Source organism: Flavobacterium sp. MDT1-60 (genome assembly GCF_014844035.1).
Taxonomy (GTDB): Bacteria; Bacteroidota; Bacteroidia; order Flavobacteriales; family Flavobacteriaceae; genus Flavobacterium.
The window spans coordinates 403701-634386 of the sequence record NZ_CP062159.1 but is presented as its reverse complement, the minus strand read 5'-3'; the positions used below and the strand labels follow the sequence as shown (position 1 = coordinate 634386).

Here is a 230686-nt window from a genome sequence, read left to right as displayed (position 1 = left end):
GCGTCTTTATCTGATTTGTCTTTGTATCCACAGTAATGTAATATGCCGTGAGCCAAAACACGTTTCAATTCTTCTTCAAAGGAAACATTAAAATCTTTTGCATTGTCTTCTACTCTTTCTACAGAAACAAATATATCTCCGTTTAGTTCGTTACCAACTGTATAATCAAAACTGATAATATCTGTCAGAGTATCGTGATCCAGATATTCTACATTTATCTTATGAAGATATTCATCATCACAAAAAATGTAATTTATCTCTCCCTCGTTTTTATTCTCAGAAACTATTACAGCACTTAACCAATCAGAAAAGGCTTGTTCGTTGTCTAAAGTAAATTCGGTTTCGTAATTAAAATTGATCATTTTGTATTAAAATATTCTTGAACCTTTTGATTAAAATTCGAGCGCAAAGGTAGTGATTGTCTATTTAAAATCTCTACACTGTTTAAATATTCCAAAAGTGAACTTGGTAAAGCATTCGAACGATTAGAAAATTCAGCTTTATTTGTTTCCGATTGACGCTTCGTATCCTGACCTTGTTGCTGAACTGCGTTGTTCAATTTTAATAATTCTTGTTGAATATTTAAAATCCTTTGAAGGTTTTCATTTTTAAAACCTTTATTCAAAAGTTGTTTTTCAGATTGTTTCATTTGATCAATTACAGATTTTCCCTGAGAGTCTAAACCTTGCTTTGCTAATTCCTTTTGCAAGGCTTCACGAAGTTTAACCTGTTCTTTGTAGATTTCCATAATGGCTTCTGCATCTCCTTCTCCATCATTTCCATCTTTACTTTCATTTCCTTTTCCTCCAGATTGATTTCCTTTTCCGTCTTTGCCTTTTCCATCTTTTCCCTGACCTTGTTTACCTTCTCCATTTTGTCTTTGTCCTTCTTTTCCTTCTCCAGGTTTATTCCCTTCCTTCATTCCTTCTTTCATTTTTTCACCTAACCCCTTTTGTTTTTGAATAATATCTGGCAATTGCATTCCTTGTCCCTCTCCTGGTTTTGGTTTTCCAGATCCTGGTTTCGACATTGACATTTGCATGTTGTTTAATAAATCACTTAAAAAGTCAGCTAATTTATTGGCAGATGAAACAGCATATTGCTGATGCGAAACTCCTTTTGGAACCTGAACGTCGGTCAAAGATTCGATAGCTTTGTCAACATTGTATTGTACATTTCCAATTTCCTTCGTTACATCCTCCGCTACTTTTGGATTTCTTAAAGACAAAGCAAACAAACTATCATCTACATGTTTGAACTGTTGTTTCAAATTCTGTTGTACTTTTATGTTTTTGGTATAAGCCGAAGAACCTAATTTCATCGACTTAAATTGTTTCATAACGTCTTCCTGAGATAAAGAGTACGCTAGTAGATTATCCAGAACCTGACGAAGCATTGCAACATCTTCTTCTAGTTGTTCCTGATCTCCACCTTCCATGCTCGATTGCATTTGTTGTGCCATGCTCTTCATTTTTTGAGCAGCACTTTTTTGTTTTGGCTTAGCCGAAGAAGTATTCTTTTTAGCTAACTCTTCAGAAGCTTTTTGCAAATCAGAATCAACATCTTTTTCTTTTGAAGCATCCGAAGGAATATCCAAAGGCGCTTTTAATGTTTTATTTTCTTCTTTTAAGTCTATTAAATCTTCCTGGATTTTATCAAAAGACTTATTGATTTCATCTTGTTTGTCTTTTGTATTTTCACTTTCTTTATTAGAAAGTTTCTCTTGTTGATCTGCTAACTTGTTTAATTTTTCAGCAACCTGATCTGCTTTCTTCTCAACATAAAAACGTTTTGTTAACTCAACTAATTGTTCTAAGTTGCGAGATTGGTTCTTACTGATCTGTTTGAATTTTTCCATCTTATCAAACAAATCTTCATTGTTCAATTTGTCGTTTAGGTTCTTTAATTCATCTAAAAGCTTTTGGTTTTTCTCCAAATCTTTTTCTGCATTATCTAAACGCTTTTGTAAATCTTCAGCTGTTTTATCTTTCTTCTCGTCTTTGAACTTGTCTAAATTCTGATTCATTTTCTCAGCGAACTGTTTCATCAATTCGTCTTGTTGTTTTTGACGTTTGATAAAATCATTGATTTTTTGCTGATCTTTAAACTCTAAATTATCCTTTTCTTTTCCGGTATTTTGAATCTTATCCATTTCAGAAATTTGCTTATTCTGATTCTTCAAAGATTTTTCAAGACTATTTATATTCTGGTTTTGCTGTTGCAATTCCATATCCTGAACTTCGTCTGTAGTAGAAACTCTGTCTGAAAAAACAGAAGATTTTGTACTCTTAAAATGATGAGGCGCATCATTATCAAAAACCTCAAAATAGTATTCATAAGATACTCCTTCTTCTACAGCAAGATTACTTGGAAAGTTAAAAACAAATTGATCAAATACTGCTTGCTTCACAGGAATCGTTCCGCGCTTTGCCGTGTTTGGTTTGTTACGTTCGTAATACACAATCTGTAATTTTGATAAACCATAGTCATCTCCTAATCGTCCTAAAACATAATTTTTATCAAGCTTTAAACTATCAGGTGCAGGCGAAACTATGATCGTTGGATGCTGATCTTTGATGACAGACAGCTGATAATCCAATTTTTCATAGTTTTTAACCTTATTATTCGAGGTAAGAATTTGATATTCTGTATTTTGACTGATAATTTTAGCCAATTTAAACTCGTTTTCAGCTTTATTGAATTTAAAAACCGAATTCTCATCCTTCCAAACAATCTCCTGAGTCGACTGTGTATTCATTTTCCAGGTTACCAAAGTTCCTTCCGGTACAATTGCGTTTCCAGTTCCCTGGATAGTTTCTGATTTCTTTTTTAAATAAGATGGAAAATTCAATACCATTTCGAAGTTGGCAATTGATGGAACTGTAATAACTTTTAATTCATATTCATCTGATGAGACCGAATTCCCTTCAAAAGAAAATTGAACATTATCAACTGGTTTTTCAATCTTGAATTCAAACTTTCCTGGCTGAGATGATTCCATAAAATAACTTTCATCTCCAATATGGATCATCACATTCTCCGGAACTACTTTCCCAACCGATTCCATTTTGATAACGAAATCTTTGTTTTGTTCTGTTTGTAAATTTGAATTTAAAACCACAAATTTGAAAGGTGCCGGTGGCAAAAATGTAGCATTGAAATGCACTACTCTATTTAAACTTTGAGAAATGATATTGCTGTTTCCAGAAATATAAAACACCGCAAAAAGCAAAATTGGAATAAGAGCCAATGGCAAATATCTTTTATTTGCTTTAAAATTAATAGCATTCCCGAACGGAATTGGTTGCAATGAATTCGCTTTTTGTTCTATAGAAGCCAACATTAATTCTGAACTTTCAGCGGAGTTTTCAGAAGAAGATAATTGTAAAAAGTTCGTCAGCTTATCACTCACTTCCGTAAAATGATTTCCAATAATTTTGGAAGCCTGATTATAATCAATTCCTTTTTGAAGTTTGAACAACTTGAAAATTGGAAACAAGATAAATCGGAACAAAAGGAAAACTTCTACTCCAATAAACATCCAAAATAAAACCGTTCTTCCTACTGGTTTTAACCAAAGAAAATACTCAATAAAAAGCGTAAACAGAAAATACAATAATCCAAAACCAATAAAAAGAAGCCCTCCTTTTATCAATTCGTTGGTGTAATATTTCTTTATAAAAGCTTCTAACTTTTGATATATGGCAGATGTTGTTTTCAAAATAAAATCTCTTTTGATTATAACCTATAAAAGTAATAATTATAACGATAAGTCTGAAAGTCAAAAGCCAAAAGCCAAAAGTCAAAAGTTCTGTATACAATCCAAAACCTTTCAAACTTTCGACTTTTGACTTTTGACTAATATCGTATCTTTGCATCAAAATTTAAACAAATGTCAAAGCAAGTTCGCGTGCGTTTTGCACCAAGTCCGACTGGACCATTACATATTGGCGGAGTTCGTACTGCCCTATTTAATTATTTATTTGCCAAAAAAAACAATGGTGTTTTCTATTTAAGAATTGAAGATACAGATCAGACTCGTTTTGTTCCTGGAGCCGAAGCTTATATTATGGAAGCATTAGAATGGTTAGGAATTGCTCCTGAAGAAACCGTTGGGAAAAACGAAAAATTTGGTCCATACAGACAAAGCGATCGTAAAGATTTATATCAATCTTACGCTGATCAATTGATCAATTCGGGTTGGGCGTATTATGCTTTTGATACTCCGGAAGCTTTAGATGCACATAGAAAACAACATGAAGCAGAAGGAAAAACATTTATTTACAACCATCATAATCGCGAAAAGTTAGATACCTCTTTGGTAATTTCTGCAGAAGAAGTTGCTAAGAGAATTGCTAATGGAGAGCATTATGTAATCCGTTTTAAAACTCCGGTTGATGAAACTTTACATTTAAAAGATATCATTCGTGGTGATGTAAAATTCGAAACCAATCTTCTTGACGATAAAGTATTATTCAAAAGTGACGGAATGCCAACTTATCATTTGGCTAATATTGTAGATGATCATTTAATGGAAACTTCACACGTAATTCGTGGAGAAGAATGGTTGCCATCTATGCCGCTTCACGTTTTATTATACAGAGCTTTTGGTTGGGATGCTCCTGAATTTGCACATTTGCCATTGATTTTAAAACCGGTTGGAAACGGAAAATTATCTAAAAGAGATGGAGATAAGTTAGGATTTCCTGTGTTTCCATTAGAATGGAAAACCGAAGAAGGTGTTTCATCAGGTTACAGAGAAAAAGGATTTTTCCCGGAAGCCGTTATAAACTTCTTGGCTTTGTTAGGATGGAATGATGGAACTGATAAAGAATTATTTTCTTTAGAAGAATTAGTAGACGCTTTTGACTTAAACAGAGTTCATAAATCAGGAGCAAAATTTGATCCGGAGAAAAACAAATGGTTCAATCATCAATATTTAATCAAACAAAATGATGCTGATTTAGCAAAAGACTTCACTCCTATTCTAGTTGAAAAAGGTATTGATATTTCTAAATATGACATTACAAGAATCGTTTCCCTGATAAAAGAAAGAGCGCATTTCGTTTCTGAATTTTGGGATTTGACTGATTTCTTTTTCCAGGCTCCAACATCATATGATGAAAAAGCAAGCAAAAACTGGAAGGAAGAAACTCCGGCTTTAATGCAGGAATTGATTTCAACTCTTGAATATATTGATGGATTTGACTCAGCAAATATCGAAGCAATTGTAAAAGACTGGTTAACGAAAAACGAAATTGGCATGGGTAAAGTTATGCAGCCTTTCCGTCTAAGTTTGGTTGGAGCTCTTAAAGGTCCTCACCTATTTGACATTGTTGAAATCATTGGAAAAGAAGAAACGATTTCGAGAATTCAAAAAGCAATAAGTACATTATAAAATAATTTACTTTAAAATATCAAACGCTAAAAAACATCTGTAAAATGTTCTTAGCGTTTTTTTAATGTCTAAAAAATTTAAATTGGAAGAATATTCGTAATTTACCCAATCATAAAACTAAACTATATCACCATGAACACAGCATTAATTATCCTTTTAGTCTTCGGATTATTCATTTTTATGTCTTCCTTTTTTACCGTGAAACAACAATCGTCTGTTGTAATCGAAAGATTTGGTAAATTTTTGAGCGTTAGAAATTCAGGTTTACAACTTAAGATTCCGATTGTCGACAGAATTGCCGGACGTGTAAATCTTAAGATTCAGCAATTAGATGTTATCATCGAAACGAAAACCAAAGACAACGTTTTTATAAAAATGAAAGTTTCGGTTCAGTTTAAAGTTATTCAGGAAAAAGTGTACGATGCTTTTTATAAACTGGAATATCCGCACGATCAGATCACCGCTTATGTATTTGATGTTGTTCGTGCCGAAGTTCCAAAACTAAAATTGGATGACGTTTTTGAAAGAAAAGATGATATCGCAATTGCTGTAAAAAGAGAATTGAATGAGGCAATGACTACTTACGGTTATGATATTATCAATACTTTGGTAACAGATATTGATCCGGATATCCAGGTAAAAAATGCAATGAACAGAATCAACGCTGCCGACAGAGAAAAAACGGCTGCTGAATTTGAAGCTGAAAGTTCAAGAATCAGAATCGTTGCAAAAGCAAAAGCTGAAGCTGAAAGTAAGCGTTTACAAGGTCAGGGTATTGCAGATCAGCGTCGTGAAATTGCAAGAGGTTTAGTAGAAAGTGTTGAAGTTTTGAACAATGTTGGAATTAATTCTCAAGAAGCTTCTGCCTTAATTGTTGTTACACAACATTATGATACTTTACAGGCAATTGGTGCTGATGCAAATTCAAATTTAATCTTGCTACCAAATTCTCCACAAGCTGGAAGTGATATGCTAAATAATATGGTAGCTTCATTTACAGCATCAAACCAGGTTGGAGAAATGATGAAAAAGCACAATAAAAAAGTAGAAAAACCAAAACCAATTCAGCCACAATCTGGTTATGAAGATGACATACAACCAGAAATAAAAGAATAGTAAAAAGAAAAAGAGGCTTAATTGCCCTACCGTCTGGACACAAATATTTTTTTTAATTATATTTGAGAAAAAGTGCAGACTAGATATTTTGAAAATTTAAAAGACAAGCGATTGTTGAATAGAGGTAATTCTATTCTCAATCGCTTGTTTGCTAATAGTATTTATTCGATAAGACAATTAGCAGAAAGTGACGCTGAAGCCAAAGCGATTTACCGATTTTTGCAAAATGATAATGTCAGTGAGGCTGATATTATAAAGAACATGTCTCTTAATTGTGTAAGCTGCGTTGAAGATAAATCTGTTTTGTGTATTCAGGACAGTAGTGAAATAAACCTTTATAATCACAGAAACAGGATCAAAAAGGATGAGTCAATTGGACTGACCAATGCTTCTGTTGGTGGACTTGGCTTTTTTATTCATCCGAGTTTTATCATAGATGCAGATACTTTAATGCCATATGGTTTTTCAGATGTGAAAATATGGAATAGAAGTCATGAACTGCCACCTAAAATGAAGACCAATACTCACAATCGTATACCCATTGAAGAAAAAGAGTCTTACAGATGGATCGATTCTTCTCTTGAAACTAAGAAAAGACTAAGTAAAGCAAAAGAAATAATCATTATTCAGGACAGAGAGGGAGATATTTTTGAACAATTTTGCCTTGTCCCAGACAGTAAAACACATTTATTGATTAGATCCCGATTTAATCGATTGTTGGGTAATAAAATCAAACTTTTCGATCATCTAAGTTCTCAGCCGCTTCAAGGGATGTACACAATTGAACTAGAAGGAGACAAAAGGAGAAATATCCAGAAAAGAACAGCTACTATAGAAGTACGCTTTTCAGAAATAACAATAGGCAAACATCAATATTCAGGTAAACATCTTCCTGATAAAATCAAGCTTTACGCTATTGAGGCAAAAGAGGTTGGAGAAAACATTGAAAACCCAATACTTTGGAGATTACTAACGACAAAGAAAGTTGAAGATCTGCAAACTGCATTACTTTGTATCCAATGGTATACCTACAGGTGGACTATCGAAGAAGTATTTAGAATTTTAAAGAAAGAGGGCTTCAACATAGAAGCTAGCGAATTATCCCAAGGCAAAGCAGTTCGTAAACTATGTCTTTTGATGCTGGAGACTATTATAAAGCTCTTTATTATGCAAATCGCCTATGGCTGCGAAGAAGAGACTGAACCCAGAAGCTGTTTTTCAGAGCAAGAAATGGAATGTTTAGAATTGCAAATCACACAATTAGAGGGTAAAACAGAAAAACTAAAAAACCCATATAAATCGTCAGATTTGAAACGATATATATGGGCTATTGCTAGATTAGGAGGATGGAAAGGTTATCTTTCAGAAAGAAAACCAGGCATCACAACCTTTTGGATTGGCCTGCAAAAATTCAATTCAGTCATGCAAGGTTGGATACTCTTTAGAGATGTGTCCAGACGGTAGCTCTGAAAAGAGTCTTTTTTTATTAAATAACCAACTGATAATATGTGGTAAAAATGATTGCAAAATCTTAGGATAGTTATTTGAAAAATAATCTTTATAAGATGAAAAGAATCCATTCACAATTTTCTGCGGTGTAATTCCTTCCTTTGTTTTCTGAAAACTTAAAACTAACTTTTGGTAATTAATCTCTTTTTCTAATTTCAGAATTTCCAAATCTCTTTCGATTTCAGCGTATGACGAGTATTTTTTCGGTTCCATAATTAGTCGTTAAAAAAGATTTCGGAGAATTTTTCTAAAATTGGGCCTTCAACAAATTTATCTTTTATAAAGAAAAGCAAGATTGTAAAAACAAGATAGATTCCTCCTACTGCCAAAAATCCAAGTGCTGTACTTTCAAATAAAGAACCAAAAGCGTACGCTGCTGCGAAAGAACCAAAAATCAAAACCATACTGAAACACAATAAAATCAAAGTAAACTTAAAAATTAAAGTTGTTGATTTCATTGCTACTTTAAAACCCCAAAGTTTATAATAGGCCAAGTGACTGTCAAGATAAACTTTAGCCTGATCCTGGATATTTTCGGTATTTTCTTTTAATTCTTCAAAAGCCATAGTTATAGTTTGAATAAAAAGCACAAAACTTGCTTAAAAATTTAAGCAAGCTTTGCGCTTTATGTATTAATATTATTTCTGAAGTTTAGCGTTCTGCGCTTTTAAATCAGCCAATTTAGATTCTAAGAAAGTAATTACTTCTTCTGTTTTATGGCTTACATTTGATAACAATTCATCAAAAGTTCCATCAAGACCCTGGGTAGCACTTGTAAACTTCTCACGTAGCACTTCAGAACTTGCTGATAACGAATCTTTCAAATTATGTGTTGCGTCATCTATTCCTTCTTTTAATTTAGCACGCGTTTTTGATCCTTTGTCCGGAGCAAATAAAATTCCGATGGCCGCTCCTATCGCAGCACCAGCTATTACAGCAGCAATTGCATTTGATTTATTTGACATGATAGTTTTATTTTAAATGATGAATAAAGATACTTCTTTTTAAATTATAAAATATTGGATAAAAGATATTTACAAATATTTAACAATACAATTAATACATGTAAGCAATTGCTTCATATTTTCCGTCATTTTCAACTACGCTTACAAACGGATAACCCTTTGAAGCTGAATGCGTTTTGATTCTCATAGCAGTATGATTTTGGTTTGCCATTGGCGGTTCTCCTTTTGTCTTCGTCGATATTCCTGTAAAATTTGCTGCTTGTTTTAAACCTATTGTCTTTTCCTGAGGTAAAACGGTTACCATTTTATAATCTGATTTTGAATCGACTATAACTTTATCTGATACTTTTTGAGTTTGATTCGTTTGCTTATTGGTAATTTTTGAAACAGCATACTTCGTAATTTTATGTTCTTCGAAACTTCCATGTAGAGAATAATGAATTAAATCATTTTCATGTTTGATAAAATTAACATCCAATTCTTCTCCATTGTGTTTTGAAATTTGATGTGTTTGAGAAATTGCAATGTTTGCAAATAAAATAGCCAGAGTAAAAAATACATTTTTCATGATAATTAAATTTTAAGGATTAAAAAATTTCTTTGATCAAAAATGAAAATCAAAATTTATAAATCACAAAACCAATTTCATGAAATTTGAAAATTATGAAATGCATTGAAAAAAACTTTTACTGAAGTATTATCAAAAACATCAACACAATTAGAATTGACCATAAAATCAATTTTCGGAATTCAGACTTAGAATTAAATCTAAAAACAAAAACTAATTTTTGAATTTAGAAAAACTCAGATTTGATTCCTAAAGTGCCATTTTTAAAATTAAAAAATTTCAGATTTGACCTTTGGATAAAAATAGCAACTTTATAAACAATTGTATGTTAATAACCCGTTAAACTCACAAAAACGATGTCTAAAACTTAAATAAAGCTTAAAAATCAACAATTATTCAAAAGATGAGTTAAGAGATGGAAGAAGTAAAAAAAGGTCTTAAAATTAAATTATGAAGGTCACTTTTAGTTTAAAATATCTATTAAAAAATAAAATACAATAGATTTTAAATATAATAATTATAAACTTTCAATTTTTAAAAAATGATCATTAAAATTGATATTATAAAATTCCATTTCTATTTTGAAGAAATACATACTTTTTATTAAAAGTAAATTTCAAATAGCAACTTTATAAACATTCCATTGTTAATAAGCGCTAAAGGTGGCTAAATGAGACCTAAAATTAAAATAAAGCCTTAATTTTAATAGTTTTACGAAAGATGAATTCTGTATCAGAAGAAATGAAAAAACCTCTTAAAATCAATTTATGCAAGTCATATTTAATATAAAATATCTATATAAATTTAATTTTAAATAGAAAATACAAATAATAAAAAAAGCGCTTATAAAAAGCGCTTTTTAATAGATTATAATGATATTATTTCTTTACCATTTCAGAAAGAATTTCAATTTCTCTCTCTGAAGCATTTTTTGGAGGATTAGAATATAATTTTAAAATTTCATCTTCAAACTGAGTTTTGAAACTTTCATTTTCTAAATCTCTTAAATTCAAAAGTGCTTTTGATCGAACATAAGTTGATTCACTTCTTAGTGACATTGTATACAATTTTTTGATATCCTCTTCATCAAAATCCGCAGATTTCAAATGAGAATATTTCAAAATAAATTGAGCAAACAATAAGGAAGCTTTATTATTGTTGATGTTTTTCTTTAACGAATTTTGTAATAAAGAAAAACTTGAAACATTTTTGATGCTCTCTCCTATCGCACTTTCAATTGCGATACGTTCTGGTTTACTTTCAACTTTAAAATACTTATTAATATCTTTTAAAGAATTATTGATGCTGTTTTCTTCTTTTTTACCTTTTTCTTCCCAGGCATCTTTTAATCCAACAGTTTTGTTAAAGACTAATTTTGAAGGAGTTGAGTCTTTATCAACAGTAAAATATCCTAAACGTTGGAACTGAAATTTATCTTCATTTCGAGCTGTTGCCAAACTTGGTTCAACAAATCCTTTGATGATTTCTAATGAATTTGGGTTTACAAAATCTAAGAAATTTTTGTCTTTATAACTGTCCGGTGCTTCATCTGTAAACAAACGATCGTACATACGAACTTCTGCTTCAACCGCATGTTGAATAGAAACCCAATGCAATGTTCCGGATACTTTTCTTTGACTTGCTTCTGTCCCGCTTCCGCTTAAAGAATCAGTATCATAAGTTACATGAATCTCTGTTATATTTCCGGAAGCATCTTTTATAACACCTTCTCCTTTAATAATATACGCATTTTTAAGACGTACTTCTTTTCCTAAAGTCAAACGGAAAAACTTTGCCGGAGCTTCTTCTAAAAAGTCTTCTCTTTCGATGTATAACTCACGTGAAAAGGGAACTTTTCTGAAACCAGCATTCTCATCTTCCTGATTATTTTCAGCTTCTAACCACTCCTCTTTTCCTTCAGGATAGTTTGTAATTACCAATTTTACAGGATCTAAAACTGCCATTACACGAGGTGCAATTTTATTCAAATCTTCGCGAATACAAAATTCCAAAACCGATACATTGATCAAATTATCGCGTTTTGCAATACCAATTGTATTAGCAAAATTACGTAGTGAAGCAGCTGTATAACCACGTCTTCTTAATCCTGAAATGGTTGACATTCTGGGATCATCCCAACCGTTAACATGCTTTTCCTTAACCAGTTGTTGCAATTTTCTTTTACTAACAACAGTATGGGATAAGTTACGTCTTGCAAATTCTCTTTGCTTTGGACGTAGTTTATTTTCGTCTAAAATCTGATCTAAAAACCAATCGTATAATTCACGGTGAGGCAAGAATTCAAGTGTACAAAAGGAGTGTGAAATGGCTTCTAAATAATCACTTTGTCCGTGTGCCCAATCGTACATTGGATAGATTTTCCAATCGTCTCCTGTTCTATGATGGTGTCTGTGCAAAATCCTGTACATGATAGGATCACGCATCAGCATATTGGTAGATTTCATATCTATTTTGGCACGAAGAATATGAGTTCCAGCCTCAAATTCACCGTTTTTCATTCTTTCGAATAAATCTAAATTCTCTTCAACAGAACGATTTCTATACGGACTATCAGTTCCAACAGTTGAGGGAGTTCCTTTTTGAATTGCCATATCTTCAGAAGATTGACTATCAACATACGCTTTATCTTTTTTAATTAATAAAACTGCCCAATCGTACAATTGTTGAAAATAATCAGAAGCATAACGTTCTTCTGCCCAGGTATACCCTAACCATTCTACATCTTTTTTAATAGCGTCAACAAATTCCTGTTCTTCTTTTTCTGGATTTGTATCGTCAAAACGTAAATTTACAGGAGACTGATAATCAATTCCTAAACCAAAATTTAGAGCAATCGAACTTGCGTGCCCAATGTGCAAATATCCGTTTGGTTCTGGTGGAAAACGAAAATGAAGTTTGTTTTGTGAAAGACCTGACTTTAAATCTTCCTCTATGATTTGTTCAATAAAATTGAGTGATTTCTCTTCTGATGCCATTATTTTATAGTAATTTTAGCAAAGATAAAAAAAAGGTTTCAGGTTTCAGTTTTAAAGTTACTTAAGTGGCGTTAAACCTGAAACTTTAAACTTTAAACAATAAGAAAATGGGAGTTATAAAACTAAAAAACATCCGCACTTTTTCCTACCATGGGTGTTTAATTGAAGAAGGAAAAATTGGATCAGATTACACTGTTGATCTACAAATTAAAACCAATTTACAAAAATCAGCACAAACAGATCATCTTGCTGACACGGTTGATTATGTACATTTAAACAAAATTGTTACCGAAGAAATGGCTATTCGTTCGCATTTATTAGAACATGTTGCCAAAAGAATCAACATTCGTGTTTTGGCAGAGATAGAAACAATAGAAAAAACAACGGTTTGGGTTTCTAAAATAAATCCTCCTATTGGTGGTGATGTTGAATCAGTTACTATAAAAATGACGGAAATTAGAAAGTAATTATTCCCAGCAGAAAACTAATTTTTTAAAATAGTTACTTTTAAAGTTTTGAATTTTAAAGATTTTAGTTACTTTTGCCATCCGTTCAAGCAATGGCGTCGTGGCCGAGCGGCTAGGCTGGGCTCTGCAAAAGCTCCTACTCCGGTTCGAATCCGGACGATGCCTCAAGAAGAGATACAGAAATGTATCTCTTTTTTTTATGTCTAATTTTTAGAAAAAATTAATTAAATATATTGGTTCAAATCCCAACGATGCCTCTAAAAGCTTCAAAGCAATTCGAAGTTTTTTTTATGTTTAATTTTTAGAAAAAATTAGATAAAGTTTGTGTTCAAATCCGGATGATGCCTCTAAAAGCTTCAAAGCAATTCGAAGTTTTTTTATGTTTAATTTTTAGAAAAAATTAGATAAAGTTTGCGTTCGAATTCGGACGATGCCTTTAAAAACCTACAGAAATGTATCTCTTTTTTATGTCTAATTTTTAGAAAAAAATAGATAAAGATTATGTTCGAATCCAGATAATAATTTTACAAATCTGCAGAAAATTACATCTTCTTTTATATTTACAATATACCGTATGTCATTCCGAGGAACGAGGAATCTCCGCGACAATTATCCATAAAGTTAATCAATCTTTATAGAGTTACTTGCGGAGATTTCTCGTTCCTCAGAATGACAAACTGTGTTTTAATATGTGATTTTGAACATAAAAAAACCTCTCAAAATGAGAGGTTTTAATTTATATTTTTCAGTTATTAACAACTACTTCTCAATCTTCTCAAAAGCATTTCTAACCATTTCTTTTTCTTTTGGAAACCAGCCCTGAATCATCAAAGCAAATCCAAAAACCATTAAAACAATACTTATAATTTTCTTTATTTTAAGTATATTATTTGGTGTCATTTTAGATTTTAGTTGTTTGGCTAATAGTATTTTAATACAATCCACTAATAAATAAGTAATAATAACTGATGTAAAAAAAGTAATCATTCTGGAGTTTTGCATTTCTAATTTTGGTCCAATCGAAATAATAACAGCTAACCAGAAACCAAGAACTCCAATGTTAATAACGTTCAGTAAAAAGCCTTTTATAAACAAACTTCCATAGTTTCTTTTGATGATATCACGATCAATTTCTTCGTCATCAATTTTTTCTTCATTCCTTAATCTTACGAAAGAGATAATGCCATAGGCCAGCATAATAATACCTCCAAAAATAAACAAGGCCGGTTTATCTTTTAAACTCTGAATTAATCTGTAACTTCCTAAATAGGCAACGGCTATAAAAAAAATATCACCTAGAACTACACCAAAATCAAAGACAATTGCAGCTCTGAATCCTTTTGTAATACTGGTTTCAAGTAATATAAAAAATACTGGACCTACCATAAAACTTAAAAAAAGTCCCCATGGCAGTCCAGCCAAAATATCATTTATCATTCAAATAGAATTATTATTTCACTTCTTCGATTTTACCTCCAAAAACCGTTTTTTGATTAATTTGTTTTGGTTTTCCATAAATGTAAATAGAGCCTCCTGCGCTCACTTTTGCTTCAACAAGGGTAGAAGCATTTACATCTGCTTTTCCTCCCGCAGAAACGCTAACTGTAGTTTGTGAGGTAACTAATTTACTTGCTAATAAAAAACCACCAGCTCCTAGACTTGCATCCTGGTTCGAAGCTTTTCCGGTTAAAGTAATTTCTCCACCTGAAACTGAACTTACTTTCAGTTTATCAACATCTAAATCAACATTAATTTTACCACCTTCCTGAGCACTTACTTTAAATGCAGTCGCTTTTATAGCTTCTTTACTACTAACAAATGCCCCTTCATTTACATCTATTAACTCAATATTTTTGTAATATAAAGTTATATCTAAATCATCTCCGGATAATAATTTTGGAAAAGGCATTCTTAACTTAAGTATTCCTTTTTTGTTAACCACTTCCACTTCTGATTCACGAGCTCCTTTTATAACAACTTTATTGTCTGAAGACGCAACTAATTTTACGTGAAGTTTATCAAAAACTTTTACTGTATCAAAATCTCCTACCTCTTTGGTTACCTGCGCAAATGACATTTGTACAAACAAGACTGCAACGCCAATTAATAACTTTTTCATATCTCTCCTTTTTTAATTTAATAACTATTCTGCTCTTCTTAAAAAATGAAAATCCAGTTGTTTTTTAACCAAATCCGCATTTTTTACTTTAACATAAATTTCGTCTCCTAATTGCAATATACTGTTTGAAGTAGCTCCAACCAAAGCATATTGTTTTTCATCGAAAGTATAATAATCATCTTTTATTTCTCTGATTCTCACCATTCCTTCACATTTATTCGAAACAATTTCAACATAAATTCCCCATTCTGTAACTCCTGAAATAACTCCCAAAAATTCTTCGTCCTGGTGATCCTGCATGTATTTAACCTGCATGTATTTGATACTGTCACGTTCAGCATTAGTAGCTAAACTTTCCATATTGGAGCAATGCATACATTTTGTTTCATAAACTTCTTCATCCACAGATTTCCCTCCATCCAGATAATATTGCAATAATCTATGAACCATAACATCTGGATAACGACGAATTGGCGAAGTAAAATGACTATAATAATCAAAAGCTAAACCATAATGTCCAATATTTTCTGTCGAATATTTAGCCTTACTCATACTTCTAATCGCAAGAGTATCAATTAAATTTTGCTCTTTTTTACCATTCACTTCTTCCATCAAGGCATTTAATGATTTTGAAATATCGCCTTTGTTTCTGAAATCTATTTTATAACCAAATTTGGCAATTACTGTTGCCATTGCAATTAATTTGTCTTCGTTTGGTTCATCGTGAATTCTGTAAACAAATGTTTTTTTCTGTTTTCCTATGTATTCAGCCACTTTTCTATTGGCTAAAAGCATGAATTCTTCAATCAGATGATTGGCATCTTTTGAAACTTTGAAATATACTCCTTCTGGTTCTCCCTCCGCATCCAAGTTGAATTTTACTTCAACTTTATCAAAAGAAATTGCACCATTGGCCATTCTTTTCTTTCTCAAAATCTTCGCTAATTCATCCAATTTTAAAGTAGCTTCCACAATTTCATCTGAAACTATATAAGACTCTCCGGTTATTGAAATATCAACCGGAATTGTATTGTCTTTTGTTTCAATGATATATTGTGCTTCTTCATAAGCAAATCGCTGATCTGAATAAATAACTGTTCTACCAAACCATTGGTTAATAACCTGCGATGTTGGAGAAATTTCAAAAATAGCAGAGAATGTATATTTCTCTTCATTCGGACGTAACGAACAGGCAAAATTAGATAAAACTTCCGGAAGCATTGGCACTACTCTATCTACCAAATAAACCGAAGTTGCTCGCTGATAAGCTTCATCATCTAAGATAGTCCCTTCTTCCAAATAATACGAAACATCGGCAATATGAATTCCGATTTCATAATTTCCGTTTTCTAACTTTTTGAAAGACAACGCATCATCAAAATCTTTTGCATCTTTTGGATCTATCGTAAACGTAAGCGTATCACGCATATCACGACGTTTTGCAATCTCAGCTTCCTGAATCGAGGTATCTATTTTCTGCGCATAAACCTCTACTTCTACCGGAAAATCTGCCGGTAAACCATATTCGGCTAAAATGGCATGAATCTCGGTATTATGTTCACCAGGTTTTCCTAAAACTCTGATAACTGATCCAAACGGACTATCAGCTCTTTTTGGCCAATCTTCAATGGTAACCAATACAACATCACCATTTTCTGCTTCACCAATTTTATCTTTCGGAATAAAAATATCCGTATACATTTTAGGATTTGCTGTCGATACAAAAGCAAAATTTGCCTGAATATCTATTACACCAACAAATTCTGTTTTATTTCTCTCTATAACTTCAATTACTTCTCCTTCAGGTCTTTTACCTTTTCTCCTGTTATAAACATAGACTTTTACTTTGTCTTTATCTAAAGCACGATTCAAATTATTGGTCGGAATAAAAACATCTTCAGCAAAATCCGGACAAACAAAATAAGCGGTTTTCCTGCTCGTCATATCAATTGTTCCCTCGTAATAATCCTGACTTTCTACTTTTACTAAATATTTTCCTGGTTCTGACTCTATAATTTTCTTTGAAGAAGCCAGTATTTTTAAATCTTTTATAATCTGATTTCTGCTTTTTGTATCGTCAAGTTCAAGCTTTGCTCCTATCTGTTTGTAATTAAATGCCTTATTTGGGCTTTGCGATAAAATTTTTAAAATTTTGCTTGAGAAATCACTCTCATTTTTTATCGGCTTTCTAATTTTCTTACTCATATATCTTTTCTTAAAAAGTTAAAATTACAAATAAGATATCAGATTATAGATTTTAACAAATAAATTATTAAAAAAATAACTTTCGTATCTTTACGAAAAGACCTTGTATGGAAAGCTTTAAAACTATCGCCATATTCAATTATCAGCACGAAACGGTCGTTCTGAAACACTTATTAGAACGAGAGGAAATTCCATATTATTTTGAAAACGAAATAACACTTTCAGTTGTTCCAATGTATTCGGCAGCGCTGGGTGGAATCAAACTGAAAGTTCATCCAAACGATTTCGAAGAAGTTCAGCAAATTCTGGACAATCTCAATAGTCCACTCAAAATCGTTTAAACCGTTCTATTTTTTCAATCTCAAATTTTTTTTTTCTTTTTAAACTTTCAAAGTTGTCAACATATATTAAATACAACAAAAAGAAAAATTTAATTTAAATTAATTTATGGTTGTTATTATAGCTTGTTAATATGTCGAATAAATTTATTTTTAAATGTATTGAAATGAAGTTTCTCTTAGTTATTGGGAGTTATCAACATACTTATATTTGGTTAAAAGTTTAATTTTTAAGACTTTTTGAATTTTAATTAACAACGGTTAACAACCTAAAATGAATTCATTTTGTAGATAAGTTCATATGTTGATTTTTGTTGAAAATCGCATTTTTGGTATTGATAACTTTTCTAAAAATTCATCAAACTTTATTAGGATTTTTGATTCGGGTTTTGGATTAGGCTTTTTTATGACACGACCAAAAAAAACTTCTAATTTTCTATCTGAACTTATTAACAAATAATGTTAATTTAAAGTTAACTGAATATCAACGAATTAGCATTTAGTATTAACATTCTAAAATTTTAACAAAAACTATGTTTATTTCTAATTGATATTCAACTAATTATATAAATATTAAAATTGTTAATAACGCTAAGTTTTTGATATAAAGAGACTTAAAAATAAGGTGTGTTTAACCACAAACTACACTATAATTTGCGCAAAGTTAATAAAGTTTGAATCTTTTAAATCTTGTAATTTATGGCAAGGAAGAGCACAAAGTTTTTTGCCACGAATTACATGAATGTTCATTAATTCTATTTTAAATATTCAAAAGGAAAAAATTAATGATAATTAGTGAAATTAGTGGCAAACATTTATTAATTGATTAAATTTGCAGTACACAACTAAATAGTATTTACAATGAAAATTTCGATAGGAAACGACCACGCAGGACCAGATTATAAAAAAGCAATCGTTGAGATGCTTAAAGCAAAAGGATATGAAGTAACCAATTACGGAACAGACTCTGAGGATTCTGTTGATTATCCGGATTTTGGTCATCCGGTTGCGAATGATGTATCTGAAGGAAAAGCCGATTTTGGAATTGTTATCTGCGGAAGCGGAAACGGAATTGCAATGACGGTCAACAAACATCCAAAAGTAAGAGCTGGTTTATGCTGGACTAAAGAAATTGCTTATTTAACACGTTTACATAATGATGCAAACATTGTAAGTATTCCGGCGCGTTTTACGTCGATCCCACAAGCGGTAGAAATTGTTGAAACATTTTTAACAACTGCATTTGAAGGTGGAAGACACCAAAACAGAGTGAATAAAATTGCTTGCTCATAAAAAGTCAAAAAAATCGGGTGCTTCGCACCAATAAAAAGAAACACACCGGGCGGATTTTTTAAATTCATCCGGTTTTTTATTTAATGACCTTAAATTCAGATTATTAAAAAAGTGTTTTAGAGTTATCAACATTGTTAATATCTATATTTTATCACTTAATTTGAGATAAACTAAAACTAATTGAATCAAAAAAATCAAGGAAAATTTGACAATAAATGAAGTTTTACTCGTTTTATGTCTAAAGAAAAGCATTGCTGTTAGTAAACCTATTGTTCCGCCGATGACTTCGAAGAAAAATAAAGTGTTTTCGGGGATTCTTCGTTTGTTTTTTCTGGCTTGATATTTATCATATCCGGCAAGAATGAAAACAAACATGTTTATAAATAAAAAATACAATAATAAAATTTCCATTAGCTTAAAATTAGAAACAAAGATATTATTTTAGCCAAATGATTAATGAATTTGTTTTATCATTTTAACAAGTAAATTATATCATTTTGTAATCAAGAAATTATTTCATTAAAAGTATGACTAATATTCAATTCATAGCCAAGTCTGTACAGACAGCGCCGATTAACATTCAAAACACGGTAAAATTATTAGAGGAAGATTGTACGATTCCGTTTATTTCCCGTTACCGAAAAGATACAACAGGAAACCTTGATGAAGTTGTAATTGAACAAATTGCAAAACTTCAAAAAGAGTATGAAACGATTGTAAAACGTAAAGAAGCGGTTTTAAAATCTATAGAAGAGCAAAAAGCGCTTACGCCAGAATTGAAGCAAAAAATCGAGCAAAGTTTTGACTTGCAGGAAATTGAAGATTTTTACCTTCCATACAAAAAGAAGAAAAAAACAAAAGCCGATGTCGCTCGTGAATTTGGTTTAGAACCATTAGCGAAAATTATCATGTCGGAAAGTAATGTTGATGTCGATTTTATTTCGACGCAATATATCAATGAAAATGTAATTAACGAAGAAGCTGCCATGCAGGGTGCTCGCGATATTGTTGCCGAATGGATCAACGAGAATATTTATGTTCGTAAGCAATTGCGACGATTATTTCAGCGAAAAGCAACAATTGCAACCAAAGTAGTTAAAAAGAAAGCAGAAGAAGAAGGAGCTCAAAAATTCAGTCAGTATTTTGATTGGGAAGAAAATTTGGCAAAAGCACCATCTCACCGTTTATTGGCAATGCTTCGTGCAGAAAACGAAGGTTTTGTGAAGATGAAAATTGATGTTGATTTAGATGAAGCGTACGACATTATTGATGAATTAATCATTAAGAAACAAAATAGTACAACAGCACACTTACAATTAGCGATCGAAGACAGTTATAAACGATTGCTAAATCCGGCGATTGGAAATGAAACTTTACAGGAAGCAAAAGCAAAAGCGGATGCAAACTCGATTCAGGTTTTTGCTAACAATTTAGGTCAGCTATTATTAGCACCACCGTTAGGAGAAAAACGAATTCTGGCTATCGATCCGGGATTCAGAAGCGGTTGTAAAGTAGTTTGTCTGGATGAAAAGGGTGATTTGTTATATAACGAAACGATTTATCCACATGCGCCTCAAAATGAGGAAACAATGGCGATCAAGAAAATCCGTTCGATGGTAAACGCATATCAAATTGACGCCATTTCTATCGGAAACGGAACGGCTTCTAGGGAAACGGAATTTTTCATCAAAAAAATCGCGTTTGACAAACCGTTGCAGGTTTTTATTGTTTCTGAGGCCGGAGCTTCTGTTTATTCGGCATCAAAAATTGCCCGAGAAGAATTCCCTAATTATGATGTTACGGTTCGTGGATCGGTTTCTATTGGGAGACGTCTTTCAGATCCTTTGGCCGAATTGGTTAAAATTGATCCAAAAGCTATCGGCGTAGGTCAATATCAACACGATGTTGATCAGACGAAATTAAAAGAAGAACTTGATAATACGGTAATTCGTTGCGTAAACTCGGTGGGAATCAATATCAACACCGCAAGTAAGCATTTACTAAGTTATGTGAGTGGAATAGGAGAGAAGCTGGCTGAAAATATTGTTCAGTACCGTTCTGAAAATGGCCCGTTTGAGGATAGAAAACAGCTGAAAAAAGTGCCTCGTCTTGGCGATAAAGCGTATCAGCAAGGTGCAGCTTTTATCCGAATTTCGAATGCTAAAAATCCGCTGGATAATTCTGCTGTACATCCGGAAGCGTACCCGGTTGTAGAGAAAATGGCAAAAGATTTGAAATTATCTGTAAACGACTTAATTGCAAATAAAGAGAAAACAGCCTTAATTAAGGCCGAAAACTATATTACACCTGAAATCGGTTTGCTTACGCTAAAAGATATCATTAAAGAGCTTGAAAAGCCTGGATTAGATCCAAGAAAGTCGGCTAAGGTTTTTGAATTTGATGCGAATGTAAAATCGATCAAGGATTTGAGAACCGGAATGATCTTGCCTGGTATTGTAAACAATATTACCAATTTTGGCTGTTTTGTTGATATTGGAATCAAGGAAAGCGGATTGGTTCACATTTCACAGCTAAAAGCTGGTTTTGTGAGCGATGTAAATGAAGTTGTAAAATTACATCAGCATGTTGATGTGAAGGTTACGGAAGTTGATGAAGACAGAAAGAGAATTCAGTTAACAATGGTATTATAAAATTTTAAAAAAGAAATTCCAAATTCCAAATAGAAAAAACTTAACAAAAATAAAATCCCAAACTACAATTTGTAATTTGGGATTTATAATTTTAAAAAGTTGTAATATTATTTTACTTCTTCCTCTTCTTTTTTGGCAGCAGTAGTTTGGTCGTCTTTGGCTGCGTTTTTAAATTCCTTAATTCCGCTTCCTAAACCTTTCATTAATTCTGGAATTTTTTTACCTCCAAAAAGTAATAACACAATACCTACTATTACAAGGATTTCTGTAAGACCTAATCTTCCCATGATTGTATATTTAATGCCGAAGCAAATTGTTTTCTTATTGTACCGCAAAGGTATATAGAAATATACGAACAAGAAGTGTTTTTGGATTAAAATATTTAGTCTTAGCCACGTTAAATATTTTATAAAATCGTAAATTAAGCAGATTTGATCAAATTTGCGTCGCATCAACACAACTATTAATTATTATATTTGCTCCTATTAAAGAACCGAAATGGCTAAGAAAAAACGGAATTTCAGAAAAAAATTATTCATCAAAAACCGATTGGTAATTTTGAATGAAGACACTTTTGAAGAAATTTTTTCGCTAAAACTGACTTTAATGAATGTCTTTGTCGTTCTTTCATTAGGCAGTATATTTTTAATTTTAATCACCACTTTTATTATTGCGTTTACGCCCTTGCGCGAATTTATTCCAGGTTATTCTTCATCACAATTAAAAAAGAATGCAACCGAATTAGCGATAAAATCAGATTCATTAGAAAGAGCTTTAAAGAAAAACGAAGCCTATATTCATGGTGTTCAAAAAGTATTGAGAGGCGAATTAGAATATGCCAAATTCAACAAAGATTCTATTTTAGCAGAAGTAGATGAACCTTCAGAAGTAAATATGAAAGCTACTGAAGAAGAAATAAATTAAGAGAAGAGGTTAACAAAATAGAGAAGGAGTCAGGCGAAAAAATGCGAAGTAAAAACAAAAGTGACAAGAAATAATAGTATAAGAAATGTCGATTAAATCTGTAGCTGCAAAATTATTTGCCAGCAAAATATATCATCAAACACAGACATGGGCTAATAAACCTGTCGAAACACAACAAGCTGTTTTTAAGGATTTAATTAAAAATGCTAAAGATACCGAATTTGGAAAAGATCATCATTTTGCCAGTATAAAAACATTTGAAGATTTTCAAAAGAACGTTCCCGTTCGTGATTATGAAGATTTGAAGCACTATATCGAAAAGGTTAAAACTGGTCAAGAAAATATTCTTTGGAAAGGAAAACCGCTTTATTTTGCCAAAACTTCCGGAACTACTTCCGGAGCAAAATACATTCCCCTTACCAAAGAATCGATGCCTACGCATGTAAATGCGGCTCGTAATGCTATTCTGCATTATATTCATGAAACCGGAAATGCGGATTTTGTTGACGGAAAAATGATTTTTTTGCAGGGAAGCCCCATTTTAACTAAAAAATACGGAATTAAATTTGGAAGACTTTCGGGAATTGTTGCGCATTTTGTTCCAAAATATTTGCAAAAAAACCGAATGCCTTCCTGGGAAACCAACTGTATTGATGATTGGGAAACTAAAGTAAATGCAATTGTTGATGAAACGATCAAAAAAAACATGTCTGTTATTTCCGGAATTCCTTCCTGGGTGCAAATGTACTTTGAGCGTTTACAGGAGAAAAGTGGTGGGAAAAAGATAAGCGAAATATTTAAAAACTTTAATTTGTTTATTTACGGAGGGGTCAATTACGAGCCATACCGTGCCAAATTTGAACAAATGATTGGGAAAGAAGTAGATAGCATCGAATTATTCCCTGCTTCTGAAGGATTTTTTGCTTATCAGGATTCTCAAAAAGCAAAAGGAATGTTGTTATTATTGAATTCTGGAATTTTCTACGAATTTATTAAAAGCGACGAATTTTTCGAACCAAACCCAAAAAGTTACACTGTTGGAGAAGTTGAGGTTGGCGTAAATTATGCGTTGATCGTTTCTACAAATGCAGGACTTTGGCGTTATAATATTGGAGATACCGTTCAATTTACCTCTTTATTTCCGCATCGAGTGATAGTTTCGGGACGAATCAAACATTTTATTTCTGCTTTTGGTGAACACGTTATTGCCAACGAAGTAGAAAATGCCATGAAAGAGGCAACTGCTGGAACTAAAATCGTTATCAACGAATTTACAGTGGCACCGCAAATTAATCCGTCAAGCGGATTGCCGTATCATGAATGGTTTGTTGAATTTGAAACCGAACCAGAAAATATGGAAGCTTTTGAAGAAGCCATTGACAGTTCTATGAGAAAACAGAATATTTACTATGATGATTTGATTACCGGAAATGTTTTAAGAAAAGTTGTGGTTACCAAAGTTTCTAAAAATGGTTTTCAGGACTATATGAAATCACAAGGAAAATTAGGAGGGCAGAATAAAACACCAAGATTGTCCAATGATAGAAAGATTGCGGATAATTTGACAAAAGTTAGATAATATTTCCAAGATTAAACGATTATTTATGTGAAATAGGATGCAGAAGTAAATTAAAAATGAATCAAGGAAAGTTTCAAAATAAATACCGTATTTCTTCAATAAGAGCGCAATGGTGGGATTATGGCTGGAACGGGGCCTATTTTATAACAATTTGTACACAAGACAGAGAACATTATTTTGGAAAAATTCAAAATAATAAAATGGTTTTGTCTGAGGGCGGTATTATTGCCGATATACTTTGGCATCAAATTCCCATACACCATAAAAATATTGAATTGGGTGATTTTGTGATCATGCCAAATCATATTCACGGAATTTTGATTATCGATAAACAATTAAATAATATAGATGTGGATAATGGGAATATTGTAGAGACAGGGCGTGTTGAGACAGGGCATGCCCTGTCTCTACCACAAAAACCAGGTTCGCAACGTTTTCAAAATATTGGAAAAAACACCATTTCGTCAATTGTGGGGTCATATAAATCTGCGGTAACCAAACATGCTAACAGATTAGGATATCCACATCAATGGCAAAAATTATTTTATGATAATATCATTAGAAACAATAATGATTATCAAAAAATTTCTGATTACATTGTTTCAAATCCGGAAAATTGGGGAAAGGATAAATTTAAAACAGAAGATAAATTAAAATCAAAATGATTTTTTAAAAAATTATGTGGTAGATACAAGGTATGCCTTGTATTTGTTTACATTTGAGTTATAAAATGATTAAGCATGAAAGAAACCAAACATATATCAAGATCAAGAGCGCAGGAATCATCTGCGGCGATAGAAAGAATGTACATTACAATGCGCCATTTATTCAACCGTGGTTTTTATAAACCAATGGGAGTTTCGGGTGACGGGTTGCGTGAGTCATTATTAGCATTACGTCCTGAAATTTACGGAAATATAGGCGAAGAAAAAGTAGAACTAAACGGACTTTTGTACGTTATAGAACGCCTTCCGATAGGAATTGAACAATGCCGTTTCATCAATTTAACTTCAGACGAAGGGTATTCTAAATCGCATTTTCAACCTATTGTTCCTCCAAAAAGAAGACGTAATTGTTACCGAATTGACGAAGAACAAATGAATGTGGAGATCACCCGCGGGCGCTCTGACATTTATGATATACTAACGCATTTGACTTTTATTTTCATCGAATCGCATAAAATAAAAAACAGGGTTTTATTAGATGATGGAGGTGAAGTTTCACGCGATTGGCTGAAACTGGAACAAGCCGTTATGCAGACTAAAAAACTGCCTTTGATCGAAAAAGAAAAAGCAATTTCGCATGTTGCCAATATATTAGGAAGAACGTTTGAAGAGGTTTTGGACATTTACGAAGCCTTCGGATCTGAAAATGCTCCGGACCGTTTTCTGCACGTTATTTATTGGTTGGGGAAATTAGCGATCGAAGAAGCAATTGAAAACAATAAGCGAACGATTACATTTAGTCCGGTTTTAAGAGAACGTTTAGGACATCACATTCACGGTGAAATTTGGGCAACCAACATCAAGGAAGTTTTAAAGGCTAATAATCTTTTAAAAAGACCAATTCACGTAATAAGTGCAAATATGCACAGCGTCATGAATTCGATTTTTGCAACTCCGTTGTTGAAAACTAAATTCAAAGACAAGTCCGATTTCTTTATTTATGAAGAATTAAGCAAGTCTGGCGCAAAAGAAGTTAGAGCTCACGTTGAAGAATTGGCTTTGAAAAACGGAATGATTTCGTTACCGGATACTTCAGGAACAAATATCGATGTTCAGATTTTTGATACTGCCAAAATTGACTGGACAAAAACCGCTTTTACATATGCGAATGTTGATGAAGAAAAACCGGTTATTATTGTCATGGATTATGCGTTTGGCGAACAGGCATACGAAACCATCGATGAGCTTTTAAAACCGTATAAAAAAGACACCTTATTGAATGTTCAGTCGGTTTCGATTATGGGAAAAGCAGGAATTCTGGAAGGCGGAAAAGGCGACATTATGATTCCAACGGCACATATAAACGAAGGAACCGCTGATAATTATTTCTTCGAAAATGAATTAACAGGTGCTATGTTTGAAGGAAACGACATTGCTGTTTTTGAAGGTGCGATGGTTACTGTTTTAGGAACTTCATTACAAAACAGAGATCTATTGAAATTTTTCCACGAATCAACCTGGGGTGTAATTGGTCTTGAAATGGAAGGCTCTTATTACCAAAAAGCGATACAGTCGGCATCAAAAATTAGAAAAAGCGTACCACACGATATTAAGGTTCGCTATGCGTATTATGCTTCGGATAATCCATTGGAAACCGGAAGTACACTGGCTTCAGGCGGATTAGGAACTACGGGTGTAAAACCAACGTATTTGATTACCATTAAAATTTTGGAACAAATTTTCAACGTAAAATAAAAGATAAATGAGTACAAAAGTACCCCAAAATAGTTCTGATCAGGAAATAGATATTTTTCAACTTTCAAGAAGCATTAACAGTTTTTTTGATCGTGTGAACAGGTCTGTTTTTAGAGCGATTCAGTTTTTTATTCGAAACTGGATTGTAGTGCTGGTTTTGGTGGTACTTGGAGCGGCACTCGGATTTTATTTAGACTCTAATAAAAAATCATACAACAATCAGGTTGTTGTAACGCCAAATTTTGAAAGTGTTGATTATTTGTATGCTAAAGTCGATTTGATACAGTCTAAAATTGCTGCCGGAGATATTGATTTTCTAAATCATGTTTTTGGAACTTCAGGCCGAAATTTGATAAAAAAAATAGAAGTTAAACCTGTTCCTGATGTTTATAAATTTATTGAAGACAAAGAACAAAACTTTGAACTCATAAAATTAATGGCTGAGGTTGGCGAAGTAAAAAAGGTTTTAGAAGACAACGTTACAAGCAAAAATTACACCTATCATACTATTTCTTTTGTGTCAAACGGGACGGTAAGTGAAAAAGATGTAGTGGAACCGTTGTTGAAATACCTGAACAATTCGGCTTATTTTAATTCCATTCAGAAAATAGGATATAAAAATCTGGAACGTGAAATTGCACAAAATGATACTATAATTGCGCAAATAGATCAGGTTCTAAACGGTCTTTCGAGTACTGCAAAAAATAGTTCTAAAAATGAAAAACTGGTTTATTATAGCGAGAATTTACAATTAAACGACATCATAAAAACCAAACAAAAGTTAGTTACAGAACAAGGAAAAAACAGATTCAGATTAATTAGTTTTGATAAAACGATTAAAGAAATTAATGCGACGCTCAACATAAATGAAAGTAAAACGGTAAACGGCCACTTTAAAATTTGGCTGCCACTTTTCTTTATTTTTCTTTTTGTTCTGGTTAGCATGTTCAAAAAATTCTATCGCAGACAGCTTGCAATATCAAAAGCGAATCAACTTTAAAACAATTGAAAACCAATTCTATTTTTGAAAGACTTTCACAAATCCATTTTTAAGACAAAGTTTCGGCACTTTGTTTTTAAGAATTTTGGGAGTTCTTTTATTGTTTGGTTTTACAGTGTTTTTGACAAAATCGTACAGTCCGAAATTGGTAGGACAATATGATTTTGCGCGATCATTTCTCTTGGCTGTTGGAACCATTTGTTTACTGGGATTCGATTTATCGATTTTATATTTTAAAGGAAAATTAGCAAGCCTTAATGCTCTCGAAGAGTTAAAAAAAATATACCTCAAAATGGTTGCAATGCTTTTTGCGACTTCAGTTATTGCTTTGGGAATAATTTTGTTGATAGACGAAAAAACAATCAATAACTATTTTGGAGATCCGGAGGTTTATTCTATTTTTTTAAAAGCAGCAGCAACCTTGTTTTTTTACGGATTATCGACTTTAAATATTGAAGTTATCAGAGCTTTAGATAAACTTTATATTGCAGAGTTATTTAGAAATGTAATTAAGTATGTTCCGCTTATTATAGGTTCGATTACTTTATTTTATTGGCATAAAGAAACTTATTTAGTTGATGTATTTTTAATTGGATTTGTATTTCTTGCTTTAATAAGTTCCATTTTGGTTTTTAGTTATTTCAACAAAACAGAACCGCTAAAAACAACCACTTTTTTTTCGCATAAAGATGTTTTTTTAAAATCCTATCCAATGGCAATCAGCGGTATGGCTATATTTTTATTAATGTGTTTTGATATCATGTTTCTAAAAAAATACCGAAACGACGAAACAGTTGCTTTTTATTCCGTTGGAGTTAAAATAATGACTATTATTTCGGTTGTAATTTTAACGATAAACATTACTGTTTCGGCTAAAATTTCAGAATTTTTTGCCACTCAGAATAAGCCAGAATTAACAAAAATAGTACAGAACTGCGCTCGCTTAATCTTCGGAATAACATTCCCGGTAATTGTGATGACCAGTATTTTTTCTGAATATATTTTGTCTTTTTTTGGGCACCAATATGTTGCGGCAAAAGAAGCATTTTTAATTTTAATTATTGGCCAGGGAATTTGTTCTGCATTTGGTTCTGCTTCGGTTTATTTGAATATGACCGGAAGGCAACACACTTTTCAGGTAATTTTAATTTTGGCGGTTATACTTAATTTTGTTTTAAACCGATTTTTAATACCGGAATATGGAATGACTGGTGCTGCGATTGCGTTTGTTTCGGCTTCTTTTTTCTGGAATTTAGTTGTGGCAATTGTTATTTATCAGAAAGATAAAATAAAAGTTTTTTTGAATTAATTAGGGATAAAATGAGTATTCAAAAAGAAACTGTTTTTTTTAGCATTATTGTGCCGGTTTACAATGTTGAGGACTATTTGTCTCAATGTTTAGAAAGCATATTATGCCAAAGCTGTTCTAATTTTGAACTTATTTTAATTAATGACGGATCAACAGATTCTTCACTGGAAATTTGCCAGCAATACAAGCAAAAGTTTCATCAAATAAAAGTAATAGATCAAAAAAACGAAGGCTTGTCTGATGCCAGAAATAAAGGAATATTAGCTGCAAAAGGCGACTATATAATTTTTACGGATAGCGATGATTATTGGGTAGGAAGTGAGGTTTTGCAGGATTTAAATCATTTAATAAAAGAATCAAATCCAGATGTAATTATACACGAAGAAAGCCGTTTTTTTTCAGAAAAAGATGTTGCTTGTAAATACAATCAAAGATTTATAAAAACAAAAGCGGAAGAGTTGAAGATGAAATCCTAAATCTTGTTTATTATGATTTGTATGTTGCTTCTGCCTGGGATAAAGTGATTAAAAGATCTATTTTGATGGATAATCAGTTGTTTTTTACTGTCGGAAGAAAATCAGAAGATATTGAGTGGTGCGGAAAATTAATTCAACATATAAAGACTTATAGTATTTATTCAAAGTCATTTTATATTTATCGTCAAGTGCGTCAAGGTTCTATAACAGTGACTGTTACTGGTAAACATATTGAAGATGTTTATGAAATGGTAAAAGACGGTTTAAGTTCGAAAAGCGCAACATCTGAAATTGTAAACAAAGCCATTGAAAATTATTGGGCCTGCAATTATGCGGTAATTTTAAAAGATTTTTATGTTTTGTCTTCTAAAACACAAAAACAAATTTGGAATGATTTAGTTTCCTGGAAATATTTGCTTCAAGAAGGACGAAATATTAAGGTTGACAAAGTCATGAAATTTTATTCATTTTTGTCTTTCACAGCTTTAATTTTCTTTTTAAATGGCTATAGAATAAAGACAATTTTGTTTAAAAAATACAGAACACTAAAATAACGGACAGAATTTTATTATGCAGATTTTAATCAAAAAAAGTACCGCGGCATTTTTGCTCATTGCTTCAGCTAATTTAGTTGTGGCATTTCTGGCTTTTTTTGTTTTGCCTCCAAAGTTTTTCTACGATACCGCCATAATCATTTATGACAAGTATAATGAAATAGGCTATTTTGGAAGTTATCCGTTGACGATTTTGTTCTACAAAATTATCGGTTTTCGTTATCTTCCTTTTCCTGTAATTGCGCTTATTCAGTTTCCTATTTTAATGTATATTTTATATAAAATAGGAATTCCGGGTAACTTCGAAAAAGTAAATATTAAAAATCTTTTAGTCTATTTGGGCATTTTTATGATTGCGATTTTCATCTCAATGCCGTCAAAAGAATTTATTACCTATTTGTTCATTGCATTAATTGTTTTTGTCTGTTGCAATAAGCAATTTTCGTTTCGAAAAACCATATTGATTACTGTTGGGCTATTAATTGTTTTTGGAGCGCTTTATCGTCCTTATTTTGCTTTAATTCCAATTGTTGGAGGCGGTATGTATTTGGTCAGTTTTGTTAATTTTAAAAACAAAACCATAACAACAATTTTCTATGGTTTGCTCATCGCCGTTTTTCTGTCATTAAGTTACGGCGTTTTAAAAGGCAAATATTTTTCTGAGATAAGCAGGGAAGTGGTAAACAGTACCCGATTGGTTTCAGGAGACGCCAACTCAATCATAACAGCACCAGTAAAAACAGATACGTGGTACGGAGAAACAATTAGTGTTTTTTATGGATTTTTCACGGTAAATCTGCCGTTAAACGGTTTAAAACATATACTTTCACCTCAAATTATAGTTTTTGTAATTTGGCAGCTTTTGTTATTTTATATCTTATTAGTTCGTTTTTCTAAATGTCTTAAAGAAAGAAAAGAATATCGTTATGAGCTTTTAACCATGTTTATTTTATTTTCTTTTTTCATTCTTCAGGGCGTTTTTGAACCTGATTTGGGTTCGGCAATTCGACATAAAATCGGCATTTTTCCTTTAATCTATTTTGCATTATATTATGAACATTTCCGAAAAGAACTTCAATAAATATTTCACGTTTTTTTGTGTTTGATCGCTGTTGCGATGATTTTCAGAAAACCATGTTCGTTGCTGATTATATTATTTGCTGCGTTTAGTTTGATTTTCGTTAAAAAATTAAAATATACAAAAACGTCATTGATTTTAATGATGTGTATTGCTTCGCCAATTTTACTGGAATTATTAATGTTTTGGAACAATGATTCTTTTGTAAAAGGTTTAAAAGCGATTGAGAAAAGCATCTCATTATTGATTTTTCCGCTGTTTATAATTGGAAATTATCGGCATGTACATTTTTTAAAAATAGCAAAGACATATACGATTGTTACAACGCTAATTATATTGTTTTTCTTTCTGAGATTTCTAATTGTTTATCCAGAATTAATGGATAAATATTTGAATGGAATCGATTTATGGGAAATGGGTTATCAATTTGCAGATAGCATTGGTATTCATGCACCGGCCTTAAACATGCATTTGGCTTTTGTATCGGTTTGTGCCTTGTATTTTGTTTTTGAGGGCTTCAGGAATCATGAAAAAACGGAGTTTAAAATCGTGAGTTTAATTGTTTTTATATTTTCTTTCTTCTTCGTTCTTTTTGTAAACACCAGAATGGCATTGATTAATGTTTTATTCGGATTTTTGATTGTTTTCTTTTTTGAATTGAGATCGAAATTCAACACAAAAAAAATCGTTTTGACAGCTTTAGCTGTTCTTGTTTTGTTAGGAGGAATTACTTTTTTCTTTGTTCAGAAGAATCCTTATATGAAAGAAAAATATTCGTCCGTAACTTTTGCGTATATGGACAAAGTGGGGAAGTTAGATGAAATTGATCATCCCGAAATTAAGGTTTTTAATTCATTAGTAACAAGAGTTTCGATCTGGAAATCGGCTTGGGAATTGTCGGTGCAAAATCTTCCTTTTGGTGTTGGCGCTTCAGATGGAAAATCGGAATTAAATAAATATTATAAAATAACCAATCAGCAATTTTTAGTCAAGTATGAATTTCCGACGCATAATCAGTTTTTAGATTTTCTATTGAAGTTTGGTGTCCTCGGGCCGTTGGTGGTTTTTCTTTATATTTTTGCAATTGGTTATTTGGGTTATGATCTGAAAAATGCAATGATACTTTCGTTTTTCCTGATCTTTTTCACTTCAAACCTAACCGATGATTTTTTACTCCGCTTTGACGGAATTGCCTTCAGTGGATTATGGTTGTCGATTTTTGGAAGCCATTGGCTTCAACAAAAAGTTACTCTTGATAAAGTGCCAGAAGCTGTTTAAAATTTTGATTTTTATCAAATAAATCGTGACATCTTGCCAATGCATTTTCGCCAAATTCGGATCTTTTTTTCGGGTCTTTTAAAATTTCAAAAAAGTTCTCCAACTCAGAAATATCACTAAAAAGAAATCCTGTTTTGTTGTGCAGAACAGCATCTTTATTTCCAATGATATTGGTTGCAATAACAGGTTTTTGCAATGCCATAGCTTCAAGTACAGCAATTGGCAATCCTTCCCAAAGTGATATTTGCATGTAAATATCGATGTTGTTGAGTTCTTTCAAAACTGTTTTTCGGTCTAAAATCCAGCCTGTAATTCTGATGTTTGGAGCGGTAATTAAAGATCTTAATTCACCATCACCAATCCAGACAAAATTAAAATTAGGAAATTTTAAAGCTATTTGATTAAACATTTCCGGGTTTCTGGCAGCTGTAATTCTGGCCATAATACCAATCGTAAGTTTTTCATTTTGATGAGGTGCAAAATGTTCCTGAACATTTGCAATATCAATACCATTTCGAACTAATTTGGCACTGCCGATTTCCTTCGCGATTTCAAGTTCTGTATCACCACACGCGACAATTGTTCCTCCAAAAAAACGCTGAAAACTTTTTTCGATTCTCCAATATATGTTTTTAACCGTTTTTGAAATATCTGTTCTTAGAAAAGAATATCCGTGGGGAGTATAAAAGAGTTTCTTTTTTTTGAATAAGAAAAAATAAGCTACCCGACCCAAAACACCCGCTTTTGAAGAATGGAGATGAATAACATCCGGATTGATTTTTTGAGTTCTTTGGCTAATTTATAAGCAGATTTTAAATCCTGAAAAGGAGAAAACTCCCGAACCATATTAACCTGGATCAGGTTGACGCCATCCGAAAATTCAGATTTAATTTTTTGAGCATCAATTTCTTTGCGATTACCACTATAAATAATAGTAGTTTCTATGTTTTTGTTTATTTCATCATCTCCAAAGAAAGTCGATAAATCTCTAAAATATGTATAAACTCCGCCACCTAGAGCTTCAATAATGTGTACAACTTTCAAAACAATGGATTTAATTGTGGGTAAAAATAGAGAAATGGGTTTAATAATTATCTGAAAAATGCAAACTTCTTTTTTAGATATGCTTTCATCTGTAATTTAAGGGAAGATATTTTATTACATTTGTGGATCTATCTTGGGTTTTACGACAAGTGAATCTCAAAAATGTTCAATTAAATCAATTATGAAAAGAATACTTATTACCGGAGCAGCAGGATTTTTAGGGTCGCATTTATGTGACCGATTTATTAAAGAAGGCTATTTTGTTATTGGAATGGACAACCTGATTACGGGAGATCTTAAAAATATTGAACATTTATTTAAGTTAGAAAATTTCGAATTTTACCATCACGATATCACCAAGTTTGTTCATATTCCAGGTGATTTAGATTATATTTTGCATTTTGCTTCGCCGGCAAGTCCGATTGATTATTTAAAAATCCCGATTCAGACTTTAAAAGTGGGGTCACTGGGAACGCATAATTTATTAGGTTTAGCAAGAGTTAAAAAAGCGAGAATTCTAATTGCATCAACTTCTGAAGTTTATGGAGATCCATTGGTTCACCCACAAACCGAAGAATATTACGGAAACGTAAATACGATTGGTCCGCGTGGTGTTTACGACGAAGCCAAACGTTTTCAGGAATCGATCACAATGGCGTATCATACTTTTCATGGTGTAGAAACCAGGATCGTGCGTATTTTTAATACATACGGTCCAAGAATGCGATTAAACGACGGACGTGTAATTCCGGCTTTTATTGGACAAGCTTTGCGCGGGGAAGATTTAACGATTTTTGGGGACGGAATGCAAACGCGTTCTTTTTGTTATGTGGACGATCAGGTAGAAGGTATTTTCAGATTATTACATTCTGATTATGTTTTTCCGGTTAATATTGGAAATCCGGACGAAATAACAATTAAGGATTTTGCTGAAGAAATCATCAAATTGACAGGAACAAACCAAAAAGTAGTCTATCATCCATTACCAATAAATGATCCTTTACAGCGTCAGCCAGATACTACAAAAGCGAAAGAATTATTAGGTTGGGAAGCCAAAGTAAGCCGTTCTGAAGGAATGAAAATCACATATGATTATTTCAGATCACTTTCTAAGGAAGAGCTTTCAAAAGAAGAACACAAAGATTTTTCAAGTTATATAAAATAATTCGGAGCGTTAATGAGTGAATTAGTTTCTATTATAACGCCAACTTACAATGCTGAAAAGTTCATCAGGGAAACTTTAAAATCAGTTCAAAATCAAACGTACCAAAACTGGGAAATGATTTTGGTTGATGATGCTTCGACAGATAATACCGTAAAAATTATTTCAGATTTTGCTGAAAAAGACAGTAGAATAAAACTGCTTAAACTAGAAAAAAATTCGGGAAACGGTTTTGCAAGAAATATAGCATTAGAAAAAGCAGTGGGAAAATATATTGCTTATTTAGATGCTGATGATTTATGGTTTCTTAATAAATTAGAAAAACAAATCGCGTTTTTAAAAGCAAATCATTTACCTTTTACTTTTAGTTTTTACGATTGTATTGATGAAGAAGGAAATTCTTTAAACAGAAGAGTAGAAGCTCCAACAAATTTAACATACGACGAACTGTTTTTTTGCAATTACGTTGGCAATTTAACCGCCATTTATGATGCTGATTATTTCGGTAAAATCGTAATTAAAGCTACTCAAAAAAGACAGGATTGGCGTTTGTGGCTCACGATTTTAAAACAAATTCAGGTTACAAAACCAGTTCCCGAACCTTTAGCATTTTACAGAATTAGAAAAGATTCAATTTCATCATCAAAATTCAAATTGATTAAACACAACTTTGGTGTTTATAGAGAATTCCATGGATTTAATTTTGTGTTTTCTGTTTTGTTGATGGTGCGATTTTTATTTACACAGTTGATTATAAAACCTCGATATATAAAGAGATTTTAAAATTCAACTTGATGTCGCAAATTGCGACTTCAAGTTTCAAGGTCACAATTTGTGACCTTGAAAAATTTCACCTAGAATTGGAGGTCACAATTTATGACCTCCAATTTTTTTTAATAGCACGTTTCGATTTCTGTCACAATTTGCGACCTTAAGAATTTCACTTAGAATTGGAAATCACAATTTGTGATCTCCAATTTTTCTCAAGTTTTATTGTAAAAGTTAATCGTAAACTTGAGGTCACAATTTGTGACATCAAGTTTTTAAGATCACAATTTGTGATCTTAAAGAGTTATTTTTTATAGCCAATCTTCACTCTTTCAGACTCATTTTCTTTTTTCTCAGTCAATTCATCTAAATAAGAAAAAACCAATTCAATATTTTTATCATGATTTTCTAGCTTCTTTTGAATCTGAAGAATATCGACTTTTATTTCGGTTGTATCCAAAAGCATTTGTCTCACTTTCGTAAAGATCCTCATAATTTGAATATTGGTTTGAATGGCTTTGTCACTTTTTAGGACACTTGAAAGCATCATAACTCCATGTTCAGTAAATGCCATCGGTGCATATCGTAAACTCATCTTTTCTGAATTGGAGGTCGCAAATTGCGACCTCCAATTTTCAAATTCTATTTTGCTAAGTTCAAACATAAAGTCTTCTGGGAAGCGGTTTAAATTCCTTTTTACTTGTTCCTTTAATCGCTTTGTTTCTACTCCATATAAGAAAGCCAGGTCACGATCAACCATCACTTTTTGACCGCGGATAAAATATATTTTATTTGAAATTGTTTCTTCAGAAAGTAAAGATTGATCGCCCATAAGTTTTTAATTAGTAAAAACAAATGTAAGATTTTATTTATATTATAAATAAGATTTGAATTGCTTTAATTTTCCACGATTGGTTCTTTCTAAAACTTGTTTTCTCGTAAAAGTGAAGTTTAAATTGGGTTCAAGATATAATGAAATGGCTTTTAGTATTTTTTGAATTTGTTCCGAATTTAATTCATTTTCAGCAACGTATTCAATTTCAAAAGTATCTAAATGTGTTTGTTTGATTATAAATTCTTTGACATTTCCATCATCTTCAATAATGCTTTTGGTAACATAATAAAAGGTCAATCCCGGCGATTTTTTTCCACTTGGTAAAATAGCAACGTCATTAGTTCTTCCAATTAATTTTTTTAGAATTGGTTTTTGTGGTGTACTTTTTTCGTCCAAAATTCCAATATCACCAATTTCATATCTAATAAAAGGATTTGCTTTATTGAACAAAGAGGTAATCACAATTCGGCCTTCTTCACCGTAAGGGAGAACCTTATTATTTTCGTCTAAAATTTCGACGAAAAGCGTTTCTGCATTCACTTGCCATTCGCCTTTTGGATTTTCAAAAGCAATTAAATCCAGTTCTGAAGCTCCGTATTCATTGATTACCGGAATACCAAATTGTCTTTCAAGGAGTTTTTTATCCGATTCAAAAAGCATTTCCGAAGTAACAAAACAAGCTTTTAAAGTCGGGCAGATTTCTTTTAGAATGATGTTTTGTTGTTCTAAATATTTCGCAAATAAAACAATCGAACTGGTATAACCGTTGAGGTAATCAAATTTTTTGGTTTTGAATTTCTGCAGAAATTTTTCCAGAACTTCATCAGACAAATCGAAAACCGGAAATCGAAAACGGCGGCTTAAAAAATCTTTAAAACGCTCTTTTTGGTATCCAACAAAATCCATAGGAATACCGTAAAAACGAGCCTGATATGAATGATTAAAATCGATGCTAAACCATCCAAAACGCATAATATTCGAAGCCCAGGTTAAAGCATGCGAATATTTATCTTTAGCAAAAACAAAAGGAGTTCCGCTTGATCCGGAAGTTTTGTTGAGGTATACATTTTTTAAAGCATATCCTTTTGAAAGTCTTTCTGCGAGTGGTTTTTGTAGATTCTGCTTGTTCAGAATGGGTAAGTCTTCCCATTTTAAATCAGTTTTATTTCCAACCAATTCTTGATAAAAAGAATTGTTTTGCAAATGAAAAGCAACAATTTCTTCTTTTTTATTTTGAAGGAAAAGAGCATAATCTTCTTCGGATAAATTCGCAATTCGGTTCAATTCAGCTTTAGCTTTCTTTATCGGAAAACCATTTAATTGAAGCGAAATATCGAAAAGAGAAATCATTTTTTGAAGATTAATTTTCATCAAAAATAATATTATCCAACTACTAACAGAGAAGAATCACGAACTTTTTAAGATTTAATTATTTTTTACGTGCAAAAGCAATTATTTTTGCACCACAACTAAATACAACTATACCATGACAATTTTATTATTGGGATCAGGCGGAAGAGAGCATGCTTTTGCGTGGAAAATGATTCAGAGTCCGCTTTGCGAAAAACTTTTTGTTGCACCAGGAAATGCGGGAACAGCTGGAATTGCTACAAACGTTGCAATGTCTCCAACTGATTTTGATGCTATAAAAGCATTTGTACTAAAAGAAAATGTGAAAATGGTAGTCGTTGGACCTGAAGATCCGTTGGTAAAAGGGATTTATGATTATTTTAAAAACGACGAAAGTTTACAACATATTCCAGTTATTGGGCCATCAAAATTAGGTGCTCAATTAGAAGGAAGTAAAGAATTTGCTAAAGAATTCCTGATAAAACACAACATTCCAACTGCTGCATACGATAGTTTTACTGCCGAAACAGTGGAAAAAGGATGTGAATTTTTAGAAACTTTACAATCACCATACGTTTTAAAAGCAGATGGATTGGCGGCTGGAAAAGGAGTTTTGATTATTCAGGATCTTGAAGAAGCTAAAACCGAATTAAGAAACATGTTGGTTCACGAAAAATTTGGAGCTGCAAGTTCAAAAGTAGTTATCGAAGAATTTTTGGACGGAATCGAATTAAGCTGTTTTGTTTTGACAGACGGTAAAAGCTATAAAATTCTTCCGACAGCAAAAGATTACAAGCGTATTGGTGAAGGTGATACAGGATTAAATACAGGTGGAATGGGAGCCGTTTCTCCAGTTCCTTATGTTGATGCTGTTTTGATGGAAAAAATCGAAACCCGTATAGTAAAACCAACAATCGAAGGTTTTCAAAAAGACGGAATCGAATATAAAGGATTTGTATTTATAGGTTTGATCAATGTAAAAAATGAACCAATTGTTATTGAATACAACGTGAGAATGGGCGATCCTGAAACTGAAGTTGTGGTGCCAAGATTAAAATCTGATTTAGTAGAATTGTTTCAGTCTGTGGCAGATCAAAAGTTAGACACTTTCGAACTAGAAGTTGATCCAAGAAGTGCGACTACAATCATGGTCGTTTCTGGTGGATATCCTGAAGAATTTGAAAAAGGAAAAGTAATTACGGGTTTAGAAAATATTACAGATTCTATAGTTTTTCACGCGGGAACAAAATTAGATAACGAAAATGTCGTTAGTAATGGAGGACGTGTATTAACTGTAACATCATACGGAGACGATTTCCAACAGGCCATAAAAAAATCTTACCAAAACATAGATAAACTAAATTTTGATAAGATGTATTTTAGAAAAGATATCGGCTTCGACTTATTTTAAAAATGAGTGAGCTGTAGTATCTTGGTTTTCTGTTCCGGCGTCATCAAAAATGCGTAATTGTTTAATCCAATAAGCGATTGCGCATGCGCAGATGATCATAAAAATCCAGTTGATTGTGCTTGCAGCAAACCAGCTAACTAGTTCTAAACGACGTAAAAAGTCAAGAGGAGCAAACAAAATGTTAACGAATAAGTATTGTATTCCTTCGAAAAAAGCTGTCATAATTTATAAAATTATATGTTATTTATTGTTTTGTAACGCATTGAAGACAAAATTCAGATAATAGAATCTTTTTTCAACTTGTTGGGTTTTCCTTTTTAAACAAGTATTATATTTACAATCACAAAAGTATAAAATATCCTTATGATAACAAGTGTTTTTAAAAAATCTACACCATTAAATTATTCTTTGGTCGTAATTTTAATACTGGTTTTCTTTTTTCTGTTTGAAATTAAGGAACCATCATGGATGAGTTCTTATTTTTTAGCGTTTCAAAAATTAAGTTTATTATGCTTTATTTTCGCTTCTTTTTTTCTGATAAATTTTATTGTCAAAAAGAATGGACTCAGTAAAGACAATGGTTATTCGATATTTTTCTACTTGTTGTTTATCTTGTTTTTCCCAACGATATTCAATAATCCGAACGTTATATATGCTAACTTTTTTCTGTTATTGGCGCTTCGAAGATTAATTTCACTCCAATCCTTAAAAGCTTCCAAAGAAAAAATATTTGATGCGTCTTTTTGGATTTTAGTAGCTTCATTATTTCACTTTTGGTGTATTCTCTTTCTGATTCTGGTTTTTATTTCAATTGTTTTTCACGTTTCAAGAGATTATAGAAACTGGGTTTTACCATTTATAGCACTACTAGCCGTTGCAATTATGTTTTTTTTGATATCGTTAATTTTTCATTTTAATGCCATTGCGTTTTTTGAAAAACGAGCCGTAATCGATTTAAATATAAATTATTTTAAAAATAATTATGAAAATGGAGCACTTTCAATTTACGTTGCAGTAGCCTTATTTTTTGTAGTTTCAATTGTAACAACTTTGTCAAACAGACCTCAAATTGTACATACTTCCTATAAAAAAGTAGTAGCCTGTTTTTTTATTGCCGCGTTTGTTTTCATACTTTCACCAAACAAAAGCAATGATTTGTTGCTATTTAGTATAACGCCTTTAACGATTATGGCGTCAAGTCATATTGAATATATGCAGCAGAAATTAAACAACGAAATTGTATTTTATGTATTAATTTGTTGTAGCTTGTTTACGTTTTTCTCGCAATTATAATTTGCTTCCGTAAGCAAGATCGCCTGCATCACCAAGTCCCGGTACAATGTAGTTTTTCTCGTTTAATTTTTCGTCTAAGGCAGCAACCCACAAATGACAGTTGTCGGGAAGGTTTTTTTCAAGGTGCGCAACTCCTTCAGGTGCAGCAATAACGACTACAATATGAATTTCTTTTGGAACTGCATTCTGAACTAATTTTTCATGCACCGCCACAATAGATTGACCAGTTGCTAACATTGGATCCAGAAGTAACACCGTTTTATTATTTAAGTTCGAAAGCGCCTGATACTCTACTAAAATTTCAAAAGCATCATCATTATTTGGATGATGTCTGCAGGCTGAAACAAAACTGTTTTCTGCCTGGTCAAAGTAATTTAAAAATCCGTTATGAAGTGGTAATCCAGCTCTTAAAATGGAGCACAAAACCAAATCACTTTCAATTTCTGTCGTTTTTTTAATGCCAAGCGGCGTCTGGATTTCGACATTTTTATAAGACAAATCTTTGCTTAATTCATAGGCCATAATTTCGCCAATTCGTTCGATATTTCTTCGAAAACGCATACTATCGTTCTGAATATTTACATTTCTTATTTGACCCAAAAAGTGATTTAATACGCTATTATTTTCAGATATATAATGAATTTTCATGTGGAGTTTTTAGAATTAGCAATAATTTGTGATACTATAACGAAAAAACAATCGTTTTTTTCACACTATAAAAGTATAAAAAGTATCTTTGTATCTCTAATAAATAAAGACATGTTTTCAAAATTAGCTTATTCTGTTTTCGAACAAAGCATCAAAGATTATCACCAGTTTGATAATGTTGATCAGCCTATAAATAACCCTTATCCAAAAGATAAATTTGAACATTTATTATATCTAAAAAACTGGATTGACACTGTTCAATGGCATTTTGAAGATATTATTCGTGACCCTCAAATTGATCCGGTTGCGGCTTTGACTTTAAAAAGAAGAATCGATGCTTCCAATCAGGAGCGTACAGATATGGTGGAATATATCGATAGTTATTTTTTACAAAAATATAGTGATGTACAAGCAAAAGATGGTGCAAAAATCAATTCTGAAAGTCCGGCCTGGGCTTTTGACAGATTGTCGATTTTAGCTTTGAAAATTTATCATATGCAGGAAGAAGCTAATCGCGCAGAGGCTTCGCAAGAACACAGAGATAAATGTCAGGAAAAACTAAACATTCTTTTAGAACAAAGAAGTGATTTGTCTACAGCAATTGATGATCTATTGTCAGACATTGAAAATGGAGAAAAATTCATGAAAGTGTACAAACAAATGAAAATGTACAACGATGATGATTTGAATCCGGTTTTATATCAAAATAAAAAATAATTGGCAGAATTGTCCAATAAAATTAAGCATATAGCCGTCATGAGACTATCCGCAATGGGAGATGTCGCCATGACGGTTCCTGTTTTACGCGCTTTTGTAAAAGAATATCCAGATGTTAAATTGACAGTGATTTCGCGTCCGTTTTTTAAACCCTTTTTTGACGGAATTCCGAATTTGGAATTTTTTGCTTTTGATGAAAAAGAAAGACACAAAGGTTTTCCAGGACTTTTGCGATTGTATAAAGACGTTAAAAAATTCAAAATTGACGCTTTCGCCGATCTTCATAATGTTTTAAGGTCTAAAGTTGTGAGCTTACTTTTCGCTTTAAGCGGAAAAAAAAGAGCCACAGTCGATAAAGGAAGAGATGGCAAAAAAGAATTAACCCGAGCAGAAAAAAAGATTTTCAGGCAATTACCAACGATGTTTGAAAGACATGCAAAAGTGTTTGAAGAATTGGGTTTTTCTTTAGATTTATCAAATCCTGAATTTCCTGAAAAAGCAAAATTAGGTGAAGATATTTTGGAAATTATCGGAAACCAAAACCAAAAACTTATCGGAATTGCGCCTTTTGCTCAATATAATTCTAAAGTTTATCCGATTGATTTAATGATGGAAGTTATTTCGAAATTAGCAGAAGATCAGTCGAATAAAATTTTACTTTTTGGCGGAGGAAAAAAAGAAATCGAAATATTAGATTCACTTTCAAAACCATTTGAAAATGTAATCAATATGGCTGTAAAAATTAAATTTCAACAGGAATTACAATTGATCAGCAATCTCGATGTAATGCTTTCTATGGATTCCGGAAATGCACATATTGCCGCAATGTTAGGAGTAAAAGTGGTTACACTTTGGGGTGCAACACATCCGTACGCGGGATTTTTGCCATTCAATCAAAGTTTGAATAATGCTTTAACAGCTGATAGAAATCAATATCCAAAACTACCAACATCCGTTTACGGCAATAAAATCGTTGAAGGTTATGAAGATGCGATGAGAACAATTTCTTCGAAAGATGTAATTGCTAAAATGGAAGAACAGTTTTCAAAATAAATCTTAGAGAAATTCCAATAAAAAAATTCCAAATCCCAACTTAACAATTGGGATTTGGAATTTTTTATTTTGGGAATAATTTTTGTCTAAGTTTTAAGATTATGACTCATTTCTCATAAATCAAGAAAAAGATATCCCATTGGTTTCTTTTTGTTTCTATCAACAACAATTTTAACAAAATGATTTTCTTTTTCAGTAGCCAGTAAAACATGTTCAAAATCTTCGGTTGAATTCCTATAAACTTTATATATCAATTCTGATTCTTTAATTTTATTGGATAAAATTTTGGCTGCTTTTAATTCACTTACGTAGGGCCAAATATTAAAAAAAGTACCATTAGAGACTGATATTTCTGCCATTCCCTCACTGATTGATGAACTATACTTTTCTTTTGAAAGTAATTTAGGGCCTTTTCTGTTTCTTCTTTTTTTAATTATTAAGTAGACACAAAAAAAAGATGTTATTACAAAGAGTAATATAAAAGACAGACGAAGGTAGTGATGCATTGCCATAATATTTAATGTTTTAAACTTGTTGACAAAAGATATAGCTTTACAAACTTATTTTAAGATGAAAAAAGGTGTAAGAGCTAATCGCACTACTAATATACTAAATATTTACCACATTTTTTAAAAAATAGTTAATTTTTATTCGTTTTTTTACACATTGTTCAAAGGTGTTATTGTTGGCCGACTTACATTTTTCGAAGTGACAACTGTATTATGAATTTGTCAAATTTTAAACTCTGACAAAGAAGGAAGGTGTTAATAAAAAATTCCAAATTCCAATTATAAAGTTGGAATTTGGAATTTGTATATTGGAATTTGTCACAGCCATATTTTCTCTTCCTGACATCTGTTATAAATGTATTCCTTAAGATTCGAAATCGTAGCTTCATAGTTTGGAGCTTCATAACCAAATCGTTCGTGTTCCATTTGTTCTTTTTCTATAGAATTGCATCCCTTTATAACTTCTTTGAGCATATCTAGCATCGCAAGTTCTTTGTTATTGTTTTTTTGGAATTTAAACTCTACAATTTCATCTTGAAGCTCTTCACAATATTCAATAAGTTTTTCGACTTCAGGCTCTTCTAAAAGATGTTCCTTATTTTTAAAAATTTCTCTAACTGATCTCATAATAGTTAAATATTAAATTCCAATTTTTTTAAATCCCAAATTCCAATCATAGTAGGGTAATGTAATTTGAAGTTTAAATCCTACAAAAATATTAAAAAACTTACAAAAAAATAAAAAATATTATAAAATAAAAAAATTCCAAGCTCCAATTGTAAGATTGGAATTTGGAATTTAAAATATTGGAATTTTACGCTCTACACATCATCATAATCTACGTAAATAGATTCTGAAGTTGGGTGTGCCTGACAAGTTAAAATTAAGCCAGAAGCGATTTCTTTATCCGTTAAAATAGAATTTTTTGTCATCTCTGCAGTTCCAGCAGTTACGCGTGCTAAACAGCTGCTGCAAATTCCGCCCTGGCAAGAATATGGAGCATCAATTCCTTGTTTTAAAGCTGCATCCAGAATCGTTTGTTTTTGAGACATTTCAAAAGAAACTTCATCATCATCAACTAAAACTGTAATTTTTGTATGTCCTTCAAGCGAAGTTTTTATTTCATGTTCTTGTGATGAAGTAGTAAAAAGTTCAAACTTAATAGCCGATTCTTTTACATTTTTCTCTTTCAAAATATCAGAAACCGTATTAATCATTTCTTCAGGTCCGCACAAATAAAACTTGTCAAATTGAAGTTCTTTGTGTTTGTTGTTCAGAACAAAATTCACTGCAGATTTTTCGATTCTTCCAAACAATGCATTCTCAGCTTTCGCCTGACTAAATACATAATGCACGAAAAAACGCCCAACATATTTTAATTGCAAATCGTGAAGTTCCTGATGAAAGATAGTTTCGTTAGGAGTTTTATTCCCGTAAACTAATACAAATGAGCTTTTTGGCTCGCTTTTTAAGACTGATTTTATAATAGAAAGTACAGGAGTAATTCCACTTCCTGCTACAAAAGCAGCATAATTTTTTTGTCTCTCAGCATCTGGTTCAAAAGTAAATTTTCCTTCCGGATGACCTACTTCAAGAACATCTCCAGCTTTCAGTTTCGTATTAGCAAATTGAGAGAACAATCCGTTTTTGACTGCTTTTACAGCAATTCGCAATTCACCACTTTCTGGTGCAGAACAAATGGAATAAGCACGACGAATTTCTTGATTATCAAGAGTTAATTTTAAATTTATATATTGTCCTGCAATAAATTTATAGTCTGGTTTTAGTTCCTCTGGAACATTAAAAAGTATAGAAACGGCATCGGTTGTTTCGCGTTTTACCTCTTTAATTATCAGTTTTAAGAATGAAGGCATGATTGTATATTTTATGCAAAAGTAGCAAACAGAGATTAATTCACAGGTACTAAACTATTATTTTTAACTTTTTTTGTAACGTTTTCTTACATTTGATCTCTTACTACAAAACTCAAAACCAATTAACCATGATTAAAAAGTTTATTTATCTCGAATGGAAAGCCTTTACCAGATCGGCGTCGTTTGGAGCGAACCTGGCAATGAAAATTTTGTTAGGTTTTTTAATGATTTATTTTTCACTGCTTTTTATTGGAGCAGGTGTTGGAGCATTTTATTTATTGAAAAAAATGAACTTCGAACCATTAATAACAATCAATAAATTTTTAATCTATTATTTTCTGTTTGATCTGGTAATTCGTTTATTGATGCAGGCAATTCCGGTTTTAAATATTAAACCCTTATTAGTTTTACCTTTTAAAAAACCAACGATTGTTCACTTTTCATTAGGGAAAACAGCATTGTCTTTTTTTAACTGGGGTCACGCACTTTTCTTTGTTCCTTTTTCGATTGTGCTGGCATTAGAAGGTTATGATATTATCGGAATCATAATGTGGCTTCTGGCGATTTTCTCTTTAATATATATCAATAATTTTTTAAATATTATTCTAAGCAATATTGACAAATTATTTATTGTTTTTGTGGGAATTGCAATTGGTTTGGGAGCAGCACAATATTATAAATTATTTGATATTACTGTTTTTACAACGCCTTTTTTTCAGGGATTATATTCTCAAAAGGGATTGTTTTTAATTCCGGTTTTAGTGCTAATTGGACTTTATCAATTTACATTTAAGTACTTTAAAAATAATTTATTTTTAGATGCAGGACTTTCTAAAAAAGAAGATATTGCAGCAACCGAAAATCTGGTTTGGTTAAATCAATTTGGAACATTAGGAACATTTCTTAAAAATGATATTAAATTAATCCGAAGAAATAAAAGATCGAAAACTACACTGATAATGAGTTTTTTCTTTTTGTTTTATGGATTGATTTTTTTTGGGAATACACATCAACCTGCGGTAATGTATATTTTTGCCGGAATCTTCGTGTCGGGCGGATTTTTATTTGTCTTCGGACAGTTTGTACCAAGTTGGGATAGTTCGTATTATCAATTAATGATGACACAAAATATTCCATACAGGGGTTATATTACTTCAAAATGGTGGCTTGTTGTTATTGCCACTTTTATCTCGACAATATTAGCCTCGTTTTACCTTTTTTACGGATGGGAAGTTTACCTGACAATTGTTGTTGGTGCAATTTATAATATTGGGGTTAATTCGCATTTGGTGCTTTTGGGAGGTGCATTTACTAAAACACCAATCGATTTGAGTAATGCCAGTGGTGCTTTTGGAGACAAAAAAGCATTCAACGTGAGTGCCATGTTATTGACCTTGCCAAAATTATTATTGCCATTAGGACTTTACGGTCTGGGACTTTATTTGGGAGACAAAACCCTCGGATTATTATTGGTTGCAGGAGCAGGAGTTTTAGGTTTTGTATTTAGAAATTCGGTTTTCTCCTTAATCGAAAAAAGATATAAGATCGAAAAATATAGTACGATCAGCGCCTATAAACAAAAGAATTAATTAGTCAATTTGATAATGTGTCAATTAGATAATTAACATCAATTGACTTAATCGTAAATCAATCCCGAGACTTCGGGACAAAAATCTAAAATTACTATGATACAAGTAAATCAACTTTCAAAAAAATATAACGGAACAACAGTTTTAAACATCAACAATCTTGAAATTCCAAAAGGACAAAGTTTTGGATTAGTAGGTAATAACGGAGCAGGAAAAACCACTTTTTTCAGTTTGTTATTAGATTTGATTCAGCCTTCAACGGGGCATATCACAAGCAATAACATTCAGGTTAATACAAATGAAAACTGGAAATCTTTTACAGGATCATTTTTAGATGAAAGTTTCCTTATTGGCTATCTAACTCCTGAAGAATACTTTTATTTTATTGGCGATTTACGCCATCAGAATAAAGCTGATATCGATACGTTGTTAGCGCAACATGAAGAGTTTTTTAATGGAGAAATTCTGAACAACAAAAAATACCTGCGTGATTTATCTAAAGGAAACCAGAAGAAAGTCGGCATAATTGCTACACTAATAGGAAATCCGGAAGTCGTTATTTTAGATGAACCTTTTGCAAATTTAGATCCAACAACAGTTAGCCGCTTAAAAAAGATTATTAAAGATTTGGCAGAAAATCCAAATGTTACGGTTTTGGTTTCGAGTCACGATTTGCAGCATACTGTCGAGGTTTGTGACCGAATTGTAGCATTAAATAAAGGGGAAATAGTGAAAGATATTCAGACCTCAAAAGAGACACTTCAGGAACTGGAATCGTTTTTTGCTGTTTAAGTTTCTATATTTCAAAAAGAAGCGTATTTTTACCAGTCATTATACTAAAAAGCCTTTTTAGAAGTTAATGGATTTAAACTCTTTTCTATTGAAAAAGAATACTCTAAAATATTGTTTTCCGTTCGTGTTTTTATTCTTTTTGATAGCTTGCTCTACCAAAAAGAACACTTTTGTGTCTAGAAATTCCCATGCTTTAAGTACAAAATATAACATTTTGTACAATGGAGGTATTGGGCTTGAAAAAGGTTTAAAATCTATTCAGGCAAATGATCAGGATAATTTTTGGAAGATGCTGCCCATTGAAAAAATGCAGGTTGACGAAAATTATTCAGGAGAAGAAAAAGCTAAAAACCCTGATTTTGAATTAGCTGAAACAAAAGCAACAAAAGCAATTCAGAAACACTCCATGAATATCGGCGGAAGGGAAAAAAACTCCCAAATTGATGAGGCGTACTTAATGCTGGGGAAAGCGCGTTATTATGATCAGCGTTTTATTCCGGCTCTGGAGGCATTCAATTATATTTTATATAAATACCCAAATAGCAGTAATATTTACACAGCAAAAATCTGGCGTGAAAAAACCAATATGCGTTTAGGAAATGATGCTATTGTTGTAAAAAACATTAGGCTTTTATTAAAAAATACGGACTTAAATAAGCAAACATTTTCAGATGCAAATGCGTTACTGGCCGAAGCTTTTTTACATTTAGAACAAAAAGATAGTGCTGTAGCGAAACTTAGAATTGCAGAAGATTTCTCTAGAATAAATGAAGACAAAGCACGTTATCGTTTTATTTTGGGGCAGATGTATCAGGAAGCCGGAAAAAAAGATAGCGCGATTTATTTTTATAATGGCGTAATCGACATGAACCGCAAAGCTGATCGAAAATACATGATGCATGCTTACGCGAGAAAAGCTCAGATGTTTGACTATGAAAATGGTGATCAGGATATGTTTATTGAAGCCTATAACAAATTGGTAGACGATCGCGAAAACAGACCTTATTACGATATCCTTTTTTATGAAATGGGAGTTTTTTTCGACAATTATAAAGAACAGGAAAACGCACTGGAATTTTATAACAAATCGTTAGCCAGAAAATCGAAAGATCCTTATTTGGTAGCTTCGACTTATAGAAACATTGGAAACATGTATTTTAAAAATACAGATTATACCATGGCTGCCAAATATTATGACAGTACATTGGTGAAATTAGATCCTAAAAGCAGGGAATTTGCTTTTATTGAAAAAAACCGAAAAAATTTAGACAATGTTATAAAATACGAAGGAATTGCCAAGCGCAATGACAGTATTATAAAGGTTTATGGTTTACCAGAAGTAGAAAGAAAAGCCTATTTTGAAAATTATATTGCTGAACTTAAAAAGAAAGATGAGGCAAAACGTATTTTTGAAGAAAAGGAAAAAGAGAAACTGGAAAATGTGGAGCGTAATTCAAAAGCAGGTAACTTACCGACAGCTGTAAATCCGCAAGCACCAGTCCCTACTGATTTGGCGGGAGGAGGAGCATTTAATCCTCCAGGTGCAAATGATCAGGCGAGTACATTTTATTTTTACAATCCAACAACGGTTGCGTACGGAAAGGTACAATTCAGAAAAATGTGGGGAAACCGATCTTTAACCGGAAATTGGCGTCTAGGCTCAAAAACTATTTTTAATCCTGCGATCAAAGATTCACTAAGTATTCGTCAGGATTCGATTAATGCATTAAAGGATTCTGTAGTAGTTGAAAAATATACGACGGCGTTTTACGAAAAACAGCTTCCAACAAGTCAGGTTGTTATGGATAGTATTGGTAAAGAACGAAATTTTGCCTATTATCAGTTAGGACTTATTTATAAAGAAAAATTCAAGGAATATAATTTAGCCAGCGATAAATTAGAACAATTGTTAAGAAACAATCCTGAAGAAAAACTGGTATTGCCATCGATGTATAATTTGTATAAAATATATCAAATTACAAATCCGGCTAAAGCCGAGAAAGTAAAATCTGATATTACAGGAAATTATCCGGCTTCCAGATATGCTCAAATTTTAAATAATACAAATGCTGGTGATTTGGCGTCGCCTGATAAAGAATATAAAAAGTGGTATAAATTATATGAAGAAGAGCAATTTGATGTTGTTTTAGATAATATTGATAATTTAATTAATCAATATGCCGGCGATGAAATTGTTTCTAAATATGAATTACTGAAAGCTAATACATTAGGAAAAGTAAATGGTCTGACGGCTTATAAAAAAGGGCTAGAAAACGTTGCAGATAATTATCCAAACAGTGAAGAAGGAAAAAATGCACGTGAAATTTTAGAGAAACAAATTCCGAGTTTGGAAAAACTTGATTTTACCGCAGTAGATGGAAAAAACTGGAAAATTTTATATTTAGTTTCTAATAATGATTCTCAAACAATTAAAAAAATTGAAGAAGCTATTAGAGTATTTTTGTTAGTTGAAAATTATGAGCGACTAACAACTTCTTTAGATAAATACAATAAAACCCAAAGTTTTGTAGTTATCCATGGAGTAAAATCTGAGGCATATGCCAGAGATCTTTCAGGAGTTTTTAGAGACGATAAAAAGTATAAAATCACACAGCCGGCAATAATTATTTCGAGTGATAATTACAAAGTGATTCAAATCAAAAAAAATCTTGAGACTTATTTAGCGCCAAAAAATCCATAAAACATGTTTGAGAAAGCAAAAAAGAACGGCACAGAACTTTTAGGTAAAACAAATAGAATAGTTGAAGGAACATCTATTATAGGAGATATTGTTTCTAAAGCCGATTTTCGATTAGATGGAGAATTGATAGGGAATTTTACTTCGCAGGGAAAACTGGTTATAGGGCCATCAGGAATTGTAAAAGGCGAAATTATATGTCACAACGCTGATATTGAAGGCGAGTTTCAGGGAAAATTAAAAGTTTTGGAAATCCTTAATATAAAAGCCACAGCACATATTCAAGGAGAAGTTGCTGTTGGAAAATTATCTATAGAACCGGGAGCTGAATTTACTGCTACTTGTACCATGCTAACAAATTCTAAAGAAGTATCTTTAAAAGATGGAAAAGGAACCGAACAAAAATCAAAGGAATAAATGGATTGCATTAATCAATATACCCATTCAAATGGGGGTTATTATTTTCTTGTTTTCTTATCTAGGAACCTGGTTAGATGAAAATCATCCAAGCCCAAAAATATATTATAATAAGGTATTAGTAATGGTTGGTGTTGCTCTGGCATTGTATAATGTTATTCGTCAGGTAAACGAAATCAATAAAACAAAGTAATTTTACTTTTAAAAGAGCTTTAAATAAATGTTGCATATTTGCATAAAATTATTGAAATGCTTTTAAAAACGTACCAACCGATTTTACATTTATTCTTTTTTGCTTTAGCATCCTATATTTTGCACAAAGCAGTTTTTATATTTTTTGATATCCCAAATCAAAATTTTCATTACAGTATCGAATCCTTGTATTTGATTTTTTTTGCATTTACAACAGTATTCTTTATGGTGTTATTGAAGATTACGACTAAAAATTTTGACAGTATAGGAATGATGTTCATGATGGGAACTTTAATTCAAATGTTTTTTTCTTATTTAGTTTTGAGACCGATTTTATCTGATAAAATTCACAACGCGTCTGTTGAAAAAACTAATTTTTTTGTAACATTTATTTTGTTTTTGTTATTTGAAACGCTTTTAACTGTCCGATTATTAAACAAAAAGCGTTAAAATAGGGATTCTGTAAAACAAGGTTCAAAAATAATTTTTCATATCCTTTTGAATATTAATAAAAAATGTACCTTTGCACCAAATTTTAGAAACGTAAAAAAATAAGATTTTCAACAGATATGGTGATTTCAAACAAACCACTCAGATTTATTCTTGTAGCTTTATTAGCTTGTCTTCCTGTAATTAGTTTTGCTAATGCGGAAAAAGACGTTGCACATACTCAAACTGAAGCGGCTCACGAAGCTGCTGCAGAAGGCCATCATGCAGAACCAACTGATGTAAAATCTAAAATCAAAGCTTTCGTGAATCATCACGTTTTAGATTCTCATGATTTTACTTTGACTCAGGATGATGAGACAGGAAAGTATTATGGTTTCTCTCTACCGGTTATTATCTGGGATAATGGTCTACATGTTTTTTCTTCATCAAAATTTAATCATGGTCACGCGGTAGCTGAATCTAATGGAAACTATTATGTGATTAATCATCATGATGGTAAAATCTACAGAACAGATGCGACAGGAACAATTATTGAAGATGAAAAAACCGGGCATCCAACAAATGTTCGTCCTTTAGATTTTTCAATTACTAAAACAGTAGTTTCAATTTTTGCAGCAGCTTTACTAATGTTGTGGTTGTTTTCCAGCTTAGCAAAATCTTATGCTAAAAATGGAGGAATTGCTTCTGGAGCTGGAAGAATTTTTGAACCATTAGTAGTTTACATCCGTGATGAAATTGCAATTCCAAATATTGGTGAAAAGCATTACAGAAAATATATGAGTTATTTATTGACTATCTTTTTCTTTGTATTGTTTTTAAATATTTTCGGATTAACTCCACTAGGGATTAATGCTACAGGTAACTTAACAATTACATTCTCGTTAGCAATCCTGACTTTCTTAATTACAAACCTTACAGCAAATAAAAATTATTGGGGTCACATTTTCTGGATGCCAGGCGTACCAAAACCAATGAGAATTATTTTAGCACCAATTGAATTATTGGGAGTTTTTATTAAACCATTCTCATTAATGATTCGTTTGTACGCTAATATCTTTGCTGGTCACATAGTTTTAATGAGTATCATCGGATTAATGTTTATCTTTAAAAGCTGGATTGGAAGCAGTTTATCTTTTGGATTGTCATTTGTACTTTCTATACTTGAAATTTTAGTTGCCTTTTTACAAGCCTATATTTTTACAATGCTGTCTGCACTTTATTTTGGTTCAGCAGTTGAAGAGCATCATCACGAAGAAGAAGCTCATCATTAAAACTTAGATTCAAGATCCTGGATTTAGATATTATTCTAGAATCCAGATTCAAAAATCTATAACAAAATTGAATGTTTAATTTTTAATATATTTATTATGGAAATTCCAAATATCGTTGGAGCAGGATTAATCGTAATCGGAGCAGCATTAGGAATTGGTAGAATCGGTGGTTCAGCAATGGACGCTATCGCTCGTCAACCAGAAGCTTCTGGAAAAATCCAAACAGCTATGCTTATCGCTGCTGCACTTATTGAAGGTATTGGTTTCGCTGCGTTATTCGCATCTTAGTTAAAACCCAAAAAACAATAGTTGCAACGGTTGGTTGTAACTATTGTTTTAAAATTAAAACATTCAAATTGCCAAATGGTAATTTTAAAAAAGACATAATTTAAAATTTATAATTATATATAATGGATAAGTTAATAAATCAGTTTGAGTTCGGTTTGTTTTTCTGGCAAATACTAATATTTGTTGGATTAATTCTTTTGTTGAAAAAATTCGCGTGGAAACCAATTCTTGATGCAGTAAATGATAGAGAGCAAGGTATTAAAGATGCATTACTTTCTGCAGAAAATGCAAGAAAAGAAATGGAAAACCTTCAGGCTGATAATCTAAGAATTTTGAACGAAGCTCGTGCAGAACGTGACGCGATGTTGAAAGAAGCTCGTGAAATGAAAGAGAAAATGATTGCTGATTCTAAAAACGAAGCACAAGCGCAAGGTCAAAAAATGATCGAGCAGGCTAAAGCGGCTATCGAAGGTGAAAAAAATGCTGCTATGGCTGAATTGAAATCACAAGTTTCAACTTTATCACTAAGCATCGCTGAAAAATTATTGAAAGATGAATTATCTAACAAAGAATCTCAAACTAAATTAGTAGAGAAAATGTTAGGTGACGTAAAGTTAAACTAAGATTATGGCAAGTACAAGAGCAGCAATTCGTTATGCAAAAGCAATTCTAGACTTAGCAAACTCTAAAGGTGTTGCCGAAGCTGTAAATAACGATATGAAATCTATTGCATCTACAATTGAAAGCAATTTAGAATTGAGTACATTTATTCAAAACCCAACTACAAGAGTGGAGGTTAAAGAAAGTGCTCTTTTAGAAGTTTTTGCGAATGTAAATGGTGTGACTAAAGGTTTATTTCATTTATTATTCGAAAACAAAAGATTCGAAATTCTAGAGGCAATCGCAGTAGAATACAGCAGAGTTTTTGACGAAAGTAATGGAATTGAAGTAGCGAAAGTTACCACTGCTATTCCTATGGATGCAGCTTTAGAAGCTAAAGTTTTAGCAAAAGTTTCAACTTTGTCAGACAAAAAAATTACAATTGAGAATATAGTAGATCCATCAATCATTGGAGGATTTATTTTAAGAATAGGTGATCAACAATACAACGCTTCTGTTGCAAACAGATTACAAGTATTAAAAAGAGAGTTAAGTAATTAGTTTTATTACACATAAAAGTGTCTAAATTATAAATTAAGATGGCGGAAATCAAACCTGCTGAAATTTCAGCAATATTAAGAAAGCAAGTAGAAGGTTTTGAATCTGGTGCTACGCTAGAGGAAGTAGGAACGGTACTTCAAGTTGGAGATGGTATTGCTCGTATTTACGGGCTATCGAATGTACAATATGGTGAGTTAGTTGAATTTGAAAACGGACTTGAAGCTATTGTATTGAACCTTGAAGAAGACAATGTTGGTGTGGTACTTTTAGGACCATCAACAGGAATCAAAGAAGGATCAACAGCAAAAAGAACACAACGTATTGCTTCTCTTAAAGTAGGTGAGCAAATGGTAGGGCGTGTAGTAAACACTCTTGGTTTTCCAATTGATGGAAAAGGACCAATTGGTGGAGACTTATACGAAATGCCTTTAGAAAGAAAAGCTCCTGGAGTTATCTTCCGTCAGCCAGTTACTGAGCCATTACAAACTGGAGTAAAAGCAGTAGATGCTATGATCCCGGTTGGTCGTGGACAACGTGAGCTTGTTATTGGTGACCGTCAAACAGGTAAATCAACTGTTTGTATCGATACAATCTTAAATCAAAAAGAATTTTACGATGCAGGAAAACCTGTATTCTGTATATATGTTGCAATTGGGCAAAAAGCTTCAACTGTGGCAGGAATCGCTAAAATGTTAGAAGAAAAAGGTGCAATGGCTTATACAGTTATTGTTGCAGCTAACGCTTCTGATCCGGCTCCAATGCAAGTTTATGCTCCTTTCGCAGGTGCTGCAATTGGAGAGTACTTTAGAGATTCTGGTCGTCCTGCACTTATTGTGTATGATGATTTATCTAAACAAGCTGTGGCTTACCGTGAGGTTTCTCTTTTATTAAGAAGACCACCGGGACGTGAGGCATATCCTGGAGACGTTTTCTACTTACACTCTCGTTTATTAGAGCGTGCTTGTAAAGTAATTGCTGATGATGGAATTGCTAAAAACATGAATGATTTACCAGATTCTATAAAGTCTATCGTAAAAGGTGGTGGTTCATTAACTGCATTACCAATTATCGAAACTCAGGCTGGTGACGTTTCCGCGTATATCCCAACAAACGTAATTTCGATTACAGATGGTCAGATTTTCCTTGATGGAGATTTGTTCAACTCTGGAGTTCGTCCTGCGATCAACGTAGGTATCTCTGTATCTCGTGTTGGAGGTAATGCACAGATTAAATCAATGAAAAAAGTTTCTGGAACTTTAAAATTAGACCAGGCTCAATTCCGTGAATTAGAAGCTTTCGCTAAATTTGGTTCTGATTTGGATTCTGTTACTTTAAACGTAATTGAAAAAGGAAGAAGAAACGTTGAAATCTTGAAACAAGGTTTGAATGATCCTTACCCTGTTGAAAATCAAGTAGCTATTATTTACGCTGGTTCTAAAAACTTATTAAAAAGCGTTCCTGTAAATAAAGTAAAAGAATTTGAAGCTGATTTCTTAGCTTACTTAAACAGTAAACATAAAGATACGCTTAACGCGTTGAAAGCTGGTAAATTAGATGACAACATTACTGATGTAATCGAAAAAGCAGCAAAAGAAATTTCAGCAAAATATATCTAATTAGATAATAGTCAATTAGGTAATTAGAAAATATCTTCGGAAACTTTCTAATTATCTAATTTTCAAATTGTCACATTTTTTTAATCGACAAATGGCAAATTTAAAGGAAATCCGTAATAGAATTACTTCCGTTTCATCGACGATGCAAATTACATCGGCAATGAAAATGGTTTCTGCAGCAAAGCTTAAGAAAGCACAAGATGCAATCACTGCGATGCGCCCGTATGCCGAGAAATTAACGGAGTTGTTGCAAAGTCTTTCGGCTACACTTGAGGGTGAAGTTGGAGGTGATTATACAACACAACGTGAAGTAAAAAAAGTATTGCTTGTCGCTATAACTTCTAACAGAGGTTTATGTGGTGCATTCAATTCAAATGTAATTAAAGAGATTAAGAATCGTTCTGCGTTTTACGCTGGAAAACAAGTTGATGTTTTTCCTATTGGTAAAAAAGGAAATGATGTACTAAGTAAAACTTTTAAAGTTCACGGTCATCATAATGCAATTTTTGACCATTTAACTTTTGAAAATGTTGCTGGAATTGCAGATAATTTGACTGAAAAATTCTTATCTGGAGAATATGACAGAATCGAATTGATCTACAATCAGTTTAAAAATGCTGCTACGCAAATTGTTCAAACAGAGCAATTTTTACCGTTGGCTCCAATTAAATCTGATATACCAGTTTCAGCTGCAGATTATATTTTCGAACCTTCAAAAGAAGAAATTGTGTTGACTTTGATTCCAAAATCACTGAAAACACAATTGTACAAAGGTATTCGTGATTCATTTGCTTCAGAACACGGAGCACGTATGACAGCAATGCACAAAGCAACTGACAACGCTACTGAATTAAGAAACCAATTGAAATTGACTTACAATAAAGCACGTCAGGCAGCTATTACTAATGAGATCCTTGAGATCGTTGGTGGAGCAGAAGCATTGAACGGATAAAAAGTATTTTAATAAAATATTTAAAAGAGCCAACTACTAGTTGGCTCTTTTTTGTGCAATAAATTAATAAAATTGTTGAAATATTTTTTTCGTTTTTTGAGAATTTATGAGGATTAACTGATTTGATAATTAAATAGTTATAATTTAATTTTAAAAAAGTATATATTTATGCTTTTAAAATTAGTAACTTTTTAACACTTTCTGCGTATAACATTTAACAACCAAAAAGTTATTAAAAATAGTTTAACCTAAAACAATGGCAAAAGAAAGTTTTAATTGGAAGAGTCTCTTCATAAATGATGAGACTAATAATGCAGAGGGAACAGCTGCGACTCAATCGACAGCACCCGTTTTACCAGCTACTGAGAGTAAGTTTCCAAATCACGCTACCGAATCATTTCCAACAAATTCGCTGACAAATCCTTTTTTAAACGAAATTTTTGAAGTTTATGATAAAGGCTTTGAGTCATTGAATGAGTCTGGTTTTGATTTTTTCGAGCTTTACAAATCTGTTATAGCAGTTGGAGTAACAAATCCACAAAGTTATCAGATGGCTTTTACTATGGGTAAATCAATTAAATCTGATTTGACGAAAGAATTTCTTTTGCAAAAAGGTAGTTTTTATATCGCAGAAATTGAAAAAGTTTATGCTAAATATGACACTATTGGCAAAACTAAAAAGGCTGATTTAGATAATACAATAACGAAAGAAAAATATAATTTATCTAAAAGCATTTCCGATTTGGAAGCGAAAATTATTGAACTTCAAAAAGAGTTAGACACTAAGAAAATAGAACTTCAAAAAATTGATCCTGTTAATATGGAACAGCTTTCAGAAATTCAATTAAAAATGGAAGCTAACAATTTAGCGAAACAAAAAATATTAACCTCAATCAATACTGTAATTACAGGAATTAATCAATATTTATAATGGATAAATACGAACAAGAAAGAAGCACTCTTTTGACATTACCAATACTGAAACATTTTGACGAGTCGAAAGGAGAAATCGCTCTAAAATCGGGTGCGCTTAAAAAAGGTGAAAAGTCATTGTTTTTAGCTTTAGCATTAGGTTTATTAGGGGTAGGTGGTTATTTAATCTGGACTTATATTATTCCACCATTATTTACAATGTTAGGTCAGGCGATTGCTTTATCAGCGACGGGGGTATTTTTGGTTTTTTTGGTTATGATGGCTCCGGTTATTATGAAAGGACTTCGTTTTGCTACGAAAAATATTCATAAAGCATTAATTCAAAGCAATCCTTTTAATGAGTTAGAAGAGCAAAAACAAAAGATGATTAAAAACCGTGAAGTTTTTAAGAACACTAAAGCAAAGCTAAAAGGTCTTAAAAATGAAATGGAAATTGAAGCCAACAAATCTGAGAAAGAAGCAAAAGAGTTTCAGGAAGATGTTTTGAGTTTACAACGCCAGTCCGAAAAATTGAAATCGGCGATGGATGAAATGGTAAAACAAAATGGTGTTGGAGCAAAAGATACTGATGAATATGTAGCCCTGCAAAGTGAATTGGCAAGAAAGTTAAGCGACTCTCAAAGAGTTTCTACACAATATGAACAAAGCAAAAGTTTTATCCAAAAATATGGTGTTCGTGCCAATGTTTTAGGAAAAATGGATCGTAAGCTGACTTTAGCAGGAACAGCAATCGACATTAAAATTGCTGATTTTGATGTGACAGTTAAGATGCTTCAAAAGGAATATGAATTTGCCAAAAATGCAAAAGAAGCAACGGAAAGTGCAAAAAGTGCGATGTTGTTTACAAAAGACTGGGAATTAGAATATGCTCTTGAAGTTGTAACGTCTACAATTGCTCAGGATATTGCTAGAACTTCTGAAAACTTAATTGACATCGATGCATTGACTTCTAAATATTCTGTTGATAATGATGAGCTTTATTCAAGATTAGATTCATTGGCAGATGAAATTAAAACGGGTGATAATACAATTCCTGATTCAACAAAATATACAAATCCAAACTATAAAATGACCAAAGAAGATAAAATGTCTGGTGGTGGTTTTGGAGATATTTTTTAATACAATTAAATTAAATTTTTAAATAAAAATGGGAAAAATTTTAAGAACAGAAAAGTTAACCACTCTTTCTGAATTATTGATCGTTATTGTTGGAATTGGAGTAATTTTAGGTGGAGTTTATTATTTATCTCCCGGAATTAAAACAGCTGTTTCAAAACAATTAGACGGTATGGAGTTAAACTCGACAGATGTTAATAACGTAACCAATGCTGAAAAAATAGCACTTCCTACAACAGAAATATCTTCAGAAGTTGCAGACAAACCATTAGTTAGAATTGCAGGTTATGCCTGGAATGCTCAGTCTGGAATTATCGTTTCTAATGGTGGTCCAAAAACGACAAAAGGATCATTAATGGAAAAAAACGGTGTAAATCTTGAAATTATCCGTCAGGACTGGTTGTCAGAATTACGCAATATGCAAATGAAATTTATCGAAGAATTTGATAAAGGTGAAGCTTTTCCATCTTCAGATAAAAGTGTTTTTGCTGTTATGATCATGGGTGATGGTGCACCATTTTATATTAGTTCTGTTCAAAAATCATTAGACGAAAAATACGGAAAAGATAAATACCACTTACAAGTTATGGGTGTAGTGGGGATGAGTTATGGTGAAGATAAATTGATTGGACCTCCAAGCTGGAAATCTGATCCAAAAACGATGAAAGGTTCTGTTATCTCTGCTGTTCTTGGGGATGGTGACTGGGTTACTACTGTAAACTATTGTTTTGCAAACGGATTAAAAGTAAATCCGGATCCAACAACTTATGATGCAGATGCAGTAAATATTTATCCATCAGAGAATGATGACTATATTAAATCGGCTGAAGAATTAATCAAATCTCAGACAACAGGATGGACTGTTACTTTGAAAGAAGTAGTAAACGGAAAATTAACTGGGAAATCTGTAAACAGAAAAATTGACGGTTGCGCGACTTGGACACCTGGAGACAAAACAGTTTTTGATAAATTGACTGGTTTTGTAGATATCGTTTCTACTAAAGAATTCAACAATCAAATGCCAACGGCTATTATTGGTGTGAAAGAATGGGCTGTAAAAAACCCGGATATTGTTTCTAATATTTTGAAATCGGCACTGACGGCTTCAAACCAAATGAAAAATTATGAAGATTGGAAAGTAAGAGCTTCACAAGCACTTGCTGATACCTATAAAATTGAAACTCCTGAATATTGGTATAAAATGTTCAAAGGACAACAAGGAACAAAAGGTGGATTGACTTATAATATGGGTGGTTCAAAAGTATTCAATTATGCTGATGCTATGCAATATTTTGGTTTATCAGATGGAGTGAACAGATACAAATCAGTTTACAACCAGGTTTCTGGATATTTAACAGAATTGAATCCGTTTGGATTTAACGAAAATGTTGGTGCTGTTGTTCCTTACGATCAGGCAGTAAACTTGTTTTTCCTGAAAAACATCAACGATATCGAATCTACTTCTGCAGATAAAGCAGATTATAGTGCAGAAGCAAAAGAAGTGGTAGCTTCTGGAGAATGGAAAATTAATTTTAATACGGGAAGTGCTGAAATTTCAAATTCATCCAGTAAAGAAGTAGAAAAAATCTACAATCTTTTGGTGCAAGCTGAAAGCACAAAATTAACAATTGTTGGTCATACAGATAATGTTGGAAATGCAGATGCAAACTTAGCTTTGTCAAAAAGCAGAGCAGAAGCAGTTGTAAATTACCTGAAACAAAAAGGTATTCCTGCAAGCCGTTTCCAATTAGTTGACGGAAAAGGTCAAAGCGATCCGGTTGCAGATAATAATACTGCTTCAGGAAAAGCATCAAACAGACGTGTGGTTATCACTTTATTAAAATAAAAAATATTAAAAGGCTATCTTAACGGATAGCCTTTTACAATCAATATGATAAAATTTTTAACTCCCTTTGAAAAAATATCAAAAATGAACAGAACGCTTATTTTAATAGGCTGGTTAGTTTTTTTGATTATTATTTGGTTTGCGACAACAGCTGGGGAAAAACATCTTTTTCCATCTCCTTCTCAGGTTTTAACAGGTTTTCAGGATTTATATAAAGAGGGTCTGGTAGTTCATATTTTCAATTCATTGTCTTTATGTTTTATATCGATTTTTTTAGCCACGATAATTTCTTTATTATTTGCTTATGCATGGCCAATTCCGTTATTAAAGCCAATTGCTGAATTCGTTACAAAATTTAGATTTTTGCCTTTTACCGGACTTTCATTTTATATTACAATGGTGGTGCACGATGCAAGAGCAATGCAGGTCTGGATCTTGGTAATTTTCCTGACGACTTTCTTAACAACCTCATTAATTGCAGTTATCAAAGATATTCCACAAGAAGAATTTGATCATGCAAAAATGCTAAAATGCACACGATTAGAAGTGCTTTGGCAGGTGATTATTTTAGGAAGAGTAGATTATGTAATTGATGTAATCAGACAAAATCTTGCCATAACCTGGATGATGCTGGTAACAGTTGAATCGATTGTGGTAGCCTCTGGTGGATTAGGGTTTTTAATCAAAAACTCTGATAAGTTCATGAATACAGGACGAATCATTGCGCTTCAAATTATTATTTTATTAATAGGTTTAGGCTTAGATGCAGGAATAAATTTCTTAAGAAAAGCACTATTTAGATATTCAAAAATATAATCATGAAACACGAATATAAAGAAACGCTTTTATATGTAGAAAATCTAAGCGTTGGATACGATGATACCATTATTATAAAGGATATTAATCTTGTAGAAAAAGATGTAATCAGAGATGGGGTAGATTGTACAGGACAAGTTGTAGCTTTTGTTGGAAGATCAGGAAGAGGAAAATCTACTTTCTTTAAAGCATTAACCGGACTGATTCCATCGAATTCCGGAAAAATATTAATTAGAGATTTTGAAAACAAAGAACCTAATGCTGCCAAATCTGTAAGCGAAGGCGATATTGGTTTTGTAGATCAAAAATATACTTTGTTCAGACACAAAACAGTTACTCAGGCTTTGAAATTTTCGTTAAGAAAAACAACGCTTTCGAATACTGAAAAGGAAGAGAAGATAAAAAAATACCTGAAAGAATGGGGGTTGGAAAATTGTAAAGACAAATATCCTAACGAACTTTCCGGAGGACAAAGACAAAGGACTGCTATCATAGAGCAATTGTTTTCATCCGATCAATTTATTGTTTTGGATGAGCCTTTCTCTGGATTGGATGTTGGAAATATCGAAGAAGTAAAAAAATCTTTTGAGTTGTTAGGAAAATCTTCCGATTTTAATACGGTTATTTTTTCAACGCATGATATTGAATTGGCAATTGAATTGGCGCAGACTATTTACGTTATTGGTTATCCAACTATTAATGGAAAGCAGGAGCATTACGGAACAATCGTAGCCAAATATGATCTGAGAGATATGGGCTTAGCCTGGAAAGATTATTGTGATGATCACATAAAATTATCAAAAGAAATTATTCATCAAATGATGATTTCTTAAATTAGCTTATGTCAAAAAAGAACAATCCGATATCGATTATTGAGGAATCATTTTTGTCTCTAAAAAAATATTTGGAAACAAACATAAATTCTAATGAAGCCGTTTTTACGGCTTCATTTATTAGTGATCTACAAAAAGAAACTACAAGTATTCTTGAAATTTGCAATGTACTAAATCAAGATACAGATTTTATTCAGAAAATAAATCAAGCAGTAAATCCGGTATTTTCAAAAGGTTTATTATTTAAAGCAGAACATTTCTTTCTTTCAGATATTATTGATCTTTACGAAAGAGAACCGGAGCAAAAAAATGAAAAGCAAGAGTTTGTTTTAGCATATTATTATGACGCTTTACGTAACAAACATTTTGCAGATGCAAATTCGGTAAATGAGTTAAATCAATTGGTTTTTACAGCGGAATTTAAAAATCATCTTTTAAAAATAAAAAAGGAAAACACAATAATAGCTTCAACCGCTTACCAAAATCAATATTTGCTTCCTGAAATAATAGTAGAAAAGAAACACACTAAAGCAGACGAAATTTTAAATAAATACCAAAATTTCATTCAGTTTGCGTTTGATAAAAAATTTGAAAATGTAACAGCTTTCAATAATTATCTTGGTTTGGATTTCAATAAATCAAAAACAGACAAAAAGGAAATTGATCATCTTCCGGAAGAAGATACATTAGAAAAAGTGCTGAAAGAATTAAATGAATTAGTTGGTTTAGCAGAAGTAAAAAAAGACGTTTCGGAACTTATCAATTTATTAGAAATACAAAAGAAAAGATCAAAACAAGGATTAAAGAATGTTGAAATAACCTTGCATACTGTTTTTTTAGGACCACCCGGAACCGGGAAAACTTCTGTGGCAAGACTTTTAAGCCGAATTTTTAAACATTTAGGCTTTTTATCCAAAGGTCAGATGTACGAAACAGACAGAGAAGGCTTAGTTGCTGGCTATGTTGGACAAACGGCAACCAAAGTTGATGCTGCTGTGGAATCGAGCCTTGGTGGTGTTTTATTTGTTGATGAAGCTTATGCGTTATCTCAAAATGCATTTGGGAATGATTATGGAGCCGAAGCAGTAAATACGCTGCTGAAAAGAATGGAAGACCATCGGGAAGATTTAGCAGTTGTTGTTGCAGGATATACTGAACCAATGAAGATTTTTATAGAGTCTAATCCGGGATTACGTTCTCGTTTTAATAGATATTTTCATTTTAATCATTTTACCCCTGCTGAATTATTTCAAATTTTTGAATCATTTTGTTTGAAGTCCGATTTTATAATTTCTGATGATGCCAAAGAAAAATTAACCGATACTTTTGAACTACTCTACGAAAGTAAAAATGAAAGTTTTGGAAATGCGAGAGTGGTTAGAAACCTATTTGAAAAATGTGTTCAGAATCAGGCTAACAGAATTGTGAAATTGAAAAAAATCACAAATAAAATTTTAAAAACTTTTACAGAAGAAGATATTCCAGAACCAAAAGAAACAGAGCAAAAAGTTAATTTCGAAGTAAAAGATAAAGAATCAAAATAAAAAGAGCCGACATCCCCAATTGTCGGCTCTTTTGTTTTGTAAGGAAATTAGTTTAGTTTTGTAACTTGTTATAAAATGGTGATTCTCAATTATCCAGAACTGAGAATCAGTACCATTTTATAAAATTACTTAACAGATGTATCACCTGTCTAGTGCTTTGTCTTTTGTGGGAACAAACTAGCTTTATTAATCCCAATGCTCTGTTTTTTTGAGGGTTACATTTCAGCAGAATCAATCCCTTGTGCTTTGTCTTTTGTGGGAACAAACTAGCTTTATTAGTCCCAATGCTTTTCTTTTTTATAAGGGTTGTATTTCTAGCTTTTCTCAATCCCTATGAAGCAAATTTAAGAAGAGACTGTTAAAAAAATGTTACATAATTTTTGCCGACAATTTATATATTTCACATGTGTAAGTTTTTTGCTATAATTCGGAATCAAAAAAATTGAGTATTTTTGAAATCTATTTTTTATTACAATGAAACTACAAATTCAGGAACTGACTACAATAGAAGAAATGCTGGCTCAAATTGATACGATGCGATTTCTTTATCCAAAACTTTCTATTGAAAAATACAAATCATTTCTTTCAGAGATGGTTCCCCACAATTATATTCAGATTGGTGTTTTTGAAGAGGGTGTTTGTCTGGGAATAACCGGCTGCTGGTCTGCCACTAAATTATGGACCGGCAAATATCTTGAAATCGATAATTTTGTAGTTAATCCGGAGCATCGCTCAAAAGGAATCGGAAAAGTATTGACCGATTATATTGAACAAAAAGCTAAAGGCTTAAACTGCAGCAGTATTGTTTTGGATGCTTTTACAGGAAATTTTGCAGCACATCGTTTTTACTACAATCAGGGTTACGGCCCAAAGGGTTTTCATTTCGTTAAAATTTTGGATGAAGATAAACTGACGCAATAAAAAAGCACTGAAGTTTTTTTATTGAACCTGCAAAATCGGTATTAAACCAAAGAATTGGTTATTTTTGTTTCACGAACTTTATTATTAAATTATTTTGGGATTATATAAAAATCTATTCAAGCAAACTGCAATTTACGGACTAGCAACAGTATTACCGCGAATGCTGAGCTTTTTATTGGTAAGATTGTATACAGGTATTTTACCAACTGCAGAATATGGCGAAGTTTCGATTGTTTTGTCCTGGATGGTTTTCTTTAATGTAGTTCTTTCTTACGGAATGGAAACGGCATTTTTTAGATTCTATAGTGCCGAAGAAGACAAGAAAAATGTAATTGCTACTTCTACAATTTCAATATTTTGGTCATCAATAATTTTCTTGTTTGTAGCCTTAATTTTTAGAAACACCTTAGCAAGCCTTGCCGAAGTAGATGCACAGTATGTTACTTACTCTGTTTGGATTTTAGTTCTAGATGCTTTGGTGTTAGTGCCATTCTCTAAACTTAGGGCCAATCAAAGACCAATGGTGTACGCGGCAATAAAAATTGGAAATGTTATAATCAATTTATTGCTTAATATTTTCTTTTTAGTGTATTTACCAAAATTGGCGGCTTCAAATCCTAATTCGGTTTGGGATAATTTATATGTTGAGAACTTCCAGATTGCTTATATTTTCATAGCTAATCTGTTGGCAAGTTTAGCCACTTTTGTTGTGCTTTCTCCAAATTATCTTTCGCTAGGAAGAAAATTCGATCCTGTACTTTGGAAAAAAATGATGAAATACGGTTTGCCAATTTTGGTTGCCGGACTTGCATTTGCTATTAACGAACATTTCGATAAAATTCTTTTAGGATATTTATTACCTGAAAACTTGGCAAAATCTGAAGTTGGAGCTTATTCGGCCTGTTATAAATTAGGTCTATTTATGGTTTTGTTTGCAACAGCTTTTAGATTAGGAATCGAACCTTTCTTTTTCAGTCATGCCAAAAATGAAAATGCACCTCAGACCTACGCGGTTATCACCAAATATTTTGTGATTCTGGGATCCTTAATTTTATTGGGAGTAATTGTTTTTGCAGATATTTTAAAATTTCTGCTATTGGATAATAAATCCTATTGGGAAGCTATGAAAGTAGTACCATTAATTATTCTGGCAAACTTCTTTTTAGGAATTTATAATAATTTATCCGTTTGGTATAAACTGACAGACAAAACAAAAATTGGTGCCTATATTTCAATTGTTGGTGCAATAGTAACTTTGGTTTTAAACTATTTCCTGATTCCAAAATACAGTTATTACGGTTCTGCAATTGCAACTATTTCCGCTTACGGAAGTATGATGCTGATTTCTTATATTTTAGGAAACAAATATTACCCAATACCTTATGATATGAACAAAATTGGAGCTTATCTGGGAATTTCAATTGTGTTTTCTGCTATTTCTTTTTATGGATTTAGGGAAAATTATTTCGTTGGAATTCCGTTATTATTAGGCTTTATGTATTTTGTTTATCATAACGAAAAAGACACAATCAAAGGAATTATGAATAGAAAGTAGTCCTACTTTTTAATGTTTTAAATAAAAAAATGAAAATACAAATTATCAATAAATCACAACACGCTTTACCAAACTACGAAACAATTGCTTCGGCAGGAATGGATTTACGTGCCAACTTAACAGAATCAATCAAACTAAAACCTTTAGAAAGAACTATTGTAAAAACCGGTCTTTTTATTGAATTGCCAATTGGCTACGAAGCGCAGGTAAGGCCAAGAAGTGGATTGGCTGCAAAAAAAGGAGTAACCGTTTTAAATTCTCCAGGAACCGTTGATGCTGATTACAGAGGAGAAATAGGAGTAATTTTAGTAAATTTATCAAATGAAGAATTCGTAATCGAAAACGGAGAACGAATTGCACAATTGATTATCGCCAAACACGAAAGAGCTGAATGGATTGAAGTTGAAGAATTATCCGAAACTTCAAGAGGTGAAGGCGGTTTTGGAAGTACAGGCGTGAAATAGTTTTCAGTCTCAGTAATTAGTTTTAAACTTTGCGATTTCAAAAATCACAAAAAATAACTTAGCGAACTTGCGTAAATTCTTTGCGAACTTTGCGGTTAAAAATTAAATCAAGAACCAACTCAAGAAGATTTTTTAATCTTCCCATAAAAAAATAAATATAAAATGAAAATAATCGTTCCAATGGCTGGCCGAGGCTCGAGGCTAAGACCACATACCTTAACGGTTCCAAAACCATTAATTCCTGTTGCAGGAAAATCAATCGTGCATCGTTTAGTGGAAGATATTGCTAAAATATTAAAACAACCTATCGAAGAAGTTGCTTTTATTTTGGGTGACGAAGCTTTTTTTGGTGCTGATCTTGTAACAAGCTTAGAGGATTTGGCAAAAGGTTTAGGAGCAAAAGCGTCGATCTATCGTCAGGATTTGCCTTTGGGAACAGGTCATGCAATTATGTGTGCAAAAGAATCTTTATCAGGTCCAGCAGTTATTGCTTATGCAGATACCTTAATCAGAGCTGATTTTGAATTAGACCCTGCTGCAGATGCTGTAATTTGGGTTAAACAAGTGGAGCAGCCAGAAGCATTTGGTGTAGTTAAATTAAATGCCAATAATGAAATTATAGAATTGGTTGAAAAACCAAAAGAATTTGTCAGCGATTTAGCCGTTATCGGAATCTATTATTTTAAAGAAGTTGGTGATTTGAAAAAAGAACTTCAGGGCGTTTTGGATAATAATATTCAGAACGGTGGAGAATATCAAATCAATGACGGAATCAAGGCAATGATGGCTGATGGAAAAGTTTTCAAAACCGGAAGCGTAGACGAATGGATGGATTGTGGAAATAAAGATGTTACTGTTGAAACTAATTCAAGAATGCTAGGATTCTTGCATAATGATGGGGAACATTTGGTTGACTATAATGTGACATTAGAAAACGCAACTATTATCCCCCCTTGTTATATTGGTGAAAATGTAGTGTTGAAAAATGCAACAGTTGGACCAAACGTATCTTTAGGAAAAGGATGCCATGTAATTGACAGTACGATCAAAAACAGTTTAGTTCAGACGTTTTCTCAAATAAAAAATGCTAACTTAGATAATGCGATGATCGGAAACCATGTTAGTTATGATGGTAAATTTACAAGTATCAGCATTGGAGATTATTCTGTTTTAGAATAATAATAATTTAAAATAAAATTATGTAAATGATGAAAAAAGGAGTTTTTGTAATTTTATTTTTCGTTTTGCTTTGCAATTCAACTTCGGTTTTAGCTCAGACTGAACCGGAAGATATTGCTATGGCAACCGATGAATACCAGGACTCTTTTTATGAATCATTAAAACAAAAAGGAATTGAGAATTATGATAAGGCCATTGTATCATTAGAAAAATGTATCAAACTAAAACCTAATGATGCTGTTGCTTATTTTGAATTGGGGAAGAATTACTTTGCTCTAAAAGAATATAGCAATGCTCAAACTTCTTTTGAAAAAGCAACACAATTAGACCCAAAGAACAAATGGTATTGGCTTGGAATTTATGATGTAAGTTATGAAACCAAAAATTATCCTTTAGCAATCGAAACGATTCAGAAAATTATTCCGTTTGACGAAGAATATAAAGATGATTTGATTTCATTATACATGTTGACGAATCAGTACGATAAAGCGCTTTCAACGATTAATGAAATGAACGATAAATTCGGAAAATCTGAAGATCGTGAAAGATATAAAATGCAGATTTTATCTCAGGGAAAATATCAAAATTCTGAGATTGCTAATTTGATTAATCAGATTAAACAAAATCCGAAAGAAGAATCAAATTATGTCAACCTGATTTTTTTATATTCAAAATCAGAAGAAACAGATAAAGCTTTGGATGTTGCAAAACAATTGGCAAAAGAAATTCCGAATTCTGAATGGGCTCAGGTAAGTTTATTCAAAGTGTATTTAGATGGCAATAAACCAGATCAGGCAATTAAATCAATGAATGTGATTTTGTCAAGTTCTAAAATTGATTCAAAAATAAAGCATCGTACGCTAAATGAATTTTTGATTTATGTGAATAAAAATCCGCAATATGCTCCAGATTTAGAGAAAGCAATTGCTTATTTTGATAACGATCCAAGTGTTGATGTTGCAAAAGAAATTGGGAAATTCTATCACAGTAAAGGCCAATTTGAAAATGCAATTAAGTTTTATGAAAAAGATTTAAAGGCAAATTCAGATACAGATCGAGAAACGAATTTGCTTTTGCTTGAAGCGTATACTCAGGCAAAACAGTTTGAACCGATGACGAAAAGAGCGATGAATATGATTGAAGTGTATCCGAGCCAGCCACAATTCTATTATTATGCAGGCTTAGGAAACAATAAGTTACAACAATTTAAGAATGCAAAAACCGTTTTAGAAATGGGGCTTGATTATGTCGTAGAGGATAAAACACTTGAGGCAAATTTTAATATTCAGCTTGGAGAGGCATACAATGGATTAGGGGATGCTAAGAAAAAAGAGGAATACTTTTTGAAGGCAAATGAGTTATTAAAACAAAAAAAGTAAGAAATGAAAAAATATATAGTATTAGTATTGATGTCAGTTTTTGTGATTTCATGTAAATCGAAAGCTGTCGCAGTACAAAACACAGACAAAACTGCAGAAGCGCCAAAAGAGGATAAAAAAGCAATAGCAAAACATTATGACAATAAATTAGATTTCAAAACATTAAATATAAGAGCAAGTGCTAAATATGAAGATGAAAAACAAAGTCAGAATGTAACTGCCGAAATCAAAATTGAAAAAGACAAGCAAATTTTAGTAAGTGTTCGTTTTCTTGGAATCACAATGGCAAAGGCATTGATTACACCTACTACAGTAAGTTATTACGAAAAAATAAAAGGTACTTATTACGAAGGTGATTTTACAAGTTTAAGCAAATGGCTTGGGACTGAACTGGATTACAGTAAAGTTCAAAACTTATTAGTTGGAGAAGCTTTGGATGATTTAAGAAAAGGAAAATATACACAGACGATTGTAGAAAATCTTTTTAAGTTGGAAGATGAAAAAGAAGCTAAAATAAAAAAGACATTCTATTTAGATTCAGAAAAATATTTACTGCAAAAAGAAGAAATTTCACAACCTGCAGAAAACAGAATGTTAGCAATAAAATATTCTGATAATAAAACATTTGATCAGGGAATACTCCCAACCAAAATCGAAATTAATGCTGTTCAGCCAAAAGGGAAGACCGATATTAATTTAGAATATAATAATATTACGTTTAACGAAGAACTTTCTTTTCCATATAGTGTTCCAAGTGGGTATAAAAAAGTTATAATTAACTAAATTTGCAAAAAGAAAAAAGAAACATGCCAAAATTTCTCCTCAGCCTAATTTTTATTTGTGCCACAACTTTCATGTGGGCGCAGGATTCGCAACAAGAAAAACTGGAGCAGCGTAAAGCCCAGATTCAGCAGGAAATTAGAGACAACGAAAAAATGCTGCAGTCTGTAAAGAAAAAAGAAAAGTCGGCTGTAAATGTATTTTTGATTCAGGCGAATAAAATTAAACTGAAAGAAAAACTGATTAATACCACTGCTCGACAAGAGAAAATTTTAAACAATGATATGTATATTAACCAACTTAAGGTTAATAAACTGAAGCGAGAATTAGCAGTTTTGAAAGAAGATTATGCAAAGATGATCCTGAAATCATACAAAAGCCGTTCTGAGCAAAGTAGAGCAATGTTTATTTTATCTTCGGAAAGTTTTTTACAGGCTTATAAAAGAGCACAATATTTAAAACAATATACTAATTTCAGAAAAAATCAAGGTTTAGAGATTCAATCTAAAACGGCTCAATTAGTAGATTTCAACGCAAAATTGGATGGTCAAAGAAAAGTAAAGAAAAAGATTATTGCTGAAAATCAAAAGGAAAAGCAAAGTTTAGAAGTTGAAAAGAAGGAACAGCAAAAATTGGTTAATGCTATTAAAAAAGATAAAAATAAAATTATTGCTGATACCAGAAGTAAACAAGCAGAAGCGAAAAGAATCGACAGACAAATTGATCGTTTGATTCGTGAAGCGATTGCTGAAGCGAATAGAAAAGCTGCCGCAGAAAGAGCAAAAGACAATCCGGGATCTACGGCTTCTACTGCTCCGGTTTCATCATCTAAAATTGCTTTAACTCCAGAAGGAAAAATCCTGGCTGCCGACTTTAAAGCAAACCGTGGAAAATTACCTTGGCCTGTAGAAAAAGGATTTATTTCATTAGGATATGGTGATCAACAACATCCATTATATCCAAATTTAACAGTTCATAATTCAGGAGTGGAGATCACGACAGAGTCCGGAGCTACAGCACGTGCTGTGTTTGAAGGTACAGTTTCAAGCGTTATAGTTTTATCTCCAATCAACAGAGCTGTTATGATTCAGCATGGAGATTATTTCACAGTTTATCAGAATTTAAGTCAGGTATTTGTAGAAAAAGGGGATAAGGTAAATATCAAACAAAGTATCGGAAAAGTGAGAACTAGTGGTGACACCGGAAAAACAATCATTAAGTTTTTGATTCTTCAAAATACATCAAATAATAATCCGGAAGGATGGTTGCAAAACAGATAAAAAACAAGGGGAGCTAATTTTAAGCTCCCTTTTTTTATTGCTGTTGCTGCTGCAAATGATCCATATAATCTAATTGTTCCTTAACACGCGATGAAACTTCCTGAAGTTTAACGTCGTTGATTTCTTCGAATTGTCTTCCATCTTCATAACCAATGGAAACACATACAGAAAGTGTTTGTCTGGCAAGTCCTTTAAAAGTTCCTTTTATAGGTGTACAATCGCTAAAATTTCTTCCCACAGAAAGCCGAACATGATTATCCATTGTCCATATATTATTCGTTGGATCTAATCCTAACCAACCTTGTTTTGGGGTGTAAATTTCGACCCAGGCATGTGTCGCACCTTCGCCTCGAAGCCCGCTTTCGTTGGGACAAATGTAACCGCTAACATATCGTGACGGAATTCCGGCTGTACGCAAAAGCTGTAATAGAATATGAGCAAAATCTTGGCAAACTCCTTTTTTAAGCGTTAGAATATCATCAACAGTAGTTTCAATATTGGTAATTCCTTTGGTATAAGTAAAATTATCATAAACGTATGTATTGCATTGTTGCGCAATTTCAATTATAGATTTGTTTTCAATATTTATTTTTTTTAAAATGGCTTCAATTTCATTTTGTTTCTGAATATCATCCAAATAACAAAGGCGCAATAGCATAATACTTTTTTCTTTTTCAGCCTGAATATCTTCCACAGAAGTGGCATCAATTTCCGGAATTTTAAGTGAATGATTAACGCGAACCAACATTCTGGATTCGATTGTCATTTCGGTATGAACATCCAAAACATTGAAATTTCCAACACGATTTCCGTAATAATCTTCAGAAATATCGACATCAGGATTGTGTGTAATTAACAACTGATATTGTAATACTTCCTGATTTTCAAAATGATGTGGGAATAATCGAATTTCATTAATACTTTCTTTTATGGGATGATTATATTGATATTTTGTGAGGTGAACTATTTTGAAAACCGCCATATTTTTAGGTATAAGAAAAGAATAATTTTGAAAAATCTGTCGAGAATTGAATGAGCTGATTTTTGGTGTTTTGCAAGACTTCTTCCAATTCCTGATTGGTCAAATGTTGATAATCTGTAAAAGCAACATAACTTTTTAGACGGCCAAATTGGTTTATTAAAGTTCGGGCTTCACTCAAGTCATTGTCTTTAAACAAACAATCCAAATACGTATTTATAAAGTCTAAAGTATAAATTACAGAGTGTGCAAAATCTTTATTAAAAATAACCTGATGCACTACTTTTCGATTGTGCGAAATATTGCTGTAGCTTTTGAGATACAATTCATAGCCGGAAAGCGATAATAATAATCGGCGCCAATACATTAAATCTTCTTCGCCTTCGAGATTATAATTTATAGGAGCAAAATACGCCTGTGTCATTGAAATAGTTTGCAGACATCTTTCGATATGTTTGCCAATACTCGAAAAACACCAGCCCAAACCGCGTGGCATTGTAACTTGCAGAATTCCATTATAAAGCAATAAATCTTTATTAAGTTTGGTAATAATCTTTAGCGCATCTGTTGTTTCCAGTTTTTTTGGTAAATCTGGCGAGTTCATATAATGATACATCGAGTTGATATGTTCCCACAATTCTTTGGTGATTTTATCCTGAGAACCGCGGGCATTTTCACGCGCTTTCACCACTAGATTTTTAACTGAATTATCATTTTGGTTGTCGCAAATAATGTATTTTAGAACATAAGTTGTGTCATATTGTATCGCGTGAATTTTATCTCTGGACAAATTGGTATAATATTCCAATAACGGTTTGTAACCCTGAGAATCATTAATTTCTTTATCAAAAGATAAAATATAAGAAGTGTTTAAAGTAAGCAACATTCCATCTGTACGTTCCATATATCGGTTGAGCCAAAACATTCCGTCGGCGACCCGGCTAAGCATATTTACTCCCATTTTGAATGTTTTTGAGGTTAGAAATGTAATTTATTTTATAATCCAGGTGTCTTTACTGCCACCGCCTTGTGATGAATTGACAACCAAAGAACCTTCGGTCAAGGCAACACGCGTTAAACCTCCGGGAACAATTTGAATTCCCTTTGGTCCGCATAATGCGTATGGACGCAAATCGACGTGGCGTAATTTGAGTTGTCCGTCAATTAAACACGGAACCGTGCTTAATTGAATAATAGGCTGTGCAATAAAATTTCTTGGGGTTTTGGTAATCGCAATTTTGGCTTGGTCCATTTCTTCCTGCGTTGCTTTGTTGCCCATGATCATTCCGTAACCACCACTTTGGTTGGTTTCTTTAATAACCATAGTTTCCATGTTGGAAAAAACATGTTCGCGTTCGTCTAGATTTTCCATTCTATAGGTCGGAACATTTTTCAAAATCGGTTCCTCATTCAAATAATATTTAATCATATCCGGAACGTAAGCATAAATCGCTTTATCATCGGCAACGCCATTTCCTACAGCATTTACCAAAGCCACATTTCCCTGTCGATAAGCACTGATTAAACCCGGAACACCAAGTGCACTGTCTGGTTTAAAAACCAAAGGATCCAAATATTCATCGTCCAGACGGCGATAGATAACATCGACTTGTTGTAACCCGGAAGTCGTTTTCATATAAACACGACTATTATTGACAACCAAATCTCGTCCTTCAACCAACGGAATTCCCATTTGTCGCGCTAAATAAGTGTGTTCATAATAAGCTGAATTATAAACCCCTGGAGTTAGCAAAACCACATTTGGGTTAGAAATATTCCTTGGGGAAAGCGAAACCAAAATACTATGAAAAATCATAGGGTAATTACTGACCATACTAACATGATTTGAAGAAAGCATATCGGGGAAAATTCGTTTTGTAATTTCCCGGTTTTCTAACATATAACTCACACCGCTAGGGCATCGTAAATTATCTTCCAAAACATAAATTCACCTTTTGCACCACGAATTAAATCGATTCCTGCAATATGTACATGTATATTATGAGGCACTTTTATCCCTTGAACTTCCTGTATGTAATGTGGACAAGATGCAATTAATCCTGCAGGAATGATACCTTCTTTTACAATATTCTGTTCATTATAAATGTCTTCCAAAAACAAATTCAGAGCCATTAAACGTTGTTTGATTCCTGATTCAACTTCTAACCAATCTTTTTGTGTGATGATCCTCGGAATTATATCAAAGGGAAATATGCGTTCGATTCCATTGGCATCATCACTGTAAACGGTAAAAGTTATTCCCTGATTCATGAACAAATCAGAGGCCTGTTGTTGTTTGCTGGTTAAATTTTTATGACTTAAACTTTGTAAAGTTTTGAAAACTTGACTGTAGGATTCCCGAACACCTTCTTTAGAGAACATTTCATCCCAGCCGCTATGATTTAAACTTGGTGCCAATTTCGCCATGCTCTAATTATTAAATAAATTGAATAGTAGACTTTTTAATGAAAAATACTCGCTTTTTGATCTAAAATACAAATTTATTTACTTGTAAAGCTTTAAATTAATGTTGATTTTGTAATTTATACAATATTCATTTTTTCAAGTTTCTATTTTGAAAATATTACTTTTTAAGGCTATGTTTTTTTACAATTTCATATCCTCAAAAACAGTTTTTTCAGAAGTTGAAGGCCTAAATGAAGAATGATTAAAGCTGAAAAGGGAACTATGATAGCTCCCTTTTGTTAATTCGTAAACTCCAAAATTTGAAATTTGGAATTTAAAAAATTGAAAATTTACTCATTCATAGAATTGTATTTTTCTTCAGTTTCTCAACAACTTTTTTTAAGTCGTCATTTTCATTTGCACTCACTACGGTTTTTGTCATAATATGACTGATTGGTTCTCTTTTTTTCATAATTGATTTGTTATTAGGCTCTATTAATGTATAAGATAATTCTGATAAAAAATACGATTTTATCAGTATTGAGATCCTTGAGGAATGATCTCATTTATTAGGGTTTCATCAAAAAAAGAATCAAAAACGCAATAAAAAGAGGTAAGAATGTAAAAATCATTCTATTGTTCAATTGAAATTGTATCGAGTGAAATTTAAAAATAGTATTTTTGCACTATGGAAACAAATAGACAGAAAAAAATAGGCGGTGTCATCCAAAAAGATTTGGTTGATATTTTGCAAGGTGAAGTGCGAAAAAACGGAATTAATAATTTGGTAATTTCGGTATCCAAAGTTAGCGTTACATCAGATTTATCTGTGGCAACAGTATATTTAAGCATTTTTCCACAAGAAAAAGCAAAAGAAACTTTAGAAGGTATAAAATCAAATACTACCTTAATTAAACACGATTTATCACAACGTGTACGTTTGCAATTGCGTCGTGTACCAAACCTGGTATTTTTTATCGATGACTCATTAGATTATATCGAAAAAATTGATAACGCTTTATCAAACAGAGAGAACCCAATTGAAAACCGTGATCTTTTAGAAAAAAGAAGAAAATCATAAGTTGAATTTCCCCCTTTACATAGCCAAACGTTACATTTTTAGCAGAAGTAAAAACAATGCTATCAATATTATTAATCGCATTGCCAGCATGGGAATTATTGTTGGCACAATGGCTTTGTTTGTGGTTTTGTCCGTTTTTAGCGGACTAAAAGTATTCAGTCTTTCCTTCACCAATGAAATTGATCCCGATTTAAAAATTACAAGCACGCTTGGGAAATCATTTTTAATTACGCCGAATCAGGAGAGTGAAATTAAAAAAATAGAAGGCGTTGCTTCGTATACCAAAATTATCGAAGAACGTGTTTTGTTTTTGTTTAAAGACAAACAACAAGTTACTTACTTAAAAGGCGTTGACAGTCTGTATCCGGTTGTAAACGATATCAGAAAGAAATTGTTTAATGGTCAATGGGTGAAACCAGATACGTATCAGGTAGTTGTCGGTTACGGAATTGCAAGAGATTTTTCTATGGGAATTCTTGACTTTGAGAACCCATTGCAAATATTCGCACCGAAACCAGGAAAAGGAGCCTTTGAAAATCCGGAAGAAGCTTTTAATAAAACCGATGTTTTACCTGTCGGGATTTATTCCATCAGCGAAGATTTAGATTCAAAATATGTTTTTGCCGATTTAAGTTTGGCACAGGAATTATTGATGTACAAATCGAATCAGATTTCGGGAGTTGAACTCAAATTAAAAGAAAACGCGAATGAAGATGCAATCCGATCTCAACTGGAAAGCATTTTCAAGAATAAAATCACAATAAAAAACAGAGCGCAACTTAATGAGTCTTTGTATAAAATGCTCAACACAGAGAATATTGCTGTTTATTTGATTTTTACGTTGGTAATTATTGTAGCACTTTTTAATTTGGTTGGTGCTTTAATCATGATGATTTTAGATAAAAAAGGAAATCTGAAAACCCTTTTCAATCTCGGAACAGAAATCAAAAGTCTTCGAAAAATATTTATGCTTCAGGGAACTTTATTAAGCATTTTAGGAGGAATTATAGGTCTAGCCCTAGGGATTATTATGGTTGTTTTGCAACAAAAGTATAATCTTATAATGCTGACACCAACTTTGGCATATCCTGTCGTTTTTACTTTAGAAAACGTACTCATCGTAATGGGAACAATTGTTTCACTTGGTTTTGTGGCTTCTTTAATTGCCAGTAGCCGAGTAAGTAAAAAGCTGTTAGATTAATATTTCTTGTTAAAAAATATTACCTATATTTATCGTCTTAAAAATCTACAGCATATGATTGTTTCTGCCTAATCCTATTTTTATTTTTTAATAATTAGGATACTTACGTTTTTTTTCTCGTGTTCAGATAATTTAATCTGGACCAATTTTATCATTTATCCTATTATATCATGACAGAAACAATAATACAAAAAAGTTTATTTTCTAAAATTTTTACCACTTTAAAACAAGCACTCAAAGGCAACGAATCGTTTGATTACACTGCCGGAAGCATAAAAAAAGCCGTTATTTTATTAGCCATTCCGATGGTTTTGGAAATGATGATGGAATCTGTTTTTGCTTTAGTCGATTTATATTTCGTAGGACATTTAGAGCACAGCAGTTTCGCCATTCAAACCGTAGGTTTAACCGAATCGGTACTAACAATTATTTATTCTTTGGCGATCGGAATGAGTATGGCAGCAACGGCTGTTGTGGCGCGACGTATTGGAGAAAAAGATCCAGTCGCTGCTGCGAAGGCCGGAATGCAGGCCATTATTATTGCTTTTGCAGTCAATAGCGTAATGAGCATTCTGGGCGTTATTTATGCCAAAGATATTCTGATTTTGATGGGAGCATCTGTTGAAGCTGCCGAACACGGTTTCCGATTTACACAAATTATGATTGGAAGCAGTTTATGCATCATGCTTTTATTCTTAATTAACGGAATATTCCGTGGTGCCGGAAATGCTGCAATTGCCATGAAAAGTTTATGGTTGGCGAATATCTGTAATATTATTTTATGTCCAATTTTGATTAACGGGTTAGGACCTATTCCAGCTTTTGGATTAGTGGGTGCTGCTTTGGCAACAACATTGGGAAGAAGCTTTGGCGTATTATACCAAGTGTATCATTTGTTTTTTGGTAATGGAGTTTTGAGGATTTATGTCTCTTACTTTATTCCTGATTTTAAGCAGATAAAAGCCTTAGTGAAGATAGCAGCTCCAGGAATTTTACAATTCGTTATTGCTTCTTGCAGCTGGATTTTTCTAGCGCAATTGGTTGCTACAACTGGTGGTGATCATGGTTCAGCCGGTTATCAGACCGCACTTAGAATTATGATGTTTTTTATACTTCCGGCTTGGGGACTGAGTAATGCAGCCGCAACTTTGGTTGGACAGAATCTGGGAGCGAAACAAATTGATCGTGCTGAAAAATCTGTTTTTACGACAGCAAAATACAACGTCATTTTTATGGCGACAATCATGATCATCACGTTAGTTTTTGGAAAATACATCATTTCATTTTTTACAAACGACGAAATGGTCAAAACAGTTGCCATTGAAGCATTGCAGATTATGAGTATCGGATTTGTTTTCTACGGAATTGGAATGGTTTTGATCAATACCTTCAATGGAGCAGGAGATACCTGGACACCAACCGGAATTAACTTCTTCGGATTTTGGTTGTTCCAAATTCCCTTAGCTTATGTATTGGCTAAACACTTTAATATGGGACCAACAGGCGTTTTTATTGCGATTCCGGTTGCAGAAACCGCGATTACCTTAGCGGGAATTGTCCTTTATAAAAGAGGAAGATGGAAACGTATTCAGGTTTAATTAAATAAAAATAAAAAAGACCTTCGATTTCGACTGAACCCAAAAAGTAACGCACTATTTTGGACGTAGTCTAAATTGAGGGTCTTTTAGTTAAAAGTTAAATATTTTACAAATCAAATTTTGAAATCTAAAATATCGTACCTTTGAACGTACAATAGAAAGTACCAAATTATGAAAGCAATTACAATATCAACATTAAGAAAAAATATAAAAAATTATTTTGATGAAGTTTCTGAATCATCAGAAGTAATTGTTGTTCCGAGAAATACAGAAGAGGATGCGGTTGTAATAATTTCTATGAAGGAATATAATTCGATATTAGAAACGCAGCATTTATTATCAACCAAAGCAAATAGAAATAGACTTTCAGAATCTATAGAACAAATGGAAAATGGGAAACTTATGAACTTTAAATTAGATGAACTTTAGAGTATATGGACATTTGTTTTACAAAAAATGCCTGGGAAGAATTTGAATATTGGTTAGAAAACGATACAGATACTGCGATAAAAATAAAAGAACTAATAAAATCTATTCGTGAAAATCCTTTTAAAGGAATTGGAAAGCCAGAACCTTTAAGGCATGATTTAAAAAGTTTTTGGTCCCGCCGAATTGCAGGAGAACATAGACTTGTTTATAAAGTTTCAGGAACGAAAGGAGTCGATCAAAAATGTATAATTTTACAATGTCGTTTTCATTATGATGATTAGTAAATAATAAAAAAGACCTTCATTTGAAGGTCTTTTTTTATGTTTTTTAAGCAAATTCATATCCATCATAAACCTGTTCGATTTCTTTCATAACCGCAAACAAATCTTCAGGAGCATCAGTTGTAACTAACTTTTGTTTGTATTCTTTAAACGAATGAATTCCTTTGAAATAATTGGTATAATGACGACGCATTTCAACGATTCCTAAACGTTCGCCTTTCCATTCCATTGACCACATTAAATGGTTTCTGGCAGCTTCTACGCGATCGATAACGGTTGGAGCAGGTAAGTGTTCTCCGGTTTTAAAGAAATGTTTGATTTCATTAAAAATCCATGGATAACCAATCGCAGCACGACCAATCATAATACCGTCAATACCGTATTCATTTTTATATTTTAATGCTTTTTCAGGACTGTCGATATCGCCATTTCCAAAAATAGGCATTGTAATTCTAGGATTGTTTTTTACACGTGCAATGTGCGACCAGTCGGCGTGGCCTTTGTACATTTGGGCACGGGTTCTGGCGTGAATAGTCAAAGCCTGAACACCAATATCCTGAAGCCTTTCGGCAACTTCATCAATATTAATCGAGCTTTCGTCCCAGCCTAAACGGGTTTTTACAGTAACTGGCAAATCAGTACTTCTGATAACGGCTTTCGTTAAACGCACCATTAAATCTACATCTTTCAAAACGCCTGCTCCGGCACCTTTACAAACTACTTTTTTTACCGGACATCCAAAATTGATGTCCACTAAATCTGGTTTTACGGTAGAAACAATTTTAGAGGAAAGTGCCATTGCTTCTTCATCTCCACCAAAAATCTGAATTCCAACCGGACGTTCGTAATCAAAAATATCCAACTTCATTCGACTTTTGATAGCATCACGAATCAATCCTTCCGACGAAATAAATTCAGAGTACATCATGTCAGCGCCATGCGTTTTGCATAATCTGCGAAACGGCGGATCGCTCACGTCTTCCATCGGTGCTAGTAATAAAGGAAATTCGGGTAATTCTATGTTGCCAATCTTGACCATCTTCAATATTTTGTGCAAAATTACAACTTTTTAATCGAATTTACGCAATTCGAGGTGCAAAGGGACAAAGCAACAAAGGTCCAAGGGTTTTTTATCTGGCTGATTAACAGCCTTTGTGCCTCTGAACCTTTGCAACTTAAATCAAGTTCTATAATCAAAAAACCGAATTGGTTTTCGACTCATCGGATTAAAAACCAACGGATTTAAAGTTTCTTTTGAAGCGAATTCTATTTTTGGAGTTACTCTTAATTTGGCCCTGAAGTGGTCTTTTATTTCCTGAAGAAATTCAGGTGTTTGATTTTTTACGGCAATTTTTATCAGAATTTCATCCGTTCCTAAATCGTTGGTAGAAATTTCGATAAGATGATTTTCGATATTGTCAAAACCACTCAAAACATCATTCATCGCTGGCGGATATAGCGTTGTTCCTTTATATTTAATCATTTGTTTTTTACGGCCAACAACCGGGCCAACACGCAAAGTATTTCTTCCGCAAGCACAAGGTTCATCGTGAAGCTGCACAATATCGCCAGTTTTAAAACGTAACAAAGGCATAGCTTCAATTCCTAAAGTGGTGAAAGTCAATTCTCCAGCTTCGCCATTTTTTACAGGTATATTATTTTCGTCCAATACTTCAACAATAATTAATTCCGGATGATGGTGCCCGCCTATTCCGTGTTCGCATTCTGTAAAAGCGGTGCTCATTTCAGTTGAAGCGTAAGTGGAGAATAACTTAATATTCCATTTTTCTGCAATTTTTTTGGATAAGGTATTCATAGAAAAATCCTGATCTCTCAACGATTCTCCAATGCAGATGGCACCTTTTATGCTTGAATTATTATAGTCTATTCCGTGAATTTCGGCATATTCAATCAATTTCAAAAGAAAAGACGGAACAGTAATTAAATAAGAAGGTTTGTATTTTAAAATCGAATCCCATTGCAATTCCGGAATTCCGGCGCCAACGCGAATGACCCCAACCTTTAATTTTCTTAAGCCTAAAAAATACGCCAGACCAGCCATAAATTTTCGGTCGATTGTAGTCATTAATTGAACGACATCGCCTTCTGCAATTCCAGCGCAGGCAAAAGAAATGGCTTCATTATAGGCCAAACGATCCAGGTCAGAGTCGGTTAAACCAAAAGTTACCGGATCACCTAAAGTCCCTGAAGTCGAAGCATAATCAATAATTTTATGTTGTGGCACACACACAAAATCATCATTATATTGTTGTAAATCTTCTTTTGTGGTAACAGGCAAATATTGTAAATCTTCAAGTGTTTTTATCGTTGAGATATCAATATTTCTTCCAGCAAAAAGGCGTTTATAAAAAGGAGAATTCTCACTGATATATGTTAAAAGTTCTGCTAATTTTTGTTCCTGAAAAATTTTAATTTCGTCTAAAGAATTTTTTTCTATCGCTGGAATCATTGTAATTTTCTTTTGAGTTTTTTTAAATATTTTTCAATTTTTGCTTTTTCAGGAGCGGTAGTAATTTCTTTGGTCAAAGCTTTTTCAAAATTAGCCTGAGCAGCGCGGAATTCTTTTTTTTGATAAAAGTACAACCCTGCTTTGTAATATACAACCCAATAATCAGGGTTTAAAGATTGGTAATGCTGAATAAAGTCAGAAGAAACCTTTTCCTTGTTTTTCAGATACAAATCGAATTGGTGATTTTCAACTTTGAATTTTTTATAATTTTGAAAAGCTTCAGTTCTAATAAAGGGATCTTCGGCAATATTTAAATTTTCCTCTTCTAATGAAATTGCTGAATTTGATTTTCTGTTAAATATAAAATCCAGATTGTAACATACAAATTCACCCAATTGAAACGGATTTGCTGAAACCCAAACCAGTTTTTCTTTTGGTTTAAAAATAATTCCGTGATGCGCCAGCAATTGATTCAAAGCTTTTTCATTTCCATACCCCAATGAAATATCTTTTAAACCTTCTTTATTTCGAAGAATTTCAGAAGCAATTTTTGGATTCATTTTTGGATTTTCATCTAAAAGTTCCTGCATTCTGTCAAGGCGATATTTTGAATGACTGTCTTTAATTTGTACCTGATTTCGTTCATCATTTTTGAAAGCTTCACTCTGAAAATGATTCGAACAAACTAATTGATTACTATTTGCAACATCATAAACATCCATCTTTTTGGGTGAAACTTCAATTAAAACAGCTTTATTTTCTTGGGCGCTTCCAACCATAATAGATTCAGAAACAAAGACTTTTCTTTTCCTGGCGATTATAATTGCTTCTTCAATATTTTGAGCGTGCTGTAAAATTTCACGGGTCAAAATCGAAATAGGTGTTTTGGCGCTCAGCGGAATTTCTGATTTTCCGGCGTTGATAGTAACTGTCAAACCTTGTTGATTCATTCCTGAAACTGCACCGATCATGCCGGGCCATGTTACCATCATAAAATTATGACCTTGTTCCGGTTTTATAAAGGCTATGATTTTATTTTCCGCGAAAGCGTCATTCACATAAAAATCAAAATTACGCCCAAGAATTAAATTACCATCTTCAGATTTCTCGCCCCAGGCTGCAAAAGACGAACAGCCAACCAAAGCCAAATCTTGTAAGGCATGACCAATGTCGTGTGCGGCATGCAAATATAAATTGCGTTGGTATTGCGGTGCGATATTATCAAAATTATTTGAAGTGTATTGAGAAACGCCATAAATTTCAGTTTGATATTCTTCAGGAACATTGGTGTATAATTTCCGATTGTACCATTTTAGAAATTGGCGAAGCAATTTCTGCTGAAATTTTGATGGAACGATATCTTCGATTTTAGAAAAAAAGATATCCTCCTGTTTTTTTAAAAGAGAATCAGATAAAGCGCCGGTAGTAACACCAATTTCTAAAGGATCACCTTCGACATATAATTCCCAAAGACCTTGTTTGTTTTTTAAAAGTGAATTTTTTCCTGATACAAAAACAGTAGGCGATTGTTTAGTTACAGTAGGTTTTGCAGTATTATATTTTGAAATCTCAGGCTCATGACGCATAGATTTTGATGTTCCGCAAGATGCCAACATCAATAAAAGACTAACGAATAAAAATAAATTAATTCGGCTTTTCATATACACATTTTTTATTCAGATGCCTGATTGATTATGGTTACTAAATATTCTTTCCCAAGAATTTCAGAACAGGTTACGACAGCTCCGATAGTTACCCCCAAAACACCATGCATGTTGATGCTTTGTCCGGTAAGATAAAGATTGTCTAATTTGGTTTTTGACGGAATAAGAGTTTTCATCGGGTTGCTGGAATCTTTCACATAACCATACATATTACCATTATGTCCTCCAATATAATCCCGATAAGAAAGCGGCGTCGAAGTATGAATTGACCGAATACAATCTTTTATTCCTGGAAATTTTAGTTCAATTTCATCAAGAAATTTAGATGTTTTTCTGGTTTTAAATTCCTCATAGCTTTCGCCACGATCATTTTCTTCTGCAGTTGTATTAAAAGTATTCATCCACGGAGCTACATCGTCATATTTCATATAAGTAATGAAAGTCATGCCTTCTGCCCATTCTTCTTGTTTTTTTGAAGCATTCATGGAAGCCATAAAAGCTTTTGGCCATGAATCTTCGTCGTAATCATGAGCATTCCAGACTTCACTGCTTTTCTTAAAATGATAATGATTATGATTAATGTATTTGAAAGTTTCAGGCTTAAAAACAAGATATAAACTAAAAGCTGAAATAACACCTTCAAGACTTTGAATTCGGCTATAAAATGCTTTTCTGAAATGCTCTTCGCCAACTAGTTTCAGTGTAATTTTGGGATCTATATTAGAGATAAAACGAATGCCGGAAACCTGAGTACCGTCTTTCATTTCTACACCTGTTACTTTGTTGTTTTCAATATTAAAACGAGTAACTTCTTTGTATTTATAAAATTCCCCACCGTGTTTTTTGAGTTGTTTTAAGAGTTGTTTTGTAATCTGGCTTCCGCCATTAATACAACGCCAGGAACTTTGTATATAGGAGTTTACTGAAAGCGCGTGAACATAAAATGGTGATTTATCCGGAATACCCGCATACAGAAAATTGCTTCCCGCCAAAACAGCTTTTAGCTTGTCATTTTGAGTACTATTGTCGATTATATCTTTTGCGTTTAATTCTAAAATAGCATTGTCATATTTGCCTTCCCATTTTAAATTGTAAAGTGGAAATGAGTCACAAATCGTTCGTAGTTTAGTACAGTATTCCTCAAGATTTTCTCTTTCTTCAGGAAAAAAATATTCTAATTGTTTTACAAAATTTTCATAACCTTGTGCATGCGGATATTCATTTTGATCGTCTTCAAAAGAGATCATATCAAAACCATTTTCATCTAATTTCTTCAGATTTAAATGATCCATAATTCCCAAATATTTGAAATATTTATAGAGATTTTGACCTTCACTTAAACCTCCGATATAATGAATTCCGGTATCAAAAATGGTTTTATCGCGTACAAAAGTTTGTAGATTTCCACCGTATTGATTGTTTTTTTCGAGCACACAAACACTATAGCCTTCTTTTGCCATAATAATGGCTGAAACTAAACCGCCCAGTCCGCTGCCTACAATTACAACATCGTATTGCTCCTTCATTCTAATTTTTCTTTAATACGATTATGGAATCTTCTTCTAAAACATTTTCAAAACCAAAGTTAATCAAAGTGGTTTTTAAAGTGGAATTATCAATCAAAATAATGCAGGAAGTTACAGCAACAATTTTTTCAATAGCAGTAGTACAATTTTCGTCCGAAATTAAAACGGCGTCAAATTGATTTTCTGAAATGCTTTCGAGATTTTCTAAATAAGAAATTTTTCTCTTTTTAAGGAAATAATTGGTTTTCGCTACTAACGATTTTTCTTCGTCAGCTATGTGCGAATGTATTTTTCGTTGTGGTTCCTGCAAGGTCAATAAAACATCTAGTTGCCCATAATCATCCGCCAAATGCAATATTTTGGCTTTCGCCGAAAGATGCCTGTTTAAGCGATAATAGATTTCGAAATGTGTTTTTAAATTGCTTTTAACACTGTTGATGATTTCAATTTCTTTATAATCATAACTATGAATAATCATTTTTTTGAAATATTCCGGACCTTCCAGTTGCTGACGAATTTTAGCAAATTCTGCCTTAAAATAAGAACTTAATTGTTTTGTTCTTTCGACGTAATTTTCCCCAAAAGAAAGATCATCCGGCGAAATTCTTTCTAAAATAGAAACAGTAAGAGAACTGTCATGAATTACAAAATCTCTTTTCGGAATTGCTTCTGAAGCACCGTGAATTAAAACCGGAAGAATATCTAAATTGAATTCTTCGGCAAGATAAAAAGCACCTTTATGAAAACGCTTAATCTGATTACTTTCAGAACGGGTTCCTTCAGGAAAGATCATTAACGAATAGCCTTCGTTTACTTTTTGACGTAAGTGTTCAACGCCATCTTCAATTCCTTCTGAAACCGGATAAAAACCAGCTTTTCTAACTGTTCCGCCAAAAATAGGGGAGTTGTAAACCCAGTCGTTTACTAAAAAAATAATTTTCGGACTCAGCATTCCCATGGCCAGAATATCGATAAACGATGAGTGATTGGCAATAATAATAGCTGGTTTTTCAAAATTTTCATCGAATTTATTAATGACCTTTTTATGAAGATAAGGGCTCGAATACAAAACTGATTTCATGAATTTTGAAATCACATATCGAAAACCTTTCATTTTAGTTTTCTCCTTTATAGGAAGAATCGGCATGATGGTAATGCTGAAAAGTGACATCAAAATACCGCCAAGTCCATAATAAGTAAACGAAATAATACCGTGAACAAAGGTGCGCAATACAAAAGGAGGATTTCCTTTTTTTGAACGATTCGATATAAATAGTTTAAAGAGAATCGGGTAGAAGATAAACGTGATAATCAATGCGGCGAAAACTCCAATTAATGAAACCGAAGAAATAGATCTCAACGCAGGGTGTCTGGCAAAAATCATCGCGCCAATTCCTAAAATAGTGGTGATAACCGCCAGAATAATGGATGTTCTGTAAATGGCAATTTCGTTTTTTCCGGTTGAATATTCTTTTTGAAGTGCGCTGGTCATGAAAATACTAAAATCGACACCGTGCCCAAAAATCAAAGTGCAGACAATCATGCTGAAAATATTCATCTGAATACCAAAAATGCCCATAATTCCCGCTGTTACAATTCCGGTTAAAGCGATCGGAATACAGCTCACGATAACCAATTCGATTCTTCTGAAAAAGAAAAACAAAATTAGAATTACAGCAACAAATGAATAATTGACAAGCGAATTAAAATCGGTTTTCAAAGTGCTGAAAAATGTTTCATTCATTTGCTGGCGGTCAATGGCAATCAGATTATTTTTGGCTGAAGCTGATTTTACAAAAGCATCTCGTTGTTTCGGCGTCACTTTTACCAAAGTCGAAATAGTATAAAAACCATTTTTATTGGTTACAAATTCTTTCAGTTGCAACGCCTGAATTTTTAAATATACTGAAGCAGAAATCGGTTTGAAACTGAAATCCAAATGATCGTAAAAATTTGAATAAGTGGTTGGCTTAAAACCAAGTTTTGAACCTTCGGCAATTAATTGAGATTTTAAAAGCTGTTTTTTATTGGTGTCCCAAAAGGAATTCCATTGGTCTATTTTTTGCTGTTGTTCCTTCTGCGAAAGCATAATGCCACCAACCGAGCTGAAATTTAAGATTTTGTTGTTTTGTTTTTCCTTCGATAAATCGGAAAAAAGCTTGCTGTTATTTTGCAGAACTTCTTCCATACTTTTTCCGTACGAAGCAACATAAATAGTTTTAGAAGTTAAACTCGTGCTTTCTTCCAGATCCTTTTCGGCCGCTTTAATTTCCTTCGGAACAAAATTCAATTGCGATAAATCGTTATTGAAACCGACATTATTATAAGTGAAAAAGCAAACAATGGTAATTAAAACACAAAAACCAATTAAGATTTTATTGTTGTGAAAAGAAAAATGAGCCAATTTATCGATAACATTTTTCTTGTGTTCAAAGTTGTTTTCTTTTGGTTTGTATAAATGTGGTACAATCAAAAGCGAGAAAAATGCAGAAGCCATAACGATAACAGCGGCGAAGATTCCGAGATCATTCAACGCATCAGATTTTACAAAAAGCAGGCATAAAAAGGCAACTGCCGTTGTAGAACTGCTCATAATTACCGGCATCGTAATGTCTTTGTACAACGTTTTTACATCGCTGTTATGTTTGTAATGCGTCAGAATATGAAGGGAATAATCAATTGTAATTCCGAGTAAGATTGAACCAATTCCTAGCGAAATGGCTGAGATTTGTTCTTTCACAAAATATAAAAAGGCAACAGCAAACAAAGCGCCAAAAACCGTTGGCAGAAAAATAATTAGCGGAATCATGACTTTTTTATAAAACAAAATCAAAATCAGCATCAGTGTAATCATCGCGATGGTTGTCGTTAAAATAATATCGCTCTTGATTTGATTGGCATTAGCCACGGCAATTAAAGCGGAACCAAAATAACTGATCGATGTTTTGCTTTTAAATTTCTGATTTAAATTTTCCTGAATTGATTTTAGTTTGGCAGCAAAAATGGTATTTTTTTCGGTTTCGCTCGACGGAAGATTTGAAGTTATAAAAAGCAATAATTTCTTTTTGTCTTTGGTCATGACAAAACCATTATCCAGCGTAAAATCATCGCCAATATTTAATTGCTGCAATTTTTTTAAAGCGATAAACGAAATCCCCAATGGATCTTGCAGAATAAAATCTTTCGTAATAAATCCGGATGGCGAAATAATCGATTTGTAATTTCCCTGAACCGTTGCTGCAATGCTATCTTTTTGCAGTTTATTTTGAATCGCGTCGTAATCTTTATTATCCAGAAAAAGCGGCAAATTACCGTAAACAAAATCAATAGTTTCCTGAATATTTTCTTCGTCAATTTTCCCTTGAATTCCGGTAAGGTATGGTTTGCAGGATTTAGCAACACTGTCTGAGAAAGCAGTTGCCATTTCTTTTAAATCTTTATCAGAGCCGTTTTTTTCGAGTTTGAAAATGACGGTTATCTTATCAGCAAAATTTAATTGTTTAAGAACTTTTGCCGTAACGTCAGACTTGTCGTTTGTTGGAATTAATTTCGTAATATCTTCTTCAAATTTAATTTGAGAAGCAAAAAAGCCAAATACAAAAAGCATCAAAACAGCCAAAGCAACCGACAAAGATTTTCTTCGGTTGACAAACAAATGAATGGCGTAAAAATATTGATGCATGCTTTTATTTTTCTTTTTGCCACGAATTACACGAATTTCCACTAATTTTTTATCGACTTGTCGATGAAATTATGCCGTATTCAATTATTTCCGAGACCGATTTATTTTATATTCAACACAAATTTTTCACTCCAATTAATTCGTGAAAATTCGTGTAATTCGTGGCAAAACTACAAAGATTTTTCAGAATGTTTTTTAGTAAAAGCCGTTAAAAGCAAATAACTCAACAGACCAAAAAACAGTGCCGAAACGGATGCTAAAATAAGACTTCCGACGATATATTGTGTAGCATTTTTTTGAATATCGTCAAGTGTAATCGAACTGTCTAAAATTAACGGAACATCATTAGACACGAAATAGCTCCCCATTTTTAAAGAACCGTAGATGACAAAAGGGATAAACGGTGGAAAACTAACGTTCGAAGACAAATAAGCGATAACTTTATTGAGCTTAAATAAAGCAGCAAAAGTAAAAAGCAATATAGTCTGAAAACCCCAAAATGGAGAAATTCCGATAAAAATACCCAAAGCAATTGCAGCCGATTTTTTAAAATTAGTATCGGAACTTTCTAAAATATCTTCCAGAAAGAATTTTTTAAAACCTTTTTTTTTTGCTCTTCGAAAAAAATCTCTCGGTTTGATGTACAAAAGAGCATTCATTACCAACACGGTATTTAAAATACTAATTCGCGTAAAATCACGGAACGGGCGAAAATGAGAAACACGTTCTGCAGGATCATACAAAACCTGAATCGGAATATTTTTTACTGTAATCCCTTTCCATGCTGAACGAACAATAACTTCAATTTCAAACTCAAATTTATTGGTGTAAAATTTCTTCGGAATTAAATTCAAAGGATACAATCGGAAACCGGATTGTGTGTCTTCCAATTTAATTCCGGTTTCAAACTTGAACCAAAAGTTTGAAAATTTATTTCCGAAACTGCTTTTCTTTGGCACATTTTCCTGTGTCATATTGCGACTTCCAATCAGTAAAGAATTGGGTTCGCTTTGAATTTCGGCAATAAAATTTGGAATGTCTGAGGCAAAATGCTGCCCGTCAGAATCGATCGTAATGGCATATTCAAATTTCATTTCGATTGCTTTTCGAAATCCATTTCTAAGCGCACGACCTTTTCCTAAATTTTTAGGATGATGAATTTGAGTCAGCTCCGAATAGGATTTTAAAATTTCCGGTGTCGAATCTGTCGAACCGTCGTTAACAATAATGACATTGGGGGTGAAATCCAGAACAGAATCCAGCACTTTTTTAAGTGTTTTGTGGTTATTGTACGTCGGGACAATAACACAAAAGGAAGTGGAATTTAGAAGATCGTGCTGTGACAAATTAGGTTTCATTTTGGAGTTTTGCTTTTGCCTACTTCACGAATTGTTTTTCTTTTTCAGAGAAACTTTTTGATTGTAAAATAAAGTCTTTTAAGTAATCTTTCAAAGCACCATTTTGCTCAGCATAATGTTCCGTAAGATATTTTTTGTCTTCTTTAATATTCTTTTTATAACCCGTAATTCCAGGAACATTTTCCTGAATACTCAATCGGATTAATCTGATTTCAATGTTAGTTGGTTCGCTTTTAATAATTGATTCAAGCAGTTTTGCACCTTCTTTAAAACGATCAATCTTTTGCTGTAATTTTTTCTGAAATTTTGAATCCAATAAAATGGAAGCCGCTTTGTAAGCCACCAAAATTTTATCATCAGTGTTAGAAACTTCAGCCAGCTTTTCTGAAAATTCTTTAGCGTTGTTTTCTGATTTTGTAACGCCAGTATACATTTTTCTGATAGCAGCCAAGTCTGGCGTACCAGCAAAATTAACCCATAAAAGTAATGTTAATAGCAGTTTCATAGCTCCAGTTTTTTATAGACATTGCTCAGTTTCAAAGCAACCGTCTCGTTAAAATAAGTGGTGTTTTTTACCTTCACCAAATTATCTTCAGTCGTTGTAATGTCAAGTTCTAAACGCAATTCCGGATTATTTTCCGGATTAATAAGCGCCATAAATTTTACGTTGGCAAGCGTCTGAATCATTAAAGTTTCCTTCGTTATTTTCTCCGTAAGTTCTTTAATAATCTGAATCATGCAAACGCCCGGCATAATAGGGTTTCCTGGAAAATGACCTTTGAAAACGTCATGTTTTTCATTGACCAAAATCGTAATACTATATTTAGAATCGGTTGTTTTTTCTTCCGAAAGAACTTTGTAAAAATCTTTTAAAACCATTTTGTTATTTTTTTCCTCCAAAGGCATAAGAAAGTCCTAATTGAAAATTGACGTTAGTGTTATAACTTCCAAATAAATAATAATCATTTCGGTCATTATAATAAGAACTATCAAATACATCCAGTATACCTTTTTTTAATCTGGCTTCAAACGTAAGACCCGAAGGTAAACGATAGGCAATACCACTAATAAATGCTAAATCATTATACATTTCTACTTTGTCTAAATTATCATTTACAAGAACATCTACTGCTGGCCCAAATTGTATTTGAATTCCGGGTCCAAATGTCAATTTATTAAGAAGCGTAAAGGATAAATAACCCATTTGCAAATCACGAAATTTTACTGTTTCGGTTTGGGTATTATCATTAAAATAATATCCAACATTATCAGATCCCTGTCTGCTATACGTTATTTCAGGCTGAAGCGCATATTTTTTTGTAATATTTATTTCTCCAAAGGCACCAATATAAAAATCAGTTTTATAACTGGAACGGGTTTCTGAAATAGTCGAAAATGAAAAACCTCCTCTTAGACCTGGTTTAAAAGAAGTTTGTGCACCAGCTTGTTGAAATGCAAAAAAAGCTGTTGCGGCGATTAATAAATTTCTATACTTCAAAATGGTTATTTTACTTTAAAAGTATAGCTGATACCAAACTGCAATACCTGATTTAAAATAACCTGATCGTAATAATAGTCATCATAATCAACACCATCGTAACCATAAATATCAATTAATCCTTGTTTAAGTCGAGCTTCAAAAGTTAAACCATTTGGCAAAGTATAACCAACACCTCCAACAAATGAAAGATCAAAATCTTCAGGGTTTGTATTTATATAATTATCACTAACTTTTAAATCTAAAGAAGGGCCTGCCAATAGATGAAAACCTCCACCTCCAAAGTTAAATTTTGCAACTGCTCCCAGTGTTACATAATTCAATTCGTACTTTTCAGAATAATAACGGCCATCTTCAAAATATCTTCCTTCATCACCTTGTCTTGAATAATTTATCTCTGGTTGAACCGAGAAAAATTTATTGAATTTAATATTTACCAATCCACCAATGTAGAAATCAGTTTTAGAACTATTATCATCAATATTGGTTAATGTTGATATATTCAAACCGCCTCTAAGTCCTGGGCTAACTCTAACTTGTGCTTGTGAAGTTGCAAGGCCGATAAATAAAACGAATGCAATTAAGGTTATTTTTTTCATTTGGTTTAGTTTAGGTTAATGTGAATTTTACTCTGATTTAAAATAATTTAGCTCAATTCTCAATTTGATATTCTGATGTAAAATGACAACTTTTTTAGCAAAAATATCATTTTCTAAAGTAAAAGTAATTGTTATTTTTTCTTTTGTTTTAGAAGAATGAACTACTTTTTCTAATTTCTGATCTTTTTTGGAGACGAAAAGATAGTTATCCCTTTTCCCGTCTGCTGATTTATAAATGTTATCTGATTCATTTTCGAATTGCTCCTGAATTAAATATTCTTTTTTAAGAAGCAGTCGAAAATCGTCTCGCAACGTATTGATCAGGATTCTTTTATCTAATTCCGATACAATAGAATTGACTTTAAAACTTGTTTCAGAAATCTCAAAATCCAACAATTTGTTACCAAATTCAGTTGTGAAAACGATGCGATGCGTGGTGTCATTTATTTTCTTGGCAATGAAAATCCCGGACATTTCATGACCATAAACCGTGATGTTGGTTTTATAAACATAATCGGTTTTTGGTTCAGAAAAATAAGGAACTTCATAAGACGTTTTGTCTAATTTTTTAGGTGTATAATTTTTAGTGACTGAGTCACAAGAAACCAAAACAATTGCCAAAAAGCAATTAATTAGTAAAAACTGAATCGTCGATTTTTGCATTGATCACTTTATTTTTAAGTACAATTCGGGTATAATCTTCAGATGATTCCAAGAGTTTTACCTGAACCACAGTTGCTTCTTCTTTGTCGAAAGTCAGTTCAATTTGTTTAATGTATTTTTTCAGTGCAGCATCTTTCGGAACAAATTTCGCCAGATTTTGACCTTTCGATTTGAAATATGAAATCGCAAATTCTTTGTCATCAAACATATTTCCGCTCACACTTCCAACAATTAATTTATTGATGCGCCCAAAGATTTTGCTGTTGCCAATATCAACCGCACTTTTCTTTCCTTCGTCATTAATCAGGATTTTTCCGTTTTTAAAAACGATACTATAATTGTATGGTTTTTTGTATTGCCATTGCAACAAAGCAGGTTCTTTAAAAATCATTTTTCCCGAAGTTTCAATGTCTTTAGATAAAAAGTCCAAATGTTTGTATTGAACGAAATCAGTGCTTAAGGTTTTGATTTTTTTAGCTACCACATTGACGTCCTGTTTGAAAGTCGCAATTTCTGCCTCAGTCATTTTTTGTTCTTGTGCGAAAAGGAACGAATTAGAAATTGTTAGGGTAAAAAGAAATATATATAGTTTAGTCTTCATAAGCTTTAAGATTCAAAAGTTCTTCCACAGAAATCACTTTATAGTTGTTTTGATCTAAAAATTGCAAAAACTGTTCCAATACTAAAACAGAGTGTGATCCCGTGTCGTGCAAAAGTACGATTCCGCCGGGAGAAACTCGTTTTATTATGCGATTGAAAATTAAATTTTGGTCTTTTGTTCCCCCGTCGAGCGAACGGATATTCCAGCCAATTACTTTATGACCAGTTAATTTTAAGGCTCTGCGAATCGAAGGTGTGGTAACTCCGTAAGGCGGGCGAAAGAAGTTTATTTTTTTGGAAGTGAATTTTTCAAGAAGTTGATCTGTTTTCTGAATTTCTTCAGCGATTGTTGCGGCATTATAAAAATCAAAAAACTTCGAATGATTATAAGAGTGATTGCCAACTAAATGACCTTCAGAAATAATTTGTTTGATAATTTCCGGATGCTTTTCAACATTTTTTCCAATGCAGAAAAAAGTAGCTTTTGCATCATATTTTTTCAGCAGATCTAAAACTTGCAAAGTAAAAACACTCGGGCCATCATCAAAAGTAAGGGCAATTTTTTTTTCTGTTTCTGATGGATTATTGCAGAAAGCTTTTACATGATAATTAGAAGAAATTCGGGCAGAACCAAAAGCATTTATTCCGATCCAGATTAAAATTATTCCGATAAACCATAACAAATTAATTGCTGTATAAAGTTTCAGAAGAAGCAGTAAAAGCAATAAAAAGATAAAGAATAACGAAATGTTTTTATGCGTTATCATTTTGAAAGTAACGTAAAACTATGATTTTTTCCATTTACCTGATTGTACAGTAAAATGGTATTGTAAGCTGGTTTTGTAACCGAATTTACTTTTACAATTTCTGGAATTTCCTGAGTTTTTATAATTTTTGAAGCCATCCACAAAGCAAAAGCCGAAGCTGTATCATATTCTCCGCTCAAATGTTTGTAATACAATTGCGGTGTTTTTGCAAAAGCATTTTTAGCAATATTTTTATAATAAACATCAGATTCAATATTTCCGTCGAAACCAAAAACAACAGCGTCAACGTCTGAAATTTCTAAATTATTGGCCTTTAAAAAAGCAATTACTTCAGATTCAATTTCGTTTTTGTCCAGTGTATTTCTGATTTCAACATCAAGAATTTCAGCATAGGTTGAATCTTTTCTTTCGTTTTCTAAAACAAAAAAACTCGCACCTTCACCATAAACAACTCCGGTTGAATTTGCATTTAAAATATCAGAAGGAAGATCATTTTCTTTTTTAATTCGTCCGGCTAATTTAAAAAGCGACATGGTATAATCGCCAGTTTCATCAACACCGCCAACTAAAATTGAATTGGCTTCGTTTTCTTCAATCTGCATTTTGGCATCCAAAAATGCCGACTCAAAAGAAACCGCTCCGTTTACATACGTAAAATTATAACCTTTGCATTGTAACGATAAAGCAATTTGAGCTCCAACTGTATTGTGCGTTGATTGAATAAAAGAAGTTGGCGTTAAAAATTCTTCGTTATTATCGAGAATATTTTTCAGGAATTTTTCAGAGTCTTCAACGCATCCCAAACCCGTTCCGGTAATAATTGCATCTACATTTTCGACGTTTGCATCTTTCATGGCCAATGCCGAAGCTACGATTCCGTTTTTCACTCCTTTTGCCATTCGGCGAATTGCAGCGGGAGAAATATAATCTTTGTAAACCGGAGGAACAATCGAAAGAACAGTTTCGTTTGTGTTAAGGATCGCTTCTTCTAAAAAAACAGTATCAAATGTTTTTTGAGTCGAAATACAGCCTACTCCATTTATATATGTTTTTTTCATGCGAAGATTAAATTTGTTTTTTTAAAGGAACAAGGAATCGTCATTCTTTATATTGGTTTCAAAAATAGTTAAAACTATGTACTTTACTGGATTTTGCTTTCAGCTTCTAAAAAGTTTTCTAACCACAAATTACACAAATTTTCGCCAATTAATTTGTGTGAATTTGCGTAATTTGCGGTTAAAATTAAGCTTTTTAGTATTGCAGACTTTAAGTCTGCCGACTGAACCCAAGGACAAGTCCAAAGCAGTTTAGTTTCTATTGGAATCATGATGACTTTATGCGTTTTTTGAAAATATAAGGGTTGAACAATTTCCTCCAAAACCGAAAGAATTAGACAAAACGTGTTCGATATTTTTCATTCTTAAAGAAGTCTGTGGTTTCAATTCAAATTCTTCCATCGGAACTTCAAAATTCAAATTCGGATAAACCACACTATTCTGAATCGCCAAAACACTGTAAACGGCTTCAATCGCCGCCGCTGCCGCTAATGTGTGTCCGGTAAAAGGTTTGGTTGAACTAAAATCAGGCACTTTTCCATCTTCATAAATTCGGAGTAAAGCCCTTCCTTCAGATAAATCGTTATTTGGAGTTGCGGTTCCGTGTACGTTGATATAGTCAATTTCAGAAGGATTTAAACCCGAAACTTCAAAAGCTTTTTTCATCGCTAAATAAGCGCCGTCACCATTTTCTGAAGAAGCAGTCTGATGAAAAGCGTCGTTTGCATTTCCATAACCTGAAACTCTGGCCAATACTTTTTTATCATATTTCTGAACCATTTCATCCGATTCTAAAACTAAATAAGCGGCCGCTTCACCCAGGTTTAATCCTTTTCGGGTATTGTCAAAAGGTTTGTTGTAATCGTCTGATAAAATCATCAAAGTCTTAAATCCATTGATGGTAAATTTTGCCAAAGCATCAGTTCCGCCAACAATAACACGATCTAATTTTCCGGTTTTGATCAATCGCGCGCCCAGCATAATCGAGTTCGCTGCCGATGAACAGGCCGTACTGATTGTGGTAACCATTCCTTTTAACTCTAATTCTGAAGCGATTTTTTCAGCTACGTCGCCGCCATCGTGACACGAAATGTATTTTACAAGATCAGGATTTTCGAAATATTCGTAATAATACTTTTCGGTCATATCCATACCGCCAACACTTGTGGCTGATATAAGGCCGGTTCTAAATTCGTTTATCGAGGTGATTCCGGCATTTTCAACCGCTTGTTTTGCGGCTAAAGTTCCAATCATCGCCGTTCTCGAAAAGTTATTATTTTCAGAAAGCTGTAATTCGGCAACCAATTCTTCATTGGTTTTTTTGATTTCACCAACTTTAATCATGTCAGCATGAACAGTCGGAATATTTTGAATTTGAGAAATGCCAATTTTATTTTCGATTAATGAAATATAATTTTCTTCGACTGAATTTCCAATCGAAGAGATAATTCCCATTCCGGTTATTGCGACACCTTTCATTTTTAGACTTCTTAGATTTTTAGACTCCTTAGACTTACTTAGACATTAGACTTCTTAGACTTTTGGATTCTAGATTTAGACAGTTTTTTTGTCTAAGTAGTCTAAAAATCTAAGCCAGTCTAAACTGTCTTATTTTGTTCTGTTCGCGCTAATATAAGCCGCCATAGTTTCAATCGACTGGAAAATTGATTTTCCTTCTTTCGGATCCACCAATTTAATTCCGTAATCTTTATCTAAAATCACGATCAATTCAAGTGCATCAATCGAGTCTAAACCTAAACCGTCTCCAAACAAAGGATCGTTATCAGCAATGTCTTCGATTGCGATATCTTCTAAGTTTAAAGTTGTGATGATTTTATTTTTTAATTCTTCTTTTAATGCTTCCATGATTATTTATTATATAATGTATTGATAGTCTCGTTCGTATATTTTGTATTTTCTTCCTTGCTTATAGTGCAAAGAAAGGCTTTGTAATCGTCATTAAAAAATTCTACCCAACCGCAAAGTACAACATCTGCTTTATTTGAATTTAGCAAAATGTTTGAATAATTCGACATAAATTCAGTGTTGAAAGCATCAAATATAAAGAAAGAATTTTCACTTTTCAGTTGATGGCGGATACTTATTTCGCCCAAACAAATATTTGGCAACGTATAAACAAAAACCGCCGGACTCGGATAATAGTTTTCCTTGTCTGAAATAGATTCCTGATATTTTACATCGGTATCTAAACTCGATGATTTATTGGCCAAAACCAAAGCGATATTGTTTTCTTGGTCAGATGAAGTAATCGGACTCAAAAGCAACTCTGCGCCTAAAAAAGCCAATTTGCTCAAAGCATCCATTTTGAAGAACTTCGGGTATTGTATTTCAAAATTACGATATGCCTGTTTGGAGAAATCAGCAAAATCAGTTGGTTCAATTTTGAATAAAGAAGTTCCGTTAAAAACAATTTCGTTGTTTTGGATGGTGATGTAGGATTGTATGTTGGTTTTGTTTTGAGTCATTGTTTTATTTAACACTAATTGCACTAATTTGCACGGATTGTTTTTGAGTTTAAATTACACTAATTAATTGGTGAAAATTAGTGTAATTAGTGTTTCATTTTCTCAAAAACCACAGCCGTATTACAACCTCCAAATCCAGAAGCCGTTTTCAAAAATATTTCAATAGAGGCTTCTTTATTTTTCTCAATAACATTTATAGATTCGCTTACGCCGATTTCATCAAAACCTTTCGATTCAAAAAGTTGATTTTGATTGGCCGATTCAATTGCAATTACCGTTTCCAATAATCCTGAAGCGCCCAACGTATGACCATAAAATCCTTTCAAACTATTTACCGGAACATTTTGTAAATCCAAACGATTTAAGGCAATGGCCTCCATTTCATCATTGAACGGAGTTGCGGTTCCGTGTGCTGAAATATAATCGATTTGGTTGGAATTGATTTTTGCTTCTTTCATTGCATTCTGAATACTTCTGAACAAACCTTCGCCTGTTCTTGAAGGACCCGAGATATGATTCGCATCATTTATAGAGCTGTCGCCAATAACTTTTATTTTAGCGGTTGCCGGATTCGCCGAAACTAAAACGGCAGCAGTCGCTTCGCCTAAACTTACGCCGGTTCTGTTTTTAGAATAGGGTTTACAAGGTAAGTCACTCATCGCCTGAAAAGCATTAAATCCGGACAAAACAAATTCTGAAACTTCGTCGCCGGCAACGACAAAAATGTTATCATAAAGCTCTGACTGAATCATTCTTTTGGCAACCGAAATGGCTAAAATTCCGGAAACACAAGCGTTCGAAACTACAATTGGCGTAGTTTGAAATCCGAAGAAATTGGCAACACTTTTTGCCAAAACATCTAAATGTGCGTTTTGAAAACTTGCTGTTGAATTCTCTTTTAAAGCCGTAACATTTCCTTTTGTAGTTGAAAGTATAAAAGCCGTTTTCGAATTTAATTCAACTCCGGAATTTTTGATCATCGGCTCTAAAGCCAAAATCATCATTTTCTCTAAACGGGAATATTTGGTGTCAGTGCTGATTTTTGCAAAAGCACTATTTATTTTTTCATCAGAAATTACAGAAGCATAAAACGGATTCGGCATCGCAGCAATATCCTGGTGCAATTGAATTCCGGAATCGCCACGCAAAATCGCTTCGATGTTGGAGTCAACATCAAAACCTAAAGGCGTGATACAATTGGTTTCATTTATATATACTTCTCTTGTCATTTTGTGATTTTTATTCCTGCAAGGTTTTCAAAAACCTTGTAGGTATTTTAAAGCTTTGTCTGGAAAAAATGGCACGCAGATTTAAACAGATTAAAGCAGATTTGCACAGATTTTTGTTTTACACCTACAAGGTTTTGGAAACCTTGCAGGAGAACTTTGTGCTTATTTTAAAAGTCCCACTTTACGTTTCCATTCCTCATAAAAAAGAGGATTTGTCAACATTAAATTCCCTTCTTTGTCTAAAAAGACCTGAACAGTTTCGCCCGTGCAGGCCACTTCGCCTTTTTCGTCTATAATTCTAAAACGATAAATCATTTTGGCGGCAGGTGTATCAACAACCGTTGTTTCAATTTTTACAACATCGCCGTAACGCAAAGACAATTTGTGTTCGCATTTTGATTTTACAATTGGGGTCGTAAAACCGGTTTTGGCAATGTCTAAATAGGTAAGTCCGTGTTGGCGACCAAAGGCTTCTCTTCCATCTTCAAAATAGGTAATATAATTGCCGTGCCAAACGATTCCAAGCGGATCAGTTTCGTTAAAACGAATTCTGATTTCGTGCGAAACGGTTAGGGAAGTGGCTTCGTTATACTGTTCTTTTCTTTTTGTCATAAAATAAGGCAATGGAAGTTGTGATTATAAAGAACAAAAATAGCAAACTTATTTTTGGGATGATTTCGACGAAAGAAACGTTACGCAATAACACATCGTAAAAAGCTTCTAATCCCCAATTCATAGGCGATGATTTAGCAATGATTTGCATGATCTTTGGCATCGCAAAAACGGGAACCCAAATTCCGCCAATTGCGGCTAGAATGATCACACTTGTCGCACCAAATGGAGCCGATTGTTCCTGAGTGCTCGCAATAGTTCCCAATAAAATTCCGAATCCGATTGCGGCAAAACCAGAAAATAAAGCCACAACACTCATTAAAAATAAATGCCCTTCGACATTTAAGGAAGGCAAACCAATATGTGGAAATAAGAATATTGCCACGGCTACCATCATATAAAACTGAATCATACAAATGGCAGAATACGTAATTGTTTTTCCGATGATGACAATTAAATTCGAAACCGGATTGGTCAATAAACGCACAAATGTTCCCTGTGATTTTTCTTTTACAATATTAATGGATAGCGGAATCACAATAAAAAATATCGCAAAAAGTGTCCAGGCCGGAACGTTATGCTGAACCGAATTAGGCAACACCTCTTTGTTGTTTATTCTTGGAATTATTTCTTTGAATGTGATGAAACTCTTTTGTTCGAATTGTGTATTTTCTTCGCCCAATTGATTTTGGAAAGTAGTATAAATTGATTTCGTTTCAATTTGGGAAATCATTTTATCAATGGCGTTCATAACCGAAGTTTTGAAACTCATTTGAACGGCAGGATCAAAATACAATTTCACTTCTTTTTGCTGTAAAACTTTTGAAGTTTTTGGTTGGGCAACAGAATCTGTAAAACCCATTTTACTCACAATGTTCTGTACATTCTGATCAATTTTGGCTTGTAAATCGACACTTAGATCTTTCGGAATTACAATGGCCAATTTAAACTTTCCTTTGTAAACGTTTTCTCTGGCAATTTCTTCTGTAATAGGTTGATTGTCGATTTGCGTTACAACACTGAATGCATTATTCTTTTGCAGATTATCAAAAACGGTTTTTGAAACCGAACCTTTGTCGTTATCAACCAATAAAATCTGAATTTTATTGTCGCTTACGGTTTTAAAAGTGCTGTCCTGAATAATGGTAACCGTGATTACAAGTATCAAAGGCATGATGAACAGAATAATCAAACCGCCTAAATCTCGTTTGAGCAGTAAAAATTCTTTCACGATCGACATCCAAATTTTATATAGCATCTCTAAAGTCTTTACCGGTTAATGAAATAAAAACTTCTTCGAGATTTCTGGCTTCTTCAACAGACGCAATCAAAGTTGACGGCGTGCCTTGGGCGTAAATTCGGCCCCGGTCTAAAATGGCAATCGTATCGCAGAAATCTTCGGCTTCAGCCAAATGATGCGAGGTATAAATAATCGTAGTTCCGTTTTGATTCAGTACTTTCAAATAATCCAAAATGGCATTTTTAGACTGTACATCAACACCAACCGTTGGTTCATCCAAAAACAAAACTTTTGGATTGTGCAGAATTCCGGCAATCAAATTGACCCTGCGTTTCATTCCGCCAGAAAAGGTTTCAATGCGTTTATCAGCAAATTTTAAAAGCCCCAAAAGATCTAAAGTTTCGATTACTTTATCTTTTAAATGGGAACCTTTCAAACCATACATACTTCCAAAATAATGCAGATTTTCACGCGCTGTCAAGGTTGGATATAAGGCATATTCTTGAGGAACAACTCCAATGATTTTTTTGATTTTTGCAGCATGATGCGAATAATCCAGTTCATTAATCGTGAAATGTCCTGAAGTTGGTTTGATCAATCCGCAGAGCATCGAAATTAAAGTGGTTTTTCCGGCACCATTTGGACCTAATAATCCGAAAATCTGGCCTTCATTTATCTCCAACGAAACGTCGTTCAAAGAAAACATTTCTGCGTCTTTGTACTTTTTCGAAAGGGATTCTATTTTTATAATGGAATTCAAAATATAGTTAGCTGATTGCTTTTTTTAGTTTTTTGAAAAAGATTTCTTCGCGATTGGCGATGTCCAAAAGTTCATCGGCAATGGCATTGTATGCGTCTTCTTTAGCGCTTCTGTTTTTGTAAATTCGGGAAGCTTCTACTGCAAAATCTCTCCAGGAATCTCCAATTTGGGTCATTTCTTTCGAAAGATTTTTCAATTCCTCATTACCCAAAATAACTGAAGCTTCTTGTAAAAACGCGGCGTAAATAAAACGGAAACCACCTCCTCCGGTTCCAATTTCTTCCTGCATGCGCACCATTTGCGCCAGATAATGATTGGCTTTTCTGACACCGTGTTTTACAGGCCATTTTCTGATTCGTCGCGAAACTAATCTAATGCCTCTAACGCCCACAATTGGCATTGGTGCAAGCATATCACGGCAGGTATTTTTAATTCCTTTGATGATGGCACTTTTGAAATCGACTTGTGTCGGAATCTGTATAGGATAATACATTTGGCCTCGCGGAGCAAAAGCTCCTTTGGCAAAACGTACTTTATCTAATTCAGCATGCGTTAGAGTTGTAACCGTTTCCATAACCGGGTCGCTGATTAAATAATCAGTTTCTGTTTTTCCGTAAACGACTAAATTGTGTGCGTTGAAATGAAAGCGATATTCATCCGGAAAATAAGTCAGGTTGTAAACGCCGACTTGTAATCCGGTTGGAATATTATTTTTTAAATTTTCATCTAAAGCTTTATTGGCATTTAAAACAGATGAAAATTTTTGTCTTTTAATTTTTAAATTTAAACGGCTTGCGACTTTATTAAAAATCTGTCCTGGCAAAGTTCTGTAACTGATGGCCGGTGCATGATTTACTTTTATAAAAGGCAAATACACAAATAAAAGCCCGGAACCAATTCCAAAAACCATCGGTTCGCTGATGTTCAGTCCGCTGTTTTTTAGCAAATTTGACGCTACTCCATTTTCACAATGAGCAGATTGATGGTGTGTAAAAGTAACTTGCATTAATCTGTTTTAAAGTTTTTTAATTCGGCTATTGAAATGTCAAAAGCGTCGGCATATTTTTGTAAAATTTTGTCACTCAATTTAGCGAAAACGGTTGGTTTAAAATGTCTTTTTACACGCCATTTCCACATATCAACGTAACCGGCAAGAATCGTAAGATCCATTTTGTTGAGTTCCATATAATAACAAATCGGACTCACTTCTCCAATCTGAACTTTTATTTTTGCTTCTTCGGCGCGTTCTTTTATATCATCAATCGCGTTTGAAAGTGCAATGGCTTTTGGTTCCCAGCCTGTACTTAAAGCGGTTGTATAATTGCCGTTTTCGTCCGTAGCATAAACGAGTTCTTTGAGGTTCTTTTTGCTTAAATTTCCATCGTGCTGAGGTACATTTTCTTTTTCCATGACGGTTAAATTTTAAGATGCATTACTTCTTCTAATAATGGGGCTAATCCGCCTTTGGTCAAATTATCATTGTTCCAAAAACTCATAACACAGCTTACATAATTATCTCTTACTTTTTCTGCAACATAATAAACAGTCAAAGTTTTTCCGCCAGACGTTCCGGCCAATAACGATTTCATTCCGGTAAAATCAAAAACTACTTTTTTTGCAGTTGTTTCGGTTCCTTCAAATACAACAGCAGTTTGTTCTTCTGAAACAACTTTAATGCCCCCTCCACTTTTTGTTATATTAAATTGATTTTCAATAGAAGCTTTGGCACCTTCAATATTTTTATGAACAGACCAATTCATTTCTCCATTATAAGGGCATTGAACAGTATTAACATTTGTCCACGCACAATTATTGCCTAATTTAATCTTTCTTCCCACAAAACCAATGGAGTCAATAGTCATTGATTCAAAAACATTTTTAGGAATTTCGTTTTTTAGGATTCGATTTATATATTGTTTTTCGAAATCTCCGTCAGGTTTATTGTAGTAGCCAAACCAAATAATTGTAATGGTTTTGCTGTTGTCTTCTATAAAATAATAGGAATTTGTCTGAATTAAATTGTCGGTAACATTATTTGTTTTAACAACATGTAAGTTGTTGTTTGAAAGAGATTCATCTTTGGTTTTTAAATCGCTGTCCTTTATGTCGAATTTCTTATAAATCTTTTTTAATGATTTTTCAGAAAAATCATAATTATAGGTTTGGCTTGAAAAGTCAACTCCATCAATATTATAATAAGTAGCACTTTGAGTATTTATTGCTTTTAATCGTTGTGCAAAATCATCATCTTGACAATAGACAATAGCGGATAAAAAAAGCAGTAATAAAGAAGTTGTTTTTTTCATTTTTTATCAAATAAATTATTCTACCGTCGAAATCGTCTTTTGAATAAACAAATTAATTTCGCATTCTAAAAGCAGTTGGTCTTCGAATAAACTTTCGCAGCTCATTGTGCATAAAGTATAATTATCGCCAACAAATTTTGAAACCAAAGTCGCTTTGGTGGTAATGCTGTCACCAACTTTTGGCAATGAATGTATTTTTACATTTTTTAAAGCGCTGATAAAACCTATAACGCTAACATTCTCATTTTCTGTGCCATCTTCGTCAAAAAAATACTTTTTGCCGACAATTGATGAACAAGTCTGCGCTGTGTTTTCTATTAAACCGGCTTCTGTAAAAATGTTGTTATCGACAAAAATATTGTCTTCTTTGATCAAAAAGATGGTTTCTACGAAATTGGCATCGATATCTAAAATCAAATCGACCATCAGCATCGGAGCTCGATGAGGCAGGTAATTTTGGATGTCGACTCCCACTTTCATATATGTAAAAAATTATTTGTTATTGGTCATATATGGTATCGCCTTTTTTTATTGGTGTTTGCTTAAGCAAACTTCTAGTTAGTGGCGATTTCATATTCTTGTTTATTTGGCTAAAACGGTTTTCATTTGTCCGCTTGCAATTTCTTCGTTATTCAAAAAAGTAACAATGTCAACCAAAGTGATTCCACCAAATTCCTGTAAAATCGTTATTGTTGATTGAATCGTATCGTTGATTTGTGGCAGTTTTTTAATTTCAATATCTTTAATAGAACCGATGTAACCAGTTGGTGCAATTTCGTTTTTCAAAAAAAACTGATAACCGGTATGCAAAGCCACAGACTGTGCCATATGTTCGATTAAACCTGCTTCCAGAAAAGTATTTTCTTCTAAAAAAATATTGTCGTTTTGAATTTTAAATCCTGCAACCAATGACGTTTCAGAATAAGAAAACAGGCGATCTACCATTACAAAAGGAAACTTCTGTGGCAATAAATTTCCAACCGCTTCTTTTTCTAAAAGTATAGTTGTTTCCATTAGCAAACGGTTAAATACGCATACGCAAATGAGAATCTTCCACTTTCAGGAACAGATAATAAAATGCGGTCTCCTTTTTTTAATTTACCGGAATTCATTAATTCTTCAACAGCAATATAAATCGATGCTGATCCAACGTTTCCGACTCTCAAAAGGTTCATAAACCATTTTTCGTCGGTAATTACAATTCCTTTTTCGTTTAATCCGTTTTTCAATCCGTCAACAAAAAAGTGAGACGAAACATGCGGTAAGAAATAATCAACTTCTTCGCCGGTAACATTATGTTTAGCCATTGCATCGCTCATACTTTCGACACCTTTTGGCAGAATAAATTCGTCTAATAATTTTACGTCCTGTTTTACAGCAAAAACAGATTCGTTTAACCATTCATCTGGTTTGAAATCACTCCATGGTTTGATTTCTCCATTTTCTAATTTATCTCCACCGGCATACATACAAGCTTCCAGTTCGAAGGCATAAGAATACGATTCCATCCATTCGATTTTTAAGGAAATGTCTCCGCTTGGTTTATTTTCTAATAAAAAAGCTCCTGCTCCGTCAGACAACATCCAACGTAAAAAATCTTTTTTGAAAGCAATAATAGGTTGTGCTTCCAGATTTTTTAAGTTGATGATTTCGTGATTGTATTTTGGAGACGAAAGCCAGGTCGAAACTTTTTCAGATCCCGTGCAAATCGCATTTTTAGAATTTCCTGAGCGTATGGATAGAAAACCATACTTCAACGCATTCATTCCGGAACAGCAAATTCCCATAGAAGAATTCAATTCTACAGAACGGTTTTTCAATAAACCATGAACCATTGCCGCGTGTGAAGGAGCCAAAACATCTGGAGAAGAAGTGCCACATGACAATACTTCTACGTCCTGATCTGTGAATTTTTCATCAAATAATTGTACAACAGCATTTCGAGTCAGCTCGGCATTGCTGTGAGTGCTTTTTCCTTCTTTGTCGACAGCGTAATAGCGGCTTGTAATTTTATTATTACGCAAAATAATACGTCTTGCTTTTGAGGCTGTATCATTTATAAGTCCCAAATAGTTTTCCATTTCATCATTTGAAACAGCTTCATTTGGTAAATACTTTGCGGCTTTGGTAATATATACGTCAAACATAATTTAATTTCCTCTTCTAAACTCCCTGATAATATTGAGTTTCCTTTTTTATTTTTTTGAACTTAAATGGATAGGTAATAAGATGCAATATATAGACTATTGGTGAGATTAGCCATATAGCCAAGAATAAATAAACATAAAATATTTTAAGAAGCATTTTTCTGTTTTTTTGATTTTTATGAATGATATTAGACCATTTATTAAATATTTTATTAGCTGTTTTATCTACCGTTACTAAATACGAACTGATTTTTACAGCGCCTATTTCGGCTAATTTTGGTTGTAAATCGTCTAATTTGTTTTGATTGAATTGAGAAAGCATTACTTCTCCAAATTTATCCGATTCCTGAATGTCTTTATCAGAAACTCCAGGCAACGGAAAAAAGCCTAAATATTTTTTCTTCACTCCGGAAAACATCCAGTTTACAATCGTAATCACGCTGATTAAATTTCCAACACGATCGACCAACGCCACATTTCCAACCAGTTTTGCATTCACGTCACGCAATAAAACTTTTACTTTTTCCTGCGCCATAATCCACATATTTCGGGATCCGTTTATGGTGATGACTGGCGTATTGTTCAGAATGGTTTTGGCTTCGGTACTTTTCAGAAAAGAGTTCATCGGAATTGAAGGTGACAAATACCATACCTGATAATGCAAAAGAACAAGATCGAATTTTGTATTCAGAATTTCCTCAGAAACTGGTTTTAAGGCTGTCGGAATCTGTAAAAAAGATTCGGGGAAAGCATCAAAAAAAGTGGTTTTATTCCAGGGAAAAGGAAAAGGTTTTTCTAATTGAATTTCGTGAAAAGTTACTTTTATTTCCTCTGAATTTAAAAAGGGTTTGGCAATATTTCGCGCAATAGATTCTAGTTGCCCAGATTGAGAATAAAAAATAACGAGAACATTTTTCATTTGATTGAAGGCTTTGGTTGCAAACAAAAATAAGTAAATTTATTTAAACGATTTTTCTTGTTTTATATGCCCTTTTTGTGTGAACCCATTCCGGCCATGTCGAAGAATCTTCGGCATCATAAATTCGGATTTTCTGATTTTCATCTTCAATTAATAAATCATCTGATGTGCAGCCTAAAATTGCTGCAGCAGCTGCAACTCCGGAATATGTTGCACCTGCAACGCCATGTGATAATGTACAGGCTCCGCAAAGAAACAAATTTTCGATTTTAGTTTTGTTTTTAAACGAAAACGGACCAACCTGATTTAATGTTTTTTCGGTTCCGTAAACATTTCCTTTAGTCGAATTGATATAAAATTCATTGGTTTTTGGTGTTCCTAATTCGGCCTGAATAATATGCTGTTTGGCATTCGGAATTATCTTTTCGAGATTGTTCATCAGTTTATTGATGATCTTTTCTTTGAATTTTTTGTAATTCTCATTGTGATAATCTTCTAAATCATTATAATCTTTTAAGTGATCATAATTGACATAGGTTACAATTTCAAAATTATGAAAGCGACCATTAAAACTTGCTGGATCTTTAAGGGTTGTACAACTTATAAATACAGAAGGAAATGAATCTCCGGAATCAATTGTGTCACTCATTAAATGCTCAAAATTAGCATCATCATTTTCATCTTTCATCATCCAGATATTGCCGGAATCAATATTATATAAAGTTACATCAATATCGAGGGTAAGGAATAAAATTAAAGAAGAAACAGAATATTTCGTTTTTTTGAGTTTTTTGAGAAGCGATTTATCTAGATTTTCCTTATCTATTAAATTTAAATAAGTGATGGACGGATCTGCATTTGAAACAATATTTTTTGCGAATATTTTTTCACCGTTTTCAAGCTGAATTCCAATTGCTTTTTTATTTTCGATCAGAATTTTGCTTACGTTTTGTTTTACACGTATTTCGCCGCCATGTCTTTTTATTCCGTTTGTCATTGCTTTTACAATGCCGCCGCCGCCGCCCATTGGATAAAACCCTCCATCAAAATAATGATTCATTACCGAGCAGTGTACAGGAAAACAGGCACGATTTGGCGAAAGTCCATGATCGCCGCACTGAATGTTAAGAACGGCTTTAAGCATAGGGTCTTTAACATACCAGCCTATTACTTTTTTTAGCGGAAAGAGTGCAAATTTTCCAAAGTGTTTGGTGCGAAATGGAACGGTAATGTTTTGCCAGAAACCTTTAAGTTTTGGAATTAACTGCAGTTCATAATTTACCTTTTGGACCAATGAAAGGTATTCGTGAATGTTTTTTTCTTCGTATGGAAAATGAGAAGAGAGTTTTTTTTTAAGATTTTCGACTCCTGCCGGCAAATCAAAAATCTTGTCTCCAATTAAGCAATGCTCATAAGCGCTTTTATTCATTCTGAAAAAAACCATGTCATTGGCAATTCCCAAACCCCTGTACAAATCATTGGTAGTTTGACCTTCTTCTAAAAGTCCTACATAATGTACGCCGGGACTAAAACGCTGTTTGTTTAAGGTAAAACTATGACTCCATCCGCCGGGAACATAATGTTGTTCGAGTACCAAAACTTTTTGTCCTTCTCTTGCAAGACAAATGGCAGTGGACAAACCTCCAACTCCTGAACCAATGATAATCGTGTCAAATTCCTGCATACTTTACTTTAAGAGTTGAGAAGTATAAAAGAACGATTTTTAATGGTAAGATTTTATTTTATTTTTAAATGATTCCAAAAATCAAAGTAATTGAACCATTGGAAAGGATATTTTTCCAACATTGATTCGACGCTGTCGATATATGCTTTTAGCAAACCTTTTTCGTCACGGTGTTTGACTATGGCTTCGCGCGCGTACAAATGATAATGTAGGTTCGATTCTTTCATTACATACACAAAAACAACGGGCACTTTTAATCGTGAAGCTATTAAAAATGGTCCTGCAGGAAAGTGAGCGCTTTTACCAAGGATTTCTGCAGTAAGTGATTTTGTGCCTTCAAAATAACGATCTCCCGTAAAGCAAACTAATTCATTATTGGCTAAAGCCGCATTGATCTCAAAAATGTGAGACAGATCATCTCTGATAATGATGAATTTAACGCTTGATTTTTTGGTAACGCTTTCTAAATAATTTTTGATTGCAGAATGCTCTAAATCTGTAGTGACTAAATTGATCTGAAATTCAAGATCGATATCGCCTAAAAAATGTTCTGCAATTTCAAAATTTCCAATATGAGCGCTAATTAAAACACCACCTTTTTTTTCGGACAAAAGTTTTTTCAAAATTTCTATACCGTCAAATTCATAAGTGAATTTGTTTCGCATTCCGGCTGAAATGGAAATTTTGTCAATAATAGTCTGTCCAAAAGTGTAGTAACTTTTGAAAACCATTTTTTTTGCCTGGAAATTGGAATACTGGAGTCTTTCTTTGAAATAATAAAAAATAGCACGATTGCTTTTCTTTAAAAACAAAAAATAATAAGAAGCAACAAAATAAAGTAAGACATAAGCAGACCTGACACCCGCTTTTTGTATCAAAAAAACGAATATTCTATAGCCTAAAACTGTTCCTTTGGATTTGCCATCCCATTTGCTCATTAAGCAGTTTTAGCTTTTAATTTGGTTTCAATCAGGTCATAGAAGTTCTGAAAAGTAGCGATTCCGACAAAATCAGCTTCAACTAGTTTTACACCAAAGTTAGCTTCAATAGAAACAACTAAATCAACATAATCTAAGCTGTCTAACCCAAGTGTATCTTTTAAATTAGCATCTGGTTCAATGTCGTCATTGTCTACTTCAAATTCATCAACCAAAAAACCATTAATTCTCGTTATAATCTCTTCTTTATTCATTGTTCAATTTAAACTTTTTAACCACCAACGCAGAGTTGGTTCCTCCGAATCCGAAGGAATTGGACAAAAATATGTCAAATTTTTTGTTTAAAGTGGTTTTGACCAAATTTAATTTAGCAGCATCTTCATCGGGATTGTCTAAATTGATGTTCGGCGCAATGAAATCGTGCTGCATCATTAAAATAGAATAAATAACTTCGCTTGCTCCGGCCATCCAGCATTCGTGACCAGTCATTGATTTTGTCGAACTTACATATGGATTTTTTTCACCAAAAACTTCGAAGATCGCTTTGGCCTCATTTCCATCTCCAACAGGAGTTGAAGTGGCGTGAGCATTAATATATTCGATATCTGTCGCTTTTAATTTGGCGTCGTCAAGCGCTCGTTGCATGGCTATGGACGGACCTTCGACATTTGGAGTTGAAATGTGACCGCCGTTTGATGAGAATCCATAACCTACAACTTCGGCTATAATATTCGCTCCTCTTGCAATGGCCGATTCATAACTTTCAAGAACTAAAGTGGCTCCTCCGCCTGACGGAATTAATCCATCACGGTCGGCATCAAAAGGCCTTGATGCTTTTTCAGGTTCGTTTTCTCTGTTTGAAAAAACACCCAAACCATCAAAACTACTCATCGCATATTTGTTGATTTCCTGCGCTCCACCGGTAATAATAATATCCTGAAAACCGCTTTTTATTAAGAAATAAGCCAAACCAATAGAATGTGAGCCGCTCGCACAAGCCGCACTCACCGTTAAATTGATACCGCGTAGTTTAAAAATTGTCGAAAGATTCATCGTAACCGTCGAATTCATCGATTTGAAAATTGCTCCGGAACCTATCAAAGCTGTATCTTTTTTCTCACGAACAATATCTGTAGCATCAATAATGGCTTTGGAAACACTGTCATTTCCATACATAATTCCTACTTCGCGCTCATCAAAAAAAGCATCGTCGATATTGGCATTTTTCAATGCTTCGATAGTGGCCATATAAGCGTATTCGGTTTCTTCACCAATGCTCATACGTTGTCTTCGGGTCAGTAAATTTTTTAAATCCGCTTTTGGAACCATGCCGGTTAAAGCCGATTGAAAGCCAAATTCTTTTCTATCAGAATCAAACTGAATACCAGATTTTCCGTTGTATAACGATTCCTTTACTTCATCTAAAGAAGTTCCGATACAAGAATAAATTCCCATTCCAGTAATTACAACTCTCTTATTCATCGTCTTTCAAAGTAATTTTTTATCCGTTAAGTGTAATTTTGATTTTTTTTACGCAGATTTTATTTTAATCCTTTAATCTGTGGCTATATTTATTTTAAAATCTCTCTATGTGTTGAATATATTTTTTAAGAATATATTCCTCCGTTTATATTGATAATCTCTCCTGTAATATAACTTGCTTTTTTAGAAATCAAAAAGCTTACCAAATCTGCAACTTCTTCGGCTTCGCCAAAACGATTCACCGGAATTAGCTTTAATAATTCTTTTTCGTCCAGTTGACTTGTCATATCTGTTCTGATAAAACCAGGAGCCACAGCATTTACAGTAATATTACGTTTGGCAACTTCTTGTGCTAATGCTTTTGTAGCGGCAACAATAGCGCCTTTTGCAGCGGAATAATTGGTTTGTCCAGCCGTTCCTTTTACGCCCGAAACCGAAACCATATTCACAATTCTGCCATATTTATTTCGAAGCATTTTTTGAATGAAAAACTGCGTCACATTAAAAAATCCGTTTAAGCTTGTGTTCACAACTCCGTTCCAATCTTCGGGAGTCATCCACATAAAAAGACCATCTTTTGTAATTCCGGCGTTATTTACAATAGCTTCAACTAGTGCTTCAGGATTGGCTTCCTGCCATTTTGTTAAAGTGTTTTGTACCTCTTCAAAATTAGAAACGTCAAAACCCAGAATTTCTCCCGTTGCTCCTAATTTTTGTATTTCCTGAAGTGTTGCTTCGGCAGCTGTTTTATTCGAATGATAATTAATCAGAATATGGTAATTGGCTTCGACGGCTAATTTTTTACAAATAGCACTTCCAATTCCTCTCGAACCGCCTGTTACTAATACACATTTCATGTAATTTATTTTTTATTGGAATAAATGTTATTTCTTTTTTTTGACAGCAGGTTTGGCAGCAGATTTGGTTGCCGGCTTTGCTTGTTTTGTTTCCTGTTTTGGTTTTTCAGCTGCAGTTTCAACGATCTCTTTTTTTTCTGATTTTGAAAATAACTCAGCGTTTTCAAACCATTGATTGCTTACTACAGTTCCGTCTGGTTTAAGAAAACCCCATTTTCCTTCGTTTTTTACTCTTGCGACACCATCGATAAATCCTTTATCCTGCTGTACAAACATGGCGATAATTCCGTTTGTTGTAATTCCGTATTGTGTTGGGATTACTATTTTTCCAGTTTCATTGATGAATCCCCAGTTTTTTTCTTTTACCGGAGCCAGTCCGTTTGAGCTAAAAACTTCGGCATCGCTATAAGTCGGTTCAATTACAAATTCTGCTTTTGGGTTGATGTATCCCCATTTAGAACCCACACAAACCGGAGCTAAATTTTTTGAGAATGCTTTCGCTTTATCATATATAGGAGTAATTACCCAATTTCCTTTTAAGTCAATGAATCCAATTTTTCCGTTCTTTTTGGCAAAGGTCAAATCTTGTGTTTCAAAATCCCAGATTTTTTCTGCTCCGTCAACCGGAATAAATTTTCCGTCACTTACAATTCCGAAAGTTTTATCCTTTCTTGCCCAGCTTGTATTTTTAAAATAATTGCCTATTTCATCATAAGTTGGTTCTACAACTTCTTTTCCGGCAGAATTTATAATTCCCCATTTTTTATTGCTTTCAACTCTGGCAAAACCATTTTCAAAAGCTTTGATCTGATCGTATTTCGGTTCCAGAACAACTGTCATTTTTGAATTGATCAATCCAACTTTATCGTTTTGTCTGATAAAAGCAACACCATCTTTAAAATCAAATACTTTATCAGAAGCCGGTGCTTTTTGAATTTCTCCTTTTGTATTGATATAAACCCAATCCTTATCTTTTTGAACAACGGCTATTCCGCTGTTAAAATCTTTGGCATCTTTAAAATCAGCTGGAATTACCCAGGTTCCTTTTGTATCAATGAATCCCCATTTTCCATTTTCTTCTGCAGCCGCCAAACCTTCGGAAAAGCTCTTTGCCGATTTGTATTTTGGCTCAATCTTAAAATCTCCGTTTTTGGAAATATATCCAATTTTCGAATTTTTTTTAACTAAGGCCAATTCCTGACTATTAACAAATTGAATAGTGAATGCAAATAAAAAAATAAGTGTTTTTTTTCATGATTTTAAAAGGTTCAATATTAATAATGGGAGATAAAAATCTAATTATCGATCAAGTAATCTTTTACTTTTTGAACAAAAGGATACATTACCTGATCTTCTTTAAATACTGGAATTATATTTCGAACATCATCGTACCATTTTTTAGTAACCGATGAAATTTTATCTTTTTGATTTAAATAATCAATTGCCTGAACAATCGTGATCATTTCGATGCTCAAAACTTCAAAAGCGTTTTCGATTACTTTTGAGGTAATCACGGCAGCGTTTGTTCCCATACTTACAATATCCTGATTGTCATTGTTGTTCGGGATACTATGAACGTACATTGGATTAGACAACATTTGGCTTTCGGCAGTTGTTGAGGTTGCTGTAAACTGAACGCCCTGCATTCCGAAATTAAATCCTAATGTTCCTAAATTAACAAATGGAGGAAGAATTTCGTTGATTTTTGAATTCAATAAATAATTCAATTGACGTTCTGCGAGCATTGTTAATTTGGTAATAACGATTTTTAGTTTGTCCATTTCAAGCGAAATATAATCGCCATGGAAATTACCTCCATGATAAACGTGTTTGTTTTTTACGTCGATAATTGGGTTGTCGTTTGCCGAGTTAAATTCGTCTTCTAAAATCGAAGCAACATTATTGATTGTTTCTAAAACCGGGCCTAAAATTTGAGGCACACAACGCAATGAATAATATTCCTGAACTTTTTCCTTGAAGATTTCCTCAGTGTTTTCTCCGGAATATAAATGATCTTCTCTTTTACGGATTAAAGTACTGTCAGAAAGATTTTTTCTCATTCTTGAAGCTACTTCCTGTTGTCCTTTATGACGTTTGGTTTGGTTTAATTCTGCCGAAAAATGATCGTCATAGGCCTGAACCAATTCGTTGATGGCGCAAGAACATTTTAAAGACCAGTCTAATAATTTGTTGGCATGATGTACATTAACAACACCAATTCCGGTCATAACCGAAGTTCCGTTGATCAAAGCCAAACCTTCCCTAATTTCTACCTGAATCGGTTTTAAGCCTTCAATTTCAAAAACTTCAGGAGTTGGTCTTCTTTCTCCTTTATAAAAAACTTCGCCTTCGCCAATTAAGACCAAAGCTAAGTGTGATAATTGCACTAAATCACCGCTCGCACCAACACCGCCGTGCTCAAAAATCAGTGGCGTAATATCTCTGTTGATTAATTCTGCCATAAGGTGAATTACTGAAGGATGAACTCCTGAATTTCCTAATGAAAGCGTATTCAAACGAGCTAAAATTGCTGCTTTTGCACAAACCGGACTCAATGGTTTTCCGGTTCCTGAAGAGTGGCTTCTGATTAAATTATATTGCAGCTGAATTTGGTCTGACTCTTTAATTTTATATTGAGCCATTGGTCCAAAACCAGTATTTACACCATATATTATTTTATTTCCTGAAAATTCTTTCAGAAAGTTAAAGCTTTCGTTTACCCGATTTAAAACTACATTGCTGATTGTAACTTTGTTATTTCCAAAAATAATGGCTTCGAATTCTCCTAAACTTAAATATTCATTAATTGTATTCATTAAATCGGTTTTGATTGTGCTAATTTAATTTTATTTATCAAAATAAATGTAGTTATTTTGATGAAGGCAAATGTAAGTTAATAATCGGTAACATTTTTATTATGACAAAGGAGTTTGTTGATGTTTTAGTGATTGGTGCAGGACCTTCAGGATGCGTTTCGGCATCTTATCTTCATAAAAATAATATTAAGATAAAAGTGGTGGAGAAAACAAAATTTCCAAGACTTGTGGTCGGCGAAAGCCTTATTCCGCGAGTGATGGATCATTTTGCGGAAGCGGAACTTTTTGAATGTCTCGATGCGATGAATTTTGAGAAAAAACTCGGGGCTCGTTTTATTAGGGGAGAAGAAATTTGTGTTTTCGATTTCAGTCAGAAATTTGGAGAGGGCTGGGATTGGACCTGGCAAGTGCCAAGAGCAGATTTTGACAACACTATGGCGCAGGAAGTCGTTAGAAAAGGAATAGACTTAGAATTTGAAACTGAGGTTTTGGAAGTTTCTTTTGAAGGAAAAAATTCGAAAACCATTGTAAAAGACAAAGACGGAAATTTAAAAGAAATTCACGCAAAATTTATTATTGATTCCAGTGGATATGGACGTGTTTTGCCAAGACTTTTAGATTTGGATACACCGTCAAAATTAGATCCGCATTCTTCAATATTTACACATGTAAAAGACATTAACAGACCAGAAGGCGAAGAAGGAACTCAAATTTCATTTGACATTCTGGAAACTGAAGTTTGGTTATGGGTAATTCCGTTTTCGAATGGAAACACTAGTTTAGGAGTTGTTGGGCCTACTGATTTTATTAATTCGCTTTCAGAAAATAAAGATAATGCCGAGGCTTTGCGAAATGCAATTCAGATGTCGGATTATTATATCCAAAGATTTAAAGGAACCGAGTTTCTATTTGAACCGGTAAAACTGGAAAATTATTCAAGAGCAGTGAAAAGAATGTACGGTGATGGTTTTGCATTAACCGGAAACAGTTCTGAATTCTTAGATCCGGTTTTTTCATCGGGAGTTGCATTTGCAACCGAATCGGGAATGTTGGCAGCAAAATTATATATTAAAGAATCACAAGGAATTGAAGTAGACTGGGAAGTTGAATTTACGGAATACATGAAAAGAGGAATAGCTGTTTTTACCACTTACGTGAAAGAATGGTATACCGGAAACCTTCAGACTTTGTTTTTTCATCAACCTGAAAATCTGGAAGTGAAAGAAAAAATTTGCTCAGTATTAGCCGGATATGTCTGGAATGAAGAAAACCCTTTTGTAAAAAAACACGATCATGTGATTAAGAATATGGCTTATTTACTGAATATGCAAAAAGAACAAAGCCCTGAATAATCAGGGCTTTTTCTTTGATATAGTACTTCTTATTTAGATGCTTTTTTCAGTATCATTTTTGATAATGATTTGGCTGTTTTAGCATATCCTTCTCCAATTCTTGATTCGTTACTGTAATTATTTCCCCATTGATCTCCCGGTGCTTCCTCACTTGAAATTTCTAACAGCACATTTGACTTATTTGCTGTTTCTACAAATTTTAAATGAGTAGTAACTTTTGCCGGTTGTTTCATAATTCCGGCATCCCAACCCGGATAAATCCAAAGAGTTTGCACAATTAAAGTATACGGAGTGTTTAATCCTTCCTGAAAATTCAGGTTTTTACCTGCTTTGGTTAATACAATATTTCCGATTTCCAGAAATTTTGGTGTCCAGATTTGCTCTTTTGCAGCAACCCATTTTTTTTGCCAAAGGTTTCCGTTTCCTTTTGCTTTCTGATCCAAATCGGCTTTATGTTCTTCGACATATTGAGACTCCGGTTTTCTCTCTTTCATCATAGTGAAATTACTGTAATCAAATTCAGTATTTATTTCAGTCTGATCTTTTAAGAAATCAAAATTTCCATTTATAACAGTCATGTCCTGACAGAATGCTGCTCCGGAAATCAGGAAGAAAGCAAGTAATAGTTTTTTCATTTTTTTTAATGGTTTGTTAGTTTTATTTTTTTGGTTAAAATTAATTTAAAATTTGATTACACAAAATAAAATAAATTGAGGCTTTATTATTAAGAGTTAAAATGCTTTTTATAAATAAAAAGAGGATACCGAATGGCATCCTCTTTTTGTCTTCAAAAAATAATATAGTAAAAAATTATACTACCAGAATTTAACATACAAAGCCACAATAATCAATAATGTAATTACGATTAAAACTGTAGTTTGTGGTTTTACTTTAAACATTTCAGAGTCTATTTCAAACGCTTTAGGGTTCACTTTTGGACCAGCAAAACTGATTCCAATCATCGCTAACATTGTAAAGAAGAATGATAATCCCATACAAATGTGGAAAGGAATTTCGTATACAGGAACACCGCCTATAACTTTTCCAGTAGGCCATGCGGTATATAGTAAAGTTTCGTTTCCGAATAACATTGGAGCATATTCATTGAATAAAACGGATAATACAAATCCTAAAATTACACCCACAATTGCTGCAGTTCCGGTAGTTCTTTTCCAGAACATACCAAGGAAGAACATAGCAAATACACCAGGGCTAATAAAACCTGTATATTTTTGGATGTAAGTGAATCCACCAACTCCGCCAATTCCTAAAATATCATTCCATGTAAATAATACAGCTAAAAGCATTGCAGCAAAAACGGCAATTCTACCAATATTTACCTGTTGTTTTTCACCCGCTTCTTTTTGGATGTATTTTTTATGAATATCTAACGTATAAATAGTCGAGATACTGTTTACTTTTCCAGCCAATGAAGCTACAATTGCAGCAGTCAAAGCTGCTACAGAAAGTCCTTTTAAACCAGTTGGCAAGAATGTCAATACTGCAGAATAAGCTCCATCTTTTCCTCCAACTAATTGTGGTAAATGCCCATTTTGGTATAAAACGTAAGCAGCAATACCTGGCAACATTACGATTAAAGGCATTAATAATTTTAACATACCAGCAAATAAAATACCCGTACGAGCCGTTTGCAAGTCGGCACCTAATGCTCTTTGTGTGATATATTGGTTACATCCCCAATAGTTTAAGTTGATAATCCAGATACCGGCAAGGTAAGACATCAAACCAGGGAAAGTTAAGTATTTGTCAATTTCAAGTTGAGATGAAGTAGCAGTTGGCCTTGGAATAATCATTTTAAAATGCTCAGGAGCTTCTCTCATTAAGACTTTGAAACCTTCAATTGCGCTGCTACTTATTCCTAACTTTTCTCCAACGGTTATCAATGCAATATAAGAAGTTACAAGTCCACCAATAATTAAAACCGCCACCTGAATAACGTCTGTATAAGCAACAACTTTCATTCCTCCAAGAGAAATAATTAAAGCAAATAAAGCCAGTCCGATCATGATTACGTGAAGATATTCTCCTCCGGCTAAACCATTAATAGCAACAGCTCCTAAATATAGGATAGAAGTTAAGTTTACAAATACATATAAAAACAACCAGAAAACCGCCATAATCAAAGCAGTAGATTCGTTGTAACGTGTTTTTAAGAATTGAGGCATGGTGTAAATCTTATTTTTAAGATAAACAGGAATAAACCACACTGCTACAATAATCAAAGCAACAGCAGCAAGCCATTCATAAGCTGCAACGGCAATTCCTAAAAAGAAACCTTCACCGCTCATTCCGATAAATTGTTCAGCTGAAATGTTTGAGGCAATTAACGAAGCTCCAATAGCCCACCACGTTAAATTTCCTTCAGCTAAAAAGTAAGCTTTAGCATCATGTTCGTCTTTTTTACGCTTACTGTAAACTGTATAACCGTAGACCGAAACTACGATGAAATAAATAATAAAAACCGCATAATCTGCGAAAGCAAGGTTCTGGTTCATTGTTAGTAGTATTTTAAAAATTAGTTTTTAGGTGATTGTTTGTTTAATAAATTAAAAAATCAGCTTTTTTGTGGTTTTCTCTGACTAAAAATAAGATATGTGTTTTATTTATGTTATTTTTTTGTCAAAATAAGAACGAAAGTCAAAAGTATAATAAAAATCTATATTAACACCACCTACAAATGTATTTTTTACATTTATAAGTGGATTATTATGTTAAATTTTAGATTGGTTCTTATTTCGATTCAACTTTTTCACGAACTGCCGCTTTACTTTTGTAATGCACATCTGATTGTTGCCTTAAAATCTCGGCGCTTTTTTCAGGTGTAATATCACGTTGCGACTCGCCTAACATTTCGTAACCCACCATGAATTTTTTAACCGTTGCAGATCGAAGCAAAGGCGGATAAAAGTGCATATGGAAATGCCATTCAGGATGTTCTAAACCATCTGTAGGAGCCTGATGAATTCCTGATGAATAAGGGAAAGAAGTGCTGAATAAATTATCGTACTTAATTGTGAGCTGCTTTAAAATTTTAGCATAAGAACGTACTTCACCTTCTGTAAAATCAGTAATTTTTGAGATTGCTCTTTTACTCAGAATCATAGTTTCGTAAGGCCAGATCGCCCAGAACGGAACCAAAGCCACAAAATAATCGTTTTCGATAACGATACGACTTCCTGATCTTAATTCGGCCTGAAGATAATCTTCAAGAAGTGTTCTTTTGTTTTTATCATAATAGGCTTTTAGGCTATGATGCGTTTTTTCAACCTGAGTTGGCAATGATGATTGTGCCCAGATTTGGCCGTGCGGATGCGGGTTACTACACCCCATAACGCTTCCTTTATTTTCAAAAATCTGAACGTGGTTGATGTATTTTATATTCCCTAAATCGGTATACTCTTTTTGCCAGGTTCTAATGATATTTTCAATTCCGTCAAGATCCATTTCGGGTAAAGTAAGATCGTGTCTTGGAGAAAAACAAACGACTCTGGAAATTCCCTGTTCTGGTTTTGCCTTAAAAAAAGTGTGTTTAATGTCTTCTTCAAAAATAATTTCTTCCTGTTTCATGGCAGCAAAATCATTTTCGAAAACGAAACTACTGTCGTATTTCGGATTACTTACGCCATTGGCCCGAACATTACCGGGACATAAATAACAAGTTGAATCATATTTTGGTAAAGCCTCTGTGGCAATAGTTTCATTTTGTCCCTGCCAAGGGCGTTTTGCACGATGAGGTGATACTAGCACCCATTCGTTAAGTAGAGGATTGAAGCGTCTGTGAGGGTCTTCGTTAATGTCAAAATTTTTCATTGTATTCTTTTGTGGTATTAAAGTAGTGTTGTTCCATTTGAGATTTTTACATCATAGAATTTTAATTCAATTCCAAATGTATCTAAATAAAGTTTTGAAAATTTACGTTTTACCTCATTTTCATCTCCTTTTTTAACTAAATTTATGGTACAACCACCAAATCCGCCACCCATTACACGCGCTCCAATGATCGAATCGTCAGATTTTGCGGTATCTACAAGCATATCTAACTCTTCACAACTTACTTCATATTCCTGCGACAAACCATAATGCGTTTCAAAAAGCAATTGTCCTAAAAGTTTTATATTTCCTTTGTCCAGTGCCTCACATGCTTTAATAACACGGTTAATTTCTTTTACAACAAAATGAACTCTCTTAAAAACAACCGGTGTAAATTGATCCTGAATACTCAAAAGTTGCTCTTCAGAACAATCCCTGAAACTTTTTACTTCCGGAAAGTGTTTTTTAATAATTGATAATCCTTCTTCACATTCTAATCTTCTCGTATTATATTCAGAAGTAAAAAGCGAATGTTTTACATTACTATCAAATAAAATGACTGAATAATCTTTGAAATCAGCATCGTGATATTCAAATTCCAATGTATTGCAATCTAATTTGATTACTTTGTTTTCAAGTCCGTGTACGCTCGAAAACTGATCCATGATTCCACAATTAATTCCTACCCAATGTTCCGCTTTTTGCCCCATTAAGGCGATATCAACTTTTTCAATTTTTAAACCGAAAAGTTCCTTGATTCCGAAAAGCGTTCCGCACTCTAAAGCTGCCGAAGAAGACAAACCGGAACCAACCGGAATATTACTGCTGAAAACACAGTTGAAACCTTCAAACGAAAATCCATTGTCCTGAAGTTGTTTGACAACACCACGAATATAATTGGTCCAAACAACATCGCATAATTGGATTGGTTCTGTTAAATCAAGTTCAAATTCTTCATTTAAATCGATGGCGATTATTTTAGATTTTTGAGTGTTGTTTTTTTCAAAAGCAAAGCAAATTACTTTGTCAATTGCGGCTGGTAAAACATAACCGTCGTTGTAATCAATGTGTTCTCCAATAATGTTTATTCTTCCGGGAGAAAGTACAATTTTTTGAGGAACAGATCCGAACGATTTCTCAAAAAATGCTGTCGTGTTTTGTATTAAAATGTCATTCATTATTTTGTAATTGTAATAGTGTTGTCTTGAAATTCAAATGAAAAATCATTAGAATCAGATAAAAAATATGTTTTTTAGGATAATTAATTAATACGATCAAATTTATAAACTGTTGTCTGACGGTATTCATCGCCTTTTTTCAAAACTGAATTTGGGAAATGAGCCTGATTTGGCGCATCCGGAAAATTTTGGGTTTCAAAACAAATTCCGCTTGTTGCATGATATTTTGTGTTTTCTTTTCCTTGAAGGATATCAAAACAATTTCCGCCTACATATATATGTACACTTGGCTGATCTGTGTAAACACTCATTTGTAAATTGTTTTTCTCACTGAATAATTGAGCAGCAACTTTATTCTGAGATTCAATTACAAAAGAATTATCGATTGAAGAAGGACAGGTTTTAGGTGTTCTGAAATCGAAAGCATGATTAGAAAGAGCTGTAAATTTTCCTGTTGGAATATTGTTAGAATCTGTTTCTAACATTTTAGAAGCATCAATATACATTTGCTGACCTAATACCGAAGTATCGTGACCGTCAAGGTTGAAATAACTATGATGTGTTAAATTAATAACCGTATCTCTTGTAGTTGTAGCCTTGTATTCCAGCTTTAGTTCGTTTTCTTCGGTTAAAGTATAAGTTAGATAAACATGTAATTCTCCCGGGAAATTTTCATCAGAATCTTCACTTAAAAGGCTAAAAGTTATCGATGGATTTTCCCCACCAGTTAAGTCGGTTACATTCCAAACTCTTTTTCCAAAACCTATATTTCCTCCATGTAAGGTATTACCATTATTATTGCCAGCCAGCTGAAATGTTTCATTGTTTAAAGTAAAACGACCTTTACTAATTCTTCCTGCATAGCGGCCAACTGTGGTTCCGAAATAAGGAGCGCTCGGTAAATTATAAGAAGATAAATAAGATTCTAAAGTATCAAAACCTAAAACAACATCGACCAGTTTTCCGTTTGAAGCAGGAACTTTTAAAGAAGTAACCGTTGCTCCATAATTGATAAGCTGAACTTTCATTCCATTTTTATTAGTCAATTCGAAAGAATGAATTTCTTCGTTATCAGACATTAAACCAAACAATTTACAGTCAGACTGATCTTGAAAATGCGATATTTGTTTTATTTCCATATTAATTTTACCAAATGTGAAATTCAAAAATAGAAACATTCTCGACTTTTACATACCAGTACCTACCAGTTTTTTGTATATTGCGCAAAAAAATATTTTTTCATGAATATAATTTCCATTCAAAGCAATCTTGGTTTGCCAAAATATAAACAGATTATTCTTTCAATTGAAAAAGCAATTGAGGATGGGAAATTGGTTAAAGGAGATCGGCTTCCATCGGTCAATAAAGTCTGTTTGGCTTTTTCGTTATCACGTGATACCGTTTTGTTAGGCTATGATGAATTGAAAAAAAGAGGGATAATTTACGCCATTCCCGGTAAGGGATATTACGTGAAAAGCATTGAAATTGCTATAAAACAGAAGATATTTTTACTTTTTGATGAACTAAATATTTTCAAGGAAGATATCTATAATTCATTTTTAAAAAACATTGGAAAAAATGTTCAGGTTGATATTTTCTTTCATCATTTCAATTCTCAGGTGTTTCAAAAATTGATAAATGACAGCAATGGGAATTATACGAAATATATTATCATGCCAACCAATTTGACCGATATAGTCAATTTGATAAAAACCCTACCAGTAAATGATGTAATTATTTTAGATCAGACCAATCCCACTTTAAGATTGTATCCGGCCATTTATCAAAATCATGAAAAAGACATTTTTGAAGGATTGCTAAAAGCAAAATCGAGATTAGGCAAATACAAAAAATTGATTCTGATTTTCCCGGGATTCAGAGAGCCGCTTGGAATGAAATTAGGCTTTGAAGCTTTTTGCGCGGAGTACCATTTTGAGTCTGAAATTATAACCGAATTTACCGATCGTGAAATTACTTTAGGAGATCTCTATATTATTCCGAATGATCGTGATTTAGTTGCTGTAATTGAAAATGCCAGAAATCAGAATTTGAAACTAGGTTCTGATTTTGGAATTATATCCTATAATGAAACACCTTTGAAAAAAGTAGTAGCCAATGGTATTAGTACAATTTCGACCCATTTTGAGATGATGGGAAAAATTTTAGCCGAAATGGTTATTAAGGGAAATAACGTACAAATCGAAAATAAATCATCTCTTATTATGCGAAATTCCTTGTGATGATTTTTATGTCATTTCTCCAAATGATTATTTATATCACAATTATATCTATTTTTGTTTATTAGATCTATAAATTATTGGTAAAAAAAATAAGGATGCAATTTTTTGTTTTCGTGAAATTTTTTTACATACATTTGCAAATGTAAATTATACACTTATTATTTGTTTTTGTTTTAATTGAAAATATTTTTTTTTCTTTTCGGAATTCTGCAACACAAATTATAAAACCGCTATTAACCACAAACCACTTAGATTACTTAAAAATGAACAACAAAATTGACCAATTAGCCGCAAATAATATTCGTGCTTTAGCCATTTCGATGGTCGAAAAAGCGAATTCAGGCCATCCTGGCGGAGCCATGGGAGGTGCTGATTTTATGCATATTTTATATACCGAATATTTAAAATATGATCCCAGTGATATGAACTGGATTTTCAGAGATCGTTTTTTTATGGATGCCGGGCACCTTTCTGCATTAATGTATGCCCAATATTATTTGTTGGGTAATTTCGAAAAGACAGATCTTCAAAATTTCAGACAATGGGGTTCTGTAACACCTGGGCATCCTGAAGTTGATGTAAAAAGAGGAATCGAAAACACTTCCGGACCACTGGGTCAGGGGCATGCAATGGGAGTTGGAGCAGCGATTGCAGCTAAATTTCTCTCGGCGAGGTTTGAGAATTTATTCGATCATAAAATATACGGTTTCATTACAGACGGAGGTGTTCAGGAAGAAATCTCGCAAGGCGCGGGACGTATTGCCGGACATTTGGGACTGAATAATTTCATTATGTTTTACGATTCAAATGATGTACAGCTTTCGTCTATGACAGATGAGGTTACGACCGAAAATACCGCGATGAAATATGAATCATGGGGTTGGAAAGTGGTTACTATTGACGGACATGATCATGATCAGATTCGTAAAGCTCTGACGGAAGCACATAACGAAACGGAAAAACCAACACTGATTATTGGCCGAACCATAATGGGAAAAGGTTGCGTAACTGCCGACGGATCTATGTATGAAGGACAATGTGAACTTCACGGAAAACCTATTGGAGCAACCAAAGCCGATTTTGAAAAAACATTATTGAACTTAGGAGCTAAGGTTGAAGATTCATTTGCTATTTATGAAGAAGTTGCAGCACATTATGCTACTATTTTAAATCAGAAAACGGCAGAATCGGCTGAGAGAAAAGCAAAAATTTTGGTTTGGGAAAGTCAGAATCCAGAAGCAGCTCAAAAGATAAAACAGTTTTTTAATGGAGATTTACCAACTTTAGATTTCGGTTCAATCGCTCAAAAAACAAATGCAGCAACAAGAGATGCGTCAGCAGCAGTTTTAGGATATTTGGCTGAAAATGTAGAAAACATGATTGTCTCTTCTGCGGATTTATCTAACAGTGATAAAACAGATGGCTTTTTGAAAAAATCATCGATCTTAAAGAAAAATGATTTCAACGGAGCCTTTCTGCAAGCCGGAGTAGCCGAATTAACAATGGCTGCAATTGCGAACGGAATCGCACTTCACGGTGGTGTAATTCCGGTAGTCGCAACATTTTTTGTTTTTTCTGATTATATGAAGCCTGCGATTCGTTTGGCGGCAATTCAGGAATTACCGGTAAAATATGTCTGGACACACGACTCCTTCCGCGTTGGCGAAGACGGACCTACGCACCAGCCAATTGAGCAGGAAGCACAAATTCGATTATTAGAAAAAATTAAAAATCATTCGGGTGATCAAAGTTTGTTGGCACTTCGTCCGGCTGATGCTATTGAAACTTCTGTTGCCTGGCAAATGGCGTTGGAAAACAAGAAAACACCAACGGGTCTAATTCTCTCAAGACAAGAAATTGCTGCTATTCCGGCAACTGGAAATTCAAGATTTGAAGACGCTTTAAAAGCAAAAAAAGGCGGTTATTTAGTCAAATCAAATGATGATCCTGCCATCACTTTAGTTGCCAACGGATCTGAAGTAGCGACACTAATTGAAGCTGCAGAAGAGTTGGAACACATCATCAAAATAAAAATAAATGTTGCTTCAATAATTTCAGAAGGACTTTTCAGATCTCAGTCAAAAGAATATCAGGAAAGTGTTATTCCGCATAATCAATTGGTTTTCGGACTTACGGCAGGACTTCCTGTCAACCTGGAAAGTTTAGTGGGTAGCAGAGGGAAAGTTTTCGGATTGGATCATTTTGGATATTCAGCCCCGGCTTCGGTTCTGGATCAGAAATTTGGATTTACCAGTAAAAATGCCTGCGAAGAAATTATTAAATATTTGGAGCAGAATAATTATAACATAAAATAAAAAGAAAGATGAAATTTTTTATAGATACAGCGAATTTAAAAGATATAAAAGAAGCCAATGATTTGGGAGTTTTAGATGGTGTAACCACAAACCCGTCATTAATGGCAAAAGAAGGAATTACAGGCGCTCAGAATATTCTGGATCATTACATAAAAATTTGCGAACTGGTTGACGGCGATGTAAGCGCTGAGGTAATTTCGACAGATTTTGAAGGAATGATTGCTGAAGGAGAAAAACTGGCAGCATTGCATCCGCAGATTGTGGTAAAAATTCCGATGATAAAAGACGGTGTAAAAGCAATCAGATATTTTGCAAATAAAGGAATTAAAACCAATTGTACATTGGTGTTTTCTTCAGGTCAGGCATTACTGGCTGCAAAAGCAGGGGCAACATATGTGTCACCTTTTATTGGTCGTCTGGATGATATTTCGACAGACGGAATGAATTTGATTGAAGAAATCAGATTGATTTATGATAATTATGGTTTTGAAACGCAAATACTGGCGGCTTCAGTTCGACACGTAATGCATATTATTAATTGTGCCAAAACCGGAGCAGATGTTATTACCGGGCCGTTAAGTGCGATTGAAGGTTTGTTGAAACATCCTTTAACAGATATTGGTTTAGCAACCTTTTTAGCAGATTACCAAAAAGGAAATAGCTAGAAATTGGTCTACTGATTTTACTGATTAAACGGATTTACACAGGTTTTTTAGTCACAATAATAGTCATAAAAATCCGTGGTAACCCGTTTAAATTCATTCAATCCGTGGCTAATCGCAAAAAGAAAAATTTGTTTAGTTTTTAATAGTAGTTTTATTGAAGTAAAAACCCTGAAAGTTTGTAGGTTTCAGGGTTTTTTGTTGTAAAAAAATAGCCACAGATTAAAGGATTAAGAAGATTAAAAAAATCTGTGTTAATCTGTGTAATCTGTGGCTAAACTTTTAATTATAAATTCAGCACAAAATCATTTAGTAATTTTTCTTCATATTTTTCTTTGTTGAAAGTATACAAATAAGAACCTTTTCGGGATGATTGCATGTCTTTTTCATCTAATTTATTCAGTATTTCTAATGAATTAATTTTACTGATAAAGTTTCGTTTGTCTAGTTCTTTACTCAAAATTGCTTCGTATAATTCCAATAACTGACGCATCGTGAATTTTTCAGGCAATAATTCAAACCCGATTGGTTTTATTGAAGTTCTGTAACGTAACCTTTTGATGGCGTAATCTACCATTTCGTTGTGGTCAAAAATTAAGTTTGGAGCATCAGTTATACTAAACCATTGCGCGTGATAATTTTTAATAAGTTCCGTATTGTGATTTTCAATATTAATTAAGGCGTAGTACGATACTGAAATGGTTCTTTCGACAGGGTCACGATCAATTTCGCTATAAGCATATAATTGCTCCATATAAATGTCGTGTAACCCGGTATAGGTATGTAATATTCTAATAGCAGCGTTGTCAAGTACCTCATCGCGCTTTAAAAATCCTCCAATTAAAGACCATTTTCCTCTTTCGGGCTCAAAATCCCTTTTGATTAAAAGAATTTTCAACCCCTCATGGTCAAATCCAAAAATGATACAATCTACTGCTAATAGGACTTTATCGGCAGAGCTATAACTGTTTAGCATATTAAATATTTTATTGGTAAATATATAAACTTCTTAATACGTTTCATAATTTATTAATGTAGATTTTACACTTACACAAATAACTACTCAAAAATAGCGTTAAAAAAATAACTTTTTAGAAAAAAATAACAGTCTGTTACTCAATTTAAGACTTTTTTAAGATGAAAACAGGATAGTTACAGGATAGTTTTTAAAAATGCTATTGTGTAAAAGTGAAAAATCTGACAAATAAAACAAGATTTTTTTTACAAAAATAACATTTTATGCGTTTTAAATTACTCAAAATTAAATAGTTTTTGAAAAAAGCATTTTTTGCTTAAAAAGTTGCTTTTTGATAAAAAGTGTAAATTTTACACAAATAACTTTCAAAAAAGGCACTTTTTTTGAAAAAAATAGCAGGTTTTAAATGTTCATTTAACACTTAATTTACGATATGTATTTTTTTTCTTGACTTTTTTTATGATATTAATTTGTTTTTGAGTGTTTTTTTTAGTTAAATTTACAAATGTAGAATTAACACTTATAATTATACAACTAACCAACCTTAAAAAAACCAATATGATAACAAACCAACGATTATTTTTTTATTGCAATTTTTTATTGCCAAAAAAAGAATGGCTTTTAGCATTAATGATGCTATTTTTCTCTGTTAATCAAATGTCGGCTCAGGGCAAAGAGATTAGCGGAGTTGTTACCTCGGCACAAGACAAGTTACCCTTGCCGGGCGTGAACATTATGATAAAAGGAACCAAAACAGTAGCAGTTACTGGATTTGATGGAGAGTATAATATTAAAGCATCCCCAAATGATGTTTTAGTTTTTTCATTTCTGGGATTTCAAAATCAGGAAATAACAGTAGGAAATCTATCTAAAATAAATGCCGTATTAAGTGAAGACACTAATAAATTAAATGAAGTAGTTGTAATAGGTTACGGGACTCAAAAGAAATCAGATTTAACAGGGTCTGTAAGTGTCGTAAATTTAGAATCGGCTAAAAAAACAGTAACATACGATGCTGCAAAAATGCTTCAGGGACAGGTTCCGGGAGTAACCGTGCAATCATCAGGTGAGCCTGGAGGTTTTGTAAATGTTAAAATTAGGGGGATAACTTCATTCACAAATAACAATCCTCTTTTTGTTATTGACGGAATTATGGTTGATGCTCCTTACGATTTTGCACCGGGAGAAATTGAATCCATGCAGGTTTTAAAAGATGCTTCTTCAGCAGCGATTTACGGTGTTCGTGGAGCAAATGGAGTTGTTATTATTACAACTAAAAAAGGAAAAGCCGGCAGAATGGATATCAAATTTAAATCGATTGTGGGGCTTCAGGATGTTTCAAAAAGATGGGATGTGACTGATCGTGTCGGATATCAAAAAATTACCAGCGAAGCAGAAAGAAACAGAGATATCAGAGCCGGAGTTCCGGTAAGTATTGCTCCTGGAAATAATCCTGCAAGTCCGTCTTACATCTCAAACGTTGATACAGACTGGCAAAAAGAAGGATTACAGACTGGTGTTGTACAAAATCAGGCCCTTACATTTACCGGAGGTGCAGAAAATATTAATTATAGTTTTAATGTGGACTATTTTAAAAATACAAGTTATTTAAAAACACCACAGGATTATGAAAGATTGTCAACCAATTTGAATTTAAACGGTAAAAAAGGAAAATTCAAATACGGGGCAAAAATTGCCTATACCCAATCTGATAAAGAAATTTTTAATGAATATAATTTAGGTCAGACGCCAATTAGTGATTTATTAGGCGCTGTTCCAACAATGCCTGTTTATGATCCTAACAGACTTGGAGGTTATGGCGGTACTGATAATTTAACACAAAGAGCGATTTCAATGAACCCAATCGGATATAATAATCTGATCGATAATAACGGAAAAAGAAATCGTTTTATAGGTGATATCTGGGGTGAAATAGAGATTGTAAAAGGACTTAAATATAAATTGGATATCAGTTACGACAGAACTGACTGGGAAAACAGAAAATTTATTCCGCCAAGTGATTTAGGCTGGTACTATATTACTACAAATGACGAAGCTTCTTTAGATGTAGAAACTGGAAATGAGCTAAGAACTTTCATGAATAATTTATTGACTTATGAAGTTACACTTGGAAAACATAAAATTGATGCTCTTGCAGGCTGGATTCAGGAAAGAAGAGACAATCATAAATATAATATGAGAGGTGTAGGGTATACGCCGGGAGAAATTCCGATGCTTCAATATGCTGATGCCAGAAATGCAAGTGAATATAAATTTACAATTACAGGAATATCCTATATCAGCAGATTAAATTATAATTATGATGACAGGTATTTGTTGCAGGCTAATTTTAGACAGGACAGAACATCTCTTTTTAGCGAGCAAAATAATTCGGCAAATTTTTATTCTTTCTCCGGAGGATGGAAAATTAGTAATGAAAAGTTTTTAAAATTACCAGAATGGGTAAGCAATATCAAACTTAGAGGAGGTTATGGTACATTGGGTAACAATACAATTCCGCAGTACTTTTTTGCTTCAACAGTTAATGGTTTCGCCAGCTATGATTTTAATAACGAGCTAGCTCCTGGGACAACTGTTGTAGCTGCCCTTGATCCTAATGTAAAATGGGAAAAAACAAGCAGTTCAAATATTGCATTAGAGCTGGGATTCCTAAATAATGATTTACAATTTACAGCAGAATATTTTTCTAAAAAAGTTACTGATATATTAGTTAGGGTGCCTTTACCTTTTTCTACAGGAGCTTTTCCGGCAGATATTTTTACTAATGCAGGAGACATGAAAAATCATGGTTTGGAGTTTACAGCATCATATAGTAATCACCATCATAAATTCAAATATGATATTTCTGCCAATTTTGGTACGCTGAAAAATGAAGTTACTAAAATTGGAGTTAACGGAAACCCTCTTTACGGAACATTTTCAAAAACACAAGTGGGAAGATCTGTTGGTGAACTTTTTGCCTGGGAAGCAGTAGGTATTTTCCAAAATGCAGCAGAAGTTTCTTCTTCACCAACTCAAACAGGTGCAGCACCTGGTGATATCAAATTTAGAGACGTAAACGGTGATGGCGCTATTACAGATGCTGACAGAACTTTTCAGGGAGTATCAATTCCTAAATATGGTTTCGGTATGAATTTTAGTGCTTCTTATGCAAACTTTGATTTCTCAATGTTCTGGCAGGGAAGTGGCGGAAATAAAGTGTTCAATGCCATGTATCGTAATTTAATGATAGGGCAATATACAAATCATCACATAGACGAACTGAACTACTGGACACCTACAAATACCAATACAAATGTTCCGGCACCTGTGATTGGTGACCCTAACGGAAATGCAAGAGAGTCAAACAGATTTATAGAAAGTGGTGATTATGTAAGGTTACAAACAATGGAAATAGGGTATAACATTCCGCTGAATGATAAATTTATTCAAAAAGCCAAAGTTTATATCAATGGACAAAATTTATTGACCATTACTAAATATGAGGGTTATGATCCTGATTTTAATAGTGAGGGATTACTTTCAAGAGGATATGATGCGGGATCTTTTCCAAATCCAAGAACAATTTCTTTAGGAGTAGAAGTAAGTTTCTAAACTGATTTAACCAATTAAAAACGTATTAAAATGAAATATAAAATATATAACTATATAGCTGTTTTCTTTTCACTTGCTATGCTAACAACTAGCTGTGTTGAAAATGAAGATTTGACTCAGCTTGATCCTAATAACGATGCAGTTGATTCATTCTGGAAAACAGATCAGGACGCACTTGAAGGCGTAAATGCAGCTTACGGAAGTTTATTAACTGATGGAACTTACATGCGTAGTACACCACTTTTATTAGACGCAAAAGCAGATGATTCCCGTACCAATAGTCCATGGCCATCAATGTATAACGTTGGTCACTTTAATTCAAATGTAGCAGATGCTGCAATTTATGGATGGGCTTATGAAACTTATTATCAGGGAATTTACCGTGCTAATCAGGTTTTGACAAATTTGCCAAATATTGCTTTTGCAGATGCAGCATTAAAAAACAGGATTTTAGGGCAGGCGTATTTCTTAAGAGGATTGTATCTTTTTCACGCTGTAAATATGTTCAAAAATGTTCCGTTGCCAACTGAATTGGCAGTGTACTATCCTCAAAAAACACAAGCAGAAGGCTGGGCTCAGGTTATTGCCGATTTTAAAGCCGCCGCTGAATTACTGCCAACCTCTTATACGGGTGTTTCAGGTTTAGATGCTGGTCAAAAAGGGCGTGCTACAAAAGGAGCTGCTTTAGGATATTTAGGAAAAGCGTATTTATTTACTAAAGATTTTGCCAATGCAAGAACAACATTTAAACAAGTAATAGATTTAGGGGTTTACTCTTTAGTATCTAACTATCGCGACAACTTTACTACTGCTAATGAAAACAATTCAGAATCTCTTTTCGAAGTACAATTTAGCAGAGATGCAGGTGGCGTTGATTTAGGTTGGGGCGGTGCTCCGGCTTCAGGTTGGGGGAAAACTTCGGCACGTGCTATCACTTATGCACCAAGAGCTTTTGGATGGACAGATGTGCAGCCAACATGGGTACTTTTTAATGAATATCAGGAAGAAAAAACAATTGCAAATACAGTAGATCCTCGTTTAGATGCGACTATCTTTTATAATAAACCGGGAGTGAAAATATATGGTAAAGATTTTGCGACATTTTATGCTTCAAGTCCGGCAGATTTAAATGATTTATTCTGCAGAAAATACCAAAATTCAGATGGAGAATTTGCAGACGAATACGATTGGCGTTCCGGAATCAACGAGCGTTTATTAAGATATGCTGATATTCTTTTAATGTATGCTGAATCTCTAAATGAAACAGGCGATACTCCGGGAGCTTACACTTATATTCAAATGGTGAGAAACAGAGTTAATTTGCCAAATTTAGCAACTACAAAACCTGGAATGTCGCAAGCACAAATGAGAGAGCAAATTGGCCACGAAAGATTTTTAGAATTCCCTCTTGAAGGCCACCGTTTTGATGATATTCGTCGTTGGGGATGGTTACAGGATGCTACAAAACTGGCGTGGTTAAAATCAAGAGATGCTGAATTTAACTCCTATACGGCAGGAAGAGAATATTTCCCAATTCCGCAATTAGAAATGGATAACAATCCGGGAACTGTTCAAAACGACAGTTATTAAAAAATAGTTTTCAGTCTCAGTACCAGTCTCAGTATTCAGTCACAGTTTACAGTATGACTGAATACTGAGACTGTAAACTGCGACTAAAAAAAGATTAAAGTCAGAGTAGTAACTAAAATTTTATCACAAATGAAAACAATTACAAGTTTTGTTTTATTAGCAATATTATTAGTAGGTTGCCAGAATGAAGATACTATAATCCCTTCGAATGATGAGGCAGTTTCAGTTGAGACAACTCAAAATTCTCAGGTAAAAAATTTAACAGCTAAAACGGTCAGCGGAAATGTTCCGTCACACGACCCGAGCACAATTATAAAAAGCGGTGTTAATTACTATGTTTTTACAACAGGTGATAATATACCAATGACATATTCAACAAATTTAACAAGCTGGACTTGGGGAACATCAGTGTTCACTTCAACTCCAGGCTGGATATCCGGATATGTTCCGGGTTTTACAAAAAATTTCTGGGCACCAGATTTAGCATGGTTTAATAATCGATGGAACATGTATTATTCTTGTTCAACTTTCGGATCTGCTACTTCTGCAATCGGTTTGGTAACGGCCCCTTCTATTTCACAAAGTGCCGGAACAAATTGGACAGACAGAGGTCTTGTTGTGGCTTCTTCTTCAGCTTCAGATGTAAACGCAATTGATCCTTCAATTCTGGTAGACGGAAGCAATGTTTATATGGCGTATGGTTCCTGGCATGCCGGAATTGGCGTCGTTCAAATTAATGTTTCAACCGGAAAACCTACAGGAACAAGAACAATTGTAGCAGGTGGAAATAGTGCTTCATGGGAAGCTCCTTGCTTAATTAAAGAAGGAAGTTATTACTATATGTTTGTAAACAGAGGTTCTTGCTGCAATGGAGTAAACAGTACTTATTATATTGTAGTAGGTCGTTCTACAAGTCCCTTTGGACCTTTTACAGATAAAAACGGAGTCAATTTAAAGAGTGGTGGTGGAACAACAGTTTTAGCAACACAGGGAAATTATATTGGACCCGGACATTTGTCAAGAATTACCGGAACACAAAAAGGTGCGGTTCATTATTATGATGGCGCTGACAATGGAAATCCAAAACTGGAAATTGTATATTTTACATGGTCATCAGGATGGCCTACACTTTCTTATTAACTTTAATATTTGGAGGAAGGTTTCACAAAGCCTTCCTCTTTATAATCTTTAAATACACATTATGAAAAAAGCATTTTTAATCACATTTCTTATCACTCTTTGTAATCAGGTTAGTTTCGCTCAAAATGAAACGACAGTAGTAACCATAAAAAATACTGCAGATGCCCCAACAATCAATAAAAATATTTACGGGCATTTTGCTGAACATTTAGGGCGCTGTATTTACGGAGGATTTTTTGTGGGAGATACTTCAAAAATACCAAATACAAAAGGAGTGAGAAATGACATTATCGCTGCTTTAAAAGATTTGAAAATTCCAAATTTAAGATGGCCCGGCGGTTGTTTTGCAGATACGTATCACTGGAAAGACGGAATTGGCCCACAAGAACAACGACCAACTATTGTAAACAAATGGTGGGGTGGGGTAACTGAAGACAACAGTTTTGGAACCCATGATTTTTTGAATATGTGTGAATTGCTTGGAGCAGAACCGTATTTATCAGGAAATGTTGGAAGCGGAACCGTTCAGGAATTATCGGACTGGGTACAATACACAAACTTTAGCGGAAAAAGTCCGATGAGCGATTTGCGTAAAAAAAACGGAAGAACAGAACCGTGGAAAGTTAAATTCTGGGGAATTGGAAATGAAGCCTGGGGATGCGGTGGAAATATGACAGCAGAATATTACGCTGGAGAATATAGAAAATTTGCCACTTTCATGTCTGATTGGGAAAATACAGGCGGAATTACCCGTATTGCTTCAGGATCAAACAGTGCAGATTATAATTGGACAGAAGTCTTAATGAAAAACATTCCGCTAAATATGTTAGGCGGAGTTGGAGTGCATCATTATGCCGTAATTGACTGGGGTAAAAAAGGTGATGCCGTTAATTTTACTGAAGAAGGTTATTTCAAAACCATGAAATCGGCTTTAAAAATGGAAGAGCTGGTTACTAAACACAGCGCGATCATGGACAAATATGATCCGGAGAAAAAAGTAGCGATGATGGTGGACGAATGGGGAGGCTGGTATGAAGTGGAGAAAGGAACAAATCCTGGATTTTTATACCAACAAAACACCATGAGAGATGCCGTTTTGGCCGGAGCAACTTTGAATATTTTCAACAATCACGCAGACAGAGTAAAAATGGCAAACTTAGCACAATGTGTTAACGTTTTACAAGCGGTGATCTTAACAGACAAAGCCAAAATGATAACTACGCCAACGTATCATGTTATGAAAATGTACAGCGTTCATCAGGATGCTAAATTATTGCCGATAAGTTTTAATTCTCCAAATTATACTTTTAACGGAGAAACGCTTCCTGCAGTATCAGCTTCAGCTTCAAAAGATAAAAATGGAGCGGTTCATATTTCAATAGTAAATGTGGATGCAAAAAATAAAAACAAAATAGAAATTGATGTGAAGGATCTTGGTGTTAAAAACTTTACAGGAACAGTTCTGACAGCAGCTAAATTACAAGATCACAATTCGTTCGATACACCAAATAAAATCGTTCCAACGGTTTTTAAAGGTTTCGAAAACAAAAAAGGAAAACTTGAAATTACCATTCCTCCTTTCTCAGTTGTTGTTTTAGAAGGAAAATAAAATATAGAAAAATGAAAAAATCCAATTCCATTATAAAAATTGCATACATCGGGCTGTTATCACTTGCTCTAGCAGTTGTCAGCTGTTCTAAAGATGATCCTGCAACACCTGATAATCCGGATCCACCGGTAGTAGTTGATCCGCCAGTGGTTACACCAGCTTTTCCAGGACCGACTTATGCAGATAATTACACTTCAATTTCAAGTTGGGGAAGCAGATCACAATGGAATTTGGCTAACGTTCATGATCCATCAGTAGAAAAATCCGGAGAATACTATTATATGTATCAGACGGATGCTTCTTATGGAAATGCTCATGAAGGCAACGGACATTTTTTCTACAGAAGATCAAAAGATTTAATCAATTGGGAGTTCATGGGATCGTCAATGACACAGGCTCCGGCTTGGGTAAAAGATTCTTTGAACAATAAAAGGGCGAGAATGTCGCCCGCACTACCTCCTATTACAAATCCAACGTATGGATATTGGGCGCCATGCGTTCGTAAAGTAGGGAATAAATTCAGAATGTATTACAGCATTGTTGTGACGAATCCAATTGTGGGAACAGATACCAATACTTCCTGGTCAGAACGCGCTTTTATTGGCTTGGCCGAAACAGATGATTTGGCTTCAAACAATTGGACAGATAAAGGAATGGTAGTTTGTTCTGAACCAGACGGCGTAAAAAGTTATGTTCGAAACGGAGAAAACGATTGGGATGCTTATTTTAAATTCAACGCCATCGATCCAAGTTTTATTCAGACTCCCGAAGGCGATCAATATTTAATTTACGGTTCCTGGCATTCTGGAATTGCAGCTTTAAAACTGAATCCGACAACCGGAAAACCAGATAAATTAAAAACAATTGACGATTATGGAGTACGAATAGCGGGCCGTGGAAATGTTAATTCAAATCGTTGGCAAGCACTTGAAGGACCTGAAATCATGTATAATCCAGATACTCAATATTACTATTTATTTCTGGCTTATGATGAATTATCAGTTGCTTATAATACACGTGTTGCACGTTCAAAAAGTATTTTAGGACCTTATCAAACTATCACCGGAAGCAGTATTACAAATGGTGCAGAATGTTTTCCAATGTTGACCCATCCCTATCAATTTAAAAATCATACAGGCTGGGTTGGTTTTGCACATTGCGCTGTTTTTCAAAATCCGGATACCAAAAAATGGTATTATGCATCGCAGGCACGTTTGCCGGAAGGAGTCCCGGGAATTGCAGTTTCAAATGCTGTCATGATGGGACATGTTCGGGGTATCGAATGGACAGAAGATGGCTGGCCGGTTGTTGAGGCAGAACGTTACGCAGGAGTGCCAACAACGACAATTACTGAAGCAAATTTCATCGGAACCTGGGAACAGATTACCATGAATTATCAATACAAAACCCTCCAAAAAGCAGTCACAATTTATTTAACTGCTGATAAAAAAGTGAGTGGAGATGTAACAGGAACCTGGTCGTATGAAAGCACTAAAAAAATCTTAACCGTAAACGGAGTGAAATGCAACGTAACAGATGCATGGGACTGGGAATCAGCAACCCGAAAAGTAACTATTAGTTATTCTGGTTTGACTGCAACAGGATTACCGGTTTGGGGTAAAAAAGTGAATTAGAAAATGAATTACAAAATTCCAATTTTTTAAAATTCCAAATTCCAAAAACAAATAATAGCCATGGATTTTAAGAAAGTGGCTTGCATTGTTAAAAGCTCCAGAGGAGCATAATGTTTATAGCCAATATAATATGTTCTTTCTTTTAGCTCCAGCGGAGCGGCATCTAGGTTTTTATAATTAAATAAAATATGTCACCCCGATGGGGTTCTTAGAAAAAACAAATGAAATTTCTATAAACATTTCGTCCCGTTGGGACTTATTTATGATGACTTAAAAAGAATTAGAGAAAGAATAAAAAAGATAAAAAAAATCTGCTCCCGATAGCTATCGGGACTGCGTGAAAAAATATTTAACGCGTTTTTAAATGAACCATAATGAAAAACCTAATTACAAGCCTTTCCCTTTTAGTTTTGATTGCATCCTGCACTACAGTTGTGGCGCAATCAACTCAGATTGATCCGGCAAAATTCAATAACCCAATTATCAAAGATCAATATACCGGAGACCCGGCAGCATTGGTTTACAAGGATAAAGTGTATTTATATGCTGGTCATGACGAAGCACCAAAAGATTTTCATTTTTATAAGATGAATGAATGGGTGGTATATTCTTCATCAGATATGAAAAAGTGGGAATCACATTCGGTACCTTTAAAAGTAACTGATTTTACTTGGGCGAAAGGAGATGCATGGGCATCACAGGTTATCGAAAAAAACGGAAAATTTTACTGGTATGTAACCGTTTCTCACGGAACTATCCCGGGGAAATCAATCGGAATTGCAGTTTCTGACAGCCCAACCGGACCATTTAAAGATGCATTGGGAAAAGCGTTAATCACAAATGATATGACCAAATTTAGCGATATAAGCTGGGACGATATCGATCCGACAGTTTATATCGATACAGATGGACAAGCGTATTTGTTTTGGGGAAACACAGCTTGCCATTATGCAAAATTAAAAGACAATATGATCGAATTAGACGGGCCAATTCAGCATATAAAAGAGTTACCGCATTTTACAGAAGCACCCTGGATTCACAAACACAAAGGTTGGTATTATTTGTCTTATGCTTATGAATTTCCTGAAAAAATCGCTTACGCCATGAGCAAGTCAATTACGGGTCCGTGGGAATTCAAAGGGATTCTAAATGAAATCGCCGGAAACAGCAATACCAATCATCAGTCAATAATTGATTTTAAAGGACAATCGTATTTTATCTATCACAATGGAGCAACAATACCAGACGGAGGAAGTTTTAGAAGATCAGTATGTATTGATAAATTATATTATAACAAAGACGGAACGATGAAACGGGTAGTGATGACGTCTGAAGGAATACAGTAATTAGTGTTCAGTTCTCAGTCTCGGTCACAGTCGAATTTTTTAAAGTCACAGTCTGAGTTTACAGTTTGGCTTATATGATTTAAAAAGTTTGCAGCCACACCAATACTTAAATTTACTTACATCACTTATATGGTGAAAAAAAATAGCACTAATATGGTTTACAAAAACACAAAATACACACTAGCTGCTTTTTTGATGCTGATAGCTTCAGTTTCATTTGCACAGGAAATTGTGGTGCACGATCCAGTTGTCATCAAACAAAAAGACACTTATTATTTGTTTTGCACCGGGAAAGGAATCAGTGTTTTTAGTTCTAAAGATTTAAAAAACTGGAACAAAGAAGCTCCCGTTTTTGCAGACAAACCAGTTTGGGCAGATGGCGTTGCAGCCGATTTCAAAAATCATATTTGGGCGCCGGATATTTCGTTTCATAACAATACTTATTATTTGTATTATTCCGTTTCGGCTTTCGCCAAAAATACATCGGCGATTGGCGTAGCGACCAATACAACTTTAGATCCAAAAGATAAAAATTACAAATGGGTCGATCAGGGAATTGTTATTCAGTCACAGCCCAATCGCGATATGTGGAATGCCATTGATCCGAATTTAATTTTCGATGAAAACGATACGCCATGGTTATCATTTGGTTCTTTTTGGGAAGGATTGAAATTGGTAAAATTAAATCCGGATTTAAAATCGATTGCACAGCCTCAGGAATGGCATACGATTTCGAAACGCAAAAGAACTTTTGAATTGGCAGATTCTGATCCGGGAGATGGTGCATTAGAAGCTCCTTTTATCTTCAGGAAAAACGGTTATTACTACCAATTTCTTTCCTGGGATTTATGCTGTCGCGGAGAAAAAAGCACTTATAAAGTGGTGGTTGGAAGAGCTAAAAACGTAACGGGTCCTTATGTAGATAAAGAAGGAAAACCATTAAATGAAGGTGGTGGAAGTTTGGTAGTTCAGGGCGACGAAAATTACTTTGGCGCAGGCCATAACAGTGCTTATACGTTTGATGGAAAAGATTATATTTTTTACCATGCTTACGAAAAGAAAACAAATGGAACGCCAAGATTAGTAGTAAGAGAAATGCTTTGGGATGCCGATTTATGGCCGATTTTAAAATAGAATAAACAATAAAATGAAAAAATATAATTTTCCAATATTAACCCTTTTCCTATCACTGCTGATTTTGATTTCCTGTAAAGAAACCAAAAATGATGTGGTGCAGCCCAGCGATAAAACTTCTGTCTTGAAAGCAGGTTATCAAATTGAACCGGTTAACATTCAAAATGTAAAACTATCCGATTCTTTTTGGCTGCCAATCATCAAAAGAGTGCAGGAAATTACAATTGCTTATGCGATTCAGAAATGCAATGAAGAAGGTCGTTTTGAAAACTTTTTAATCGCAGGAAAACAAAAAACAGGAGAAGTTAGGGGGCAAATGCCTTTTGATGATACCGATGTTTATAAAATTATCGAAGGTGCTTCGAATACTTTAATCAGCGCTCCAAATCCAAAATTAGACCGTGTTTTAGATTCACTGATTGCTATAGTAAAAATTGGTCAGGAAAAAGATGGTTATCTAACGACGTGGAGAACTATAAATCCGGCAAAACCGCCATGTACCTGGGTTCCGGTTATTGAAGGAAAACGTTGGGAATCATTACAGATCAGTCATGAATGCTACAATGCAGGGCATTTGATTGAAGCCGCTGTTGTACATTATGAAGCGACGGGAAAAAGAAATTTCCTTGATATTGCCATTAAAAACGCCGACTTATTAGTAAAAACTTTTGGCGATGGTCCGGGTCAGGTAAAAGGTGTTCCGGGACATCAGATTGTGGAAACAGGTTTAATCAAATTGTATCAAATTACCGGAAAAGAAGAGTATTTAAAACTGGCGAAATACTATTTAGACAATCGCGGGAATCCAAATAATCATAAATTATATGGAGAATATGCGCAGGACCATATTCCGGTTGTGCAGCAAAATGAAGTTGTAGGGCATGCCGTGAGAGCGGTTTATATGTACGCAGGAATGACAGATATCGCTGCTATGACCAAAGACAAAGGCTATACTGATGCCATAAATAATTTATGGAATAATATGGTAAATAAGAAAATGTATATCACAGGCGGTATTGGATCTAGACATGACGGAGAAGCTTTTGGAGCCAATTACGAATTGCCAAATTTGACTGCTTATAACGAAACTTGTGCCGCCATTGGAGATGTTTATTGGAATCACAGACTGCACAATTTATCTGGAAATTCAAAATATTTTGATGTAATTGAACGTACGATGTACAACGGATTAATCTCCGGAATTTCATTAGACGGAAAAGAGTTTTTCTATCCAAATGCCTTAGAAGCCGATGGCTTTTTTAAATCAAACAGAGGTTCCTGCACACGTCAGGCTTGGTTTGACTGTTCTTGCTGTCCGACCAATTTAATTCGTTTTATACCTTCAATTCCGGGATTAATTTATTCCAAATCAAATGATGTTTTATATGTGAATTTGTATGCTTCAAACAACGCCTCTTTCAAAGTTGGAAAAACAGATTTACAGATTTCTCAACAAACCGGATATCCCTGGAACGGAAAAGTAGCGATCTCGGTTAACCCGAAAAAAGAAAGCCAATTCTCGATTAAATTGAGAGTTCCGGGCTGGGCAAGAAATGAAGTTTTACCGGGCGATTTATACACTTATAAAAAAGCATCCACTCAAAAAGCCACTATTAATGTGAACGGCGAAACATTGGTGATTCAACCAGAAGAGGGCTATTTCATCGTAACCAGAAATTGGAAAAAAGGAGATAAAATCAACCTTAATTTCCCAATGGAAGTTCAGGAAGTTGAAACCAATTCAAAAGTAGAAACGAACAAAAATAAAGTTTCTTTAGAATACGGCCCGATAGTTTATGCGGTTGAAGAAATTGACAACAAAAACAATTTCGATAAAATAAATGTAGCAGCGGGAGATACTTTCAAAGTAAAAAAAGATGCCAATTTATTGCAAGGCGTAAACGTAATTGAAAATTCAAAATTCAAAGCAATTCCATATTACAGCTGGTCAAACAGAGGGGTTGGAAAAATGAAAGTTTGGTTGGATTATAGGAATTAAGAGAATAGAGAAAAGAATATAGAAAATAGAGGCAAGAATCAAGATTTAGCCCAAGATTAAAGGATTAAAAAAGATCAGAAAAAAGCTGTTCAATCTGCCCAATCTGCGTGAGAAAATAGTAAAAGAATAAATAAAAATCCGTTTTTAATCCGCGTCTTCACGATAGTGAATCAGTAAAATCCGCGTACCATAAAAACACAAACAAAATAAAATGAAGTCCAATTTAATTACCAAAATTACCCTTTGCGGTTTATTGCTTAACGGCTTTTATGCTTCGGCACAAAAAAATAATCTTCAGGTTGATGCTGCAAAAACAGTTACCAAAATTCAGCCAACGATGTACGGAGTGTTTTTTGAAGACATCAATTTTGCTGCTGATGGAGGTTTGTATGCTGAAATGATCAAGAACAGATCATTTGAATTTTTGTTTCCAATGATGGGGTGGAATGAACCCAACAGCGATCGTCATAAATTAAACCAGCAATCCGGAATTGCAAATGTGGTTCAATATTCTAAACAAGGAACCAATCATAATTATTGCAGAGTTACGCTTAATGATGCCAGCGGTTATCAATTGGTTAATGAAGGATTTAGAGGAATGGGAATCAAAAAAGATTTGAAATACAATCTGACTCTAAAAGCTTCAAAAATATCTGGAAATATTTCCAAAATTATGTTTCAGTTTATTGATAAAGAAGGTAAAGCTCTTGGAGAGACTTCGGTTGTTCCAACATCAAATGACTGGACAGATTATGCTGCTCAGTTGACATCTACAGCAACAGAAGCTAAAGCGAAACTGAAAATAACTTTTGAAGGAAATGGAGTTATCGATTTGGATAATATTTCATTATTTCCCGAGGATACCTGGGCAGGAAGAAAAAATGGACTTCGTAAAGATTTAGTACAATTATTATACGATTTAAAACCGGGATTTTTACGTTTCCCTGGAGGCTGTATTGTAGAAGGAAGAACTTTGGCAGAACGTTACCAATGGAAAAAATCGATTGGAAAAGTTGAAGACAGAGAAACTGCGGTAAATCGTTGGAACATGGAATTTGCACACCGTCCGGCTCCGGATTATTTTCAAAGTTTTGGTTTGGGATTCTTCGAATATTTTCAGCTTTCAGAAGATATTGGGGCATCACCACTGCCAATTCTGAGCTGTGGGATGGCGTGTCAATTCAACACCGGGCAATTGGTTCCAATGGATCAAATCGATCCTTATGTGCAGGATGCTTTAGATTTAATTGAATTTGCAAATGGTGACCAAACGACAGCCTGGGGTAAAGTGAGAGCTGATATGGGACATCCAAAACCATTCAATTTAAAATTCATAGGAGTTGGAAATGAGCAATGGGGACCGGATTATATTGAGCGTTTCAAGGTGTTTCAAAAAGCCATCAAATCAAAATATCCAAACATTACAATTGTTTCAGGTACAGGGCCATTTCCTGATGGAGATTTCTTTGATTATGGCATGGCAGCACTTAAAAAGCTGAATGCAGAAATTGTTGATGAGCATTATTATAAAGATCCGGCATGGTTCCGTAAAAATGTAACACGTTACGATAATTACGACCGTAAAGGACCAAAGATTTTTGCCGGAGAATATGCAGCGCAAAGTGTAGCAATAGCAAGTCCGGATAATAAAAATAACTGGGAATGTGCTTTCTCTGAAGCGGCTTTCATGACCGGAATGGAGCGTAATGCTGAGGTTGTTCATTTAACTTCTTATGCACCATTATTAGCACACGTAGAAGGTTGGCAATGGACACCTGACATGATTTGGTTCAATAATTTACAATCGTACGGAACGCCAAATTATTATGTTCAGAAATTATTTTCAAACAATAAAGGGACTGATTTAATAGCGATTACAAAAGACGGAAAAGCAGTTACAGGGCAAAACGATTTGTTTGCATCGGCAGTAAAAGATGTGAATTCAAAAGAAGTAATTCTAAAAATTGTAAACACTGCTGCAACAGCTCAAAATGTTTCAATTGATGTAAAAGGAGCAAAATTAGATACAAAAGGAACCGCAATAATTTTAAAAGGAGATGGGATAAATGACGAGAATTCTTTTGACACTCCAACTAAAATTAGTCCAAAAGAGAGCGAATTTAAGTTGAATGGAAATAAAATTCAGTATGACTTTCCGGCGTACTCGGTTACGGTTTTAAAAATAAAGATGAAATAATCGCAACAGAATAAATGTAAAACTAACGTTTATTTCTTGTTTTGATCTTAAACGCTTGTTTTGATGCATTATCTGTAAAAATTAGCAAGCTCATTATTGTTAAGTGTTTTTTATACACTTATAAATTATTTATAATTATATTTGTCGTCATTAATAAATGTATTTCGAATGAAAAATTACGTTATAGGATTGGACTATGGAACAGATTCTGTTCGAGCGGTGCTGATAGATACTGAAAATGGGCAGGAGTTAGCATCAAATGTTTCTCATTACAAAAGATGGAAAAACAAACAATATTGTGACGCATCAATAAATCAGTTTCGTCAACACCCTTTAGACCATATTGAAGGTCTGGAAATTACGATTCAAACTGTTATAAAAGAAAGCAAAGTTGATCCTTCGCAAGTGCGCGGAATTTGTATTGATACAACGGGATCTTCTCCGGTTCCAGTTACAAAAGAAGGAATTCCGTTAGCTTTGACAAAAGGTTTTGAAGAGAATCCAAATGCAATGATGGTGTTGTGGAAAGATCATACTTCAATCAACGAAGCAAATGAAATCAACGAATTGGCAGTAAGCTGGGGTGGTGAAAATGTGACAAAATATGTGGGTGGAATTTATTCATCAGAATGGTTTTGGGCAAAAATTTTACACATCGCAAGAGAAGATCAAGCAGTTCGAAATGCAGCACACACCTGGATGGAGCACTGTGATTTAATGACGTATTTGTTAATTGACAATAAAGATTTAAAATCATTTAAAAGAAGCCGTTGCGCAGCGGGTCACAAAGCAATGTGGCACGAAGACTGGAATGGACTTCCTCCGGTTGAATTCTTAGAAAAATTGCATCCGTATTTGGCAACGCTTCGTGGAAATTTATATGATGAAACGTATACCTCTGATTTAGTTGCCGGAAATTTAAGCAAAGAATGGGCAGATCGTTTAGGCCTTTCTACAGATACAGTTGTAGCAGTTGGAACTTTTGACGCACACTCTGGAGCGGTTGGAGCAAAAATTGGAGAAAATACTTTAGTTCGTGTTATGGGAACTTCAACTTGTGATATTTTGGTTGGTTCTTATGATGAAGTAGGAACAAAAACCGTTCGTGGAATCTGCGGACAAGTTGATGGATCTGTAATTCCAGGATTTATTGGTCTTGAAGCGGGACAATCTGCTTTTGGAGACTTATTGGCCTGGTACAAAGAATTATTAATGTGGCCAACGGATCATTTATTAACAGCTTCAACTGTTTTAAATGAGGCTCAAAAAGAACAATTAAGAGAAGAATTCAGCGATAAATTAATTGTGGAATTGACAAAAGAAGCAGAGAAAATTCCAGTTTCAGAAAGTCTTCCGATTGCCTTGGACTGGATCAACGGAAGAAGAACTCCGGATGCCAATCAGGAATTAAAAAGCGCCATTTCAAATTTATCTTTAGGAACAAAAGCACCTCATATTTTTAAAGCTTTGGTAAATGCAATCTGTTTTGGAGCGAAAAAAATCGTGGATCGTTTTGAAGAAGAAGGAGTAAAAATTGACAGCGTTATCGGAATTGGCGGCGTTGCCAGAAAATCACCTTTTATCATGCAGACTTTGGCTAACGTTTTAAACAAGCCAATCAAAATTGCAGCTTCAGATCAGACTCCTGCTTTAGGAGCAGCAATTTACGCAGCAGTTGCCGCCGGAATTTATCCAAACGTAATTGAAGCAAGCCAAAAAATAGGAAGTGATTTCGACGGAGAATATTTCCCTCAATTAGACAAAGTAGCAGCGTATAACAAATTGTTAATCGCTTACGATCAATTGAGTGTTTTTGAAGATCCAACTATAAAAACATCAAGACATGAGTTCTCTTTATAAAGATTTAAAACAAGAATGCTACGAAGCCAACATGCAGTTAAACGCATTGAATTTGGTAGTATATACTTTTGGAAATGTTAGTGCGGTGGACAGAAAAAATGGTGTTTTTGCCATCAAGCCAAGCGGCGTTCCTTATGAAGATTTAAAACCGGAAGATATTGTAATTGTAGATTTTGATAACAATATTATTGAAGGAACAATGCGTCCGTCATCTGACACAAAAACACACGCATACCTATATAAAAACTGGCCAAATATTGGTGGTGTTGCACATACACACGCAACCTATTCTGTAGCCTGGGCACAGTCGCAACAAGATATTCCAATTTTTGGAACCACACATGCCGATCATTTAACAGCAGATATTCCTTGTGCACCGCCAATGGCAGATTCGCTTATCGAAGGAAACTACGAACACAATACCGGAATTCAGATTTTGGATTGCTTCAAAGAAAAAAATCTTTCTTATGAAGAAGTAGAAATGATTTTGATCGGAAATCACGGTCCGTTTGCCTGGGGGAAAAATGCAGCAAAAGCAGTATACAACAGTAAGGTTTTAGAAGTCGTAGCCGAAATGGCCTACCTGACTTTACAAATAAATCCGAATGCGCCAAGATTAAAAGATTCCCTAATAAAGAAACATTATAACCGTAAACACGGAAAAGATTCGTATTACGGACAGTAATTTAGATAAAAGATAAAAGAATAAAGAACAAAGGTTTTCAGCATTTCAAAACTTGAAACAAAGAAAACTTGAAACAAAATAAACAAAAGAATATGATTGATATATCTCAGAAAGAAGTATGGTTTGTAGTAGGAAGCCAGGAATTATACGGTGAAGAAACTTTAAGAAAAGTAGCTGAACATTCTCAAATAATTGCGAAAGGATTAGATGGAGCGTCTAATATTCCAGTAAAAGTAGTTTATAAAGATGTGGTGAAATCACCTTCTCAAATCTTGGATGTATGTTTAGCGGCAAATTCGGCTAAAAACTGTATCGGAATTATTGCCTGGATGCATACTTTTTCACCAGCTAAAATGTGGATTGGCGGATTGAGTATTTTGAAAAAACCATTATGTCATTTACATACACAATACAATGCTGAAATTCCGTGGGGAACTATCGATATGGATTTCATGAACTTGAATCAATCGGCACACGGAGATCGTGAGTTTGGTTTTATCATGTCAAGAATGCGTAAAAAACGCAAAGTGGTTGTTGGACATTGGGAAGACGAAAGAGTTCAGAAAAAATTAGGTATCTGGACAAGAGTTGCTTTAGGATGGGATGAACTTCAGAACTTAAAAGTAGCTCGTATTGGAGACAATATGCGTGAAGTTGCCGTAACAGAAGGAGATAAAGTAGAAGCTCAAATTCGTTTCGGAATGTCAGTTAACGGTTTTGATTCTTCAGATGTTACCAAATATATTGAGAAAGTTACAGATAAGGAATTAAATGATTTATTAGCAGTTTACGAACAATCATATACTTTGACGGATGCTTTAAAAGAAGGCGGAGCACAAAGAAGTTCATTAGCGGAAGCGGCAAAAATTGAATTAGGATTAAGAGCTTTCCTTGAAGAAGGAGGTTTTGGAGCTTTTACAGATACGTTCGAAAATTTAGGTGTTTGGAAACAATTGCCTGGAATTGCGACACAAAGATTAATGGCCGACGGTTACGGTTTTGGTGGAGAAGGAGACTGGAAAACAGCTGCAATGGTTCGTGCCTTAAAAGTAATGAACGTTGGTCTTGAAGGTGGGACTTCTTTCATGGAAGATTATACGTATCACTTTACACCTCAAAAATCATACGTTTTAGGATCGCATATGTTGGAAATCTGTCCATCAATTGCTGATGGAAAACCTTCTTGCGAAGTGCATCCTTTAGGAATTGGAGGAAAAGAAGATCCGGCTCGTTTGGTGTTTAATTCACCAGCAGGAGATGCAATCAATGTTTCTTTGGTTGATATGGGAACTCGTTTCCGTTTGATTGTAAACGAAGTTACAGCTATCAAACCAATGGCAGAATTACCAAAATTACCGGTTGCGAGAGTTTTATGGGATTGTAAACCAAACCTTGAAATTGCTGCAACAGCGTGGATTTTGGCAGGAGGAGCGCATCATACTGTTTACAGCCAGTCGCTAACAACAGAATACATGGAAGATTTTGCTGATATCGCCGGAATCGAATTATTGGTTATTGATGAAAAAACTACCGTAAGGGATTTTAAAGATAAGATCAATGCAAATGAAGCGTATTATCATTTGTTTCAACACGGTCTTTAGGCAGTAAGATGTAATTTGTAAGATGTAAAATGTGAAAAAACTTAAAAAGGTAATTTTTACATTTATAAAATGATTAAATTTCACGTCTAACATTTCACTTCTAACATTTAACTTTTTACAAACCAAAAAAATATCAATTATGAATGTATTAAAACGTTGTATTTTTGGAATAAGCCTTATGAGTTTGGCAACAATTTCAGTTCAATGCAAAAGCGATAAAAAAATGGATGCTACAACAGTTTCGTCAGACGAAAAAGCTACAGTTACAATTGAAAAATCTTCTTATGGAACAACTGCAAAAGGAGAAAAAGTCGACAGTTATAAATTGAAAAACCAAAATGGGATGGAAGTTGATATCATCACTTTTGGCGGAAGGATTACAGATTTGAAAGTGCCTAATAAAGATGGTGTTTCTGAAAATGTAGTAATCGGATTTAATTCTTTGGCACAATACGAAAAAGCGAATCCTTTTTTTGGAGCTTTGATCGGAAGATACGGAAACCGTATTGCTAAAGGTAAATTCACTTTAGATGAAAAAGAATATCAATTGGCAATAAACAATGCTCCAAATGCTTTGCACGGTGGACCGCAAGGATATTTTAATGTTGTTTGGAAAGCCGATGAGGCAAAATCAGGAGACACAGCTTCTTTAAAATTATCTTATTTAAGTAAAGATATGGAAGAAGGTTATCCTGGAAACCTAAAGGTTTTTGTTACTTATACATTGACAAATGATAATCAGTTAGAAGTATTATACGAAGCGACGACAGATAAGAAAACAGTTGTGAATTTGACGCAGCATTCTTATTTCAATTTATCAGGAGATTTTTCTAAAACAATCTTAGATCATGAATTGACTTTAAATGCAGATAAAATTGTTCCGGTTGATGCTACTTTGATTCCGACAGGAAAATTAGAAGATGTTGCCAATACACCTTTCGATTTCAGAACACCAAAACTAATTGGAAAAGATATCGCGGTTAAAAACGAACAAATAGAAAGAGGAAAAGGTTACGATCACTGTTGGGTATTGAACAATCCTGAAAAAGGAAAAACAATTATTGCAAAAGTATATCACGCAGCCAGCGGAAGAGTTATGGAAATGACTACGGATGAACCTGGAATTCAATTTTACTCTGGAAATTTCCTTGACGGAACTTTACCAATGCCCAAAGGTGGTACTTACGCACACAGAACAGGTTTATGTTTAGAAACAGAACATTATCCTGATTCTCCAAACCAGAAAAACTTCCCGACAACGGTTTTAAACCCGGGAGAAAATTATAAAACTAAAACTACTTTTAAATTCTCTGTAAAAAAATAGTTTTGGAATTATGTTAATTAGTTAGTAATTCTCTAAGAAACCTCGAAAGTAGTCCTTTCGAGGTTTTTTTATTTGTAGATAGTAAAAATTACGTTTTGTAAGGATTTTGTTAATTTATTTCAATTCTTTCTTATATTTGAGAGATAACTATTATAAAAACTATTTGCAAATGAAAAACCCAATTAAAGTATTACTTCTGTTATTAACATCTTCAATATTTGGAATCGCAAATGCTCAGGTCCAGATGAATTTTAAATTTGATACACCTTATGGTAAAAATACCACTGTTGGAAAATTTGTTGAAATCAATGGAGCTAAAATCTATTTTGAAGAATATGGAAAAGGCGAACCATTGTTATTGATTCACGGAAATGGGGGAAATATTGAATCAATGGGAAATCAAATTGATTATTTTAAAAGTAAATACAGAGTTATTGTTGCCGATAATAGAGGACAAGGAAAATCAGAGTTGAAAACGGATTCTTTGACATACGTTCAGATTACAAAAGATATGGAGGAATTAGTTAATCAGTTAAAACTAGATTCCATAAGTATTATTGGATGGAGTGATGGTGGAATTGTTGGTTTGCAAATGGGTATTTCAGGTAAGTCAAAAATAAAGAAAATTGTGGTGATGGGGGCAAATTTAAGACCTGATTCGACAGCTGTTAATTCGTGGGCTACAAAAGATGTTCAGAACATGAAAAAAATGATTGCATCAAAAATTAAAAAGAAAGACACTAGTGAGAATTGGAATCTACAAAAACAACTTGCCGGACTTTTGGTAGATCAACCTAATATTGCGACTAAAGATTTATCAAAAATTAAAGCAAAAGTGCTTATAATGGCAGGAGATAAAGACATTATTAAAAATGAACATTCGGTAGAAATTTTTGAAAACATACCTAAGGCACAGTTATGTATTATGCCTGGAGAAACCCATTTTACACCGGCTTCAAGTCCGGAAGTATTTAATGCATTAGCAAATAAGTTTTTATCAGAACCGTTTAAAAGACCAGATTCAGATTGGACTAAATGGGGTAAATAAAAGCAGACTCAAAGTTTTATTTTCTTGGCAACTTCGCGTCTTTGCGAGATTAATTCGTTGCAACTTATAAAATCTTAATTTAGCAAATGAAACATTTATTTAAAGCAGAAGCAAACTGGACTTCAAGCCCAAATCCCGAACAATCAGCTTCAAAATTCTCCAGTAAAACTCATCAAATAAAAATTGAAGGTAAACCTATTTTAAATGTTTCGGCAGCAAAAGCTTTCAAAGGAGATCCGTCATTATATAATCCTGAAGATTTGTTGTTGAGCAGCTTAGTTTCCTGTCATATGATGTCGTATTTATATGTATGCTCTCAAAACGGAATTGAAGTTTTGGAATATTCAGACAACGCTGAAGCAACACTTGAAGTTTCTGAAGATGGAAGCGGACGCTTTGTTGAGGTTAGATTAAAGCCTCAAGTAAAAATCTCAAATTCGGATAAAATTGAATTGGCATTAGAACTTCATAAGAAAGCCAATCAACTTTGTTTTATTGCTAATTCCTGTAATTTTCCAGTTTTGCATGAGGCGAGTTGTGAGGGTTAAAACTTTATAAATTAGTTATGAAAAAAGTTATTCAATTAAATGAAAAAAATAAAACATTATTAAGTGATGCTCAGAAGGCAGCAATAGATAGAGGTTTAGAAGATGTTACAAATGGGAAATTGCATTCGCATCAAGATGTTATGAAAGAAACTAAAAAACATTTTCCTCATTTATTCAATAGAAAGGATTGAATCGTGTAATTTATTAGTTGATTATGGTTTTCCGTAGTATGGTGATAGTTTTATTGATGTTATTTGTTTTTGTAATACAAGACTTATCGTAAGTCTTATCGAAAATAATATTTACTTAAAAACGTTTATTATGGAAAAAATTCAAGCAATTAAACCAGGCCCAAAACCTAACAAACCAGACGGAAAACCAGATGAAAGAAGACGGGTTAATCCGCCAAATCAGCCAAAACACCCTGATTTGAAGCCTCATATACATAAGCCAAAGGATTAAGGATTAATTTTTAAAACAAAAGAGACAGTTCGGAAGCCTGTCTCTTTTTATAAGTCGTGTACTTTTTAAGAAAATGAAACTGCATAAAATCAAAAAAACCTCTTCAGTTATGAAGAGGTTTTTGTACCCGGAGCCGGAGTCGAACCGGCACGGTTTCCCACAGGTGTTTGAGACCAGCGCGTCTACCAATTCCGCCATCCGGGCTTAGCAGACGAAAAAACAACTAATAAATCAGTTATTTTAACGCAATAGAATAAGTAATTATGAGGTCATAACTGTGCTTATTCCTTTAACACGGTGCAAATGTAAAAAATTAAATTAAATGTTCTACTAAAAATACTTAAATTTTTCCTTTCAGTGTCCAATAAATTTTCTAAATTTGCACCTCGTTAAAACGACGCACACACAACTAACTACACTCGAGGCATTTATACACGTTTTGTTTTACCAAAAATGGTCAAGCCGAATTGTACGAGCGCAGCGGAGTAAAAACAACAAATTATAATGTCGCACCTAGAACCAGAAGCTAAAATTTTTGCTTGTTCACAAAGTGTCTATCTTGCAGAAAAAATTGCCGATCATTACGGAATTCCGTTAGGCAAAGTAACGATGTCAACGTATAGTGATGGAGAATTTCAACCATCTTACGAAGAATCAATAAGGGGATTACGCGTTTTTATAGTGTGTTCAACTTTTCCAACTGCTGATAATTTGATGGAATTGTTATTAATGATTGATGCAGCAAAACGTGCATCAGCAAGACATATTACAGCTGTTATGCCTTATTTTGGTTGGGCAAGACAGGACAGAAAAGACAAGCCAAGAGTTCCGATTGGAGCAAAATTAGTAGCTAATTTATTAGATGCTGCCGGAGCGACAAGAGTAATGACAATGGATTTGCACGCAGATCAAATTCAGGGGTTTTTCGAAAAACCAGTAGATCATTTATTTGCATCTACCATCTTTTTACCATATGTAGAAAGTTTAAAATTAGAGAATCTAACAATTGCATCTCCGGATATGGGAGGTTCAAAAAGAGCATATGCTTATTCTAAGTTTTTAGAATCAGATGTAGTAATCTGTTACAAACAAAGAAAAGCAGCCAACGTTATAGACACTATGGAACTAATTGGTGAAGTAAAAGGTCGTAACGTAATATTAGTAGACGACATGATCGATACTGGTGGGACATTAGCAAAAGCAGCAGATTTAATGATCGAAAAAGGAGCATTAAGTGTTAGAGCAATATGTACACACGCCATTTTATCAGGTGGAGCTTACGAAAAAATTGAAAATTCGAAATTAAGCGAATTAATAGTTACCGATTCAATCCCGTTAAAGAGAGAATCAAAGAAAATTAGAGTAGTGAGTTGTGCACCTCTTTTTGCTGAAGTTATGCACATGGTGCACCACAACAATTCCATTAGTGGAAAATTTATAATGTAAGAAGCAGTAAGCTTTAAGCAAATTAGAATATTTATTAATAACTATATTTTTTTTACAATGAAATCGATTACAATTAAAGGATCAGAAAGAGAAAGCGTGGGCAAAGTGTCAACTAAAGCCTTACGTAATGCTGGACAGGTTCCTTGCGTATTATACGGAGGAAATCAAGCAGTACACTTCTCAGCAGACGCTGCAGCGTTCAAAAACTTGGTTTACACTCCAAACGCACACACAGTTGTGATTGAGCTTGGAAAAGGAAAATCATTCAATGCAATTTTACAAGATATCCAGGTCCACCCGGTATCTGACAAAATTTTACACATTGACTTCTTCCAATTATTTGATGATAAGGAAATCACTATGGAAGTTCCTGTAAAAATCGTTGGTACATCTAAAGGTGTTCTTGCAGGTGGTGTTTTACGTTTAAACACTCGTAAATTAAAAGTTAAAGCTTTACCTAAAGATCTTCCTGATTTTGTTGAAGCTGACATTACTCCACTTGAAATGGGTAACAAATTGTACGTTACTAAAGTTGGTTCTCCAGAATACAAAGTGATGCACCCAGAGAACACAGTTGTTGCACAAGTAAGAATCTCTCGTGCTGCTATGAAAGCTGCTCAAGAAGCTGCAAAAGCTGCAAAAGCTCCTGCAAAAGGAAAGAAAAAATAATTTTTTTCAAATCAATACAAAAAGCATCAATCGAAAGATTGGTGCTTTTTTTTTGAGGTTCTAAGTTTCTAAGGTATTGAGATCCTAAGTTTTTTCCTCGATGTCAGACTAAACGAAATCGGAGCTCTTTAAATACAATTATCTAATTTGTTTTTTTAGAAGCAGAAGGTTTCCGGTTTTTTCAAGACACAACGTTCCTGCCATCCGCTATATCTTTTCCTTGCTAAAGGAGCAAGAAAAAGGATACCGCTGCTGTCAGGGCTAGCAAGAATGATTCATTTTTATAAGAAAGGTTCAAAGATTCAAAGGGCAAAGTGCTTTTATGTCAACAGGATAAAAGTGCAATAAAATTAGTATAAATCAGTTTGAATCCGTGTCATCCGCGTGCCATTGTTAGCGTACCTTGCGTAAAACCTTTGCGCTCATTGCGGTTAATGACAATACAAATCAAATTGTCTAATTGCCATATTTCCTAATTATCTAATTAACCAATTGGCACATTCCCTAATTAAGTTTATTTTTGCATCATGATAAAATGGATAACAAAACTGTTTTCATCAACACAAAAAGAAGAGAACATAGGCAATATGAAACCGGAGGTTCACGAACACCCAAAAAACAATATAAAAAGCGTGAGTAAAAAATATTTAATCGTAGGACTTGGTAATATCGGTGCCGAATACGTAAATACAAGACATAACATAGGTTTTAAAGTCCTTGACTTTTTCGCCAAAAAAGAAAGCCTTTCATTCGAAACGGTAAAGCTCGGCGCACTTGCCGAATATAAATTTAAAGGAAGAAGCTTTTTTCTGCTTAAACCAAACACCTATATGAATTTAAGCGGTAAAGCCGTAAAATACTGGATGGATAAAGAAAATATTCCGTTAGAAAATATTCTGGTCATTACAGATGATTTAAACTTGTCTTTTGGAACGATTAGAATTAAGCCGAAAGGAAGCGATGGAGGCCACAACGGACTTAAAAACATCAACCTTGTTTTAAATACACAACAATATACCCGTTTCAGATTTGGTATTAGTGATCAATTTAAAAAAGGACAACAAGTTGACTATGTTTTAGGCGATTGGGATGAAGAAGAAAAAGCAAAATTAACGGAGCGTTTAGAAGTGTCTTCAGAAATTATTAAATCATTCGGAACCGCCGGATTAGAAAATACCATGACCACTTTTAATGGAAAATAAAGATTTACAACTATTTAGAGGTTAAAAAAACGATTTATCAATTAATTAAATTCAATTATAACAAAATAGTATTTTCTATTCCAAAGTTAAATGTTTAAATTTGGATAAATTATTATAAACCATAAAAATCATAATATCATGGCTTTTGAACTACCACAATTACCTTATGCATATGACGCATTAGAACCACATATTGATGCACGTACAATGGAAATTCACCATTCTAAACATCATAATGCATATACTACAAATCTTAACGCAGCTATCGCTGGTACAGATTTGGAAGGAAAAACAATCGAAAACATCTTAATCAACTTAGATAAATCAAACGCTGCAGTTCGTAACAATGGTGGAGGTTTCTACAACCACAATTTATTCTGGACTGTAATGACTCCAAACGGTGGCGGATTACCAACAGGTGATTTATTAGCTGCAATTGAGTCTTCTTTTGGAACTTTTGAAGAATTTAAAGCAAAATTTGCTAAAGCAGGTGCTACACAATTCGGTTCAGGATGGGCTTGGTTATGTGTGCAAAAAGGTGGAAAATTAGACGTTTGCGGAACTCCAAATCAAGACAATCCATTAATGCCGGAAGTTGGTTGCGGTGGAACTCCAATTTTAGGAATGGATGTTTGGGAGCACGCTTACTATTTAAACTACCAAAACAGAAGACCAGATTATATCGAAGCTTTCTTCAATGTAATTAACTGGACAGAAGTGGCAAGAAGATATGCTTTAGACAAATAGTCTAAGAGAGAATAGAATAAAGAGTAAAGAAAAAAGACGGATGGCCTTCATAGCTATCCGTCTTTTTTTGTTGTGAATGGTTTTAAACTATGTTCTAAAATCTTTATCCTTTACTCTATTCTCTTTGTTCTTTACTCTTAGTCTCAAGAGAATAGAATAACGAGTAAAGAAAAAAGACGGATGGCCTGATAGCTATCTGTCTTTTTTATTGTGAATGGTTTTAAACTATGTTCTAAAATCTTTACTCTATTCTCTTTATTCTTTACTCCTTTCTATGTATAAAATAAAAAAGGCGGAATCTCTTCCGCCTTTTTTGCCCCAAATCTACCATAAACTTAACCTACTAATGTTATGGTTCAGTAAATGTAAAGTAGTTGTATGTATATTAAAAACTTTTTAGACGAATGGTAAATATATCCGATTAAGTGTGTTAAAACTTCTTAAAGAACTATATTTCAGTTTACTCCAATAAAAAAGGCGGAATCTCTTCCGCCTTTTTTGCCCCAAATCTACCATAAACTTAACCTACTAATGTTATGGTTTAGTAAATGTATGGTAGTTGTATGTATATTAAAAACTTTTTAGACGAATGGCAAATATATCCGATTAAGTGTGTTAAATTTTTAAAGCGCTATATTTCAGTTTACTCCAATAAAAAAGGTGGAATTGCTTCCACCCTTTTTGCCCCAAATCTACCATAAACTTAACCTACTAATGTTATGGTGTCCCAAAAGTAATTTAGCTTTTCGGTTTTGCCAAACATATAGGATTAACGGCAAAAAAAACCGATGAAATGCACATTTTAACCTTTTGTTAATACTTTTAATACGCTCTTGCGTCTTTTCCTTCGTAAAAATTCATAAATGCACGGTTCACTACACGATTTCCTCCAGGGGTAGGATAATCTCCCGTAAAGTACCAGTCTCCCAGGTTTTTAGGGCACGCAATATGCAAATCTTCTACTTTTTGGAAAATTATTTTTACTTCTGCATTAATTTCAGGTGAACTTAACATTTCTGCAATTTTATCTGAAATTTCTTCCGGTGTAAATTGATCATATATTGCTGTTACATAATTTACCACATCAGTATCAACATAGTTTTCCTGAGCTTTACATTTAGCATAAACTTCATCTACAATATGATATAAATTTCTTTCTTTCAATAAAGCCAAAGCAGCTCTAAAAGCAACAAGGCCTTCTAATTTTGCCATGTCAATTCCGTAACAATCAGGGTAACGAATTTGTGGTGCCGAAGAAACAATTACGATACGTTTTGGTTTCAAACGATCCATCATTTTAATGATACTCATTTTAAGAGTCGTACCACGAACAATACTGTCATCGATTATAACTAAATTATCAGTTGGTTTGATAACACCGTAAGTTACATCATAAACGTGAGCAACTAAATCGTCACGGCTGCTGTCTTCTGTAATAAAGGTTCTAAGTTTAGCATCTTTGATAGCCACTTTCTCCGTACGGATTTTTACTGCCAATAACTCCTGAAGTGTTTCGGCTGTAAGTGTATTTCTGTTTTCTAAAATATAATTGTTTTTTCTCTGATTTAAGAAATCCTGAGCAGCTTCAACTAAACCATAAAAGGATGTTTCGGCCGTATTGGGGATATAAGAGAAAACAGTGTTATCTGTGTCGCTGTCAATTGATTTAAGAACAGCAGGTAAAATTAGTTTTCCTAAATTTTTACGTTCCTGATAAATTTCAGCATCACTTCCTCTTGAAAAATAAATTCTTTCAAACGAACATGCTTTTTTAACGGTTGGTTCCAGGATTTGTTCCATCGAAACTTTTCCACTTTTCTTAATAATCAAAGCATTTCCCGGATCAATTTCCTGAACACTTTCAAAAGGAACATTAAATACAGTTTGAATAACAGGTCTTTCAGAAGCTACAACAACTACTTCGTCATCCTGATAAAAATAAGCTGGACGAATTCCGGCAGGATCTCTAAATACGAAAGCATCACCATGACCTAATAATCCGGCCATTGCATAACCTCCATCTAAATTTTTTGCTGAACGGGTTAATATTTTTGCAATATCCAATCGGTCTGCGATTACAGGAGAAGCTTCTCTTTTAGAATAACCTTCTTGTTTACAGTCCTGATAAAGTTGCATTACTTCTTTGTCTAAGAAGTGGCCAATTTTTTCCATAACCGTTACAGTATCAGCCATTTCTTTTGGATGTTGTCCAAGTTCTACCAGATTTTGGAAAAGTTCTTTAACATTTGTCATGTTAAAATTTCCGGCCAAAATCAAATTACGGTGCATCCAGTTACTTTGACGTAAAAATGGGTGAACACTTTCGATACTGTTTTTTCCGAAAGTTCCGTAACGAACATGTCCTAAAAATAGTTCTCCAATATAAGGTATGTTTGCTTTTTGTTGGGCAACATCATTTGCGTATTCAGGATGACTTGTCATTTCCTCATTAATACGCTCATTAATTTGTTTGAAAACGTCCTGAATAGGCTGTGCATGATTTGAACGAACTCTGCTGATATAACGCTCACCAGGTTCAACATCAAATTTAATACTTGCAAAACCAGCGCCATCCTGACCGCGGTTGTGCTGCTTCTCCATCATCAGATACATTTTTTGTATCCCGTAAAAAGCAGTTCCGTATTTTTCTTTGTAATATTCAAGCGGTTTAAGAAGTCTAACTAAGGCTATACCACATTCGTGTTTTAAAGCGTCGCTCATTGTGTTTTGTATTTTGTGTTGTTGTAAGTTGTGTGTATTAACGTAATAAAAAAAGCCCCGTGTTATCGAGGCTTTCGGGCATTATATTTCTATGTCAAACTGAGTTAACGACTTAAATTGCTGTAATCGAATCGCTACTTCTGCTTTGCTTAATGTTTCCATCCTTTCTGTTCCAAATTTCTCCACACAAAATGAAGCTAAATTCGAACCGTAAATAATTGCATTTTTCATATTGCCAAACGAAATGTTTTCGCTTTGTGCAATGAATCCGGAAAACCCACCCGCGAAAGTGTCTCCGGCTCCTGTTGGATCAAAAACATCTTCTAATGGTAAAGCCGGTGCAAAAAACACTTCCCTATTATGGAATAAAAGCGCACCATGTTCTCCTTTTTTGATTACCACATATTTTGGTCCCAATTCCTGGATTTTGTTTGCTGCTTTTACTAATGAATATTCTCCTGAAAGTTGTCTTGCTTCTTCATCATTAATAGTAATAACGTCTACACGTTTGATTACGTCCAATAATTCAGGAAGAGCGCAGTCCATCCAAAAGTTCATAGTGTCTAAAACTACTAATTTTGGTTTTTTCTCCATTTGATCTAAAACACTGCTTTGTACTAAAGGATGTAAGTTTCCTAACATCACAACATCAGCATCTTTATAATTTTGTGGAACTTTCGGCTGAAAATCTGCCAAAACATTTAGTTCAGTAATTAGAGTGTCTCTTGAATTTAGATCGTTGTGATATAAACCGCTCCAGAAAAAGGTTTTTCCGCCTTTTACAATTTCGATACCAGAGATATCAATATTTCTTGAAGTTAAAAGATCTAAATGTTCTTGGGGAAAATCGTCGCCAACTACAGAAACGATGGCCGATTGCAAGTTAAAAAAGGATGCTGATAAACCAATGTATGTTGCAGCACCACCTAATATTTTATCTGTTTTTCCGAAAGGAGTTTCAATCGCGTCGAAAGCAACCGTTCCAACAATCAATAATTTATTCATTTTATGAATTTCGAATTAGGGTGCAAAGATACTTCATAAGTTACAATATTGCAACGGTTTAGGTTCTCAAAATTTTCATAAAAAAACAATATCGTTTGCGGGGCTAAAACTATTGTAAATGAGAGTATTATATTTGAATCTTTTGAAGGATTAAAATATGTTTTTTGGATTTAAAATGCAATACTTATTTTCGAAAAATGCTTTGAATGTTTTCAAATTAATAATTGAATAAAAGAGTCTACAACTGATACCTCTTATCAAAATAATTCTTCAATAACCCAATCTGAATTAGAATCATAAAAGGAACAACCATAAAAGCATATAAGATGTTTTTTGAAAGATGAATTCCGGAGAAAAATGCGAAAAGATTGTCTGTGTATGATTTTCCGATTTCCAAATTGTTTTCGGGCACTGAAAAAAGAGAAGAATAAATTGCGATAGCTACTAAACAAATGCCAATGAAAACCCAGGTCGATTTAGAAATCAAAGGTTGATAGTTTTTAATTTTGCTTTTTTCGGCCACTAAAACCTGAGCCATTATTTTTGAAGTAAAGTCAAAAGATGGTGTTTCCAAAGTATCTTCGGCCATCATTTTATCAATAAGATTTTCTATGTTTTTATCGTTCTCTTTCATAACACGCTACTATTTCTGGTTCTAATTGCTTTTTCAAAATTACCGCTAATTTCTGTCGGCTTCTAAATAATTTTACTTTGACATTGTTAGCATTAATATTCATAACCTTTCCGATTTCTTCTAAGCTCTGATCTTCAAAATAAAATAAAGTTAGCAGGAAATTCTCTTCACTCGGTAACAAATTCAAACAATTTTGAATTGTCTGCTTTCGTTCTTTATCTTCCAAAGCACTCAGGGCATTATCCATCGTTTTAATTAAATGTGCCGAAAATTCATCTATCGATATATTAAGATCTTCTTTTTTGTTTTTCTTCAAACGATCTAAGCACGTATTATAAGCTATTTTATAAATCCATGTCGAAAATTTCGAATCGCCTTTAAACTTGCTCAACGAACTGTAAATTTTAATAAAAGTATCCTGTGCAACTTCTTCAGCTTCTTCTCTGTTTTTAATCATTTTCAATGCCAAAGTAAAAATCATATCCTTATAACGATCCACAAGCACGGCAAAAGAATTGGTCTCGCCCTGAAGGATTTTATCGATATAATGTTGATCACTGATTGCACTCATATTATATAGGACGATGGTTTGTTTGTTTAGGTTACAAGAAATTGAAAAATAAATTTCAATTTTCAAATTCCAACCTTAAAATTAAATTCCAATAATTAAATTCCAAATTCCAATTTTCCGATACAGACTTAAACGTAATATCGTCATCTCGCCTCCGTCGAGATGAAAAAAAGTGGCAATATATTTCACATTAAAAAGAATTAATAATCCAAAATTAACTGATAATCAGTAACTTTTGGAATTTTAAGTTTCTTTTTTTAGAATTTTTTCAATTTGTTGTAACCTAAATTTAAAACCAGTCGTCCTATGAAGTATCAATCAATTAAATAAACAAAATTATTATGGGACCAGAAATTTTAATACCAATTAGCATGTTTTTGATGATCTTCGGGATTGTCTATCTTTTTTTCTCAACTAGAAACAGAGAGCGTATGGCGCTTATAGAAAAAGGCGTTGATGCAAGTATCTTTTTAAAAGGAGCTGGGAAAGGCCCTGCGTGGAAAGTTTTTGTTGTGAATTTGGCTTTCTTATTAATAGGAAGCGGGGTTGGAATTTTTCTAGCCTTATTAATTACAACCTATACTTCTTTAGATGATGATGCGGTTTATCCTTCTATCATATTTATAATGGCGGGAGTTGGCTTATTGGGCGGATTTAGAACTGCGAAGGATTTAGATAAAGAATAAATTTTCTAAGTTAGTATCTTAAAACGCATCAGGAAAATATTCCTGATGCGTTTTTTTATTCCATTTTTGAACCGATGGTTTCATAATAAACATCAACAGAAAGAGTAGGTTGCATGGATGCCATAACAGCCAATTGATCACAACGTTCGTTTTGAGGATGATTATTGTGGCCCTTTATCCATTTAAAATTGACCTGGTGTTTGCGGTAAACAATTAAAAAGCGTTTCCATAAATCGGCATTTTTTCTTCCGGCAAATTTCTTTTTCTCCCAACCCAAAACCCATTTTTTCTCAACAGAATCCACAACATATTTAGAATCCGAAATAACTAAAACCTTCATATTTGGGTTTTTCAATTTCTCCAAGCCAACAATCACAGCCAAAAGTTCCATTCTGTTATTAGTAGTCAAACGAAAACCTTCGTAAAATTCTTTTTTATGTGGCGTTCCAACCAATTCCATTACCACACCATAACCTCCGTTTCCGGGATTTCCTTTTGCAGCGCCATCAGTATATATGTGTACTTCGTGAGTCATCGTTGTTTTTTTTCACCATATTCTTTCCACCATATAAGTGATATAAGTTCATTTTAAACTTTGTCTATGAGCCTTTGTTGGTATATAAGAAAAATAAGATTATTAAAGCTTATATTTCTTTAAGGCAGTAAGATTAGACATGCTATTATATTTACTTATATTACTTATATGGTTTAATTTTTTTGGAATTTTTGTTAATTGGAATTTTCTTTTTCTGAATCTTCCAGTACTGCCTGAATAATTTCCGGAAAATACTTTTGTTCCAGTTCATGAATCTTTTCGGCTACTGTTTCCGGAGTGTCTTCCTCTGTTAAGGCTACATTTTTCTGGAAAATAATACCGCCTTCATCATAATTTTCATTTACATAATGAATTGAAATTCCGGTTTCTTTCTCCTTATTATTCACTATAGCCCTGTGTATGTGCATTCCGTACATTCCTTTGCCTCCATAATTAGGTAAAAGCGCCGGATGAATGTTAATGATTTTATTAGGATATTTCTCGATTATATTTTCAGGAAACTTCAATAAGAAACCAGCCAGAACTATCAGATCCGGGTCGATTTCTTGTATTTTTTGTAAGACATTTCGCTCTAAAAGTTCGTTTTTTGAGAAGATTTCGACTGGAATTTGATGATTTTTTGCTCTTTCGATGACTTTTGCCGAAGCATTGTTGGTAAATACCGAAACCACATTTGCAATTTTAGTTTTTGCAAAATATTTTATAATGTTTTCTGCATTAGTTCCTGATCCTGAGGCAAAAACAATAATTTTTTTCATAATCGAGTTTATTTTGAGAATGCAAAAAACGGAATAAAAATCGAAAATAAATAGTATTAAAAGGGCTTTCTTGAAATTAATTTTATAAATTAGTGTTACATTTATAAACTAAATAGTTGTTTTAAAATAAAGTTTTTTATTTTTGCCAACAAATTAAATTCTAAAATTAAAGATTATGTCAGACATTGCATCAAGAGTAAAAGCGATTATCGTAGACAAATTAGGTGTTGACGAAAACGAAGTTGTAACAGAAGCAAGCTTCACTAATGATTTAGGAGCTGACTCATTAGACACTGTTGAGCTTATTATGGAATTCGAAAAAGAATTTGATATTCAAATTCCAGACGATCAAGCAGAAAACATTGCTACTGTTGGTCAAGCTATTTCTTATATCGAGGAAGCTAAAAAATAATAATACTGCACCCGGTTTCTAAAAATACCAATTTTTGAAATTCCAAGTTCCAATTGGAATTTGACTTTTGATTTTTGTAATTTCTAAGGATCGGGTGTTATTATTTTTTTTAAAATTTAAATTTCGATTGGTTTTCAATCAAAAAGATATATTTATATTGTAATGCCCATGGCTCTTAAGTAACAATACAATTAAGAAAGCGTGGGTTTTATTTGTTTAAAGTACAAAATACATATTTATGGCATTAAGGCGAGTTGTTGTAACAGGATTAGGTGCACTTACTCCTATCGGGAATAATATCCAGGATTATTGGAATGCACTTGTGAATGGGGTTAGCGGAGCGGCTCCTATAACATATTATGATACAGAGAAGCATAAAACGAAATTTGCCTGCGAAGTAAAAAACTTCAACATTGAAGATTACATGGATCGCAAGGAATCTCGTAGATTGGATAAATTTGCTCAATATGCAATTGCTGCCAGTGATGAAGCTATCAAAGATGCAGGACTTACAGATGATAATGTCGATAAAACAAGAGTTGGTGTTATCTGGGGAGCAGGAATTGGAGGTTTAGAAACTTTTCAGGAAGAAGTAATTTATTATGCTAAAGGTGACGGAACTCCAAAATTCAATCCGTTTTTTATACCTAAAATGATTGCCGATATTGCTCCTGCGCACATTTCGATGCGTAATGGTTATATGGGTCCAAATTATACTACGGTTTCTGCATGTGCATCTTCTGCAAATGCATTAATTGATGCTTTCAACTACATCCGTTTAGGAATGTGTGATATTATTGTATCTGGTGGTTCTGAAGCTGCTATTACCATTGCTGGTATGGGAGGTTTTAACTCTATGCACGCTTTATCTACAAGAAACGAAAGTCCGGAAACGGCTTCAAGACCTTTTGATGGAACCAGAGATGGTTTTGTATTAGGAGAAGGAGCAGGAGCTTTGGTTCTTGAAGATTATGAACATGCTAAAGCCAGAGGCGCAAAAATTTATTGTGAAATTGGAGGAGGAGGAATGTCATCTGATGCCTACCATTTAACTGCGCCGCATCCGGAAGGAATTGGTGTTATTGCAGTAATGAAAAATACATTGAGAGATGCTGGAATGAATCCTGAAGATATTGATCATATCAATACACACGGAACTTCTACTCCATTAGGAGATGTAGCCGAATTAAAAGCAATTAGCGCCGTATTTGGTGAGCATGCAAAAAACATCAATATTAACTCAACAAAATCAATGACAGGTCACTTACTTGGTGCTGCCGGAGCTATTGAGGCAATTGCTTCAATTTTGGCGATGCAACACAGTATTGTTCCTCCAACGATTAACCATACAGTAGTTGATGAAAAAATTGATCCTGCATTGAACCTTACACTAAACAAACCTCAAAAAAGAGAAGTAAATGTTGCCATGAGTAACACTTTTGGTTTTGGTGGTCACAATGCTTGTGTATTGTTTAAAAAATTAGTTGACTAATTTCTGTATATGAATATTATCAAAAAAATATTTTCTAAATCCCGTTCTCTAGAAGACGGGATTTTTTTTGACACTATTCAGAAAATACTTGGTTTTCCGCCTGCAAATGTTGATTTTTATAAGAAAGCATTTACGCACAGATCTTCAAATAAATTAGATGAATCTGGAAACCCAATTAATTACGAACGACTGGAATTTTTAGGAGATGCTATGTTAAGTGCCGTAATTGCTGCACATTTATTTAATAAAGCACCAAATGGAGACGAAGGTTATCTAACCAAAATGCGATCAAAAATTGTAAGTCGCGAGCATTTGAATGAATTAGGCAAAGATTTGAATTTAGTGCGCTTTGTAGAGAGTAAAGTGCCTATTCAGCATTTTGGAGAAAATATTCATGGTAATATTTTTGAATCGCTTATTGGAGCTATTTACCTGGATAAAGGATATGCTTTTTGCGAAAAATTTATACAAAAAAGAGTAGTGACTCCTTATGTCGATATTGCCCGACTTGAAGGAAAGGTAATTAGTTATAAAAGTTTAGTTATTGAATGGTGTCAGAAAGAGAAGAGGGTCTTTCATTATGACATTTTTGAAGATAATGGTATTGACGGACAACGCCTGTTCGGTGTCAAATTAAGTATAGACGATAAAGTAATCGCAAGAGCGCGAGCAACTTCAAAAAAGAAAGCAGAAGAAAAAGCATCACAAAGAGCTTATTTTGCATTTCAGGAAAAAATAGATAAGAAATAACTACAAAAATACAGTTACTTTCTTAAAGCTATAACGTTTTCGTTTATAAATTAACAAAAACAAGCACATCTTAACTATTGATGCTCCGTTAGAAATAGTATATTTACACCTTGATTTTTCATGATATGGCTATTCATAGATTGGATTTAGACGAATTTGACGAGATTGATTATTATTTAATGGCAATTCATACTTCATTAGAAGATTATAGACTGGCCTATTTTATCAATAAAAACCTTCCGATAAACTTAAGTAAGAGCAAAAACGAGATCCATGCTCAGACTAAGGAAGGCGAAGCAAATTTTTCCAGATTTTATTACTATGATTCTGAAAAAGCCATTTCCTGGAATTTGATTCAGAATAAAAATGAAATCATTTCTGTGAGTACGAATGATTTCCAGAATTTGTTTTCTCATGAAACAAGTGAGGTTTCGACAACAATTCATTTACTTCCTGAATTCAAAAAGGTAGATTTTTTCCTGAAAATAGACAATAGCGATGAGGCTGTCGATTTTTCAGAAATTCAGCAACAATTAAATTCAATAGAAAGTATTGCAGCAATATATGCTGTGGATACCAATAAAATAAAATCAAAAAACAATCTAATTTTTTAAAAAAAATGTTAACAAACAAGAAAACCAAAATTGTTGCTACGCTAGGGCCTGCATGTAGTACGAGAGAGATTATCAAGGATATGATCGACGCAGGGGTTAATGTGTTTAGAGTCAATTTTTCGCATGCTGATTACGAAGGAGTAAAAGATAAAATTAATATTATTAGAGGCCTTAACGAAGAGTTTGGTTACACAACTGCAATCCTTGGAGATTTGCAGGGACCAAAACTTAGAGTTGGTGTAATGGAAGAGGGAACTGTAGTTCATGATGGTGATCTAATTACATTTACAACTGCAGAAGATATTTTAGGAACTGCTTCTAAAGTATTCATGAAATATCAAAATTTCCCAAATGATGTTAATCCGGGTGAGCGTATTTTGCTTGATGACGGAAAACTTATTTTCGAAATTATTTCTACTGATAAAAAAACAGAAGTTGTTGCTAAGGTAATTCAGGGTGGAGAATTAAAATCTAAAAAAGGGGTTAATCTTCCAAACACAAAAATTTCATTACCAGCTTTAACTGAAAAAGATATTGCAGATGCAATTTTTGCTATTGAACAAAAAGTAGACTGGATCGCGCTTTCGTTTGTAAAGACACCTCGCGATTTACAAGATTTACAAGAATTGATCGCTAAGCATTCTGATGTTAAAATTCCAATCATTGCTAAAATCGAAATGCCGGAAGCTCTTGATAACATGGATAAAATTATAGCATATTGCGATGGTTTAATGGTAGCTCGTGGAGATCTTGGAGTTGAACTTCCTGCTCATGAAGTACCATTGGTACAAAAAGATTTGATCCGTAGAGCTAAAATAGCCAGAATTCCTGTTATTGTTGCGACTCAAATGATGGAAACAATGATTACAAGTTTGACTCCAACAAGAGCAGAGGTAAATGACGTTGCAAACTCTGTAATGGATGGAGCTGATGCTGTAATGTTGTCTGGAGAAACTGCTACAGGAAATTATCCGGTACAAGTAATCCAAAAAATGACTCAAATTTGTGAAGCTGTTGAGGATTCTCCGCTAATTCAGGTTCCGCAAAATACACCACAAATTAAAACAAAACGTTTTGTTACTAAAACAGTTTGTCACCAGGCAGCTTTATTAGCAAATGAAATCAAAGCAAAAGCAATTTGTACATTAACAAATAGCGGTTATACAGCTTTCCAAATTTCGGCTTGGAGACCATCTTCGCATATTTTGGTGTTTACTTCAAACAAAAGAATCTTAACACAATTGAATTTATTATGGGGAGTGAAATCATACTTCTATGATAAAGATGAGAGTACAGATGATACTGTAACTGATGTTAACGAAATCGCAAAACAAAAAGGATTTGTTGTAAAAGGTGATTATTTGATCAATCTTGCTGCAATGCCAATTAAGGATAAAGGAATGGTTAATACCATGAGAGTTTCTGAAATAGAATAATTTTCTTTTTAAGATTATAATATACAAAGCCATTCGATGCGTCGAATGGCTTTTTTTTTGCTCAAAAGCTAAATCGTAACAGGTCGATTTTTTATTGCGAAAAAGAATTTCTTCACAAAAAAGTTTAAAAAAAATTACAATTTTAAAAAGTGTTTTTTCTACGCTTTTTATTTTCAAAAAATCAGATTAAAAAATTAACCAGCTAATTTGAATAATTTATAGGTTTCATTTTATAAAATGAAACCTAATAGAGCGATTTTAAATGTTTTTAATGTTTCAAGTTATAAAATGAAACAATGTCAGTCCTTTTAAATGCGGGTCTTCCTTTTTTTATTATCTAATTTTGAGATGCTTATTAAATGTTAAGAAAATTCTTGTTGCAAATCCTTCTAAAAAATACTCTAAACATAGTTTAAAAAATGCAACGAGCTGCTTCTGTTTTTTTTGATTAGCATTTAGTAAGAAATATTTTTTGATTTTATAATGTCCACTTGTACAAGAGAATTATTAACAAATTTTAGTATCATGAAACAAATTAGATTTAAAAATGCATTATTACTTTTTGCATTAGTTGGCTTCACGGGATTTCAAGTTGAGGCGCAAAATACCAAGAAACCCAATGTCCTAATAATTTGGGGAGATGATATTGGGATAAGTAATATTAGTGCTTATAGTAGCGGTTTGATGGGATACATGACTCCTAATATTGACAGAATTGCCAATGAAGGAGAACGCTTCTTACAATATTATGGAGAACAGAGTTGTACGGCCGGTCGTGCCGCACTAGTTACAGGCCAACATGGAATTCGTACCGGATTAACTAAAGTTGGTTATCCTGGTGCACCTATGGGTATGAGCCAATTAGATCCTTCACTAGGTGGTATCATGAAAAATTTAGGCTATGCTACAGGACAATTTGGTAAAAACCATCTTGGAGACCGTAATGAAAATTTACCAACAGTAAATGGTTTTGACGAGTTCTTTGGAAACCTTTACCACTTAAACGCTGAGGAGGAACCAGAATTGCCGGATTACCCTAAAGATCCTGCTTATTTAGCAAAATATAGCCCAAGAGGGGTGCTAAAATGTACTGCAACCAATACAGATGACGGAACTGTTGATCCTCGTTTTGGAAAAATTGGAAAACAAAGAATCGAAGATACCGGACCTCTTACTAAAAAAAGAATGGAAACAGTTGATGATGAGACCTCTGCAGCAGCTATTGATTTTATCAAAAGACAAAATGCTGCAGGAAAACCATTTTTTGTTTGGTGGAATGGTACACGTATGCACTTACGTACACATGTGAGAGCTGAAAATCGTGGTAAATATACACATGGTGACAGCGAATATAATGATGGTATGATCGAACATGATATTACCGTTGGAACATTGCTAAAAGTATTGGATGATCTTGGTATTGCTGATAATACGATTGTTGTCTATTCTACAGATAATGGACCTCATATGAATAGCTGGCCAGATGCTGCAATGACACCATTCCGCTCTGAGAAAAACACCAACTGGGAGGGTGCCTTTAGAGTTCCTTGTTTAGTACGTTGGCCTGGAGTAATTAAACCGGGCCAAGTGACTAATGAGTTAATGAGTCATAACGACTGGATGCCAACATTAGCTTCTATTGCAGGTGAACCAGATTTAGTAAAAAAAACCTTAACAGGTTATAAAGCAAATGGTAATACCTATAAAGTACATTTAGATGGTTTTGATCAGTCTAATTTATTACGTGGTACTGCAAAAAGCGCCAGAGATAAATTCTTTTATTCTGATGATGATGGACTTCTGGTTGGCTTACGTGAAGGAGATTATAAATATGTCTTTGCAGAACAACGTAAAGAAGGAACAATGGGGGTTTGGGCAGAACCGTTCACCAAATTGAGATTGCAAAAAATATTTAATCTTTATCAGGATCCTTATGAAAGAGCTGATATAACTTCAAATACATATTGGGACTGGGTACTAAACCATGTGGGTTCAGCTTATGGAATGATTCAGGACGTAGTAGATTTTGCAGGAACGTTTAGAGAATATCCACCTCGTTCTATTCCGCCAAGTTTCTCTCCTTACACTATTATGGATGAAACACTGGAACAAATTAAAATGCAAAAAGCATTGAATAGCGGACAAGGAACTTCAAAGAAAAAATAAAATAAATCAAAATGGAGCTTGAATTCTCATAGTTCAGGCTCCATTAATTTAAAAATCAAAATCATGTATAGAAATACATATATAGTCCCGCTATTTTTATTTTTACTGGTTTCATGTAAAAAAAATGAAAATGCCACAACTGTCAATCCTAAAGACAGCACAGCAGTAGTTGCGAATAGCAGTGACCCGCTGCCAAGCTGGAACGACGGTACACTTAAAAGTGATATTATAGCTTATGTAACAAAAGTGACAAAAGAAGGAAGTGCTGATTTTATTCCAATTGAAAACAGAATTGCCACTTTTGATAATGATGGAACACTTTGGGCTGAAAAACCCTATGTTCAGGAATTATTCGCTTTTTACAGAGTTAAAAAAATGGTCGAAGCAAATCCTGCTTTAGCTCAAAAACAGCCCTTTAAAGCGGTTGTAGAAAAAGACAAAACTTTCTTTGAAAAAGGAGGCGAAAAAGCATTAGTTGGACTAGTTGCCGCAACACATACCGGTATGACAGAAGATGAATTTGAAGCTTCTGTAAAAGAGTTTTTTGCCGGAGCCCAATATCCTGGTAAAAATGTTCCTTTAAAACAAATCAGATACCAGCCACAATTGGAGCTTTTGAATTATTTGCGTGCAAATGGTTTCAAAACTTTCATTGTAACGGGTGGAACGATCGAATTAGTAAGAGCAATATCAGCTGATTTCTACGGAATCCCAAAAGAACAGGTAGTTGGAACTTCTTTCAAATACACATTTGACGATGCAACTAATAGTATCAAAAGAGAGCCTGCTTTAGACTTATTAGATGACAAAGCAGGAAAACCTGTTGGAATACAACTTCATATTGGACAAAGACCTGTTTTTGCCTGTGGAAACGAAGGTGGAGCAGGAGATCTTGCTATGCTTAGGTATTCTCAGGGAAGCAAATACCCTTCGTTTCAAATGATCGTAAACCATAACGATTCTATCAGAGAATACAATTATCAGGAAAAAGATAATTTATCCTTAAATACTGCTGCCAAATACAAATATCATGTAATCAGTATGAAAGACGATTGGAAAACAATATTTTCAACTAAATAATTTTTAGTTAGTTAGTGTTGAAAAGAAACAATTTTTAACTGCTGAAATTGTTTCTTTTTTGATTTTAAGAATGGGTAAAAATCTTTTAAAAGAAAATAATCATGAAACTTCCAAGGTATTCTATTTCAATTCAATCTTCTTTTATTGCAATTGTTTTTCTTTTAAATTTTTCTGCTTTTGCACAAGAAGAACCTGCAAAATCCGGATCGAGTGCGCAGGAGTTGGCAGATAAACTGGCCAATCCTGTAGCAAGTTTGATCAGTGTCCCATTACAGAATAATCTAACTTATGGTATTGGTCCCTATAACGGTTCAAAATATCAAATAAATATCCAGCCTGTAATTCCTTTTAAATTGAGTGATAACTTGAATTTAATTACACGTTATATTCTGCCAGTAGTAGATCAACAAGATGTTACGGGAGAAAACAAACATGAATTCGGTTTAAGCGATGCAACAGTAACGGCATTTTTTGCTCCTAAAACCAAGGGGATTATCCTGGGAGTTGGTCCTGCTTTTTTAGTACCAACAGCTACTGAAAAATTTTTAGGAACAGAAAAATTTGGTATTGGTCCAAGTGTCTTGGTTATGCATCAGGGAAAAGGACTTTCGATAGGTTTTTTAGCCAATCAAATTTGGTCCGTGGCCGGAAATGAAGATCGAGCCGATTTTAATCAATTTTACACACAAATATTTCTAACACATAGTTATAAAAGTGGTGCAAGTTTAGGTATTACTTCAGAAATTACGCAAAATTGGGAAGGAAATACAACACTAATAACGCTGAGTCCAAATGTCGGAGCTATTACAAAATTAGGAGATCAAACGATGCAGTTTGCAGTTATGCCTCTAATACCAATAGTAGGTCATTCAGACATAAGACCTGATTGGGGATTAAGAGCCGTTGTATCATTTATATTTCCAGGTTCGTAAGTCGTTTCTTTAAGTTTCTTTCATCATTAAAAAATAAGATATGAAATCAAGAATTTTAATACTTGTAACAGTTTGCTTTTTAGTATCCTGTACTAAATCGACAAAAATAAATGAAACCAGCGTAGTTATTGATACTACAGGAACAGCCGTATTTAAACCTGCAGATTTTGAGGAGCAAATAGTTTACAATCGTGCAATCGAAGCGGTTATTTGGGGAATGCCTGCCGTTAATTCGGAGTTGCTGCACGAAAGTCTTTTAAAAGCAAAAGGAGATTATAATCAGATTATTTTTTGGTCAGGACTTATTAGTTCAAAGAATCAGACGTTAACTCCAAATCCGGACGTAATTTATATAAATCCGCTATACGATACCAGACAAGGCCCCGTAGTTTTAGAAATTCCACCAGTTGAAGGCGTCTCATCTTTAACGGGAAGTTTAGATGACGGCTGGCAAACTGCAATAGAAGATCTTGGCCCGGCAGGTTTTGACAAAGGCAAAGGCGGTAAGTATCTTATTTTACCTCCCAATTATAAAGATGTTCCACCAATAGGTTATATTCCGCTTCAATCTTCTACTTACACAGGTTTTGCGATACTTCGATCGAATTTAACAGACGGAAGTCCAAATGATATAAAAAGAGCAGTTGAGTATGGAAAAAAAGTAAAAATATACCCCCTTTCTGAGGCCGATAATCCACCGCCAACAGCGTTTGTTGACTTGATTGACGTTCCGTTTAGCAATACTATTCCGTATAACGTTCATTTCTTTGAGGTACTAAATCAGTTTGTGCAAAGAGAACCCTGGCTGACAAGGGACTTAGCAATGCTGGATCAGTTAAAAACTATCGGAATTGAAAAAGGAAAAATTTTTCAGGCCGATGCCAGAAGGCAGGAAATCTTAAATGCAGCAATTAAAGATGCACATCACTGGATTGATAGCAAGTATGAAAAAATCTTTACGCCTCCATTTTATGAAGGAACAAATTGGGCATTGCCTGCTTCTCAGGATGTAGTTAAAGCGATTATGTCAAATTATCTGGCTCCTAATCTTTATCCTGTTGATGAAAGGGCAATCAGTTATTCAATGGCTTATTTTAGTGCTAAAAAACTAGGAACAGGTCAATATTATTTAATGACAATTAAGGATAAAGATGGGCAGGAATTTAATGGTTCAAAATTGTATAAGCTTCATTTGCCTGCAAAAGTTCCAATAAAATTATATTGGTCTGTTACGGCTTATGACCGTGAGACTCATGCTTTGATTTTAGGAATGAAATACTCTAGTCGTGCTTCTACAACTCCGGGACTTCAAAAAAATGCAGACGGTTCTGTGGATATTTATTTTGGTGCTACCGCTCCTGCAGGAAAAGAATCAAATTGGGTGCCTACAGATCCAAAGAGAAAATTTGAATTACTGGCTCGTTTCTATGGTCCGGAAAAAGGATTTTTTGATAAAGTTTGGAAAATGGGCGATGCTGAAGAAGTGAAATAAAAACAATTTATATGTCCAAAGAATTCGAACATAGCATTGAGAATTCTTTTGATCCGGTGGCATCAAAAGCAGAACGGTATGCGAAAGGTACAGCGTTCAGAAAAACGACGCCCCGTTCTTCCCAGCAGGAATGGAATCCGCCGGAAAATCGTCGGGATCCCATTGACATTCTGATCAAAACCAGTATTGGAAGAATAGATAATTTGGTACCATTACGATACAGGCGAATGATGGAAAGTCCGTTTACTTTTTTCAGGGGTGCCGCTGCAATTATGGCCGCTGATTTGGAAAATACTCCAAATACAGGAATTGATCTTCAGCTTTGCGGCGATTGTCATCTGATGAATTTTGGCGGATTTGCAACTCCCGAGCGAAAATTAGTTTTTGACATTAATGATTTTGATGAAACTTTTCCGGGACCTTGGGAATGGGATCTTAAAAGGTTGGCATCAAGTTTTGTAATTGCCGGAAGGTGGAGAAAATTCTCGAGTAAAAATTGCAAAGAATTTGCCTGGCATGTTGCTGATAGTTATAAAAGGAACATGTTAGATTATAGTCAATTATCAGCACTTCAAATTTGGTATGCTGATATTGATCTGGCCGAACTTATTGAAAAAGGAGACGACGAAGAGCTAAAAGAATTTCAACAGAAGAGATTAAAAAAAGCATCAGAATTTACAGCTCATGAAAAGGAGTTTGCTAAAATGACTTATCAGGAAGGTACCCGTGCCCGAATAAAAGATGATCCGCCTTTAATTTTTCATCCAACAGGGAAAGAATGGCAGCGACTTGAAAGTGAAGCTGTAACTATTCATAAAAGATATATGGAAACATTATCTGACGAAAAAAAAGTATTACTAAGCCGATATGCTTTACACGATTTTGCCATCAAAATAGTGGGAGTTGGAAGTGTGGGAACACTTTGCGGTATTAGTTTATTGATGTCGGCTACGGGCGAACCTATTTTCCTGCAGTTTAAGGAGGCGAGACAGAGCGTTTTAGAGCCTCATGTTAAAGCAAAAGGTAAATACAGCCATCAAGGCGAACGAATTGTCAGAGGACAAAAGTTGATGCAGTCTGCGTCGGATATTTTTTTAGGATGGACAAACGATAGTCAGGATAAATTTTTCTATATCCGACAGCTTCGTGATGCAAAAGTGAAACCGGTTTTGGAAATTATGAAAGCCAAAAACATGGCCGATTATGCAAAAGCCTGCGGATGGGCACTTGCAAGAGCGCACGCCCGTACAGGAGACCCTTCGATACTATCCGGTTATATTGGCAACAGTAACGAATTTGCCAATGCTATAGCGAGATTTTCAATTTCGTACGCAGATCAAAACGAAGCGGATTACACTAAAATGCTGGAAGCAATAAAAGACGGCAGATTGCCAATTTCAACAGAAATCTAATTTTTAATAAAATAGAAGATGACTAAAAAAAAATTATTTTTGATAGGCTTAGTGATGCTAACCATCACAACAATTGGCCAGACACAGCGCATAGACTCAACCGCTGTTTTTCTCCTGCACCGCACAGGCGAAACTTTTCAGGATCTAAAGTCCTGCAGTTTTACAGCCGTGACAACCTATGATGTACCGAATGATAATCTGGGACTTATAAAACATGCCGTAACCGAAAAAGTGGCGATTAAGTTTCCCGATAAAATGAAAGTGACTTCATCCGGTGATAAAGGAAATCGTGGTTTGTGGTATGACGGTAAAAAATTAAATTATTACTCGTTTGACAATAATACATACGGTTTTACAACTGCTCCCGGATCTGTAATTGAAACGATTGATGAGATCAGTAAAAAATTCGGAATTGAATTTCCCGGTGCCGATTTCTTCTATCCTACTTTTTTGCAGGATCTGATTTCAGATCAGGGTAATTTAATTTTTTTGGGTAAAACTACTGTTGAAGGACGTGAATGTTTTCATATTGCCGGAACTGATAAAACAAAAAGCTTTCAGTTTTGGATCGGCAATGACGATTTGTTTCTTCCTGTAAAAATGGTCATTATTTATACTTCTGAAAAAGAAAAACCGCAATATGAAGCTGTCTATAAAGACTGGACCGTAAACACCGATTATCCGGATACCATGTTTGAGTTTACTACACCGCCAAAAGCATCTAAAGTAAAATTGACTCCCAGAGAAAACACTAAATAATCTTTAAAAGTTATTGTTATGAAATTGTTTCAACCTAAAAATAAAATCTCTCTCATTATTATTGCATTGTTTGCACTATTGATCATGATTCCGGAAGAGGCTACGGCACAGCGATTTGGTCATCATCCTCCGCCAAGACCAATGCCAAGACCAGCACCAAGACCAATGCCGCGTCCGATTCCTCCTGCGCCGAGACCACTTCCGCCACGCCCTTTGCCGCCTCACCCATACCCGCATCCGTATCCGAGACCGCTTCCTCCGCCATTTCATCCTTATCCAGTCCCTTTTCCGTACATCTATCATCCATTTGTACCGTATTATTGGGGACCAACATGGTACCCAATTGGCTTCTTTGCTGCTACCTTAACGACTGCTGCGATCATTATAACAGTTGAAAACAATCAGTATCATTATGATGATGGTGTGTATTACGTTAAAGAATCCAGTGGTTATAAAGTGGTACCAGCACCAATAGGAGCAACAATTTCAGAATTGCCAAAAGGGTATGTTACTATCAATGTTTCCGGAACAGAGTACTATTATTACGGTGGAACTTATTATGTAAAAGCCTCCGCCAAATACAAGGTAATAAATGCACCTGTAGGTGCTGTTGTGGCTCATCTTCCAGAAGGAGCTGAAGAAAAAACCATTGACGGTCAGAAATATATGATTTACAACAATGTTTACTATCAGCCCATTTCTAAAGACGGACAAGATAGTTATGTTGTTGTTCAGGGAAAATAAGGATATAGGCTTTGAGGTACTTTAAATGAAATAAAAGCAAGTACCCTTAAAATAAGTAAGAATTTTAACCACTCTGCTATGTTAATTAAACAAAATGATTTATCTTTGAGTGTGTAGTAAGAAATTGTTTTATAGATAGTTGTGTTTGTTTTACAACTGTTTAACATGATTTACCCTTCATATTAGATTTGATCAGCATTTTAATAATTTCACGTTAAACTAATTTAATCATTAATTTAAATACCACAAAATGAATATTAAAAGAAAGAATCTTCGTATAATCCCATTTTTTGTATTGGGATTGATTTTCAGCTGTTCTCCAACTGTAAAAGTAACAACTGATTATGACCATGCTACCAATTTTGGCGAATATAGAACTTTCACTGTGTATGACCTGAAAGCACAAGAAGGTCAGGTAAATCAGCTTAATGTAGATCGTGTTGCGAAAGCCATTCGTGCAGAAATGACTGCAAAGGGTTTTACCGAATCAAGTTCTAATCCGGATTTAAAAGTAAATGCGGTATCCATTCTAAAAAACAAAACTCAGGTTACAGCCGATACTAATTTTTATGGTTACGGCGGTATGTACCGTCCATACGGATATTGGGGCGGGGGCGCTATGATGGGTGGAGGCTCAACAACATTTAATACTTACGATTATGTTGATGGTTCGTTAATCATTGATATTGTATCTGCTAAAACAGGAAAACTGGTTTGGCAAGGAATCGGTAACGCACAAATTGACAGCAAACCTGATAATCCAGAGGAATTTATCAATGGTGCAATCAAAAAAATACTAGAAGGTTTTCCTCCCGGATTAGCCAAAAAATAGTAGACAAGTTTATAGCTTATAAATTTAATGTATAAGGCATTTATACTTATTTGTTTCGGCAAATAAGTATAGCCTTCTTAATGACTCCCCAAGTCTGTTCTTTTAAGTTACATTGAAAGAAATACCTTTTAAAAAATTTAAGCCGGAAATTATGCTCGATATAGTACTTTCTCTTTTCTTTTTTATAGCTACGATAGTTGGTTTTGCGACGTCATTTATGGTCCTTTTTTCAAAGAAAAACTATTCAAAAAGTTTCTTCTTAGGGCTATTCCTGTTCAGTCTTGCTGTTGTGAGCGTCTATAATTTTTACCTATCGGCTAACGTTTTTAAACCTTTTCCTGATCTGTTTATCATCACAAAATCTTTTATGTTTTTAGTAGCACCTTCCGCTTTTTTGTATGTAAGAAGTGTTTTGTTTTCAGAAAGGATATTTAGAAAATACGATTGGCTACATTTCGTACCTTTTATCTTTTATTTTGGTTTAACATTGGTTGTATGGGTTGATCGATATTTAGATCTTCCGGTTATCACTTATTTTGCAGTAAAAATAAGAAGTCCGTTTTCTATGTTGAGTTTAACAATCTGGCTAATGTATGCTTTTTGCCAGACTATGATGATTTTGAATTATGATTTGAAAAAATTTAAAGTAAATCACTTTAACGGAATAAAAGTTTTAAGCTGGATCCGACTTTATAATTTGATGATCTTGTTTTTGTTTTCTACGCTTTTTGTACATTATTTTTTAGTGAACAAGGTTGATAGTATCGACTTTTCATGTTATATCCTGATTTCTTCAGTGCTTGTTTTTACAGTAGGATGGCTTTATTTTAAGCCACAAATTTTCTATGATGCAAATGAAACAGAAGCTGTAAATGCTGTCAGTGAAGTAAATGAGAATTCTAACTTTGACCAGGATGACAATCATTTGGTGCTCCTCAAAACAAATGAAACAAAAAACAATCTGTCTTTAGTAAAAGAATTAACGACAGAAAAAAAACAACAATATCTCGCCAAATTAGAAAACATCTTTGCCACAAAAGAGTTTTTTCTAAAGAAAGATTTAGTGATTCGGGATATTGCTGAAGAAACAGGAATATCGGTACATCATCTTTCCAATTTAATTAATTCAGAATTTAATCTTCATTTTCAGGATTATGTAAACCTGAAGAGAATTGAATATTTCAAGGAAAAAATAAATGATCCGGAGTGGAAAGATTTATCGCTTGAAGGAATGGCCTGGGGTTCTGGTTTTAAATCAAGGACTACTTGTTTTAGAGCCTTTATAAAACATACAGGAAAATCGCCTTCAGAATATTTTAAAATAATCAGAATAAATCCTGAAAAAACAACTACTTATTATTTAAAAGAATCATCAAACTAAAAAGTAAACAGTTTGTAAGAGGTTTGTTAGGTCTTATTAATTTTTAAAGCAAAAATGATGAAAACGGGATTTAAACAAAGACAAACAATAAAATTAATCATTACGCTAGTATTCCTTTTTATTTTCTTTATAGGGCAAGCACAGCTTAAGGGGGGCCATATACTTGGTGCCATGGGATTGCAGTCAGGAACTCAAACACCTGCTAATACTCTAAGCGTTTATATTCCGGGATATTTTTATACAGCATCATCTTTAAGAGATGCGAATGGAGATAAATCATCTGTAGATCCTGATTTTACAATGACTATTACAGGAGCTGGTATTTCATGGGTAAGTGATTTTAAAATCCTGGGAGCCAATTATGGAGCGACTGCATTATTAGCTTTTGCCTCAAATACGATTCAGGGAAATAATGCAAATGTCAATAATTCTTTAGCGTTGACAGATTCTTATGTTCAGCCCATTCAATTAGGGTGGCATCACAAAAGAGCTGATTTTGTAGTGAGTTACCAATTGTATTTACCAACTGGCAGTTATACCGCAGGTGCTTCTGACAACAGTGGTTTGGGAATGTTTATGAATGAGTTTTCTGCAGGAACAACTTTGTTTTTCAATGATAAAAAAACCTTTCATTTTTCTGCTTTAGCCTCTTATGAAATCAATGGAAAAAAGAAGGATACCGATATTAAAACCGGAGATATTTTAAGTATTGAAGGAGGTTTGGGTAAAACATTTTATATGATGAATACTGAAAAAACCGCTCCAACAGGAATATTGAATGCGGGTTTAATTTACTATTTACAATATAAAGTGACCGATGACAAAATTCCTGTTCCTGTAATTGGAATTGTTGAAGGTGAGAAAGATAGTGTTGGAGCAATAGGAGCTGAGGTAAATTATTTTCATATTGGTTGTAAAACTTCTGCGGGATTTAGATGGGTAGCTGAGGTTGATGCTATTAACAGATTTCAGGGAAATACTTTTTTCCTGACATTGGCGCATGTGTTTAGTTTAAAGAAAGAATAGCTAAAAAAATAGAGGTACAATTTATAAGGAAAAAAACATTTGATACAATGAAAAACACACACCTCTCTCATAGAAAATTTATTTGGAAAACCAGATTAACCTTGGTTTGCTTTCTCTTATCATACACAGTCATGATCGGACAAAAAACAAATACAAATATGCGCTTCAAAGATTCTCTTGATGGAGCAATCGACTTAAGTAATTTTCTCATTTATGCAAATGGTTTTCTTGTAGTTCCTGCCATTATATCTGAACCAGCTTTAGGAGGATTTGGTGGTGCTTTAGCTCCAATTTTTCTTAAAAAAAGAGCTCCTGTAATCGATGAAGACGGTAAAAAACGTTTTATAAATCCAGATATAACAGGAGGATTCGGAATGTATACTGCAAATGATAGCTGGATGGTCGGAGCATTTCGTTCCGCAACTTTAGTTAAGCCCAAAATATTGTATCGCATCGGGGCCGCTTATGGAGATGTAAATTTGTCTTTTTATGCCAATAATTTACCCACTGGAAATGATCAGGAATTTAAATTGAACTTTAGAACTTCCGTTTTTTACACCCAATGGTTAAAACAATTTAAAAATGCAAAATGGAGTGCCGGACCGCAATATTTGTTTTTAAATTCTAAAATAAATTTGCCAGACTTTAATCTCCCGCCTCCGTTTGTTAAACCTGGCGACATTAAAAGTACTGTAAGTCAGTTAGGTGGAGCACTTCAGTTTGACGGTCGAGACAATATATTTACACCAGATAAAGGAATACGTCTTCAGTCAGATTTCTTTTGGTCTGACAATGCAATAGGCAGCGATTACGATGCCTGGCGTGTCAATTTATCGGCAATAGGTTATTATCCTTTAACGGACAAATTAATAGGCGGATTGAGGATTGAAGGAGAACAGGCGTTTGGGAATCCACCTTTTTATTTAAAGCCGGGAATTAATTTACGGGGAATTCCAACTGCTCGTTATATGGGAAAAACCAGTATTGTAAACGAAGTTGAGCTTCGTTGGGATTTGTACAAAAGATGGAGTCTAATAGGATTTGGTGGTCTTGCAAGCGCTTTTGACGATTGGGATCAGGCTTTTGCCAAGCCCGTTGTTTATAGTTACGGAACAGGTTTTCGGTATTTAATAGCCCGAAAATTTAAGCTCCGAATGGGAGTAGATGTCGCAAAAGGAAATGAAGATTGGGCTTATTATATTGTTTTCGGAAGCAATTGGATGAGATAGCTGAAAAGAAAATAGAAAATAGAAAATAGAAAATAGAGAAAAGAAAATAGAAAAAAGAGACAAGAGAAAAGAGAAAGATTCCCGATGTGTGTCGATGTAGCCAAAGGACCGGAACAATGGGCCTATTATATTGTTTTGGAAGCAATTGGATGCGATAAATCTTAAGAATGAATAAAAAACAAAACCCCGATGCTAATTATTTCATCGGGGTTTTGTTTTAAAGTTTATTTACTTGTATGATTATAAATATAACAAGAAGTCAGACGCATGAGTGTTTAAATACAATCAATAGAATTATCTAATTGCCACATTATCTAATTTAAGATTCTCTTTTGCATATTTTGTAAGTTTTTATAGATTAATAAAAACATTGTGTAAAAATTAACGGCAAAGCGTTAGTTTTAATAGTTAATATTTAATTGATTTGTAACAAAAATTAATTAAAGGTTACTAATAAGTTAACTATTTAAATCATTGATTATGTATAAAATTACGATGAAATCAGTTTTTGTAGCATCAGCATTTTTGGTTGGTGTAAGCAGCTGTTTTGCACAAGATGTTTTAGTAAACTCACTAAAGCTGAATGCGAGTGATAAAAGTAAAGAGAACTTTAAATTCACAGAGCAAATTAACCTTGGAACGACTTCGGTAAAAACACAAGGTTCTTCAGGAACATGCTGGAGCTATTCTACAAACTCATTTTTAGAATCAGAAATGATTCGTTTAGGAAAACAACCGGTAGAACTATCTCAGATTTATTCAGCGAGAAATGTGTATGTTGAAAAAGGAATTAATTACGTGCGTATGCATGGCGCTGTGACTCTTGGTGACGGAGGTGCGTTGCATGACGTAATCAATATGTACAAAAAATACGGAACCGTTCCTAGAGAAGCTTATACAGGATTAAACTACGGAACAGATAAAAATAAATTTGGAGAAATGGCAGCGCTTATCGAAGGTGTTTTGGGTGCTGTAGTTAAAAATCCAAATGGAGAATTAACGCCAAACTGGCAAAAAGCATATGCTGCAGTAATCGATTCTTATTTAGGAAAAGTGCCGGAAAACTTTACATACAAAGGAAAAAATTATACGCCACAATCTTTTGCTAAAGAAGTAGTTGGAATTAATCCTGATGAATATGTAGAAATGTCTTCGTTTACAACTTCTCCATATTACCAAAAAACAACCATGATGGTGCCGGACAACTGGTCGTTTGATCAGGTTTATAACGTAAAAGTAAACGACATGACCGATGTTATTGACAATGCGTTGAAAAAAGGATATACAGTAGTATGGGCAACTGATGTGAGTGAGAAAAGCTTTAGCTGGAAAAATGGCGTAGCGTATGTTCCGACAAAGAAATTTGATGATATGACGGCTGAAGAAAAAGCAGACATGTTCAATGGACCAAAACCAGAACCGGAAATTACACCGGAGATGCGTCAGGCTGCGTTTGATAATTACACTACAACAGACGATCACGGAATGCATATTATTGGTCTTGCAAAAGATCAAACCGGAAGAGAATATTATATCGTAAAAAATTCCTGGGGAGAAACAAACGACTACAAAGGATTCTTGTTTGTAACCAAAAATTTCGTAAAATATAAAACGACTGCCTTAATGGTAAATAAAGGCGGAATTCCAACTGATCTTGCTAAGAAATTAGGAGTTTAAGTTTATTTCAATTTTAAAAAATACAGAAAGCGCTGCAAGATATTGTGAGCGCTTTTTTTATGATTTAGTGACAACTAAACAAAATGTAAATACAATACTGTTTTATCGGTCTCATTTTTAGATTAATAATGAGTGTTTTTATTTGAAAAACAGCACTTAAACGTTTTTTAAGGTCGTTTACAGGAATAATAAAATATAAAAAGGAACTAATAAGTATCTTTAAGTAATATTTTAATGTTCAGAATAAATTAATCTAATCAACATGAAAACTTATGCAGTTAAAATTACAACAATTGCATGTGTTTTTTCTTTTAGCTGTTTTGCACAGCGTGCTGCTTCTAACACTCCTGTCATTGCGCCAATAGCAAATGCACATTCACAATCTGACAATAAATCTGATAATGATCTTGTACTGGATTATTATCATGTAGAAGAAACAATTAATATGACATTCGGAAGAAGAGTCGTCAAATATGAAGTTTCAAAATTAGACATGGTTAATACCTATGACCTTGGTCCAAATAATACCAGAACGGTTACACCAGTTTATAGAAAAGCCAAAGTAAAACCAACGGAAATTGCCATGTTGTCAAAAGCTATTAAAGATACCGTTTCGACATCGATAGCACCAGTTAAAGTTGCGATGATTGCACCAGCCCAGAAAGCAAAATATCTTACCGTAAACCGCACAAAAACGTATATGCAAGTAATAGACAAGGGTTATGCCTCTGCAGATATGCTTAAAAAGGTGGCAGACCAACATTATTTTGATGGCGAAATGACAGCGGCAGCTAAATATTATGCACAATTGCTTGAAATGTCTCCAGATTCAGAAGCATCGTATTATTATAGATATGCACAATCATTGAAAGAAATTGGTCAAACAGAAAAAGCCAATGAGATTATGGTAGTATTTGAAAATAAAAACATGAGTAACAAAATTGCGAAAGAATAGTTCCACGTATTCTCAGAGTAAGAAAAAAGACTATCACCCTCATGATAGTCTTTTTTTTAAGCTCGTCTCGGACCTGAATTAAGGACGATAAAATCACATCGTAAAAATTTCGTGGGGAGAAACAAACGATTACAAAGGTTTCTTGTTAGTAACTAATTTCGTAAAATATAAACCTACTGCTCTTGATGGTGAATATAGGCGGGATTCTTGTTGGTTTCGAAGAAATTGGGGTTTAATAGTTTAAGGTTTAAAAAGCGCTGTAATTTAGATCGTGGTGCTTTTTGTTTGAGATAAATGTTATTTGAATACGAGTTTAATTAATGTTTTTAAGATGGATGTTTTGACTTAATATATTGTTCTAATAATAAACGTTATGCTTAAATGTAATGTAAATTTCTTTCAACTATACATTTTTCCCTATAATTAGAATTAATAATTATCTTTACTTTAAATTTTTTAACTCCGTGAGTAGAATAGAACAATTATTTGATCAACTTGGATATACTCGTGAAAACGGGTTGTTCTATCTTGAGGAGTCTGATCAATGGCTTAATAAGTTTCCTTTTAGGATCAGTAAGGTTTTACGGGATATAATACAGCCCTATGCTTTTTATAGTTTACATCATCACGGGGATGAAAATTCAGAACATCCAGAGCCAATAAACAATCCAATTATTCTATTTTTTGATAAACCTGATGAAGAAAAAACAAAAGAAATTCCAAAATGGACATTTTGTTTTGGTCAGGCTCCAGTAGTTATAATTAATAAAGATGATCGTGGTCCATTTGATATATATCATGGTTATAAATTTGAATCTGATCATAGTTATCTACTACAAAGTCTGGATGATGATATTAATATTTTTTCCTTAATAAATTTGACGTTAGGAAAAACTTGGAAAACATTATATAATAGGCATTTTAAAAATGTCCCAAAAGTTGATAAGTATCTTTTGAATAATATCGTGGATGCAAGAAGAATCCTGATTGCATCCGATGGTTTACAACTTTATCCTAAAATAGCCAATAGATTAATAGGTAGATTGCTTTTTATCAGGTATTTGATTGATAGAAGAGTGGAGTTTACAGGTCAAGAATATCTTGAAGGTAATGATAAATTGACTCGTCAGATTAGTTTGAATGAAATGATTAAGTCAAAAGATAAATTGTATCGTTTCTTTGAGTATTTAAATTCTAGATATAGTGGGGATCTATTTCCTCTAAAAGAAGAAGAAGTAGATCAAGATACAGGGGAAATCTATACTTTTTATAATGAGGAGGAGAATGTTACTGAGGACCATTTGGAAGTATTGTATGATTTGTTTTCAGGTTCATCTTTTTTCAAATCTGGAACATCATACAAGGGGTATGTTGTTCAAAAATCATTATTTATGGTGTATGATTTTGAAATTATTCCTGTTGAACTTATTAGTAATATATATGAAAATTTTATAGGTAAAGAAGAAGAAAATCTAAATGTGGTATTGGAAAACTTTAATACTACCTCAAAGCAGTATGATATTAAAGCATATTATACCCCACCATTCATCGTTGATTATATATTGTCACAGACTGTCAGTCCGCATTTAGAAAAATCCGATACTTCTAATTGTAAAGTTTTAGATCCTTCGTGTGGGTCTGGAATTTTTTTAGTTGAAACACTTCGAAAGATTATAGAAAAGGAAATTCAAAACAGCGGTTCTCCTGATATAATGCTAAGTAATGAGAGGCTTTGGGAGTTAATCAAAAATAATATTTTTGGAATAGATATAGACGAAGATGCAATTGAAATTACGATTTTCTCTTTATATATTACTTTGCTTGATTATAAATCACCAAAAGAAATTGAAGATTTTAAGTTTGAAAGATTAAAACACATCAATTTATTCGGAGGAAAACAATATGATTTTTTTAATGAAGAAGCTTCTTTTAATGAGATTTTTTCAAGGGAAATAGCATTAGATTTTATTATTGGGAATCCGCCTTGGGGTGTGGTTAAAATGTCTTGTTATGAGAGTTATATTAAAAACAGGAAACTTCGAGCATTTGATGCTAATAATATTAAGGGTTTAACTAATGTAATATTGCCACAATTACCGCTCGAAATTGGTAATAATGAAATATCACAGGCTTTTTTAATCCGTGTAAGTGACTTCGCAATAAATCCAAATTTAAAAATTGCTTTGGTAGTAACGGGTAAAAGCTTGTATAATTCCGCTGCCACAACCAAACAATGGAGAGAATATTTTTTATCTAATTTTGTTTTGAGCGAAATACTAGAGCTATCAGGGGTTAATAATAAGATTGTTGGAGGTAGTCAGATATTTGAAGGAGCAAAAATGGCTCCTGCAATATTCTTTTATAGTTTAGCAAAATCTACAGAAGAAATAATAACAAATGTTGTGACTCATATAACCGTTAAGCCTAATAGGTTTTTTAATTATTTTAGGACTATTGTTATTGAAAAGCATGACATTAAAAAAATACTTCAGAGAAATTTTATTCCACGATTAAATGGATATGATTGGTTATGGAAAGTTATGCTTCATGGCAATGTATTGGACTTTTATTTCATGCTTAGATTAAAATCCTATCGTTCAATAAAAGAGTTGATGAATGAATATAATCTAGATTATAAAGGAGGATTAAAAATCAAAGACGCATCTGTTTCTAAGAAAAAAAGTACATTAGAAATACGTAATTTTCTTTTTCTTAATGTAGAATTTAAAAAAGAATTTCAGCAGTACCACACTGGTTGTTCAATGACTTGGCATGAAACAGTTGAAGAATTATTAGTAAAAAATAGAAAAGGGAAATCTGAACGAAATCTCATAGATTCAGAAGGTAATGTAGCATATCTCCCTGATCCATATTATTTTAAAGGAGAAAAGCTTTTGGTGAAAAAAGGGCTTTTAGCAAATGAAAACTTTAAAGCAGTCGCTGCATATGGTAATGAAGATATTGTTTTTACTTCGACTGTTTGTTCAATTAAAACTAAAATAGGTTACTCTAAACATGAAAATACATCAGTGGCTTTAAAAAGTTTAGCGGGTATTGTTAATTCTAGTTTTTTTACTTATTATCTACTTCAAACGAGCTCATCTGCGGGAATAGATCGAACACGTGTCGATTTTCAAGAAATCTTTTCTGCGCCAGCAATTGAAGATAAATTACTAGCAGAGTCGGTAATGATGCTGCAAAAAAAACATAATGAACTAAAAGGGGTGATTTTACGTGATCAAAACTATAGTGATAAATTAGAAGAAATAAGACAACTTGAATGGGATGTTGATCAAATGGTATATAAGTCATTTGAAATAACGGATGTGGAAAAATCACTAATTAATTATTCAACAGAAATTTCATTGCCAATCCTAAAAAGATCTGAAGAAACTGGATATGGTGAGAATAATATTTTCCGAATGCTTTCATGTGAAAAGGAGAATGATTTACATTATTTAAGTAACTATGCGGATATTTTTATTAATCATTTTAAGCATAGATTTAATTCTAAAGAACGATCTTTTTTTGCAAATGTATATATAGCAGATGATTTTATTGGTTTTCAGTTATTGTCGGCCAGGCACCAGTTGATAGTAAAAAAATATATTTTAAAAACACAGATGATTCTAAATTATTTGATGAAATTGGAAATTTAGGAATTCATAATGTTACACGTGACTTATATATTCAGCAGGATGTTCGCGGTTTCATTAAAAACACTTTTTATATTATTAAGCCAAATGAATTAAAATGCTGGCATGAGGCAGTAGCTAATCATGATTTGCTTGAATTTATTGATGCTTTAGCTAAAGCTGAAGCAGAAATCGTTAATGATGAAAAATTATGATGAATGGCATTGAATTTATAAAAGCAACTGATGGGAAGCAGTACTATATGGACTCTTTTTTGAAAACAATCATTTATGGTTATGAATGTTTAATTAATAAAGGAATTGTTTATAGTCGTTCTGATATACATAAAACAATAAAAACTGTTCAAAAATCAAATGTTGCTCATAATGAGATAGAGGATTATTTATGTACAGATTTAGTTAATAAATACATTAAGCCAAATTTGGGTTTGTTTGGGCTTCAAAACATAGTTGTTGACAATGGAGTGAGAGAAACAAAAAATAATGTCACAACAGGTCATTTAGATATAAAATTCCAGGTTCCAAGTTTAAGTGAAAATCATTATTATGCTTTTGAAGCAAAAAGGCTGGACAAAAGTTTAAGTAGAAAGCGCTACTATTTAAATGGTGGAATTCAGCGTTTTACTGATCGAACCTATTATCCCGAAACAACAACTGTACTTGCTGGAATGATTGGATTTGTAGAAGTTGAAATGAAAAAGTCTAAAAGCGGTCAAATGGTCGAGAGCAAGAACGCTAGAGTACCATTGATAAAAATAAAAGATGATATTAATCATCTTATAAAGTCTCAAAAAACATTTGTCACAACTCAATGTTTGACTCCCTATTCCATTAGTGATATCAATTATGCTTGTGTGCAAAATTTTGGGCACTTATATTTATCAAAACATACGAGAGATGATGATAAAGCAGAGCTTAAAATATATCACCTTTTCTTTGATTATTATAGCATCTTATTGGAGTAATGAAGCCTTTCCTTATTTGGGATAATTAGTAATCGAATAAATGAAAATATTTACTTCCTTTTCAATAACTTCTCCAAATATTCTACTTTCTCCTTTTCAGCCTGAACCAAACGCTCATAAAGTTCTACAACTTTATCAAGCGGATTGAAAGTACAACTATAATTCATTCCAGCATTAACAATGCCATTATCGTGATAAGTATTTCCAATAATATTTAAAACCGCTTCTTCAGAGAAATTCTTAATTCCTTCAACAGATACGCCTAAGGCTTCAGCAATTGCTTTAAGTTTATCTTCATCTATAGTTTCACTGTTTTCAATAGCCGAAATAGCTTGTTGGTTTGTTCCTAAGGCTTGTGCCAATGCTTCTTGTTTCATATCCCGAAGTTCACGAATACGGCTAATTTTTCGCCCTATATGATTTGGTTTTGTTAGTGTGCTCATAATTCAAAGATATTTAAAATTCCTGATAAAATTATTTGTGCCGTAAAATACGAGGTTGTATTTGTGTGATACGTTTTTTTTGTGTTGGGTTATGCTTGATGAAGCAAAAATACAATTTTTCGCACAACTGATCATTGCTCTTTTTTCATTTGGGTTAATGCATTTGAAACTTGCTTGTCTTTGTCGAGTTTCTTGCGAAGATTTCTCCTTCGTCGAAATGACAAAAGGAAATCCACAAGCTTGTCATTTCGAGGGACGAGAAATCACACTAGAAGCTCCGCAATCATAATCGCCAATCTTTGTAGAGTTACTTGCGGAGATTTCTCCTTTCGTCGAAATGACAAAAGCTGATGGCTATTCTTTCGGTTGTATTGAAATGTCTTTCATTTAAGTACATCCTTGAATTTACAAAAAAAAAATACCACTTACAATTTGTAAGTGGTATTTAATAAGCTCCCCCTCTTGGGCTCGAACCAACACCGATAGCTATCGGGGCTCTGATTAACAGTTTACTTATATCTTTCTTTGAGTTTGAGAATTATGTCTGGATACTTAATAAGATTTTCAATATAAGTTTTGCTTCTCATTTTCTTAATGTGTTTTTCAATATTTAAGCCCTGGGTTTTGTTTTCGCACGGTATTTTTAGAAATAATACCCAATCTTTAGCATTTGCTGTGAATTTGTGAGATTCAGCATTTTTATGAAATTCAATTCGGGCATCGAAATCAGATGTATATCCAATGTAAAATCGGTTTAATTTAATTGAATGTAGAATGTAAACACAATTCATATTAGGGTAAATTATAAACAAAAAAATACCACTTACAATTGTAAGTGGTATTTAATAAGCTCCCTCTCTTGGGCTCGAACCAAGGACCCTCTGATTAACAGTCAGATGCTCTAACCAACTGAGCTAAGAAGGAATCACCTTAAAGGTAAATATGTTTGCTAAAAAAAGTTGCTCCCCCTCTTGGGCTCGAACCAAGGACCCTCTGATTAACAGTCAGATGCTCTAACCAACTGAGCTAAGGAGGAAGTTGTTGCTCTTTTTAGCGAGTGCAAATATAGTTGATTTTTTAATTTACCAAAAATATTTTAACTCTTTTTATTAATTATTTTTACTACTTAACAATTGCCTTGTAAATATCGTTTCCGTTAGCAAACAAAAGCAATGCGATAAGTAGAACGAAACCAACCATTTGGGCGTTTTCAAGGAATTTATCGCTTGGTTTTCGACCACTAATTATTTCGTATAATAAAAACATCACATGACCACCATCTAGTGCCGGAATTGGCAATAAATTCATAACTCCAAGCATAATTGACAATAATGCAGTGATTGACCAGAACACTTCCCAGCTCCATGAACTCGGAAAAATGTTAAAAATCGCTGCAAAACCACCTACTTGTTTGTATGCTTTTGTCTCCGGATTAAAAATCATTTTCAATTGTTTTCCGTAACCCACTAATTGGTCCTTACCTTTTGTAAGCCCAACCGGAATAGATTCAGCAAAACTATATGTTTTAGTGCTGATTTTATAGTAGCCTAATTTTTCTAATGATTTTATATCTAAACCACCTGCAACAACTCCTAATTTTCCGGCAGCAGAAACTTTAACCGTAATTGGTGTTTCTTTTAAATCACGCAATACAACAGCAGGAATTGTTTTTCCTTTATTGTTATCCAGGATTGCTTTTACCTGATCATAATATTTAGCTTGTTGTCCGTTTAAGGAAACAACCAAATCTTTTGGTTTTAAAGTAGTATTTACAGATTCAGCAGGAACATCTTTAATAGCAAAAGGCATACGCATCTCTACAAGAGAAGATTTTTCATGTTTTGATAATTGATCAACAAAATCTTTCGGCATTTGAATCGTTTGCTGTTGGCCATTTCTTTCAATCAAAACTTCTTTAGACATGATTATATTTATATTTAAATCATTGTCAAAATTCTCTACCTTTTTCCCATCAAGAGCTATGATTTTATCTCCGGTTTTAAAACCAGCCTTAATCATCGCAGGATTTTCAATTAAAACACCATCTTTCAGATCTGCAGTAGCTACATAAGTATCACCGTAAGCAAACGCCATTCCGATATAAATAATAAAAGCCAATATAAAGTTTACCGTAACACCACCTAACATGATAATTAAACGTTGCCAGGCCGGTTTAGAACGGAATTCCCACGGTTGAGGTGGAAGCGCCATTTGTTCTTTGTCCATACTTTCGTCGATCATCCCTGAGATTTTCACATAACCTCCAAGCGGTAACCAACCAATTCCGTATTCTGTTTCGCCAATTTTCTTTTTTAACAATGAATATTTAACATCAAAAAACAAGTAAAATTTTTCGACTCTGGTTTTAAATAATTTTGCAGGGATAAAATGCCCTAATTCGTGAAGAATAATAAGTAAAGATAAACTCAATAGAAATTGAGAGAGTTTGATAACTATATCCATTTTGTATTTTTAGTTCGTAATTTAACGCACAAAAGTAACGTTTCTATTTTAATTTGATAGTGCAATATAAGACATAAGGTTTTAAATGTTTGTTAATAATTGCTTACTACTTATATAAATTAAAATTAGCATCTTTTTTATGCTTAAGTAATTAGTAACTCATTCTTTCAGAATGTTACAAAATACCCTATTCTATTATTTTTAAATCCTTTTGAGGGTGTTTTCTCCAAGTATCAATTCTTAATTTCATATTCAATAAGGAATGTATTATTTATTGATAATTAACAAAGATGTTTTCAAATTACCAAAGAGTTTGGTCTTCTGTGAAATTTTATATTATAATCTATGAACTTCGTTAAACAAATTGAAAGAATTAAAAGGATACACAAGTTAATTAGTTCTGAAAAAACAGGAACTCCTGTTGTTTTTGCTAAAAAATTAAGCTTGAGTAGAAGCCAGCTTTATAATGAATTAGAAATAATCAAAGAATTAGATGGCCCGGTAAAATATTGTAAAAAAAGAGAAAGCTTTTATTATGAAACGCCTTTTGAATTGATACTTCATTACTCTCTTAAAACAATTAAAAATGATGAATCTAAAGAAATTTTTGGAGGTTTTAACTTGCATCCAATTTTATTAGACGGAACTCTGATAAGTTTGCTGTAACAAAATAGTTCTCGAGAAAATAATTTGTTGAAATTATTAATTAACATTTAAAATTGTAAAATTATGAACTTAGAAAATTTGAATTTAGTAGAGCTTAATGCTCAAGAAATACAAGAAGTAAGCGGTGGAGAACTTTTCACTTTTATTGTGCTTGGAGCAATAATAATAGGAGTAGGTTTAATTTCTAATAATAATAGTAAAAACATCAATGGACCTGGAGGAAGCGTTTCTAACCCGCCGGGCAACACGACTGGCTATTATAAAGGTGACTTACTTACGAATGCAATGTTTTAATTAATTAAAAGAGCCTTGAAAAAGCAAGGCTCTTTTATCTTTCAATAATTTAAATATTCTACTATTTGAACTATATTTTGTCTTTCAAATAAGAATCCCATAAAAAAAATATTTACAATTTTTAAACTAAATATTCTAAAAATTAAACCTAAATACCAATCACAAAATGAGAAATTACTTTTTGAAAACAATGAAACATATTTTGCTTTTTTTTACATTATTTTTAGTATGTTCATGTGGTTTAACGTCTATTCCTTCTGAATATACTTTTATTAAAAACGGTTTTGAAAAAGTTGAATTGGATAAACTGGGAAATGGTAAGGTGTTAATATACAATGGAGCCGATATTTTGCATAAAGTCGATAACACTTCAAGATTAAATATTTGGATTGACGATAAACCATTAGGCCAATTACGAGCAAGTGAGTATATTATTATTGATCTTAAAAAAGGAAATTATAACTTCAAAGTCCTGCATCTTGATATTGTTAATATAAGAAGCATAGATAAAATAGAGATTGATGATAGAACAAAAGTTATTAAAATCAAACCTACTATAACTTCCAATAAATTGACTATTACAAATGAATTACCTACGAATTTTGATAAATTCACGTATACTGAGAAAAAGTAGTCTTACTTCGAATTTTCTTCTTTGTATAGAATAATTTGTTTTATCTACAAATGTATAATTGTAAAAAGATTGGTTGACTCTAGTTTTACTTTTAAGTATAATGAAAATTTATGAATTTCAATTCAGATCCCGTAAACACACTCGAAAATTTATTATCAAAAAACCATACCAAAAGTTTATCAATATATTTAATAATTGTTTTAGCGGTATTAATTTTCTTAGGATTATTACCAATAATTAAAGTGAATATTAGCAGTCAAAGTCGTGGTATTTTAAGAAGTAAAACTGATAACGTTCCTATAACTACAATTGTAAATGGGTGAATTACATGGCTGTCTTTCAAAAATAATACAATTGTTCAAAAAGGAGATACACTTATAAAAATCTCAAAAGAAAATTTAGAAACTGATAAAAAAACGCAAGACACTTTATATCGAAATATTTCAGCATTACAAAACGATATTTCTAATCTGATACAAAATAAAACTGCCCATTTATTAACATCTACAGCAAAGGAAGATTTTTCTAATTTTCAGATTGGTAAAATTGAATTTCAAAGTAAACTATCACAAGCTCAAATTAACTATGATCGAAACAGAATATTATATGATAAGGATATCATTGCAAAAGCAGAGTTTGAAAAATACGAATATGAATTACGTTTAGCGTCACAGGCCTTACAAAGTTATACGAGCCAAAAAAAATCAACTTGGGAAAATCAAAAAAGAGATTTAGAAGATAGGTTAAAGAATCTTAACGGAGCTGTTGCCAAAATAAATATTGAATCTAACAATTATGCTGTTTTAGCTCCTATTTCTGGAACAATAGAAAATTTCTCTGGAGTTCAATGTGGTTCTTTTATAAATGCGTCACAATCAATTGCTACAATTTCTTCGGCCGACCAGCTTATCGTCGAAAGTAATGTCTCTCCCAATGATATTGGCCTTATTAAAGAAGGTCAAAAAGTAAAATTTCAGTTTGACGCTTTCAATTATAATCAATGGGGTCTTTTACAAGGGAAAGTAATAGATATCGATCAAAATATAACAATACAAGGCGAGCAGGCTTTTTTTAAAATCCGTTGTGCTTTAGATTCAAAGACGTTAAAATTAAAATCCGGATATAAAGCCAATGTTTCGAAAGGAATGACATTAACTACCAGATATATAATAACCCGAAGAAGTTTATTCGATTTATTATTTGATAAAACAGACGATTGGTTAAACCCAAAACAAATATCAAATAAATAAAAATGGCTTCAATAAAAATAAAACAACATGATATTAAAGATTGTGGTGCTGCTTGTCTGGCTTCTATCGGAAATCATTACAAGGTTAATCTTCCTATAGCAAGAATCCGTCAATATGCCAATACAGACAAACGAGGTACAAATGTATTAGGAATTATTGAAGCGGCTGAAAAAATGGGTTTTGCTGCAAAAGGCGTAAAAGGAGGTTTAGATTCATTAGATAAAATCCCGCTTCCAGCCATTGCACATATCATTACAAAAGAACAATTGCATCATTATGTTGTAATTTATAAAGTGCAGAAATCTAAAGTCATAGTTATGAATCCTGGGTTTGGCAAGATGGAATCTTATACTTTTGAAGATTTTCAAAAAATATGGTCAAGTGTATTGATTCTTTTTGCGCCAAAAAATGATTTTAAAACAACTAATGAAAAAACGTCGTCTGTAAAACGTTTTTGGAATTTAATCCAACCACATAAAACTGTCTTAATTCAGGTTTTGATTGGTGCGATAGTATTTACTGTTTTGGGTTTGGCAATGTCAATTTATATTCAAAAAATAACAGATTATGTTTTGGTGGATGGCAATAGAAATTTACTTAATTTATTAAGTATTTCTATGATTGCTATTATCTTATTGCAAGCTTATATTGGTGCTAAAAAAAACATTTTTGTAATGAAAACGGGGCAGTTAATTGATGCCAAATTAATTCTTGGTTATTACAAACATCTGCTCCATTTGCCACAGCGTTTTTTTGATACTATGCAAATAGGAGAAATTACATCCCGAATAAATGACGCAGTAAAAATACGTTCTTTTATCAATGAAGCAGCAATTGATATGATTGTAAATGTTTTTGTAGTGATTTTTTCATTCACGTTGATGTTTACTTACTATTGGAAATTAGCTCTGATAATTTTACTTGTGATTCCATTTTATATCGCAATTTATTTTATTTTAAATAAATTCAATAAAAAGGTGGAGAGAAGAATTATGGAAAATGCTGCCGAACTGCAAACGCAATTAGTAGAGAGTGTTACACATATTAGAACAGTAAAAGAATTTGGCATTGAAGACTTTTCAAATATGAAAACCGAAAACAAGTTTGTAAAATTATTATTTACAAGTTATAAATCGGGTCTAAATAGTGTTTTCGCAAATACTTCCTCGCAATTTCTATCGTCTGTATTTACAATTACTTTAATCTGGATTGGATCTGGATATGTAATTGACAGAGCTATTACTCCCGGAGAATTATTCTCTTTTTACGCTTTAATAGGTTATTTTACTTCGCCAGTTGCTTCGTTCATTGGAATGAATAAAACGGCTCAAAACGCATTAATTGCTGCGGATAGACTTTTTGAAATAATGGACTTGGAAAGAGAAAAAACCGAAAACAAAATTGAATTGCAAAAAGAAAATATTGGAGATATAAAATTTGAAAATGTTTCTTTTCGTTATGGTTCTCGAGCCGAAGTTTTTAAAAATTTCAATGCAACATTCAGGAAAAATGAAATAACGGCTATCGTTGGGGAAAGTGGCAGCGGAAAAACAACTTTAATTTCACTTCTTCAAAATTTGTATCCAATTAAAGAAGGCAAAATACACATTGGAGATTATGATACTCAATTTATTCATTATAAAAGTTTAAGACAATACATTGGAGTGATTCCGCAGCAGCTTAATTTATTCTCAGGAAATATAACAGACAATATTGCTCTAGGAGATTCATTTCCCAATATTCAAAGAATTTTAGATCTATCCAAACAATTAGGAATTACTGAATTTGTAGAAAAGCTGCCAAATGGTTTTGAAACACAAATAGGTGAAAATGGCGCAATGTTATCTGGCGGACAAAAACAGCGCATTGCAATTGCCAGAGCATTATACAAAAACCCTGAAATTTTATTAATGGATGAAGCAACATCATCATTGGATACTAGTTCAGAAAAAATTGTAAAAGAAGTTATAGATAATTTTAAAGAGGGAGGGAAAACTATAATTGTTATTGCACATCGTTTAAGTACAATTGCAAATGCGGATACAATATTAGTAATGAAAAATGGAACTATTGTTGAATCTGGAAATCACATCACTTTATTAGAACAGAAATCAGAATATTATAATCTTTGGAGTAAACAGAATTTACTTTAAATGTTTGTTAATTAATAAACATTTAGATTTCTCCTTTTAAGAAGAAGCTTTAACTTTACTTTTTTAAGCACTATCTACTCAATTGGTAGTGTAAAATCATTAAAAGTTACATTATATGGCCTCATTATTATTTTCTCCACTCACCATAAAAAAAATTACTTTAAAAAACAGAATCGTTATTTCGCCTATGTGTCAATATTCTGCAGTTGACGGATTTGCAAACGATTGGCATTTGGTACATTTAGGAAGCCGTGCCAGCGGGGGCGTTGGACTGATTATTCAGGAAGCCACAGCCGTTTCACCCGAAGCCCGAATTTCACCTTCCGATTTAGGAATCTGGAAAGATGAACACATTGAAAAATTAAAATCGATCAACCAGTTTATCGTTTCTCAAAATTCAATTCCCGGAATTCAGTTAGCGCATGCCGGTCGAAAAGCCAGTGTTTCTGCTCCTTGGGAAGGCAATAAAAAATTAGATTTCGATCAGGGCGGATGGCAGACGGTTTCTTCAAGCGCGATTCCATATCATGATGGTGAACCTTTTCTTCCAACAGCTTTAGATAGAGACGGAATCCAAAAAGTGATTTCTGATTTTAAATCAGCAACCAAAAGAGCCGTTGAAGCGGGTTATAAGGTTGTAGAGATTCATGGTGCACATGGCTATTTGTTGCATCAATTTCTTTCTCCGTTAACGAATAACAGAACAGATGCATACGGAGGAAGCTTTGAAAACAGAATTCGATTGACTTTGGAAATTTTAGAAGCAGTTCAATCAGAATGGCCTTCAGACTTACCATTGTTTGTCCGAATTTCAGCTACAGACTGGGCAGAAGGCGGATGGAGTCCGGAAGAATCTGTGAAACTTTCGGAAATCTTAAAAGAAAAAGGAGTAGATTTAATTGATGTTTCATCAGGTGGTTTAGTTTCACATCAGCAAATTCCATTGCACCCAAATTATCAGGTTCCGTTTGCAGAGAAAATCAAAAAAGAAGCAAATATTTTAACGGGAGCAGTTGGTTTAATAACGCATGCTATACAAGCCGAAGAAATTTTAAATAACGATCAGGCCGATTTGGTTTTATTCGCCAGAGAATCTTTAAGAAATCCTAACTTACCTTTAGATTTTGCCAAAGATCTAAACGAAGACATTCAATGGCCAAAACAATACGAACGAGCTAAGATTAAATAATTTATTTGCCACAGATTTCACAGATTAAAATGATTTTTTTGCCACTAATTTCACGAATTTACACTAATTATATTGTGCCCAAACTAAGAAAAAAAAATTCGTCTAAATTCGTGCAATTAGTGGCAACCTTTTTTAATCCCTTTAATCTGTGAAATCTGTGGCAAAAACTAAATACCATACAAAATGCAAAAAATAAAAACAGCACTATTATCATACGGAATGTCAGGGAAAGTTTTTCACGCTCCATTTTTAGACATTCATCCGGGATTTGAATTATTAGGTTCCTGGGAACGAACCAAAAATCTTATTCAGGAAGATTATCCTTATGTAAAAAGTTATCCAACAATCGATGATTTATTAGCAGATGATGTCGATTTGGTAATAGTAAACACACCAGTTGGAACCCATTATGAATATGCTAAAAAAGTACTTTTAGCCGGAAAACATGCGGTTGTCGAAAAAGCATTTACAACAACGGTGGCTGAAGCCGAAGAATTAGCTTCAATTGCCAAAGAAAAAGGATTAAAATTGGCCGTTTTCCAAAACAGAAGATGGGACAGCGATTTTAAAACCATTCAGAAAATAATTCAGGAGGGTGTCTTGGGAGATTTGGTTGAAGCCGAATTCCATTTTGACAGATACAATCCAGTATTAAGTCCAAAAGCGCATAAAGAAACAGCCAATGACGGAGCAGGAATTCTGAAAGACTTAGGTCCACATTTAATAGATCAGGCAGTTTGTTTGTTTGGTTCTCCAAAGTCAGTTTTTGGAGATATTCGTTATACCAGAGAGAATTCTTTGGTCGATGACTGGATCGATTTATTGTTGATTTATGATAATTTCAGAGTGAGGTTAAAAGCAGGTTTTTTTGTGAGAGAAGCTAATCCTGCATATACAATTCACGGTAAAAAAGGATCTTTCTTAAAACCTCGTGGTGATGTTCAGGAAGATGAATTAAAAATCGGTAAAAAACCAAATTTAGATACGTGGGGAACGGAATCTGAAGCCCTGCAAGGACTTTTACATACAGAAATCAACGGAGAAGAAATCCGAGAAAAAATACCAACACTTCAAGGGAATTACTTTTCGTTTTTTGACGGTGTTTATGATTCCATCGTAAACAATAAAACAGAGCCAGTTACCGCACAAGACGGTGTAAAAGTAATGCAGATTATTGAAGCCGCTATTGCAAGTAATGCACAACAGAAGGTAATTAATTTGTAAATAAAATTAGCCGTGGATTTGACGGATTAAAACAGGTTTAGCACGGATTTTTGTTTGCCACTAATTACACTAATTTTCACTAATTTTTTTTCAGTTTGAGACTAATATAATTCGTGAAAATTAGTGTAATTAGTGGCAACTTTTTTTATTTAAGACTATATATAATCCGCGTCAATCCGTTCTAATCTGTCAAATCTGCGGCCAATCGCAAAGAATTTATAAACATATAACGTTATAAATTGAGGAACTATGGTCTTATTTGATCAACAATGTACATTTTTTGTATTTTTATGCAAGAAATCCAAAAAACCATCATTTTGATCAGCTTCAATCCATTATCACTTTTCCAAACCAAAGGGAAAATCAAGAAAGTCTATAGAGAAGCCAAAGCTTCTTATTTAAACCGAATTCGTTTTGCTGTGGGAATGTTTTATTTCGGAATGGGGTTAAGTTTTGCAACGTGGGCAAGCCGAATTCCGGATATAAAAACAGCATTGCATTTAACCGAAGGCGATTTGGGTTCTATACTTTTTGCTTTGCCAATGGGGCAATTGGTGATTATGCCTTTTTCAGGAAAAATGGTAACCAAATTTGGTAGTCATCGCATTTTAGTTTTCTCCTTAATAATGTATGTTTTGTGTCTCGCCAATTTAGGCCTGGCAACAACAGCCTTTCAGTTATCAGTGGGTTTGTTTTTGTTTGGGCTGTTCGGGAATCTTGCCAATATTGCTGTAAATACACAAGGTGTTTATACTGAAGTACTTTTCAAAAAAACAATCATGTCTTCTTTTCATGGTATGTGGAGTTTCGCCGGATTTACAGGAGCTTTAGTTGGTTTGGGAATGTTAGCTTTAAACCTTACACCACTTCATCATTTCTTAATTGTTGGAGCAGTAGTACTACTTATGGTCGCTTTTAATTTTAAATTTTTGGTCAGAGCCAAAGAAAAAATCAAACATAAAACGTCTGAAGGAAAAAAATTATTTGTAAAACCAGACAGTGCTTTAATCTGGCTTGGCGTAATTGGTTTTTGCAGTATGGCGAGCGAAGGTGTAATGTTTGACTGGAGCGGAGTTTACTTTAAAGATATCGTAAAAGCACCCGGACCATTGGTAATTTTAGGATACACATCCTTTATGATTATGATGGCCAGCGGACGTTTTTTAGGTGACGGTCTGATTAACAAATTTGGACGTGAACGTGTCATGCAAATTAGTGGTGTTATGATTTCTGCCGGACTTTTTACAGCCGTTTTTCTTCCTTATATTATTCCATGTACTATCGCTTTTATGGCTGTTGGTTTAGGCGTTGCAACTATTGTTCCAACGGTTTATAGTATGGCCGGAAAAAATCCAACAGTTCCACCCGGAGAAGCGTTAACGATAGTTTCAAGTGTTAGCTTTCTGGGATTTTTAATGGGACCTCCTGTAATTGGACATATTGCTCAAAATTTTGGACTTCAGTTTTCTTTTGCCTTTATCGGAATTTTTGGTGTTTTGATTGCTTTTATGGTTTCTAAAATTAGAGTTGCCCAATAAAACGCTGTGTACTCTTTTTCAAACACATATTATTTTGTAAGAAATAACTTTCGTATAATTTTTTTGTCTATATTTGAATTTTAAAACTTTTGTCTCGCTGAGTTTTAAATTGACCAAAAACCATTTTATCCTTTGAATCAGAATTGAAATGTTTTGTTAGCCCAAATCATTTTAATTTAAAATTAGTATTCAAAGTAAATTGTGTTTTATGAGAAAAAGTTACCTGCTGTTTTTTATTTTTCTGCCTTTTATTCCAATTTTCGCACAAGAAGAAACGACTTTTTTTGGATTCGTTATTGATGCTAAAACACAAAATCCTATAGAGAATGTTGTTGTCTCTATTCAAAATTCTTCTTTAACACAACTTACAGCATCAGATGGAAGGTTCGAACTGCATTCTCAAATAAAAGGAGAACAACTTTTATTAATTCACAGCCAGGGTTACAAAGATTTGCTTTTGAAACTGGAATCCAATTTGGGATTTAAAGTTAACCTCGGAATACTACAGCTGGAAGATAATTTCTCAGATGAAACGCCAGCTGCTTTAATTACTTTATTGGATAGTGATCTAACAGATGATAATAGTTCATCTGAAATGACTTCAGGGCTTTTGCAGTCTTCAAAAGATGCTTTTATGCAGGCTTCGGCTTTCAATTGGGGTCAGGCCCGATTTAGGGTTCGTGGTCTCGATAGTGAAAACGGAACCATGATGCTCAACGGTATGGTCATGAATAAACTTTATGACGGAAGACCACAATGGAACAATTGGGGAGGTTTGAATAATGTACTTCGCAATCAGGAATTCTCTGTCGGGACGGCACCTTCTAATTATACTTTTGGAGGAATTTTAGGTACTCAGCAAATATTCACCAGAGCATCAATGTATAGAAAAGGAGGGCAGCTTACGTTTTCCGGCAGTAATACTTCATACAATTGGCGAGCAATTGGGACATACGCTTCAGGAATGAATGCTATGGGTTGGGCATATGCAATTTCAGCAGGAAAACGCTGGTCAGATGAAGGTTTTTTTGAAGGAACAAATTTCAAAGCAGAATCTTTTTTTGTCAGTGTAGAAAAGAAATTAAATGCTAAACAATCTTTAAATTTTACAGGTTTTTATACACCAAGTTCTAGAGGGAAAAATTCGGCAAACACAGATGAAGTAACTCAATTAACGAACGAAAAATACAATTCCTATTGGGGTTTTCAGGATGGAGAAAAGCGAAATGCAAGAGTAAAAACGGTTGAAGAGCCACTTTTAATGTTGAATCATTATTTTAAAATTGATGAAAAAACAAATCTCAATTCAAGTATAATGTATCAGTTTGGGAAAGTCGGAAATAGCAATATCGATTATCAAAAAGCAGACAGTCCGGATCCGACTTATTATAGAAAGTTACCGAGTTATTTTAGTTCGCTTTGCGCAAAAGACAAAGGAGAATTTTCAGGTGCTTTTACTCCGGATTATGAAAATGCAGAAAAAAGTAAAACTTCATTTTTAGAGAATTCACAAATAGACTGGACCGACATGTATCTTGCCAATCAAAAACAAATTGCAAATTCAGATCAAACCATTATAAATTATGAACCAGCACAAAGCCATTATGTTTTATATGAAGACAGAACTGATGATATAACTTTTGCAATAAGTTCTAATTTGAATTCACAGTTAACAACTAATATTTCTTTTGATGGCGGTGTGACTTTTCGAAACCTGAAATCACATAATTTTCAATATCTTTTAGATCTACTCGGAGGAGAATATTTCGAAGATATTGATCCGTTTTATAAAGGAAATCAGTCACAATCTGATTTGCAAAACCCAAATCGGAAAGTAAAAGAAGGAGACATTTATGGCTACAATTATAATTTTTTAGCTAACACAACTGATGCTTTTACACAGTTTAAATTCTCTTATAAAAAGACTGATTTCTTTTTGGCTCAATCGTATTCTGTATCAAATTATCAGCGGGAAGGATTGTATCAAAACGGAATTTATCCAACAACTTCTCTCGGCAAAAGCCAAAAAGTAAATTTTGAGAATTTTGGCTTCAAAGGCGGATTTACCTATAAAATTTCCGGAAAACAATCTTTATTTTTTAACGGATCACATTTGACCAGAGCGCCCTCGCTCCGAAATACATTTTCAAACTCACGCTTAAATAATGCAATTGTAAATGGAATTGAAAGTGAAAATATTTCAAGCACCGAAGCCAATTACGTCTATCATTCGCCCAAATTAAAGATGCGTTTAACAGCGTATTATACATTGATTAAAAACGGTACAAAAACTTCTTTTTTTTATGCTGAAGGTATTTTTGATAACGGAGCCGGTTACGATGCCACAGATGCTTTTGTGAGTCAGACCCTGACACATTTAGACAAGAAAAATATTGGGGTAGAATTGAGTTTTGAGCATCAAATTACATCAACATTAAAAGCAACTTTATCCGTTGCTTATGGTAATTATACCTACAATAATAATCCTGATGTTTTGATAACTAACGATGCAAATGCTGTAAAAGCCGATAAACAAACCACTTTTGATTTTGGCAAGGCTTACATTAAAAATTACAAACAAGCCGGAATGCCCCAACAAGCTTTTTCGTTGGGACTCGAATATAGAGATCCAAAATTTTGGTGGATAGGTGCTAATATAAATTATCTCGGAGAAAGTTATATTGATATTTCTCCGATTGCCAGAACCGCACAATTTTATATAAATCCGGCTAATGGTTTTCCTTTTCCGGAAGCGACAAAAGAACGTGGAGATGCATTATTAAAGCAAGAAAAATTTAATCCAATCACATTGCTCAATATTTCAGGAGGAAAATCGTGGCGTGTTCACGGGAAATATGTTGGACTTTTTTCAAGTGTTAATAATGCTATGAACTCCATATATAAAACGGGCGGTTTTGAGCAGGCGAGAAATGCCAACTTTAGAGCCTTAAACCAAGATGTTTCCAGTGGAACACCATCATTTGGACCAAAATATTATTACGGATACGGTCGTACATACTTCGTAAATTTTACGATCGGTTTATAAATCTGAAAATAGAATTGTTATGAAAAAGATATTTTTAAATTCAATTTTTACACTTGCATTATTACTTATTTATGGCTGTAATAATGACGTTGAAACGCCAAAATTAGACTGTACACAACCCGATTTGACAGTCAATAAAACAGTCGAAAAAGTGCATGATCTTGCAGGTACGGTTGCAAAACAATATGTCTATGATGATATTATAGAAGCCTATGTAATATCAAGTGATGAAGACGGGAATTTTTTTAAGACCATTTCGTTTCAGACTTTGGCAAAAGAAAGAATTCCCGCAATCGGTTTTAGTGTTCCCGTAGATGCTTCAAACACTTACATTGATTATCGAGTAGGAAATAAAGTATTTGTAAAACTTAAAAATCAGTTTACAGATTTATTTTATGGCGGGCTGCGAATAGGTAGTCTGAATGTGAGTAATGCCGGAGATCCTACTATTGGCCGAATTTCGCAGAATGATTATAAAAATGTATTGAATGCTTCTTGTACGATTGTTGATGAAAACCTATTAGTTAAGAAGATTTCTATTGAAGAAGCATTAGATGATAGTAAATTAAATACTTTAATAGAACTTACCGATGTAGAATTTACAGAAGGAGCATTGGGTCGTCATTATTTTGAAGAAACGAATAACATAGGAGGTTCAACAAATTGGAATTTGCGGGATAAAACAGGAAATCAGATTATTTTCAGAACAAGTAGTTACGCTAGTTTTTCAGATCATTTAGTGCCCGAAGGAAGCGGAACGGTTCGTGGTATTTTGACAAAATTTGGTTCTGATTATCAAATGGTGATTCGGTCAAAAGAAGATGTTGTAATGAATGGAAAAAGAAATGTTCCATTTTTTGCCGAAGATTTTCAAACGGTGAAGAACAATGTAAATTTTACCTTACCTGGCTGGAGTAATATTGTAGAAAAGGCCACAAAATTGTGGAAAAGTATGGTGTATGGCGGGAATGGTTACGCAGAGTTTAATACCACAAGTACAACAGCTGCTGAAAATATTGCGTGGCTGGTTTCTCCTAAAATTAATATGACAGGTTATAAAAATGCAGTATTGTCTTTTAGAAGTGCACAACATGATTTGAAAATGGATTCTCCATTAAATGCGTTGGAAGTTTATGTTTCTACCAATTTCGATGGCTCGAATGTCACGAAGGCTAAATGGACAAAATTAGAAGCGAAACTTCCTTCTTTGTCAACGCCACCCCGTGCTTTTATGAGTTCCGGAGCAATTGATTTATCTGCTTATTCAGGAAATATTCATATTGCATTTAAATATATTGGATCCGGGAAAGACAAAACCCTAAATGGTGCTTTCATGGTTGATGATATTAAAATCTTTGGTGAAAAGTAGTTTATGTATTTTTAAAATGAATTTAAAGTGTTGATTTTTTGGGTGATAATTTAATAGTGTATTTTTTTTGAGATTTAAACTATTAAAATCTGATGGAATTTTGTATTTTGGTCATCCCAAATTGATACTTAAAATTATGAAAACCTACTTTATCGCCATCCTGATGATGGTACTTCCATGCTTAGTGCATAGCCAGGACGACACTGCTCCTGTTCGTTTAAAGCAAATCAATATTGTAAAAACAAACTATCAGAACTCTACAGATGGTGAGATTATCAATAAAAACTTTGTATTTAAAGAAGGAAAAATACAAACTATTACTACTTCAGACGTTATACAACATTTTTTTTACAATAAAGCCGGATTGCTGGACATGACCGTAAAAGATAAAGTGGGAAGCGACTGGAAAGAAGTAGTGAATTACACTTATGATGCAGACAATAATATTACAAAATTTGTAAAAAAATACCAGGAAGGTCCAGATTATATTACAAAAGTGGTGACTTTTGGGTATGAAGGAGCAAGAATAAAAGTAACTACAAAAAAGAGTACCAATCACCAGAACTTAGTTGATGATATTGAATATATTGTTGAAAATGGTATTATTGTAAGACGTACTTCACGTGATAAAAACAAGCAGATTATTGGTAAAATCGAATATGTTTATACGAATGATAATGTCGTAAAACACAAAGGTTTGGTGGGAGATAAAATCTCTAAAACATACACTTTTGATGATAAAAAATCGGTAGATCAACTTATTGTTCAGAGCTTGTTTGGTGATAATTATAAAGTAATTGTACCAATGATTTCGTATCACGAAGATGAATTTAGTTTTGAAGCAATATCCTATAATAACGAAGTGAATTTTAGTCCATCATCGACGGCTTTGGTTGCTGTAAGCAGAAAGTATAAATACAACAAATTGAATTTCCCAATTTTCTGTACTCAAATTGAAGAGAACGGAATTGTAAAAACGGAAAAAACATTTATATACGAATAAAGACTGTATTTTCAGTTTTCTTTAAACCATTTAGAAATTCATTTTCTAAATGGTTTTGTTTTTTAGAATGGTAAAATTCTTAAATAGAACTTAAAAACAGAATTCTATAAGGGTTAGTGTCCTACAAATCATTAAATTTGCACCTTATTCAAAGCTATGTTAGAAAAAGAAGTTATAAATTTTGAGAGAACAGCCATTGTTGGTATTGTGACTCAAAATCAAAGTGAGGAAAAACTTAACGAATATCTTGACGAATTAGAGTTTTTAACTTATACCGCCGGTGGTGAAGTTATCAAGCGTTTTTCGCAAAAAATGGAACGCCCGAATCCAAAGACTTTTATGGGTACGGGTAAAATTGAAGAAATCAATCTTTTTGTAAGAGAAAACGACATATCAACTTTAATTTTTGATGATGAATTGTCGCCTTCACAACAAAAAAATATCTCTAAAATTATAGATTGTAAAATCTTAGACAGGACCAATTTAATTCTGGATATTTTTGCGCAAAGAGCAGAAAGTTCTTATGCAAGAACACAGGTTGAGTTGGCACAATGTATCTATCTATTGCCAAGGCTTTCTGGTTTATGGACACACCTTGAGCGTCAAAAAGGAGGTATTGGTATGCGTGGACCTGGAGAAACGGAGATCGAAACGGATAGACGTATAGTTCGTGACCGAATTTCGTTACTGAAAGAAAAAATCAAAACGATCGATAAACAAATGGGTGTTCAGCGTAGTAATCGTGGTGCGATGGTGCGTGTAGCTCTTGTTGGTTACACCAACGTTGGAAAATCAACTTTGATGAATGCGGTTGGAAAAAGTGATGTTTTTGTTGAGAATAAATTATTCGCAACCCTGGATACAACGGTTAGAAAAGTGGTGATTAAAAACTTACCATTTTTACTTTCTGACACAGTAGGTTTTATTAGAAAATTACCAACACAATTGGTAGATTCTTTTAAAAGTACATTGGATGAGGTTCGTGAAGCCGATTTATTATTGCATATTGTAGATATTTCGCATCCTGATTTTGAAGATCATATTGCATCTGTAAATCAGACTTTGCAGGATATTAAAGCGCATGAAAAACCAGTTATTATGGTTTTTAATAAAATTGATGCCTATAAACACCTGACGATTGATGAAGATGATTTAATGACCGAGAAAACGCCAAGACATTATACGCTTGACGAATGGAAAGCAACCTGGATGCATCGTTTGGGAGAAGAAAATGCATTGTTTATTTCGGCTACCAATAAAGAAAATTTTGAGGAATTCAGAGAAAGAGTTTACGAAGCAGTTCGCCAGATTCATATTACGAGATTTCCTTATAATAAGTTTTTGTATCCGGATTATAAAGATGCAATCGAAAAAGAAGAAGAATAAGGATTTTATCGCAAAGAGCGCAAAGATTTTAAAGTATAGCAAAATATAAAGTTCGCAAAGCTAAATTAACATTAAGCTTTGCGAACTTTGTATTTATAAAAGATTTGCAAAAAACTTTGCCCTCTTTGCGGTAAAAAATAAACTACAGATTAAAATCCGAAATTAAGTCCTAAACCAAATACTTCTCTGGTTTGAAGACCCTGATAGGCATTGTCGTCATAAATTGCCTGAAAGGATAAATTAGCCGACAGAAATTTGTTCACTTTCATGATAATATTTAGTGAGTAATCGATATCAACATTTTGAGGATCTTCTAAATAATTAGAATATAAATTCAAAGTGTTTTCGGCCGTTACGTTGGTCATAATCGCGAGTTTGTAATATACTGAAGCATAGAAACCTAATTCATAACGTATACTTTTACCCTCATCAACGCCAAAATACTCTCCATCTACATAAGGCAAGCCCGTTAGCTGATTTATTCCAGTAGTATAAGCATTGTCTACAAAAGTGAATTTTGAAGTAAGCGGTGCAAAGTTGATTTTTAGATTAGCATCTTTTGTCCAGTAAATTCCGGGACCAGTGGTTAGATAACCCGGAGACATAAATTTGGTGCTTTCGGTTCTAATTTCTTTCCCGTTAGGATCCTGACCATAAATGTAACCTGTTGAAAACTGAGTTCTAAAATTTAGAAAATAAGAGTAATACCATTGTCCAAAAGCTTTTTTCCCGACAATGGAATTGAATTCTAAACGGTCATCTGTTTTTTTTGTGAAGTCATCATTTTTGGTTTGTAAAAGGCCATAGGAAGCGAGGATTTTATTGTCCCATGTTATGTCGTCTTTTTTGTAATTGAAATCGTAATTGATTCCCAAGGTTCCTGAAAAGCTGTCTTCACCTCCCGAAATCCAGTTGTTAAAGCTCGATTGATTTAGTAAAAGTGAAACAGTTCCTTTTGTCTTCCAACCTTCTCCTTCAATAGTATCGTTAATTTTTTTTACTGCTTTTTCAGTATTCTGAATTAATTCTTTTTCGGAATTTTGGGCTTGTACAAAAGTAAAGTTTACTAAAATGAAAAGTAATAACGTTAGCTTTCTCATAGTCTTTAGTTTAGAAGTGTATTAACAAATATACTAAAAACCGTTAAAAGGTTCGGTATTAATTGATCGTAAAAGAAAGTTATTTCTTAGTTTCTTTGTATAAAGGAACTGCAGAACAAGCCTCTCCGTACATAATACTTCTGGCAAAAGGTTGCAGATATGTTGTTGCTAAAATATACGCACGCATTGGTACAGGTTTTCTCGAACAGCCTTTTACAATAACAGGTTTGTTTTTGTAGATTGAATAGTCAAGCTTGCTTAAAAGCTCTTCGTATAAACTTGCATCTAAATCTTCAATAGTTCCGTTGACTACTTTCCTGGCATAAGGCGCCAAATGAACGGCTACTAAAATCGAAGACCAAGCCGGAACAATGGCATCTGTGCTGCAATTTATAGCTACATATTGATCTTGGTATTGTGACCAATCGTGATTTTTTAAGTGCTCTCTAAAGTCTTTTTCTTTCAATAAAAAACCTTCTAAAAGCCATTGCGAAATGTCAATTTGCACACGCATTCCCTTTGGATAATAATCTTCCAAATCAAATACTTCTAAGGCGCTGTTGGCAACTTTATTGATGATTTCTTCCATAAATGAAGTCTTAAGGTCGAAAGTCAAAAGTCATAAAGTCTTTACTTGCAGACTTTATGACTTTTGACTTTATGACTAATTTTAAAGCATTCCTAATTCTAATTTTGCTTCTTCGCTCATTAAATCTTTGCTCCAGGGCGGATCGAAAGTAATCTCAACATCAACATCTTTGATGTTCTCGATGGTTTTTACTTTCTCTTCAACTTCTCTTGGTAAACTTTCCGCAACGGGGCAGTTTGGAGAGGTTAATGTCATTAAGATTTTTACTTCGTAATCTGTGTTAACCATTACATCGTAAATCAATCCTAATTCATAAATATCTACAGGGATCTCCGGATCGTAAATGCTTTTTAAAACTTTTACAATTGATTCTCCTAATTCGTTTGTGTCAATTTCTTGTTCCATTTTTTTTCTATTTTTCCACCATATAAGTTATATAAGTTCATTTAAAAACTGGACGCTTATATAATATGATGTTTTTCATTTTTATGTTTTAATCTTTTAGCCAACGATACAAATCGTTGACGTATGTTTTTTGGCCTTCGTGATAAATATTTGTGACATTGAAATTTATCATTAGTCCAATTGGGCATTTTAAAAGTTTCATATAAGACATCAATTTGGCAATATGAACGGGTATAACTTGATCAACGGCTTTTAGTTCTAAAACCAGGCAGTTTTCAATTAACAAATCACATCTTAAATCTGATTCTAATTCTAAGCCTTTGTATTCTACAGGAATCACTAACTCAGATTGAAAATTAATTCCCTTTAAAGATAATTCTTTAATCATGCATTGATGATAAATGTTCTCCAGAAGTCCCGCCCCAATATTTTTATGAACTTCAATTGCTGCCCCATTAACATGATAAATTAAATCTTTCAAATATTTCTTCGTTATCATTACGTTTTTTTAGCAATAATAAGAAATAAAAAAGGAAGATAAAACTTACTTTATGTATTTTTTTTATCATATAAATAATATAAGTCCATTTAAAATTTGGTTTTAATTCTTCTTATATTTTGCTTAAAGCGTTTAGTAAACAGCTAGCTTATAATTTCTTATATGGCTTATATGGTGAAAAATTCGGTACTAATTATTTTTTGCATTAAAAGCCAATGCATACATTTTGATGTTTTTAATCATCGACACTAATCCATTTGCACGTGTTGCTGATAAGTGTTCTTTTAAACCAATTTCGTCAATAAATTGAGTATCGGCATTTATAATATCTTCTGCTTTTTGATTCGAGAAAGCACGGATTAAAATCGCGATAATTCCTTTGGTTAAAATCGCATCACTGTCGGCAGTAAAGACAATTTTGTCGTCATTTTGCTCACCATGCAACCAAACTTTCGATTGGCATCCTTTGATTAAATTCTCATCAGTTTTGTATTCTTCATTAATTAACGGAAGACTTTTTCCTAATTCTATGATGTACTCGTAACGTTGCATCCAATCATCGAACATTGAGAATTCGTCTATTATTTCGTTTTGTATCTCTTTTATTGTCATAATTATTTTTTAGCAAAATCCGTCAGCAAATTTACCAATTTTTCAATTTCTTTTGGAGGAAAACCATTGTCGAAACCTTTCGTTTCGTATGTTTTTGGATTCTGAATTATTTTTAAATTTCCAATTGCGGCGCCATCATAAAAACGTTTTTCTGTTGGTGCTTTTAAAGCAGAAAGACTATCTAAATTTATTTTTTCAAATTCAGATACAATTTTATTCCATTTTGCATTATCTATTTGGCTTACAATTGCTTCCGTATCTCTTCCGTTTGTTATCGAAACTTTTTGATCCTGAACAACAATCCTTTTGTAAAGTCCCCGAGACATGGCAGTGTATTCAATTTGAGTTCCTGTCATATCTGTTTTTTTTTGGCTTGAACAGCCCGTTCCTAAGAAAATTGTCAGAAGTAATAAAGATAGTATTCTCATAAAAAGTTTTTTAGCTTAACATTGTTTTTGCTTTCTTAACAGCTTCGACCATTGCATCAATTTCTTCTTTTGTATTATAAAAAGAGAAAGAAGCACGAATAGTTCCCGGAATACAAAAGAAATTCATGATAGGCTGCGCGCAATGATGTCCTGTACGTACAGCGATTCCTAACTTGTCAATAATTGAACCAACATCATAAGGATGAATTCCATCAATATTAAACGAAACCACAGAAGCTTTATTTTTTCCGGTTCCGTAGATTCGTAAACCTTCAATTTCTAATAAACGTTTTGTAGCGTGTTCTAATAATTCGTTTTCGTATTGTTGAATATTTTCAAAACCAATATTGTTTAAATAATCAATAGCAGTTCCCAAAACAATTCCGCCGGCAATATTTGGAGTTCCGGCTTCAAATTTATGAGGAAGATCAGCATAAGTTGTTTTTTCGAAAGTCACTTCTTTGATCATTTCGCCACCGCCTTGATAAGGAGGAAGTTTATTTAGCCATTCTTCTTTTCCGTATAGAATTCCGGTTCCGGTTGGACCGCACATTTTATGTCCGGAAAAAGCATAAAAATCACAATCTAATTCCTGAACATTTGGTTTTAAATGCGGAACGGCCTGTGCACCATCAATCAAAACGGCAGCACCAACAGTATGTGCCTTATCAGTAATATATTTTATCGGATTGATGATTCCCAACGCATTCGAAATATGATTAACGGTTACGATTTTGGTTTTTTCAGATAACAAAGCATCAAAAGCGTCCATAATCAATTCGCCGTCTTCGTTCATCGGAATCACTTTTAAAGTCGCTCCGGTTTTTTCGCATAAAATTTGCCATGGCACAATATTGCTGTGATGTTCTAACGAAGAAACAATTACTTCATCGCCCGGTTTTAAAATGGATGCAAAACCGTTGGTTACTAAGTTAATTCCGTGTGTTGTTCCCGATGTGAAAAGTACTTCGTGAGCAAATTTTGCATTAATATGTTGTTGCACTTTACCACGAGAAATCTCGTAAGCATCAGTAGCTAATTGACTTAAAGTGTGAACACCTCTATGAATATTGGCGTTTATTTCCTGATAATATTTCACTTCGGCATCAATCACAATTTGTGGTTTTTGTGAAGTCGCTCCGTTATCGAAATATACCAATGGTTTTCCGTTTACTTTTTGTGAAAGTATCGGAAATTCAGCTCTTATTTTTTGGATATCTAGCATGTCTTATTTAGAAAAATTCTATCTACAAAAGTACTAAAACTAAATTGGTTTCCCCATGAAAACTATAATTTCCTTTTATGACGCCATCAGCGAGAGGCTTAAATGTCAATTCCGTAAATTTTAATTCTATTTTATAAATTATCCGAATTATAAATCTAAATTGAGTTCTAAAAACGTGCTCATAAATTAATTATATTGCATTAAAAATAGCTGACATCATTATGAAAAAATTTCTTAAAGTACTTGTTCTTGTTTTGGTTCTTGCCTTTTTGTATTTCGGATTTACAACTTATCCGAAGTTGGACTTAATTTCCGGTTTCTCAGCGAAAAGTGTCGCTTCTGGTCATTTTATGGATAATCGATCGTTAGACTTGATCCAGAAAACGGACAATGATATTGATATGATTGATTTGGCTAAAAATTCAATTAATGAAGCAGGTAAGTTTGCAACGGCTTCAGTTTATGGTTTAAAAGAAAGAAAAGCCATTTATCGCGAAGGTTTAGGTGCAACTTTGATCAATGAGGATTTTGATGTTTCGAAACCGTATTTGCTTCCGAAGAGAACAAAACTAGTGAACAATCTTCCTTTTCCTTACGGGAATAATGAACCAAAAGACACTGTTTTTTCAAATGTTGATTATGCAAAATTGAAAGATGCTGTTGATAATTCATTTGATAAAAATGGAGGAAAGAAAAAGAGAACCCGTGCTGTTGTGGTTTTATATAAAGATAAATTGATAGCCGAAAAATACGATACGGGTTTTAATAAAGACAGTAAAATTTTAGGCTGGTCGATGACAAAAAGTATCACAAGTTCTGCTTTTGGAGTTTTAGCTAAACAAGGAAAAATTGATATTTACAAACCGGCTCCAATTGCAGAATGGCAAAAAGACGATCGTAAGATTATAACAATAAATGATTTGCTTCATATGAATTCTGGTTTAGAATGGGAAGAGAATTACAGCACGATTTGCGATGCCACAAAAATGCTTTTTCAGGCTGAAGATATGGGGAAAGTGCAAATGGATAAACCAGCGCAGTTTAAACCAAACACACATTGGAATTACTCCTCCGGAACAACCAATTTATTATCACGCATCTTAAGAAGTCAGTTTAAAACACAGCAAGAATATCTTGATTTTTGGTACAGTGCTGTAATCGATAAAATCGGAATGAATTCTATGATTGTCGAACAAGACATGTCAGGAACTTTTGTAGGATCCTCTTACGGCTGGGCGACACCAAGAGACTGGTCAAAATTTGGATTATTATATCTTAATAAAGGAAACTGGAACGGAGAACAAATCTTAGATGAAAGCTGGGTAAAATATACGGCAACACCAACAAATACTTCTGAAGGAAAATATGGCGCTCAGTTCTGGTTAAATGCCGGAGGAAAATTCCCAGATGTGCCTCGCGATATGTTTTATTGCAGTGGTTACCAAGGACAAATGGTGGCGATTATTCCGTCTTTAGATATGGTAATTGTGAGAATGGGAGTGAAGGAAGAAGAACCTGGATTTGATTTTAATGGGTTTTTGAAAGGGATAATTTCTTCGGTAAAAAAATAAAATTTAACCGCAAAGACGCCAGGTAAAAAGCGCAAAGTTCGCAAAGCTTAATAAAAACTTTGCGAACTTTGCGTAAATCTTTGCGAACCTTGCGGTTAAATCATATTACAAATCAAATCCTAAATTCACACCCAATTTCATGGCAATGATTTTAGTAATTCTTTGTTTTAATTCCGGTATTTTGATGCTTTCGATAACGGCATTCGAGAATGCGTACATCAATAAAGCTTTAGCTTCTTTTTTAGGGATACCACGAGATTGCATGTAGAACATCGCTGTTTCGTCTAATTGTCCAACAGTACAACCGTGAGAACATTTTACGTCATCAGCAAAAATTTCTAATTGTGGTTTTGCGTTAATAGTGGCTTTGTCACTCAATAAAATATTGTTGCTTTTTTGGAAAGCATTTGTTTTTTGAGCTTCTTTTTCTACTAAAACTTTTCCGTTGAAAACTCCAGTCGAACGATCAGAAAAAATTCCTTTATAGTCCTGGAAACTTTCGCAGTTTGGTGTTGCGTGGTTTACCAAAGTATAATGATCAACGTGTTGTTTTTCGCCAATGATCGTTATTCCGTTTAGTGTACTTGTCAATCTTTCTCCAAAATGATAAAAGTTCAAATTGTTACGTGTTAGATTTCCTCCAAAAGAGAATGTATGTACATAAACGTGACTTTCCTGTTGTTGCGAAACGTAAGTATTGTCAATTAAATTCGCTTCAAGATTGTCATTTTGAATTTTGTAGTGATCTATAATGGCACGTTTTTGAGCAAAAATCTCTGTAACCGAATTGGTTAAAACCGGATTTTCATTCAAACTTTGGTGACGCTCGATAATTTGAACATGTGAATTTTCACCTACAATAATCAAATTTCTAGGCTGAACTAACAAAGCAGATTCATTTCCTGTTGAGAAATACATGATCTCAATTGGTTTGTCAGCTACTTTCTTTTGTGGAATATTGATAAAAGCTCCTTCACTTGCAAAAGCAGTATTCAACGAAGTCAAACTTTCGTCCTTGCTTGCAATTTTATTGAAGTACGTATCAATAATCATTTTATATTTTGGTTTGGTCAATGCCGAAGACATTAAACAAACATCGATTCCGTCATGCGTAGTAGAAGACAAATGCGAACTAAAAACACCATCAATAAATACTAATTTATAAGTGTCGATTTCATGTAAAAAGTATTTTTTTACCTGATTAAATTCGATTGCATTTTCTTCTTTTGGAAAAACCGTAAAGTCATTTTTTAAGATGGCGTTTAACGATGTATATTTCCAGGCTTCTTCTTTTTTGGTTGGGAAACCTTTATTTTCGAAGTTTTTTAAGGCATTTGTGCGAATGTCATGCAAATCTGAATGTACATCGACACGCTCTTCAAAAGCCATAAAAGACGATACTAATTTTTCTTTTAAATCCATTGTTCTTTTTAGTCTTAAAGTCGAAAGTCGAAAGTCGAAAGACTCAGGATTGTCGACTGTTTTGCCAAAAGGTCAAAAAATTAAAGCATAAAGTTTGCAACTTTATGACCTTCGACTTTATGATTTTGGGCTCAAATATTTAATGAAACCACTTAATAATTTCGATATTTCTGTTATCGATTCTAAAAGCATTTCAAATTCTTCTTTAATTATATATTCTAAATCAAACGCTAAATATAATTGAGATCTTACTTCTCCTGCCGATGCTTTGGCTACATATAAAAAGTAAACAAACTCTTTATCTGTATTTCTTTCAAAACCTTCTGCTATATTTGATGATATAGAAAGTGATGCGCGTCTTATTTGTCTAACGAAATCAAAGTCTTTTTTAAAATTAGAATTTTCAGTTACCAGATATATTTTCTTGTTGAAGATTCTGGATTTCTGCCATGAATTTATTTCTTCAAAAGATTTAAATTTACTCATGCTCTACTTTTGACTTTATGACTTTAGACTTTCAGACTGACTAATTCTCTGCTTTAATCCAGTCGTATCCTTTTTCTTCCAATTCGTATGCTAATTCTTTTCCGCCTGATTTTACGATTCTTCCGTTGTAAAGAACGTGAACGAAATCAGGAACGATATAATCTAATAAACGTTGGTAGTGTGTGATTACGATAATCGCGTTTTTCTCGCTTTTCAATTTGTTAACTCCGTTAGCCACAATTCTTAAAGCATCGATATCAAGACCAGAATCGGTTTCGTCAAGGATAGCCAATTTTGGTTCTAACATTGCCATTTGAAAAATCTCGTTTCTTTTTTTCTCTCCTCCGGAAAAACCTTCGTTTAAAGAACGAGATAAAAATTTACGATCGATTTCTAATAATTCTGATTTCTCACGAATTACTTTTAGCATTTCGTTAGCCGGCATTTCTTCCTGACCGTTTGCTTTACGAGTTTCGTTGATGGCAGTTTTCATGAAGTTTGTTACACTTACTCCGGGAATTTCTACAGGATATTGAAACGAAAGGAAAACTCCTTTGTGTGCTCTTTCTTCTGGAGCAAGATCGGCAAGATCTTCTCCGTCAAGGAAAACTTGTCCGTCAGTAACTTCGTAGTTTTCGTTTCCGGCAATAACGGCCGAAAGTGTACTTTTTCCAGAACCGTTTGGTCCCATGATAGCGTGTACTTCGCCAGCTTTAACTTCTATATTAATTCCTTTAAGGATTTCTTTATCACCAATTCCGGCGTGAAGGTTTTTTATTGATAACATTGTTTTTTTTATTTTTATATAAATGTCAATTCTATTTTTGTTGTTTGGTTCAGGATGTTAGCATTAAAATGCGCGTGTCCTAAATATTCCATGCCTAAATAATCGGCTGTTTTTTTGAACGGAATGTAAAAACTCTCTTCAATTTCGTTGTCGTGTGAATTTGATATCACACCAATCTTCTTTCCTCTAAGCTTTCGTCCGGTTTCTTTTTCAATTCGGATTAAATCCGAAAAGCGATCAAAGAAAACCTTCATAATTCCACTCATATTATACCAATATATGGGCGTTGCAAAAATTAAAGTGTCGTACTCTTCAAGTATTCTTCGAATTAAAGGAAGAAAATCGTCTTCTCTGTTTTTGCTTTCGTAATCATAATGAGAAATATTATAATCACTTAAGTCAATCACATCAATTCTCGATTCTTTTGCAATTTCATCGACAATTTTTGTTGTGTTTCCGTTTTTTCTGGCTGAACCTAAAATGATGACTTTTTTATTTTCCATCTTTCATTATCCAACAGATCCTTCTAAAGAAATCTCTAATAATTTTTGAGCTTCAACAGCAAACTCCATTGGTAATTTGTTCAATACATCTTTACTGAAACCATTTACAATTAAGGCAATCGCTTTTTCTGTCGGGATACCTCTTTGGTTGCAATAAAAAACCTGATCTTCTCCAATTTTACTTGTAGTTGCTTCGTGCTCGATTTTAGCCGATGGATTTTTACTTTCGATATAAGGGAAAGTATGTGCACCGCAATTGTTACCCATTAATAATGAATCACATTGCGAAAAGTTTCTCGCATTCTCAGCTCTTGGGCTAATTTGCACTAATCCACGGTAACTGTTTTGTGATTTACCAGCCGAAATACCTTTAGAAATAATAGTCGATTTAGTGTTTTTTCCTAAATGGATCATTTTGGTTCCGGTATCTGCTTGTTGGTAATTATTGGTAACGGCGATAGAGTAAAATTCTCCAACCGAGTTGTCTCCTTTTAATATACAAGAAGGATATTTCCAGGTTACGGCAGAACCAGTTTCTACTTGTGTCCATGAAATTTTAGCATTTGTTTCGCACAAACCTCTTTTGGTTACGAAGTTGTAAACTCCACCTTTTCCTTCTTTGTTTCCAGGAAACCAGTTTTGAACGGTAGAATATTTAATTTCTGCATCATCCAAAGCGATTAATTCAACCACAGCAGCGTGCAATTGATTTTCGTCACGACTTGGAGCGGTACAGCCTTCAAGGTATGAAACGTAACTTCCTGCATCAGCAATAACAAGCGTTCTTTCGAATTGTCCTGTTCCTGCCTGATTGATTCTGAAATAAGTTGAAAGTTCCATTGGGCAACGAACACCTTTTGGAATATAACAGAAACTTCCGTCAGAGAAAACCGCTGAGTTTAATGCTGCATAGAAGTTATCTTTTTGAGGGACAACAGTTCCTAAATATTTACGGACTAATTCAGGGTGTTCTTTGATAGCTTCAGAAATCGGACAGAAAATAATACCTTTTTCTCCCAAAGTTTTTTTGAAAGTAGTAGCCACAGAAACAGAATCGACAACAATATCCATAGCAACATTGTTCATCATTTTTTGTTCGTCTACAGAGATTCCTAACTTTTTGTACATTTCTAAAAGTTCCGGATCTACATCGTCCAAAGTTTTATTTGGATCTACTTGTTTTGGAGCTGAATAATATGAAATCGCCTGAAAGTCTGGTTTTACATAATGAACATTGGCCCATTCCGGCTCAATCATTTCTTTCCATGCACGGAAAGCTTCGATACGCCAGTCAGTCATCCATTCCGGTTCTTCTTTTTTAAGAGAAATAGCTCGCACGATATCTTCGTTTAAGCCAATAGGAAACGTTTCCGATTCGATATCGGTGTAAAACCCGTATTCGTATTCTTTAGTTTCGAGTTCGATTTTTAAATCGTCTTCTGTGTATTTGCTCATTTTTGATGTAAAGATTTAAAGATGTAATTTTTCAAAAATTTCAAAGAATTACTCTTCATTAGTCTTGTTATTCTTTATATTAATTTATAGTGAGAATGATTCTCCGCAACCACAAGTTCTGCTTGCATTTGGATTATTGAATACAAATCCTTTTCCGTTTAGCCCTCCAGAAAATTCTAAGATTGTTCCGGCTAAATATAGAAATGATTTTTTCTCCACTGCAATTGTTATGTCGTTGTCTACGAATATTTTATCGTCTTCGCCTTTGGTTTTATCAAATTTTAAATCATATGACAAACCAGAGCATCCACCACTTTTCACACCTACGCGTACATAGTCGTGTGCGGCATCAAAACCATCATCTTTCATCAAGTCGATGATTTTCTTTTTGGCTGTATCAGAAACTTTTATCATTGTATATGGTATTTATTTTTTCTTTCATTTTAAATCCACTTTTAAAATACTAATCAAAATATTATATTTTTAAAGTACTGTGTTTCAATGTTCAAATGAAATTGTTTGCAAAGATACGACTTAAAAACCTTTTTCCATAACGGTTCACATTATTATAACAAATGTTAAAATAGATAGAAGTTATTTTGTTTTATAAAATTCAATTTTACAATAAACAAAACTTATTTTTTTAAGCATTTGAAATGAGTTCTTATTTTTAATTTGAAACTTGGTAATAATGTTTCTTTTAAGTTAAAATACCGTATTTATACGTATTTCAACTAGTAAAATTGTGGTATTTTTGCGATAAATTAGGAGTAATTATGAAAAAACATCATAAAAACGGGTGGGCAAAAGCACTTTTTGCACTATTATTTGTTTTTGGATTAGGTGCTACATTTTATATTTTTAGTAAAGAATCAAATCTTAATTTTGATTTGTCTAAAAATATAACAGATAAAAAACAAAATACTGTACTATTAAGTGAGCGCGAACTTGCTCAAAAAGACATACTGGATTCTTTAAATATTCTAAAACTAGCTTATGATGTTGCAATTTTAGAGAAGACATCATTATCGCAGCAATTAGAAATTGAGAAAAGAAATGTTGAAAATCTGATGGAAATCATCAGAGCATCAAAGAATCCTTCTAGGGACCAAATAGTGTTATATCGCAAGCAACTTTCTGACCTGAGACTTTCATTAAGTTCGAACGTATTGGAGGTTAAAAAACTAAAGTCTCAAAATAAAAATTTATTAACTGAAATTGAGAATCAAAATGTGGTTATGTATCAGCAAAAGGCTGAAAATGACACTTTGGTTTCTAAGCAAAAGAAACTGGAATCGACTTTAAAGGACGCTTCAAGATTAACAATGAGTAATTTTAAGGTCGTGGCGCTTCTTGAGAAAAAATCAGGAAAAGAACTGGAAACAGATAGAGCCAAAAATGCTCAAAAGCTCAAAGTAAGCTTTACTATAAACGGAAATTCGATTGCAAAAACTGGAAAGAGAATTTTTTATGTTCAGGTTTTGGATCAAAAAAATACGGTTTTAGGCGAAAATAAATTAATCGAATTCGGAAATGATAAAGCTTTAGTTTACAGTTTTATTGTAGCGGTTGATTTTCAGGGAAAACCTGCAAATGTTTATGGAATTCTTAATTCTGAAGAAAGTCATTTTCTCAAAGGAACTTATTTTGTCAACTTCTTCGACAAACAGGAACTTTTTGGAAACACTTCGATTACCCTGGAATAAATTCTTGTAAAGATTTTAGAGGAAAATTTCTAGTATAAGGAAATTGGATTTCCTAGATTTGTTCCATTAGAAATATATTCTCATGAAACTTTACCCAATAGAATCCGGAAATTTTAAATTAGACGGAGGTGCCATGTTTGGCGTTGTTCCTAAAACAATTTGGAACAAAACGAATCCGGCCGATGCGAACAATTTAATTGATATTGCAGCGCGTTGTATGCTTATTGAAGATCAAAATCGCCTGATTTTGATTGATACCGGAATGGGAGACAAACAATCAGAGAAATTTTTTGGTTATTATTCGCTTTGGGGATCGCATTCGATTGACAAATCGTTGGCAAAATATGGTTTTCAGCGAGACGATATTATTGATGTTTTTATGACACATTTACACTTTGATCATTGTGGAGGAAGTGTGCAATGGAACGCTGATAAAACCGGATATGAGCCTGCGTTTAAAAATGCTAAATATTGGACTAATGAAAAGCATTGGGAATGGGCAACTAAACCAAATCCGAGGGAAAAAGCTTCTTTTTATCGGAGAATATTTTACCAATGAAGGAAAGTGGGCAATTGAATTTTATAAAACGTCCTGATGCTGATTTTGGCTTTTCTGAAGAAATGAATTTTGGAATTTTTTATGTTGATGGCCATACCGAAAAACAGATGATTCCACATATTCAATATAAAGATAAAACGATTGTTTTTTGTGCCGATTTATTGGCGACAGCCGGACATATTCCACTTCCTTATGTAATGGGTTATGATACCCGACCACTATTGACCATGCCCGAAAAGTCAAAATTACTAAACGCTGCCGCTGATCAGAATTATTATTTATTCCTGGAGCATGACGCTCATAACCAAATAATAACGGTTGAGCATACTGAAAAAGGCGTTCGCTTAAAAGAGGTCTTCACTTGCGAAGATATTTTCTGATATATTTATTGAGGTGAAATAGTATAGATTTCTTTATGCATTTTAAAGATAAAAGTCTTCGTTTTTTATCTAAGTAAAATCTGTATTTCATTAACGCATTAACAGGATTATTTAGGTTAATTAGAAATGAAATTTTTAACAAATAAATTTTTATAACTGTCTGATTGATTACGCTTTAGGAGTGCATAAAATTAATGTGAACTTCTTTCTTTTACAGGGTTTTAAAGTTGCTTTTTTGAAATATTATAAATAGGTTTGTAGCTCAAAATTATTAATAATTAACCTATGAAAAAAATCATTATTTTTATTTTATTCATGTCTGTTTTTAGCTCCAAAGCGCAGAAAGTAGATTTGGATCGTTTTTATTTTAACGTCAGTTATCAAATTCTTCCAAAAGAGCCGGTACCATTTGAAAAAAGAACTTTTTCTTCGAGAGTTAGATTAGGTGGAGCCTTGCAAAGTTATGTAGATCCAATCAGTTTAAATGACAAGATTAATATATTTGGCTGGAAAAAAGTAGAGGAAAACGGTACAGTTGATATCGAACTTAATTTAGAAGATTTTGTCGAAAGCGGTGCTTCTCCTCAAACCAGAGTTGATGAAAAGAAAGACAAAGACGGACGAGTGACCAGCAGAACAGAATACTACTCTGTTTCATCAACATATGCTGCCAGAGGTTATGCTAAAATAAAAGGTCCACATACACCGGCCGAAACAGATGCAAAAGTTCAGGCAGAAAAAACGATACAAGCTGCTGCCCCAACTAACCGATTTTTGAAAAATGCTGTTGTAAAAAAAGATACTACAGCTGTTACTGATGGTTATAACATTAGTTTTAACGGAACATTAGAGTATAAATCAAAAGAGTATACAGATCCTTCTGCACCAATGAAGGAATTTCGTCTAAACAGAGGTGCGATCCGTGACCAAAAGCTTAGAGAATTTGCAGATAATTCATTAAATAATTTTAATGCTAATATCAATTATACTTACGGGTTTAAACCTAAAAATGATAATGAGATCCTTTGGATTTTGGATGCTAAAAGCGATGAAGGAAATGCTCAAATTGAAGCAATTCAGGCGGTTAAAGCTTTGTTCGCTACGATGAAGGCTGATGAACCGATAGATGATCTAAAATCAAACATGCAGCCTTTAATTGAATATTTTGATTCTTTGAAAACGAAGTATCCGGAAGACAACAAACCTTCTCGTAAATTGAGATATTCTGCCTACTATAATTTGGCTGTTATTTATATAATGTTAGATCAGCCAGAAAAAGCGATTGCTGAATCAGAAAAATTAATTGCTAATGATTACGATAAAAGCGACGGAAAAGGTTTAATCGAAAAAGCTAATAAATTAATCGCAAGTTTTAAAGCGTCGAAATTGAATACCACACATAACCCAGCCCTTAAATAGAAATACATGAAAAACATTACAAAAATTATTTTATTACTGGTACTTACTGGTATAAATCAAACTGTTTGTGGTCAGATGACTTCAATGGCTACTGGTAAGACGACTGCCATTACAAACAGACTAAATTTACGTGGACCAGTTCCGCCAGTAGATACTAAGTACGGAAAGTATAAATCATACGAAATGGTTTTAGACCTCTCACCAGGTTTAGAAAGCAGTTTCAATCTTAGAAAACTACCTTTTTCAGCAGAAAAATTCAATGAAAGTTTCTCAATATCAGGTTTAAAGAAGAGTAATGATGGAGATTTTAAAATCAAATACAATTTAACTCGTTATGAGTTAGTACATGATGAGGATTATTTAGAAACTTATTACCAAAAAGCACCTGCTTATTATATTGGTTTAGAGTCTAATTTAGAAATCTCAGATAAATCAGGAAAAGTAATTTACAAAAGATACACGACTCCTAAAGTATGTATGTTTGTTACAAATCCATCAGACACTTATGACAATTTAGCTAGTAAAATATTAAGTGACAATTTTAATGCGATGATTGCTGAGTTTGAAGGATTTTACTTGTACGGTCCGGCGATTAACAAATTAAAATATGTTGATCTTGAAAAGAAGAAAAAATCAAAATCTACTTTTAATGTAGACGAGTTCAATCAATCTGTGCAGGTTTTGCCAACTTTAGTGGATGTAGACAGAGAAAATTGGGCTGATTTATTTGGAGAAGCACAAAAATACTGGTTAGAGTATGTGAATTTTCAGGATAAAGAAGATGAAGATTTGGCTAAAAAAATAAGATTTAGTGCCAACTATAATTTAGTTGCTACTTATATTCTTTTAGGAAATGTTGATGAGGCTAATAAATATATGCCTGGAGTAAAAGAAAATGAAAAAAGCTTTTTAGGTATGAGAGATGATTATCCTTACTTAACGCGTGTAATTGAAGATATTGACAAATATAAAAAGATTACTGAAAAAGCATTTACAATTGAAGCTATTCAGGCAGAACCAGTTTTGGCTGCTTACAAAAAATCACCTAATGCGTTTAAATATGCTGAGTTTGACGGAGAAGTTTTAGATGTAGATGCAAAAGTTTTCAAAGGTAAAGTTAGAATTATCAGTGATTTCCCAGAATTGGTAGATTTGAGAACAGAACAAACTGTATCTGGTTTTAGAGCTATGATGGATGGTATTGGTTCAGAAAAAAGTAGTGTTAGAATCTATATTGACGGACAGAAAAAACCTGAAAAAACAAACTTAAAAAAGGTTGTTAACATTAAAGATAATGAAGGTAGAATGTATATCGTAGGTAAAGCAGGAAGAGGAGTGCCTTTAGTATCATTAGGTGATAAAGTGGAAACCAATACAAAAAGATATTCATTGTTTGAAGAGGTTAAAAAAGGAGGTAAAGTTTCATTGTATCATGAATTCTTTCCACAGGATGATTATTCTTTGAAAAAACCAGCTCAGGATGAATTCTTTAGTCCACCAGTTTTCCTTGGAAGAAGAAAAGCATTAAGAGAATATTTTTCTGATTGTCCACAAATGATCGAAAGTATTGACAAAGGTGCTTATGACTTTGAAAACAAAGAAACTTATATCAAAATGTTTGATGATTATACTAAATTATGTGGTAACTCATAATTCTGTTTCATAAATAATTTAAGAAAGGGCTGTCATTTAGACGGCCCTTTTTTTATGCTTTAAATTAGAAATAATTTAGTCTGATTTCCATCCAAACCTTGTTTGAAAAACGTAGCCGTATTTGAGGTATCGCCCTTAGGTTTGTCATTATAAGCCAACGAAATTTTGATGTAGAAATCAAAGTAATAAAACAGCAAAAATCCCATTTTCGACAGAACGAAAATGGGATTTTTGCATTATGGAAAATTATTAGTTATTCGAGTATAATTTTTTTAGCAGAAGCCGCATCCTGATTTATTAGGTATATATAATAAACTCCTGTCGGTAATCCGGATAAATCTATGCTATTGTTTGTATTACCAGAATCTAAAGTAAATGATTTTACCAATTGTCCTGTTGTATTGTAAACGGTTACTTTGTCTAAAGCGATATTGTTGATGTTTACTTCGCCTTTTGTTGGATTTGGATATACAACTGCTTTATCAAAAATCGATTCTTCCAGACCTAAAGAACAAGTTGCAGAATAAACAGTACTTTCTTCTTTAATTTTAGACCAATTGGCATTTGAATATGCCGGATCATCAACTTTGATACAACCAAGTGTTTTATTACCTAGAAAACTCGTGTATATTGCAGTTTCAGATTTTTTGCCAGATTGTGATGGTAAAATGAAGTTTTTATTATTTCCATTCTGGACATTCAACGATGTTAGAGGATTGAATTCTAAGAACACCAACTCTAATAAAGGGTTGTGAGATAAATCGACATTTGTCAATTGATTCCATGAAGCATTTAATCTTTTCAGTTGAACATTTTTGCTAAGATCCAAAACAGTTAATGCATTATTATAGCAATATAAATTTTCCAGTTTTGTATTTACGGAAAGATCTAATGAAGCAATATTATTTTGCCCGCAAACTAAATAAGTCAAATCGGGTGCATTTGAAACATTTAATTTTGTTAAATTATTTTCGCTGCAATCAATCATTGTTAATGCTGTATTTGATGTTAAGTCAAAATTCGTGAGTAAATTATCAGAAACATTGACAAAAAGAAGTGCTTTATTTTGAGAAATATCCAGATTAATGATTTGGTTTTCTGCTACACTTAAATTTAAAAGCTTAGTATTCTTAGTGACATCCAAACTCGTTAAATGATTATTGTATAAATCTAGTTTCATAAGAGACGTATTTTTACTTACATCTATTACATTTAAGTTATTAGAAGAAAGATCTAAATAAGTTAAGGCAGTAAAATTTTCAATTCCTGATATATCTGTAATATTAGCACCAGAAAGATCCAGATATGTAATACTGCTAATATCGGCGGTGGCTATTTTTCCGTTAAGGCCATCTTTATCAATTCCCAAATCAATCAACTTTTGTTCAAAACTACTGTCATTAAGTATTGTATAGATAGTACAATCTACGTTGTAATTTGCGGTATTGTCTTTAAAACTTGTCCAATTTTGGTTTGAATAAGCTTGATCATCAACCTGAATACAACTTAAATCTAAATTTTTGGTAAAGTTAGAATTCTTAAAGTTTTTATTGTTTCCGTTTTTCAGGTTTAGAGATAATAATTTATTACTGCTGCAATCAAGCGAAGTCAAATTTTTATTTTGTGAAATATCCAGAGTTGCTAATTGATTTCCGCTACAATTAAGAGTTTGTAAACTTGTGAAACCTTTAATTCCTGTTAAGTCTTTGATATTGCTAGCTAAGAGATTTAAAGAAGTTACACTTGAAATACTACTATTTAAAACAGATCCGTTTTTACCATCATTGTCAATTTTTAACGCTATTAATTTGTCTTCAAAAGCAGGATCAGGTATTGCGGTAATCTGAGCGCAGTCTACAGTTGAGTAAGATGCCGTAGAATCTTTGAAGCCAGACCATTTTTCATTAGAATAAATCGCATTGTCAACAACAATACACGTTAGTAAAGGATTTTTTGAAAAGTTAATTACATAAGGTTCCAATTGTATAGAACCATTATTTCCATTTTTTAAATTTACATTGGTCAGCAATGGATTTTCTGAGCAGAGAATTGTAGACAAAGCAGTATTTTTGGAAACATCTAAGTTTGTTATTTGATTTCTTTCACACCATAATAGTCGTAATAATTTATTATTTGAAACATCTACAGTAGTTAATTGGTTAGTTGAACAAACAAAATACAACAAACTTAGGTTTTTTGAAACATTTATGTTTTTTAAGCTATTATTGGCTAAGTTTAAGTTTTCAAGACCCACATTTTTAGAAAGATCAATCTCTGTTAAATTATTATAATTGGCAAGAAGATATTTTAATGCCAAATTTTTAGAAAGATCTAAAGCAATCAATTTGTTTGACATTACGTTTAAAGAGTCTAGGGCTTTAAAATTTTGTATTCCTGTTAAATCGCTAATATTTGCACCATACAGATTTAATTCTGTAACCGAACTAATATTTGAACTCAAAACTTTTCCGTCAGCAGTTCCAGAATCAATTCCTAAAGCGATTAATTTATTTTCAAAATTACTATCAGGAATTAAGGTATATGTAGGCAAACAGTCCAATGAAAATGAAGCTGTAGCATCTTTTTTAGCGGACCAGTTTTCGTTAGCAAAATCAACATCATCTACTTTTATACAGCTTAAATTTGGATTGTCTATAAGATTTAGATATGCAAATTTAACATTGTTTGCATTCTTCAAATTTAGATTCGTTAATTGATTAGAATTAGAATATAAACCGACTAAGGCAGTATTTACGCTAACATCCAAAGTGGTTAGCTGATTTTTTGAACAATTTAAAAATTCTAAAGCTTTATTTTTGCTTATATCCAAGTTTGTTAATTGATTAGATTGACAATATAGCTCTGTTAGAGTATTGATTTTAGAAACATCCAACTGGGTTAATTTATTTTCGCGACAATCCAGCAGATTTAAAGCTGTATTCTTACTTACATCTAAACTGGTTAATTGACTAGTATTACAGCCCAAAAATGTTAACGCAGTATTTGAGCTTACATCCAAAGCAGTATATTTGTTTGAACCCGAATCTAATTTTGTTAACGCTGTATTTACTTTAACATCTAATGCTGTTAATTGATTTGAATAGCAGCTCAAATTAAGTAAAGCAATATTATTACTTACGTCTAAAGAGGTTATTTTATTGTTGTTACAATCCAGAGTAGTCAGAGCGGTATTTTTACTTACATTTAATGTTGTTAATGAATTTTGACCACAATACAAATCAGTTAATGATACAAAGTCTTGTATTCCTGTTAAATCTGAAATATTACTTTTGGTAAGGTCTAAGAACTTTACAGTGCTGATATTATAAGTAAGAACTTTTCCATTTAATCCATCAGTGTCAATTCCTAAATTAATTAGTTTTTGTTCAAAATTTGAATCAGGTATTAAAGTGTAATTAATATTATTTCCGGGTACGTACAAGGCTGAAATTTCTTGTGGTGTTAATACGCGATTCCAAATGGCAATATCATCTATAGAACCTTCAAAATAATTGTTTGCATTGTTTTTTCCGATGTTACAAATACCTCCAAATCCTTTTGTAAACAAATTAACGGTTCCGGTTAGTTCAAGAACATTGTTTATATACAATGAAAAAACGTTGGTGTCATCATCAAAAGTCATCGCAAAAAAGGTCCATTCATTATTAAAATAATTTTTTTGAGATGAAAAAGTCTGAGAATCAAAATTTACATCTAAATATCCTTTGCGATAAAAGGTTATTTTAAAAGAATCTGCATCAGCTCCGTAACTTGCAAGACAAAAATCAAAAGCGCTTGAGCTAACAGGATCGCTTGCTTTAAACCAACCAGTCATAGTTCGTGTGTTAGTAGCTTGTGGATTATTTGCCAAATAGATGCTCATACCACTATTTAGTCCGTTAAAAGAATAAGCAGCATTGCTATTCCCGAATCTGTCAGTAGTTAAAGTAAGATTTTGTGGATTTCCATTAACTCCATTTCCACTTTGGTCATTTGCATTTCCATTAAAAGGATAATATACAATCAAACCATTTGTTGGTATTGGCTCATTTCCTGAAGGCACTGTAACTGTTATGTTGACTGAAGTTCTCATTGTACTTTCGCACCCATCGATTGTTTGTGAAATATAATATGTACCCGTTTGTATTACAGTCGATAAATTTAAAGCAGTTCCACCAACAGGCACACTAAACCATTTAAGGTTAAGTCCGACAGCTTTTAAGTCTGCAACTGTAGTAATATTATTGAATGTTTGTGAACTGGCAGTTGGAGGTGGTGTATTATTTGCGGTAATAGTTGTAGTGTTCGTAACAATACATCCGTTAGCGTCTTTTGTGTTAATTGTGTAAGTCCCTGCCGATAAACCCGCAAACACATTTGAACTTTGGTAAGTAAAATTCGGTGAAATGGCATATTGGTATGGGAGCGTTCCTCCATTTGCTGTAGCGGTCAAACTTCCATTATTATTATTATTGTTACACGCATTTGTACTTGTTATTATTAAGTTAAGAAGTGTTGGCTGCGCAATAACAAAACTTTTTGTAATGGATAATGAAGAGGCATCTGTTACAGTACAAGTATAATTTCCGGCTAATAATCCCGTAATGGTTGCTGTGGTTGCACCATTAGACCAAAGATAAGTATATGGAGCGATACCGCCTGAAACTGCTGTTACCGAAGCTGAACCATTTTTATCACCAAAACAGTTTATATTGACTTGAGATGCTGTTATTACAAGCGAAGATGGGCACACAACTGTTATCGGTACATTTTTATTAACATTAGTACCATCACCTAATTGTCCATCAGCATTATCTCCAAAAGTCCACATAACGCCATCAGAACTCACAGCAGCTGTGTAATACCAACCTGCGTGTACGTCTTGCCAATTTTTTGAAGCTCCTATTTGTATTGGCACAAGGCTGTTTAAGGATGTGCCATTTCCTAATTCGTTATGATAATTATATCCCCAGCTCCATAAAGAGTTATCTGTTTTTATGGCAATTGTATGATCGCCCGCCGCTCCTAAACTTTTCCAATCCGTTGCCGTTCCTATTTTTGTCGGAACATAGCTATCCGTAGTTGTTCCGTTTCCTAATTCTCCATATTTATTTTGTCCCCAAGCCCATAATGATCCGTCTGTTTTTATAGCAAGTGTATGACTGCCTCCTCCACATATAATTTTCCAGTCAGTTGCTATTCCTATTTTTTTTGGAGAATTACTTTTAGAAGTAGTGCCGTCTCCTAATTGTCCAGCATTATTTCCTCCCCACGTCCATAAAGTACCATCTGTTTTTAAGGCAATAGTATGATAATAACCTACCGTTATCGATTTCCAATCTGTAGCTGTTCCAATCTGCTTAGGAATGCTGCTACCTGAACTGGTACCGTTGCCTAATTCTCCAAAATAATTATCTCCCCAAGCCCATAAAGTTCCATCGTTCTTTAAGGCAACTGTATATTGATTTCCTGCTGCCACAGTCTGCCAATTAGTATCGGTTCCTATTCGTATAGGAATACTTTTATTTGTAGAAGTACCATCTCCCAATTGTCCTTCCTTGTTGCTGCCCCAGGCCCACAAAGAACCATCGTTTTTTAGAGCAACAGTATGATTAGTTCCGGTAACTACTATTTTCCAATCAGTAGCTGTTCCGATTTTTTTTGGCGTATTGTTACTTATAATAGTGCCATCTCCTAATTGTCCACTTTTGTTTTCTCCCCAGCTCCATAAACTATTATCTGTTTGTGTGGCTACAGTATAACTATATCCAGCAGTCACTGTTTTCCAGCATTGGGCATTTATTTGTAAACATGAAAATATTAAAAGTAAGAGTAAAGTTTTTTTCATATGCTAAAGATTTGGATTGTTTGAATGTGTGGTTTTGATTGAAATTTATTTTTGTTTTACAGATTTTGTAAAAAGGTAAAATCGCTGTTTTCCTTAGGTTTAGCACTTTAAGTATCAGTTTGCTGTAATGTTGTTTGCGGAAATTTGCTAAAAGCAACTAAATATTTCATAGATTTAGTTTATGATTCGGTCGGTCAAGTGTACATGTTTTAAATGAGTTTTCCTTACGGGTTTACGTAAAGGAGTGATTTTTTATAAGTTTTCGTAAAAACTGCTGCAAATAAAAAGTCCCGTTTTCAACTGAATGAAAACGGGATTTTTTGTTTAACTAGTTGCAATATTATAGTTTTAATTAGTTTTAAACTTCCAAACCTGGCCAATTGTTTCTCCACCTTTATTGTCTTTTACAACAACTCTCCAGAAACATTGTTTCGTAGGCTCAACTGCAACAGTAGTGGAAAGTCCAGTTATGTTGTCGCTAACTTTTACGGTTGGGGGATTGGCTGTTCCAAAATAAACATCGTAAGAGAGAACATCGGCAGTGTCAACATCAGAAGCAGTCCATCCTAAAGTTGCGCTCGTTCCAGTTAACACACTATTTATAAGTGGCTGTGTTAAAGCCGGAGCAAAGGGCAAATGATTAACCACAGCAACACCAGCAGTATAAAATTTATAAGTTGCTGTATAAGCACTTGCTAAACCTTTAGCATCTGTTGCTTTAACTCTCCAGTAATAAGCCGTGTTTTTGTCTAAAGTAGCAGTATTGGTTAGGTTTGATGTTGCGTCAAGGTTTGATACAATTTGAGTAAAACCATTGTCTTTTGCTACCTGAATCTGGTAAACCACTGCATCTTTTTCAGTGTCACTGGATTGATTCCATTGAAAAACAACGGTATTGTCTAAGCATAATTTATTATCTGCCGGACTTGCTAATGCAGGAACAGTTGGAGCAGTATTTGCCGGAGCAACAGGATCATCTCCGCCACCGCTACCGCAGGCTGTAAATAGTAAACCGATGATTGATAGGTATATAAAATTCTTCATCTTTATTTTTTTATGATTTTAATATATTCTGGAGTTTCTAAATAGATTTTGGCTGCATAAATTCCTGAAGGTTGATTTTCAAGACTTAATTTTGCCGTTCCATTTTCGATAACATACGATTTGCGAGAAACTAATTGACCACCAAAATTGTATAATTCAATTACAACTTCATTTTTGTCGGTTGGTATTTCAATTTCAAAGTTTCCTTTAGTTGGATTCGGGTAAGCAGAAAGAACTGTTCCTAAAATCTCAGTTGTTTTAATTTTTTTAGCATAAACTCCTTCACATGCTTTTGCAGTTGCAACTTCGATTAATCCACCTTCGTTAAGTGCTATAGAAAAGTTAGAATCAGTTGTTTGAAATTGTTCTGTACCGTCTACAAAAACTGTAAATGGGGCAGTTCCTTCCGTAATTTCAACATCTACTTTTTTAGCTGTTATACTAGATTTTCCGGTTATTGTGGCACCTTTTGCGATTGTTATATTGAAGTTTTGTTCGAAAATCGTATTAGGAACCGTAATTTTAATTTTATAAACTCCAGGAGTTAAGGCAGTAACTTTTAAACTATTGTTTGCAAAAGAATACGGCTTGTCATTTATAGTAGCAGTATAATCCAATGCTGTTTTTGCAGTAATGCTTATTTCTCCATTATTTTCACCCAGACAAGATTCACCTTTAGTTTCAACAGTAAAATTATTTGCAGGCAGAGTTAATTCTCCTGTACATTCTGTATTGTAAGTTGCGATAGCATCTTTTCTGTTTAACCAGTTTGTATTGGCATAATTTACATCGTCAACCAGAATGCAAAATAATTTTGGATTTGAAGAAAATGATACATTTCCATTTATCAGCAAAGTATTTTTTCCGTTTTTTAAATTTAAACTTGTCAATTCATTTGATGTCGCAATTACAGAAGTTAAAGCAGTGTTTTTAGAAAGGTCTAAAGTTGTCAATTTGTTTTTAGCAATTTCTAAGACTTTTAGCGCTATATGAGAACTAAGATCGATATTGGTTAATTGGCAATTCGTAACATATAAGGTCGATAGTATTGTATTTTTTGAAATATCTACACTTGTCCAAGGATTGTTGGAAAGACTTAAAGTAGTCAACGTAGTATTCTTAGAAAGATCAATACTTGACAATAAATTATCAGAAACACCTAAAGTAGTCAATGCTGTATTTTTAGAAACATCTATACTTGTTACTTTATTTTTGTAAATATCAAAAGAAGTTAATGCTGTGTTTGCGGTAATATCAATATTTGTTAATTGATTTGTACCAAGCGATAACTTAGTCAACGCTTTATTTTTAGAAACATCAATACTTGTAAGCTGATTGTTTGACGCACTTAACTCAGTTAAAGCAGTATTGTTTGCGACAATTAATTGGGTTAAATTATTAGAACCGCAGCTTAAAGTTTCTAATGCTGTATTTTTAGATAAGTCTAAAGTAGAAACTTTATTATCGGCCATATCCAGAATTTTTAATTTCAGATTTTTTGATACATCCAATTTAGTGATTGCACCATGATAAATATGTAAATCTACTAATGAAGAAAAATCTTCAATTCCTGTTAAATCTGTAACTTTATTTACAAGGTCAATAGCGGTTAAACTTGTTATATTTCTAATACTGGCAGTTAAAACTTTCCCGTTTTTACCATCTTTATCAATAC

General features: G+C 33.5%; 202 protein-coding genes, 4 tRNA genes and 3 pseudogenes (2 of these 209 only partly in view). 116 read left to right on the top strand and 93 right to left on the bottom strand.

Annotated elements, in window-relative coordinates:
• Together ybeY and IHE43_RS02660 are read right to left on the bottom strand one after the other, a co-directional pair.
• Positions 1-362 carry the 5' portion of an rRNA maturation RNase YbeY gene (ybeY, locus tag IHE43_RS02665; protein WP_072970009.1) on the bottom strand. Its footprint begins 58 nt before the window's first position, so 362 of the gene's 420 nt are visible here — the first part of the coding sequence; the start codon lies at positions 360-362; its stop codon lies beyond the left edge, outside the window.
• Entirely contained in the window at positions 359-3721 is a 3363-nt protein-coding gene (locus IHE43_RS02660) for a hypothetical protein (RefSeq protein WP_192186554.1), read from the bottom strand. Before IHE43_RS02660 ends, ybeY begins: the two co-directional genes overlap by 4 nt.
• A 171-nt stretch (positions 3722-3892) precedes the next feature.
• Between IHE43_RS02660 and gltX the strand changes: the two genes are divergently transcribed.
• The 3 genes from gltX (at position 3893) to IHE43_RS02645 (ending at position 7978) form a co-directional block, all read left to right on the top strand.
• Positions 3893-5398, top strand: a complete 1506-nt coding sequence (gene gltX / locus IHE43_RS02655) for a glutamate--tRNA ligase (protein WP_192186553.1) — start codon at positions 3893-3895, stop codon at positions 5396-5398.
• A gap of 132 nt (positions 5399-5530) precedes the next feature.
• Positions 5531-6514, top strand: coding sequence for an SPFH domain-containing protein (locus IHE43_RS02650; RefSeq protein WP_192186552.1), 984 nt, complete (start codon positions 5531-5533; stop codon positions 6512-6514).
• A 72-nt stretch (positions 6515-6586) separates the two neighbouring features.
• Entirely contained in the window at positions 6587-7978 is a 1392-nt protein-coding gene (locus IHE43_RS02645) for an IS4 family transposase (protein ID WP_225585084.1), read from the top strand.
• On the opposite strand, the gene IHE43_RS02640 is transcribed toward IHE43_RS02645, so the two are convergent.
• The 5 genes from IHE43_RS02640 to IHE43_RS02620 all read right to left on the bottom strand — a co-directional run bounded on the left by IHE43_RS02640 (position 7931) and on the right by IHE43_RS02620 (position 12552).
• Positions 7931-8236: a DUF6327 family protein gene (locus IHE43_RS02640; protein WP_192186551.1), complete on the bottom strand. Its 306-nt coding sequence runs from the start codon at positions 8234-8236 to the stop codon at positions 7931-7933. The genes IHE43_RS02645 and IHE43_RS02640 overlap by 48 nt on opposite strands.
• 2 nt (positions 8237-8238) lie before the next feature.
• Positions 8239-8589 (bottom strand): hypothetical protein, encoded by a 351-nt coding sequence (locus tag IHE43_RS02635; RefSeq protein ID WP_056196687.1) that lies wholly within the window; start codon positions 8587-8589, stop codon positions 8239-8241.
• 72 nt (positions 8590-8661) lie between these two features.
• Entirely contained in the window at positions 8662-8988 is a 327-nt protein-coding gene (locus tag IHE43_RS02630; RefSeq protein WP_192186550.1) for a YtxH domain-containing protein, read from the bottom strand.
• A 91-nt stretch (positions 8989-9079) separates the two neighbouring features.
• On the bottom strand, positions 9080-9556 hold the full coding sequence (locus IHE43_RS02625; RefSeq protein WP_192186549.1) for a hypothetical protein: 477 nt from the start codon (positions 9554-9556) through the stop codon (positions 9080-9082).
• An 878-nt stretch (positions 9557-10434) separates the two neighbouring features.
• Positions 10435-12552, bottom strand: coding sequence for a glutamine--tRNA ligase/YqeY domain fusion protein (locus IHE43_RS02620; protein ID WP_192186548.1), 2118 nt, complete (start codon positions 12550-12552; stop codon positions 10435-10437).
• A 107-nt stretch (positions 12553-12659) separates the two neighbouring features.
• Here IHE43_RS02620 and folB point away from each other — a divergent pair, with 107 nt between their 5' ends.
• Complete coding sequence (folB, locus tag IHE43_RS02615; RefSeq protein WP_192186547.1) at positions 12660-13019, top strand: dihydroneopterin aldolase; 360 nt, start codon at positions 12660-12662, stop codon at positions 13017-13019.
• Between the two features lie 94 nt (positions 13020-13113).
• Positions 13114-13184: transfer RNA gene (locus IHE43_RS02610), tRNA-Cys, on the top strand.
• A gap of 594 nt (positions 13185-13778) precedes the next feature.
• Here IHE43_RS02610 and IHE43_RS02605 read toward each other — a convergent pair.
• From IHE43_RS02605 to rnr, 3 genes are read right to left on the bottom strand one after another with little or no spacing between them, the layout of a single operon-like run.
• Positions 13779-14456, bottom strand: a complete 678-nt coding sequence (locus IHE43_RS02605) for a LysE family translocator (protein ID WP_192186546.1) — start codon at positions 14454-14456, stop codon at positions 13779-13781.
• A gap of 13 nt (positions 14457-14469) precedes the next feature.
• Positions 14470-15138, bottom strand: a complete 669-nt coding sequence (locus IHE43_RS02600; RefSeq protein ID WP_192186545.1) for a head GIN domain-containing protein — start codon at positions 15136-15138, stop codon at positions 14470-14472.
• Between the two features lie 24 nt (positions 15139-15162).
• Positions 15163-17343: a ribonuclease R gene (gene rnr, locus IHE43_RS02595; protein WP_192186544.1), complete on the bottom strand. Its 2181-nt coding sequence runs from the start codon at positions 17341-17343 to the stop codon at positions 15163-15165.
• A gap of 107 nt (positions 17344-17450) precedes the next feature.
• Between rnr and IHE43_RS02590 the strand changes: the two genes are divergently transcribed.
• On the top strand, positions 17451-17684 hold the full coding sequence (locus IHE43_RS02590) for a DUF2007 domain-containing protein (protein ID WP_192186543.1): 234 nt from the start codon (positions 17451-17453) through the stop codon (positions 17682-17684).
• An 858-nt stretch (positions 17685-18542) separates the two neighbouring features.
• Positions 18543-18974, top strand: a complete 432-nt coding sequence (gene rpiB / locus IHE43_RS02585; RefSeq protein ID WP_192186542.1) for a ribose 5-phosphate isomerase B — start codon at positions 18543-18545, stop codon at positions 18972-18974.
• Between the two features lie 141 nt (positions 18975-19115).
• Here the strand turns inward: rpiB and IHE43_RS02580 are convergent, their stop codons facing one another.
• Positions 19116-19349 carry a DUF1294 domain-containing protein gene (locus tag IHE43_RS02580; RefSeq protein WP_225585488.1) on the bottom strand — a complete coding sequence of 78 codons (234 nt, stop codon included), beginning with the start codon at positions 19347-19349 and terminating at the stop codon, positions 19116-19118.
• 152 nt (positions 19350-19501) lie between these two features.
• Here IHE43_RS02580 and IHE43_RS02575 point away from each other — a divergent pair, with 152 nt between their 5' ends.
• Complete coding sequence (locus IHE43_RS02575) at positions 19502-21625, top strand: Tex family protein (RefSeq protein WP_192186540.1); 2124 nt, start codon at positions 19502-19504, stop codon at positions 21623-21625.
• Between the two features lie 107 nt (positions 21626-21732).
• Here the strand turns inward: IHE43_RS02575 and IHE43_RS02570 are convergent, their stop codons facing one another.
• Positions 21733-21912, bottom strand: a complete 180-nt coding sequence (locus tag IHE43_RS02570) for a twin-arginine translocase TatA/TatE family subunit (protein WP_056196724.1) — start codon at positions 21910-21912, stop codon at positions 21733-21735.
• Between the two features lie 211 nt (positions 21913-22123).
• Between IHE43_RS02570 and IHE43_RS02565 the strand changes: the two are divergent.
• The 10 genes and pseudogenes from IHE43_RS02565 (at position 22124) to IHE43_RS02520 (ending at position 32243) form a co-directional block, all read left to right on the top strand.
• Positions 22124-22623: pseudogene (locus tag IHE43_RS02565) on the top strand (peptidase).
• Positions 22624-22634: 11 nt separating this feature from the next.
• Positions 22635-24128 carry a GH3 auxin-responsive promoter family protein gene (locus IHE43_RS02560; RefSeq protein WP_192186539.1) on the top strand — a complete coding sequence of 498 codons (1494 nt, stop codon included), beginning with the start codon at positions 22635-22637 and terminating at the stop codon, positions 24126-24128.
• 56 nt (positions 24129-24184) lie between these two features.
• Positions 24185-24793, top strand: a complete 609-nt coding sequence (locus IHE43_RS02555) for a transposase (protein WP_192186538.1) — start codon at positions 24185-24187, stop codon at positions 24791-24793.
• Positions 24794-24868: 75 nt separating this feature from the next.
• Complete coding sequence (locus IHE43_RS02550) at positions 24869-26548, top strand: hypothetical protein (protein ID WP_192186537.1); 1680 nt, start codon at positions 24869-24871, stop codon at positions 26546-26548.
• A gap of 7 nt (positions 26549-26555) precedes the next feature.
• On the top strand, positions 26556-27548 hold the full coding sequence (locus IHE43_RS02545) for a hypothetical protein (RefSeq protein WP_192186536.1): 993 nt from the start codon (positions 26556-26558) through the stop codon (positions 27546-27548).
• A gap of 70 nt (positions 27549-27618) precedes the next feature.
• Positions 27619-28857: an MATE family efflux transporter gene (locus IHE43_RS02540; RefSeq protein ID WP_192186535.1), complete on the top strand. Its 1239-nt coding sequence runs from the start codon at positions 27619-27621 to the stop codon at positions 28855-28857.
• An 11-nt stretch (positions 28858-28868) separates the two neighbouring features.
• Positions 28869-29333, top strand: coding sequence for a glycosyltransferase (locus tag IHE43_RS02535; RefSeq protein ID WP_192186534.1), 465 nt, complete (start codon positions 28869-28871; stop codon positions 29331-29333).
• A 62-nt stretch (positions 29334-29395) separates the two neighbouring features.
• Entirely contained in the window at positions 29396-29887 is a 492-nt protein-coding gene (locus tag IHE43_RS02530; RefSeq protein ID WP_192186533.1) for a hypothetical protein, read from the top strand.
• A gap of 16 nt (positions 29888-29903) precedes the next feature.
• On the top strand, positions 29904-30968 hold the full coding sequence (locus tag IHE43_RS02525; protein ID WP_192186532.1) for a hypothetical protein: 1065 nt from the start codon (positions 29904-29906) through the stop codon (positions 30966-30968).
• Between the two features lie 36 nt (positions 30969-31004).
• Positions 31005-32243, top strand: coding sequence for an O-antigen ligase (locus tag IHE43_RS02520; protein ID WP_192186531.1), 1239 nt, complete (start codon positions 31005-31007; stop codon positions 32241-32243).
• Here IHE43_RS02520 and IHE43_RS02515 read toward each other — a convergent pair.
• A complete protein-coding gene (locus IHE43_RS02515) occupies positions 32212-32976 on the bottom strand; it encodes a glycosyltransferase (RefSeq protein ID WP_255513822.1) in 765 nt (254 codons plus the stop codon). The genes IHE43_RS02520 and IHE43_RS02515 overlap by 32 nt on opposite strands.
• The gene (locus IHE43_RS23435) at positions 32964-33287 is read right to left on the bottom strand and encodes a hypothetical protein (RefSeq protein ID WP_225585349.1); all 324 of its coding nucleotides are present in this window, start codon (positions 33285-33287) and stop codon (positions 32964-32966) included. The genes IHE43_RS02515 and IHE43_RS23435 overlap by 13 nt, the downstream gene beginning before the upstream one ends.
• A gap of 181 nt (positions 33288-33468) precedes the next feature.
• Between IHE43_RS23435 and IHE43_RS02510 the strand changes: the two genes are divergently transcribed.
• Positions 33469-34452 (top strand): UDP-glucuronic acid decarboxylase family protein, encoded by a 984-nt coding sequence (locus tag IHE43_RS02510; protein ID WP_192186530.1) that lies wholly within the window; start codon positions 33469-33471, stop codon positions 34450-34452.
• 12 nt (positions 34453-34464) lie between these two features.
• Positions 34465-35232 (top strand): glycosyltransferase family 2 protein, encoded by a 768-nt coding sequence (locus IHE43_RS02505; RefSeq protein WP_192186529.1) that lies wholly within the window; start codon positions 34465-34467, stop codon positions 35230-35232.
• Positions 35233-35521: 289 nt separating this feature from the next.
• Here IHE43_RS02505 and IHE43_RS02500 read toward each other — a convergent pair whose 3' ends face one another.
• On the bottom strand, positions 35522-36049 hold the full coding sequence (locus IHE43_RS02500; RefSeq protein ID WP_192186528.1) for an ORF6N domain-containing protein: 528 nt from the start codon (positions 36047-36049) through the stop codon (positions 35522-35524).
• Positions 36050-36091: 42 nt separating this feature from the next.
• Entirely contained in the window at positions 36092-37402 is a 1311-nt protein-coding gene (locus tag IHE43_RS02495) for a phenylacetate--CoA ligase family protein (protein ID WP_192186527.1), read from the bottom strand.
• A 136-nt stretch (positions 37403-37538) separates the two neighbouring features.
• Between IHE43_RS02495 and purD the strand changes: the two genes are divergently transcribed.
• Positions 37539-38813, top strand: coding sequence for a phosphoribosylamine--glycine ligase (gene purD / locus IHE43_RS02490; RefSeq protein ID WP_192186526.1), 1275 nt, complete (start codon positions 37539-37541; stop codon positions 38811-38813).
• Here the strand turns inward: purD and IHE43_RS02485 are convergent.
• The gene (locus tag IHE43_RS02485) at positions 38805-39035 is read right to left on the bottom strand and encodes a uracil phosphoribosyltransferase (protein WP_192186525.1); all 231 of its coding nucleotides are present in this window, start codon (positions 39033-39035) and stop codon (positions 38805-38807) included. The genes purD and IHE43_RS02485 overlap by 9 nt on opposite strands.
• 141 nt (positions 39036-39176) lie before the next feature.
• Here IHE43_RS02485 and IHE43_RS02480 point away from each other — a divergent pair, with 141 nt between their 5' ends.
• Entirely contained in the window at positions 39177-40106 is a 930-nt protein-coding gene (locus IHE43_RS02480; protein WP_192186524.1) for a DUF6427 family protein, read from the top strand.
• Here the strand turns inward: IHE43_RS02480 and upp are convergent.
• Positions 40101-40754 carry a uracil phosphoribosyltransferase gene (upp, locus tag IHE43_RS02475; RefSeq protein WP_192186523.1) on the bottom strand — a complete coding sequence of 218 codons (654 nt, stop codon included), beginning with the start codon at positions 40752-40754 and terminating at the stop codon, positions 40101-40103. The two genes, IHE43_RS02480 and upp, sit on opposite strands and share 6 nt — an antisense overlap.
• Positions 40755-40865: 111 nt before the next feature.
• On the opposite strand from upp, the gene IHE43_RS02470 reads away from it, so the two are divergent.
• Positions 40866-41471 (top strand): DUF4254 domain-containing protein, encoded by a 606-nt coding sequence (locus IHE43_RS02470; protein WP_056196870.1) that lies wholly within the window; start codon positions 40866-40868, stop codon positions 41469-41471.
• Positions 41472-41510: 39 nt separating this feature from the next.
• A complete protein-coding gene (locus IHE43_RS02465) occupies positions 41511-42524 on the top strand; it encodes a glycosyltransferase family 9 protein (RefSeq protein WP_192186522.1) in 1014 nt (337 codons plus the stop codon).
• A gap of 113 nt (positions 42525-42637) precedes the next feature.
• Here IHE43_RS02465 and IHE43_RS02460 read toward each other — a convergent pair whose 3' ends face one another.
• The 3 genes from IHE43_RS02460 to IHE43_RS02450 all read right to left on the bottom strand — a co-directional run bounded on the left by IHE43_RS02460 (position 42638) and on the right by IHE43_RS02450 (position 44907).
• A complete protein-coding gene (locus tag IHE43_RS02460) occupies positions 42638-43036 on the bottom strand; it encodes a hypothetical protein (RefSeq protein WP_192186521.1) in 399 nt (132 codons plus the stop codon).
• A 315-nt stretch (positions 43037-43351) separates the two neighbouring features.
• The gene (locus tag IHE43_RS02455) at positions 43352-43660 is read right to left on the bottom strand and encodes a hypothetical protein (protein ID WP_192186520.1); all 309 of its coding nucleotides are present in this window, start codon (positions 43658-43660) and stop codon (positions 43352-43354) included.
• Positions 43661-43854: 194 nt separating this feature from the next.
• Positions 43855-44907 (bottom strand): ferredoxin--NADP reductase, encoded by a 1053-nt coding sequence (locus tag IHE43_RS02450; RefSeq protein WP_192186519.1) that lies wholly within the window; start codon positions 44905-44907, stop codon positions 43855-43857.
• 128 nt (positions 44908-45035) lie between these two features.
• On the opposite strand from IHE43_RS02450, the gene IHE43_RS02445 reads away from it, so the two are divergent.
• The 24 genes from IHE43_RS02445 to IHE43_RS02330 all read left to right on the top strand — a co-directional run bounded on the left by IHE43_RS02445 (position 45036) and on the right by IHE43_RS02330 (position 70979).
• On the top strand, positions 45036-46496 hold the full coding sequence (locus IHE43_RS02445; RefSeq protein WP_192186518.1) for a DUF5687 family protein: 1461 nt from the start codon (positions 45036-45038) through the stop codon (positions 46494-46496).
• Between the two features lie 96 nt (positions 46497-46592).
• A complete protein-coding gene (locus tag IHE43_RS02440) occupies positions 46593-47288 on the top strand; it encodes an ABC transporter ATP-binding protein (protein ID WP_192186517.1) in 696 nt (231 codons plus the stop codon).
• Between the two features lie 88 nt (positions 47289-47376).
• Positions 47377-49989 (top strand): tetratricopeptide repeat protein, encoded by a 2613-nt coding sequence (locus IHE43_RS02435; RefSeq protein WP_192186516.1) that lies wholly within the window; start codon positions 47377-47379, stop codon positions 49987-49989.
• Between the two features lie 3 nt (positions 49990-49992).
• Positions 49993-50403, top strand: coding sequence for a polymer-forming cytoskeletal protein (locus IHE43_RS02430; RefSeq protein ID WP_192186515.1), 411 nt, complete (start codon positions 49993-49995; stop codon positions 50401-50403).
• A complete protein-coding gene (locus IHE43_RS02425) occupies positions 50369-50596 on the top strand; it encodes an AtpZ/AtpI family protein (RefSeq protein ID WP_192186514.1) in 228 nt (75 codons plus the stop codon). The genes IHE43_RS02430 and IHE43_RS02425 overlap by 35 nt, the downstream gene beginning before the upstream one ends.
• 568 nt (positions 50597-51164) lie before the next feature.
• Entirely contained in the window at positions 51165-52316 is a 1152-nt protein-coding gene (atpB, locus tag IHE43_RS02420) for a F0F1 ATP synthase subunit A (RefSeq protein WP_192186513.1), read from the top strand.
• Positions 52317-52412: 96 nt separating this feature from the next.
• Positions 52413-52604, top strand: a complete 192-nt coding sequence (gene atpE, locus IHE43_RS02415) for an ATP synthase F0 subunit C (protein ID WP_165828897.1) — start codon at positions 52413-52415, stop codon at positions 52602-52604.
• Positions 52605-52726: 122 nt separating this feature from the next.
• The gene (locus IHE43_RS02410) at positions 52727-53227 is read left to right on the top strand and encodes a F0F1 ATP synthase subunit B (RefSeq protein ID WP_192186512.1); all 501 of its coding nucleotides are present in this window, start codon (positions 52727-52729) and stop codon (positions 53225-53227) included.
• Positions 53228-53231: 4 nt separating this feature from the next.
• The gene (atpH, locus tag IHE43_RS02405) at positions 53232-53765 is read left to right on the top strand and encodes an ATP synthase F1 subunit delta (RefSeq protein ID WP_192186511.1); all 534 of its coding nucleotides are present in this window, start codon (positions 53232-53234) and stop codon (positions 53763-53765) included.
• Positions 53766-53803: 38 nt separating this feature from the next.
• The gene (gene atpA / locus IHE43_RS02400; RefSeq protein ID WP_074660092.1) at positions 53804-55381 is read left to right on the top strand and encodes a F0F1 ATP synthase subunit alpha; all 1578 of its coding nucleotides are present in this window, start codon (positions 53804-53806) and stop codon (positions 55379-55381) included.
• A gap of 91 nt (positions 55382-55472) precedes the next feature.
• Positions 55473-56333: an ATP synthase F1 subunit gamma gene (gene atpG / locus IHE43_RS02395; protein ID WP_192186510.1), complete on the top strand. Its 861-nt coding sequence runs from the start codon at positions 55473-55475 to the stop codon at positions 56331-56333.
• Positions 56334-56589: 256 nt separating this feature from the next.
• Positions 56590-57264, top strand: coding sequence for a hypothetical protein (locus IHE43_RS02390; RefSeq protein ID WP_192186509.1), 675 nt, complete (start codon positions 56590-56592; stop codon positions 57262-57264).
• Positions 57264-58385 carry a hypothetical protein gene (locus IHE43_RS02385; protein WP_192186508.1) on the top strand — a complete coding sequence of 374 codons (1122 nt, stop codon included), beginning with the start codon at positions 57264-57266 and terminating at the stop codon, positions 58383-58385. The genes IHE43_RS02390 and IHE43_RS02385 overlap by 1 nt, the downstream gene beginning before the upstream one ends.
• Positions 58386-58413: 28 nt before the next feature.
• Positions 58414-60228 (top strand): phosphate ABC transporter substrate-binding/OmpA family protein, encoded by a 1815-nt coding sequence (locus IHE43_RS02380; RefSeq protein WP_192186507.1) that lies wholly within the window; start codon positions 58414-58416, stop codon positions 60226-60228.
• Between the two features lie 84 nt (positions 60229-60312).
• Positions 60313-61044, top strand: a complete 732-nt coding sequence (locus tag IHE43_RS02375) for an ABC transporter permease (protein ID WP_192186506.1) — start codon at positions 60313-60315, stop codon at positions 61042-61044.
• A gap of 2 nt (positions 61045-61046) precedes the next feature.
• Entirely contained in the window at positions 61047-61877 is an 831-nt protein-coding gene (locus IHE43_RS02370) for an ATP-binding cassette domain-containing protein (RefSeq protein ID WP_192186505.1), read from the top strand.
• Between the two features lie 8 nt (positions 61878-61885).
• On the top strand, positions 61886-63421 hold the full coding sequence (locus tag IHE43_RS02365; RefSeq protein WP_192186504.1) for an AAA family ATPase: 1536 nt from the start codon (positions 61886-61888) through the stop codon (positions 63419-63421).
• A gap of 474 nt (positions 63422-63895) precedes the next feature.
• Positions 63896-64342, top strand: a complete 447-nt coding sequence (locus IHE43_RS02360) for a GNAT family N-acetyltransferase (protein WP_192186503.1) — start codon at positions 63896-63898, stop codon at positions 64340-64342.
• A 94-nt stretch (positions 64343-64436) separates the two neighbouring features.
• Positions 64437-65897: a lipopolysaccharide biosynthesis protein gene (locus IHE43_RS02355; RefSeq protein ID WP_192186502.1), complete on the top strand. Its 1461-nt coding sequence runs from the start codon at positions 64437-64439 to the stop codon at positions 65895-65897.
• Positions 65898-65926: 29 nt separating this feature from the next.
• Positions 65927-66361 (top strand): dUTP diphosphatase, encoded by a 435-nt coding sequence (gene dut, locus IHE43_RS02350; RefSeq protein WP_192186501.1) that lies wholly within the window; start codon positions 65927-65929, stop codon positions 66359-66361.
• A gap of 162 nt (positions 66362-66523) precedes the next feature.
• Positions 66524-67540 (top strand): sugar phosphate nucleotidyltransferase, encoded by a 1017-nt coding sequence (locus tag IHE43_RS02345; protein WP_192186500.1) that lies wholly within the window; start codon positions 66524-66526, stop codon positions 67538-67540.
• 29 nt (positions 67541-67569) lie between these two features.
• Positions 67570-68919 carry a lipopolysaccharide assembly protein LapB gene (locus tag IHE43_RS02340; protein WP_192188140.1) on the top strand — a complete coding sequence of 450 codons (1350 nt, stop codon included), beginning with the start codon at positions 67570-67572 and terminating at the stop codon, positions 68917-68919.
• Between the two features lie 3 nt (positions 68920-68922).
• On the top strand, positions 68923-69702 hold the full coding sequence (locus tag IHE43_RS02335; RefSeq protein ID WP_192186499.1) for a DUF4292 domain-containing protein: 780 nt from the start codon (positions 68923-68925) through the stop codon (positions 69700-69702).
• Positions 69703-69725: 23 nt separating this feature from the next.
• Entirely contained in the window at positions 69726-70979 is a 1254-nt protein-coding gene (locus IHE43_RS02330; RefSeq protein ID WP_192186498.1) for a murein hydrolase activator EnvC, read from the top strand.
• 34 nt (positions 70980-71013) lie between these two features.
• Here the strand turns inward: IHE43_RS02330 and IHE43_RS02325 are convergent, their stop codons facing one another.
• The 3 genes and pseudogenes from IHE43_RS02325 to IHE43_RS02315 form a co-directional block, all read right to left on the bottom strand.
• Positions 71014-71961 (bottom strand): transglutaminase family protein, encoded by a 948-nt coding sequence (locus tag IHE43_RS02325; protein ID WP_192186497.1) that lies wholly within the window; start codon positions 71959-71961, stop codon positions 71014-71016.
• A 4-nt stretch (positions 71962-71965) separates the two neighbouring features.
• A complete protein-coding gene (locus IHE43_RS02320; RefSeq protein ID WP_192186496.1) occupies positions 71966-72919 on the bottom strand; it encodes an alpha-E domain-containing protein in 954 nt (317 codons plus the stop codon).
• Between the two features lie 30 nt (positions 72920-72949).
• Positions 72950-74385, bottom strand: a pseudogene (locus IHE43_RS02315) (circularly permuted type 2 ATP-grasp protein).
• A 667-nt stretch (positions 74386-75052) separates the two neighbouring features.
• Between IHE43_RS02315 and rbfA the strand changes: the two are divergent.
• From rbfA to IHE43_RS02290, 5 genes are all read left to right on the top strand, one after another.
• Positions 75053-75445 (top strand): 30S ribosome-binding factor RbfA, encoded by a 393-nt coding sequence (rbfA, locus tag IHE43_RS02310; RefSeq protein ID WP_007808467.1) that lies wholly within the window; start codon positions 75053-75055, stop codon positions 75443-75445.
• A gap of 1 nt (position 75446) precedes the next feature.
• Positions 75447-76646 (top strand): FtsX-like permease family protein, encoded by a 1200-nt coding sequence (locus IHE43_RS02305; protein ID WP_192186495.1) that lies wholly within the window; start codon positions 75447-75449, stop codon positions 76644-76646.
• A gap of 170 nt (positions 76647-76816) precedes the next feature.
• Positions 76817-78244 carry an MATE family efflux transporter gene (locus tag IHE43_RS02300; RefSeq protein ID WP_192186494.1) on the top strand — a complete coding sequence of 476 codons (1428 nt, stop codon included), beginning with the start codon at positions 76817-76819 and terminating at the stop codon, positions 78242-78244.
• A 171-nt stretch (positions 78245-78415) separates the two neighbouring features.
• Positions 78416-78673, top strand: a complete 258-nt coding sequence (locus tag IHE43_RS02295) for a type II toxin-antitoxin system Phd/YefM family antitoxin (protein ID WP_192186493.1) — start codon at positions 78416-78418, stop codon at positions 78671-78673.
• Between the two features lie 5 nt (positions 78674-78678).
• Positions 78679-78954, top strand: coding sequence for a Txe/YoeB family addiction module toxin (locus tag IHE43_RS02290; RefSeq protein ID WP_192186492.1), 276 nt, complete (start codon positions 78679-78681; stop codon positions 78952-78954).
• Positions 78955-79000: 46 nt separating this feature from the next.
• Here the strand turns inward: IHE43_RS02290 and dusB are convergent, their stop codons facing one another.
• The 35 genes from dusB to hutH form a co-directional block, all read right to left on the bottom strand.
• The gene (gene dusB / locus IHE43_RS02285) at positions 79001-79993 is read right to left on the bottom strand and encodes a tRNA dihydrouridine synthase DusB (protein WP_192186491.1); all 993 of its coding nucleotides are present in this window, start codon (positions 79991-79993) and stop codon (positions 79001-79003) included.
• A gap of 141 nt (positions 79994-80134) precedes the next feature.
• Positions 80135-81424: a phenylacetate--CoA ligase family protein gene (locus tag IHE43_RS02280; protein ID WP_192186490.1), complete on the bottom strand. Its 1290-nt coding sequence runs from the start codon at positions 81422-81424 to the stop codon at positions 80135-80137.
• Positions 81421-83085, bottom strand: coding sequence for a C45 family peptidase (locus IHE43_RS02275; protein ID WP_192186489.1), 1665 nt, complete (start codon positions 83083-83085; stop codon positions 81421-81423). The genes IHE43_RS02280 and IHE43_RS02275 overlap by 4 nt, the downstream gene beginning before the upstream one ends.
• 11 nt (positions 83086-83096) lie before the next feature.
• Positions 83097-84614 (bottom strand): NAD(P)/FAD-dependent oxidoreductase, encoded by a 1518-nt coding sequence (locus IHE43_RS02270; RefSeq protein ID WP_192186488.1) that lies wholly within the window; start codon positions 84612-84614, stop codon positions 83097-83099.
• 1 nt (position 84615) lies between these two features.
• On the bottom strand, positions 84616-88296 hold the full coding sequence (locus tag IHE43_RS02265; RefSeq protein WP_192188139.1) for a 1-acyl-sn-glycerol-3-phosphate acyltransferase: 3681 nt from the start codon (positions 88294-88296) through the stop codon (positions 84616-84618).
• A gap of 170 nt (positions 88297-88466) precedes the next feature.
• The gene (locus tag IHE43_RS02260; protein WP_192186487.1) at positions 88467-89654 is read right to left on the bottom strand and encodes a DUF2062 domain-containing protein; all 1188 of its coding nucleotides are present in this window, start codon (positions 89652-89654) and stop codon (positions 88467-88469) included.
• 19 nt (positions 89655-89673) lie between these two features.
• On the bottom strand, positions 89674-90159 hold the full coding sequence (locus IHE43_RS02255; protein ID WP_192186486.1) for a hypothetical protein: 486 nt from the start codon (positions 90157-90159) through the stop codon (positions 89674-89676).
• On the bottom strand, positions 90156-90533 hold the full coding sequence (locus IHE43_RS02250; protein WP_192186485.1) for a 3-hydroxyacyl-ACP dehydratase: 378 nt from the start codon (positions 90531-90533) through the stop codon (positions 90156-90158). Before IHE43_RS02250 ends, IHE43_RS02255 begins: the two co-directional genes overlap by 4 nt.
• A gap of 4 nt (positions 90534-90537) precedes the next feature.
• Positions 90538-91152: an outer membrane beta-barrel protein gene (locus IHE43_RS02245; protein ID WP_225585345.1), complete on the bottom strand. Its 615-nt coding sequence runs from the start codon at positions 91150-91152 to the stop codon at positions 90538-90540.
• Positions 91153-91157: 5 nt separating this feature from the next.
• On the bottom strand, positions 91158-91751 hold the full coding sequence (locus tag IHE43_RS02240; RefSeq protein ID WP_192186484.1) for a porin family protein: 594 nt from the start codon (positions 91749-91751) through the stop codon (positions 91158-91160).
• Between the two features lie 27 nt (positions 91752-91778).
• Positions 91779-92414, bottom strand: coding sequence for a hypothetical protein (locus IHE43_RS02235; protein ID WP_192186483.1), 636 nt, complete (start codon positions 92412-92414; stop codon positions 91779-91781).
• The gene (locus IHE43_RS02230) at positions 92380-93015 is read right to left on the bottom strand and encodes an outer membrane lipoprotein carrier protein LolA (protein ID WP_192186482.1); all 636 of its coding nucleotides are present in this window, start codon (positions 93013-93015) and stop codon (positions 92380-92382) included. The genes IHE43_RS02235 and IHE43_RS02230 overlap by 35 nt, the downstream gene beginning before the upstream one ends.
• Positions 93005-93781 (bottom strand): polysaccharide deacetylase family protein, encoded by a 777-nt coding sequence (locus IHE43_RS02225; protein WP_192186481.1) that lies wholly within the window; start codon positions 93779-93781, stop codon positions 93005-93007. The genes IHE43_RS02230 and IHE43_RS02225 overlap by 11 nt, the downstream gene beginning before the upstream one ends.
• Positions 93778-94839 carry a beta-ketoacyl synthase N-terminal-like domain-containing protein gene (locus IHE43_RS02220; protein WP_192186480.1) on the bottom strand — a complete coding sequence of 354 codons (1062 nt, stop codon included), beginning with the start codon at positions 94837-94839 and terminating at the stop codon, positions 93778-93780. The genes IHE43_RS02225 and IHE43_RS02220 overlap by 4 nt, the downstream gene beginning before the upstream one ends.
• A 276-nt stretch (positions 94840-95115) precedes the next feature.
• Positions 95116-96315 carry a beta-ketoacyl-[acyl-carrier-protein] synthase family protein gene (locus IHE43_RS02215; protein WP_192186479.1) on the bottom strand — a complete coding sequence of 400 codons (1200 nt, stop codon included), beginning with the start codon at positions 96313-96315 and terminating at the stop codon, positions 95116-95118.
• A 129-nt stretch (positions 96316-96444) separates the two neighbouring features.
• Complete coding sequence (locus IHE43_RS02210; RefSeq protein WP_026727250.1) at positions 96445-96702, bottom strand: phosphopantetheine-binding protein; 258 nt, start codon at positions 96700-96702, stop codon at positions 96445-96447.
• A 2-nt stretch (positions 96703-96704) separates the two neighbouring features.
• On the bottom strand, positions 96705-97322 hold the full coding sequence (locus IHE43_RS02205; RefSeq protein ID WP_192186478.1) for a 3-oxoacyl-ACP synthase: 618 nt from the start codon (positions 97320-97322) through the stop codon (positions 96705-96707).
• Between the two features lie 86 nt (positions 97323-97408).
• Positions 97409-98551, bottom strand: a complete 1143-nt coding sequence (locus IHE43_RS02200) for a beta-ketoacyl synthase N-terminal-like domain-containing protein (protein WP_192186477.1) — start codon at positions 98549-98551, stop codon at positions 97409-97411.
• Between the two features lie 162 nt (positions 98552-98713).
• A complete protein-coding gene (locus tag IHE43_RS02195; RefSeq protein WP_192186476.1) occupies positions 98714-99163 on the bottom strand; it encodes a thioesterase family protein in 450 nt (149 codons plus the stop codon).
• Positions 99138-100421 carry an ABC transporter permease gene (locus tag IHE43_RS02190; RefSeq protein WP_192186475.1) on the bottom strand — a complete coding sequence of 428 codons (1284 nt, stop codon included), beginning with the start codon at positions 100419-100421 and terminating at the stop codon, positions 99138-99140. The genes IHE43_RS02195 and IHE43_RS02190 overlap by 26 nt, the downstream gene beginning before the upstream one ends.
• The gene (locus IHE43_RS02185; protein ID WP_192186474.1) at positions 100411-101109 is read right to left on the bottom strand and encodes an ABC transporter ATP-binding protein; all 699 of its coding nucleotides are present in this window, start codon (positions 101107-101109) and stop codon (positions 100411-100413) included. Before IHE43_RS02185 ends, IHE43_RS02190 begins: the two co-directional genes overlap by 11 nt.
• Positions 101110-101170: 61 nt before the next feature.
• Entirely contained in the window at positions 101171-102169 is a 999-nt protein-coding gene (locus tag IHE43_RS02180) for a BtrH N-terminal domain-containing protein (protein ID WP_192186473.1), read from the bottom strand.
• A complete protein-coding gene (locus IHE43_RS02175) occupies positions 102169-102573 on the bottom strand; it encodes a hypothetical protein (protein ID WP_192186472.1) in 405 nt (134 codons plus the stop codon). The genes IHE43_RS02180 and IHE43_RS02175 overlap by 1 nt, the downstream gene beginning before the upstream one ends.
• A 5-nt stretch (positions 102574-102578) precedes the next feature.
• Positions 102579-103469 (bottom strand): hypothetical protein, encoded by an 891-nt coding sequence (locus tag IHE43_RS02170; protein WP_192186471.1) that lies wholly within the window; start codon positions 103467-103469, stop codon positions 102579-102581.
• Between the two features lie 15 nt (positions 103470-103484).
• Positions 103485-103949 (bottom strand): ABC transporter permease, encoded by a 465-nt coding sequence (locus IHE43_RS02165; protein WP_192186470.1) that lies wholly within the window; start codon positions 103947-103949, stop codon positions 103485-103487.
• Positions 103950-104051: 102 nt separating this feature from the next.
• Positions 104052-104483, bottom strand: a complete 432-nt coding sequence (locus IHE43_RS02160; RefSeq protein WP_192186469.1) for a hypothetical protein — start codon at positions 104481-104483, stop codon at positions 104052-104054.
• Positions 104483-105616, bottom strand: coding sequence for a beta-ketoacyl-ACP synthase III (locus IHE43_RS02155; protein ID WP_192186468.1), 1134 nt, complete (start codon positions 105614-105616; stop codon positions 104483-104485). Before IHE43_RS02155 ends, IHE43_RS02160 begins: the two co-directional genes overlap by 1 nt.
• Before the next feature lie 16 nt (positions 105617-105632).
• The gene (locus tag IHE43_RS02150) at positions 105633-106535 is read right to left on the bottom strand and encodes a dialkylrecorsinol condensing enzyme DarA (RefSeq protein WP_192186467.1); all 903 of its coding nucleotides are present in this window, start codon (positions 106533-106535) and stop codon (positions 105633-105635) included.
• Positions 106536-106578: 43 nt separating this feature from the next.
• The gene (locus IHE43_RS02145; RefSeq protein WP_192186466.1) at positions 106579-108219 is read right to left on the bottom strand and encodes an NAD(P)/FAD-dependent oxidoreductase; all 1641 of its coding nucleotides are present in this window, start codon (positions 108217-108219) and stop codon (positions 106579-106581) included.
• Positions 108220-108272: 53 nt separating this feature from the next.
• Complete coding sequence (locus tag IHE43_RS02140; protein WP_192186465.1) at positions 108273-109157, bottom strand: lipid A biosynthesis acyltransferase; 885 nt, start codon at positions 109155-109157, stop codon at positions 108273-108275.
• Entirely contained in the window at positions 109157-109411 is a 255-nt protein-coding gene (locus IHE43_RS02135; RefSeq protein WP_192186464.1) for an acyl carrier protein, read from the bottom strand. The genes IHE43_RS02140 and IHE43_RS02135 overlap by 1 nt, the downstream gene beginning before the upstream one ends.
• Complete coding sequence (locus IHE43_RS02130) at positions 109404-110639, bottom strand: beta-ketoacyl synthase (RefSeq protein ID WP_192186463.1); 1236 nt, start codon at positions 110637-110639, stop codon at positions 109404-109406. Before IHE43_RS02130 ends, IHE43_RS02135 begins: the two co-directional genes overlap by 8 nt.
• Before the next feature lie 125 nt (positions 110640-110764).
• Entirely contained in the window at positions 110765-111496 is a 732-nt protein-coding gene (fabG, locus tag IHE43_RS02125; protein ID WP_192186462.1) for a 3-oxoacyl-ACP reductase FabG, read from the bottom strand.
• 27 nt (positions 111497-111523) lie between these two features.
• Positions 111524-112690: a WG repeat-containing protein gene (locus IHE43_RS02120; RefSeq protein WP_225585343.1), complete on the bottom strand. Its 1167-nt coding sequence runs from the start codon at positions 112688-112690 to the stop codon at positions 111524-111526.
• Between the two features lie 101 nt (positions 112691-112791).
• Positions 112792-114312 (bottom strand): histidine ammonia-lyase, encoded by a 1521-nt coding sequence (gene hutH, locus IHE43_RS02115; RefSeq protein ID WP_192186461.1) that lies wholly within the window; start codon positions 114310-114312, stop codon positions 112792-112794.
• Positions 114313-114413: 101 nt separating this feature from the next.
• On the opposite strand from hutH, the gene IHE43_RS02110 reads away from it, so the two are divergent.
• Positions 114414-115664 carry an NAD(P)/FAD-dependent oxidoreductase gene (locus tag IHE43_RS02110; protein ID WP_192186460.1) on the top strand — a complete coding sequence of 417 codons (1251 nt, stop codon included), beginning with the start codon at positions 114414-114416 and terminating at the stop codon, positions 115662-115664.
• A gap of 29 nt (positions 115665-115693) precedes the next feature.
• On the opposite strand, the gene IHE43_RS02105 is transcribed toward IHE43_RS02110, so the two are convergent.
• From IHE43_RS02105 to IHE43_RS02085, 5 genes are all read right to left on the bottom strand, one after another.
• Complete coding sequence (locus tag IHE43_RS02105; RefSeq protein WP_192186459.1) at positions 115694-116299, bottom strand: hypothetical protein; 606 nt, start codon at positions 116297-116299, stop codon at positions 115694-115696.
• Positions 116300-116479: 180 nt separating this feature from the next.
• Entirely contained in the window at positions 116480-118180 is a 1701-nt protein-coding gene (locus IHE43_RS02100; RefSeq protein ID WP_192186458.1) for a sodium/sugar symporter, read from the bottom strand.
• Between the two features lie 235 nt (positions 118181-118415).
• Entirely contained in the window at positions 118416-119495 is a 1080-nt protein-coding gene (locus tag IHE43_RS02095) for a UDP-glucose--hexose-1-phosphate uridylyltransferase (RefSeq protein ID WP_192186457.1), read from the bottom strand.
• Between the two features lie 17 nt (positions 119496-119512).
• Entirely contained in the window at positions 119513-120673 is a 1161-nt protein-coding gene (gene galK / locus IHE43_RS02090) for a galactokinase (RefSeq protein ID WP_192186456.1), read from the bottom strand.
• 83 nt (positions 120674-120756) lie between these two features.
• The gene (locus IHE43_RS02085) at positions 120757-121812 is read right to left on the bottom strand and encodes an aldose epimerase family protein (RefSeq protein WP_192186455.1); all 1056 of its coding nucleotides are present in this window, start codon (positions 121810-121812) and stop codon (positions 120757-120759) included.
• A gap of 102 nt (positions 121813-121914) precedes the next feature.
• Here IHE43_RS02085 and IHE43_RS02080 point away from each other — a divergent pair, with 102 nt between their 5' ends.
• The 3 genes from IHE43_RS02080 (at position 121915) to fsa (ending at position 125893) form a co-directional block, all read left to right on the top strand.
• Positions 121915-122913, top strand: a complete 999-nt coding sequence (locus IHE43_RS02080; RefSeq protein WP_192186454.1) for a GntR family transcriptional regulator — start codon at positions 121915-121917, stop codon at positions 122911-122913.
• 263 nt (positions 122914-123176) lie between these two features.
• Positions 123177-125228, top strand: coding sequence for a transketolase (locus tag IHE43_RS02075; protein WP_192186453.1), 2052 nt, complete (start codon positions 123177-123179; stop codon positions 125226-125228).
• Between the two features lie 8 nt (positions 125229-125236).
• Complete coding sequence (fsa, locus tag IHE43_RS02070; RefSeq protein ID WP_056189457.1) at positions 125237-125893, top strand: fructose-6-phosphate aldolase; 657 nt, start codon at positions 125237-125239, stop codon at positions 125891-125893.
• Between the two features lie 283 nt (positions 125894-126176).
• Here fsa and IHE43_RS02065 read toward each other — a convergent pair whose 3' ends face one another.
• Entirely contained in the window at positions 126177-126866 is a 690-nt protein-coding gene (locus tag IHE43_RS02065) for an NUDIX domain-containing protein (protein ID WP_192186452.1), read from the bottom strand.
• Between the two features lie 558 nt (positions 126867-127424).
• Here IHE43_RS02065 and IHE43_RS02060 point away from each other — a divergent pair.
• The 17 genes from IHE43_RS02060 (at position 127425) to IHE43_RS01980 (ending at position 150658) form a co-directional block, all read left to right on the top strand.
• Positions 127425-130481 (top strand): TonB-dependent receptor, encoded by a 3057-nt coding sequence (locus IHE43_RS02060; RefSeq protein ID WP_192186451.1) that lies wholly within the window; start codon positions 127425-127427, stop codon positions 130479-130481.
• 30 nt (positions 130482-130511) lie between these two features.
• On the top strand, positions 130512-132071 hold the full coding sequence (locus IHE43_RS02055) for a RagB/SusD family nutrient uptake outer membrane protein (protein WP_192186450.1): 1560 nt from the start codon (positions 130512-130514) through the stop codon (positions 132069-132071).
• A 129-nt stretch (positions 132072-132200) separates the two neighbouring features.
• Positions 132201-133211 (top strand): arabinan endo-1,5-alpha-L-arabinosidase, encoded by a 1011-nt coding sequence (locus tag IHE43_RS02050; RefSeq protein WP_192186449.1) that lies wholly within the window; start codon positions 132201-132203, stop codon positions 133209-133211.
• A gap of 61 nt (positions 133212-133272) precedes the next feature.
• Positions 133273-134820, top strand: coding sequence for an alpha-N-arabinofuranosidase (locus IHE43_RS02045; RefSeq protein ID WP_192186448.1), 1548 nt, complete (start codon positions 133273-133275; stop codon positions 134818-134820).
• 11 nt (positions 134821-134831) lie between these two features.
• On the top strand, positions 134832-136454 hold the full coding sequence (locus tag IHE43_RS02040; protein ID WP_192186447.1) for an arabinan endo-1,5-alpha-L-arabinosidase: 1623 nt from the start codon (positions 134832-134834) through the stop codon (positions 136452-136454).
• A 374-nt stretch (positions 136455-136828) separates the two neighbouring features.
• Complete coding sequence (locus IHE43_RS02035; protein ID WP_192186446.1) at positions 136829-137800, top strand: glycoside hydrolase family 43 protein; 972 nt, start codon at positions 136829-136831, stop codon at positions 137798-137800.
• 129 nt (positions 137801-137929) lie between these two features.
• A complete protein-coding gene (locus IHE43_RS02030) occupies positions 137930-138934 on the top strand; it encodes an arabinan endo-1,5-alpha-L-arabinosidase (RefSeq protein WP_370526681.1) in 1005 nt (334 codons plus the stop codon).
• Positions 138935-138947: 13 nt separating this feature from the next.
• Positions 138948-140933, top strand: coding sequence for a glycoside hydrolase family 127 protein (locus IHE43_RS02025; RefSeq protein WP_192186445.1), 1986 nt, complete (start codon positions 138948-138950; stop codon positions 140931-140933).
• 211 nt (positions 140934-141144) lie between these two features.
• Entirely contained in the window at positions 141145-143130 is a 1986-nt protein-coding gene (locus IHE43_RS02020) for an alpha-L-arabinofuranosidase C-terminal domain-containing protein (protein WP_192186444.1), read from the top strand.
• 168 nt (positions 143131-143298) lie between these two features.
• The gene (locus IHE43_RS02015) at positions 143299-144990 is read left to right on the top strand and encodes a ribulokinase (RefSeq protein ID WP_192186443.1); all 1692 of its coding nucleotides are present in this window, start codon (positions 143299-143301) and stop codon (positions 144988-144990) included.
• Positions 144974-145675, top strand: a complete 702-nt coding sequence (locus tag IHE43_RS02010) for an L-ribulose-5-phosphate 4-epimerase (RefSeq protein ID WP_065451685.1) — start codon at positions 144974-144976, stop codon at positions 145673-145675. The genes IHE43_RS02015 and IHE43_RS02010 overlap by 17 nt, the downstream gene beginning before the upstream one ends.
• Before the next feature lie 92 nt (positions 145676-145767).
• Positions 145768-147276, top strand: a complete 1509-nt coding sequence (araA, locus tag IHE43_RS02005) for an L-arabinose isomerase (RefSeq protein ID WP_192186442.1) — start codon at positions 145768-145770, stop codon at positions 147274-147276.
• Between the two features lie 139 nt (positions 147277-147415).
• Entirely contained in the window at positions 147416-148600 is a 1185-nt protein-coding gene (locus IHE43_RS02000; RefSeq protein ID WP_192186441.1) for an aldose epimerase family protein, read from the top strand.
• Positions 148601-148769: 169 nt separating this feature from the next.
• A complete protein-coding gene (locus tag IHE43_RS01995; RefSeq protein WP_192186440.1) occupies positions 148770-149648 on the top strand; it encodes an alpha/beta fold hydrolase in 879 nt (292 codons plus the stop codon).
• An 86-nt stretch (positions 149649-149734) separates the two neighbouring features.
• Positions 149735-150196 (top strand): OsmC family protein, encoded by a 462-nt coding sequence (locus IHE43_RS01990; RefSeq protein ID WP_192186439.1) that lies wholly within the window; start codon positions 149735-149737, stop codon positions 150194-150196.
• 17 nt (positions 150197-150213) lie between these two features.
• Positions 150214-150387 (top strand): hypothetical protein, encoded by a 174-nt coding sequence (locus IHE43_RS01985; RefSeq protein ID WP_192186438.1) that lies wholly within the window; start codon positions 150214-150216, stop codon positions 150385-150387.
• A 130-nt stretch (positions 150388-150517) separates the two neighbouring features.
• Complete coding sequence (locus IHE43_RS01980; RefSeq protein ID WP_192186437.1) at positions 150518-150658, top strand: hypothetical protein; 141 nt, start codon at positions 150518-150520, stop codon at positions 150656-150658.
• Positions 150659-150782: 124 nt separating this feature from the next.
• On the opposite strand, the gene IHE43_RS01975 is transcribed toward IHE43_RS01980, so the two are convergent.
• Positions 150783-150862, bottom strand: a tRNA-Leu gene (locus IHE43_RS01975).
• Between the two features lie 300 nt (positions 150863-151162).
• Here IHE43_RS01975 and IHE43_RS01970 point away from each other — a divergent pair.
• The 4 genes from IHE43_RS01970 (at position 151163) to IHE43_RS01955 (ending at position 154722) form a co-directional block, all read left to right on the top strand.
• Entirely contained in the window at positions 151163-152104 is a 942-nt protein-coding gene (locus IHE43_RS01970; RefSeq protein WP_056189498.1) for a ribose-phosphate pyrophosphokinase, read from the top strand.
• 57 nt (positions 152105-152161) lie between these two features.
• Entirely contained in the window at positions 152162-152773 is a 612-nt protein-coding gene (locus tag IHE43_RS01965) for a 50S ribosomal protein L25/general stress protein Ctc (RefSeq protein ID WP_056189501.1), read from the top strand.
• A 527-nt stretch (positions 152774-153300) separates the two neighbouring features.
• On the top strand, positions 153301-153975 hold the full coding sequence (gene pth, locus IHE43_RS01960) for an aminoacyl-tRNA hydrolase (protein ID WP_192186436.1): 675 nt from the start codon (positions 153301-153303) through the stop codon (positions 153973-153975).
• 138 nt (positions 153976-154113) lie between these two features.
• Complete coding sequence (locus IHE43_RS01955) at positions 154114-154722, top strand: superoxide dismutase (protein WP_056189506.1); 609 nt, start codon at positions 154114-154116, stop codon at positions 154720-154722.
• A gap of 822 nt (positions 154723-155544) precedes the next feature.
• Here IHE43_RS01955 and IHE43_RS01950 read toward each other — a convergent pair.
• The 4 genes from IHE43_RS01950 to IHE43_RS01935 all read right to left on the bottom strand — a co-directional run bounded on the left by IHE43_RS01950 (position 155545) and on the right by IHE43_RS01935 (position 159653).
• On the bottom strand, positions 155545-157443 hold the full coding sequence (locus IHE43_RS01950) for an amidophosphoribosyltransferase (protein WP_192186435.1): 1899 nt from the start codon (positions 157441-157443) through the stop codon (positions 155545-155547).
• Between the two features lie 81 nt (positions 157444-157524).
• Positions 157525-158448: a PfkB family carbohydrate kinase gene (locus tag IHE43_RS01945; protein ID WP_192186434.1), complete on the bottom strand. Its 924-nt coding sequence runs from the start codon at positions 158446-158448 to the stop codon at positions 157525-157527.
• 238 nt (positions 158449-158686) lie between these two features.
• Positions 158687-159082: a hypothetical protein gene (locus tag IHE43_RS01940; RefSeq protein WP_192186433.1), complete on the bottom strand. Its 396-nt coding sequence runs from the start codon at positions 159080-159082 to the stop codon at positions 158687-158689.
• Positions 159066-159653: an RNA polymerase sigma factor gene (locus IHE43_RS01935; RefSeq protein WP_192186432.1), complete on the bottom strand. Its 588-nt coding sequence runs from the start codon at positions 159651-159653 to the stop codon at positions 159066-159068. The genes IHE43_RS01940 and IHE43_RS01935 overlap by 17 nt, the downstream gene beginning before the upstream one ends.
• A 341-nt stretch (positions 159654-159994) precedes the next feature.
• Here IHE43_RS01935 and IHE43_RS01930 point away from each other — a divergent pair, with 341 nt between their 5' ends.
• Positions 159995-160339 carry a DUF6249 domain-containing protein gene (locus IHE43_RS01930; protein WP_192186431.1) on the top strand — a complete coding sequence of 115 codons (345 nt, stop codon included), beginning with the start codon at positions 159995-159997 and terminating at the stop codon, positions 160337-160339.
• Between the two features lie 55 nt (positions 160340-160394).
• On the opposite strand, the gene rnhA is transcribed toward IHE43_RS01930, so the two are convergent.
• A complete protein-coding gene (rnhA, locus tag IHE43_RS01925; RefSeq protein WP_192186430.1) occupies positions 160395-160874 on the bottom strand; it encodes a ribonuclease HI in 480 nt (159 codons plus the stop codon).
• A gap of 194 nt (positions 160875-161068) precedes the next feature.
• Entirely contained in the window at positions 161069-161653 is a 585-nt protein-coding gene (gene purN / locus IHE43_RS01920; RefSeq protein WP_192186429.1) for a phosphoribosylglycinamide formyltransferase, read from the bottom strand.
• 175 nt (positions 161654-161828) lie between these two features.
• Between purN and IHE43_RS01915 the strand changes: the two genes are divergently transcribed.
• The 20 genes from IHE43_RS01915 to IHE43_RS01820 all read left to right on the top strand — a co-directional run bounded on the left by IHE43_RS01915 (position 161829) and on the right by IHE43_RS01820 (position 186662).
• Positions 161829-162065, top strand: a complete 237-nt coding sequence (locus IHE43_RS01915; protein WP_007137004.1) for an acyl carrier protein — start codon at positions 161829-161831, stop codon at positions 162063-162065.
• Positions 162066-162303: 238 nt separating this feature from the next.
• On the top strand, positions 162304-163557 hold the full coding sequence (fabF, locus tag IHE43_RS01910; RefSeq protein WP_192186428.1) for a beta-ketoacyl-ACP synthase II: 1254 nt from the start codon (positions 162304-162306) through the stop codon (positions 163555-163557).
• Positions 163558-163566: 9 nt separating this feature from the next.
• Positions 163567-164307: a ribonuclease III gene (gene rnc / locus IHE43_RS01905; protein ID WP_192186427.1), complete on the top strand. Its 741-nt coding sequence runs from the start codon at positions 163567-163569 to the stop codon at positions 164305-164307.
• Between the two features lie 125 nt (positions 164308-164432).
• Positions 164433-164921 carry an IPExxxVDY family protein gene (locus tag IHE43_RS01900; RefSeq protein ID WP_192186426.1) on the top strand — a complete coding sequence of 163 codons (489 nt, stop codon included), beginning with the start codon at positions 164433-164435 and terminating at the stop codon, positions 164919-164921.
• Between the two features lie 5 nt (positions 164922-164926).
• Positions 164927-166357, top strand: coding sequence for a pyruvate kinase (gene pyk / locus IHE43_RS01895; RefSeq protein ID WP_192186425.1), 1431 nt, complete (start codon positions 164927-164929; stop codon positions 166355-166357).
• A gap of 525 nt (positions 166358-166882) precedes the next feature.
• Complete coding sequence (locus tag IHE43_RS01890; protein ID WP_192186424.1) at positions 166883-168523, top strand: arylsulfatase; 1641 nt, start codon at positions 166883-166885, stop codon at positions 168521-168523.
• Between the two features lie 63 nt (positions 168524-168586).
• Positions 168587-169603 carry an HAD family phosphatase gene (locus IHE43_RS01885; RefSeq protein ID WP_192186423.1) on the top strand — a complete coding sequence of 339 codons (1017 nt, stop codon included), beginning with the start codon at positions 168587-168589 and terminating at the stop codon, positions 169601-169603.
• Positions 169604-169704: 101 nt separating this feature from the next.
• On the top strand, positions 169705-170535 hold the full coding sequence (locus IHE43_RS01880; protein WP_192186422.1) for a hypothetical protein: 831 nt from the start codon (positions 169705-169707) through the stop codon (positions 170533-170535).
• 40 nt (positions 170536-170575) lie between these two features.
• The gene (locus IHE43_RS01875; protein ID WP_192186421.1) at positions 170576-172027 is read left to right on the top strand and encodes a DUF1254 domain-containing protein; all 1452 of its coding nucleotides are present in this window, start codon (positions 170576-170578) and stop codon (positions 172025-172027) included.
• Between the two features lie 11 nt (positions 172028-172038).
• A complete protein-coding gene (locus IHE43_RS01870) occupies positions 172039-173439 on the top strand; it encodes a DUF2252 domain-containing protein (RefSeq protein ID WP_192186420.1) in 1401 nt (466 codons plus the stop codon).
• An 18-nt stretch (positions 173440-173457) separates the two neighbouring features.
• Positions 173458-174198, top strand: a complete 741-nt coding sequence (locus IHE43_RS01865; RefSeq protein ID WP_192186419.1) for a DUF2092 domain-containing protein — start codon at positions 173458-173460, stop codon at positions 174196-174198.
• Between the two features lie 18 nt (positions 174199-174216).
• Complete coding sequence (locus IHE43_RS01860) at positions 174217-174942, top strand: DUF6515 family protein (protein ID WP_192186418.1); 726 nt, start codon at positions 174217-174219, stop codon at positions 174940-174942.
• 250 nt (positions 174943-175192) lie between these two features.
• A complete protein-coding gene (locus tag IHE43_RS01855; protein WP_192186417.1) occupies positions 175193-175774 on the top strand; it encodes a DUF4136 domain-containing protein in 582 nt (193 codons plus the stop codon).
• Between the two features lie 367 nt (positions 175775-176141).
• Positions 176142-177155 carry an AraC family transcriptional regulator gene (locus tag IHE43_RS01850; RefSeq protein WP_225585342.1) on the top strand — a complete coding sequence of 338 codons (1014 nt, stop codon included), beginning with the start codon at positions 176142-176144 and terminating at the stop codon, positions 177153-177155.
• Between the two features lie 171 nt (positions 177156-177326).
• Positions 177327-178181, top strand: coding sequence for a transporter (locus IHE43_RS01845; protein WP_192186415.1), 855 nt, complete (start codon positions 177327-177329; stop codon positions 178179-178181).
• A gap of 131 nt (positions 178182-178312) precedes the next feature.
• A complete protein-coding gene (locus IHE43_RS01840; protein ID WP_225585340.1) occupies positions 178313-179410 on the top strand; it encodes a BamA/TamA family outer membrane protein in 1098 nt (365 codons plus the stop codon).
• 480 nt (positions 179411-179890) lie between these two features.
• A complete protein-coding gene (locus IHE43_RS01835) occupies positions 179891-181087 on the top strand; it encodes an aminopeptidase C (RefSeq protein WP_192186413.1) in 1197 nt (398 codons plus the stop codon).
• A gap of 262 nt (positions 181088-181349) precedes the next feature.
• Complete coding sequence (locus IHE43_RS01830; RefSeq protein ID WP_192186412.1) at positions 181350-182042, top strand: hypothetical protein; 693 nt, start codon at positions 181350-181352, stop codon at positions 182040-182042.
• A gap of 464 nt (positions 182043-182506) precedes the next feature.
• The gene (locus tag IHE43_RS01825; RefSeq protein WP_192186411.1) at positions 182507-185701 is read left to right on the top strand and encodes a DNA methyltransferase; all 3195 of its coding nucleotides are present in this window, start codon (positions 182507-182509) and stop codon (positions 185699-185701) included.
• 187 nt (positions 185702-185888) lie between these two features.
• Complete coding sequence (locus tag IHE43_RS01820; RefSeq protein WP_192186410.1) at positions 185889-186662, top strand: hypothetical protein; 774 nt, start codon at positions 185889-185891, stop codon at positions 186660-186662.
• 50 nt (positions 186663-186712) lie between these two features.
• Here the strand turns inward: IHE43_RS01820 and IHE43_RS01815 are convergent, their stop codons facing one another.
• From IHE43_RS01815 to rseP, 5 genes are all read right to left on the bottom strand, one after another.
• Entirely contained in the window at positions 186713-187105 is a 393-nt protein-coding gene (locus IHE43_RS01815) for a helix-turn-helix domain-containing protein (protein WP_192186409.1), read from the bottom strand.
• Positions 187106-187614: 509 nt separating this feature from the next.
• Positions 187615-187896: a GIY-YIG nuclease family protein gene (locus IHE43_RS01810; protein WP_192186408.1), complete on the bottom strand. Its 282-nt coding sequence runs from the start codon at positions 187894-187896 to the stop codon at positions 187615-187617.
• Positions 187897-187955: 59 nt separating this feature from the next.
• A tRNA-Asn gene (locus IHE43_RS01805) sits at positions 187956-188029 on the bottom strand.
• A 38-nt stretch (positions 188030-188067) separates the two neighbouring features.
• A tRNA-Asn gene (locus tag IHE43_RS01800) sits at positions 188068-188141 on the bottom strand.
• An 86-nt stretch (positions 188142-188227) separates the two neighbouring features.
• Complete coding sequence (gene rseP, locus IHE43_RS01795; RefSeq protein ID WP_192186407.1) at positions 188228-189568, bottom strand: RIP metalloprotease RseP; 1341 nt, start codon at positions 189566-189568, stop codon at positions 188228-188230.
• Positions 189569-189913: 345 nt separating this feature from the next.
• Between rseP and IHE43_RS01790 the strand changes: the two genes are divergently transcribed.
• From IHE43_RS01790 to hflX, 12 genes are all read left to right on the top strand, one after another.
• The gene (locus tag IHE43_RS01790) at positions 189914-190234 is read left to right on the top strand and encodes a hypothetical protein (RefSeq protein WP_192186406.1); all 321 of its coding nucleotides are present in this window, start codon (positions 189914-189916) and stop codon (positions 190232-190234) included.
• Positions 190235-190297: 63 nt separating this feature from the next.
• Positions 190298-190528 (top strand): hypothetical protein, encoded by a 231-nt coding sequence (locus IHE43_RS01785; RefSeq protein WP_192186405.1) that lies wholly within the window; start codon positions 190298-190300, stop codon positions 190526-190528.
• Between the two features lie 166 nt (positions 190529-190694).
• Positions 190695-191162: a hypothetical protein gene (locus tag IHE43_RS01780; RefSeq protein ID WP_192186404.1), complete on the top strand. Its 468-nt coding sequence runs from the start codon at positions 190695-190697 to the stop codon at positions 191160-191162.
• A gap of 323 nt (positions 191163-191485) precedes the next feature.
• Positions 191486-192412, top strand: coding sequence for an HlyD family secretion protein (locus tag IHE43_RS23430; protein ID WP_370526740.1), 927 nt, complete (start codon positions 191486-191488; stop codon positions 192410-192412).
• 2 nt (positions 192413-192414) lie between these two features.
• Positions 192415-194565 carry a peptidase domain-containing ABC transporter gene (locus IHE43_RS01770; RefSeq protein WP_192186403.1) on the top strand — a complete coding sequence of 717 codons (2151 nt, stop codon included), beginning with the start codon at positions 192415-192417 and terminating at the stop codon, positions 194563-194565.
• A 115-nt stretch (positions 194566-194680) separates the two neighbouring features.
• Positions 194681-195754, top strand: coding sequence for an NADH:flavin oxidoreductase/NADH oxidase (locus IHE43_RS01765; protein WP_192186402.1), 1074 nt, complete (start codon positions 194681-194683; stop codon positions 195752-195754).
• A gap of 183 nt (positions 195755-195937) precedes the next feature.
• A complete protein-coding gene (locus IHE43_RS01760) occupies positions 195938-196978 on the top strand; it encodes a Gfo/Idh/MocA family oxidoreductase (protein ID WP_192186401.1) in 1041 nt (346 codons plus the stop codon).
• Positions 196979-197295: 317 nt separating this feature from the next.
• The gene (locus IHE43_RS01755; protein ID WP_225585338.1) at positions 197296-198516 is read left to right on the top strand and encodes an MFS transporter; all 1221 of its coding nucleotides are present in this window, start codon (positions 197296-197298) and stop codon (positions 198514-198516) included.
• Positions 198517-198724: 208 nt separating this feature from the next.
• Positions 198725-201562, top strand: coding sequence for a TonB-dependent receptor (locus IHE43_RS01750; protein WP_192186399.1), 2838 nt, complete (start codon positions 198725-198727; stop codon positions 201560-201562).
• Between the two features lie 19 nt (positions 201563-201581).
• Positions 201582-202931: a DUF5689 domain-containing protein gene (locus IHE43_RS01745; protein WP_192186398.1), complete on the top strand. Its 1350-nt coding sequence runs from the start codon at positions 201582-201584 to the stop codon at positions 202929-202931.
• 136 nt (positions 202932-203067) lie between these two features.
• A complete protein-coding gene (locus IHE43_RS01740) occupies positions 203068-203934 on the top strand; it encodes a hypothetical protein (RefSeq protein ID WP_192186397.1) in 867 nt (288 codons plus the stop codon).
• Between the two features lie 156 nt (positions 203935-204090).
• A complete protein-coding gene (gene hflX, locus IHE43_RS01735; RefSeq protein ID WP_192186396.1) occupies positions 204091-205320 on the top strand; it encodes a GTPase HflX in 1230 nt (409 codons plus the stop codon).
• A 149-nt stretch (positions 205321-205469) separates the two neighbouring features.
• Here hflX and IHE43_RS01730 read toward each other — a convergent pair whose 3' ends face one another.
• The 7 genes from IHE43_RS01730 to IHE43_RS01700 form a co-directional block, all read right to left on the bottom strand.
• Positions 205470-206420, bottom strand: coding sequence for a DUF3078 domain-containing protein (locus IHE43_RS01730; RefSeq protein WP_192186395.1), 951 nt, complete (start codon positions 206418-206420; stop codon positions 205470-205472).
• A 79-nt stretch (positions 206421-206499) separates the two neighbouring features.
• Positions 206500-207009, bottom strand: a complete 510-nt coding sequence (locus IHE43_RS01725) for a DUF2480 family protein (protein WP_192186394.1) — start codon at positions 207007-207009, stop codon at positions 206500-206502.
• An 81-nt stretch (positions 207010-207090) separates the two neighbouring features.
• Complete coding sequence (locus IHE43_RS01720) at positions 207091-207414, bottom strand: SUF system Fe-S cluster assembly protein (RefSeq protein ID WP_055097577.1); 324 nt, start codon at positions 207412-207414, stop codon at positions 207091-207093.
• Positions 207415-207502: 88 nt separating this feature from the next.
• A complete protein-coding gene (locus IHE43_RS01715; RefSeq protein ID WP_192186393.1) occupies positions 207503-207913 on the bottom strand; it encodes a GxxExxY protein in 411 nt (136 codons plus the stop codon).
• A gap of 189 nt (positions 207914-208102) precedes the next feature.
• A complete protein-coding gene (locus tag IHE43_RS01710; RefSeq protein ID WP_192186392.1) occupies positions 208103-208525 on the bottom strand; it encodes a SufE family protein in 423 nt (140 codons plus the stop codon).
• 2 nt (positions 208526-208527) lie between these two features.
• The gene (locus IHE43_RS01705) at positions 208528-208953 is read right to left on the bottom strand and encodes a hypothetical protein (RefSeq protein ID WP_192186391.1); all 426 of its coding nucleotides are present in this window, start codon (positions 208951-208953) and stop codon (positions 208528-208530) included.
• Positions 208954-208963: 10 nt separating this feature from the next.
• Positions 208964-210178, bottom strand: coding sequence for an aminotransferase class V-fold PLP-dependent enzyme (locus IHE43_RS01700; RefSeq protein WP_192186390.1), 1215 nt, complete (start codon positions 210176-210178; stop codon positions 208964-208966).
• Positions 210179-210399: 221 nt separating this feature from the next.
• On the opposite strand from IHE43_RS01700, the gene IHE43_RS01695 reads away from it, so the two are divergent.
• On the top strand, positions 210400-211749 hold the full coding sequence (locus tag IHE43_RS01695) for a serine hydrolase (protein WP_192186389.1): 1350 nt from the start codon (positions 210400-210402) through the stop codon (positions 211747-211749).
• A 105-nt stretch (positions 211750-211854) separates the two neighbouring features.
• On the opposite strand, the gene sufD is transcribed toward IHE43_RS01695, so the two are convergent.
• From sufD to IHE43_RS01665, 6 genes are all read right to left on the bottom strand, one after another.
• Positions 211855-213171, bottom strand: coding sequence for a Fe-S cluster assembly protein SufD (gene sufD, locus IHE43_RS01690; RefSeq protein ID WP_192186388.1), 1317 nt, complete (start codon positions 213169-213171; stop codon positions 211855-211857).
• A 117-nt stretch (positions 213172-213288) separates the two neighbouring features.
• The gene (locus tag IHE43_RS01685) at positions 213289-213657 is read right to left on the bottom strand and encodes a four helix bundle protein (RefSeq protein ID WP_192186387.1); all 369 of its coding nucleotides are present in this window, start codon (positions 213655-213657) and stop codon (positions 213289-213291) included.
• Positions 213658-213697: 40 nt separating this feature from the next.
• Entirely contained in the window at positions 213698-214444 is a 747-nt protein-coding gene (sufC, locus tag IHE43_RS01680) for a Fe-S cluster assembly ATPase SufC (protein ID WP_056189584.1), read from the bottom strand.
• A gap of 14 nt (positions 214445-214458) precedes the next feature.
• Complete coding sequence (locus tag IHE43_RS01675) at positions 214459-214947, bottom strand: flavodoxin family protein (RefSeq protein WP_192186386.1); 489 nt, start codon at positions 214945-214947, stop codon at positions 214459-214461.
• Positions 214948-214953: 6 nt separating this feature from the next.
• Entirely contained in the window at positions 214954-216402 is a 1449-nt protein-coding gene (gene sufB / locus IHE43_RS01670; RefSeq protein ID WP_192186385.1) for a Fe-S cluster assembly protein SufB, read from the bottom strand.
• Positions 216403-216486: 84 nt separating this feature from the next.
• On the bottom strand, positions 216487-216816 hold the full coding sequence (locus IHE43_RS01665) for an iron-sulfur cluster assembly accessory protein (protein ID WP_192186384.1): 330 nt from the start codon (positions 216814-216816) through the stop codon (positions 216487-216489).
• Between the two features lie 362 nt (positions 216817-217178).
• Between IHE43_RS01665 and IHE43_RS01660 the strand changes: the two genes are divergently transcribed.
• From IHE43_RS01660 to IHE43_RS01645, 4 genes and pseudogenes are all read left to right on the top strand, one after another.
• A complete protein-coding gene (locus IHE43_RS01660; protein WP_192186383.1) occupies positions 217179-218108 on the top strand; it encodes a hypothetical protein in 930 nt (309 codons plus the stop codon).
• Positions 218109-218190: 82 nt separating this feature from the next.
• Positions 218191-219047: pseudogene (locus IHE43_RS01655) on the top strand (MBL fold metallo-hydrolase).
• A 285-nt stretch (positions 219048-219332) separates the two neighbouring features.
• Positions 219333-220466: a hypothetical protein gene (locus IHE43_RS01650; protein ID WP_192186382.1), complete on the top strand. Its 1134-nt coding sequence runs from the start codon at positions 219333-219335 to the stop codon at positions 220464-220466.
• 6 nt (positions 220467-220472) lie between these two features.
• A complete protein-coding gene (locus IHE43_RS01645; RefSeq protein ID WP_192186381.1) occupies positions 220473-222119 on the top strand; it encodes a hypothetical protein in 1647 nt (548 codons plus the stop codon).
• A gap of 253 nt (positions 222120-222372) precedes the next feature.
• On the opposite strand, the gene IHE43_RS01640 is transcribed toward IHE43_RS01645, so the two are convergent.
• The 3 genes from IHE43_RS01640 to IHE43_RS01630 form a co-directional block, all read right to left on the bottom strand.
• The gene (locus IHE43_RS01640; RefSeq protein ID WP_192186380.1) at positions 222373-227967 is read right to left on the bottom strand and encodes a LamG-like jellyroll fold domain-containing protein; all 5595 of its coding nucleotides are present in this window, start codon (positions 227965-227967) and stop codon (positions 222373-222375) included.
• 348 nt (positions 227968-228315) lie between these two features.
• The gene (locus tag IHE43_RS01635; protein WP_192186379.1) at positions 228316-229011 is read right to left on the bottom strand and encodes a hypothetical protein; all 696 of its coding nucleotides are present in this window, start codon (positions 229009-229011) and stop codon (positions 228316-228318) included.
• A gap of 2 nt (positions 229012-229013) precedes the next feature.
• Positions 229014-230686, bottom strand: the 3' end of a protein-coding gene (locus tag IHE43_RS01630; protein ID WP_192186378.1) for a T9SS type A sorting domain-containing protein. It continues 4645 nt past the right edge of the window; only the last 1673 of its 6318 coding nucleotides appear in the window; its start codon lies beyond the right edge, outside the window — the gene reads right to left on this strand; its stop codon occupies positions 229014-229016.

Bases quoted from the DNA above. Each gene is read 5' to 3' on its own strand.
- IHE43_RS02635 (WP_056196687.1), bottom strand. From the start codon at position 8,589: ATGGCTTTTGAAGAATTAAAAGAAAATACCGAAAATATCCAGGATCAG.
- IHE43_RS01930 (WP_192186431.1), top strand. From the start codon at position 159,995: ATGGGACCAGAAATTTTAATACCAATTAGCATGTTTTTGATGATCTTC.
- IHE43_RS01750 (WP_192186399.1), top strand. From the start codon at position 198,725: ATGAGAAAAAGTTACCTGCTGTTTTTTATTTTTCTGCCTTTTATTCCA.
- IHE43_RS01940 (WP_192186433.1), bottom strand. From the start codon at position 159,082: ATGAAAGAGAACGATAAAAACATAGAAAATCTTATTGATAAAATGATG.
- IHE43_RS01705 (WP_192186391.1), bottom strand. From the start codon at position 208,953: ATGAGAATACTATCTTTATTACTTCTGACAATTTTCTTAGGAACGGGC.
- IHE43_RS02550 (WP_192186537.1), top strand. From the start codon at position 24,869: ATGAAAGAAACCAAACATATATCAAGATCAAGAGCGCAGGAATCATCT.
- IHE43_RS02265 (WP_192188139.1), bottom strand. From the start codon at position 88,296: ATGCATCAATATTTTTACGCCATTCATTTGTTTGTCAACCGAAGAAAA.
- IHE43_RS01890 (WP_192186424.1), top strand. From the start codon at position 166,883: ATGAAACAAATTAGATTTAAAAATGCATTATTACTTTTTGCATTAGTT.
- IHE43_RS02275 (WP_192186489.1), bottom strand. From the start codon at position 83,085: ATGAAAAGCCGAATTAATTTATTTTTATTCGTTAGTCTTTTATTGATG.
- IHE43_RS01950 (WP_192186435.1), bottom strand. From the start codon at position 157,443: ATGAGCGACGCTTTAAAACACGAATGTGGTATAGCCTTAGTTAGACTT.
- IHE43_RS01985 (WP_192186438.1), top strand. From the start codon at position 150,214: ATGAAAAAAGTTATTCAATTAAATGAAAAAAATAAAACATTATTAAGT.
- IHE43_RS01885 (WP_192186423.1), top strand. From the start codon at position 168,587: ATGTATAGAAATACATATATAGTCCCGCTATTTTTATTTTTACTGGTT.
- IHE43_RS02620 (WP_192186548.1), bottom strand. From the start codon at position 12,552: ATGGCATCAGAAGAGAAATCACTCAATTTTATTGAACAAATCATAGAG.
- IHE43_RS01900 (WP_192186426.1), top strand. From the start codon at position 164,433: ATGGCTATTCATAGATTGGATTTAGACGAATTTGACGAGATTGATTAT.
- IHE43_RS01780 (WP_192186404.1), top strand. From the start codon at position 190,695: ATGAGAAATTACTTTTTGAAAACAATGAAACATATTTTGCTTTTTTTT.
- IHE43_RS02560 (WP_192186539.1), top strand. From the start codon at position 22,635: ATGTCGATTAAATCTGTAGCTGCAAAATTATTTGCCAGCAAAATATAT.
- IHE43_RS02320 (WP_192186496.1), bottom strand. From the start codon at position 72,919: ATGGGAGTAAATATGCTTAGCCGGGTCGCCGACGGAATGTTTTGGCTC.
- IHE43_RS02385 (WP_192186508.1), top strand. From the start codon at position 57,264: ATGGATAAATACGAACAAGAAAGAAGCACTCTTTTGACATTACCAATA.
- IHE43_RS02035 (WP_192186446.1), top strand. From the start codon at position 136,829: ATGAAAAACCTAATTACAAGCCTTTCCCTTTTAGTTTTGATTGCATCC.
- IHE43_RS01845 (WP_192186415.1), top strand. From the start codon at position 177,327: ATGGGATTGCAGTCAGGAACTCAAACACCTGCTAATACTCTAAGCGTT.
- IHE43_RS02020 (WP_192186444.1), top strand. From the start codon at position 141,145: ATGAAGTCCAATTTAATTACCAAAATTACCCTTTGCGGTTTATTGCTT.
- IHE43_RS01870 (WP_192186420.1), top strand. From the start codon at position 172,039: ATGTCCAAAGAATTCGAACATAGCATTGAGAATTCTTTTGATCCGGTG.
- dut (WP_192186501.1), top strand. From the start codon at position 65,927: ATGAAAATACAAATTATCAATAAATCACAACACGCTTTACCAAACTAC.
- IHE43_RS02250 (WP_192186485.1), bottom strand. From the start codon at position 90,533: ATGGTTTTAAAAGATTTTTACAAAGTTCTTTCGGAAGAAAAAACAACC.
- IHE43_RS02505 (WP_192186529.1), top strand. From the start codon at position 34,465: ATGAGTGAATTAGTTTCTATTATAACGCCAACTTACAATGCTGAAAAG.
- IHE43_RS02345 (WP_192186500.1), top strand. From the start codon at position 66,524: ATGAAAATAATCGTTCCAATGGCTGGCCGAGGCTCGAGGCTAAGACCA.
- hutH (WP_192186461.1), bottom strand. From the start codon at position 114,312: ATGAATACAATTAATGAATATTTAAGTTTAGGAGAATTCGAAGCCATT.
- IHE43_RS02030 (WP_370526681.1), top strand. From the start codon at position 137,930: ATGGTGAAAAAAAATAGCACTAATATGGTTTACAAAAACACAAAATAC.
- fabG (WP_192186462.1), bottom strand. From the start codon at position 111,496: ATGAAATGTGTATTAGTAACAGGCGGTTCGAGAGGAATTGGAAGTGCT.
- IHE43_RS01695 (WP_192186389.1), top strand. From the start codon at position 210,400: ATGAAAAAATTTCTTAAAGTACTTGTTCTTGTTTTGGTTCTTGCCTTT.
- IHE43_RS01770 (WP_192186403.1), top strand. From the start codon at position 192,415: ATGGCTTCAATAAAAATAAAACAACATGATATTAAAGATTGTGGTGCT.
- IHE43_RS02510 (WP_192186530.1), top strand. From the start codon at position 33,469: ATGAAAAGAATACTTATTACCGGAGCAGCAGGATTTTTAGGGTCGCAT.
- IHE43_RS02480 (WP_192186524.1), top strand. From the start codon at position 39,177: ATGATAACAAGTGTTTTTAAAAAATCTACACCATTAAATTATTCTTTG.
- IHE43_RS01830 (WP_192186412.1), top strand. From the start codon at position 181,350: ATGAAAACTTATGCAGTTAAAATTACAACAATTGCATGTGTTTTTTCT.
- IHE43_RS02580 (WP_225585488.1), bottom strand. From the start codon at position 19,349: ATGTTTGTTTTCATTCTTGCCGGATATGATAAATATCAAGCCAGAAAA.
- IHE43_RS01660 (WP_192186383.1), top strand. From the start codon at position 217,179: ATGAAAAAACATCATAAAAACGGGTGGGCAAAAGCACTTTTTGCACTA.
- rnc (WP_192186427.1), top strand. From the start codon at position 163,567: ATGAATATTATCAAAAAAATATTTTCTAAATCCCGTTCTCTAGAAGAC.
- IHE43_RS02650 (WP_192186552.1), top strand. From the start codon at position 5,531: ATGAACACAGCATTAATTATCCTTTTAGTCTTCGGATTATTCATTTTT.
- IHE43_RS01740 (WP_192186397.1), top strand. From the start codon at position 203,068: ATGAAAACCTACTTTATCGCCATCCTGATGATGGTACTTCCATGCTTA.
- IHE43_RS02280 (WP_192186490.1), bottom strand. From the start codon at position 81,424: ATGATTCCAGCGATAGAAAAAAATTCTTTAGACGAAATTAAAATTTTT.
- sufB (WP_192186385.1), bottom strand. From the start codon at position 216,402: ATGAGCAAATACACAGAAGACGATTTAAAAATCGAACTCGAAACTAAA.
- IHE43_RS02390 (WP_192186509.1), top strand. From the start codon at position 56,590: ATGGCAAAAGAAAGTTTTAATTGGAAGAGTCTCTTCATAAATGATGAG.
- IHE43_RS02410 (WP_192186512.1), top strand. From the start codon at position 52,727: ATGGATAAGTTAATAAATCAGTTTGAGTTCGGTTTGTTTTTCTGGCAA.
- IHE43_RS02175 (WP_192186472.1), bottom strand. From the start codon at position 102,573: ATGGAAAAAGAAAATGTACCTCAGCACGATGGAAATTTAAGCAAAAAG.
- IHE43_RS02520 (WP_192186531.1), top strand. From the start codon at position 31,005: ATGATTTTCAGAAAACCATGTTCGTTGCTGATTATATTATTTGCTGCG.
- IHE43_RS02255 (WP_192186486.1), bottom strand. From the start codon at position 90,159: ATGAAACTGCTATTAACATTACTTTTATGGGTTAATTTTGCTGGTACG.
- IHE43_RS01955 (WP_056189506.1), top strand. From the start codon at position 154,114: ATGGCTTTTGAACTACCACAATTACCTTATGCATATGACGCATTAGAA.
- IHE43_RS01915 (WP_007137004.1), top strand. From the start codon at position 161,829: ATGTCAGACATTGCATCAAGAGTAAAAGCGATTATCGTAGACAAATTA.
- IHE43_RS01965 (WP_056189501.1), top strand. From the start codon at position 152,162: ATGAAATCGATTACAATTAAAGGATCAGAAAGAGAAAGCGTGGGCAAA.
- IHE43_RS01715 (WP_192186393.1), bottom strand. From the start codon at position 207,913: ATGATAACGAAGAAATATTTGAAAGATTTAATTTATCATGTTAATGGG.
- IHE43_RS02155 (WP_192186468.1), bottom strand. From the start codon at position 105,616: ATGTTTGACGTATATATTACCAAAGCCGCAAAGTATTTACCAAATGAA.
- IHE43_RS01990 (WP_192186439.1), top strand. From the start codon at position 149,735: ATGAAACATTTATTTAAAGCAGAAGCAAACTGGACTTCAAGCCCAAAT.
- IHE43_RS01720 (WP_055097577.1), bottom strand. From the start codon at position 207,414: ATGGAACAAGAAATTGACACAAACGAATTAGGAGAATCAATTGTAAAA.
- atpH (WP_192186511.1), top strand. From the start codon at position 53,232: ATGGCAAGTACAAGAGCAGCAATTCGTTATGCAAAAGCAATTCTAGAC.
- IHE43_RS01645 (WP_192186381.1), top strand. From the start codon at position 220,473: ATGAAAAACATTACAAAAATTATTTTATTACTGGTACTTACTGGTATA.
- IHE43_RS02360 (WP_192186503.1), top strand. From the start codon at position 63,896: ATGAAACTACAAATTCAGGAACTGACTACAATAGAAGAAATGCTGGCT.
- IHE43_RS01840 (WP_225585340.1), top strand. From the start codon at position 178,313: ATGATCGGACAAAAAACAAATACAAATATGCGCTTCAAAGATTCTCTT.
- IHE43_RS02555 (WP_192186538.1), top strand. From the start codon at position 24,185: ATGAATCAAGGAAAGTTTCAAAATAAATACCGTATTTCTTCAATAAGA.
- IHE43_RS01865 (WP_192186419.1), top strand. From the start codon at position 173,458: ATGACTAAAAAAAAATTATTTTTGATAGGCTTAGTGATGCTAACCATC.
- IHE43_RS02015 (WP_192186443.1), top strand. From the start codon at position 143,299: ATGAAAAATTACGTTATAGGATTGGACTATGGAACAGATTCTGTTCGA.
- IHE43_RS02430 (WP_192186515.1), top strand. From the start codon at position 49,993: ATGTTTGAGAAAGCAAAAAAGAACGGCACAGAACTTTTAGGTAAAACA.
- rpiB (WP_192186542.1), top strand. From the start codon at position 18,543: ATGAAAATTTCGATAGGAAACGACCACGCAGGACCAGATTATAAAAAA.
- IHE43_RS01710 (WP_192186392.1), bottom strand. From the start codon at position 208,525: ATGACAATAAAAGAGATACAAAACGAAATAATAGACGAATTCTCAATG.
- IHE43_RS02440 (WP_192186517.1), top strand. From the start codon at position 46,593: ATGATACAAGTAAATCAACTTTCAAAAAAATATAACGGAACAACAGTT.
- IHE43_RS01935 (WP_192186432.1), bottom strand. From the start codon at position 159,653: ATGAGTGCAATCAGTGATCAACATTATATCGATAAAATCCTTCAGGGC.
- IHE43_RS02215 (WP_192186479.1), bottom strand. From the start codon at position 96,315: ATGAAAGGTGTCGCAATAACCGGAATGGGAATTATCTCTTCGATTGGA.
- IHE43_RS02045 (WP_192186448.1), top strand. From the start codon at position 133,273: ATGAAAAAAGCATTTTTAATCACATTTCTTATCACTCTTTGTAATCAG.
- IHE43_RS02075 (WP_192186453.1), top strand. From the start codon at position 123,177: ATGAACAACAAAATTGACCAATTAGCCGCAAATAATATTCGTGCTTTA.
- IHE43_RS01970 (WP_056189498.1), top strand. From the start codon at position 151,163: ATGTCGCACCTAGAACCAGAAGCTAAAATTTTTGCTTGTTCACAAAGT.
- galK (WP_192186456.1), bottom strand. From the start codon at position 120,673: ATGAATGACATTTTAATACAAAACACGACAGCATTTTTTGAGAAATCG.
- IHE43_RS02000 (WP_192186441.1), top strand. From the start codon at position 147,416: ATGAATGTATTAAAACGTTGTATTTTTGGAATAAGCCTTATGAGTTTG.
- IHE43_RS01785 (WP_192186405.1), top strand. From the start codon at position 190,298: ATGAACTTAGAAAATTTGAATTTAGTAGAGCTTAATGCTCAAGAAATA.
- IHE43_RS01820 (WP_192186410.1), top strand. From the start codon at position 185,889: ATGATGAATGGCATTGAATTTATAAAAGCAACTGATGGGAAGCAGTAC.
- IHE43_RS01725 (WP_192186394.1), bottom strand. From the start codon at position 207,009: ATGGAAGAAATCATCAATAAAGTTGCCAACAGCGCCTTAGAAGTATTT.
- IHE43_RS02170 (WP_192186471.1), bottom strand. From the start codon at position 103,469: ATGAAAAAAACAACTTCTTTATTACTGCTTTTTTTATCCGCTATTGTC.
- IHE43_RS02500 (WP_192186528.1), bottom strand. From the start codon at position 36,049: ATGGGCGATCAATCTTTACTTTCTGAAGAAACAATTTCAAATAAAATA.
- IHE43_RS01745 (WP_192186398.1), top strand. From the start codon at position 201,582: ATGAAAAAGATATTTTTAAATTCAATTTTTACACTTGCATTATTACTT.
- atpG (WP_192186510.1), top strand. From the start codon at position 55,473: ATGGCAAATTTAAAGGAAATCCGTAATAGAATTACTTCCGTTTCATCG.
- IHE43_RS01730 (WP_192186395.1), bottom strand. From the start codon at position 206,420: ATGAGAAAGCTAACGTTATTACTTTTCATTTTAGTAAACTTTACTTTT.
- rnr (WP_192186544.1), bottom strand. From the start codon at position 17,343: ATGAGTAAGAAAATTAGAAAGCCGATAAAAAATGAGAGTGATTTCTCA.
- IHE43_RS01880 (WP_192186422.1), top strand. From the start codon at position 169,705: ATGAAACTTCCAAGGTATTCTATTTCAATTCAATCTTCTTTTATTGCA.
- fabF (WP_192186428.1), top strand. From the start codon at position 162,304: ATGGCATTAAGGCGAGTTGTTGTAACAGGATTAGGTGCACTTACTCCT.
- hflX (WP_192186396.1), top strand. From the start codon at position 204,091: ATGTTAGAAAAAGAAGTTATAAATTTTGAGAGAACAGCCATTGTTGGT.
- IHE43_RS02625 (WP_192186549.1), bottom strand. From the start codon at position 9,556: ATGAAAAATGTATTTTTTACTCTGGCTATTTTATTTGCAAACATTGCA.
- IHE43_RS02270 (WP_192186488.1), bottom strand. From the start codon at position 84,614: ATGAAGGAGCAATACGATGTTGTAATTGTAGGCAGCGGACTGGGCGGT.
- IHE43_RS01650 (WP_192186382.1), top strand. From the start codon at position 219,333: ATGAAAAAAATCATTATTTTTATTTTATTCATGTCTGTTTTTAGCTCC.
- sufC (WP_056189584.1), bottom strand. From the start codon at position 214,444: ATGTTATCAATAAAAAACCTTCACGCCGGAATTGGTGATAAAGAAATC.
- IHE43_RS02465 (WP_192186522.1), top strand. From the start codon at position 41,511: ATGAGACTATCCGCAATGGGAGATGTCGCCATGACGGTTCCTGTTTTA.
- IHE43_RS02060 (WP_192186451.1), top strand. From the start codon at position 127,425: ATGATAACAAACCAACGATTATTTTTTTATTGCAATTTTTTATTGCCA.
- atpB (WP_192186513.1), top strand. From the start codon at position 51,165: ATGGTGATTTCAAACAAACCACTCAGATTTATTCTTGTAGCTTTATTA.
- folB (WP_192186547.1), top strand. From the start codon at position 12,660: ATGGGAGTTATAAAACTAAAAAACATCCGCACTTTTTCCTACCATGGG.
- rbfA (WP_007808467.1), top strand. From the start codon at position 75,053: ATGGAAACAAATAGACAGAAAAAAATAGGCGGTGTCATCCAAAAAGAT.
- IHE43_RS01980 (WP_192186437.1), top strand. From the start codon at position 150,518: ATGGAAAAAATTCAAGCAATTAAACCAGGCCCAAAACCTAACAAACCA.
- IHE43_RS02235 (WP_192186483.1), bottom strand. From the start codon at position 92,414: ATGCAAAAATCGACGATTCAGTTTTTACTAATTAATTGCTTTTTGGCA.
- IHE43_RS02145 (WP_192186466.1), bottom strand. From the start codon at position 108,219: ATGCAGGAATTTGACACGATTATCATTGGTTCAGGAGTTGGAGGTTTG.
- IHE43_RS02590 (WP_192186543.1), top strand. From the start codon at position 17,451: ATGGAAAGCTTTAAAACTATCGCCATATTCAATTATCAGCACGAAACG.
- IHE43_RS02425 (WP_192186514.1), top strand. From the start codon at position 50,369: ATGGAAAAGGAACCGAACAAAAATCAAAGGAATAAATGGATTGCATTA.
- pth (WP_192186436.1), top strand. From the start codon at position 153,301: ATGATAAAATGGATAACAAAACTGTTTTCATCAACACAAAAAGAAGAG.
- IHE43_RS02375 (WP_192186506.1), top strand. From the start codon at position 60,313: ATGAACAGAACGCTTATTTTAATAGGCTGGTTAGTTTTTTTGATTATT.
- IHE43_RS01675 (WP_192186386.1), bottom strand. From the start codon at position 214,947: ATGGAAAATAAAAAAGTCATCATTTTAGGTTCAGCCAGAAAAAACGGA.
- IHE43_RS01855 (WP_192186417.1), top strand. From the start codon at position 175,193: ATGAATATTAAAAGAAAGAATCTTCGTATAATCCCATTTTTTGTATTG.
- IHE43_RS02460 (WP_192186521.1), bottom strand. From the start codon at position 43,036: ATGGCAATGCATCACTACCTTCGTCTGTCTTTTATATTACTCTTTGTA.
- IHE43_RS02455 (WP_192186520.1), bottom strand. From the start codon at position 43,660: ATGAGATCAGTTAGAGAAATTTTTAAAAATAAGGAACATCTTTTAGAA.
- IHE43_RS02630 (WP_192186550.1), bottom strand. From the start codon at position 8,988: ATGTCAAATAAATCAAATGCAATTGCTGCTGTAATAGCTGGTGCTGCG.
- IHE43_RS02200 (WP_192186477.1), bottom strand. From the start codon at position 98,551: ATGACAAGAGAAGTATATATAAATGAAACCAATTGTATCACGCCTTTA.
- IHE43_RS02190 (WP_192186475.1), bottom strand. From the start codon at position 100,421: ATGCTATATAAAATTTGGATGTCGATCGTGAAAGAATTTTTACTGCTC.
- IHE43_RS02325 (WP_192186497.1), bottom strand. From the start codon at position 71,961: ATGGCGGTTTTCAAAATAGTTCACCTCACAAAATATCAATATAATCAT.
- IHE43_RS01640 (WP_192186380.1), bottom strand. From the start codon at position 227,967: ATGAAAAAAACTTTACTCTTACTTTTAATATTTTCATGTTTACAAATA.
- IHE43_RS02230 (WP_192186482.1), bottom strand. From the start codon at position 93,015: ATGAAGACTAAACTATATATATTTCTTTTTACCCTAACAATTTCTAAT.
- IHE43_RS02025 (WP_192186445.1), top strand. From the start codon at position 138,948: ATGAAAAAATATAATTTTCCAATATTAACCCTTTTCCTATCACTGCTG.
- IHE43_RS02370 (WP_192186505.1), top strand. From the start codon at position 61,047: ATGAAACACGAATATAAAGAAACGCTTTTATATGTAGAAAATCTAAGC.
- IHE43_RS01860 (WP_192186418.1), top strand. From the start codon at position 174,217: ATGAAATTGTTTCAACCTAAAAATAAAATCTCTCTCATTATTATTGCA.
- IHE43_RS02205 (WP_192186478.1), bottom strand. From the start codon at position 97,322: ATGACTCAAAACAAAACCAACATACAATCCTACATCACCATCCAAAAC.
- IHE43_RS02445 (WP_192186518.1), top strand. From the start codon at position 45,036: ATGATTAAAAAGTTTATTTATCTCGAATGGAAAGCCTTTACCAGATCG.
- IHE43_RS02240 (WP_192186484.1), bottom strand. From the start codon at position 91,751: ATGAAAAAAATAACCTTAATTGCATTCGTTTTATTTATCGGCCTTGCA.
- gltX (WP_192186553.1), top strand. From the start codon at position 3,893: ATGTCAAAGCAAGTTCGCGTGCGTTTTGCACCAAGTCCGACTGGACCA.
- IHE43_RS01815 (WP_192186409.1), bottom strand. From the start codon at position 187,105: ATGAGCACACTAACAAAACCAAATCATATAGGGCGAAAAATTAGCCGT.
- IHE43_RS02330 (WP_192186498.1), top strand. From the start codon at position 69,726: ATGCCAAAATTTCTCCTCAGCCTAATTTTTATTTGTGCCACAACTTTC.
- IHE43_RS01685 (WP_192186387.1), bottom strand. From the start codon at position 213,657: ATGAGTAAATTTAAATCTTTTGAAGAAATAAATTCATGGCAGAAATCC.
- IHE43_RS02180 (WP_192186473.1), bottom strand. From the start codon at position 102,169: ATGCAAGTTACTTTTACACACCATCAATCTGCTCATTGTGAAAATGGA.
- IHE43_RS01875 (WP_192186421.1), top strand. From the start codon at position 170,576: ATGAAATCAAGAATTTTAATACTTGTAACAGTTTGCTTTTTAGTATCC.
- rseP (WP_192186407.1), bottom strand. From the start codon at position 189,568: ATGGATATAGTTATCAAACTCTCTCAATTTCTATTGAGTTTATCTTTA.
- IHE43_RS02290 (WP_192186492.1), top strand. From the start codon at position 78,679: ATGGACATTTGTTTTACAAAAAATGCCTGGGAAGAATTTGAATATTGG.
- IHE43_RS02450 (WP_192186519.1), bottom strand. From the start codon at position 44,907: ATGCCTTCATTCTTAAAACTGATAATTAAAGAGGTAAAACGCGAAACA.
- purD (WP_192186526.1), top strand. From the start codon at position 37,539: ATGACAATTTTATTATTGGGATCAGGCGGAAGAGAGCATGCTTTTGCG.
- IHE43_RS02545 (WP_192186536.1), top strand. From the start codon at position 26,556: ATGAGTACAAAAGTACCCCAAAATAGTTCTGATCAGGAAATAGATATT.
- IHE43_RS01945 (WP_192186434.1), bottom strand. From the start codon at position 158,448: ATGAATAAATTATTGATTGTTGGAACGGTTGCTTTCGACGCGATTGAA.
- IHE43_RS02100 (WP_192186458.1), bottom strand. From the start codon at position 118,180: ATGAACCAGAACCTTGCTTTCGCAGATTATGCGGTTTTTATTATTTAT.
- rnhA (WP_192186430.1), bottom strand. From the start codon at position 160,874: ATGACTCACGAAGTACACATATATACTGATGGCGCTGCAAAAGGAAAT.
- IHE43_RS01635 (WP_192186379.1), bottom strand. From the start codon at position 229,011: ATGAAGAATTTTATATACCTATCAATCATCGGTTTACTATTTACAGCC.
- IHE43_RS02080 (WP_192186454.1), top strand. From the start codon at position 121,915: ATGAATATAATTTCCATTCAAAGCAATCTTGGTTTGCCAAAATATAAA.
- IHE43_RS01850 (WP_225585342.1), top strand. From the start codon at position 176,142: ATGTTTTTAGTAGCACCTTCCGCTTTTTTGTATGTAAGAAGTGTTTTG.
- fsa (WP_056189457.1), top strand. From the start codon at position 125,237: ATGAAATTTTTTATAGATACAGCGAATTTAAAAGATATAAAAGAAGCC.
- IHE43_RS02225 (WP_192186481.1), bottom strand. From the start codon at position 93,781: ATGATAACGCATAAAAACATTTCGTTATTCTTTATCTTTTTATTGCTT.
- upp (WP_192186523.1), bottom strand. From the start codon at position 40,754: ATGAAAATTCATTATATATCTGAAAATAATAGCGTATTAAATCACTTT.
- IHE43_RS02185 (WP_192186474.1), bottom strand. From the start codon at position 101,109: ATGTTTTCTTTGAACGACGTTTCGTTGGAGATAAATGAAGGCCAGATT.
- IHE43_RS01760 (WP_192186401.1), top strand. From the start codon at position 195,938: ATGCAAAAAATAAAAACAGCACTATTATCATACGGAATGTCAGGGAAA.
- IHE43_RS02050 (WP_192186449.1), top strand. From the start codon at position 132,201: ATGAAAACAATTACAAGTTTTGTTTTATTAGCAATATTATTAGTAGGT.
- IHE43_RS01665 (WP_192186384.1), bottom strand. From the start codon at position 216,816: ATGATAAAAGTTTCTGATACAGCCAAAAAGAAAATCATCGACTTGATG.
- IHE43_RS02380 (WP_192186507.1), top strand. From the start codon at position 58,414: ATGGGAAAAATTTTAAGAACAGAAAAGTTAACCACTCTTTCTGAATTA.
- dusB (WP_192186491.1), bottom strand. From the start codon at position 79,993: ATGGTCAAGATTGGCAACATAGAATTACCCGAATTTCCTTTATTACTA.
- IHE43_RS02105 (WP_192186459.1), bottom strand. From the start codon at position 116,299: ATGAAAAAACTATTACTTGCTTTCTTCCTGATTTCCGGAGCAGCATTC.
- IHE43_RS02040 (WP_192186447.1), top strand. From the start codon at position 134,832: ATGAAAAAATCCAATTCCATTATAAAAATTGCATACATCGGGCTGTTA.
- atpA (WP_074660092.1), top strand. From the start codon at position 53,804: ATGGCGGAAATCAAACCTGCTGAAATTTCAGCAATATTAAGAAAGCAA.
- IHE43_RS01810 (WP_192186408.1), bottom strand. From the start codon at position 187,896: ATGAATTGTGTTTACATTCTACATTCAATTAAATTAAACCGATTTTAC.
- IHE43_RS02140 (WP_192186465.1), bottom strand. From the start codon at position 109,157: ATGAGCAAATGGGATGGCAAATCCAAAGGAACAGTTTTAGGCTATAGA.
- IHE43_RS02130 (WP_192186463.1), bottom strand. From the start codon at position 110,639: ATGAATAAGAGAGTTGTAATTACTGGAATGGGAATTTATTCTTGTATC.
- atpE (WP_165828897.1), top strand. From the start codon at position 52,413: ATGGAAATTCCAAATATCGTTGGAGCAGGATTAATCGTAATCGGAGCA.
- IHE43_RS02295 (WP_192186493.1), top strand. From the start codon at position 78,416: ATGAAAGCAATTACAATATCAACATTAAGAAAAAATATAAAAAATTAT.
- IHE43_RS02605 (WP_192186546.1), bottom strand. From the start codon at position 14,456: ATGATAAATGATATTTTGGCTGGACTGCCATGGGGACTTTTTTTAAGT.
- IHE43_RS02495 (WP_192186527.1), bottom strand. From the start codon at position 37,402: ATGATTTCTCTTTTCGATATTTCGCTTCAATTAAATGGTTTTCCGATA.
- IHE43_RS02195 (WP_192186476.1), bottom strand. From the start codon at position 99,163: ATGACAAAAAGAAAAGAACAGTATAACGAAGCCACTTCCCTAACCGTT.
- purN (WP_192186429.1), bottom strand. From the start codon at position 161,653: ATGAAAAAAATTATTGTTTTTGCCTCAGGATCAGGAACTAATGCAGAA.
- IHE43_RS01835 (WP_192186413.1), top strand. From the start codon at position 179,891: ATGTATAAAATTACGATGAAATCAGTTTTTGTAGCATCAGCATTTTTG.
- IHE43_RS02485 (WP_192186525.1), bottom strand. From the start codon at position 39,035: ATGACAGCTTTTTTCGAAGGAATACAATACTTATTCGTTAACATTTTG.
- IHE43_RS02640 (WP_192186551.1), bottom strand. From the start codon at position 8,236: ATGGAACCGAAAAAATACTCGTCATACGCTGAAATCGAAAGAGATTTG.
- IHE43_RS01995 (WP_192186440.1), top strand. From the start codon at position 148,770: ATGAAAAACCCAATTAAAGTATTACTTCTGTTATTAACATCTTCAATA.
- IHE43_RS02365 (WP_192186504.1), top strand. From the start codon at position 61,886: ATGTCAAAAAAGAACAATCCGATATCGATTATTGAGGAATCATTTTTG.
- IHE43_RS02260 (WP_192186487.1), bottom strand. From the start codon at position 89,654: ATGAAACCTAATTTGTCACAGCACGATCTTCTAAATTCCACTTCCTTT.
- IHE43_RS02340 (WP_192188140.1), top strand. From the start codon at position 67,570: ATGAAAAAAGGAGTTTTTGTAATTTTATTTTTCGTTTTGCTTTGCAAT.
- IHE43_RS02220 (WP_192186480.1), bottom strand. From the start codon at position 94,839: ATGAAAAAAACATATATAAATGGAGTAGGCTGTATTTCGACTCAAAAA.
- IHE43_RS02055 (WP_192186450.1), top strand. From the start codon at position 130,512: ATGAAATATAAAATATATAACTATATAGCTGTTTTCTTTTCACTTGCT.
- IHE43_RS02575 (WP_192186540.1), top strand. From the start codon at position 19,502: ATGACTAATATTCAATTCATAGCCAAGTCTGTACAGACAGCGCCGATT.
- IHE43_RS02150 (WP_192186467.1), bottom strand. From the start codon at position 106,535: ATGAAAAATGTTCTCGTTATTTTTTATTCTCAATCTGGGCAACTAGAA.
- IHE43_RS02110 (WP_192186460.1), top strand. From the start codon at position 114,414: ATGACAAAGGAGTTTGTTGATGTTTTAGTGATTGGTGCAGGACCTTCA.
- IHE43_RS02085 (WP_192186455.1), bottom strand. From the start codon at position 121,812: ATGGAAATAAAACAAATATCGCATTTTCAAGATCAGTCTGACTGTAAA.
- IHE43_RS02135 (WP_192186464.1), bottom strand. From the start codon at position 109,411: ATGAATAAAGAAGAGATTATAACGAGAATTAATGGTTTTTTGGTTGAT.
- IHE43_RS01700 (WP_192186390.1), bottom strand. From the start codon at position 210,178: ATGCTAGATATCCAAAAAATAAGAGCTGAATTTCCGATACTTTCACAA.
- araA (WP_192186442.1), top strand. From the start codon at position 145,768: ATGATTGATATATCTCAGAAAGAAGTATGGTTTGTAGTAGGAAGCCAG.
- IHE43_RS02335 (WP_192186499.1), top strand. From the start codon at position 68,923: ATGAAAAAATATATAGTATTAGTATTGATGTCAGTTTTTGTGATTTCA.
- IHE43_RS02300 (WP_192186494.1), top strand. From the start codon at position 76,817: ATGACAGAAACAATAATACAAAAAAGTTTATTTTCTAAAATTTTTACC.
- IHE43_RS02165 (WP_192186470.1), bottom strand. From the start codon at position 103,949: ATGAAAGTGGGAGTCGACATCCAAAATTACCTGCCTCATCGAGCTCCG.
- IHE43_RS02470 (WP_056196870.1), top strand. From the start codon at position 40,866: ATGTTTTCAAAATTAGCTTATTCTGTTTTCGAACAAAGCATCAAAGAT.
- IHE43_RS02600 (WP_192186545.1), bottom strand. From the start codon at position 15,138: ATGAAAAAGTTATTAATTGGCGTTGCAGTCTTGTTTGTACAAATGTCA.
- IHE43_RS02570 (WP_056196724.1), bottom strand. From the start codon at position 21,912: ATGGGAAGATTAGGTCTTACAGAAATCCTTGTAATAGTAGGTATTGTG.
- IHE43_RS01765 (WP_192186402.1), top strand. From the start codon at position 194,681: ATGGCCTCATTATTATTTTCTCCACTCACCATAAAAAAAATTACTTTA.
- IHE43_RS02535 (WP_192186534.1), top strand. From the start codon at position 28,869: ATGAGTATTCAAAAAGAAACTGTTTTTTTTAGCATTATTGTGCCGGTT.
- IHE43_RS02095 (WP_192186457.1), bottom strand. From the start codon at position 119,495: ATGAAAAATTTTGACATTAACGAAGACCCTCACAGACGCTTCAATCCT.
- IHE43_RS02065 (WP_192186452.1), bottom strand. From the start codon at position 126,866: ATGCTAAACAGTTATAGCTCTGCCGATAAAGTCCTATTAGCAGTAGAT.
- IHE43_RS02160 (WP_192186469.1), bottom strand. From the start codon at position 104,483: ATGGAAACAACTATACTTTTAGAAAAAGAAGCGGTTGGAAATTTATTG.
- pyk (WP_192186425.1), top strand. From the start codon at position 164,927: ATGTTAACAAACAAGAAAACCAAAATTGTTGCTACGCTAGGGCCTGCA.
- IHE43_RS02525 (WP_192186532.1), top strand. From the start codon at position 29,904: ATGCAGATTTTAATCAAAAAAAGTACCGCGGCATTTTTGCTCATTGCT.
- sufD (WP_192186388.1), bottom strand. From the start codon at position 213,171: ATGGATTTAAAAGAAAAATTAGTATCGTCTTTTATGGCTTTTGAAGAG.
- IHE43_RS02010 (WP_065451685.1), top strand. From the start codon at position 144,974: ATGAGTTCTCTTTATAAAGATTTAAAACAAGAATGCTACGAAGCCAAC.
- IHE43_RS01790 (WP_192186406.1), top strand. From the start codon at position 189,914: ATGAACTTCGTTAAACAAATTGAAAGAATTAAAAGGATACACAAGTTA.
- IHE43_RS02210 (WP_026727250.1), bottom strand. From the start codon at position 96,702: ATGGAAGCATTAAAAGAAGAATTAAAAAATAAAATCATCACAACTTTA.